206 protein-coding genes and 5 pseudogenes (1 of these 211 running past the window's edge) are annotated in these 230686 nt (G+C 58.0%); 104 read left to right on the top strand and 107 right to left on the bottom strand.

Annotation, left to right across the window (positions count from 1 at the left end):
* Positions 1 to 213: 213 nt before the first annotated feature.
* Positions 214 to 468 (top strand): DUF6124 family protein, encoded by a 255-nt coding sequence (locus tag ACYZT4_RS27085; RefSeq protein WP_461984181.1) that lies wholly within the window; start codon positions 214 to 216, stop codon positions 466 to 468.
* A 264-nt stretch (positions 469 to 732) separates the two neighbouring features.
* On the opposite strand, the gene ACYZT4_RS27080 is transcribed toward ACYZT4_RS27085, so the two are convergent.
* The 3 genes from ACYZT4_RS27080 to ACYZT4_RS27070 all read right to left on the bottom strand — a co-directional run bounded on the left by ACYZT4_RS27080 (position 733) and on the right by ACYZT4_RS27070 (position 2568).
* Positions 733 to 1179, bottom strand: coding sequence for a hypothetical protein (locus tag ACYZT4_RS27080; protein ID WP_461984179.1), 447 nt, complete (start codon positions 1177 to 1179; stop codon positions 733 to 735).
* Between the two features lie 395 nt (positions 1180 to 1574).
* Complete coding sequence (locus ACYZT4_RS27075; protein ID WP_461984176.1) at positions 1575 to 1934, bottom strand: PilZ domain-containing protein; 360 nt, start codon at positions 1932 to 1934, stop codon at positions 1575 to 1577.
* Between the two features lie 250 nt (positions 1935 to 2184).
* On the bottom strand, positions 2185 to 2568 hold the full coding sequence (locus ACYZT4_RS27070) for a tetratricopeptide repeat protein (protein ID WP_461984174.1): 384 nt from the start codon (positions 2566 to 2568) through the stop codon (positions 2185 to 2187).
* A 157-nt stretch (positions 2569 to 2725) separates the two neighbouring features.
* On the opposite strand from ACYZT4_RS27070, the gene pyk reads away from it, so the two are divergent.
* Complete coding sequence (pyk, locus tag ACYZT4_RS27065) at positions 2726 to 4177, top strand: pyruvate kinase (protein ID WP_461984173.1); 1452 nt, start codon at positions 2726 to 2728, stop codon at positions 4175 to 4177.
* A gap of 512 nt (positions 4178 to 4689) precedes the next feature.
* Here pyk and ACYZT4_RS27060 read toward each other — a convergent pair.
* Genes ACYZT4_RS27060 through ACYZT4_RS27050 form a run of 3 tightly spaced genes read right to left on the bottom strand, consistent with a single transcriptional unit; the run spans position 4690 to position 7503 of the window.
* Positions 4690 to 5439, bottom strand: a complete 750-nt coding sequence (locus tag ACYZT4_RS27060; RefSeq protein WP_461984171.1) for an enoyl-CoA hydratase-related protein — start codon at positions 5437 to 5439, stop codon at positions 4690 to 4692.
* A gap of 29 nt (positions 5440 to 5468) precedes the next feature.
* Positions 5469 to 6404: an iron-sulfur-binding ferredoxin reductase gene (locus tag ACYZT4_RS27055; RefSeq protein WP_461984169.1), complete on the bottom strand. Its 936-nt coding sequence runs from the start codon at positions 6402 to 6404 to the stop codon at positions 5469 to 5471.
* Complete coding sequence (locus ACYZT4_RS27050; RefSeq protein ID WP_461984167.1) at positions 6397 to 7503, bottom strand: GGDEF domain-containing protein; 1107 nt, start codon at positions 7501 to 7503, stop codon at positions 6397 to 6399. The genes ACYZT4_RS27055 and ACYZT4_RS27050 overlap by 8 nt, the downstream gene beginning before the upstream one ends.
* A 480-nt stretch (positions 7504 to 7983) precedes the next feature.
* Between ACYZT4_RS27050 and ACYZT4_RS27045 the strand changes: the two genes are divergently transcribed.
* From ACYZT4_RS27045 to ACYZT4_RS27025, 5 genes are all read left to right on the top strand, one after another.
* Positions 7984 to 9507 (top strand): fumarate hydratase, encoded by a 1524-nt coding sequence (locus tag ACYZT4_RS27045; RefSeq protein ID WP_461984165.1) that lies wholly within the window; start codon positions 7984 to 7986, stop codon positions 9505 to 9507.
* Positions 9508 to 9633: 126 nt separating this feature from the next.
* Positions 9634 to 11400: an ATP-binding protein gene (locus ACYZT4_RS27040; protein WP_461984163.1), complete on the top strand. Its 1767-nt coding sequence runs from the start codon at positions 9634 to 9636 to the stop codon at positions 11398 to 11400.
* Complete coding sequence (locus ACYZT4_RS27035; RefSeq protein ID WP_461984161.1) at positions 11394 to 12725, top strand: sigma-54-dependent transcriptional regulator; 1332 nt, start codon at positions 11394 to 11396, stop codon at positions 12723 to 12725. Before ACYZT4_RS27040 ends, ACYZT4_RS27035 begins: the two co-directional genes overlap by 7 nt.
* Before the next feature lie 178 nt (positions 12726 to 12903).
* Positions 12904 to 14226: an MFS transporter gene (locus ACYZT4_RS27030; RefSeq protein WP_461984159.1), complete on the top strand. Its 1323-nt coding sequence runs from the start codon at positions 12904 to 12906 to the stop codon at positions 14224 to 14226.
* Between the two features lie 205 nt (positions 14227 to 14431).
* Complete coding sequence (locus ACYZT4_RS27025; RefSeq protein WP_461984157.1) at positions 14432 to 15061, top strand: flavin reductase family protein; 630 nt, start codon at positions 14432 to 14434, stop codon at positions 15059 to 15061.
* A 15-nt stretch (positions 15062 to 15076) separates the two neighbouring features.
* Here ACYZT4_RS27025 and ACYZT4_RS27020 read toward each other — a convergent pair whose 3' ends face one another.
* Both ACYZT4_RS27020 and ACYZT4_RS27015 read right to left on the bottom strand, forming a co-directional pair.
* The gene (locus tag ACYZT4_RS27020; RefSeq protein WP_461984155.1) at positions 15077 to 15307 is read right to left on the bottom strand and encodes a hypothetical protein; all 231 of its coding nucleotides are present in this window, start codon (positions 15305 to 15307) and stop codon (positions 15077 to 15079) included.
* Between the two features lie 52 nt (positions 15308 to 15359).
* Complete coding sequence (locus ACYZT4_RS27015) at positions 15360 to 15713, bottom strand: putative quinol monooxygenase (RefSeq protein ID WP_461984153.1); 354 nt, start codon at positions 15711 to 15713, stop codon at positions 15360 to 15362.
* A 333-nt stretch (positions 15714 to 16046) separates the two neighbouring features.
* Between ACYZT4_RS27015 and ACYZT4_RS27010 the strand changes: the two genes are divergently transcribed.
* The gene (locus ACYZT4_RS27010; protein WP_461984152.1) at positions 16047 to 16976 is read left to right on the top strand and encodes an AraC family transcriptional regulator; all 930 of its coding nucleotides are present in this window, start codon (positions 16047 to 16049) and stop codon (positions 16974 to 16976) included.
* 90 nt (positions 16977 to 17066) lie between these two features.
* On the opposite strand, the gene ACYZT4_RS27005 is transcribed toward ACYZT4_RS27010, so the two are convergent.
* The 6 genes from ACYZT4_RS27005 to ACYZT4_RS26980 form a co-directional block, all read right to left on the bottom strand.
* On the bottom strand, positions 17067 to 18122 hold the full coding sequence (locus tag ACYZT4_RS27005; protein ID WP_461984150.1) for an ABC transporter ATP-binding protein: 1056 nt from the start codon (positions 18120 to 18122) through the stop codon (positions 17067 to 17069).
* A 16-nt stretch (positions 18123 to 18138) separates the two neighbouring features.
* Positions 18139 to 18987 carry an ABC transporter permease gene (locus ACYZT4_RS27000; RefSeq protein ID WP_461984148.1) on the bottom strand — a complete coding sequence of 283 codons (849 nt, stop codon included), beginning with the start codon at positions 18985 to 18987 and terminating at the stop codon, positions 18139 to 18141.
* Positions 18984 to 19892: an ABC transporter permease gene (locus ACYZT4_RS26995; protein WP_461984146.1), complete on the bottom strand. Its 909-nt coding sequence runs from the start codon at positions 19890 to 19892 to the stop codon at positions 18984 to 18986. Before ACYZT4_RS26995 ends, ACYZT4_RS27000 begins: the two co-directional genes overlap by 4 nt.
* 193 nt (positions 19893 to 20085) lie before the next feature.
* Entirely contained in the window at positions 20086 to 21189 is a 1104-nt protein-coding gene (locus tag ACYZT4_RS26990) for an ABC transporter substrate-binding protein (protein ID WP_461984144.1), read from the bottom strand.
* Positions 21190 to 21427: 238 nt separating this feature from the next.
* A complete protein-coding gene (locus ACYZT4_RS26985) occupies positions 21428 to 22876 on the bottom strand; it encodes an aldehyde dehydrogenase family protein (protein WP_461984142.1) in 1449 nt (482 codons plus the stop codon).
* Entirely contained in the window at positions 22873 to 24510 is a 1638-nt protein-coding gene (locus tag ACYZT4_RS26980) for a 5-guanidino-2-oxopentanoate decarboxylase (protein ID WP_461984140.1), read from the bottom strand. Before ACYZT4_RS26980 ends, ACYZT4_RS26985 begins: the two co-directional genes overlap by 4 nt.
* A gap of 160 nt (positions 24511 to 24670) precedes the next feature.
* Between ACYZT4_RS26980 and ACYZT4_RS26975 the strand changes: the two genes are divergently transcribed.
* Complete coding sequence (locus ACYZT4_RS26975; RefSeq protein WP_461984138.1) at positions 24671 to 25552, top strand: LysR substrate-binding domain-containing protein; 882 nt, start codon at positions 24671 to 24673, stop codon at positions 25550 to 25552.
* 19 nt (positions 25553 to 25571) lie between these two features.
* Here the strand turns inward: ACYZT4_RS26975 and ACYZT4_RS26970 are convergent, their stop codons facing one another.
* The 4 genes from ACYZT4_RS26970 to ACYZT4_RS26955 form a co-directional block, all read right to left on the bottom strand.
* A complete protein-coding gene (locus ACYZT4_RS26970; RefSeq protein ID WP_461984136.1) occupies positions 25572 to 26594 on the bottom strand; it encodes an alpha-xenorhabdolysin family binary toxin subunit B in 1023 nt (340 codons plus the stop codon).
* Between the two features lie 35 nt (positions 26595 to 26629).
* A complete protein-coding gene (locus ACYZT4_RS26965; RefSeq protein ID WP_461984135.1) occupies positions 26630 to 27868 on the bottom strand; it encodes an alpha-xenorhabdolysin family binary toxin subunit A in 1239 nt (412 codons plus the stop codon).
* Positions 27869 to 28185: 317 nt separating this feature from the next.
* Positions 28186 to 28800 (bottom strand): NAD(P)-dependent oxidoreductase, encoded by a 615-nt coding sequence (locus ACYZT4_RS26960; RefSeq protein ID WP_461984133.1) that lies wholly within the window; start codon positions 28798 to 28800, stop codon positions 28186 to 28188.
* Positions 28801 to 28857: 57 nt separating this feature from the next.
* Positions 28858 to 29736 (bottom strand): MBL fold metallo-hydrolase, encoded by an 879-nt coding sequence (locus ACYZT4_RS26955; protein ID WP_461984132.1) that lies wholly within the window; start codon positions 29734 to 29736, stop codon positions 28858 to 28860.
* 114 nt (positions 29737 to 29850) lie between these two features.
* Between ACYZT4_RS26955 and ACYZT4_RS26950 the strand changes: the two genes are divergently transcribed.
* Entirely contained in the window at positions 29851 to 30756 is a 906-nt protein-coding gene (locus ACYZT4_RS26950) for a LysR family transcriptional regulator (protein WP_461984131.1), read from the top strand.
* Positions 30757 to 31145: 389 nt separating this feature from the next.
* On the opposite strand, the gene ACYZT4_RS26945 is transcribed toward ACYZT4_RS26950, so the two are convergent.
* Positions 31146 to 32042, bottom strand: a complete 897-nt coding sequence (locus ACYZT4_RS26945) for a helix-turn-helix domain-containing protein (RefSeq protein ID WP_461984130.1) — start codon at positions 32040 to 32042, stop codon at positions 31146 to 31148.
* A gap of 179 nt (positions 32043 to 32221) precedes the next feature.
* Here ACYZT4_RS26945 and pobA point away from each other — a divergent pair, with 179 nt between their 5' ends.
* Complete coding sequence (pobA, locus tag ACYZT4_RS26940) at positions 32222 to 33415, top strand: 4-hydroxybenzoate 3-monooxygenase (RefSeq protein ID WP_461984129.1); 1194 nt, start codon at positions 32222 to 32224, stop codon at positions 33413 to 33415.
* A 78-nt stretch (positions 33416 to 33493) separates the two neighbouring features.
* Positions 33494 to 35011 carry an MDR family MFS transporter gene (locus ACYZT4_RS26935; protein ID WP_461984127.1) on the top strand — a complete coding sequence of 506 codons (1518 nt, stop codon included), beginning with the start codon at positions 33494 to 33496 and terminating at the stop codon, positions 35009 to 35011.
* 106 nt (positions 35012 to 35117) lie between these two features.
* Here the strand turns inward: ACYZT4_RS26935 and ACYZT4_RS26930 are convergent, their stop codons facing one another.
* The 4 genes from ACYZT4_RS26930 to ACYZT4_RS26915 form a co-directional block, all read right to left on the bottom strand.
* Entirely contained in the window at positions 35118 to 35966 is an 849-nt protein-coding gene (locus ACYZT4_RS26930) for a cache domain-containing protein (RefSeq protein ID WP_461984125.1), read from the bottom strand.
* Positions 35967 to 36085: 119 nt separating this feature from the next.
* The gene (locus ACYZT4_RS26925; RefSeq protein WP_461984124.1) at positions 36086 to 36952 is read right to left on the bottom strand and encodes an ATPase; all 867 of its coding nucleotides are present in this window, start codon (positions 36950 to 36952) and stop codon (positions 36086 to 36088) included.
* Between the two features lie 107 nt (positions 36953 to 37059).
* Positions 37060 to 38052 (bottom strand): NAD-dependent epimerase/dehydratase family protein, encoded by a 993-nt coding sequence (locus tag ACYZT4_RS26920; protein WP_461984122.1) that lies wholly within the window; start codon positions 38050 to 38052, stop codon positions 37060 to 37062.
* 106 nt (positions 38053 to 38158) lie between these two features.
* On the bottom strand, positions 38159 to 39046 hold the full coding sequence (locus ACYZT4_RS26915; RefSeq protein WP_461984120.1) for a LysR family transcriptional regulator ArgP: 888 nt from the start codon (positions 39044 to 39046) through the stop codon (positions 38159 to 38161).
* A 95-nt stretch (positions 39047 to 39141) separates the two neighbouring features.
* Here ACYZT4_RS26915 and ACYZT4_RS26910 point away from each other — a divergent pair, with 95 nt between their 5' ends.
* The 10 genes from ACYZT4_RS26910 to ACYZT4_RS26865 all read left to right on the top strand — a co-directional run bounded on the left by ACYZT4_RS26910 (position 39142) and on the right by ACYZT4_RS26865 (position 53177).
* Positions 39142 to 39543, top strand: a complete 402-nt coding sequence (locus tag ACYZT4_RS26910; protein ID WP_461984118.1) for an ACT domain-containing protein — start codon at positions 39142 to 39144, stop codon at positions 39541 to 39543.
* Positions 39544 to 39548: 5 nt separating this feature from the next.
* Positions 39549 to 40151 (top strand): LysE/ArgO family amino acid transporter, encoded by a 603-nt coding sequence (locus ACYZT4_RS26905; protein ID WP_461984116.1) that lies wholly within the window; start codon positions 39549 to 39551, stop codon positions 40149 to 40151.
* Positions 40152 to 40327: 176 nt separating this feature from the next.
* Positions 40328 to 40924, top strand: coding sequence for a superoxide dismutase (locus ACYZT4_RS26900; RefSeq protein WP_420646239.1), 597 nt, complete (start codon positions 40328 to 40330; stop codon positions 40922 to 40924).
* 359 nt (positions 40925 to 41283) lie between these two features.
* Positions 41284 to 43335, top strand: coding sequence for a putative bifunctional diguanylate cyclase/phosphodiesterase (locus ACYZT4_RS26895; RefSeq protein WP_461984114.1), 2052 nt, complete (start codon positions 41284 to 41286; stop codon positions 43333 to 43335).
* 167 nt (positions 43336 to 43502) lie between these two features.
* Complete coding sequence (locus ACYZT4_RS26890; RefSeq protein ID WP_461984112.1) at positions 43503 to 44855, top strand: imelysin family protein; 1353 nt, start codon at positions 43503 to 43505, stop codon at positions 44853 to 44855.
* Positions 44856 to 45129: 274 nt separating this feature from the next.
* Positions 45130 to 46557 (top strand): di-heme oxidoreductase family protein, encoded by a 1428-nt coding sequence (locus ACYZT4_RS26885; protein ID WP_461984110.1) that lies wholly within the window; start codon positions 45130 to 45132, stop codon positions 46555 to 46557.
* Between the two features lie 27 nt (positions 46558 to 46584).
* The gene (locus ACYZT4_RS26880) at positions 46585 to 47649 is read left to right on the top strand and encodes an imelysin family protein (RefSeq protein ID WP_461984108.1); all 1065 of its coding nucleotides are present in this window, start codon (positions 46585 to 46587) and stop codon (positions 47647 to 47649) included.
* A gap of 14 nt (positions 47650 to 47663) precedes the next feature.
* A complete protein-coding gene (locus tag ACYZT4_RS26875) occupies positions 47664 to 48764 on the top strand; it encodes a DUF1513 domain-containing protein (protein WP_461984106.1) in 1101 nt (366 codons plus the stop codon).
* A 212-nt stretch (positions 48765 to 48976) separates the two neighbouring features.
* Positions 48977 to 50125 carry an efflux RND transporter periplasmic adaptor subunit gene (locus tag ACYZT4_RS26870; RefSeq protein ID WP_461984104.1) on the top strand — a complete coding sequence of 383 codons (1149 nt, stop codon included), beginning with the start codon at positions 48977 to 48979 and terminating at the stop codon, positions 50123 to 50125.
* Between the two features lie 13 nt (positions 50126 to 50138).
* A complete protein-coding gene (locus tag ACYZT4_RS26865; protein ID WP_461984102.1) occupies positions 50139 to 53177 on the top strand; it encodes a multidrug efflux RND transporter permease subunit in 3039 nt (1012 codons plus the stop codon).
* 109 nt (positions 53178 to 53286) lie between these two features.
* Here the strand turns inward: ACYZT4_RS26865 and ACYZT4_RS26860 are convergent, their stop codons facing one another.
* From ACYZT4_RS26860 to colR, 5 genes are all read right to left on the bottom strand, one after another.
* The gene (locus ACYZT4_RS26860) at positions 53287 to 53514 is read right to left on the bottom strand and encodes a hypothetical protein (protein ID WP_461984101.1); all 228 of its coding nucleotides are present in this window, start codon (positions 53512 to 53514) and stop codon (positions 53287 to 53289) included.
* Between the two features lie 2 nt (positions 53515 to 53516).
* Positions 53517 to 54230 carry a lipopolysaccharide kinase InaA family protein gene (locus ACYZT4_RS26855; RefSeq protein ID WP_461984099.1) on the bottom strand — a complete coding sequence of 238 codons (714 nt, stop codon included), beginning with the start codon at positions 54228 to 54230 and terminating at the stop codon, positions 53517 to 53519.
* A 4-nt stretch (positions 54231 to 54234) separates the two neighbouring features.
* Positions 54235 to 54903 (bottom strand): class I SAM-dependent methyltransferase, encoded by a 669-nt coding sequence (locus tag ACYZT4_RS26850; protein WP_461988820.1) that lies wholly within the window; start codon positions 54901 to 54903, stop codon positions 54235 to 54237.
* A gap of 162 nt (positions 54904 to 55065) precedes the next feature.
* Entirely contained in the window at positions 55066 to 56349 is a 1284-nt protein-coding gene (locus tag ACYZT4_RS26845) for a sensor histidine kinase (protein WP_461984097.1), read from the bottom strand.
* Positions 56339 to 57022 carry a two-component system response regulator ColR gene (gene colR / locus ACYZT4_RS26840; protein WP_128872610.1) on the bottom strand — a complete coding sequence of 228 codons (684 nt, stop codon included), beginning with the start codon at positions 57020 to 57022 and terminating at the stop codon, positions 56339 to 56341. The genes ACYZT4_RS26845 and colR overlap by 11 nt, the downstream gene beginning before the upstream one ends.
* Positions 57023 to 57226: 204 nt before the next feature.
* On the opposite strand from colR, the gene ACYZT4_RS26835 reads away from it, so the two are divergent.
* On the top strand, positions 57227 to 59176 hold the full coding sequence (locus ACYZT4_RS26835; RefSeq protein ID WP_461984095.1) for an LTA synthase family protein: 1950 nt from the start codon (positions 57227 to 57229) through the stop codon (positions 59174 to 59176).
* A gap of 53 nt (positions 59177 to 59229) precedes the next feature.
* Positions 59230 to 59973, top strand: coding sequence for a phosphatase PAP2 family protein (locus ACYZT4_RS26830; RefSeq protein WP_461984093.1), 744 nt, complete (start codon positions 59230 to 59232; stop codon positions 59971 to 59973).
* Positions 59974 to 60216: 243 nt separating this feature from the next.
* Here ACYZT4_RS26830 and groL read toward each other — a convergent pair whose 3' ends face one another.
* The 4 genes from groL to ACYZT4_RS26810 all read right to left on the bottom strand — a co-directional run bounded on the left by groL (position 60217) and on the right by ACYZT4_RS26810 (position 63725).
* Positions 60217 to 61860 (bottom strand): chaperonin GroEL, encoded by a 1644-nt coding sequence (groL, locus tag ACYZT4_RS26825; protein WP_093422996.1) that lies wholly within the window; start codon positions 61858 to 61860, stop codon positions 60217 to 60219.
* Between the two features lie 49 nt (positions 61861 to 61909).
* Entirely contained in the window at positions 61910 to 62203 is a 294-nt protein-coding gene (locus ACYZT4_RS26820) for a co-chaperone GroES (RefSeq protein ID WP_054045166.1), read from the bottom strand.
* 247 nt (positions 62204 to 62450) lie between these two features.
* On the bottom strand, positions 62451 to 62927 hold the full coding sequence (locus tag ACYZT4_RS26815) for an FxsA family protein (protein ID WP_461984090.1): 477 nt from the start codon (positions 62925 to 62927) through the stop codon (positions 62451 to 62453).
* A gap of 66 nt (positions 62928 to 62993) precedes the next feature.
* Positions 62994 to 63725 carry a HugZ family pyridoxamine 5'-phosphate oxidase gene (locus ACYZT4_RS26810; protein ID WP_461984089.1) on the bottom strand — a complete coding sequence of 244 codons (732 nt, stop codon included), beginning with the start codon at positions 63723 to 63725 and terminating at the stop codon, positions 62994 to 62996.
* Positions 63726 to 63889: 164 nt separating this feature from the next.
* Between ACYZT4_RS26810 and ACYZT4_RS26805 the strand changes: the two genes are divergently transcribed.
* Positions 63890 to 64648, top strand: a complete 759-nt coding sequence (locus tag ACYZT4_RS26805; RefSeq protein WP_461984087.1) for an SDR family oxidoreductase — start codon at positions 63890 to 63892, stop codon at positions 64646 to 64648.
* Positions 64649 to 64742: 94 nt separating this feature from the next.
* Here ACYZT4_RS26805 and apbC read toward each other — a convergent pair whose 3' ends face one another.
* Positions 64743 to 65837: an iron-sulfur cluster carrier protein ApbC gene (apbC, locus tag ACYZT4_RS26800; protein WP_461984085.1), complete on the bottom strand. Its 1095-nt coding sequence runs from the start codon at positions 65835 to 65837 to the stop codon at positions 64743 to 64745.
* Between the two features lie 247 nt (positions 65838 to 66084).
* Between apbC and metG the strand changes: the two genes are divergently transcribed.
* The 8 genes and pseudogenes from metG to ACYZT4_RS26760 all read left to right on the top strand — a co-directional run bounded on the left by metG (position 66085) and on the right by ACYZT4_RS26760 (position 72685).
* On the top strand, positions 66085 to 68136 hold the full coding sequence (gene metG, locus ACYZT4_RS26795) for a methionine--tRNA ligase (RefSeq protein WP_461984083.1): 2052 nt from the start codon (positions 66085 to 66087) through the stop codon (positions 68134 to 68136).
* Between the two features lie 115 nt (positions 68137 to 68251).
* Positions 68252 to 68821, top strand: coding sequence for an electron transport complex protein RnfA (locus tag ACYZT4_RS26790; protein ID WP_461984081.1), 570 nt, complete (start codon positions 68252 to 68254; stop codon positions 68819 to 68821).
* Between the two features lie 17 nt (positions 68822 to 68838).
* Positions 68839 to 69210: pseudogene (gene rsxB / locus ACYZT4_RS26785) on the top strand (electron transport complex subunit RsxB); the annotation flags it as partial.
* Between the two features lie 427 nt (positions 69211 to 69637).
* Positions 69638 to 70627, top strand: a complete 990-nt coding sequence (locus tag ACYZT4_RS26780) for an RnfABCDGE type electron transport complex subunit D (protein WP_461984079.1) — start codon at positions 69638 to 69640, stop codon at positions 70625 to 70627.
* Positions 70624 to 71232, top strand: a complete 609-nt coding sequence (locus ACYZT4_RS26775; RefSeq protein WP_461984077.1) for an RnfABCDGE type electron transport complex subunit G — start codon at positions 70624 to 70626, stop codon at positions 71230 to 71232. Before ACYZT4_RS26780 ends, ACYZT4_RS26775 begins: the two co-directional genes overlap by 4 nt.
* Complete coding sequence (locus ACYZT4_RS26770) at positions 71225 to 71734, top strand: Rnf-Nqr domain containing protein (RefSeq protein ID WP_461984075.1); 510 nt, start codon at positions 71225 to 71227, stop codon at positions 71732 to 71734. Before ACYZT4_RS26775 ends, ACYZT4_RS26770 begins: the two co-directional genes overlap by 8 nt.
* A 25-nt stretch (positions 71735 to 71759) precedes the next feature.
* A complete protein-coding gene (gene nth / locus ACYZT4_RS26765; RefSeq protein ID WP_461984074.1) occupies positions 71760 to 72398 on the top strand; it encodes an endonuclease III in 639 nt (212 codons plus the stop codon).
* Between the two features lie 107 nt (positions 72399 to 72505).
* Positions 72506 to 72685 (top strand): PA3496 family putative envelope integrity protein, encoded by a 180-nt coding sequence (locus tag ACYZT4_RS26760; RefSeq protein ID WP_461984073.1) that lies wholly within the window; start codon positions 72506 to 72508, stop codon positions 72683 to 72685.
* A 90-nt stretch (positions 72686 to 72775) separates the two neighbouring features.
* On the opposite strand, the gene ACYZT4_RS26755 is transcribed toward ACYZT4_RS26760, so the two are convergent.
* On the bottom strand, positions 72776 to 73402 hold the full coding sequence (locus ACYZT4_RS26755) for a response regulator transcription factor (protein ID WP_084322710.1): 627 nt from the start codon (positions 73400 to 73402) through the stop codon (positions 72776 to 72778).
* A 486-nt stretch (positions 73403 to 73888) separates the two neighbouring features.
* On the opposite strand from ACYZT4_RS26755, the gene ACYZT4_RS26750 reads away from it, so the two are divergent.
* Entirely contained in the window at positions 73889 to 74509 is a 621-nt protein-coding gene (locus tag ACYZT4_RS26750; protein ID WP_461984071.1) for a hypothetical protein, read from the top strand.
* A 144-nt stretch (positions 74510 to 74653) separates the two neighbouring features.
* Here ACYZT4_RS26750 and ACYZT4_RS26745 read toward each other — a convergent pair whose 3' ends face one another.
* Positions 74654 to 75871 (bottom strand): argininosuccinate synthase, encoded by a 1218-nt coding sequence (locus ACYZT4_RS26745; protein ID WP_088422930.1) that lies wholly within the window; start codon positions 75869 to 75871, stop codon positions 74654 to 74656.
* Between the two features lie 129 nt (positions 75872 to 76000).
* Positions 76001 to 76909, bottom strand: coding sequence for a flagellar protein MotY (locus tag ACYZT4_RS26740; protein ID WP_461984070.1), 909 nt, complete (start codon positions 76907 to 76909; stop codon positions 76001 to 76003).
* A gap of 157 nt (positions 76910 to 77066) precedes the next feature.
* Between ACYZT4_RS26740 and pyrC the strand changes: the two genes are divergently transcribed.
* Together pyrC and rnt are read left to right on the top strand one after the other, a co-directional pair.
* Positions 77067 to 78113: a dihydroorotase gene (gene pyrC, locus ACYZT4_RS26735; RefSeq protein ID WP_461984069.1), complete on the top strand. Its 1047-nt coding sequence runs from the start codon at positions 77067 to 77069 to the stop codon at positions 78111 to 78113.
* A complete protein-coding gene (gene rnt / locus ACYZT4_RS26730; RefSeq protein WP_162439412.1) occupies positions 78110 to 78787 on the top strand; it encodes a ribonuclease T in 678 nt (225 codons plus the stop codon). The genes pyrC and rnt overlap by 4 nt, the downstream gene beginning before the upstream one ends.
* Before the next feature lie 76 nt (positions 78788 to 78863).
* Here the strand turns inward: rnt and ACYZT4_RS26725 are convergent, their stop codons facing one another.
* Positions 78864 to 79466: a peroxiredoxin C gene (locus ACYZT4_RS26725; RefSeq protein WP_461984067.1), complete on the bottom strand. Its 603-nt coding sequence runs from the start codon at positions 79464 to 79466 to the stop codon at positions 78864 to 78866.
* Between the two features lie 315 nt (positions 79467 to 79781).
* On the opposite strand from ACYZT4_RS26725, the gene ACYZT4_RS26720 reads away from it, so the two are divergent.
* Together ACYZT4_RS26720 and bfr are read left to right on the top strand one after the other, a co-directional pair.
* The gene (locus ACYZT4_RS26720; RefSeq protein WP_461984065.1) at positions 79782 to 80000 is read left to right on the top strand and encodes a bacterioferritin-associated ferredoxin; all 219 of its coding nucleotides are present in this window, start codon (positions 79782 to 79784) and stop codon (positions 79998 to 80000) included.
* A 200-nt stretch (positions 80001 to 80200) separates the two neighbouring features.
* Positions 80201 to 80674: a bacterioferritin gene (gene bfr, locus ACYZT4_RS26715; protein ID WP_017340571.1), complete on the top strand. Its 474-nt coding sequence runs from the start codon at positions 80201 to 80203 to the stop codon at positions 80672 to 80674.
* Between the two features lie 179 nt (positions 80675 to 80853).
* Here bfr and grxD read toward each other — a convergent pair whose 3' ends face one another.
* From grxD to ACYZT4_RS26700, 3 genes are all read right to left on the bottom strand, one after another.
* Complete coding sequence (gene grxD / locus ACYZT4_RS26710; protein ID WP_461984063.1) at positions 80854 to 81195, bottom strand: Grx4 family monothiol glutaredoxin; 342 nt, start codon at positions 81193 to 81195, stop codon at positions 80854 to 80856.
* 97 nt (positions 81196 to 81292) lie between these two features.
* Positions 81293 to 83398: a molybdopterin oxidoreductase family protein gene (locus ACYZT4_RS26705; protein ID WP_461984061.1), complete on the bottom strand. Its 2106-nt coding sequence runs from the start codon at positions 83396 to 83398 to the stop codon at positions 81293 to 81295.
* A gap of 134 nt (positions 83399 to 83532) precedes the next feature.
* Positions 83533 to 83823 (bottom strand): hypothetical protein, encoded by a 291-nt coding sequence (locus ACYZT4_RS26700; protein ID WP_461984059.1) that lies wholly within the window; start codon positions 83821 to 83823, stop codon positions 83533 to 83535.
* 405 nt (positions 83824 to 84228) lie between these two features.
* Between ACYZT4_RS26700 and argF the strand changes: the two genes are divergently transcribed.
* Together argF and ACYZT4_RS26690 are read left to right on the top strand one after the other, a co-directional pair.
* Positions 84229 to 85149 (top strand): ornithine carbamoyltransferase, encoded by a 921-nt coding sequence (argF, locus tag ACYZT4_RS26695; RefSeq protein WP_461988818.1) that lies wholly within the window; start codon positions 84229 to 84231, stop codon positions 85147 to 85149.
* Complete coding sequence (locus tag ACYZT4_RS26690) at positions 85146 to 86255, top strand: ABC transporter ATP-binding protein (protein WP_461984057.1); 1110 nt, start codon at positions 85146 to 85148, stop codon at positions 86253 to 86255. The genes argF and ACYZT4_RS26690 overlap by 4 nt, the downstream gene beginning before the upstream one ends.
* 41 nt (positions 86256 to 86296) lie before the next feature.
* Here the strand turns inward: ACYZT4_RS26690 and ACYZT4_RS26685 are convergent, their stop codons facing one another.
* Both ACYZT4_RS26685 and ybaK read right to left on the bottom strand, forming a co-directional pair.
* Positions 86297 to 87079: a PhzF family phenazine biosynthesis protein gene (locus ACYZT4_RS26685; RefSeq protein ID WP_461984055.1), complete on the bottom strand. Its 783-nt coding sequence runs from the start codon at positions 87077 to 87079 to the stop codon at positions 86297 to 86299.
* Between the two features lie 15 nt (positions 87080 to 87094).
* Entirely contained in the window at positions 87095 to 87565 is a 471-nt protein-coding gene (gene ybaK / locus ACYZT4_RS26680; protein WP_461984054.1) for a Cys-tRNA(Pro) deacylase, read from the bottom strand.
* Positions 87566 to 87922: 357 nt separating this feature from the next.
* Here ybaK and ACYZT4_RS26675 point away from each other — a divergent pair, with 357 nt between their 5' ends.
* From ACYZT4_RS26675 to ACYZT4_RS26615, 13 genes are all read left to right on the top strand, one after another.
* Complete coding sequence (locus ACYZT4_RS26675) at positions 87923 to 88774, top strand: MIP/aquaporin family protein (protein ID WP_461984052.1); 852 nt, start codon at positions 87923 to 87925, stop codon at positions 88772 to 88774.
* Between the two features lie 75 nt (positions 88775 to 88849).
* On the top strand, positions 88850 to 90355 hold the full coding sequence (gene glpK, locus ACYZT4_RS26670; RefSeq protein WP_461984050.1) for a glycerol kinase GlpK: 1506 nt from the start codon (positions 88850 to 88852) through the stop codon (positions 90353 to 90355).
* A gap of 95 nt (positions 90356 to 90450) precedes the next feature.
* Entirely contained in the window at positions 90451 to 91206 is a 756-nt protein-coding gene (locus ACYZT4_RS26665; RefSeq protein ID WP_461984049.1) for a DeoR/GlpR family transcriptional regulator, read from the top strand.
* Between the two features lie 292 nt (positions 91207 to 91498).
* A complete protein-coding gene (gene glpD, locus ACYZT4_RS26660; protein WP_461984047.1) occupies positions 91499 to 93037 on the top strand; it encodes a glycerol-3-phosphate dehydrogenase in 1539 nt (512 codons plus the stop codon).
* A gap of 436 nt (positions 93038 to 93473) precedes the next feature.
* Entirely contained in the window at positions 93474 to 94388 is a 915-nt protein-coding gene (locus ACYZT4_RS26655; protein WP_461984045.1) for a glutamate/aspartate ABC transporter substrate-binding protein, read from the top strand.
* A gap of 210 nt (positions 94389 to 94598) precedes the next feature.
* The gene (locus ACYZT4_RS26650; RefSeq protein WP_461984044.1) at positions 94599 to 95345 is read left to right on the top strand and encodes an amino acid ABC transporter permease; all 747 of its coding nucleotides are present in this window, start codon (positions 94599 to 94601) and stop codon (positions 95343 to 95345) included.
* Positions 95345 to 96016 carry an amino acid ABC transporter permease gene (locus ACYZT4_RS26645; RefSeq protein WP_461984042.1) on the top strand — a complete coding sequence of 224 codons (672 nt, stop codon included), beginning with the start codon at positions 95345 to 95347 and terminating at the stop codon, positions 96014 to 96016. Before ACYZT4_RS26650 ends, ACYZT4_RS26645 begins: the two co-directional genes overlap by 1 nt.
* On the top strand, positions 96013 to 96747 hold the full coding sequence (locus tag ACYZT4_RS26640) for an amino acid ABC transporter ATP-binding protein (RefSeq protein ID WP_461984040.1): 735 nt from the start codon (positions 96013 to 96015) through the stop codon (positions 96745 to 96747). Before ACYZT4_RS26645 ends, ACYZT4_RS26640 begins: the two co-directional genes overlap by 4 nt.
* Positions 96748 to 96923: 176 nt before the next feature.
* A complete protein-coding gene (gene aauS / locus ACYZT4_RS26635) occupies positions 96924 to 98825 on the top strand; it encodes a two-component sensor histidine kinase AauS (RefSeq protein WP_461984039.1) in 1902 nt (633 codons plus the stop codon).
* Positions 98826 to 98869: 44 nt separating this feature from the next.
* Entirely contained in the window at positions 98870 to 100150 is a 1281-nt protein-coding gene (gene aauR, locus ACYZT4_RS26630) for a two-component response regulator AauR (protein ID WP_461988816.1), read from the top strand.
* Positions 100151 to 100285: 135 nt separating this feature from the next.
* A complete protein-coding gene (locus ACYZT4_RS26625) occupies positions 100286 to 101206 on the top strand; it encodes an arginase family protein (RefSeq protein WP_461984037.1) in 921 nt (306 codons plus the stop codon).
* Positions 101203 to 101583, top strand: a complete 381-nt coding sequence (locus ACYZT4_RS26620) for a DMT family transporter (RefSeq protein WP_461984035.1) — start codon at positions 101203 to 101205, stop codon at positions 101581 to 101583. The genes ACYZT4_RS26625 and ACYZT4_RS26620 overlap by 4 nt, the downstream gene beginning before the upstream one ends.
* A 10-nt stretch (positions 101584 to 101593) precedes the next feature.
* Complete coding sequence (locus ACYZT4_RS26615) at positions 101594 to 101992, top strand: DMT family transporter (RefSeq protein WP_461984033.1); 399 nt, start codon at positions 101594 to 101596, stop codon at positions 101990 to 101992.
* Positions 101993 to 102045: 53 nt separating this feature from the next.
* Here the strand turns inward: ACYZT4_RS26615 and ACYZT4_RS26610 are convergent, their stop codons facing one another.
* Positions 102046 to 102807 carry a MipA/OmpV family protein gene (locus ACYZT4_RS26610; RefSeq protein WP_461984031.1) on the bottom strand — a complete coding sequence of 254 codons (762 nt, stop codon included), beginning with the start codon at positions 102805 to 102807 and terminating at the stop codon, positions 102046 to 102048.
* Between the two features lie 247 nt (positions 102808 to 103054).
* Between ACYZT4_RS26610 and ACYZT4_RS26605 the strand changes: the two genes are divergently transcribed.
* Genes ACYZT4_RS26605 through ACYZT4_RS26580 form a run of 6 tightly spaced genes read left to right on the top strand, consistent with a single transcriptional unit; the run spans position 103055 to position 110363 of the window.
* On the top strand, positions 103055 to 103783 hold the full coding sequence (locus tag ACYZT4_RS26605; RefSeq protein WP_461984029.1) for an HAD-IB family phosphatase: 729 nt from the start codon (positions 103055 to 103057) through the stop codon (positions 103781 to 103783).
* Positions 103776 to 105170: an aspartate aminotransferase family protein gene (locus ACYZT4_RS26600; RefSeq protein WP_461984028.1), complete on the top strand. Its 1395-nt coding sequence runs from the start codon at positions 103776 to 103778 to the stop codon at positions 105168 to 105170. The genes ACYZT4_RS26605 and ACYZT4_RS26600 overlap by 8 nt, the downstream gene beginning before the upstream one ends.
* Positions 105167 to 106060 (top strand): alpha/beta hydrolase, encoded by an 894-nt coding sequence (locus ACYZT4_RS26595; RefSeq protein ID WP_461984027.1) that lies wholly within the window; start codon positions 105167 to 105169, stop codon positions 106058 to 106060. The genes ACYZT4_RS26600 and ACYZT4_RS26595 overlap by 4 nt, the downstream gene beginning before the upstream one ends.
* A 14-nt stretch (positions 106061 to 106074) precedes the next feature.
* Complete coding sequence (locus tag ACYZT4_RS26590) at positions 106075 to 107202, top strand: GNAT family N-acetyltransferase (RefSeq protein ID WP_461984025.1); 1128 nt, start codon at positions 106075 to 106077, stop codon at positions 107200 to 107202.
* Positions 107203 to 107212: 10 nt separating this feature from the next.
* Positions 107213 to 108985 (top strand): sensor histidine kinase, encoded by a 1773-nt coding sequence (locus ACYZT4_RS26585; protein WP_461988814.1) that lies wholly within the window; start codon positions 107213 to 107215, stop codon positions 108983 to 108985.
* Entirely contained in the window at positions 108975 to 110363 is a 1389-nt protein-coding gene (locus ACYZT4_RS26580; RefSeq protein WP_461984023.1) for a sigma-54-dependent transcriptional regulator, read from the top strand. Before ACYZT4_RS26585 ends, ACYZT4_RS26580 begins: the two co-directional genes overlap by 11 nt.
* A 52-nt stretch (positions 110364 to 110415) precedes the next feature.
* On the opposite strand, the gene ACYZT4_RS26575 is transcribed toward ACYZT4_RS26580, so the two are convergent.
* The 4 genes from ACYZT4_RS26575 to ACYZT4_RS26560 form a co-directional block, all read right to left on the bottom strand.
* A complete protein-coding gene (locus ACYZT4_RS26575) occupies positions 110416 to 111321 on the bottom strand; it encodes a hypothetical protein (protein ID WP_461984021.1) in 906 nt (301 codons plus the stop codon).
* Positions 111318 to 112013, bottom strand: a complete 696-nt coding sequence (locus tag ACYZT4_RS26570; RefSeq protein ID WP_461984019.1) for a hypothetical protein — start codon at positions 112011 to 112013, stop codon at positions 111318 to 111320. Before ACYZT4_RS26570 ends, ACYZT4_RS26575 begins: the two co-directional genes overlap by 4 nt.
* Before the next feature lie 99 nt (positions 112014 to 112112).
* Positions 112113 to 112778, bottom strand: a complete 666-nt coding sequence (locus tag ACYZT4_RS26565) for a DsbA family oxidoreductase (RefSeq protein ID WP_461984017.1) — start codon at positions 112776 to 112778, stop codon at positions 112113 to 112115.
* A gap of 262 nt (positions 112779 to 113040) precedes the next feature.
* Positions 113041 to 114075, bottom strand: a complete 1035-nt coding sequence (locus tag ACYZT4_RS26560; protein ID WP_461984015.1) for an alpha/beta fold hydrolase — start codon at positions 114073 to 114075, stop codon at positions 113041 to 113043.
* Between the two features lie 342 nt (positions 114076 to 114417).
* Between ACYZT4_RS26560 and ACYZT4_RS26555 the strand changes: the two genes are divergently transcribed.
* Complete coding sequence (locus ACYZT4_RS26555) at positions 114418 to 119844, top strand: dermonecrotic toxin domain-containing protein (RefSeq protein ID WP_461984013.1); 5427 nt, start codon at positions 114418 to 114420, stop codon at positions 119842 to 119844.
* Between the two features lie 106 nt (positions 119845 to 119950).
* Here the strand turns inward: ACYZT4_RS26555 and ACYZT4_RS26550 are convergent.
* Positions 119951 to 121653 (bottom strand): annotated as a pseudogene (locus ACYZT4_RS26550) (hypothetical protein).
* Between the two features lie 109 nt (positions 121654 to 121762).
* On the opposite strand from ACYZT4_RS26550, the gene metR reads away from it, so the two are divergent.
* Positions 121763 to 122680, top strand: coding sequence for a transcriptional regulator MetR (gene metR / locus ACYZT4_RS26545; protein WP_461984011.1), 918 nt, complete (start codon positions 121763 to 121765; stop codon positions 122678 to 122680).
* A 25-nt stretch (positions 122681 to 122705) separates the two neighbouring features.
* Here metR and ACYZT4_RS26540 read toward each other — a convergent pair whose 3' ends face one another.
* From ACYZT4_RS26540 to ACYZT4_RS26530, 3 genes are read right to left on the bottom strand one after another with little or no spacing between them, the layout of a single operon-like run.
* Entirely contained in the window at positions 122706 to 123203 is a 498-nt protein-coding gene (locus tag ACYZT4_RS26540) for a GNAT family N-acetyltransferase (protein ID WP_461988812.1), read from the bottom strand.
* A 2-nt stretch (positions 123204 to 123205) separates the two neighbouring features.
* Entirely contained in the window at positions 123206 to 123844 is a 639-nt protein-coding gene (locus ACYZT4_RS26535) for a LysE family translocator (RefSeq protein ID WP_461984009.1), read from the bottom strand.
* Positions 123845 to 123866: 22 nt separating this feature from the next.
* Positions 123867 to 124301, bottom strand: coding sequence for an NUDIX hydrolase (locus ACYZT4_RS26530; RefSeq protein WP_461984007.1), 435 nt, complete (start codon positions 124299 to 124301; stop codon positions 123867 to 123869).
* Between the two features lie 436 nt (positions 124302 to 124737).
* On the opposite strand from ACYZT4_RS26530, the gene ACYZT4_RS26525 reads away from it, so the two are divergent.
* From ACYZT4_RS26525 to ACYZT4_RS26515, 3 genes are read left to right on the top strand one after another with little or no spacing between them, the layout of a single operon-like run.
* Positions 124738 to 126612, top strand: coding sequence for a putative bifunctional diguanylate cyclase/phosphodiesterase (locus ACYZT4_RS26525; protein WP_461984005.1), 1875 nt, complete (start codon positions 124738 to 124740; stop codon positions 126610 to 126612).
* Positions 126613 to 126656: 44 nt separating this feature from the next.
* Entirely contained in the window at positions 126657 to 127616 is a 960-nt protein-coding gene (locus ACYZT4_RS26520; RefSeq protein WP_461984004.1) for a cytochrome-c peroxidase, read from the top strand.
* A complete protein-coding gene (locus tag ACYZT4_RS26515; protein ID WP_461984002.1) occupies positions 127613 to 129424 on the top strand; it encodes a DAHL domain-containing protein in 1812 nt (603 codons plus the stop codon). The genes ACYZT4_RS26520 and ACYZT4_RS26515 overlap by 4 nt, the downstream gene beginning before the upstream one ends.
* 116 nt (positions 129425 to 129540) lie before the next feature.
* Here ACYZT4_RS26515 and ACYZT4_RS26510 read toward each other — a convergent pair whose 3' ends face one another.
* Both ACYZT4_RS26510 and ACYZT4_RS26505 read right to left on the bottom strand, forming a co-directional pair.
* Positions 129541 to 130866, bottom strand: coding sequence for an APC family permease (locus tag ACYZT4_RS26510; protein WP_461984001.1), 1326 nt, complete (start codon positions 130864 to 130866; stop codon positions 129541 to 129543).
* 93 nt (positions 130867 to 130959) lie between these two features.
* A complete protein-coding gene (locus ACYZT4_RS26505; protein ID WP_461983999.1) occupies positions 130960 to 131781 on the bottom strand; it encodes a carbon-nitrogen hydrolase family protein in 822 nt (273 codons plus the stop codon).
* Positions 131782 to 131906: 125 nt separating this feature from the next.
* Here ACYZT4_RS26505 and ACYZT4_RS26500 point away from each other — a divergent pair, with 125 nt between their 5' ends.
* On the top strand, positions 131907 to 132707 hold the full coding sequence (locus tag ACYZT4_RS26500) for a helix-turn-helix transcriptional regulator (protein ID WP_461983997.1): 801 nt from the start codon (positions 131907 to 131909) through the stop codon (positions 132705 to 132707).
* A 174-nt stretch (positions 132708 to 132881) separates the two neighbouring features.
* Positions 132882 to 133622, top strand: a pseudogene (locus tag ACYZT4_RS26495) (glutamate synthase-related protein); the annotation flags it as partial.
* Between the two features lie 405 nt (positions 133623 to 134027).
* On the opposite strand, the gene ACYZT4_RS26490 reads toward ACYZT4_RS26495, so the two are convergent.
* Positions 134028 to 134297, bottom strand: coding sequence for a helix-turn-helix domain-containing protein (locus tag ACYZT4_RS26490; RefSeq protein WP_461983995.1), 270 nt, complete (start codon positions 134295 to 134297; stop codon positions 134028 to 134030).
* Between the two features lie 85 nt (positions 134298 to 134382).
* Between ACYZT4_RS26490 and ACYZT4_RS26485 the strand changes: the two genes are divergently transcribed.
* Genes ACYZT4_RS26485 through ACYZT4_RS26475 form a run of 3 tightly spaced genes read left to right on the top strand, consistent with a single transcriptional unit; the run spans position 134383 to position 135983 of the window.
* Positions 134383 to 134838, top strand: a complete 456-nt coding sequence (locus ACYZT4_RS26485) for a hypothetical protein (protein ID WP_461983993.1) — start codon at positions 134383 to 134385, stop codon at positions 134836 to 134838.
* Positions 134839 to 134852: 14 nt separating this feature from the next.
* Entirely contained in the window at positions 134853 to 135458 is a 606-nt protein-coding gene (locus tag ACYZT4_RS26480; RefSeq protein WP_461983991.1) for an antitoxin Xre/MbcA/ParS toxin-binding domain-containing protein, read from the top strand.
* A gap of 33 nt (positions 135459 to 135491) precedes the next feature.
* Positions 135492 to 135983 carry a hypothetical protein gene (locus tag ACYZT4_RS26475; RefSeq protein WP_461983990.1) on the top strand — a complete coding sequence of 164 codons (492 nt, stop codon included), beginning with the start codon at positions 135492 to 135494 and terminating at the stop codon, positions 135981 to 135983.
* 29 nt (positions 135984 to 136012) lie between these two features.
* Here ACYZT4_RS26475 and herA read toward each other — a convergent pair whose 3' ends face one another.
* The gene (herA, locus tag ACYZT4_RS26470) at positions 136013 to 137824 is read right to left on the bottom strand and encodes an anti-phage-associated helicase HerA (RefSeq protein WP_461988810.1); all 1812 of its coding nucleotides are present in this window, start codon (positions 137822 to 137824) and stop codon (positions 136013 to 136015) included.
* A 71-nt stretch (positions 137825 to 137895) separates the two neighbouring features.
* Positions 137896 to 139182 carry an SIR2 family anti-phage-associated protein gene (locus ACYZT4_RS26465; protein ID WP_461983988.1) on the bottom strand — a complete coding sequence of 429 codons (1287 nt, stop codon included), beginning with the start codon at positions 139180 to 139182 and terminating at the stop codon, positions 137896 to 137898.
* A gap of 366 nt (positions 139183 to 139548) precedes the next feature.
* On the opposite strand from ACYZT4_RS26465, the gene ACYZT4_RS26460 reads away from it, so the two are divergent.
* Positions 139549 to 139755 (top strand): hypothetical protein, encoded by a 207-nt coding sequence (locus tag ACYZT4_RS26460; RefSeq protein ID WP_461983986.1) that lies wholly within the window; start codon positions 139549 to 139551, stop codon positions 139753 to 139755.
* A 129-nt stretch (positions 139756 to 139884) separates the two neighbouring features.
* Here ACYZT4_RS26460 and ACYZT4_RS26455 read toward each other — a convergent pair whose 3' ends face one another.
* A complete protein-coding gene (locus ACYZT4_RS26455) occupies positions 139885 to 140760 on the bottom strand; it encodes a hypothetical protein (protein ID WP_461983985.1) in 876 nt (291 codons plus the stop codon).
* A gap of 561 nt (positions 140761 to 141321) precedes the next feature.
* Here ACYZT4_RS26455 and ACYZT4_RS26450 point away from each other — a divergent pair.
* Positions 141322 to 141861 carry a hypothetical protein gene (locus ACYZT4_RS26450; RefSeq protein ID WP_461983984.1) on the top strand — a complete coding sequence of 180 codons (540 nt, stop codon included), beginning with the start codon at positions 141322 to 141324 and terminating at the stop codon, positions 141859 to 141861.
* 254 nt (positions 141862 to 142115) lie between these two features.
* Here ACYZT4_RS26450 and ACYZT4_RS26445 read toward each other — a convergent pair whose 3' ends face one another.
* From ACYZT4_RS26445 to ACYZT4_RS26435, 3 genes are read right to left on the bottom strand one after another with little or no spacing between them, the layout of a single operon-like run.
* Positions 142116 to 143747 carry a DUF2326 domain-containing protein gene (locus ACYZT4_RS26445; RefSeq protein ID WP_461983982.1) on the bottom strand — a complete coding sequence of 544 codons (1632 nt, stop codon included), beginning with the start codon at positions 143745 to 143747 and terminating at the stop codon, positions 142116 to 142118.
* On the bottom strand, positions 143741 to 143962 hold the full coding sequence (locus ACYZT4_RS26440; protein WP_461983981.1) for an ABC-three component system middle component 7: 222 nt from the start codon (positions 143960 to 143962) through the stop codon (positions 143741 to 143743). Before ACYZT4_RS26440 ends, ACYZT4_RS26445 begins: the two co-directional genes overlap by 7 nt.
* A complete protein-coding gene (locus ACYZT4_RS26435) occupies positions 143959 to 144717 on the bottom strand; it encodes an ABC-three component system protein (RefSeq protein ID WP_461983979.1) in 759 nt (252 codons plus the stop codon). The genes ACYZT4_RS26440 and ACYZT4_RS26435 overlap by 4 nt, the downstream gene beginning before the upstream one ends.
* A 126-nt stretch (positions 144718 to 144843) precedes the next feature.
* On the opposite strand from ACYZT4_RS26435, the pseudogene ACYZT4_RS26430 reads away from it, so the two are divergent.
* The 3 genes and pseudogenes from ACYZT4_RS26430 to ACYZT4_RS26420 all read left to right on the top strand — a co-directional run.
* A pseudogene (locus ACYZT4_RS26430) lies at positions 144844 to 145000 on the top strand (IS5/IS1182 family transposase); the annotation flags it as partial.
* A gap of 641 nt (positions 145001 to 145641) precedes the next feature.
* Entirely contained in the window at positions 145642 to 146487 is an 846-nt protein-coding gene (locus tag ACYZT4_RS26425) for a phosphoribosyltransferase-like protein (protein ID WP_461983977.1), read from the top strand.
* 615 nt (positions 146488 to 147102) lie between these two features.
* Entirely contained in the window at positions 147103 to 148131 is a 1029-nt protein-coding gene (locus tag ACYZT4_RS26420; RefSeq protein ID WP_461983976.1) for a reverse transcriptase family protein, read from the top strand.
* A gap of 181 nt (positions 148132 to 148312) precedes the next feature.
* On the opposite strand, the gene ACYZT4_RS26415 is transcribed toward ACYZT4_RS26420, so the two are convergent.
* Positions 148313 to 149716: a hypothetical protein gene (locus tag ACYZT4_RS26415; protein ID WP_461983974.1), complete on the bottom strand. Its 1404-nt coding sequence runs from the start codon at positions 149714 to 149716 to the stop codon at positions 148313 to 148315.
* 349 nt (positions 149717 to 150065) lie between these two features.
* On the opposite strand from ACYZT4_RS26415, the gene ACYZT4_RS26410 reads away from it, so the two are divergent.
* Positions 150066 to 150677: a hypothetical protein gene (locus tag ACYZT4_RS26410; RefSeq protein ID WP_461983972.1), complete on the top strand. Its 612-nt coding sequence runs from the start codon at positions 150066 to 150068 to the stop codon at positions 150675 to 150677.
* A gap of 116 nt (positions 150678 to 150793) precedes the next feature.
* Here ACYZT4_RS26410 and ACYZT4_RS26405 read toward each other — a convergent pair whose 3' ends face one another.
* The 5 genes from ACYZT4_RS26405 to ACYZT4_RS26385 form a co-directional block, all read right to left on the bottom strand.
* Positions 150794 to 151117, bottom strand: coding sequence for a hypothetical protein (locus ACYZT4_RS26405; RefSeq protein ID WP_461983970.1), 324 nt, complete (start codon positions 151115 to 151117; stop codon positions 150794 to 150796).
* Positions 151118 to 152177: 1060 nt separating this feature from the next.
* Positions 152178 to 153413, bottom strand: coding sequence for a tyrosine-type recombinase/integrase (locus ACYZT4_RS26400; RefSeq protein WP_461983968.1), 1236 nt, complete (start codon positions 153411 to 153413; stop codon positions 152178 to 152180).
* Positions 153414 to 153429: 16 nt separating this feature from the next.
* The gene (locus ACYZT4_RS26395) at positions 153430 to 154356 is read right to left on the bottom strand and encodes a hypothetical protein (RefSeq protein WP_461983966.1); all 927 of its coding nucleotides are present in this window, start codon (positions 154354 to 154356) and stop codon (positions 153430 to 153432) included.
* Positions 154353 to 156374, bottom strand: coding sequence for a site-specific integrase (locus ACYZT4_RS26390; protein WP_461983965.1), 2022 nt, complete (start codon positions 156372 to 156374; stop codon positions 154353 to 154355). Before ACYZT4_RS26390 ends, ACYZT4_RS26395 begins: the two co-directional genes overlap by 4 nt.
* A gap of 7 nt (positions 156375 to 156381) precedes the next feature.
* Positions 156382 to 158139, bottom strand: coding sequence for a hypothetical protein (locus tag ACYZT4_RS26385; protein ID WP_461983963.1), 1758 nt, complete (start codon positions 158137 to 158139; stop codon positions 156382 to 156384).
* A gap of 612 nt (positions 158140 to 158751) precedes the next feature.
* On the opposite strand from ACYZT4_RS26385, the pseudogene ACYZT4_RS26380 reads away from it, so the two are divergent.
* Positions 158752 to 159639, top strand: a pseudogene (locus tag ACYZT4_RS26380) (glutamate synthase-related protein); the annotation flags it as partial.
* A gap of 15 nt (positions 159640 to 159654) precedes the next feature.
* Here the strand turns inward: ACYZT4_RS26380 and ACYZT4_RS26375 are convergent.
* The 3 genes from ACYZT4_RS26375 to ACYZT4_RS26365 form a co-directional block, all read right to left on the bottom strand.
* The gene (locus ACYZT4_RS26375; RefSeq protein ID WP_461983962.1) at positions 159655 to 161163 is read right to left on the bottom strand and encodes a glucosyltransferase domain-containing protein; all 1509 of its coding nucleotides are present in this window, start codon (positions 161161 to 161163) and stop codon (positions 159655 to 159657) included.
* Position 161164: 1 nt separating this feature from the next.
* A complete protein-coding gene (locus ACYZT4_RS26370; protein WP_461983960.1) occupies positions 161165 to 162106 on the bottom strand; it encodes a glycosyltransferase family 2 protein in 942 nt (313 codons plus the stop codon).
* A gap of 106 nt (positions 162107 to 162212) precedes the next feature.
* On the bottom strand, positions 162213 to 162335 hold the full coding sequence (locus tag ACYZT4_RS26365; protein WP_461983958.1) for a hypothetical protein: 123 nt from the start codon (positions 162333 to 162335) through the stop codon (positions 162213 to 162215).
* A gap of 29 nt (positions 162336 to 162364) precedes the next feature.
* Between ACYZT4_RS26365 and ACYZT4_RS26360 the strand changes: the two genes are divergently transcribed.
* On the top strand, positions 162365 to 163489 hold the full coding sequence (locus tag ACYZT4_RS26360) for an OpgC family protein (RefSeq protein WP_461983956.1): 1125 nt from the start codon (positions 162365 to 162367) through the stop codon (positions 163487 to 163489).
* Positions 163490 to 163675: 186 nt separating this feature from the next.
* On the opposite strand, the gene ACYZT4_RS26355 is transcribed toward ACYZT4_RS26360, so the two are convergent.
* The 3 genes from ACYZT4_RS26355 to ACYZT4_RS26345 form a co-directional block, all read right to left on the bottom strand.
* Positions 163676 to 164782, bottom strand: a complete 1107-nt coding sequence (locus ACYZT4_RS26355) for an NADH:flavin oxidoreductase/NADH oxidase (RefSeq protein ID WP_461983954.1) — start codon at positions 164780 to 164782, stop codon at positions 163676 to 163678.
* Positions 164783 to 165052: 270 nt separating this feature from the next.
* Positions 165053 to 166762: a single-stranded-DNA-specific exonuclease RecJ gene (recJ, locus tag ACYZT4_RS26350; protein WP_461983952.1), complete on the bottom strand. Its 1710-nt coding sequence runs from the start codon at positions 166760 to 166762 to the stop codon at positions 165053 to 165055.
* A 57-nt stretch (positions 166763 to 166819) separates the two neighbouring features.
* Positions 166820 to 167362, bottom strand: coding sequence for a YaeQ family protein (locus tag ACYZT4_RS26345; protein ID WP_461983950.1), 543 nt, complete (start codon positions 167360 to 167362; stop codon positions 166820 to 166822).
* A gap of 147 nt (positions 167363 to 167509) precedes the next feature.
* Between ACYZT4_RS26345 and ACYZT4_RS26340 the strand changes: the two genes are divergently transcribed.
* Positions 167510 to 168709 (top strand): CaiB/BaiF CoA transferase family protein, encoded by a 1200-nt coding sequence (locus ACYZT4_RS26340; protein WP_461983948.1) that lies wholly within the window; start codon positions 167510 to 167512, stop codon positions 168707 to 168709.
* Positions 168663 to 169622: a TIGR02285 family protein gene (locus ACYZT4_RS26335; protein ID WP_461983947.1), complete on the top strand. Its 960-nt coding sequence runs from the start codon at positions 168663 to 168665 to the stop codon at positions 169620 to 169622. Before ACYZT4_RS26340 ends, ACYZT4_RS26335 begins: the two co-directional genes overlap by 47 nt.
* A 169-nt stretch (positions 169623 to 169791) precedes the next feature.
* On the opposite strand, the gene ACYZT4_RS26330 is transcribed toward ACYZT4_RS26335, so the two are convergent.
* The 10 genes from ACYZT4_RS26330 to ffh form a co-directional block, all read right to left on the bottom strand.
* Positions 169792 to 170079: a DUF3509 domain-containing protein gene (locus ACYZT4_RS26330; protein ID WP_461983945.1), complete on the bottom strand. Its 288-nt coding sequence runs from the start codon at positions 170077 to 170079 to the stop codon at positions 169792 to 169794.
* A 302-nt stretch (positions 170080 to 170381) separates the two neighbouring features.
* A complete protein-coding gene (gene thrC, locus ACYZT4_RS26325) occupies positions 170382 to 171791 on the bottom strand; it encodes a threonine synthase (RefSeq protein WP_461983943.1) in 1410 nt (469 codons plus the stop codon).
* A 103-nt stretch (positions 171792 to 171894) separates the two neighbouring features.
* Positions 171895 to 173199: a homoserine dehydrogenase gene (locus tag ACYZT4_RS26320; protein ID WP_461983941.1), complete on the bottom strand. Its 1305-nt coding sequence runs from the start codon at positions 173197 to 173199 to the stop codon at positions 171895 to 171897.
* Positions 173200 to 173332: 133 nt separating this feature from the next.
* Complete coding sequence (gene dsbC / locus ACYZT4_RS26315; RefSeq protein ID WP_461983939.1) at positions 173333 to 174064, bottom strand: bifunctional protein-disulfide isomerase/oxidoreductase DsbC; 732 nt, start codon at positions 174062 to 174064, stop codon at positions 173333 to 173335.
* Positions 174065 to 174241: 177 nt separating this feature from the next.
* Positions 174242 to 175138 carry a site-specific tyrosine recombinase XerD gene (gene xerD, locus ACYZT4_RS26310; RefSeq protein WP_461983938.1) on the bottom strand — a complete coding sequence of 299 codons (897 nt, stop codon included), beginning with the start codon at positions 175136 to 175138 and terminating at the stop codon, positions 174242 to 174244.
* A 99-nt stretch (positions 175139 to 175237) separates the two neighbouring features.
* Positions 175238 to 175588 (bottom strand): 50S ribosomal protein L19, encoded by a 351-nt coding sequence (gene rplS, locus ACYZT4_RS26305; RefSeq protein ID WP_063322826.1) that lies wholly within the window; start codon positions 175586 to 175588, stop codon positions 175238 to 175240.
* A 45-nt stretch (positions 175589 to 175633) separates the two neighbouring features.
* Positions 175634 to 176407, bottom strand: a complete 774-nt coding sequence (gene trmD, locus ACYZT4_RS26300) for a tRNA (guanosine(37)-N1)-methyltransferase TrmD (RefSeq protein ID WP_178111736.1) — start codon at positions 176405 to 176407, stop codon at positions 175634 to 175636.
* Positions 176389 to 176925 carry a ribosome maturation factor RimM gene (rimM, locus tag ACYZT4_RS26295; protein ID WP_461983935.1) on the bottom strand — a complete coding sequence of 179 codons (537 nt, stop codon included), beginning with the start codon at positions 176923 to 176925 and terminating at the stop codon, positions 176389 to 176391. The genes trmD and rimM overlap by 19 nt, the downstream gene beginning before the upstream one ends.
* Positions 176926 to 176930: 5 nt before the next feature.
* Positions 176931 to 177182, bottom strand: a complete 252-nt coding sequence (gene rpsP / locus ACYZT4_RS26290; protein WP_010463010.1) for a 30S ribosomal protein S16 — start codon at positions 177180 to 177182, stop codon at positions 176931 to 176933.
* A gap of 250 nt (positions 177183 to 177432) precedes the next feature.
* Positions 177433 to 178809 carry a signal recognition particle protein gene (ffh, locus tag ACYZT4_RS26285; protein ID WP_461983933.1) on the bottom strand — a complete coding sequence of 459 codons (1377 nt, stop codon included), beginning with the start codon at positions 178807 to 178809 and terminating at the stop codon, positions 177433 to 177435.
* Between the two features lie 195 nt (positions 178810 to 179004).
* Here ffh and ACYZT4_RS26280 point away from each other — a divergent pair, with 195 nt between their 5' ends.
* The 3 genes from ACYZT4_RS26280 (at position 179005) to ACYZT4_RS26270 (ending at position 182481) form a co-directional block, all read left to right on the top strand.
* The gene (locus ACYZT4_RS26280) at positions 179005 to 179817 is read left to right on the top strand and encodes a cytochrome C assembly family protein (RefSeq protein ID WP_461983931.1); all 813 of its coding nucleotides are present in this window, start codon (positions 179005 to 179007) and stop codon (positions 179815 to 179817) included.
* 12 nt (positions 179818 to 179829) lie between these two features.
* Positions 179830 to 181062, top strand: coding sequence for a transporter associated domain-containing protein (locus tag ACYZT4_RS26275; protein ID WP_461983929.1), 1233 nt, complete (start codon positions 179830 to 179832; stop codon positions 181060 to 181062).
* A gap of 102 nt (positions 181063 to 181164) precedes the next feature.
* Positions 181165 to 182481: an MFS transporter gene (locus ACYZT4_RS26270; RefSeq protein WP_461983927.1), complete on the top strand. Its 1317-nt coding sequence runs from the start codon at positions 181165 to 181167 to the stop codon at positions 182479 to 182481.
* Between the two features lie 105 nt (positions 182482 to 182586).
* Here ACYZT4_RS26270 and purT read toward each other — a convergent pair whose 3' ends face one another.
* From purT to ACYZT4_RS26250, 4 genes are all read right to left on the bottom strand, one after another.
* Positions 182587 to 183768 carry a formate-dependent phosphoribosylglycinamide formyltransferase gene (gene purT, locus ACYZT4_RS26265; protein ID WP_461983925.1) on the bottom strand — a complete coding sequence of 394 codons (1182 nt, stop codon included), beginning with the start codon at positions 183766 to 183768 and terminating at the stop codon, positions 182587 to 182589.
* Positions 183769 to 183914: 146 nt separating this feature from the next.
* The gene (locus ACYZT4_RS26260) at positions 183915 to 184130 is read right to left on the bottom strand and encodes a DUF1289 domain-containing protein (RefSeq protein ID WP_461983923.1); all 216 of its coding nucleotides are present in this window, start codon (positions 184128 to 184130) and stop codon (positions 183915 to 183917) included.
* Complete coding sequence (locus tag ACYZT4_RS26255; RefSeq protein ID WP_461983921.1) at positions 184127 to 184651, bottom strand: gamma carbonic anhydrase family protein; 525 nt, start codon at positions 184649 to 184651, stop codon at positions 184127 to 184129. The genes ACYZT4_RS26260 and ACYZT4_RS26255 overlap by 4 nt, the downstream gene beginning before the upstream one ends.
* 54 nt (positions 184652 to 184705) lie before the next feature.
* On the bottom strand, positions 184706 to 185305 hold the full coding sequence (locus ACYZT4_RS26250) for a CoA pyrophosphatase (protein WP_461983919.1): 600 nt from the start codon (positions 185303 to 185305) through the stop codon (positions 184706 to 184708).
* 146 nt (positions 185306 to 185451) lie between these two features.
* Between ACYZT4_RS26250 and ACYZT4_RS26245 the strand changes: the two genes are divergently transcribed.
* Complete coding sequence (locus ACYZT4_RS26245; protein ID WP_461983917.1) at positions 185452 to 186003, top strand: NUDIX hydrolase; 552 nt, start codon at positions 185452 to 185454, stop codon at positions 186001 to 186003.
* Between the two features lie 63 nt (positions 186004 to 186066).
* Positions 186067 to 186570 (top strand): L,D-transpeptidase family protein, encoded by a 504-nt coding sequence (locus ACYZT4_RS26240; protein WP_461983916.1) that lies wholly within the window; start codon positions 186067 to 186069, stop codon positions 186568 to 186570.
* A 112-nt stretch (positions 186571 to 186682) separates the two neighbouring features.
* Here ACYZT4_RS26240 and ACYZT4_RS26235 read toward each other — a convergent pair whose 3' ends face one another.
* Complete coding sequence (locus tag ACYZT4_RS26235; RefSeq protein ID WP_461983914.1) at positions 186683 to 186994, bottom strand: NGG1p interacting factor NIF3; 312 nt, start codon at positions 186992 to 186994, stop codon at positions 186683 to 186685.
* A gap of 20 nt (positions 186995 to 187014) precedes the next feature.
* On the bottom strand, positions 187015 to 190911 hold the full coding sequence (gene purL, locus ACYZT4_RS26230) for a phosphoribosylformylglycinamidine synthase (RefSeq protein ID WP_461983912.1): 3897 nt from the start codon (positions 190909 to 190911) through the stop codon (positions 187015 to 187017).
* A 273-nt stretch (positions 190912 to 191184) separates the two neighbouring features.
* Here purL and mltF point away from each other — a divergent pair, with 273 nt between their 5' ends.
* Positions 191185 to 192645 carry a membrane-bound lytic murein transglycosylase MltF gene (gene mltF, locus ACYZT4_RS26225; RefSeq protein WP_461983910.1) on the top strand — a complete coding sequence of 487 codons (1461 nt, stop codon included), beginning with the start codon at positions 191185 to 191187 and terminating at the stop codon, positions 192643 to 192645.
* Between the two features lie 126 nt (positions 192646 to 192771).
* Here the strand turns inward: mltF and pdxJ are convergent, their stop codons facing one another.
* From pdxJ to lptF, 8 genes are all read right to left on the bottom strand, one after another.
* Positions 192772 to 193515, bottom strand: coding sequence for a pyridoxine 5'-phosphate synthase (gene pdxJ, locus ACYZT4_RS26220; RefSeq protein WP_461983908.1), 744 nt, complete (start codon positions 193513 to 193515; stop codon positions 192772 to 192774).
* 51 nt (positions 193516 to 193566) lie between these two features.
* Positions 193567 to 194256 (bottom strand): DNA repair protein RecO, encoded by a 690-nt coding sequence (gene recO / locus ACYZT4_RS26215; RefSeq protein ID WP_461983907.1) that lies wholly within the window; start codon positions 194254 to 194256, stop codon positions 193567 to 193569.
* 170 nt (positions 194257 to 194426) lie between these two features.
* Entirely contained in the window at positions 194427 to 195329 is a 903-nt protein-coding gene (era, locus tag ACYZT4_RS26210; protein WP_461983906.1) for a GTPase Era, read from the bottom strand.
* Positions 195322 to 196011 (bottom strand): ribonuclease III, encoded by a 690-nt coding sequence (gene rnc, locus ACYZT4_RS26205; RefSeq protein WP_027924885.1) that lies wholly within the window; start codon positions 196009 to 196011, stop codon positions 195322 to 195324. Before rnc ends, era begins: the two co-directional genes overlap by 8 nt.
* 184 nt (positions 196012 to 196195) lie before the next feature.
* Positions 196196 to 197050: a signal peptidase I gene (gene lepB / locus ACYZT4_RS26200; RefSeq protein WP_461983904.1), complete on the bottom strand. Its 855-nt coding sequence runs from the start codon at positions 197048 to 197050 to the stop codon at positions 196196 to 196198.
* A gap of 5 nt (positions 197051 to 197055) precedes the next feature.
* Positions 197056 to 198855, bottom strand: coding sequence for a translation elongation factor 4 (gene lepA / locus ACYZT4_RS26195; RefSeq protein WP_461983903.1), 1800 nt, complete (start codon positions 198853 to 198855; stop codon positions 197056 to 197058).
* Positions 198856 to 199027: 172 nt separating this feature from the next.
* A complete protein-coding gene (gene lptG / locus ACYZT4_RS26190; protein ID WP_461983901.1) occupies positions 199028 to 200089 on the bottom strand; it encodes an LPS export ABC transporter permease LptG in 1062 nt (353 codons plus the stop codon).
* Entirely contained in the window at positions 200082 to 201200 is a 1119-nt protein-coding gene (gene lptF / locus ACYZT4_RS26185) for an LPS export ABC transporter permease LptF (protein WP_461983900.1), read from the bottom strand. Before lptF ends, lptG begins: the two co-directional genes overlap by 8 nt.
* Positions 201201 to 201521: 321 nt before the next feature.
* Here lptF and ACYZT4_RS26180 point away from each other — a divergent pair, with 321 nt between their 5' ends.
* The 5 genes from ACYZT4_RS26180 (at position 201522) to rlmF (ending at position 208203) form a co-directional block, all read left to right on the top strand.
* The gene (locus ACYZT4_RS26180) at positions 201522 to 203012 is read left to right on the top strand and encodes a leucyl aminopeptidase (protein ID WP_461983899.1); all 1491 of its coding nucleotides are present in this window, start codon (positions 201522 to 201524) and stop codon (positions 203010 to 203012) included.
* Between the two features lie 60 nt (positions 203013 to 203072).
* Positions 203073 to 203501, top strand: coding sequence for a DNA polymerase III subunit chi (locus tag ACYZT4_RS26175; RefSeq protein ID WP_461983897.1), 429 nt, complete (start codon positions 203073 to 203075; stop codon positions 203499 to 203501).
* Between the two features lie 8 nt (positions 203502 to 203509).
* A complete protein-coding gene (locus ACYZT4_RS26170; protein ID WP_461983895.1) occupies positions 203510 to 203875 on the top strand; it encodes a DNA polymerase III subunit chi in 366 nt (121 codons plus the stop codon).
* A 227-nt stretch (positions 203876 to 204102) separates the two neighbouring features.
* On the top strand, positions 204103 to 206949 hold the full coding sequence (locus ACYZT4_RS26165; protein ID WP_461983894.1) for a valine--tRNA ligase: 2847 nt from the start codon (positions 204103 to 204105) through the stop codon (positions 206947 to 206949).
* Between the two features lie 231 nt (positions 206950 to 207180).
* Positions 207181 to 208203, top strand: coding sequence for a 23S rRNA (adenine(1618)-N(6))-methyltransferase RlmF (gene rlmF, locus ACYZT4_RS26160; protein ID WP_461983893.1), 1023 nt, complete (start codon positions 207181 to 207183; stop codon positions 208201 to 208203).
* A gap of 70 nt (positions 208204 to 208273) precedes the next feature.
* Here the strand turns inward: rlmF and ACYZT4_RS26155 are convergent, their stop codons facing one another.
* A complete protein-coding gene (locus ACYZT4_RS26155; protein ID WP_007905514.1) occupies positions 208274 to 208555 on the bottom strand; it encodes an HU family DNA-binding protein in 282 nt (93 codons plus the stop codon).
* A 405-nt stretch (positions 208556 to 208960) separates the two neighbouring features.
* On the opposite strand from ACYZT4_RS26155, the gene yejK reads away from it, so the two are divergent.
* Positions 208961 to 209965 carry a nucleoid-associated protein YejK gene (gene yejK, locus ACYZT4_RS26150; protein ID WP_461983892.1) on the top strand — a complete coding sequence of 335 codons (1005 nt, stop codon included), beginning with the start codon at positions 208961 to 208963 and terminating at the stop codon, positions 209963 to 209965.
* Entirely contained in the window at positions 209965 to 210315 is a 351-nt protein-coding gene (locus tag ACYZT4_RS26145) for a glutaredoxin family protein (protein ID WP_461983890.1), read from the top strand. The genes yejK and ACYZT4_RS26145 overlap by 1 nt, the downstream gene beginning before the upstream one ends.
* Positions 210316 to 210393: 78 nt before the next feature.
* Here the strand turns inward: ACYZT4_RS26145 and ACYZT4_RS26140 are convergent, their stop codons facing one another.
* From ACYZT4_RS26140 to ACYZT4_RS26120, 5 genes are all read right to left on the bottom strand, one after another.
* Positions 210394 to 211329 (bottom strand): glutathione S-transferase family protein, encoded by a 936-nt coding sequence (locus ACYZT4_RS26140; protein ID WP_461983888.1) that lies wholly within the window; start codon positions 211327 to 211329, stop codon positions 210394 to 210396.
* Between the two features lie 89 nt (positions 211330 to 211418).
* Complete coding sequence (locus ACYZT4_RS26135; protein ID WP_461983886.1) at positions 211419 to 211730, bottom strand: GIY-YIG nuclease family protein; 312 nt, start codon at positions 211728 to 211730, stop codon at positions 211419 to 211421.
* Between the two features lie 39 nt (positions 211731 to 211769).
* Positions 211770 to 212240 carry a nuclear transport factor 2 family protein gene (locus tag ACYZT4_RS26130; RefSeq protein WP_461983884.1) on the bottom strand — a complete coding sequence of 157 codons (471 nt, stop codon included), beginning with the start codon at positions 212238 to 212240 and terminating at the stop codon, positions 211770 to 211772.
* A 96-nt stretch (positions 212241 to 212336) separates the two neighbouring features.
* Positions 212337 to 213623: a CynX/NimT family MFS transporter gene (locus ACYZT4_RS26125; RefSeq protein WP_461983882.1), complete on the bottom strand. Its 1287-nt coding sequence runs from the start codon at positions 213621 to 213623 to the stop codon at positions 212337 to 212339.
* Positions 213613 to 214272, bottom strand: coding sequence for a FadR/GntR family transcriptional regulator (locus tag ACYZT4_RS26120; RefSeq protein ID WP_461983881.1), 660 nt, complete (start codon positions 214270 to 214272; stop codon positions 213613 to 213615). The genes ACYZT4_RS26125 and ACYZT4_RS26120 overlap by 11 nt, the downstream gene beginning before the upstream one ends.
* A 159-nt stretch (positions 214273 to 214431) precedes the next feature.
* Between ACYZT4_RS26120 and ACYZT4_RS26115 the strand changes: the two genes are divergently transcribed.
* Positions 214432 to 214743, top strand: a complete 312-nt coding sequence (locus tag ACYZT4_RS26115; RefSeq protein ID WP_461983879.1) for a type II toxin-antitoxin system MqsR family toxin — start codon at positions 214432 to 214434, stop codon at positions 214741 to 214743.
* Positions 214740 to 215228: a type II toxin-antitoxin system MqsA family antitoxin gene (locus ACYZT4_RS26110; protein WP_461983877.1), complete on the top strand. Its 489-nt coding sequence runs from the start codon at positions 214740 to 214742 to the stop codon at positions 215226 to 215228. Before ACYZT4_RS26115 ends, ACYZT4_RS26110 begins: the two co-directional genes overlap by 4 nt.
* Positions 215229 to 215293: 65 nt before the next feature.
* On the opposite strand, the gene ACYZT4_RS26105 is transcribed toward ACYZT4_RS26110, so the two are convergent.
* From ACYZT4_RS26105 to ACYZT4_RS26090, 4 genes are all read right to left on the bottom strand, one after another.
* On the bottom strand, positions 215294 to 216058 hold the full coding sequence (locus ACYZT4_RS26105; protein ID WP_092272917.1) for an amino acid ABC transporter ATP-binding protein: 765 nt from the start codon (positions 216056 to 216058) through the stop codon (positions 215294 to 215296).
* Between the two features lie 28 nt (positions 216059 to 216086).
* On the bottom strand, positions 216087 to 217184 hold the full coding sequence (locus ACYZT4_RS26100) for an amino acid ABC transporter permease (protein WP_461983875.1): 1098 nt from the start codon (positions 217182 to 217184) through the stop codon (positions 216087 to 216089).
* A gap of 10 nt (positions 217185 to 217194) precedes the next feature.
* A complete protein-coding gene (locus ACYZT4_RS26095) occupies positions 217195 to 218376 on the bottom strand; it encodes an amino acid ABC transporter permease (protein ID WP_461983873.1) in 1182 nt (393 codons plus the stop codon).
* A gap of 65 nt (positions 218377 to 218441) precedes the next feature.
* Positions 218442 to 219473: an amino acid ABC transporter substrate-binding protein gene (locus ACYZT4_RS26090; protein WP_461983872.1), complete on the bottom strand. Its 1032-nt coding sequence runs from the start codon at positions 219471 to 219473 to the stop codon at positions 218442 to 218444.
* A 490-nt stretch (positions 219474 to 219963) separates the two neighbouring features.
* Between ACYZT4_RS26090 and ACYZT4_RS26085 the strand changes: the two genes are divergently transcribed.
* From ACYZT4_RS26085 to ACYZT4_RS26065, 5 genes are all read left to right on the top strand, one after another.
* Entirely contained in the window at positions 219964 to 220620 is a 657-nt protein-coding gene (locus ACYZT4_RS26085; protein ID WP_461983871.1) for an alpha/beta hydrolase, read from the top strand.
* A 91-nt stretch (positions 220621 to 220711) separates the two neighbouring features.
* The gene (rhlB, locus tag ACYZT4_RS26080; RefSeq protein ID WP_461983869.1) at positions 220712 to 222199 is read left to right on the top strand and encodes an ATP-dependent RNA helicase RhlB; all 1488 of its coding nucleotides are present in this window, start codon (positions 220712 to 220714) and stop codon (positions 222197 to 222199) included.
* A gap of 126 nt (positions 222200 to 222325) precedes the next feature.
* Positions 222326 to 223273, top strand: a complete 948-nt coding sequence (locus tag ACYZT4_RS26075) for an ornithine cyclodeaminase family protein (RefSeq protein ID WP_461983868.1) — start codon at positions 222326 to 222328, stop codon at positions 223271 to 223273.
* A gap of 59 nt (positions 223274 to 223332) precedes the next feature.
* Positions 223333 to 224460, top strand: coding sequence for an NAD(P)/FAD-dependent oxidoreductase (locus tag ACYZT4_RS26070; protein WP_461983866.1), 1128 nt, complete (start codon positions 223333 to 223335; stop codon positions 224458 to 224460).
* Positions 224461 to 224546: 86 nt separating this feature from the next.
* On the top strand, positions 224547 to 225173 hold the full coding sequence (locus ACYZT4_RS26065; protein ID WP_461983864.1) for a helix-turn-helix transcriptional regulator: 627 nt from the start codon (positions 224547 to 224549) through the stop codon (positions 225171 to 225173).
* A 104-nt stretch (positions 225174 to 225277) separates the two neighbouring features.
* On the opposite strand, the gene hmpA is transcribed toward ACYZT4_RS26065, so the two are convergent.
* On the bottom strand, positions 225278 to 226459 hold the full coding sequence (gene hmpA, locus ACYZT4_RS26060; protein WP_461983862.1) for an NO-inducible flavohemoprotein: 1182 nt from the start codon (positions 226457 to 226459) through the stop codon (positions 225278 to 225280).
* A 154-nt stretch (positions 226460 to 226613) separates the two neighbouring features.
* On the opposite strand from hmpA, the gene norR reads away from it, so the two are divergent.
* The 5 genes from norR to ACYZT4_RS26035 all read left to right on the top strand — a co-directional run.
* On the top strand, positions 226614 to 228164 hold the full coding sequence (norR, locus tag ACYZT4_RS26055) for a nitric oxide reductase transcriptional regulator NorR (protein ID WP_461983860.1): 1551 nt from the start codon (positions 226614 to 226616) through the stop codon (positions 228162 to 228164).
* A gap of 106 nt (positions 228165 to 228270) precedes the next feature.
* Positions 228271 to 229173: a chemotaxis protein CheW gene (locus ACYZT4_RS26050; RefSeq protein WP_461983858.1), complete on the top strand. Its 903-nt coding sequence runs from the start codon at positions 228271 to 228273 to the stop codon at positions 229171 to 229173.
* A 26-nt stretch (positions 229174 to 229199) separates the two neighbouring features.
* The gene (locus tag ACYZT4_RS26045) at positions 229200 to 229658 is read left to right on the top strand and encodes a GNAT family N-acetyltransferase (RefSeq protein ID WP_461988808.1); all 459 of its coding nucleotides are present in this window, start codon (positions 229200 to 229202) and stop codon (positions 229656 to 229658) included.
* 68 nt (positions 229659 to 229726) lie between these two features.
* On the top strand, positions 229727 to 230053 hold the full coding sequence (locus ACYZT4_RS26040; RefSeq protein ID WP_461983856.1) for a hypothetical protein: 327 nt from the start codon (positions 229727 to 229729) through the stop codon (positions 230051 to 230053).
* Positions 230054 to 230136: 83 nt separating this feature from the next.
* A protein-coding gene (locus ACYZT4_RS26035) for a YkgJ family cysteine cluster protein (RefSeq protein WP_461983854.1) crosses the window boundary here: on the top strand, positions 230137 to 230686 show its 5' portion. The gene runs 200 nt beyond the window's last position; only the first 550 of its 750 coding nucleotides appear in the window; the start codon lies at positions 230137 to 230139; its stop codon lies off the right edge, out of view.

Here is a 230686-nt window from a genome sequence, read left to right as displayed (position 1 = left end):
CAGTGACCGGGTTTAGTCGCCCGGAGGAGAAGCAGATGTGCACAAGTGTCGTGAAGTCAGGTATCCCCATCCCTGACCTTCATGGTGGCTGTGCGCAGGGCGCCCTCGGGCGCGCCGGTTTTCTGCTTCCTTCCGGTCGACTAACCTGCGTTCAGCCGCCACCCTTCGTTTAGTCGCGGATTGGTGTGGCAGCTTCATCAAGGAGCAGTAAATATGTCCACGCAAAAACCGAATCCCCACGTAAACGGCATGTCAATGTTCACCGTCGATCCCGACGCCGACCCCAGATCCATCACCATTCAAGCCTTCGAAACCTTTTGCTCCGTCAACGACCTGCTGCTCGACCTGGCCGACAGCCTCGACGACAAGGCACGACGTTCGGCCGTGATGATTTATCAGTTGAGTGAGTTGGGGTTGATGCTGGTAGAAAAGTCGCTGGCCAATGAGCAGGCGGTCAGCGCGGTTTAGCGTTGAGTCGTGAAGGATCAATTTTTGAACTGAAGTCTTCGCAAACAGGCTCGCTTCCACATTTGATCGCTGTCGGGCACAAAGTCTGAGCACCTGACAGATTCAGTGCGGGAACGAGCCAGGTCGCGAAGCTTTTAATTTGAAATACGACAACACAGGCAAGGTGTGAGACCCGAGTACGGCTTAAAATCCTACATAGCGAGACGAACTACCAACGCATAAAAATTTATCAGTAATCAGCCGTGTTCGCTTGATTGACAAACACTAGGACGTAACTGTGTGGTCGTGCAGAAAGAATGTTGCATATTCGGACGGTGGATCACCACCTGGCGTATCAAGCTGATATTCACACCGCACCGATATACCTTCATTGCCCCTTTGAGTCAGCGCCTGACCGTATATCAGACCCTGCCAACCCCCGCTCTGAATTGCTTTATCGGTCACACGTTTGCCAATGTAGTTATAGTACGGAGCCCCCAAGAACCATACACTCAGTTTACCTTTGTTCCTGCCATTGCCAGGTCTGACCCGATACCCAGTCAGTTCTATCGAAACTTGGAGACCCCGAAATTCGTACTTAAACCTGAAATCTACCTCAGCACCACCACTTTTAATGGTGTATTCGATAAGCTTTTCCCCCGCCTTTAACTCATTCTCAGGCGAAAGCCCGGTAATGACGCTTCCTGATTCTTCAAACTTCTCAACGCTCATAGCCAAACACCTCAATGACTGTTAGTTGACTCGGAATAGCGACCCATCATTTACAACCTTGGGTTCCAAACAGTTAACACCTACTTATAATTGCTGCCTACCTGTCAATAATGACAGTCTCGATGAACGGTATTTTCGTCTTGTGGCAAGAACTTCAGTGGCCACCGCCCACGAGAACGCTTGCCCGACCATGATGATAAGGAACGGCGATGGCCGTGGTCGTTAATCAGTTGAGTGAGTGGGTTTAATGCTGGTAGAAAAGTCGCTGAATCATCCGCAATTCATGAAAACGACATAAAACCTGTAGGAGCCTGCTTGCTGGCGATGGCGATTTCGGCGACGCCATCGCCAGCAAGCAGGCTCCTACAGGTCGTCATCCAGCGCACTATCTCTGCTCAGGCAGACGCCGGCAACGGCTGAAAACTGAAGTACACCTTCAGCGCCTCCACCAAATCCCCATACTCCGGCGGTGCCCGTTGCAGGCTGAACCCGGCGTCGTAATGGTGGGGGGTGGCGTCTTCATGACACCACAGGCAACAGGCCCTGAAGTCGATGATCTGCTGACCACCATCGGCCATGGGGATTTTCAGGCGCAGATCGAAATCGGCGCCGATCATCATCGGCAACTGACTGATGAGCATCAGCCCGTCTTCGGAGACGTTACCGAGAAAACCTATCGGTTTGTCGGTGACGCTGTTGAACACTTTCAGAAAATACGGCAGTTGATGCCGCTCGATCCGGCGGTCAGTGAACATGCGCAATACGCCCAGCAAGGCCCTTAAGCAGGGCCGCACTAATGCTTCGGAACGGGCCTGCCTGCCTTTATATAAAGGCGAAGCAATCGGCGCGCTCTCCCCGATCCCGGTGCGACAGTCCATGCAACCGCTGTCGCTTACTCCTGCCGATCACAGGTGTTGCCTCGGTCCTGAAGCAAGGGCTTCAGACCGGTTTATTCGACTATAGCTCACCCTCGCGAGTGAGCCAGCCGTTGAATGACAAGTGCAATCAGAACCGCGTCGGACGCACCGCCGTCGTCGTAGCCGAGCTGCGCAGCGGGAAGTGACCCAGCGATTGCAAGGTGTCCAGGCGGGCCTGGGCGCGGTAGGCGTATTCGCTTTGCGGGTACGAGGCGATGATGAATTGGTAGGTCTGCCCCGCATCGACGAACAGTTTCTGCCGTTCCAGGCACAAACCGCGCAGCATCGACACTTCCGGCCACACATACGGCCGCGCGCGGCTGTCACGCTCGACTTTCGACAGTTCGAGGGTCACTTGCTCGCAATTGCCACGATCGTACGCGGTGTAGGCGTTGTTCAAATGGTGGTTCATGGCAAAACGGGTGCAGCCCACAACACTGAGGGCAAGGACGGCTATGAGCGCAAATCGCATGGGAGTTCTCCTGTCTTGAGCTCTGTATCGACCCGTGGGCGAAAATCTTCAAGAATGTTCGGTTCAATAAACAAACGAATAAGTAGTGCACATGAACAATGACTACAACGGGAGAGCATAGTAGCCTCACTCAGCGCTTGAACTCAGGAGTCTTTGCATGTCCGTCCGTCGTACCAAAATCGTCGCTACCCTTGGCCCGGCCAGTAACTCGCCGGAAGTTCTTGAACAGCTGATTCTGGCTGGCCTGGACGTCGCCCGCCTGAACTTCTCCCACGGCACCCCCGACGAGCACAAGGCTCGCGCGAAGCTGGTGCGAGACCTCGCTGCCAAGCATGGGCGCTTCGTTGCCCTGCTGGGTGACCTGCAAGGCCCGAAGATCCGTATCGCCAAATTCGCCAACAAGAAGATCGAGCTGAAGATCGGTGATCTGTTCACCTTCTCCACCAGCCATCCTCTGACCGAAGGCAACCAGCAAGTGGTCGGCATCGACTACCCGGACCTGGTCAAGGATTGTGGCGTGGGCGACGAGCTGCTGCTCGACGACGGTCGCGTGGTGATGCGCGTCGATACCGCCACTGCCACCGAACTGAACTGCACCGTGCTGATCGGCGGCCCGCTGTCCGACCATAAAGGGATCAACCGTCGCGGCGGTGGCCTGACGGCGCCAGCCCTGACCGAGAAAGACAAGGCGGACATCAAGCTCGCCGCGGAAATGGAAGTCGACTACCTCGCCGTGTCCTTCCCGCGTGATGCCGCCGATATGGAGTACGCCCGTCAACTGCGCGACGAAGCCGGCGGCACTGCCTGGCTCGTGGCGAAGATTGAACGCGCCGAAGCCGTGGCCGACGACGACACCCTCGATGCCCTGATCGCTGCTTCGGACGCCGTCATGGTTGCCCGTGGTGACCTCGGCGTGGAAATCGGCGACGCCGAGCTGGTGGGCATTCAGAAGAAAATCATTCTGCACGCACGCCGCCACAACAAGGCAGTGATCGTCGCGACCCAGATGATGGAGTCGATGATCCAGAACCCGATGCCGACCCGTGCCGAAGTCTCCGACGTGGCCAACGCCGTGCTCGACTACACCGACGCCGTGATGCTTTCGGCGGAAAGTGCGGCCGGTCTGTACCCGCTGGAAGCCGTTCAAGCGATGGCGCGCATCTGCGTCGGCGCTGAAAAGCACCCGACCAGCAAGACCTCCAGCCACCGCATCGGGAAGGTCTTCGAAAGCTGCGACCAGAGCATCGCGCTGGCGGCGATGTACACCGCCAACCACTTCCCGGGCGTTAAGGCGATCATCGCGTTGACCGAAAGTGGCTACACGCCGCTGATCATGTCGCGCATCCGTTCCTCGGTGCCGATCTACGCGTTCTCCCCGCACCGCGAAACCCAGGCCCGCGCGGCCATGTTCCGTGGCGTCTATACCGTCCCGTTCGACCCGGCCTCCTTGCCGCCTGAGCAAGTCAGCCAGGCTGCAATCGACGAGCTGTTGAAACGTGGTGTTGTGGAAAAAGGCGACTGGGTCATCCTGACCAAGGGCGACAGCTACCACACCATCGGTGGCACCAACGGGATGAAAATCCTCCACGTTGGCGATCCGATGGTCTGAGTGACTGGTTGTTGAAAAACGAAAGCCCCGCCATGTGAATGGCGGGGCTTCACATTTACTACTCGTGTCCAACTTTAAATAAGATCGGCTGGGAGCGTGCTGACTCCTCGAAATCATTAAACTGGATTGCAGTAAGTGACTTGTTTCCTGGTTGTGTACGCACTTCCCCCCCCCAATGACCGTTATCTTCTACCGTAAAACTACCTGGTACCCCACCCCCACTAGTTACAATCACTGTGTATCTTGGCTTGCCTGTGCCTGTTAATTGATATGAGACCGGAACAGTTTGACCTGACTTGGGTGTAAGTACATCTGGTGGCTGTAAATCGCTCATATTAAGTCTCCTTAACAGCTAGAAATTAGCTGGACCCAGTCAACTTAAACCTTGTTCACACGACCTCGCACCTGTCATTAATGACAGTAGCGACCAACGGTTTTTTAGCTACGCGCTTCGTAGAAAATTTCAAAATTGGAGTATTCCCCACGAATGCGGCACCACAGCGAGTAAAGACTCATCTCCGATTAATGAATCCCGACAACGCCGCCACCGCTTCCGGCGAACGCAGCCGTTCGGTAAACAATGCGCCCTCTGCGGCGATCACTTCGCGCAGCTGCTCGCGGTCCGGGTCTTTCATCAATTGCTTGCTGATGCGCACTGCGTCCGCTGGCAGCGATTCGAACCGCAGCGCCATTTCTCGCGCCTTGGCCAAGGCTTCTACGCCGCTGTCCAACGCTTCGGTCGCAATGCCCCATTCGGCCGCTTGCTCGCCGCTAAATCCCTCGCCCAGCAGCAACAACTCGGCGGCCTTGGCATGCCCGAGCAAACGCGGTAAAAGCAAACTGGAACCAAACTCCGGGCACAGCCCGAGATTGACGAACGGCATGCGCAACTTTGCATCACGGGCGATATACACCAGATCGCAATGCAGCAACAGCGTCGTGCCAATCCCCACCGCCGCGCCAGCCACGGCGGCGATCACCGGTTTTCGGCATTCGAGCAACGTGAGCATGAACTGGAACACCGGACTGTCGAGGTCGCTCGGCGGTTCCTGCAGGAAGTCGGCGATGTCGTTGCCGGCGGTGAAGCATTCGGTGCTGCCGGTGATCAATACCGCGTTGATTTGCGGGTCGGTGTCAGCCTGCTTCAGCGCTTTGGCCAAGTGGCTGTACATGGCGCGGGTCAGGGCGTTTTTCTTGTCCGGGCGGTTCAGACGCAAGGTCAGCAGGCCGCGTTCGCGTTCAATCTGGATGGCATCGGTCATGGAAGGTCTCGCGTCTGAAAAGTCAGCGCTCAACCGCGAGGCAGGAAGACGTCGGCCAGCAGTTGATTGCGCGGCAGTCCCGCCAGGTACAGGCGCCGGGCAAAAGCGTCGACGCTGTCGGGGGACCCGCAGAGTAAGGCCTGGGTTTGCCGGGAAACAAGCCGCAGTTGCGCCAAAGCCTCGGTCAACCCGGCCGGGGTCCACAGCTCGATACTGAGGTTCGGTCGGCTGGCAGCCATGGCTTGCAGGGGTTTGGCCAGATAATGCTCATCGGCATCATGGGCCAGGTGAATTACACGGATGGCGCCTTGGTGATCCTGACGCAGGGCCTCGCGCAACACGCCGAACAACGGGCCGAGCCCGGTGCCGGCCGCCATCAGCCACAGCGGTCGACTCTGCCAGTCGGCGTCATAATGCAGCGCACCACCGCGCAATTCACCGAGACCCAACGCATCGCCAATTTGCAACCGACGCGCAGCGTCAGTGAAGGCGCCGGGTTGGCGACAATCGAGATGAAATTCCAGAAAGCGGTCTTCTTCCGGCAGGCTCGCCAGGGAATACGGTCTCGCCACGTTGCCGGCCCACAACACCAGGTGCTGGCCGGCGCTGTAGCGCAACGGACGTTGAGGCGTCAGGCGCAGGCGCAACACGTGTCGGCTCAACCAGTCGACAGCGACAACCTCGGCCGGCCGGCCGTCCCGCAGCGGGTCGAAGGCATGCACCTGCAAATCCTCAACCACCTGACACTGGCACGCCAGCCGCCAGCCTTGCTGACGCTGCTCGGCACTCAAGGCATCGGGGCGGCTATCACTCGGCAGACCCTGCGTGCACTGCACCAGACACGCGTGACAACTGCCGGCTCGGCAGCTGTAGGGAACTGGCACACCGTTCTGGTTCAATGCATCGAGCAGGTTGCTGCCCGCCGCCACCGACCATTGACGATCGCCGACCCGTAACTCAGGCACCGACGTTCTCCCACGCCGCCGCGCAACGATTGCGGCCATCGCGTTTGGCGCGATAGAGCGCCTGATCGGCACGCTGCAAGGCATCGTCGAGATCGTCGCCCAGCTCCAGCAGGGTCATGCCCGCCGACAGGCTGAGATTACCGACCTTCAGGCCAATCAACTCGACATCGGTAAAGGCAATTCGCAGCCGTTCACAACACGATGTCAGGCGTTCGGCGCTGCAATCGGGCAGCAACACCACAAACTCTTCACCGCCATAACGCGCCAGCACATCGCCTTCGCGCAAGCAGGCACTGGCCACGCCGGCAAAGGCTTGCAGCACCTGGTCTCCGGCAGCATGGCCGTGCACGTCGTTGATGCGTTTGAAATGGTCGAGGTCGATCAGCGCCAGGCCGTGCACCACGCCGGGGTCCATGGCGTTGAGTTCGCGGGAAGCCAGGCGCAGGAAATGGCGGCGGTTGAACAACCCGGTCAATTCATCGGTGGCGACCAGGTCTTCGAGCTGGCGCATCATCCCGCGCAGGGTGTCCTGATGCGCCTGCAAGGCGAAACGGCGCTGGCGCATGCGTTGGCGCGAAGCCTGAACGTAGCGGGCGTAAAGCTCCAGCCAGACCAGCACGATAAACAGCACGCACACCTGCAACGCCGCCAGCGCCGGGTCGGCCAACTCGAAATGGTAGCCCTGCCACAGCGTGACCGCGCAGAAACTGAAAAACACCAGCAACGCGCAACGCACGAAGGCCCGGCGCGACAGGTGAAACAGCCCGAACAGCAGAATCAGCAGGTAGAACACCAGGAACGCGCCGCGGGCCTCGTCCAGATTGGCGATCAGCCAGGTTTGCCAGCCCAGCCCCAGCAATACTTGTGCTTCGGTCAGGCTGGGGTCGGAAAAGCGCAGGTTCCAGCCGCTGTAAAAAACGGCGAATAATGCCGCTTGACTGATGACCACCAGCGCGCTGCCGACGGCGACGTGGGTCAGGGCCTGATCGTAATGGCCAGTGAAAAACGCCAGCCACAGCAGCAGTAAAGCCAGGGCGTAGGTGCCGGCTGCGAGGGCAAAGCGTTTGAGCAAAAGGCGTTGAATGGCGTTATGGGTCAATCGTTGACTCACCGTGCGAATGGAGGCTGATTGAGTGTCCTACTCTACAGACCGACTGCCACTCTAGTGGCGAGCCGGGTAAATGACCATTCAATTTTTGGGCTATAAAATGGCGTCAATACGCTGACCCCATTTCCGTAGACGCCACATCCCCAGTAGTAGCCGGACGCAGGCTTCGCCAGCTGCTAAAGAGATTGCGGGCGACGTGCGAAAGGGATTGTGGCCGACGTGCGACGAGGTTGTGGGCGGTATGCGACCAACGATTGACTGCCGGCGCGTGTGCAGCCCTGCGAGGCGCGTTATACTGCCGCGCCTTTTTAGCGTCGCGCCTGCTGCCCCGGTGTGACAGAGGATCAGCTGTAAGCTTCAAGCTTCAAGCTTCAAGTTCAAAGCGATACGCGGACTTCCTTCAGCTTGTAGCTTAAAGCTTGCAGCTTGCCGCCCAACTCCAACTCCCGTCTTTATAGAGGAGCGCGACCAATGACCGTGATCAAGCAAGACGACCTGATTCAGAGCGTTGCCGACGCCCTGCAGTTCATTTCCTATTACCACCCCGTTGACTTCATCCAGGCGATGCACGAAGCCTACCTGCGCGAAGAATCGCCAGCGGCCCGTGATTCGATGGCGCAAATCCTGATCAACTCGCGCATGTGCGCCACCGGCCACCGGCCGATCTGCCAGGATACCGGCATCGTCACCGTGTTTGTCCGCGTGGGCATGGACGTGCGCTGGGATGGCGCCACCATGAGCCTTGACGACATGATCAACCAAGGCGTGCGCCAGGCGTACAACCTGCCGGAAAACGTCCTGCGTGCCTCGATTCTCGCCGACCCGGCGGGCGCTCGTAGAAACACCAAGGACAACACCCCCGCTGTGATCCACTACTCCATCGTTCCGGGTAACACCGTGGAAGTGGACGTGGCGGCCAAGGGTGGCGGTTCCGAGAACAAGTCGAAAATGGCCATGCTCAACCCGTCCGATTCGATCGTCGACTGGGTATTGAAGACCGTTCCGACCATGGGCGCCGGCTGGTGCCCACCGGGCATGCTCGGCATCGGCATCGGCGGCACCGCCGAGAAAGCCGCCGTCATGGCCAAGGAAGTGTTGATGGAATCCATCGACATCCACGAGCTGAAAAAGCGCGGCCCGTCCAACCGTATCGAAGAGATGCGCCTGGAGCTGTTCGAGAAGGTCAACCAACTGGGCATCGGCGCCCAGGGCCTCGGTGGCCTGACTACCGTGCTCGACGTGAAGATCATGGATTACCCGACCCACGCCGCTTCGTTGCCGGTGTGCATGATCCCAAACTGCGCCGCCACCCGTCACACGCACTTTGTGCTAGACGGCTCCGGCCCGGTTGCCCAGGAAGCGCCACCGCTGGACGCCTACCCGGAAATCGTCTGGGAAGCCGGCCCGTCGGCTCGTCGCGTCAACCTCGACACCCTGACCCCGGAAGACGTGCAGAGCTGGAAGCCGGGCGAAACTGTCCTGCTCAACGGCAAGATGCTTACCGGTCGCGACGCCGCGCACAAGCGCATGGTCGAGATGCTGAACAAGGGTGAAACCCTGCCGGTGGACCTCAAGGGTCGCTTCATCTACTACGTCGGCCCGGTTGATCCGGTGCGCGAAGAAGTCGTTGGCCCTGCCGGTCCGACCACCGCGACGCGGATGGACAAGTTCACCCGTCAGATCCTCGAGCAAACCGGCCTGCTGGGCATGATCGGCAAATCCGAACGCGGCCCGACCGCAATCGAAGCGATCAAGGACCACAAAGCCGTTTACCTGATGGCAGTCGGCGGCGCGGCGTACCTGGTGGCGCAGGCGATCAAGAAATCCCGCGTGGTCGCATTCGCCGAACTGGGCATGGAAGCGATCTACGAGTTCGACGTGAAAGACATGCCGGTGACCGTTGCGGTGGATAGCAAGGGTGAGTCGGTGCACATCACTGGTCCCGCGATCTGGCAGAAAAAGATCAGTGAAAGCCTGGCGGTAGAAGTGCAGTAAGCGCTTCGACTGACCTAGCGAAGGCGACAGGGGGATGCTCCTGTCGCCTTTTTTATTGCCCACACATCCCCCTGCGTCGTGCGTGGTATGGTGCGCCCCCTCCGTCAACAGTGGGTAATGCCCGGCATGTCTGAGTCTTCTCGCCCCCTGCGCCTGGCGCTGTACACCTTTTTGATCCTCGCCGGTGCAGTCCTCGCCGCCACGTTGGCCATGCGTCACGCCGAGCGCCAGGCCATGGTGGAAGACGCCGCCCGCGCCAATCAGCAACTCGGGCTCTACGCCACCTCGCTGCACACCCTGATCGAACGTTACCGCGCCCTGCCCGCCGTCCTCGCCCTCGACCCCGAGTTGCGTTCGGCGCTCAACGGGCCGGTCACGCCCGAACAGCAAGACGCGTTGAACCGTAAACTGGAAAAGATCAACGGCGCCGCCCAGTCCTCGACCCTCGAACTGCTTGATCGCAACGGCCTCGCCGTAGCGGCGAGCAACTGGCGGTTACCCAGCAGTTACGTCGGCCACAACTACGGTTTCCGTCCCTATTTCAGCCAGACCCGCACTCAAGGCACCGGACGTTTTTATGCGGTGGGCGTGACCAGCGGAATTCCCGGTTACTTCCTGTCCAATGCGGTAACCGATGACGCTGGCGGCTTCCTCGGTGCAATGGTGGTGAAACTCGAATTTCCGGAACTGGAGCGCGAATGGCGCCAAGGCAGCGACACGCTGCTGGTGAGCGACGCGCGCGGGATAATCTTCATCGCCAATCAGCCGGGCTGGCGCTATCGCCTGTTGAAACCGCTGGGCGAGAGCGATCACAGCGAACTCAAGGCCACCCGCCAATACGACAAGCAACCGCTGACGCTGCTGGACTATCAATCGCTGCGGCGCTTTGACGACAACAGTGAACTGGCGCGGGTCGATGGCCCGGACGGCAAGACGGATTACCTGTGGGAATCCCTGCCACTGGCCACCGAAGGCTGGACGTTGCACTTGTTGCGTCGACCGCAGGTGGCGTTCGAAGACAGTCGCAACGCCGCGCTTGCCGCCGCCGGGCTGTGGCTGACCGTGGTGTTTTTGCTGCTGTTCCTCAACCAGCGCTGGCGCCTGGCGAAAATGCGCCAGCGCAGCCGCGAGGAACTTGAACAATTGGTGGAAGAACGTACCCGCGATTTGCGTACCGCTCAGGACAGCTTGGTGCAATCGGCCAAACTCGCCGCCCTCGGGCAGATGTCGGCAGCACTGGCCCACGAAATCAACCAACCGCTCACGGCCCAGCGCATGCAACTGGCGACGCTGCGGCTGTTGCTCGATCACGGCCGCGTCGATGACGCCTACAAGGCGCTCAAACCGGTGGACGACATGCTGACGCGCATGGCCGCCCTCACTGGCCACCTGAAAACCTTCGCTCGCAAGAGCCCCAGCGGCTTGCGCGAACGCCTGGACCTGGCGGCGGTGGTCGACCAATCGTTGCACTTGCTCGACACCCGGCTGCGCGATGAACAGGTCAGCACCGTGCTGCACCTGACGCGCCCGGCGTGGGTGCGGGGCGATGCGATCCGCCTGGAACAGGTGCTGATCAATCTGCTGCGCAACGCCCTGGACGCGATGCAGGACAAACCGTGCAAACGCCTGGAAATCCGCCTCGAGGCCGACGAACAACTCTGGCGTCTGAGCGTCATCGACAACGGCAGCGGGATTGCCGACGAAAATCTGGTCAAGGTCTTCGATCCTTTCTTCACCACCAAGCCGGTGGGCGATGGCCTGGGCATCGGTCTGGCCGTATCCTTCGCCATCGTTCACGAATCGGGCGGACGCCTGAGCGCCGCTAACCACGCCAACGGCGCGGTGTTCAGCCTCACCCTGCCCATCGATCCGGAGGCTTCAGGCCCATGCTGAATTCAGTGATGGTGGTCGACGATGAAAGCAGCATTCGCAGCGCCGTCGAACAATGGCTGAGCCTGTCGGGTTTCGAGGTGAAGCTTTTCAGCCGCGCCGATGAATGCCTGGCGCAACTGCCCGCGCATTTTCCCGGGGTGATCCTCAGCGACGTGCGAATGCCCGGCATGACCGGGCTGGAGTTGCTGGCCGAAGTGCAGCGCCGCGATGCCGATTTGCCGGTGATCCTGCTGACCGGCCACGGCGACGTGCCGATGGCGGTCGACGCGATGCGCGATGGTGCCTACGACTTTCTCGAAAAACCCTTCAGCCCGCAAACCCTGCTCGGCAGCCTGCGCCGCGCATTGGACAAACGCCGCCTGGTGCTGGAAAACCGCGCCCTGCACGAGCAGGCGGACAACCGCGCCAAACTCGACGCGACGTTGCTCGGCGTGTCCCGGGGGTTGCAAACGCTGCGCCGGCAAGTGCTGGAGCTCGCGGCACTGCCGGTCAACGTATTGATCCGCGGTGAAACCGGCAGCGGCAAGGAGCTGGTTGCCCGTTGCCTGCATGATTTCGGACCGCGCGCCGCGAAGCCGTTTGTCGCGTTGAATTGCGCAGCGATTCCCGAGCAGTTGTTCGAGGCCGAGCTGTTTGGCCATGAAAGCGGCGCCTTCACCGGCGCCCAGGGCAAGCGTATCGGCAAGCTCGAATACGCGGATGGCGGCACGCTGTTTCTCGATGAAATCGAAAGCATGCCACTGGCCCAGCAGGTGAAATTGCTGAGGGTGTTGCAGGAGCAGAAGCTTGAACGGCTGGGGTCCAATCAGAGCATTCGCGTGGACTTGCGGATCATCGCCGCGACCAAGCCTGATCTGCTGGATGAGGCGCGGGCCGGACGGTTTCGCGAGGACCTGGCTTATCGGTTGAACGTGGCAGAGTTGCGACTGCCGCCGCTGCGTGACAGGCGCGAAGACATTCCGTTGCTGTTCGAAACGTTTGCGCAGAATGCAGCCGAGCGCTTGGGCCGCACGTTCCCGCCGCTCAGCGGGTCGCAGTTGAGTCATCTGCTGAGCCACGACTGGCCGGGCAATGTGCGCGAACTGGCGAACGTGGCCGAGCGTCGGGTGCTGGGCCTGAGCGAGCCTACACCTGAGGGCATCGATCCGGGGCAATCGCTGGCGGCGCAGCAGGAAGCGTTTGAAGCACATTGTTTGCGCGCGGCGTTGCGCCGACACAAGGGCGATGTGAAAGCGGTGCTCGAAGAACTGCAACTGCCACGGCGAACGTTCAATGAAAAGCTGCAGCGCCATGGGCTGACCCGTGAGATGTTCCTGCCCGAATGAACGATCAGGTTCGGCGGAATTCCGCTTGCAGGCCGAGCCCTGTAAGCGGATTTCCGCTCACTTAGGCCGCCACACCCCTCTAAACCGCCCCTCCTTCGTTTGGCACACCTCCTGCTATAGCCCACACAGGCTGCGTTTCAACGCGCTCCACAAAAACAATTAAACGAAGGATCCTTCAATGGATAACTCCAACGCCCTGCCCCTTGGGTCGGCTGCCGCGCCCGCCAAAGAAAGAACCACCGCCAGTCGCATCAAATCGATTTTCAGCGGTTCGGTCGGCAACATGGTCGAGTGGTACGACTGGTACGTCTACGCCGCGTTCTCCCTGTACTTCGCCAAAGCGTTTTTCCCCAAAGGCGACACCACCGCGCAACTGCTGAACACCGCCGCGATCTTCGCCGTGGGCTTCCTGATGCGCCCGATCGGTGGCTGGCTGATGGGCCTGTATGCCGACAAGGCCGGTCGCAAGAAAGCGCTGATGGCCTCGGTGTACCTGATGTGCTTCGGCTCGCTGCTGATCGCCCTGAGCCCCGGTTATGAAACCATTGGCATCGGCGCGCCGATCCTGCTGATTTTCGCCCGTCTGCTGCAAGGCCTGTCGGTCGGTGGCGAGTACGGCACTTCGGCGACGTACCTCAGCGAGATGGCGACCAAGGAACGTCGCGGCTTTTTCTCCAGTTTCCAGTACGTGACCCTGATCTCCGGCCAGCTCATCGCGCTCGGCGTGCTGATCGTCCTGCAAAACGTCCTGACCACCGAAGAGCTGTACGCCTGGGGCTGGCGCATCCCCTTTGCCATCGGCGCGTTGTGTGCCGTGGTCGCGCTGTACCTGCGTCGTGGCATGGAAGAGACCGAGTCGTTCAACAAGGTGGCGAAAGAGAAGAAAGAAAGCGCGATGCGCACCTTGATGCGCCATCCCAAGGAACTGATGACCGTGGTCGGCCTGACCATGGGCGGCACGCTGGCGTTCTACACCTACACCACGTACATGCAGAAATACCTGGTGAACACCGTCGGCATGAGCATCTCCGACTCCACCACCATTTCCGCCGCCACGCTGTTCCTGTTCATGTGCCTGCAACCGATCATCGGCGGGCTGTCGGACAAGGTCGGTCGCCGGCCGATCCTGATTGCCTTCGGCGTTCTCGGCACCCTGTTCACCGTGCCGATCCTGACCACCCTGCACACCATCCAGACCTGGTGGGGCGCGTTCTTCCTGATCATGGCGGCGCTGATCATCGTCAGCGGCTACACCTCGATCAACGCGGTGGTCAAAGCCGAACTGTTCCCGACCGAAATCCGCGCACTGGGCGTCGGCCTGCCGTACGCACTGACCGTGTCGATCTTCGGCGGCACCGCTGAATACATCGCGCTGTGGTTCAAGAGCATAGGCATGGAAACCGGTTACTACTGGTATGTCACCGCGTGCATTGCCGTGTCGTTGCTGGTGTACATCACCATGAAAGACACCCGCAAGCATTCGCGGATCGAGACGGACTAAGCCCGTAGGCGCTACAAAAAAGGGGGCAGACCTTGGCGGGTCTGCCCCTTTTTTTGCCCAACACATATCCCTGTAGGAGCGAGCTTGCTCGCGATGGATGACAGCGATAACGTGGGTCGCCCGACGGACCGCGTTGTTCAAACGTTTTTCGCGAGCAAGCTCGCTCCTACAGAAGCCCATCCGCACACCGCCCAGGAATCCCTCCATGCCCGACGACATCCACTTCTACGAACCCGCCAACGGCCATGGCCTGCCGCACGATCCGTTCAACGCCATCGTCGGTCCGCGTCCCATTGGCTGGATTTCTTCCCAGGACGCCAACGGCCGCCTGAACCTGGCGCCCTACAGTTTTTTCAACGCCTTCAACTACATTCCGCCGATCATTGGTTTTTCCAGCGTCGGGCGCAAAGACAGCTTGAACAACATCGAGCAGACCGGCGAGTTCGCCTGGAACCTGGCGACCCGGCCGCTGGCCGAGCAGATGAACCAGAGCTGCGCGATGGTCGGACCAGACATCAACGAATTCGAGTTGTCGGGGTTGACCCCCGTCGCGTCGAAAGTCATCCAGGTGCCGCGCGTTGCCGAGAGCCCTGTGTCCTTTGAATGCAAGGTCACGCAGATCATCCAGCTGCAGCGGGCCGACGGCAATGTGGTGCCGAGCTGGCTGATCCTCGGCGAAGTGGTCGCCGTGCATATCGCGAAGTGGCTGTTGAAGGATGGCGTTTACGACACCGCCGCGGCAGAACCGATCCTGCGCGGCGGCGGGCCAGCGGATTATTTTCAGCTGGGGCCGGAGGCGTTGTTCAAGATGTTCCGCCCGGGGGCGGTCAAGTAGCGACCAGATAAGCGACTACCAGATCAACTCGCCGTCTTCGCCAACGCCTTTGAGACGGGTTAGCTGCATTGCGGCGGCGTCGTCCGCTTCTGTGGCGGTCTTGAAGGTTTGCTCTTCCAGCAGTTTGTTGAAGCGCGGCGCGCCCGAGCCACCGATCGGTTTGGTGGCAATCGCCGCGTAGTAACCGCCCTCGCGGGGGACTACGGCGGATACGGCTTCGAAGGTTTCAAAGGCTTTGCGTGCCATGTCGGTGATCCTGGCTGATTGAGGGCTAATTGAGAGCTGGACCATTAAACCCTCAACCCGCCATTTTGTGTACCCAGGACTGGGACTGTTCTGTTGCCTGAGCCGCCGACACCTCCTTGAAGGTATGAAAATCCAGGCTGTTAACCACCAGCTCCTGCACCAGCTCGGCGAAAATCTGCATCGCCGGTGTGCCGAAGTAGGCGGTCATGGCTTGCTGATGCGTCCAGAAACCGGACACCAGCCACAACTCCGGATCGCACTGCGAATGCTGCAAGGAAAAACTCAGGCAACCCGCTGCGCTGCGCGACGGTTCGATCAAGGCGCTCAGACGTGCGCCGAGTTCCGCCGAACGCCCGGCGCGAGCGCGGACAAAGGCCATATGACTGACGGGAATCTGCGTAGACATGGTGAACCCTCCCAGGTACTCCAGTTGCAGCCGTGGGACGGGCTGCGACAGGATTCAAGGTTAAGCGCCCGAGCACCGCGCCGTTAGTCGATTCCTGCCGGCTTGTTGCACAATCCTGCGCGGCTGTCGTGTGCACCTGTAACAATGTGTAAAACCGCTCACAGCATTTAAACACGAGGTTCAAGCAAGTTTTCCGGTGCTGAACTGCCATAGAAGCGTCCCGCTTCAACCCCATGCAGAATCAGGCAAGCATTTCGCAGGATGTGTCTACCGCTCTGTCTTGCACAAACTTATGCTCAGCTCATTCCCACTGCTTCGCCGAGGATGCCCTGCATGTCGTCACTCGATCACTTTCAAGCCCCGCTGGACGCCGACATGGAGAAACAGCGCGCGGAACTCGCAGCCATCATTCTTCGCAACACCCAGGAGGATGGCAATTATGCGACGGCGGTGGGCTCGCTGTGCATGTCGCGCCACAGCAAATCCCACGACTTTGCCCCGGTGCTCGCACAACCCGCGCTGTGCATCATGGCTCAGGGACGCAAGGAAGTGCGGCTGGCGGATGAATACTTCAATTACGACCCGCTGAATTATCTGGTGGTGTCGGTCTCGATGCCGTTGAGCGGTCGGGTGGTGAACGTCACGTCTGAAGAACCGATTCTTGCGGTTCGGCTAGACATTGATCCGGCGGAAATCACCGCGCTGATTGCCGACGCCGGGCCACTCGGCGTGCCGACCCGGCCAACCGGGCGCGGCCTGTATGTGGAGCGGATCGACACGGCGATGCTCGACGCGGTGCTGCGTCTGGCGCGGTTGCTGAATGCGCCGAAAGACATCGCCATGCTCGCGCCGCTGATTCGCCGGGAGATTCTCTACAGGTTATTGCGCAGTCCACAGGGCCATCGCTTGTATGAAATTGCCATCGCCAACAGCCAGAGCCACCGCATCAGCCAGGCAATCAAGTGGCTCAATGGCAACTATGAGCAACCGTTGCGCATCGATGATCTGGCGAAGGAAGTGAACCTGAGCGTGTCGACGCTGCATCACCGGTTCAAGGCGATGACGGCGATGAGTCCGTTGCAATATCAGAAGCAGCTGAGGCTGCAGGAAGCGCGGCGTTTGATGCTGGCGGAAGGGCTGGAAGCGTCGGCGGCGGGGTATCGCGTCGGGTATGAAAGCCCGTCGCAGTTTAGCCGCGAGTACAGCCGATTATTCGGCGCACCGCCGCTAAGAGATTTGGCGCGATTGCGCTTGACCGTCTGATCCGGATTTTTGTGGAGCAAGTGCCGGCCCCATCGCGAGCAGGCTCACTCCTACAGGGAAACGCATTCCAATCGCGATGGGGCCAGCCGGTCAGGCACCGAGGACGCGACAGGCTTCGGCCGGCAAGGTCACCGACACCGGGTTGCCAATGCTCAAACCAAACCCCTGACACGGTGTGCTCAACGCCGTGAACGACACCCCGGAGCACTCCACCGTCGTCTCGATCGTCGCGCCTATATCCCGCACGAATGTCACCGTGCCCAGCAACCGATTCCCCGCCGTCGCTTGCGGGTGTGACAGTTGCAGGTCTTCCGGGCGGATCAGCATTTTGACTTTCTCGCCAACCACAATGCTGCTGCAGATCGGCACTTCCAGCGCGGCGCCACCGGGCAAGCCGACCTTGCCGTTGCCCAGCGCCGTGGCCGGGAAGATGTTGCCCGAGCCGATAAAGTCCGCGACAAATTCGTTGGCCGGGTGCCGGTAAATCTCGATCGGCGTGCCCACCTGTTGCACCCGATGTTCGCCCAATACGACGACGATGTCGGCCATGGTCATGGCTTCGCGCTGGTCGTGGGTCACCATGATCGTGGTGATGTTCAGGCGCTGTTGCAACTGGCGGATTTCCACTTGCATCGACTCGCGCAACTTGGCGTCCAGCGCGGACAACGGTTCGTCGAGCAGGAGGATTTTCGGGTGGTTGGCAATTGCCCGGGCAATCGCCACGCGCTGACGTTGGCCGCCCGAGAGTTTCGCCACTGGCCGGTCAATCATTTCCTGCAACTGGATCAGTTCCAGCAACTCCACGACCCGCGCCTGCTGATCGGCCTTGTTGACGCCGCGCAGTTTCAGCGGATAAGCGATGTTCTCGCCCACCGTCATGTGCGGGAACAATGCCAACGATTGAAACACCATGCCGAAATTACGCTGATGCGCCGGGGTGTTGCCGATGTCTTCACCGTCCAGGCGAATCTCGCCGCCGGTGAGGGTTTCGAGCCCGGCGATCATCCGCAGCAATGTAGTTTTACCGCAGCCGGACGGGCCGAGAAAACACACCAGTTTGCCTTCCGGCAAATGCAGGTTTACATCCTTTACCGCGCAGGCCGAGCCGTAATGTTTCTCGACGTTTTCCAGAATCAGACCAGACATAAATCACCTCAAGAAATCAGAACGAAACGCCACCTTCACCGACCAGCTTCTCCAGCGCCCAGATCAGGACGAAGTCGATCAGCACGATCAGCACGGCAAACGAAAATACAGTGGGGTCGAGGGAGGACACGGTGCGGCTGTACATCCAGATCGGCACGGTCATGACGTCGATGGTGTAGAGGAAATAGGTCACAGTGAACTCGTTGAACGAGACGATAAACGCCAGCAGCATCCCCGCCAGAATCCCCGATTTCATCAGTGGCACCACCACATCGACAATCGCCCGTAGCGGTGAAGCGCCGAGCATTTGCGCGGCCTCTTCGACTTCGCTGCCGATGGAGAGCATCGCCGCCGTGCAGTTCTTCACCACGAACGGCAGCGCCAGGATCACATGGGCGATCACCAGCCGCGAGGTGGTCATCTGGAACGGCAGGCTGTCGAAGATCAGCAGCAGCGCCAGGCCCAGCACCACCATCGGGAACACCAAGGGCAAAGACATAAGCTGCAGCGCCACGGCTTTGCCGCGAAACTCGCAACGGGTCAGCGCATACGCCGCCGGCACCGCGATGATCGTGGCGAAGACCATGGTCAGGCACGCCACCATCAGGCTGGTGGTCATGGCTTTGCCGAGGCTCAGCACGTCGCTGGCGTCCGGCGACGCGAACGTGTGCCAGGCCGCTTTGTACCATTGCAGGCTGTAGCTGCTCGGCGGGAAGTCGAGGTTCGACGCACCGCTGAACGACATGACGATCATGGTCAGGATCGGCAGCACCGCCAGTAGCAGAATGAAGCCCGAGAGGATGCCGGCGAACTTGCCGGTGTCACCCGGCAACAGCGAGTGTCGTTTCTTGATGACAGCGCTCATTGCGAAGCCTCCAGCATGCGCCGACGACGGCCGGTGATGTATTCGGACAAGGTCATGATCGCCAGCGTGGTGACGATCAGCACCACCCCGGCAGCGGAGGCGGCAGGCCAGTTCATCAGCGGGGCGATCTGGTCATGCACCATCACCGCGAGCATCGGCACACGGCGGCCACCGAGCAGCAACGGCACCACAAAACTGCTGGCGTTGTAGGCGAACACCAGCGTGGCGCCTGTGATGATGCCCGGCAGGCTCATCGGCAAAACAATTTGCCGGAACACCTGCAAGCGACTGGCACCCAAGGTGGCAGCGGCCTCTTCATAGGTGCGCGCGACGCCGCGCATGGCGCTGGCAATCGGCAGCACGGCCAACGGGAACGCGGTCTGCACCAGGCCCATCAGCACGCCGTTCTGGTTGTACAGGAGCATGATCGGTCGCTTGATCAGGCCCAGGCCCATCAACGCCTGATTGAGCATGCCGCCGGGGCCGAGAATCACCAGCCAGCCGTAGCTTTGCAGCAGCAGGTTGACCAGCAACGGCAGCAGCACTGCCGCAAGGAAGATCCGCCGTATGAACGGTGAAGTCAGGCGCGACATGGTGTAGGCCACGGGTATCGCCAGCACCACGGCGATCACGGCGCTGATCAGCGCCAGGCGCAGGGTCAGCAGCAAGGATTTGAGGTAATACGGTTCCAGTAATTGGGCGTAACTGGCCAGGCTGAACCCGGTCCACTCCGCGCCTTTGGTGCCCACGCTCATGCGCAGCACCAACAGGCTGGCGGCAATCAGCACGCCAAGGAACAGCATCGACGGCGAGAGGAAAAACCACGCGCGGGTCGTCGGCGAAACACCCCGACGTGCGCGCGTTGGCGCGGCACTTACCGGATGGGTCAGAGGTTGGTGTTCCATAGCAAGGGTCTCGTCAATGGAAAGCAGCTGGCGAATACAACCTTCAAAACCACATTGCCCCTTGTAGGAGTGAGCCTGCTCGCGATAGCGGTGTGTCAGTCGACATCAATGTTGAATGACCGACCGCTATCGCGAGCAGGCTCACTCCTACAAGGGAACTCAGGGTGATTTCGGAATCGTGTTCGCCACTCGATCAGGAAGAAAAGATTTCCGTGTAGCGACGAATCCATTGGTCATGCACGGTGGCCAGGAAAGCGTTGTCGTGCATGATCGCCTTCTCGGCAATCTGCTCCGGCGTGAGGATGTACGGGCTCTTGCGCGCTTCGGCGGAGATGATCGCCTTGGCATTGACCGGGCCGTTGTAGATGTCTTCGGCCATCTTGCCCTGCACCAGCGGGTCCAGAGAATGGTTGATGAACGCGTAGGCCAGGTCGGTATCGCCGGGACGATTCTTCGGCATCACCGACTGCATCAGGTCGGTGTAGAACCCTTCCTTCATGCCGAACGTCGCGCTCAGGCCGTAGGCCGGATCGCGAATCTGTTTCGGGAAGAACGCCGGTGCGTACAGGCCGCCCATGTCCAGCGAACCGGTGCGGAACAGCTCGGCGATCTGGTTCGGGTTTTCCCCGAGGGTCACCACGCGGTCCTTCAACTCGGCGAGTTTCTTGAAGCCCGGTTCGATGTTGTGCTCGTCACCACCAGCCAGTTTGGCGGCGATGATGATCAGGTCCATGGCCTCGGTCCAGTTCGGCGGCGGCAGGAAGATGTTAGGTGACAGTTCGGCATCCCACAGGGCGGCGTAGCTGTCCGGCGCTTCCTTGATGGTGCGGGTGCTGTAGACGAGGCTGTTGCACCAGAGCAGGTAACCGATGCCGTGGCCATTGGCGCCGGTGCGGTATTTCTCCGGAACATCCACCAGGTTGGGAATGCGATTGAGGTCGGGTTTTTCCAGCAGGTTGGCGGCGGCCAGACCTTCGGCGCCGACGCCAGCCAGGGTGATGATGTCGTATTGCGGACGATCACCGCCGGCTTTCAGTTTGGCGACCATTTCCGAGGTGCTGCCGGTACGGTCGGCGATGACCTTGCAGCCGTACTTGTCTTCAAAGGTCGCCGCGATGTTGCGCAGCGCTGCCAGACCGGTGTCATCGGACCAGGTCAGCAGGCGCAGGGTCTTGCCCTGGAAACGCGTGTCGCTGGCATTCGCCCGCACGAAAGGCAGGCTCATGGCTGCCGCTGCAACCGAGGCTACGCCTACGGTCTTGATGAATTGACGTCTGTTCAGATCATGCTCGCCCATTACGGACTCCCTTTGTTTTTGTAGGTATAAGGCAGGTCGAAAGCTAGTTTATCCGCGTGTATCCGTGTGTATCCGTGCGGTCGGATCAGCGTTATCCCCCGTATTTTCGGGGGCTTGGCTGAGCCGGTGAGTTCATCCTGAGGTCGTGCAAAACGGCTGACTATCGATAAAAATTCATTGGAGCCATGACGCCAGCGCATGCCTCGCCATGAGGCATGCGTTCACCCTTTTCGTGCCGTCAGACGGCACGAATCACGTGTTTGATTTCCTGAAAAGCCTGCAAGCCCCACGGCCCCAATTCCCGGCCGATACTGCTCTGTTTGTAACCACCCCAGGCGGTTTGCGGGAAGATCACTTGCGGCGCGTTGATCCACACCAGCCCCGCCTGCAAAGCGTTGGCGACCCGATCCGCGGCATCGGCGTTACGCGTGACGACGCTGGCGACCAGCCCGAACTGGCTGTCGTTGGCCAAGGCAATCGCCTCGGCCTCGCAGGTGAAACTGCGCACGCAAATCACCGGGCCGAAAATCTCCTCACACCACAACGCACTGTCGAGGGGCACTTCGGTAAAAATCGTCGGCTGCAAAAAATAGCCGCGTGGCAAGTCTGCCGGGCGATTGCCGCCGCAAATCAGCTTGGCGCCGGCACTCAAACCGCGATCAATGTGACCGAGCACACGCTGGTATTGCGCCTGGTTGACCAGCGCGCCCATCTCCACGGCAGGGTCAAACGGGTCCGCGACGCGAATGGCTTCGGCACGCGCTTTCAGGCGCTTTAGGAATTCGTCGGCCAGTTCATCGGCGACCAGCACGCGACTGGTGGCGGAACACATTTGCCCGGCGTTGAAGAAACCACCGCCACACGCCACTTCCACGGCCAGTTCGATGTCGGCATCGGCCAGCACCAGCAGCGAGGATTTGCCACCGAGTTCCAGGCTCACGCCCTTCACGGTTTCGGCGGCGCGTTGCATGACTTGCACACCGACAGCGTTGCTGCCGGTAAAGGATATCTTGGCGATGCGCGGGTCGGCCGACAGCGGTGCGCCCACCGCAAGGCCGGTGCCGCAGACCAGGTTGAACACGCCGTTGGGCAGCCCGGCTTCAGCGATAATTGCCGCCAGTTCCAGCTCTGGCAGCGGCGTCACTTCCGAAGGTTTGAGCACCACGCAGCAACCAGCGGCCAGGGCCGGGGCGAGTTTCCAGGCAGTGGTGACCATCGGGAAATTCCACGGCACGATGAGGCCGACCACGCCACACGGCTCACGGCGCACGCGGGCGCTGAAATCGTCCGTAGGCAACTCGACATTGCTGTCCTGTCTGGCGTCGAGACCCTCGGCCAGGCCGGCGTAATACTCGAACGTGGCGATCACGTCATCGACGTCGATGGCCGCTTCGAACAGCGGCTTGCCGTTGTTGCTCGACTGCAAATGCATCAACTGCTCGCGACCGGCCTGCACCCCCGCCGCGATTCGGCGCAGGATCGCGCCACGTTCGGCACCGGTGGTTTGCGACCAGGCCTTGAAAGCTTCGGTCGCCGCGTTCACGGCTTGGCTGATCGCGCGTTCGTCGCCGCCATTGACGGTGGTCAGCAGCGCTTCGGTGGCCGGGTTGATCACGCGCAGATGTTCGCCGCCCGCTGACCATTTTCCGTCAATGAACAGACCATCCACTGTGGTTGGGAAGCTCATTTCGACACCGCCTTCATCCACTGGGTCTGATCGATTTCAATCAGGGTCGGGCCCTGGCGGTCAGCGGCGGAACGCAGTGCGTGGCGCAGTTGCTCGACACCGTTGACCGCTTCGGCGGCACAACCCAATGCTTTGGCGACACCGATGAAGTCCGGGGTGTAGATGTCGACCCCGACCGGCTCGATGGCGCGGTTGACCATGTATTTTTTGATCTCTTCGTAGCCCTGGTTATTCCACAGCAGGACGATCACCGGGGTGCGCGCTTCAACGGCGCTGGCCAGTTCCGGCAAGGTGAATTGCAGGCCGCCGTCACCGATCAGGCACACCACCGAAGGCCGTGCACCTTTTTCCAGCGTGCCGCCGAGCCACGCGCCAATGGCAGCCGGCAAGGCGTAACCGAGGGTGCCGTAGCCGGTGGACGAGTTGAACCAGCGGCGCGGGCGCTCCGGATTGAAGGTCAGGTTGCCGGTGTACACCGGTTGGGTCGAATCACCGACGAACACCGCGTTGGGCAATTCGTGCAAAACGGTTTCGAGAAAGCGGGTCTGCGCCAGCGTCGGCGCATCCCAGGTTGCAGCGAGGTCTTCACGCAGACGCGCGGCACGCACTTGGCCCCAATCGTTGCGGCGCTCGGCCAGCGACTTGTGCGACAGCGCGCTCAGCAAGGCTTGCGCCGCGTTGCGCGAGTCGGCCACCAGCGCGATGTGCGGAGGGTAGTTGCGCACGGTTTGATCCGGGTCGATGTCCACGCGCAGCAGCTTGCCGGGAATCTCGAAACCACCGGCGAAGGTGATGTCGTAATCGGTCTCGGCCAGCTCGGTGCCGATGGCCAGAACCACGTCGGCCTCGGCCACCAGCGCGCGGGTCGCCACCAGGCTTTGGGTCGAGCCGATCAGCAGCGGGTGCCTGGATTCGAGCATGCCTTTGGCGTTGATGGTCAACGCGACCGGCGCGTCGAGCAGCTCGGCCAGTTCAGTCAATTCAGCAGCGGCATCGATGGCACCGCCCCCAGCGAGAATCAGTGGGCGCTTGGCGCCGGCGAGCAGCTCGGTCATGCGGCTGATCGCGCTTGGCGAAGCACCGGCGCGGTCGATGTTGACCGGCAGGCTGCCGAGCAAGTCGTCGGCGTCTTCGACCAGCACGTCCAGCGGAATTTCGATGTGCACCGGACGCGGGCGACCGGCCTGGAACAGCGCAAATGCGCGGGCCAACACGCCGGGTAATTCCGACGCCGACATCAAGGTGTGGGAGAACGCCGCCACGCCACCCACCAGCGCACTCTGGTTCGGCAGCTCATGGAGTTTGCCGCGACCGCCGCCCAACTGGTTGCGCGTCTGTACGCTGGAGATCACCAGCATCGGGATCGAGTCGGCGTAGGCCTGGCCCATGGCGGTGGTGATGTTGGTCATGCCCGGCCCGGTAATGATGAAGCACACACCCGGTTTTCCGCTGGTGCGCGCATAACCGTCGGCCATGAAACCGGCGCCCTGTTCGTGACGCGGCGTCACGTGGTTGATGCTCGAACGGGCCAGCCCGCGGTACAGCTCCACGGTGTGAACCCCGGGGATGCCGAACACCTGATCAACCCCGTAATCTTCGAGTAACTTGACCAATACTTCGCCGCACGTCGCCATGTCTTTTGCCCTTCTTGTTCGTTTGAGACGCCGGGCCTGCGCAGTGTTTATGATGAGTGGGCAGGTCCAGGGATGGCCTCATTGGAACGGGCGACACGTAGCCGCAACAATGGATAAAAAGTCATACTAGCCATGTCTTCACGTCATACCTTGGATCCCGATGAAACGATTGCCTCCCCTGCCGGCGCTGCACACTTTTCTGATTACCGCGCAGTGCTGCAACTTCACCCGCGCCGCCGAACAGCTGTTCATCACCCAGGGCGCGGTGAGTCGGCAGATCGCCGGGCTGGAAGAACATCTGGGTTATGAGCTGTTCATTCGCCAGGCCCGAGGCCTGGACCTGACTGCCGAAGGACGGGCGTGGCTGCCACGGGTGCAGCAGATTTTCGGTTTGATCGATGAGGCGGTGGAGCAGATCGGCGAGAAGCGTGAAACCCTGCAACTCAAGGCGCCGACCTGCGTGATGCGCTGGTTGTTGCCGCGCCTGATGCAGTGGCAGCGGGAACGTCCGGATGTGCCGGTGGAGCTGACCACCACGGTCAAGCACGGCGTGGACTTCCACCGCGAGCAATTCGATGCGGCGGTGATGTACGGTGCACCGCCCGACAGTGCATTGGTCAGCCATCACCTGTTTGATGAACAACTGACACCGGTCTGCTCACGGCCGTTGCTCGAAGGCCCGGTGCCACTGCGCACACCGGATGATCTGCAGCACCACCTGCTGCTGCACCCGACACGGGATGAACGGGACTGGAAAGCCTGGCTCGCCAGCGCCGATGTGCACTTGAGCAATGTCGGTAAAGGCCAGCATTTCGAAACGCTGGACCTGGCGATGTCGATGGCATCACAGGGAACCGGCGTCGCCATTGGTGACTGGTCCCTGATCGGAGACGACTTGAGCGCCGGCCGATTGGTGATGCCCTTTGACCTGAAAGTGCGCACGGGGCTGGCGTATTACATTGTCCATCCTCAGAAGCCAGCACCGAGTGGCCCCTTGACCGAATTGCTGGATTGGCTGCAAGGCCAGGCTCACGCACTGTAAAAAACCGTTCAGAACCGGTTTAACGCCAGGTGATGTGCTTCAGGTAGTTGAGCATCGATTCATGGTAACCGGCGATCAGTTGAATGCTCTGTACGTCGCGAATCAACTGAGGCTGAGCCGTTGTTGAAAAATACTCATAGGCTGCCAGCACCTTTCGAGCTTGCTGCAACCAGTTTTCAGTCACCTGGTCCAGAGCCCCGATGGCCTCGATCTTTTGCAGTTTCAGGGACTGATCAAGAATGTGCGTCTCGATATCGAGCAGCTCTGACTTCACGCCATCGATTCGACCGCGAACACCGTCCCTCGCTTGCGCCAGGTTTGCATAGCGTCGTCCCTCTTCAATGCCCTCCAGATTGCCTTTCAGACGATTGAGCGCTAACTCAAGAAACTCGCGATCAGGTTTGCTGGTCGTCACGAGTTTAAGGATCGCTTCTATTTCGGCAGCGCCTGGGACCTGCTTATTGAAAATATCCCGCCAGTTCGGAGCGTTGAATTGCGCGATTTGCTGATCAATGCTGTGTTTCTCGATCCGAAGTTTTTCGTGGTCTTCTTCCAGTCTTGCGGCGCTTTGGCGCAGTCGGGCAAGCCGGTCTGACTCAATCTGGACCATGTCCGCCCCCACATGGGCAAAGCGGATTTCACCCAAGTTCTGAAGCGTGTGCCGTAAATGATTAATCGCACTCTCCACCGGTGCCTGCGCACTCACAGCGCGGCGGTAGCAATACTTCACCAGTTCTTCGATTTTCTCTTCGCAGATACTGGGCGTAATGGTTGTCGCGTGCTTGATCTCTTCAATGCGAGTCAGGGCACTGGCGAGCCCGACATTGCTCAGTGCAACAACTACCCGTTTGATATCTTCACCCATCTGCTGATCGTCGGCATTGAGTTGGTCGCGGACGTACAGTGTTTTTTCCTGCACGCCCGGCAGGAATGCAAATTTTTTACCAGCGACCGCCAGATTGAAGTGATCCTGACTGGCTCTCATGACCTTCCGGTCGGGCGGAACAAAATCGTTGAAATCATTAAATTTAGTAACTTTCATGTGTATCTCATCCTTGAATTATTTGAATCTTCGGTTCAATCAACTACTTCATTGAAAACCTTGGACAATGCGTTGGCGTGACCCTTGATGACCTTCCAGGGCTCAATTACCGATTCCAGATCAAGTACGAGCATACTCAGATCCAGACTGTTTTCAGCCTCAGACAATCGAGACGCCGACTCATCTATATACAGCCAGATAAGCGCCCATACGTCTTCGAGATTCCTCGCGCCTTCTTCGGCATCCTTCATCAATGCCTGTATATTAATTAGCCCGCCTGCCAACTCACTCATCAGCTTTGATACAGTGGCGCCACGCATCTGTTCCAACAACTCAGTGCGTTTCTCCAGCAATGCATTTTTTTCACCCCTGACACGCTCAGCCTGAGACCCGAATATGCCCCCCGTAATAGCGACACCAATCGGCCCGAACACCAGCCCGGTAAACGCATAACCAACCAGACTGCGGTATTCATCGAGCTTTTCAGCGACAGCTTGATCAAGCTCTTTAAGTTCACGTTTTATATGTTCGACCCTGGCATCCTTTTCGATACCGGCTGCTTCAACATAACGCAATTTGACAGTTATCACAGGCAGGAGGTCTTCCGTGATTTTGCGAGAAAATTCAGAAGCGAGGGCTTTGACTGCACTGACCCGCTTATAGAAACTCTCGATATCAGCCTTCATCCGATCGAAGAACCGAACCAGGCTCTGTACCTTCTCGGTGTCAGAGTTGCCGAGTGGTATCGCGGCCAAAATTGCCCGTTCTTCTGGTGTCATCGTATCGACCGTACCCACCAGATCCCGGTAGCCGCGAAAGCCTTTCAGGCGATCGACGATCAATTCACCCGTGTTGATGAAGCCTTTGGAAAACAGATCCAGTCGGCCGCCGAGGTTCTTGGTTTCGCGTTCCAGTGTTCCCCAGGAAAGCGCATGTTTATGAATTTCCTGGTGCAAAGCTTGTATATCGCGCGGCTCCAGCCCCTCCGAATCAGCACGTGTGTAGGCAAGCATTTTCTCCACCGCGCTCAAGTCGACTGGTAGGCGCAGACTCGAATTGACATAGCGTTTGATGGCGACAATGTTACTTTTCTTGACTATAAATGTTCCATCCTTGTAATCGGGGGCATCTTCACCCGCCATCACGCCAAAATATTGCACCGGTACATATTTGGCGGCGTCATCGAGCGTCGCGACTCCCTCCAGATTATTAACTGCATCCAGTGCAGCGTGTGTTAACTGGTTTTCTAAATCCTGTTTCGTAGACATTTCCATATAAATTCCATTTAAAAGAAATCACAGACCTATTAATCAAATCGTCACCCTTCAACTAACTGAAAGAATGACCAATGCAAAACAACATTAACCGGTCGGCTTTTCATATTCAATCGGAACTGTGAAGCGATGACGTAGGAAAATAAAACCACATGCCATGGAATTTTAATACCTGAAAATAATCACTAAAAGGTACGGCACTTAACGATGACTTAACTCCACTATTAAAACCCACTGACAATATTATGCATGATGTTTTTTTAAATAAAAAAAGCACACGCCTTATTGCAAGACGCGTGCTTTATATTGCCTGAATATTAGTAACCGACGGTAAATCGTTGGCGCTGATGTGCCGGTTTGTCGATTTCATCAATCAAGGCAATTGCATAATCAGCAAAGCTAATCCAGCTTCGCCCTGCACGGCTCACCAGCAAATTATCCTGGCCAACTCGAAACGTGCCCGTACGCTCTCCGTCGACAAACTCCGCCGATGGCGACAGGAAGGTCCAGTTCAGATCCACCTCCAGACGCAGGTTCTCGAGGAACCGGGCACCGGCACTGGCCTCGGCTTTGTACGCTTCAGGGAAACCAATGCTGTCGATGACGCGCGTTCCATCCGGCAGCAACAACGAACCGGCACCGCCCACCACCAGCAAACGTTTTACGGCGGCCTCCTTCACCGGGCCGATGACGGCACTGGAAGGGAGGGTCGCAAATTGCGCGGCGCTGATCACCACGTCATGTCCCCTGATCGCCGCTTGCAATGCGTGTGCATCCAGGGCGTCGACGTTCTTGCTGATCACACCGGCGCGCTGGCCGATTTTCGACGTATCGCGGGCAATGGCCGTGACGGTGTGACCGCGACGCAGGGCTTCCTCCAACAGTTGGCTGCCGGCACGGCCGGTGGCACCGATGATTGCGATGTTGCTCATGGCGTTCTCCAGTATCGATCAGGGTGAATGGGTGAATGGGTGAATGGGTGAATAGGGTTACCACTTCATTTCGCCCTTGGCGACTTTGGCGCTCAGCTCCAGAGAGCTTTCTTCGCCCAACGCCGGGTAGCGTTTCTTCATGGAGGCGATCAGTGCGGCAGAGTCCTTGGCCTTGGCGGTTTCTCCATCGAAAGCCTTGATGTAATCAGCGGTAAATTGCACCGCCGCCAGCGAACGCGCGCTATTGCCCAAGTAGTGACCCGGCACGACGGTGTGCGGTTTCAGGGTTTCGATGGAATGGAGCGTAGCCAACCAGTTGGCGTGTGACTGTGGGGTTTGGGTATCCGCCATCCAGACGTGAATATTTTCCGCAATAACGACGCCACCGACCACGGCGTTGATCGACGCAATCCACACGAAAGTTCGATCCGGTTGTGGGCCCTCAAGACCGACCACCTGCAACTTCTGCCCTTCAAGCATCAGGCTATCGCCCTTGAGCACGCCCGGCACAATGACTTTGGCCGGTGCGTCAGGGCCCAGTTTAGGGCCCCAGTACGCCAGTTTTGCTTCGACCGTTTGCTGGATGTGATCCACGGTCGGTTGCGAGGCGAGCACTTTTGCATTCGGGAATGCGGTGGTCAGGGTGTCGAGGCCGAAGTAGTAATCCGGGTCACCATGGCTGATGTAAATGGTGGTCAGTTGTTTGCCGCTGGCGCGGATTTTTTCCACCACGTGCTCGGCCTGGGATTTACCGAACTGCGCGTCCACCAGGATCGCGTCTTTCTCGCCGCTGACCAGCACTGAGGTCACCGGGAAAATCGCCTTGTCACCTGGGTTGTAGACGTCGAGTGTCAACGTTGAGGCCGCCGCGTGTGCAGCGAAGCCGACAGTGGCGGTGGCCAGCAAAAAACGCTTGAGGGAAGTGAAACCTGTCATGTGGTGCTCCATTGTCCGACCGCCGTGGATGGCGATGGAGTGGAGCTTAATTGCCTTATTCGTTACAAAAAATGCGATGCTGGGACATAGTTTGTTTCTGAAATCGGGCAAATCATGGATCGTCTGCAAGCAATGCGCGTGTTCGTCACCGTGGTCGACCTCGGCAGCCAGTCGGCCGCCGCTGACCACCTGGGGCTTTCGCGTCCAGTGGTTTCGCGGTATCTGGCGGAACTGGAAGACTGGGTCGGCGCGCGCCTGATGCACCGCACCACACGCAAATTGAGCCTGACCGCCGCCGGCAGTGAAATCCTGCCACGCTGTCGGCAGATGCTCGAGCTTTCTTCGGACATGCAGGCCGCCGTCAGCGAACCCGACGAAGCGCCGCGGGGGCTGTTGCGGATCAGCGTCAGCACCTCGTTTGGCCAGGCGCAATTGGCCGACGCAATGGTGGCCTACGTCAAACGTTACCCCGGCGTCAGCATCGACCTGCAGATGCTCGACCGTACGGTGAATCTGGTGGACGAGCGCATTGATCTGGCGATTCGCACCAGCAATGACCTGGACCCGAACCTCATCGCGCGGCGGCTGACCGTCTGTCGCTCGGTGATCTGCGCCGCTCCCGCTTATCTGCAAGAGCATCCGGCGCCGGAGCGAGTCGAAGACCTGAGCCAACATAATTGCCTGACGCACTCCTATTTCGGCAAAAGCCTGTGGCATTTCGAGGAGGACGGCGAGCCGGTCTCGATCGCGGTTCAGGGCAACATCAGCGCCAATGAAGCCAGCACGCTGCTGCGGGCAACAATCGCCGGCGCGGGCGTGGCGATGTTGCCGAGTTATCAGGCCGGTGTGCACATCCACAGTGGTGAATTGATACGTCTGTTACCTCAGGCAGAACCGCGCCAGATGAACATCTACGCCGTCTATGCCTCGCGCAAGCACATGCCCGCAGCGTTGCGCAGCGTGCTGGATTTTCTGGTGTTGAGGTTTCCCGAGGAACCGGCGTGGGATATCGGTTTGTAACCCGATCCGCTGTAGGAGCCAGCTTGCCGGTAATGGTCGTTAAAGATAGAGCGGGGTTCCTGGATAGTCGCGGTGCCCGTGCGTCCATCGCCAGCAAGCTGGCTCCTGCAGGGGCAAATGTAAATGCGGACAGACTGGCAACTCACCACCGCTGACCTATGCTGAAAGAAGTACCCGAGGGTATTCGTTCAGAGGTCAACGCCATGAACATCAAAACAAGAAGATATTTCGCGATTTTCATCACGTGCGCAGCCACGCTGGCGCTATACGGCACAGCCGCGTGGCGAGTCGAGCAGTTGCGGCAACTGCCGCGTGAATACGCGAGCTGCAACTTTGAGCGCTGCATCCCCCACAACGCGACACTTAACGCGCTCCGGTAACGGAGAGGTTCAGGCCTCGTTGTCCTGATCGGCCTTCAAGCGGTCGCGAAATGCCTTGGGCGAGATCCCGACCCGGCGTCGGAACAACCGCGTGAAGTTGGTCGGATCGGAAAACCCCAATACGTCGGACATTTCGTAAATGGTCATGCTGGTGTAGGTCAGCAAGCGCTTGGCCTCCAGCAGTTGCCGCTCGTGCATGATCTGCAACGCCGGTTGTCCCGCCAGTTCACGGCAGGTGCCGTTGAGGTGCGACACCGAAATCCCTAGCCGATGCGCGAGGTCCTCGACCTTGACGTGCTGGCGATACGTCTCTTCCACCAGTTGGATAAATCCGTTGAGGTATTCCCGCGCGCGCTGCGGACGCTGGCTGGCGGAGCGACGCTGAAGCGCCTGGCGGCTGACCCACACCAGAATCACGCTGACCAGCGAATGCATGAGCATTTCCCGGGCAGGCTGGTGGCCGGTGTACTCACTCTGCAACGCAGCAAACAGACTGTTCAGGTAGTCACTGTCCGCGCCGGCTGGATAACTGTCGGCCTGGGCCAGCGCGTTGACCGAGTTGCCCAGTTGCGCCTGGAGATGCGCGACCAGCGGCGCAGCCAGGGTCACGACAAACCCATCGACGTCTTCCGAAAAACGGTAACCGTGCACCGATAACGGCGGCAGCACCAACATTGTCGGCTCGCTCAGCTGCGTACGTTTGCCTTCGATTTCAAGCTCTGCCTGACCTTTGAACACGAAGAGCAACTGGCATAAATCGGCGTGGCGATGAGGTTTGATTTCCCACTGATGTTCGCGGCTGCGTTTGGAAATGGTTTCACAATGCAACAAGTCCGGGGTGGGCCATTCCAGGCTTTCACCGTAGAGCTTGAACACCGGTATCGAAGGCAGGGCAGGCTTGTTCATAACTTCAATCCAGGCCTCGGGAGGTGGCGGGCGATAATCGCACCGATTGGCAGAATGTGCAGCTTTCGGCTCAGTTTTCACCTTCAATTGACCGACCCGCAAGTGAAAAATGCAAGCACTCGATCCATAAAAACAATTCACCGACTCTGGTCGTGTGGAGCTTGCGAGTCCTAAAAACAATGAAAACGCTGAAAACCCAAATCGCCATCATCGGTGCCGGCCCTTCTGGTTTGCTGCTCGGCCAATTGCTGCACAACGCCGGTATCGACACCCTCATCCTCGAACGCCAAAGCCCCGACTATGTGCTCGGTCGAATCCGCGCCGGCGTTCTCGAACGAGGCATGGTAGAGCTGCTGCGCCAGGCCGGTGTGGGCCAGCGGATGGACGCCGAAGGACTGGTCCACGGCGGCTTCGAACTGGCCCTCGAAGGGCGCCGCGTCCACATTGATCTGCAGGCCCTCACCGGTGGCAAAACCGTGATGATCTACGGCCAGACCGAGGTCACCCGCGACCTGATGGCCGCTCGTCGGGAGACAGGTGCCAAAACGATTTATGAAGCCGGCAATGTGGTGCCCCACGGCATGAAAACCGATAAGCCGTTCCTGACGTTCGAAAAGGACGGCGAAGACTGGCGGCTCGATTGCGACTACATCGCCGGGTGCGACGGTTTTCACGGCGTGGCACGACAATCGATTCCGGCCAAGAACCTCAAAGTGTTCGAACGCGTGTATCCATTCGGCTGGCTAGGGATTCTCGCCGACACCCCGCCGGCTCACGATGAACTGGTCTACGCCCGTCATGCGCGCGGTTTTGCCCTGTGCAGCATGCGTTCGGCAACCCGCACCCGCTACTACCTTCAGGTACCTGCAGACGAAAAAGTCGACGATTGGTCCGATCAGCGTTTCTGGGACGAACTCAAATCCCGTTTGCCGGCGGCGCACGCCGAGTTGCTCGTGACGGGACCGTCCATCGAAAAAAGCATCGCGCCGTTGCGCAGTTTCGTGGTCGAACCGATGCAGTACGGACGGATGTTCCTCGTTGGTGACGCCGCACACATTGTTCCGCCCACGGGTGCCAAAGGCTTGAATCTGGCGGCGAGCGACGTCAGTACGTTGTTCAATATCCTGCTGAAGGTGTACCGCGAAGGCCGTGTCGATCTGCTGGAGAAATACTCCGAGGTCTGCCTGCGTCGGGTTTGGAAAGCTGAGCGATTCAGCGGGTGGATGACCTCGATGCTGCACCGTTTTGATGATCACGATGCGTTCAGCCAGCGGATCGCCGAATCGGAACTCGACTACTTCGTTGACTCCGAGGCCGGTCGTAAAACCATTGCAGAAAATTACGTCGGGCTTCCATACGAGGCTATCGAATAGCCTGCTATCGACTTACACTGGCGAGCATCCCCGTTCGCCTTGCTGCAAGCGGGTTAATCACCGCCCGCAGGTTTTCCCGTGACCAATCTCAACCAGCCTGAATCGCCCAAACCGGCCATCCGCAGCGTGCTGATTTCGCTGATGCTGGCGATCTTTCTCGGTGCGCTGGACCAGACCATCGTCGCCGTATCGATGCCGGCCATTTCCGCGCAATTCAAGGACGTCAGCCTGCTGGCCTGGGTGATTTCCGGGTACATGGTGGCGATGACCGTGGCCGTGCCGATCTACGGCAAACTGGGCGACCTGTACGGGCGGCGCACGTTGATGTTGTTCGGCATGGGGCTGTTCACGATTGCTTCGTTCTTCTGCGGCATGGCCCAGAGCATGGAGCAACTGGTGCTGGCGCGGATTATTCAAGGCATCGGCGCTGGCGGGATGATTTCGGTCAGCCAGGCGATCATCGGGGACATCGTGCCGCCCCGCGAACGCGGTCGCTACCAAGGTTATTTCAGCAGCATGTACGCGGTGGCCAGCGTCGCCGGCCCGGTGTTGGGCGGCTACATGACCGAGTACCTGTCGTGGCGCTGGGTGTTCCTGATCAACTTGCCATTGGGCCTTGGCGCGTGGCTGGTCGCCCGGCACACGCTGGTCGGGTTACCGGTGCCGCAGCGCAAACCGGTCATCGACTACCTTGGCACACTGCTGATGATCATCGGGCTGACGGCATTGTTGCTCGGCATCCTTCAAGTCGGTCAGGGTCATTCGTGGCGCAGCGCTGAAGTGCTAGGTTTGCTCGGGTGCGCGGTGCTCGTCCTGGCCCTGTTCGTCTGGCATGAACGCCGTGCGCGCGAGCCTTTGTTGCCCATGCACCTGTTTGCCAACCGCAATGCGATCCTGTGCTGGTGCACGATTTTCTTCACCAGTTTCCAGGCCATCTCGCTGATCGTGCTGATGCCGTTGCGCTTCCAGAGCGTCACCGGCGCCGGGGCCGACAGTGCCGCGCTGCACCTGCTGCCGCTGGCGATTGGCTTGCCTGTCGGCGCCTATTTCGCTGGGCGCCGAACCTCGGTGACCGGGCGCTACAAGCCGATGATCCTCGGCGGCGCCATTCTCATGCCGGTCTCGATCATCGGCATGGCGTTCACCCCGCCACAAGCGGTGATCCTCAGCAGTGTGTTCATGCTGCTCTGCGGTATCGCCTCTGGCATGCAGTTTCCGACGTCATTGGTCGGAACGCAGAACTCGGTGGAACAACGGGACATTGGCGTCGCGACCAGCACCACCAATCTGTTCCGCTCTTTGGGTGGCGCGGTGGGCGTGGCGTTGATGTCGGCGCTGTTGCTGGCGTTGCTGCAGGATTCGAGTTTCGCCCACATGGCCGGCTCGACGCTGATTGCCGAAGGCAGTTCCGGCAATGTCTTGCTGGATGGCTTGAATGCCGCACCGGGGGAAGCGCAAAACGCCTTGCGCGCGGAACTGCTGTTGACCTTCAGGCACTTGCTGCTGGTCAGTGCGGCGGTGTCGCTGCTGGGGCTGGCGGCGGCGATTGCGATGCCGAACCAGGTGTTGCGGGGGCGCGAGGATAAAGTTCGGTAGATACACCAGGGCGCGGCCATCGCTGGCGAGCCAGCTCCTATAAAACCGACGCGCACCCTGTGGCAGCTGGCTTGCCAGCGATGGCGTCGGTACCAACAACCCACAATCAAGGGCTGTAATAACCAACCGCCACCAGAAAGTGCCCGACCTTTTTCAGGTACGCATGCTTGTCTTCTACCTTGCCGGTCACCGGGTTTTTCCAGCGATAGGCGTATTCGCCGTAATCCTGTTTGGCGATCAACGCGAGGATCGGCTCGCCCACCGGCTTGCCTTCCGGGTCGTTGATCTTGCCAAAATCAGTATTGATCAAGCGCAGGTTGGTGCCATGAGCGACATAACGCCGGCTATTCACGTCGACGACAAACACATACAGGTCATCCTGCAAATAACCGCCCTTGAGTGAATTGATCGCCGTCAGCGTGCCCTTTTCATCCTTCGCCAGATCGGTGGCCGCTTTGTTGAGCAACGCCATCGCCTGTTCCGCCGAAGCCCGCGGCAGGTAGTAACCCACCGCCAGAATCCGCTGGCCGACACGCTGATAGAACACATGTTTGCGCTCGATCTTGCCGTCTGACCAGTTCTGCCAGCGATATTCGGCCTGCTGGATGCCATTGCCTTCCGGCACTTTCAACGCGTCCTTGAAGGCTTTCTGCAAGTCAGGCCCGAGCACGTCGGACACGTCGCGGCCGATCAACGCGGACGACGGTCCGCCGCTGGCGAGCATCTTGCCATTGGTGTCGAGCACGAACACATAACGATCCTTGTCGACGAATTCGCCCTGACGACTGAACGCCGCAAACGCCTTGTCACCATTGTCGTGGTAATAGGCCAGGGCTTTTTCCAGCAGGGCCTTGGCGGCCTGACTGTCATCCTTCTCGGTGCCGGCAGCTTGAACCTGACCCAGGCACAGCAACAGCGTCGCGCCCAGCAGCGCCAACTTATGCAAAACCCCCATTGCCCATCCCTCGCTCTTATCGGTGTTTCAAGAGCGTAGACGGCAATGGGGGCATGGATGGATATTCAGCGAACGCAATCTGCAAAAGGGTATTGCAGCGGATTACCGGGCCTTCACCTTCAAGGCTTGGTTCGCAGCTGCTGCTGCAAATTCTGGATCTGCGCCTGAAGGGTGTTGAGGTTGCGAGTGACCTGGCTACGGAACGCGTCAAATTCGGCGGTGCTGGACGTGCCGGCCGGGCGGTTATCCTGCTCGCTTTTGAGGACGATCATGTCCTGCTCCAGGCGTTCGATAGCCGCACTCGGATTGCCTTGTTTTTTCAGCGCAACGATGTCAGAGCCGAGGCTTTTCAACTGGGCGTCGAATTTATCGCCCTCCGCCGGGGCGCTTTTCAGCGTGGCCAGTTCGCTGTTCAAGGCTTTGACCTGGGCCTGCAATTGCGTATTGGCGGTCTGGTGCTCGGTGTCCAGGGCCGTGAGTTGTGCCAGGCGTTTATCCAGATCCGTGGTCTGCGCGGTCATTTGCGCCAGGCGCTTGTCCAGGTCGGTGGTCTGGCCGACCACACCTTGCTGCTGCTTGCCCTGATCGAGGAGCTGGGTTTCCAGCTGCTTGATCTGCTGTTTCAGCGCTTCGCTGTCGCTGGTGACGTTGGTCTGGCTGGCAACTACCTTGCCGGAAATGTCCTGCAAGCGCCCCGCCGCATCCTCGCTGATGCGCGCGAAACTTTCCTGGGTCGCCACCAGTTGCTGCTCCATCAGCGAAATCTGCTGAAAGCTCCACCACGCAAGACCGGCGAACGCAAAGAACAAAGCGCCTACCAATGCCCATAACGGACCGGTGCTCGCCGCCTTGACCTTGGCCACCGTTGGCGTGCGCGAATGCACGGCGGTGCGGGTGGTGGGCACAAAGTCATCGTCGTCGAGACTGTCGGCACGCAGGCTCGGTACATCGTCGAAGTCGTCGTTGGCATCGTTACGCATGGGCATTGAGGCAACCTTTATGGAACGTGGTATGGCTTGATGCGGCGCAGTATAAACCGGTCAGCCGCATCGATTGACCCTGTACCCCACTCACCGTTCAGTAACGGGATTTTTCAGCGGATGTCCTGAGCCTTCCACCAGCCGCAGAATTCGTCGAGGGCGGCCCAGAGGCCGACTTTCGGATCGTAGTCCAGATAATGCCTCGCGCGACTGATGTCCAGGGTGAAGCTTTTGTTCATGACTTGCATGCCAAGGCGCGACAGGGTCGGCTCGGGGCGTCCCGGCCACAGCTTGCACACGCCTTCGTTGAGCGCCGCCACGCTGTAGGCCAGGCCGTAAGAGCGGTAGCGAGTCACCTGTGGGACGTCCATTTTGCGCATGACGTAATTGACCACGTCCCACAACGGAACCGGCGTTCCGTTGCTGATGTTGTAGGCCTTGCCCAGCGCCGATCCGCTGGCCAGCAAACTGCTGAGCAACGCCTCGTTGAGGTTTTGCACGCTGGTGAAATCCACCTTGTTCAGGCCGTTGCCGACAATGGCCAGTCGACCTTTACGCTGCATTTTCAATAGCCGCGGGAAGATGCTCATGTCGCCGGCACCCGTCACGAAGCGCGGGCGCAGGGCCAGGGTTTCGAGGCCAAATTCCTGGGCACCGAAGACCTTTTGCTCGGCAAGGTATTTGGTCGCGGCATAAGGGTGTTTGAAGCGTTTGGGCACCTGTTCTTCGGTCAGGCCGAGGTGATCGCGGCCGTCGAAGTAGATCGACGGCGAGGACAAATGCACCAGCCGTCGCACCCGCTGCTTCAGACAGGCTTCGACCACGTTTTCGGTGACCTGCACGTTGCCCAGATGAAAATCCTGATAACGGCCCCACACGCCGACAGCCCCGGCGCAATGCACCACCGCCTCGACATCGGAACACAGATCACGCACCAGTTCCGGGTCGCTCAAATCGCCAGGTATGAACTCGGCACCCCGGCGCACCAGGTGTTCGACGCTTTCGGCCCGGCGCCCGTTGACCCGCACGTCCAGGCCCTGCTCCAGGGCGAAACGCGCAAAGCGTCCGCCAATGAAGCCGCTTGCGCCGGTGACCAGAATTTTCATGTAGTACTCCACAGGAGCAGCTGCGAGCTTCAAGCTTCAAGCTGCAAGTTAAAACGGTACGCAAGCTCTTCACTTGCGGCTTGAAGCTTGACGCTCGTAGCTGCCCCTAAGCCACCAACCATTGCCTGGACGAGCGCACCAATTGATCGGTCAGCAACCCGAGCAACTGACCGCCATTGCGCCAATGATGCCAGTACAGCGGCACATCGATGGGCTTATCTGGCAAAAGCTCGCGTAAAACCCCGCGTTCCAACTGATCGCGGACTTGCAACTCAGGCACCAGCCCCCAGCCAAGTCCAGCTTCGGTCAGGCGAATGAAGCCTTCGGACGACGGGCATAAATGGTGTTCGAAACCGCCGTCAACGCCGAGGGATGCGAGGTAGCGATGCTGTAGGAAATCGTCCGGGCCAAACACCAGCGCCGGGGTTTTCGACAGCTGATCAGCGCGAACGCCTTGAGGAAAATGCCGGGCGATAAACGCCGGGCTGGCCAACGCGCGATAGCGCATCGCGCCCAACAGGACACTGCGCGCGCCCGCCACCGGACGTTCGCTGGCACAGACACACGCCGCCACCTCGCCCGCGCGCATGCGCTTGAGGCCAACGGTCTGGTCCTCGACCACCAGATCGAGCAACAGGTGTTGTTCGGCGCAAAACTCACCGACCGCTTCAGCCCACCAAGTGGCGAGGCTGTCAGCATTCAGGGCGATGCGCAGACGCTCTGGCAGGCCCTCTTCGTCCAGCGCCGGGACCAGCGTCTGCAGATCGCGCTCAAGCAAGCGCACTTGCTGCACATGGTTGAGCAGGCGCCGACCGATTTCCGTAGGAGCCGGCGGTGTGACGCGCACCAGCACCGGTTGGCCGACCCGCGCTTCCAGCAGTTTGATGCGCTGGGAGATCGCCGATTGCGACAAGCCGAGTACCTGCGCGGCGCGTTCAAAACCGGCTTGCTCGACTACCGCAGCCAGCGCAGAAAGCAACTTATAGTCGAACATCAGTTTTCCTAATGAGCGATCAGCATGATTGGTTTTTCTTATACAGGTTAGCAGCGGAGAATGCCCGCAAGAACTCTTGAGCAAGGATCACTGACATGGCTGGCGAAACTTCTTTGGCGACATTGCTGCGCAGCATGAGCCCGCAACTGAATGCCGGCGAGTATGTGTTCTGCACCTTGCCTGACGGGCAGTTGCCGTTGGATCTGGAGGTCGTCGGCAGCTTTCGCGAGCAGGAAGGTCTGACGGTGATCCTGCAACGTTCCCACGCCGAACAGGCCGGTTTCGACTTCGACTACGTGGCTGCCTGGATCACCCTGAACGTGCATTCGGCGCTGCAAGCCGTCGGACTGACGGCGGCGTTTGCCACGGCATTGGGTCAGGCCGGAATCAGCTGCAACGTGATCGCCGGTTACTACCACGATCATTTATTCGTCGGTCAAGCCGATGCCGAGCGCGCCATGCAAGTGTTGCGCGATCTGGCAGCGAACGCGGAGTAGGACCTATGTGGCAAAGCTACGTGAACGGCCTGTTGGTGGCCGCGGGGCTGATCATGGCGATCGGCACCCAGAACGCTTTTGTGCTGGCCCAGAGCCTGCGGCGTGAACATCACCTGCCGGTGGCGGCACTCTGCGTGATCTGCGATGCGCTGCTGGTGGCGGCCGGTGTGTTCGGTCTGGCGACCGTGCTGGCGCAAAACCCGACGTTGCTCGCCATCGCTCGCTGGGGCGGTGCGGCATTTTTGCTCTGGTACGGCAGCCTCGCACTGCGTCGCGCCTGCTCGAAACAAAGTCTGCAACAGGATGAAAGCCAGACGGTACGTTCCCTGCGCGCGGTGATGCTAAGTGCGTTGGCGGTGACATTGCTCAACCCGCACGTTTATCTGGATACCGTGTTGCTGATCGGCTCCCTTGGTGCCCAACAGACCGAGCCCGGGGCTTATGTGGTCGGTGCGGCCAGTGCATCGCTGCTGTGGTTTTTCACTTTGGCGCTGGGCGCTGCGTGGCTGGCGCCGTGGCTGGCCCGGCCGAGTACGTGGCGGATTCTCGATTTGCTGGTGGCGGTCATGATGTTCACCGTAGCCGGGCAGTTGATCCTCGCGTCCTGATTATTCCAAAAGGCTCTGGAACCTCTATTCCACACAGTTGTTGCGTGGTTATGCCGCACCCCCGGTGCTATGATCCGGTTCGATGCGCCGCAAAGAGTACAAACTCCCCGGCGCTTGTCCGGCCGCCCGTGATCGGCCTTGCGACCACCGCAACTGACCTGATTAGGAGAATCATCATGGCTTTCGAATTGCCGCCGCTGCCTTACGCACACGATGCCCTGCAGCCGCACATCTCCAAGGAAACCTTGGAATTTCACCACGACAAGCACCACAACACCTACGTCGTGAACCTGAACAACCTGGTGCCAGGCACCGAGTTCGAAGGCAAGACTCTGGAAGAGATCGTCAAATCTTCCTCGGGCGGTATCTTCAACAACGCCGCTCAAGTGTGGAACCACACTTTCTACTGGAACTGCCTGGCACCAAACGCCGGCGGTCAACCAACCGGCGCACTGGCTGAAGCGATCAATGCTTCCTTCGGTTCGTTCGACAAGTTCAAAGAAGAATTCAGCAAAACCTCCATCGGCACCTTCGGTTCCGGTTGGGGCTGGCTGGTGAAAAAGGCGGACGGTTCCCTGGCCCTGGCCAGCACCATCGGCGCCGGCAACCCGCTGACCAGCGGCGACACCCCACTGCTGACCTGCGACGTCTGGGAACACGCTTACTACATCGACTACCGCAACGTTCGTCCGAAGTACGTCGAAGCGTTCTGGAACCTGGTCAACTGGAAATTCGTGGCTGAGCAGTTCGAAGGCAAAACCTTTACTGCTTAAGATCGACACCAGTCAAAAAACCCGGCTTTTGCCGGGTTTTTTTATGGAGCGCCGTTCCACTGTAGGCAATCGAGGTATTGCAGAGTGCTGATATCCGACAATGAAACCAGCATTAAGCCCCTTGCCCCAACGCCACAGACGTCTAACATCAACGAAAAGGAAAATATGTCCACCCCCCCCTCAAGTTGAAGGACTCCACTACCGACACAGTACTAATTGGGCAAAAACTCCAGGCAACAGCATTTCGGCCAAGCCACAGGCGAATTCCCCTGTGATTGATTGTCCCTTTGACTGCCATCACGGGATTGCCAATACTCATGGCAACTTGATGCTACCTGCACGGAACAAGGAATGACTCTTTGAAGCTGGAACTCAAGAACAGCTTGTCGGTGAAGTTGCTCCGGGTCGTGCTCCTGTCGGCATTGATCGTCGGCGTGGTCTTGAGCTGCGCGCAGATCGTTTTCGATGCCTATAAAACACGCCAGGCAGTAGCCGGTGATGCGCAGCGCATCCTCGACATGTTCCGCGACCCCTCGACCCAGGCCGTCTACAGCCTGGACCGCGAGATGGGCATGCAGGTTATCGAAGGTCTGTTTCAGGACGACGCTGTGCGCCAGGCCTCCATTGGCCATCCCAACGAAGCCATGCTCGCGCAAAAGTCCCGCGACCTGCAGCACTCCAGCAGTCGCTGGCTGACCGACCTGATTCTCGGCAAGGAACGTACCTTCACCACCCAATTGGTGGGCCGTGGCCCCTACAGCGAATATTACGGCGACCTCAGCATCACCCTCGACACCGCCACCTACGGGCAAGGGTTTATCGTCAGTTCGGTGATCATCTTCATTTCCGGGGTATTGCGCGCCCTGGCCATGGGACTGGTGCTGTATCTGGTCTATCACTGGCTGCTGACCAAGCCGCTGTCGCGGATCATCGAGCATCTCACCGAAATCAACCCGGACCGGCCCAGCGAGCACAAGATTCCGCAGCTCCGGGGACACGAAAAAAACGAACTGGGTATCTGGATCAACACCGCCAACCAGTTGCTCGAATCCATCGAGCGCAATACCCACCTGCGCCACGAAGCGGAAAACAGCCTGCTGCGCATGGCCCAGTACGATTTCCTCACCGGTCTGCCGAACCGCCAGCAATTACAGCAACAACTGGACAAAATCCTCGTCGATGCCGGCAAGTTACAGCGTCGGGTCGCGGTGCTGGTAGTCGGTCTCGACGACTTCAAGGGCATCAACGAACAGTTCAGCTACCAGACGGGCGACCAACTGTTGCTGGCTCTGGCCGATCGACTGCGCGCCCACAGCGGTCGCCTTGGCGCCCTCGCCCGCCTCGGCGGCGACCAGTTCGCTCTGGTTCAGGCCGATATCGAACAACCTTATGAAGCGGCCGAACTCGCCCAAAGTATTCTCGATGACCTGGAAGCAGCGTTCGCCCTCGATCATCAGGAAATCCGCCTGCGCGCCACTATCGGCATCACCCTGTTCCCCGAGGACGGTGACAGCACCGAGAAGCTGCTGCAAAAGGCCGAGCAGACCATGACCCTGGCCAAGACCCGCTCGCGCAACCGTTATCAGTTCTATATCGCCAGCGTCGACACCGAAATGCGCCGTCGTCGCGAACTGGAAAAAGACCTGCGCGACGCCCTCACCCGAGATCAGTTCTACCTCGTCTACCAACCGCAGATCAGCTACCGCGATAACCGGGTGGTGGGCGTCGAAGCGCTGATTCGCTGGCAGCATCCCGAACACGGGCTGGTACCGCCGGACCTGTTCATCCCGTTGGCCGAGCAGAACGGCACCATCATTGCCATCGGCGAATGGGTGCTGGACCAGGCCTGCAAACAATTACGCGACTGGCATGACCAGGGCTTCACCGACCTGCGCATGGCCGTAAACCTGTCCACCGTGCAACTGCACCACGCCGAGCTGCCGCGAGTGGTCAACAACCTGCTGCAGATGTACCGCCTGCCACCACGCAGCCTGGAACTGGAAGTGACCGAGACCGGCCTGATGGAAGACATCAGCACCGCCGCCCAGCACTTGCTGAGCCTGCGTCGTTCCGGTGCGCTGATCGCCATTGATGACTTCGGCACCGGCTATTCGTCCCTGAGTTACCTGAAAAGCCTGCCGCTGGACAAGATCAAGATCGACAAGAGCTTCGTCCAGGACCTGCTGGATGACGACGACGATGCGACCATCGTTCGGGCGATCATTCAGCTGGGCAAGAGCCTGGGCATGCAGGTTATTGCCGAAGGCGTGGAAACCGCCGAGCAAGAGGCCTACATCATCTCCGAAGGCTGCCACGAAGGTCAGGGCTACTTTTACAGCAAGCCGCTGCCGGCGCGGGAATTGGGCGTCTACCTGAAACAGGCCCAGCGCAGTAATGCCGCCATTTTGTAGCAACACTGTAGGAGCGAGCTTGCTCCTACAGAAAGCACATCTCCCCGCCTGAATAAGAAATATTTCCAAGCACAACCCTTTACACATAATGCGAAAGATTTGCATTATGTCGCAGTTTTGCGCGCTTGCTGCGCTATACCACCCCCTCTCGAAGCAGGATGTTCGCCATGATTCGTATGCCTCTGGCTACCGCCAGTCTGTTGGCCATCGCTATTTCCCTCGCCGGTTGTGGCGAAGGCAAAGACAAAGCTGCTGCTCCAACGCCGACGCCAGCCGCCACCACGACGGCACCGGCTGCTGCACCTGCGAGCGCCGCCGCTGATGGCAAAGTCGATGAAGCGGCGGCCAAAGCCGTTGTCGCGCATTACGCCGACGTCGTCTTCGCCGTTTACAGCGATGCCGAATCCACCGCGAAGAAACTGCAAACCGCCGTCGACGCCTTCCTTGCCAAGCCGAACGCCGACACCCTGAAAGCCGCCAGGACTGCGTGGATCGCCGCTCGCGTTCCTTACCTGCAGAGCGAAGTGTTCCGCTTCGGCAACACCATCATCGACGATTGGGAAGGTCAGGTGAACGCCTGGCCACTGGACGAAGGTCTGATCGACTATGTCGACAAATCCTACGAGCACGCACTGGGTAACCCGGGCGCCACCGCCAACATCATCGCCAACACCGAAGTTCAGGTCGGCGAAGACAAGATTGACGTAAAAGACCTCACGCCGGAAAAACTTGCCAGCCTGAACGAACTGGGCGGTGCCGAAGCCAACGTCGCCACGGGCTACCACGCCATCGAATTCCTGCTCTGGGGCCAGGACCTGAACGGCACCGGCCCTGGCGCTGGCAACCGTCCCGCATCGGACTACCTGGAAGGCGCCGGCGCTACCGGCGGTCACAACGATCGTCGCCGTGCCTACCTGAAATCCGTGACCCAACTGCTGGTCAGCGACCTGGAAGAAATGGTCGGTAACTGGAAGCCGAACGTGGCCGACAACTACCGCGCTACCCTGGAAGCCGAACCGGCCGAAACCGGCTTGCGCAAAATCCTCTTCGGCATGGGCAGCCTGTCCCTGGGCGAACTGGCGGGCGAGCGCATGAAGGTTTCCCTGGAAGCCAACTCTCCGGAAGACGAACACGACTGCTTCAGCGACAACACCCACAACTCGCAGTTTTACGATGCCAAAGGCATTCGTAACGTGTACCTGGGCGAATACACCCGCGTCGACGGCACCAAGATGACCGGCGCCAGCCTGTCGTCCCTGGTGGCCAAGGCCGACCCGGCTGCCGACACAGCACTGAAAGCCGACCTGGCCGCCACCGAAGCCAAAATGCAGGTCATCGTCGATCACGCCAACAAGGGTGAGCACTACGACCAGTTGATCGCCGCCGGTAACACCGCGGGCAACCAGATCGTCCGCGACGCCATCGCTTCGCTGGTCAAGCAGACCGGTTCGATCGAAGCCGCCGCCGGCAAACTGGGCATCAGCGACCTGAACCCGGACAACGCTGATCACGAGTTCTGATCAACGCTGGCCGAATAAAAAGGCGACCTTCGGGTCGCCTTTTTATTAGCCCGAACGCCGATCAAAATGTGGGAGCGGGCTTGCTCGCGAAGGCGAAGTAACCTTCACCATCATGGCGACTGACCTACCGTTTTCGCGAGCAAGCCCGCTCCCACAGGGATCAAAGCAGGCAAGAAACGCTGCCGGCATCAACCAAACGATAATTCCTCTTATTCAAACTCCCCTGTCCTGTTAGACTTTGCGCCCTTGTTTTGCTCGTCTTGCAGGATGTCTGATGCCCTCGCTGCTTCTTCGCTTGTCCGCACTGTTGCTGGCCCTGGGCCTGAGTGCCTGCGATGATGCCCCGCGTTTCACCAAGGCCGAACCCGGTGAAGCCCGGTCCGGTGGCAGCGCGACCGTGCGCAAGACTGATCAGAACGCCTTCTCCCTGCCGTCCGCCAACCTGCCGCCCTCCCGGCGCGTGGACTTCAGCGTCGGCAACAGCTTTTTTCGCAACCCCTGGGTGATCGCGCCGTCGACCACCACCGCCAGGGACGGCCTCGGACCGTTGTTCAACACCAATGCCTGCCAGAACTGCCACATCAAGGACGGTCGCGGTCATCCGCCTGAGCCTGGTGCGGTGAATGCCGTGTCGATGCTGGTGCGTCTGTCGATCCCCGATGCACCGGCTTACGCCAAAGTCATCGAACAGCTCGGTGTGGTTCCAGAGCCGCTCTACGGTGGGCAATTCCAGGACATGGCCATCCCCGGCGTGGTCCCGGAAGGCAAGGTGCGGGTCGATTACACGCCGCTGCCGGTGCGTTTCAAGGACGGCACCGAGATAGAGTTGCGCAAACCCGGCCTCAACATCACTCAACTGGGTTACGGCCCGATGCACCCCGAAACCCGCTTCTCGGCCCGCGTCGCGCCGCCGATGATCGGCCTTGGCTTGCTCGAAGCCATTCCCGACGAGGCGATCCTGGCCAACGCCGAGGCGCAGGCAAAAGACAACAACGGCATCGCCGGGCGACCGAACCGGGTCTGGGATGACGTCCAACAGAAAACCGTCCTCGGACGCTTTGGCTGGAAGGCCGGGCAGCCGAATCTCAACCAACAGAACGTTCACGCGTTCTCCGGTGATATGGGCCTCACCACCAGCCTGCGCCCGTTCGATGACTGCACCGATGCGCAAACTGCGTGCAAGCGAGCCCCGAACGGTAACGGCCCGGAAGGCGAGCCGGAAGTCAGCGACAACATTTTGCGACTGGTTCTGTTTTATAGCCGCAACCTCGCGGTCCCGGCCCGGCGCGACGTCGGCACGCCGCAAGTGCTGGCCGGCAAGAATCTGTTTTTCCAGGCCGGCTGCCAGTCCTGCCACACCCCGAAATACACCACCGCCGCCAACGCGGCAGAACCTGAATTGGCCAATCAAGTGATTCGCCCTTACAGCGATCTGCTGCTGCATGACATGGGCGACGGCCTTGCCGACAACCGCAGTGAATTCCAGGCCAGTGGCCGCGATTGGCGCACTCCGCCGTTGTGGGGCATCGGTTTGACGCAGGCGGTCAGTGGCCACACCCAGTTCTTGCATGACGGCCGCGCCCGCAACCTGCTCGAAGCCGTGCTCTGGCATGGCGGCGAAGCCAAAGCGTCGCAGCAACAGGTTTTGTCTTTCAATGCCGAGCAGCGGGCTGCGTTGCTGGCGTTTTTGAATTCCCTTTAATACGCGTTAAATCAGCGGGAGCCTTACATGTTCCGTCCCAAGTTGTTGTTCACCAGCCTTGCCGCACTCGCCCTCGGCGCCTGCTCGCCGCAGGATCCGCAGGCCGTCACTTCGGCCGCCATCGCCAAGTCGGTGATTTTGCCGACCTACACGCGCTGGGTTGAAGCCGACCGACAGTTGGCCGTCAGCGCGCTGGCCTATTGCGAAGGCAAGGAAAACCTCGACACCGCCCGCGCCGATTTCCTGCACGCGCAGAAAGCCTGGGCCGAGCTGCAACCGCTGCTGATCGGGCCGCTGGCCGAGGGCAATCGCGCCTGGCAGGTGCAGTTCTGGCCGGACAAGAAAAACCTCGTCGGCCGTCAGGTCGAGCAACTGGTCACCGCCCAGCCGCAGATCGATGCCGAGGCGTTGGCCAAGTCCAGCGTGGTGGTTCAGGGCCTGTCCGCGTACGAATACATCCTCTTCGACAGCAAGCCCGACGTGGCCAACGACGCGCAGAAAGCCAAATACTGCCCGCTGTTGAAAGCGATTGGCGAGCGCCAGAAACTGCTGGCTGAAGACATTCTGAAAAGCTGGAACAGCACCGACGGCATGCTCGCGCAGATGAGCAAGTTTCCGAACCAGCGCTACGCCGATTCCCACGAAGCGATTGCCGATCTGCTGCGCGTGCAGGTTACCGCCCTCGACAGCCTGAAGAAAAAACTCGGCACGCCGATGGGCCGTCAGACCAAAGGCGTGCCGCAGCCGTTCCAGGCCGATGCATGGCGCAGCCAGTCGTCCCTGACCGGCCTCGAAGCCAGCCTCGCCGCCGCCAAAACGGTGTGGGAAGGCGTGGACAACAAAGGCCTGCGCGGTCTGTTGCCGAGCGAGCAGAAACCCCTGGCCGACAAGATCGACGCTGCTTATGCCGCGTCGCTGAAACTGTTCGCCAGCAACCAGCGCTCGCTGGCGGAAATGCTCAACGACGATGCCGGTCGCCAGCAACTCAACGATCTCTACGACAGCCTCAACGTCGTCCATCGCCTGCACGAAGGCGAACTGGCCAAGGCGCTGGGCATCCAACTGGGCTTCAACGCCAACGACGGTGACTGATGAGGGCGAGTGCCATGCTGCGAAGACAGGCTCTGACGTTAGGCAGTTTGCTGCTGGGAGCAGTGACGCTGGGCGGCTGGACGCTGTTCAAGCAAAAGGACAAGAGCCCGCTGCTGCTCTCGGCGCGGGACGATGGCGACGGCAAGCATTACGCCGTCGGCTATCGGCTAGACGGCACGCGGGTGTTCGCCACCGAGGTCGGTCAGCGCTGCCACGACATCATCAACCACCCGACGTTGCCGATCGCACTGTTCGTCGCCCGGCGCCCGGGCACCGAAAGTTACCTGATCGACCTGCGCGACGGCACGCTGCTGCAAACCGTGGTCTCGCGGCCGAACCGGCATTTCTACGGTCACGCGGTGATTCACCACAGTGGTGACTGGCTGTACGCCACCGAGAACGACACGTCCGATCCGGGTCGCGGCTTGCTCGGTGTATACAAGTTCGAAGGCGAGCGCCTGGTGCACAGCGGCGAGATTTCGACGCACGGCATCGGTCCGCATCAGGTGTCGTGGATGCCCGATGGCGAAACCCTGGTGGTGGCCAACGGCGGCATCCGCACCGAGGCGGAAAGCCGGGTCGAGATGAACCTCAATGCCATGGAACCGAGCCTGGTGCTGATGCAGCGCGATGGCACGCTGCTGAGCAAGGAAACCCTCGCGCAACCGATGAACAGCGTGCGCCACCTGGGAATTGCCAGCGACGGCACCATCGTCGCGGGTCAGCAATTCATGGGGCCGTCCAACGAATCGTCGGAGCTGCTGGCGATCAAGCGTCCGGGCCAGCCGTTCGTGGCGTTCCCGGTGCCCGAACACCAATTGCAGGCCATGGGGCATTACACCGCCAGCGTCGCGGTCCACAGTGACTTGCGCCTGATTGCGTTGACAGCGCCACGCGGTAACCGCTTTTTCATCTGGGACATGGACAGCGGTGAAGTGCGCCTGGATGCGCCCCTCCCCGATTGCGCCGGCGTCGGTGCGGTGGCGGATGGTTTTGTCGTGACCTCCGGTCAAGGCAGATGCCGGTACTACGATTGCCGCCAGACAAACCTTGTTGCAAAACCGCTGGACCTGCCGGCAGGCCTTTGGGATAACCACCTGCACCTCATGGAATAACAACGCCGCTCCTGCGGAACGCATACCCCTGTAGGAGCTGGCTTGCCAGCAATGGCGTTCTGAATCACCGCAATATTCAACGGGCCCATCGCCAGCAAGCCGGCTCCTACAGGTTTTGCGTTGGCCTGTGAAAAGTGCCAGTTGGAATACCCTGCGCACTCAGAGTAATGTGCCCGACTGTCTCACCTGATTTTCTCCAAGGAAGTGGAAATATGCTGCGTCGCCGCATGCTGATCATGTTGGGTATCGTTCTGCTGACCGTGCTGGTACTGGCCGGTTATAAAGCCTTCTCGATCTATACGATGATCCAGGGCTTCACCGCGCCGAAACCACCGATCAACGTTGCCGTGGCCACCGCCACCGAGCAACCGTGGCAGCTGCGTCTGCCCACGGTGGGCACGCTGAAAGCGCTGCAAGGCGTCGACCTGAGTCTTGAAATCGCCGGCACCGTCACGGCTCTGCAGTTCGAATCCGGGCAGAAGGTCAAGGCTGGCCAGCCGATCGTGCAACTCGACACCGGCGTGGAAAGCGCCTTGCTGGAAACCGCGCAAGCCGACCTCGGGCTGGCCCAGGTGGATTACAGCCGCGGCAGCCAGTTGGTGGGCAGCCAGGCCATTTCCAAAGGTGAGTTCGACCGCCTCTCCGCCGTGCTGAAAAAGAACAAGGCGACGGTCAGTCAGCTCAACGCATCCCTCGCCAAAAAGCGCATCCTCGCCCCCTTCAGCGGCACCATCGGTATTCGTCAGGTCGACGTCGGCGACTACCTCGCCAGCGGCACCATGATCGCTACCCTGCAAGACCTCAGCAGCCTGTATGTCGATTTCTTCGTACCCGAGCAGTCGGTGCCGAAGATCGGCATCGGCCAACCGGTGCAGATCATCGTCTCGGCGTATCCGGCACTGACCTTTCCCGGCAGCATCAGCGCGATCAACCCGAAAGTTGAAAACAGCACCCGCAACGTTCAGGTCCGCGCGACCCTGGCCAACCCCGACGGCAAACTATTGCCCGGGATGTTCGCCAGCCTGCAAGTGATGTTGCCCGACCCGCAGCCGCGCATCGTCGTGCCGGAAAGCGCAATTACCTACACGCTGTACGGCAATTCGCTTTACGTCGTCGCGCAGAAGAAAACCGAAGACGGCACCGTGGAAAAAGACGCCAAGGGCGAACCGATCCTGATCGCCGAGCGCCGCTTCATCGAAACCGGCGAACGCCGCGACGGTGTGGTAATGATTACCAAGGGTCTGCAGAACGGCGAAAAAGTGGTCACTGCCGGCCAGATCAAACTGGACAACGGCGCGCACATTGCCATCAGCGATGACAAGACTTTAGCCGAGAAGAACAGCCCGCCGCGCGCGGACTGATCAAGGAATCCCCATGGCTTTTACCGACCCGTTCATCCGCCGCCCGGTGCTCGCCTCCGTGGTCAGCCTGTTGATTGTCCTGCTGGGCTTCCAGGCCTGGAGCAAGCTGCCGCTGCGCCAGTATCCGCAAATGGAAAACGCCCTGATCACGGTGACCACCGCGTATCCCGGGGCGAATGCCGAAACTATCCAGGGCTATATCACCCAGCCGATGCAACAGAGCCTGGCGAGTGCCGAAGGCATCGACTACATGACCTCGGTCAGCCGCCAGAACTTCTCGGTGATCTCGATTTACGCGCGCATCGGCTCCAACAGCGACCGTTTGTTCACCGAGCTGCTGGCCAAGGCCAACGAGGTGAAAAACCAGCTGCCCCAGGACGCCGAAGACCCGGTGCTGAGCAAGGAAGCCGCCGACGCCTCGGCGCTGATGTACATCAGCTTCTTCAGCAAGGAGCTGAGTAACCCGCAAATCACCGACTACCTGTCACGGGTCATCCAGCCCAAACTCGCCACCCTGCCGGGCATGGCCGAAGCCGAGATTCTCGGCAATCAAGTGTTCGCCATGCGTCTGTGGCTGGACCCGGTGAAGCTCGCCGGTTTCGGCCTGAGCGCCAGCGACGTGACCAACGCGGTGCGCCAGTACAACTTCCTCTCCGCCGCCGGCGAAGTGAAAGGCGAGTACGTGGTCACCAGTATCAACGCCAACACTGAACTCAAATCCGCCGAAGCCTTCGCCGCGATTCCCCTCAAGGTCGATGGCGACAGCCGCGTGCTGCTCAGCGATGTCGCGCGGGTGGAAATGGGCGCGGAAAACTACGACACCATCAGTTCGTTCGGCGGCACGCCGTCGGTGTACATCGGCATCAAGGCTACGCCGGGCGCCAACCCGCTGGATGTAATCAAGGAAGTGCGCAAGATCATGCCGGACCTTGAGGCCCAACTGCCGCCGAACCTCAAGGGCGAAATCGCCTACGACGCCACGTTATTTATCCAGGCGTCGATCGACGAAGTGGTGAAAACCCTGTTCGAAGCCGTGCTGATCGTCATCGTCGTGGTATTCCTGTTTCTCGGTGCGTTGCGTTCGGTGGTGATCCCGGTGGTGACGATTCCGCTGTCGATGATTGGCGTGATGTTTTTCATGCAGATGATGGGCTACTCGATCAACCTGCTGACCCTGCTGGCGATGGTGCTGGCCATTGGGCTCGTGGTGGACGACGCCATCGTGGTGGTGGAAAACATCCACCGCCACATCGAGGAAGGCAAGACGCCGATGGATGCGGCCCTCGAGGGCGCCCGGGAAATCGCCATGCCGGTAGTCTCGATGACTATCACGCTGGCGGCGGTCTATGCGCCCATCGGATTTCTCACCGGCCTCACCGGTGCGCTGTTCAAGGAGTTCGCCCTGACCCTGGCCGGCGCGGTGGTGATCTCCGGCATCGTCGCCCTGACCCTGTCGCCGATGATGTGCGCCTTTCTGCTGCGCCACGAAGAAAACCCCAGCGGCCTGGCCCATCGCCTCGACCGGATTTTCGAAGGACTCAAGCGCCGCTATCAACGCATGCTGCACGGCACGCTCAATACGCGCCCGGTGGTGCTGGTATTCGCGGTGATCGTGCTCTGCCTGATTCCGGTGCTGCTCAAGTTCACCAAGTCGGAACTGGCGCCTGATGAGGATCAGGGCATCGTCTTCATGCTGGCCAACGCCCCACAACCGACCAACCTCGATTACCTGAACACCTATACCGATGAGTTCATCTCGATCTTCAAGGCGTTTCCCGAGTATTACTCGTCGTTCCAGATCAACGGGTTCAATGGCGTGCAGTCGGGCATCGGCGGCTTCCTGCTGAAGCCGTGGAACGAGCGCCACCGCACGCAGATGGCGATCCTGCCCGATCTGCAGAGCAAGCTCGAAAGTATTCCCGGGCTGCAGATTTTTGGCTTCAACCTGCCTTCTCTACCGGGGACCGGCGAGGGTCTGCCATTTCAATTCGTGGTCAATACCGCCAACGATTACGAATCGCTGCTGCAAGTGATGGACCGGATCAAAAAACGCGCGATGGAGTCCGGCAAGTTCGCGTTCGTCAACGTCGACCTGGCCTTCGACAAGCCCGAAGTCGTGGTGGATATCGATCGCGCCAAAGCCGCTCAGATGGGTGTTTCAATGCAGGACCTGGGCGGCACACTGGCGACATTGTTGGGTGAGGCGGAGATCAACCGTTTCACCATTGAAGGTCGCAGCTACAAAGTCATTGCGCAGGTCGAACGGCCGTTCCGCGACAACCCCGACTGGCTGAACAACTACTACGTGAAGAACACCAAAGGCGAATTACTTGCCCTGTCCACGCTGATCACCGTCACCGACCGGGCGCGACCACGGCAGCTGAACCAATTCCAGCAGCTCAACTCGGCGATTCTGTCCGGGGTGCCGCTGGTCAGTATGGGTGAGGCCCTCGATGCCGTGCGGCAAATTGCGCGGGAAGAGGCGCCAGCCGGTTTTGCTGTCGACTACGCCGGTGCATCGCGCCAATACGTGCAGGAAGGCAGCGCGCTGTGGGTGACGTTTGCCCTGGCCCTGGCGATCATTTTCCTGGTGCTGGCGGCGCAATTCGAAAGTTTCCGTGATCCGCTGGTAATTCTGGTCACCGTGCCGCTGTCGATCTGTGGCGCGTTGATTCCGTTGTTCCTCGGCTGGTCGAGCATGAACATTTATACCCAGGTTGGCTTGGTGACGCTCATCGGTTTGATCAGCAAGCACGGGATCCTGATCGTTGAATTCGCCAATCAGCTACGCAAGGACAAGGGCCTGACACCGCGCGAAGCGGTAGAGGAAGCGGCGGCGATTCGTCTGCGCCCGGTGTTGATGACCACGGCAGCGATGGTGTTCGGCATGGTGCCGTTGATCATTGCCACGGGGGCGGGTGCGGTCAGCCGGTTCGACATCGGCACGGTGATCGCTACGGGGATGTCAATCGGAACGTTGTTCACGCTGTTTGTGTTGCCGTGCGTGTACACGTTGCTGGCAAAACCCGATAAACCCGAGCCTTACCCATAACGCTTATGGGAGCCGGCAAGCCAGCTCCTACGGGGTGTAGCGCCAGCCGTGAGACATAGAAAAAAAGGCCTCGCATTTTGCGAGGCCTTTTATTTGGGCTTCAGTCGGGTCAACTCTGCGGCCTCATTCCTTGAGAAAGTCCGAACATGAACAGCAATAAATCATGATCAGGCTGGGTTGCAACGGACGCCCGCGCAACCCGCGGCATTGGACAACGCGCGTCCCCATTCACCGAACTGAGGACCTGCGTGCGGGGCTGCTCCCAAGCAGCCACCGCCAGAGAAGCAACTGCCAAGGCTCCTATCAGAAACAAACCTCGCGCAATTTCGAGTTTCATTGCTATAAACCTTTGATAGCGCTGCCAAACGCTGTCTCATAAAAGTAGACGAGTTTCTTCCAGTCTGCCGTGCTGAACGACGAATGGCGACGCAGCTGCAACAAGTCATGGGAGGCGGCGCTACGGGCGGTCAACCGCTGGCGGCATTTCTCCAGATCGATAAACGCAACGTCGACAGTGGCCGCCTCACCTTCACCCGTTACTCGGACAAAGACGTGCTTGGGGTAGATGCAACTGTGCTGCCACCGGCCCTTGTGCATACGCGCCAGATTGTCGGCCAGCTCCTTCAATACGCGATCATGCACCGCCTCACCGAGACGCTCGCGGCCGCCGCCCGCGTACCAGTGCTGAATTTCCTCGAAGCCGTCGAGTGCCTTGGTCACGAGCAACGCGCGCCACTTATGCACCGGATCACGCTGCGCTCCACAGAAAACCAGTTCCGGAACACCCACGCCGATCCGGCTCAACCCGATCAGTGCATCTTGCTCGCGCAATACCGTTGGTCGACCAAACGGATGCAGCCAACTGCGATAAATATGCCCGGTCTGACGCTTGGCGTAGAACAGTTGCCCATCGGCGTCCTTTACGCGCTGCACACCACTTTCACCACCGCGACGGACATTGGGTTCTTCAACCCATTCACCGTGCTGATTCCAGTAAAAGTCGAAACGATCCTGCGAAGCGACATCCGTATCTGATGCGTATTGCACTGCCATTGTTCTACCTCTTGCGTAATACATAAACTCGCCACATGGCATAGAGCGGGATGAAGTCCAATTGTTCCTGGATACGAAATCCCGCCTGCTCAAATTCCTTTTCAACCGTAGCAGCCGGTAACACAAATCTGTTCTGGTAACCTTCCTCCCCACGCCGCTTCTCTGAACGCTTGCGTTTCCAGGCTTTGAAATTGCCATCAACCCACAACGACAGGATCACGCTGTCGCGGCTGACGCGCTCGAACTCTCGCAAAATGGCCAATCGATACTCGGCCTCACCAATGTGGTGCAGCAGACGCATGCAAAAAATGCTGTCGACGGCGTTATCTGGCAAGGCAATGTCGAATGCAGAGGCGTGCAAGGGTTGTATCCGTTTTACGACTTCGGGAGGTTGTGCCTGCATCGCAATCTTGATCATGGACTCGGAGTTGTCCGCACCGATGATCACGCGATTGTGCTTTTGCGCCAGCAATGGCCAGAAACGCCCGGCGCCACAGGGTAAATCAAGGACCAGGCCAGGCTCACCGGCCAGCGCCAACGCCTTGCGCGCAAGCTGCTCTTCACGCCAGTGGGACAATCGGCGACCAACGCCTTCCTGATGTTTGCGCAGGTATTTCTGAGCGTGTTGATCGTCATACTTTTCGGAAAAATCGAGTTTGATTGGGGAGGTCATCATCAAAGACTCCTGAACGCTGAATGACGACCACGATAGGGCGCGTCTTGTCAGCGTCAGGTAATACCTTTGTGAAAAAACCGTCATGTAAAACCCGGATTTATTTCAGGGTTTTACAGGACAGCAAAGATGGCGGGGGGCCAGCGCTGCTCAACAGATCGATCAGCCCACACTGGATGAACCGAGCTCCACCTGAAAACGACAGCCATTAGGCTCCATGTTGGTCAGACTGACGCTCCACCCCTGGTTTTCACAAATCCGTTGCACCAGCGACAGGCCCAGCCCGAGACCTTCGCCGCGCTTTTCACTACCGCGCACGAACGGTTCGAACATCGCTTCGCGTTTTTCCTCGGGAATGCCCACGCCGCTGTCTTCGACCCGAAAACCCGTGGCCGTCAGGGTAAGACGAATGAAGCCCCGTTCGGTGTAATGCAGGGCATTGCGCAACAGGTTGCCCATAACGGCATGCAGCAGGGTAGCGTTGTAGCAGGTGCCGGCCGGGTTACCCGGGTCGAACACCAGCGAAAGCCCTTTGGTCTCAATCGGTTCGCGCCACAGGCCGAGCAAACCCTTGGCGATCTGGACCAGAGATTGTTGCGGCGCCATCCCGGCGTCTTCGCGCTGGGCTCGAGCGAGCATCAGAAAGGTTTGCACCAGCTCTCGCATTTCTTCGCAGGCACGGGCGATTCGCTCGACCTGAGCCCGTCCGCGCTGGTCGAGGCCGGGATTTTCCAGCAGCAGCTCACAGGAACTCGCCAGAACCATCAACGGCGTGCGCAATTCGTGACTGACGTCACTGGTGAACAAGCGTTCCCGGGTCAACGCCTGGCGCAGGCGTCCGAGGGTGGCGTCGAACGCCACGGCCAACTCCCCCACTTCATCGGCGGCATAGTCCGGTGCCAGCGGTGGGGCCAGCCCCAGCAACTGGTCGCGGTGGCGAACCTGTCGAGCCAGTCGCACCACGGGCGCCATTACTTTGCGCGCCAGAATCCAGCCCAGGAAAACCGCCAGCGCCAGACTCAGTACGAAGCCCACCAGCACCACGGCGAACAACACCCGCTCACGCTCTTCGAAGTCGCTCTGGTCCTGCAGCAGTACGTAACGCCGGCCATCGACGACCTCGACCATCGCGTGATAGGACAGCTGCTCGCGGAACACTTCATGGAATCCCGGCTCGAGATTGCGCAGGTCCTTAGGCAACTCGAAATCGCCCGGCCCTGCGCTGAAATAGAACAGCTGGTCCGGCTCGGGGCGGTGACTCCAGTCCGTGACACTGTCCATCAGCAGCAGGCGTTGCAAATCGCCGCCAAGGCCCGCCGAAATCAGTTTTTCTTCCACCAGATGCACGGTCGCGACAATGCCCATGGCGAAAGCACCCGCGACCAGTGCGCTCATCAGCGCAAAGGCAATGATGATCCGTTGAGCGAGGCTCTGTTTAAACTCCATCACGGCCCTCGGCCAAGCGATAACCCACGCCGTGCACGGTTTGCAGCAACGGTTTGGCGAACGGTTTGTCGATCACCTGGCGCAATTGGTGGACATGGCTGCGCAGGCTATCGCTGTCCGGGCAATCATCGCCCCACAGGGCCTCTTCGAGAATTTCCCGTCGCAGGACGTGCGGGCTCTTCTGCATCAGCACGGCGAGCAACTTCAGGCCTACCGGGTTGAGTTTCAGCAGTCGACCTTCGCGGGTCACTTCCAGGGTATCGAGGTCGTAGTTCAAGTCGCCGACCTGCAAAGTGCGACGACCGCCGCCCTGCGCCCTACGCATCACTGCTTCGATCCGTGCGGCCAGTTCAGACAGGGCAAACGGCTTGATCAGGTAATCATCGGCGCCGGACTTGAAGCCTTGCAGGCGGTCGTCCAGTTGATCGCGCGCGGTGAGCATGATCACCGGCGTGTCGCGACGGGCGTCTTCGCGCAGGCGTTTGCACAGGGTGTAGCCGTCGATGCCGGGCAACATGATGTCGAGCACGATCAAGTCGTAGTGCTCGGTGGCTGCCAGGTGCAGGCCCGACAAACCGTCCTGTGCGCAATCCACGGTGTAGCCTTTGAGCCCCAGGTAATCGGCCAGATTGGCCAGGATATCGCGGTTGTCTTCAACCAATAGAATTCGCATGGGCACCTCCTCCGTACACAGTAACGGCCGTCTTGGCCCGCGCAGCTTAAGGCCAAGTGTGACTCACCGCCAGCACCGGCAAGTGCCGGGATTCGTTCCATCCGCCAAATGAAGGGGATAACGAGTTTTTCACTATCGATTCACAACCTGACTACAGTAGTCGGAGGACACTCTCGCGCAATTGCAACCAAGGAATGTATACACATGGAGTTTTTAAAGACTGCCCCGATGCGTTTTCTATTACTCGTCACTGGCACCTGGCTGGTGATTTTCTTTCTGACCCGAACGGCTCTGCTGCTCGCTCATCTGGACGAGGCAGGCAGTGGCGTACTGTGGGTCTTCGCTACAGGTTTGCTTTACGACCTGGGCTTCATTGCCTACGCGGCACTGCCCATGGGTCTCTACCTTTTGCTATGCCCGCCGGCCTTGTGGCGCCGCCGTGGTCATCGCTGGCTCCTGCAGGGACTGCTGACCGTCAGCCTCTTCGCCATGTTGTTCACTTCGGTGGCCGAGTGGCTGTTCTGGGACGAGTTCGGCGTGCGCTTCAACTTCATCGCCGTTGACTACCTGGTGTATTCCGACGAAGTGTTGAACAACCTGCTGGAGTCCTACCCGATCGGTACGCTGCTGAGCATGCTCGCGGTGCTGGCCATCGCCTTGAGTTTCGCCTTGCGCAAACCGTTCAATAACGCGCTGGATGCGCCACTGCCACCGCTGCGCCAGCGCCTGCTGAATGCACTCGGGCTGCTGATCATCACGGGCGGGAGCCTGCAATTACTCAGTCAGGACTCACCTCGTGCCCAAGGTGGCAATGCCTACCAGAACGAACTGGCGAGCAATGGCCCGTATCAATTCTTCGCCGCCTTTCGCAACAACGAACTGGACTACCCGCAGTTTTATAGCAGCCTGCCGCCCGCCGTGGTTGGGCAGCAGATTCGGGCAGAGCTGGACGAACCCAATTCGCGCTTTATCGGTGAGGATCCGCAAGACATCCGGCGGCAGATCGATAATCCGGGAAAAACCCGTAAACCTAACATTGTGCTGGTGACCATCGAAAGTTTCAGCGCCAAGTACATGGGCAGCAACGGCGACACGCGCAACCTCACACCCAATCTGGATGCGCTACGCAAGCAGAGCCTGTATTTCAGCAATTTTTACGCCACCGGCACCCGCACCGATCGCGGTCTGGAGGCCATTACCCTGGCGATCCCGCCAACACCCGGGCGCTCGATCGTTAAACGCGTGGGTCGTGAAAGCGGTTTTGCCAGCCTGGGTCAGCAACTCAGCGCCGTGGGCTACGACAGCGTGTTCGTTTATGGCGGGCGCGGTTACTTCGACAACATGAACGCATTCTTCAGTGGCAACGGCTACCGGGTCGTCGACCAGAGCAGCGTCGATGAAGCGCAGATTCACTTCAAGAATGCCTGGGGCATGGCCGATGAAGATCTCTACACACAGACACTGAAACTGGCCGACGCCGACTACGCGAAACAACAGCCATTCCTGCTGCAACTGATGACCACGTCTAACCATCGCCCCTATACCTACCCGGATAACCGGATTGATATTAAGTCCGGCAACGGTCGCGACGGTGCGGTGAAGTACACCGACTATGCCATCGGTCAGTTCCTTGACCAGGCGCGTAAAAAACCGTGGTTCGACAATACGCTTTTCGTTTTCGTCGCCGACCACACAGCCGGCAGCGCAGGCAAGGAAGACTTGCCAATCGACAACTATCAGATCCCTCTGTTCATCTACGCCCCCAAGCTGATCGAAGCCCGCGAGACCGCTCAACTGGCGAGCCAGATCGATCTTGCGCCGACCTTGTTAGGGTTGCTGAATCTCGATTATGAATCGACGTTCTTCGGGCGTAACCTGTTGCAGGATAATCCGCTGCCGCCACGGGTGGTGGTTGGCAATTATCAACATCTGGGATTGTTTGACGGCAAGGATCTGGCGATTCTGAGTCCGCGCCAAGGACTGCGCCGTCACGATGAAGCGCTGACCGAGAGTCGAGAGTCACAGGCGACCGCCAGCGATCCACTGGTTACCCGCGCAATCACGTATTACCAATCGGCCAGTCATGGCTTCAAGCAACAGCTACTTGGCTGGAGGGCGCCCAAGGAGGGCACCGACCAAGTTAGTCAACGTTAACCGAATGGCCCCGGGCTGATGCCCCGGGGCTGGTTCTATCCTCAGGATTCAACATGTCATCATCCGCCGTCCGCCCCGCCTCGCGACCTCTCAACTTATGGATGTGCCTGGGGGTTCCCGCCGTTGCAGCCATTATTCTGCTGCTACTCGAACTGACGTCCCTGGACATGGACCTGGCCCAGCTGTTTTATGACCCGGCCGCTGGAGACTTTATCGGACGCCACAGTTACTTCCTCGAAGACATCCTGCATGACCGCGCCAAGCAATTGGTCATCGCCTTCTCGGTGTTCGCCATCATCGGCTTCATCGGCTCTTTTTTCATCGAGAGGCTCAAGCCTTTCAAGCGGGAATTGGGCTGCCTGGTGCTGTCGCTGGGCTTGGCGACGTCCTTTGTCACGCCGATGAAAGCAGTGACTGCGGTTCAATGCCCGTGGAGCCTGGAGCAATTCGGCGGTCATGAAACCTATAGCGAACTGCTCAGCCCTCGCCCTCCTACCGACAAACCAGGGCGTTGCTGGCCCGGCGGCCATGCGGCAACCGGGTTTACGTTATTTGCGCTGTTCTTTGTGTTGCGCGATCGACGTCCGCGTCTGGCACGCAAAGCATTTATCTTTGCGTTCGCCCTGGGCACGGTGTTTTCCGTGAGCCGGATGATGCAAGGCGCGCACTTTTTCTCGCACAACGTGTGGACGGCGATTTTCTGCTGGTTGATTTGTCTGGGGTCGTATTACTACATCCTGTATCGACCGGCTTCGAAGGCTGAACGCGTTACCAAGGCTGAACCGGTCGGCGTTTGAAACATAGATTAAATGTTTATGTTGCAACGCGACTTGGGATATTCAGGTTGAAGTATTGGGTACTGGGTTGTGTACATATCCGTTTTTTGGGCGATGGCCGCTATTAGTTTCTCCATCACCCAAATAACGGATATACCCCTCCAAAGTTTCCAACGCCTCAACCGAGCCACACTTTCTCGCAAGCAATAAAAAACCCCGCCGGTTCATCACCGGCGGGGTTTTTTCGTACGGGGTAAGGCTGGCTTACATCATGCCGCCCATGCCACCCATACCGCCCATGTCTGGCATGCCGCCGCCAGCTGGACCGTCTTCCTTGATCTCGGCGATCATGGCTTCGGTGGTGATCATCAGGCTGGCGATGGAAGCCGCTGCCTGAAGAGCCGAACGAGTCACTTTGGCCGGGTCAAGGATACCCATTTCAATCATGTCGCCGTATTCGCCGGTAGCAGCGTTGTAACCGTAGTTACCCGAACCCTGCTTGACCTTGTCGACTACAACGCTTGGCTCGTCGCCGGAGTTGGCAACGATCTGGCGCAGTGGCGCTTCAACAGCGCGACGCAGCAACTGGATACCAACGTCCTGATCAGCGTTGTCGCCTTTCAGTTCGGAGATAGCCTGCAGAGCGCGAACCAGTGCCACGCCGCCGCCAGGTACCACGCCTTCTTCAACGGCTGCACGGGTGGCGTGCAGGGCGTCTTCAACGCGGGCTTTCTTCTCTTTCATTTCAACTTCGGAACCAGCGCCAACCTTGATCACTGCAACGCCGCCGGACAGTTTGGCCAGACGCTCTTGCAGTTTTTCACGGTCGTAGTCGGACGAAGTGTCAGCCACTTGCTGACGGATCTGCAGAACGCGAGCCTGGATGTCAGCCTCAACGCCGGCACCGTCGATCACGGTGGTGTTTTCTTTCGACAGGATCACGCGCTTGGCATTACCCAGGTGTTCCAGGGTAGTGCTTTCCAGGCTCAGACCGATCTCTTCGGAGATAACGGTACCGCCAGTCAGAACAGCGATGTCCTGCAGCATGGCCTTGCGACGGTCGCCGAAGCCTGGAGCCTTGACGGCTGCGACTTTAACGATGCCACGCATGTTGTTTACAACCAGCGTCGCCAGGGCTTCGCCTTCAACGTCTTCAGCCACGATCAGCAGTGGACGGCCGGCTTTTGCAACGGCTTCCAGAACTGGCAACATTTCGCGGATGTTCGAGATTTTTTTGTCGACCAGCAGGATCAGCGGACCGTCCAGCTCGGCAGTCATGGTCTCTGGCTTGTTGACGAAGTACGGGGACAGGTAGCCACGGTCGAACTGCATGCCTTCAACAACCGACAGTTCGTTTTCCAGGCCCGAGCCTTCTTCAACGGTGATCACGCCTTCTTTACCGACTTTTTCCATGGCTTCGGCAATGATGTCGCCGATGGAGTTGTCGGAGTTGGCCGAGATGGTGCCGACCTGAGCGATGGCCTTGGTGTCAGCGCAAGGCTTGGACAGGGCTTTCAGCTCTTTGACGATCGCGATGGTCGCTTTGTCGATACCGCGCTTCAGGTCCATCGGGTTCATGCCGGCAGCGACGGCTTTCAGGCCTTCGTTGACGATCGACTGAGCCAGAACGGTAGCGGTGGTGGTACCGTCGCCTGCGTCATCGTTGGCACGGGAGGCAACGTCTTTGACCAGCTGCGCGCCCATGTTTTCGAAGCGATCTTTCAGCTCGATTTCTTTGGCAACGGACACGCCGTCCTTGGTGATGGTCGGAGCGCCGAAGCTCTTCTCGATGATCACGTTACGGCCTTTAGGGCCCAGGGTCGCTTTTACTGCGTCAGCCAGGACGTTGACACCGGCGAGCATTTTTTTACGGGCGGAATCGCCGAATTTAACTTCTTTAGCAGCCATGATCGATATTCCTTAAATACTTTGTAGTAGCGGGAAAATGAGCGGGGAATCAGCCTTCGATAACAGCGAGAATCTCGTTCTCAGCCATTACCAGCAGGTCTTCGCCGTCAACTTTCACGGTGTTGCTGCCGGAGTACGGGCCGAACACAACCTTGTCACCCACCTTGACGGCCAGTGCACGCACTTCACCGTTTTCCAGCACGCGGCCGGTGCCGACAGCGAGGATTTCGCCGCTGTTGGCTTTTTCAGCAGCGGAACCTGGCAGGACGATACCGCCAGCGGTTTTCTTTTCTTCTTCGCTGCGACGGATGACGACGCGGTCATGCAGAGGACGAAGCTTCATTGTCGATCTCTCCTAATTGTGGTTTTCATCGGCCGGTGTAGTCCCGGCGGGTTTAACAAAATCCGGCAGTGCCGGGTGCGGTTCGGCAAGCGAACCGCGGAAGTCTGTCTGGCGCAATTGCCAGAAACCTTGCGGTGACCGTTACATAAGGGCGCATAAGCTTATTACAAGAGCGGGGATCGAAATTTTTTACATCAATGCCCCGAAAAGAACACGGCACCCGAAGGTGCCGCGCAGCTGAAACGCTTTACTTGGAATCGCGGTGTTCGAACTCGCCTTCAATCACATTCGGCTCGCGGCTCAGAGGTTCACGGGGGACAGGACCGCCACGTGGCTGGAGATCATCGGCGAACGCACGCTGACGGATCGCGGCCTCTTCGGCACGCTGACGCATTTTATTGGCCAGCAGACGACGCGAGATCGGCAGCAACATGATCAGACCCAGCACGTCGGTGACGAAGCCCGGCAGGATCAACAGGCCACCCGCCAACGCCAGCATCAGGCCCTCGAGCATGGTCTGCGCCGGCAACTCGCCGCGGTTCAGGCTTTCACGCGCTCGTAGCGCAGTTGCCAGACCAGCGACACGCAGCACAAACACGCCGAGCATCGAGCCGAGAATGACCAGCAACAGGGCCGGGAAAAACCCGATAGCCCCGGTTACCTTGACGAATACGAACAGCTCCAACACTGGAAACAGTACAAAGAGCAATAAAAAAGGGCGCATCAAATGGTTCCTCAACGCAAGAATGCCTTGCCAGTCTTCCCTAGATGACGTCGCCGATTCGTGAATTCAAGCGTCGGCGCCTACATTTTTCGGCCAAACCTCGGCGTGAGCCAGGAAAACCAAGGCTTCCCGGACTTGTGTCGGCGTATTACATGGTGTCGAAAACGGCAACCAGTGCAAACCCTGACCGATGCGCAGGTGCATGCCTTCAGTATCGATCCCGGCCAGTTGCGCCGGCTCGGTTTTCGGCAGGCCTGCCAATTCGACGTAGTGGGCGATGGCTGTGACGTGATCGGCATTCATGTGCTCGACCATGCTCACCTCGGCCTTGCCCGCGAACGGATTGGCCAGCGTCAGTTGGTCGACCCAGTGAATAGCACCAAAGCCGCCGATGTAACGGTGGCGCACCGGTTGCAGCACCCAGAAATCGAAATCGTGGGCCTTGTGGTAGTTCTGCGAATCCGGGAAATAACGGTAGTAGCGCTCGGCGGCGGCCTCAATCGCGGCAGCGTCCTGCAGTTGCCGGGCTTCGGCGAGGTAGGTCAGGCGACCGACGGCTTGTACGTCTTCGGCACCGCGCTCGCCGACGAACAGTGAGCATTTTGGATCTTTTTGCAGATTGTGGGTGTGCTGGGCGATGCGGCTGATCAGGATCAGCGGCCGGCCCTGCTCGTCCAGGCAGTAAGGCACCACGGAGCCAAAGGGGAAACCGGGCATGGCTTTGGAGTGGGTCGACAGCACTGCACGGTATTCCTTGAGAAGCAATTCTCGGGCATTCTTGGCCGCTTCAACGCTCAATTTATGACTCCTTATATAGAATCCGTCAAAAAAACGGACAGGCGACTGGTGAAAGTTCCAGGACGCCATCGGGGCAGTTCTCATGTGCAACTCGGCGACGTCCGGTGCAGATCGAGAGGCTCTTATGAAGGAAGACCACTCCCACCTGTTACCGGGGCATGCGAATGCAACTCACTGACAAAGTAATCATTATCACCGGCGGTTGCCAGGGTTTAGGCCGCTCCATGGCCGAGTATTTCGCCGACAAAGGCGCGAAACTGGCGCTGGTCGACCTCAATCAGCAAAAGCTCGACGACGCGGTTGCCGCGTGCAAGGCCAAGGGCGTCGAGGCCCGCGCTTACCTGTGCAATGTCGCCAATGAAGAACAGGTGACGCACATGGTCGCGCAAGTGGCCGATGATTTCGGCGCAATTCACGGCTTGATCAACAACGCCGGAATACTGCGCGATGGCCTGTTGCTCAAGGTCAAGGACGGCGAAATGACCAAGATGAGCCTGGCGCAATGGCAGGCCGTCATCGACGTCAACCTGACCGGCGTGTTCCTGTGCACCCGCGAAGTCGCGGCAAAAATGGTCGAGCTGAAAAACAGCGGCGCGATCATCAATATCTCGTCGATCTCCCGTGCCGGCAACGTCGGCCAGACCAACTACTCCGCCGCCAAGGCCGGTGTCGCCGCAGCGACCGTGACCTGGGCCAAGGAGTTGGCGCGCTACGGCATTCGCGTGGCTGGCATTGCGCCGGGCTTTATCGAAACCGAGATGACGCTGAGCATGAAACCGGAAGCGCTGGAGAAAATGACGTCCGGGATTCCGCTCAAACGCATGGGCAAACCGGAAGAGATCGCGCATTCGGCGGCGTATATTTTCGAGAACGACTACTACACCGGGCGGATTCTGGAGATGGATGGCGGATTGCGGATCTAAAGCCCAACCACGGTCCTGCAGGAGCCCGGCTTGCCGGCGATGGCATCTTCAAGTCCGCCATCGCCGGCAAGCCGGGCTCCTACAAAAGCGCAGGTCAATCGTCGCTGATGGTGATGTTCGGCATCGCCGGGCTCGCGGCTGCCTGCAACACGATCCGCGCGCCAACGTGACGGGCCAGCTCCTGATAGACATGTGCAATCGGGCTGTCCGGCTCGGCGATCACTGTTGGCTTGCCACCGTCGGCCTGTTCGCGGATGGCCATCGCCAGCGGCAACGACGCCAGCAGTTCGACGCCGTACTGATTAGCAAGCTTGACGCCACCGCCCTCACCGAACAGATGCTCGGCATGCCCGCAATTCGAGCAGATGTGCACGGCCATGTTTTCCACCACACCCAGCACCGGGATGTTGACCTTGCGGAACATCTCCACGCCCTTGCGTGCGTCCAGCAGCGCCAGGTCTTGCGGAGTGGTGACGATGACGGCACCGGCCACCGGGACTTTCTGCGCCAGGGTCAGCTGGATGTCGCCGGTGCCTGGCGGCATGTCGATGACCAGGTAATCCAGATCGCCCCAGGCGGTTTGTGTCACCAGCTGCAACAGTGCGCCGGAGACCATCGGCCCGCGCCAGACCATTGGCGTGTTGTCGTCGGTCAGGAACGCCATGGACATCACTTCGACGCCATGGGACTCGATCGGCACGAACCATTTCTGATCCTTGACCTTTGGTCGGGTGCCTTCGGCGATGCCGAACATGATGCCCTGGCTCGGACCGTAGATATCCGCATCGAGGATCCCGACCTTGGCGCCTTCACGAGCAAGCGCCAGCGCGAGGTTGGCAGCGGTGGTGGATTTGCCCACACCGCCCTTGCCGGACGCCACGGCGACAACATTTTTTACGTTTGCCAGCCCCGGAATCTGTGCCTGAGCCTTGTGCGCGGCGATCACACTGGTGATGTCAACGCGGGCGCTGGCGACACCGTCGAGGCCTTCGATGGCCATTTGCAGCATCTGCGCCCAGCCACTTTTGAACAGGCCGGCGGCGTAACCCAACTCCAGCTGGACGCTGACGCGATCGCCCTGGATGTCGATGTTGCGCACGCACCCGGCGCTGACCGGGTCCTGGTTCAGGTAAGGGTCGGTGTATTGACGAAGGACGGCTTCCACCGCTGCGCGATTGACGGCGCTCATGGGCAACTCCGATAGCAAGACTGGAAAATCAGGCGGGTATCGTACCTGTTCTCATCGTTTGGCGGGATGGCGTTAAAAGATCGCAGCCTTCGGCAGCTCCTACCTGTTCACCGTAGGAGCTGCCGAAGGCTGCGATCTTTTGATAGGTTCACCCGTCAGTCATCCAATGAAACAGGCGCACGGGGTGAAAAATATGCGCCGGCGCTTTATAGTGGCCGACCTCCGTTTCATCAAGTAGCCGAGCCCCATGTCCGAGCCACGCAAGATCCTCGTCACCAGCGCCCTGCCCTATGCCAATGGTTCGATCCATCTTGGCCACATGCTGGAATACATCCAGACCGATATGTGGGTGCGCTTCCAGAAGCACCGCGGCAACCAATGCATTTATGTCTGCGCCGACGACGCCCACGGTTCGGCCATCATGCTGCGCGCGGAAAAGGAAGGCATCACCCCGGAACAACTGATCGCCAACGTCCAGGCTGAACACAGCGCCGACTTTGCCGAGTTCCTGGTGGACTTCGACAACTTCCACTCCACTCACGCCGAAGAAAACCGTGAGCTGTCGAGCCAGATCTACCTGAAGCTGCGCGACGCCGGGCACATCGCCACGCGTTCGATCACGCAATACTTCGACCCGGAAAAGAAAATGTTCCTGGCCGATCGCTTCATCAAGGGCACGTGCCCGAAATGCGGCACCGAAGACCAGTACGGCGACAACTGCGAAAAATGCGGTGCGACCTACGCGCCGACTGACCTGAAAGATCCGAAGTCGGCCATCTCCGGCGCCACTCCGGTGCTCAAGGATTCCCAGCACTTCTTCTTCAAACTGCCCGATTTCCAGGCGATGCTGCAGACCTGGACCCGCAGCGGCACCCTGCAGGACGCCGTCGCCAACAAGATTGCCGAGTGGCTGGACGCCGGCTTGCAACAGTGGGACATATCCCGCGATGCGCCGTACTTCGGCTTCGAAATCCCCGAGGAGCCGGGCAAGTACTTCTACGTCTGGCTCGACGCGCCGATCGGCTACATGGCCAGCTTCAAGAACCTCTGTGACCGTACGCCGGAGCTGGATTTCGACGCGTTCTGGAACAAGGATTCCACCGCCGAGCTGTACCACTTCATCGGCAAGGACATCGTCAATTTCCACGCGCTGTTCTGGCCAGCCATGCTTGAAGGCGCTGGCTACCGTAAGCCGACCGGCATCAACGTGCACGGCTACCTGACCGTCAACGGTCAGAAAATGTCCAAGTCCCGCGGCACGTTCATCAAGGCCCGGACCTACCTGGACCACCTGTCGCCGGAATACCTGCGTTATTACTACGCGGCCAAGCTGGGACGTGGCGTCGATGACCTGGACCTGAACCTCGAAGACTTCGTGCAGAAGGTCAACTCCGACCTGGTCGGCAAAGTCGTCAACATCGCCAGCCGTTGCGCCGGTTTCATCCAGAAAGGCAATGCCGGTGTGCTGGTGGCGGGTAATGCCGCGCCGGAACTGACCGACGCCTTCCTCGCTGCGGCGCCAAGCATCGCCGAAGCCTACGAGGCGCGTGACTTCGCCCGCGCCATGCGCGAAATCATGGGCCTGGCCGACCGCGCCAACGCCTGGATCGCCGATAAGGCACCGTGGTCGCTGAACAAGCAGGAAGGCAAGCACGACGAAGTCCAGGCGATCTGCGCCCTGGGCATCAACCTGTTCCGCCAGCTGGTGATCTTCCTCAAACCGGTGTTGCCGCTGCTGGCCGCCGACGCCGAGGCGTTCCTCAACGTCGCGCCGTTGACCTGGAACGATCACGGGACTTTGCTCAGCAACCATCAGTTGAACGAGTTCAAGCCGCTGATGACTCGAATCGATCCGGTGAAAGTGCAAGCCATGACCGACGCCTCGAAAGAAGACCTGACAGCCAGCCAGACCGACACCGGCGCAGTCGCGCCGGCCGGCAACGGCGAACTGGCGAAGGACCCGCTGTCGCCAGAGATCGATTTCGATGCCTTTGCCGCGATCGACCTGCGCGTCGCGCTGATCATCAAGGCCGAAGCCGTGGAAGGCGCTGACAAGCTGCTGCGCCTGACCCTGGATATCGGTGATGAGCAACGCAACGTGTTCTCCGGGATCAAGAGCGCTTACCCGGACCCGTCCAGGCTCGACGGTCGGCTGACCATGATGATCGCCAACCTCAAGCCACGGAAAATGAAGTTTGGTATTTCCGAAGGCATGGTGATGGCGGCCGGCCCTGGCGGTGAAGAAATCTACCTGCTCAGCCCCGACAGCGGCGCCAAGCCAGGTCAACGCATCAAGTAAGGTTTTGCGCTACTCGATCCCACAGTCGTGCCCGGTGCGCCTGTGGGATTTTCATGTCTGGCCCATACTATCTCTGACCTACACGTGTAGGAGTTATTCAGCAATACGGACAATCATGACCGAACTGCTCTTGACGCTATTCAGCACTGCCCTGATCAACAACCTCGTGTTGCACTGGCCGCTGGGCGTCGATCCGCTGCTCGGCAGCGAACGCCGTCAGGTGCGTGCGCTGGGTATCGCGACGACGTGCCTGATGCTGATGGTCAGCGTATTCTGCTATGCGCTTTACCATTGGCTGCTGGTGCCGCTGGAGCTGACGTCGCTGCAGTTGTTCGTGTTTCTGCCGCTGTGTGTGTTGCTGATCGCGCCGCTGCTGAATCTGCTGCCAAACATGTTTCCGGCGCTGGAGTTCGCAGGTCTCTGGCCATTGCTGCTTGGCAATGCCGGCGTGCTTGGCCTGACGCTGATCAACGCTCAGGAAGACAAAGGTTTTCTCCACGCAACAGCTTTGGGTATCGGCGCCGGGCTGGGGTTCTGGCTGGTATTGAGCCTGTATAGCGACTTGCGCCAACGTACCCTCGATTACGATGTTCCCCTGCCCTTTCGCGGTTTGCCGATCGACCTGATCGGCGCCGGATTGATTGCAGTGGCTTTTCTCGGATTCAGTGGACTGATCAAAACATGAGTCTGATTCAGCGCATCGACGCCCTGTTGCCGCAAACCCAGTGCGGCAAGTGTGGCCACCCCGGATGCAAACCGTACGCCGAAGGCATTGCCAGCGGCGAACCGATCAACAAGTGCCCGCCCGGCGGCAGCGAAACCATCGCGGCGCTGGCTGACCTGCTCAAGGTTCCGGTGCTCGAACTGGACGTCAGTCGCGGCGAGGCCCCGGCGCAGATCGCATACATCCGCGAGGCCGAGTGTATTGGCTGTACCAAGTGCATTCAGGCCTGCCCGGTAGACGCCATCGTCGGCGCAGCCAAATTGATGCACACGGTGATCGTCGACGAGTGCACCGGTTGCGACCTCTGTGTGGCGCCCTGCCCGGTGGACTGTATCGAAATGCGGCCGCTGTCGCTGGCCACGGTGCTGCCGATTGTTGGTGGCCTGGCATTCAGCCTTGCGGAACAACATGCGCGCACCGCGAAACGCAATCGCGCGCGGCGCCGCTTTGAGCAGCGCAATGCGCGTCTGCGTCGTGACGAAGAACAGACACTCGCCGAGCGCCAGGCCCGGGCTCATCCCACGGTGCAACCCGCTGAAGTGGCAACGCTCAACCCGGTTCAGGCTGCGCTTGAAAGGGTCCGCGCGCAGAAAGCCGCGAATGCCGATGCGGCGCTGAAAAAGGCCAAAATCGATGTGGCCATGAGTCGCGCGCAGCTGAACAAATCACTGAAGGCGTTTGGACATCCGCCAACCTTTGAACAGCAGTCCCAGTTGATCGTCCTGCAACGGCAGTTCGAGGCTGCAGAGCAAGTGCTTCAGCCGCTGGTGGACGCCCATGTCACCCCTTGAATCCGTCGACGAACGCCTTCAGCAAGCCATGAAGCTGGTGTTGCTGGCCACTTTGCCGGGCATGCTGGTGCTGTTTTGGCTGTATGGCTGGGGCGTATTGATCAATTTGATTCTGGCAGCCATGACCGCGCTGGCCGTTGAGGCGGCCGTGTTGAAGTTGCGTCAACGTGAACTGCTGACGACCTTGAGCGACGGCAGCGCGCTGGTCAGTGCGACGCTATTGACCCTGGCCTTGCCGCCCTATTGCCCATGGTGGCTGACGGTGTGCGCCGTGGCATTCGCGCTGCTGGGCAAACAGTTGTATGGCGGCTTCGGAAAAAATCCGTTCAACCCGGCGATGCTCGGTTTCGCTTTGGTGCTGGTGACATTTCCTCAGCAGATGACCCAGTGGCCGTCGTCCCATGGCATGGACCTGCTCGGCGGTTTGCAGCACGTATTCGGTTTCAGCCTCAGCCAGACCCCGGATGCCTGGGTCCAGGCCACGGCGCTAGACAGCTTGCGCATCAATAAAAGCCTGACCATGGACGAACTCTTCGCCGGCAATCCGGCGTTCGGTCACTTCGGCGCGCGCGGCGTGGAATGGGTCAACCTGGCCTTTCTGGCGGGCGGTGTGTTTCTGCTGCAACGGCGGGTGTTCAGCTGGCATGCGCCGGTTGGCATGCTCGTCAGCCTGTTCGTCGTCAGCCTGCTGTGCTGGAACGGCTCGGGCTCCGACTCCCATGGCTCACCGCTGTTTCATCTGCTCACGGGCGCAAGCATGCTCGGCGCATTCTTTATCGTCACCGAACCGGTGTCCGGGGCCAAAAACCCAGGAGCCCGACTGCTGTTCGGCGTGGGTGTGGGGCTGCTGACTTACCTGATTCGCACGTGGGGCGGTTATCCGGACGGCGTGGCGTTTGCGGTGTTGCTTATGAACCTTTGCGTACCGGCACTGGACCGGTTTGTCGCCTCGAGGCAGGAGCGTATTGCGCCATGAACCGAGCGTCGAGCGTTGTGATGGTGCTGTTGATGGCAGGCCTGGGGATTGGCGCGACTTACCTTGCGCAACGAAGCAGCGCGCCGCGCATTGCTGCCGAACAGCGTGTGATCGACAGCCGTAATCTGCTGGACTTGCTGCCCGCTGACAGTTACGACAATCAACCTTTGGAGCAACCGCTGCGCCTCGACGATACCGTGTTGACCCACAGCACAGTGCAGGGCGGCTATCTGGCGACCAAGGCCGGCCAGCCCTGCATCGTGTTGCTGCGCAGCCAGGTACCGGGTTACGCGGGCAGCATCGACTTGCTGATCGCAATCGGCGCCAATGGCAAGTTGGTCGGGGTCAAGACCCTCAGGCAATCGGAAACGCCAGGGCTGGGTGCACGCATCGCCGACTGGCCGAATGCCTGGCTCAAGGGCTTTACGGGCAAGTCACGCAGCGAGCCGGCCGACAGTGGCTGGGCACTGAAAAAGGATCAGGGCGAGTTCGATCAGGTTGCCGGTGCGACTATCACCTCAAGAGCCGTGATCAACGCGATCCACGACGCCTTGCGCTACTTCGATGATCATCGGCAGCAGTTGCTGGGGAACCGCCATGAATAAACCATCGACGCTGCAAAACTCACTGATGCTTGCGCCGCTGATTGGCGCAACCGACTCCTGGATGACGGCACTGGGCCTGTGGTTGATGTTTATCGTGGTGATCAGTATCTATGGCGTCAGCATAAATGCCTTGCGACGAAGGCTCACCCCGACGTTCCGATTGATCGCCGGTATTCTGCTCGCGGCCACGTTGACCAGTTGCGCGCAGATTGCGGCACAAGTCTGGTCCCTTCAATGGCATCAGCACGCAGGGATCTATACCGCATTGATCGCCCTGCAATGCGTCGTTCTGGAGCACACGGGCTTTTTCCAGAGCGCATGGCGAGATCGTCTGAGCCTGTGCGGTCTGTTCGGCCTCCTGATGGTGGGTCTGGGCCTGCTGCGCGAACTCATTGGCAGTGCAGGCTTGCACCTGGCAACCCTGGCCCCCGGTGGTTTAATTTTGCTGGGGCTACTGATCGCCACGCGGCAAGCCTGGCCACGCTCGCCCCCCTCACACTGACCGCTTTCCAGGAAATGCACTGCCCATGAATGCTGCAAAACGTCTGGAAATTTTCCGCAGGCTGCATGAAGACAACCCGGAACCGAAGACCGAACTGGCCTATTCCACGCCGTTCGAATTGCTGATCTCGGTAATTCTTTCAGCGCAATCGACGGATGTCGGGGTCAACAAGGCCACTGCCAAGCTCTATCCGGTCGCGAACACTCCCGCCGCCATCCATGCCCTGGGTGTGGAAGGGTTATCGGATTACATCAAGACCATCGGCCTGTTCAACAGCAAGGCGAAGAACGTTATCGAGACCTGCCGCTTGCTGCTGGAACGCCACGGCGGCGAAGTACCGCAGACGCGCGAAGAGCTGGAAGCGCTGCCCGGCGTTGGCCGCAAGACCGCCAACGTGGTGCTCAATACGGCTTTCCGCCAACTGACCATGGCGGTGGACACCCATATATTCCGAGTGAGTAACCGAACGGGAATTGCGCCGGGCAAAAACGTGGTCGAGGTCGAAAACAAGCTGATGAAATTCGTGCCCAAGGAATACCTGCTTGATTCCCATCACTGGCTGATTCTTCACGGGCGCTACGTTTGCCTGGCCCGCAAGCCGCGCTGCGGTAGTTGCCGGGTCGAAGACCTGTGCGAATACAAGCACAAGACCTCCGACGATTGAGCCACTATTAACTTTATTGATTTATCGATTGAAAAAATCTTTTTTACCCGCAGAGAAATTGTCGCTATAAGGGGCGCCAAAGGCAGTCTTAGCCTGGAGTTGACCTTATGAGCACCGGCAAAGAGCAATTGGACGTAGAAGACGACTTCACACCCGTTGAAGCCGAGGATGCGGAACCGGTTGTTGAAGTGGCAAAGACAAACCTGAGCAAACGCCGCACCATCGACAACCTGCTGGAGGAGCGTCGATTGCAAAAGCAATTGACCGATTACGATTTTGACCTATGACACATGAAGGCCTCCCTGAACGGAGGCTTTTTTTTGAGCGTGAATCCTCGAAAACGCTCCCTCACCCAACCCGATAGAACGCTGGTTCAGTCACACCAGCCCATTGCGCTGAGCCAGCTCGATCAAGTCCACTAACGATCGTGCGTTGAGTTTCAGCAACAGGCGAGTCTTGTAAGTACTGACGGTTTTATTGCTCAAGAACATCCCGTCAGCAATTTCCTTATTGGTCTTGCCTCGCGCCAACTGCTGTAAGACCATCATCTCCCGGCCGGACAATCGGTCTACCATATCGGCTTCGCTGGCATTCCCCAGACTGGAGCGCACGGTATGCAAGGCTTGATTGGGAAAATAACTGTAGCCTGACAATACAGCCTTTATTGCACTGAGCAACTCAGTCAGGTCCTGTTGTTTGCAAACATATCCCGCAGCACCAGACTGCATGCAACGCATCGAAAAATGACCCGGCGCCTGGGAAGTCAATATAAGTACTTTCATTGGCATTGCTGCCGAGACCAGACGCGCAATGACCTCCAATCCATCCAGCTTTGGTATACCTATATCGAGGATGACAATATCTGGCATATGTTCACGAGCCAGTTGCAATGCATCCACGCCATTATCTGTTTCTGCAATGACTTCGTAGCCATGACGCTCCATTAGCATACGTACCGCAAGACGAATGACGGGGTGATCATCCACGATCAGCACTTTATTCATGGGCAAGTCCAATTTTCGCTGTTCGAATTTTCAGAGCCCGCACAATAGCCTAGTCGTTTCATCCATGGCATGCCGCCCCCCCCGGCCACCTGCACCGAGAGACATTCCCTACAGAAAACACGGAATATTCTTACAGGAAATCTTAGAATCCCGGGCACCGGAAACTTTATTACTGTTATGTTATTTCACCCACCAACAATTTCGTGCGTCAATTTACAAAAATAGATACGAAATAATAAATATTTATCCGTCGCCCGACGGCACTCGACAGTTGAGCTATCCTTCACGACAAATGGCAACTCACGCCCCCGAGGCCAACTCCGGAATTACGCACCAAAACGCTTAGTTTAAAAAAAACCCGACATCACAAAAGCAATAAAAACATAGATAGGCCGACTATAAAACTAACGCTAATATAAATACCGCACGACCGTACTTCCACCCACTAACCCAAAGAGAAAAGATTAACTTATATGAGTAAAAAATATGGAAAAACCAAAAAGAAAAATCAGCAACCCCCTGACGGTTATTGCGATATTCGCAACACTGTCAGAAACGTCGGCAGCGGTATCCCTGCCCTTTCTTGATAATGATGACCGGGAGATCTATATCTGGTTTTTGATCAGCTTTCCTTTTTACTTGCTTCTTCTGTTCTTCGTCACGCTCAACTTCAACTATCGCTCGCTCTATGCACCGTCCGACTTCGAGAAGGGAAAGCATTTCATAAAAGTCATGGATAATACTGAGCGTCCGGACGTTGCTCAAAGTCCGCCTGGTGAAAATGACGCGAGGGAAAATTTCTCTGAGCGACTGAGGGACTTGCACATCATTGATGCGCGCTGTGCGAACAGAAAAGTCGAGTTCCGAGAGCTTATGGACAGGATTCACCCACCCAAGAGAGACTCGGCGCGGGTCGTGGTGTTTCTCACCAGTGATGAATCCGAGAATTTACTGAAGGAAAGCGCACTCAAATTTTACAGGCACGTCAGGCACGTAAAGAAGCGCAGCAGCTCGCCGTTTTGCATTGCTTATAATTTGAGCTCACATGACGTTACAGTCATTGATCCATCTCGCCAACCTGACGCTTCACGGACAGCAGCGTTTTAGGATCAATCGGAGAGAAGCAGGCGGGAATGGCGTTACAAAAAAACAAGAAAGATGAATCGCAATGTCAGAAAGAAAACCCCCTATTTCCAGATTTGTGGCCTTGCCAAAAACAAGGCCACAAATTTCATGACAGAGTCAAACACTTCAGAAAAGCTTGCGACCCTTGTTCGCCGCGATACGCATGCGCAACGCGTTCAGCTTGATGAAGCCCGCCGCGTCGGCCTGGTTGTAAGCGCCACCATCTTCTTCAAACGTCGCGATATTGGCATCGAACAGCGATTCGTCGGACTTGCGGCCAGTGACGATCACGTTACCTTTGTACAACTTCAGGCGCACAACGCCGTTCACGTGTGCCTGGGAAGCATCGATCATCTGTTGCAGCATCAGACGCTCAGGACTCCACCAGTAACCGGTGTAGATCAGGCTGGCGTATTTAGGCATCAGCTCGTCTTTGAGGTGAGCCACTTCGCGGTCAAGGGTGATCGATTCGATCGCACGGTGAGCACGTAACATGATGGTGCCGCCCGGGGTTTCGTAGCAGCCACGGGACTTCATGCCCACGTAACGGTTCTCGACGATGTCGAGGCGGCCGATGCCGTGTTCCCCGCCGATACGGTTCAGGGTCGCCAGCACAGTGGCCGGGGTCATTTCGACGCCGTCCAGTGCAACGATGTCGCCGTTACGGTAGGTCAGTTCCAGGTACTGCGCTTTATCAGGAGCGTTCTCCGGGGAGACGGTCCATTTCCACATGTCTTCTTCGTGCTCGGTCCAGGTGTCTTCCAGCACGCCACCTTCGTAGGAGATGTGCAGGAGGTTGGCATCCATCGAGTAAGGGGATTTTTTCTTGCCGTGACGCTCGATCGGGATATTGTGCTTTTCAGCGTAATCCATCAGCTTTTCACGGGACAGCAGGTCCCATTCGCGCCACGGTGCGATGACTTTCACACCTGGCTTCAGCGCGTAGGCGCCCAGTTCGAAACGAACCTGGTCATTGCCTTTGCCGGTGGCGCCGTGGGAAATCGCGTCAGCGCCGGTTTCGTTGGCGATTTCGATCAGGCGCTTGGCGATCAACGGACGAGCGATGGAAGTACCCAGCAGGTACTCGCCTTCGTAAACGGTGTTGGCGCGGAACATCGGGAACACGAAATCACGCACGAATTCTTCGCGCAGATCGTCGATGTAGATTTCTTTCACGCCCATGGCCTGAGCCTTGGCGCGGGCCGGCTCGACCTCTTCGCCCTGACCCAGGTCAGCAGTGAAGGTCACTACTTCACAGTTATAAGTATCCTGCAGCCACTTGAGGATCACCGAAGTGTCCAGGCCGCCGGAATACGCCAGAACGACCTTGTTTACGTCCGCCATGCCATCACTCCACGGGGTTCTACGGAAAGCCGGGAAGTCTAACGCTCATACGGAATTATTTACAGTGGCGCGACAGCTTATGACGACGAAGCGACAGATTATGTCGAGCGAGCGACGAGTACGGCTCGCTCAGGACGTCTTTGCAGCGCTCGCCGATACGGTGGCCTGAGGCGCTGGCGACTCGATCGGCGCCACCCGGGCGAGGTGCACGTTGACCCTACGATTCTTCGCCCGATTGGCGGCATTAGTGTTGGGTGCCAACGGATAACGCTCGCCATGGAAGCGCACGGTAATCTGCGATTCCTGAATACCGTTGGCCTTGAAAAACTCCATGACCGCCAGCGCTCGGCGTCTCGACAGATCGCGGTTGGCCAGGCGATTGCCGCTGTTGTCGGAGTGGCCATCCAGTTCGATGTGATTGACCGTCGGATCGGCCTTCATGAACTCCAGCATCACCTGCAACTGAGCCTTGGCCTGCGCGTCGAGATCCAGGCCTTCGCCAGGGAAACCGATCTGCGACTGTTTGACCTGCTCGAAATTCTTCGGCAGCAGTTTCGCCACACAGCTTTGATAATCGTTGAACGCCTTGCTGAACTTGACCGGCAATAGCCGCACTTCCGACACTCGGCCATCGCCCGAATAATGCCGAATGACTGGACTGCGTCCATCGATCAAACCACTGATCAATCGTCCGGCCTGGACCTGCGAAGTGTTGAACAGCACATTGCCGCTGCCGATTTGCACAGAACCGAGGTTGATGTCACCACGCCCGGGCTGCCAGGGTGCAGCGGCCGCCAGCAAGGTCGCCGAACCACCGCCGACCATCGAGTTGTAGGCTTTCAGACGGAATGTCGCCTGCTCGCCGGCACGGCGCACGAACTCACCCGAACCGAAATCGGTGATCGGTTGAGTCAGGCGACACTCGAATTTGTCCCCCTCGACCGTCCACTCGATGCTTTCCAGACGAGTCTGGAAAGTGAGCGCCATCGCGGGAAGGCTGACAAACACGCTGAGCAAGGCTAAATAACGCTGGCGCACGGGAGGCTCCACTGGCTTCTACAACAAAAAGAACGACACAGATATTTACGGCATACCTGTTGGATATCGGAAGCTTCCTGCAAAACTTGATAGCGAGTGCCTGAGAGAGTCTTTTCCGGTAGCATTCCCCTCAGTTTGACCCGCCTGGAATCCCCTCATGTCCGACCGCCTGACCCTGCTGCGTCCCGACGACTGGCACATTCATCTTCGCGATGGTGCCGTGTTGACCAATACCGTTGCGGATGTCGCGCGCACCTTTGGTCGCGCCATCATCATGCCCAACCTGGTACCGCCGGTGCGTAACGCCGCTGAAGCCGACGGCTATCGCCAGCGGATTCTCGCTGCACGTCCGGCCGGCAGCCGTTTCGAACCGTTGATGGTCCTTTACCTGACCGACCGCACCCAGCCCGAAGAAATTCGTGAGGCCAAGGCCAGCGGGTTCGTGCACGCCGCCAAGCTGTACCCGGCCGGCGCCACCACCAACTCGGATTCTGGCGTCACCAGCATCGACAAGATTTTCCCGGCGATCGAAGCCATGGCTGAAGTCGGGATGCCTTTGTTGATCCACGGTGAAGTCACTCGTGGCGATGTCGACGTGTTCGACCGCGAAAAAATCTTCATCGATGAGCATATGCGTCGTTTGGTGGAACGTTTCCCGACGCTCAAAGTGGTGTTCGAACACATCACCACCGCAGACGCCGTGCAGTTCGTCAACGCGGCGTCGGCCAACGTTGGCGCGACCATCACCGCGCATCACCTGCTGTACAACCGCAACCACATGCTGGTTGGCGGGATTCGGCCGCACTTCTACTGCCTGCCTATTCTCAAGCGCAATACGCACCAGGAAGCCCTGCTCGACGCCGCCACCAGCGGCAGCGAAAAGTTCTTCCTTGGTACCGACTCGGCGCCTCACGCCCAGCATGCCAAGGAAGCCGCTTGCGGCTGTGCCGGGTGTTACACGGCTTACGCGGCGATCGAGATGTACGCCGAAGCCTTCGAACAACGCAACGCGCTGGACAAGCTTGAAGCCTTCGCCAGCCTCAACGGCCCGCGTTTCTACGGTCTGCCGGTGAACACCGATCGCATCACCCTGGTCCGCGACGAATGGACCGCCCCAACCAGCCTGCCATTTGGCGAGCTGACTGTTATCCCGCTGCGCGCCGGTGAAAAACTGCGCTGGCGCCTGCTGGAGGAAAACGCGTGAGTGAAGACCATTTCGACGACGAACAGGACGGTCAAGGCGGCGGAGGGGGTTCGCGCCACCCGATGGCCGCTCGCTTCCGTGGATACCTGCCAGTCGTTGTCGACGTTGAAACCGGCGGTTTCAACTCTGCCACTGACGCCTTGCTGGAAATTGCCGCGACCACCATCGGCATGGACGAAAAAGGGTTTGTGTACCCCGATCACACGTACTTCTTCCGTGTAGAGCCTTTCGAAGGCGCGAACATCGAAGCGGCTGCGCTGGAATTCACCGGTATCAAGCTCGATCACCCGCTGCGCATGGCGGTGAGTGAAGAGGCGGCGCTGACCGATATCTTCCGTGGCATCCGCAAGGCGTTGAAAGCCAACGGCTGCAAACGGGCGATTCTGGTCGGGCACAACAGCAGCTTCGACCTGGGCTTCCTGAATGCGGCGGTGGCGCGGCTGGACATGAAGCGCAATCCGTTTCATCCGTTCTCCAGCTTCGACACGGCCACCCTGGCCGGTCTCGCCTACGGTCAAACCGTGCTGGCGAAAGCCTGTCAGGCAGCCGATATCGACTTCGACGGCCGTGAGGCCCACTCGGCTCGCTACGACACCGAGAAGACGGCCGAGCTGTTCTGCGGCATCGTCAACCGCTGGAAACAAATGGGTGGCTGGGAAGATTTCAACGATTGATAGCAGTCGTCGGGTTTTATCCCGCCCATAAAAAAACCGGCCTCATCGGCCGGTTTTTTTATGCTTTGAACGTGCCTTACAGGGCAGCAGCGTTCTCGGTCAGGTAAGCCGCGACGCCTTCGGTCGAAGCGGTCATGCCCTTGTCGCCTTTTTTCCAGTTGGCAGGGCAGACTTCGCCGTGCTCTTCGTGGAATTGCAGAGCGTCGACCAGACGGATCAGCTCTTCGATGTTACGGCCCAGCGGCAGGTCGTTGATGATCTGCGAACGGACAACGCCTTTGTCGTCGATCAGGAACGCGCCACGGAAAGCCACGCCGCCTTCGGATTCAACGTCGTAGGCCTTGGCGATTTCGTGCTTCAGGTCGGCAGCCATGGTGTAACGGACTTCGCCGATACCGCCATTGTTGACCGGCGTGTTGCGCCAGGCGTTGTGGGTGAAATGCGAGTCGATCGAAACAGCGATCACTTCAACATTGCGCGACTTGAAGTCCGACATGCGGTTGTCCAGAGCGATCAGCTCGGATGGGCAAACGAAGGTGAAGTCCAGTGGGTAGAAGAACACCAGGCCGTATTTGCCTTTGATGGCCGACGACAGGGTGAAGCTGTCGACGATTTCGCCATTGCCGAGTACGGCCGGTACGGTGAAGTCAGGGGCTTGCTTGCCTACGAGTACGCTCATTGAATATCTCCTGGTGTAAAAACGTGAAGTTCCGGGTTTGCGCCAGCCTGCCACCCTCAAGCGACAGCCCTGTGACACACGCCCGCTTCATAAGGACCGGCCATCATACACTGCGTTTTTGACCTGTCCTCAACGGTTTTTTCGCGGGCAGCGATAAAATCGCCGAGCCCCAGCGACCGGCAAATTGCCTGCAGGAAACCGTTCGTCAGGCGCGTTCGTTTATAACGCAAAGCTTTCAGAAACCACTTTGACAATCATTCTCGTTAACATTAAGATCCATCGCAATTGAGTCACAACCAGCGACGGTTCTCACTTATGTATGTCTGCCTCTGCACTGGCGTCACCGACGGTCAAATCCGCGATGCAATCTATGAAGGTTGCTGCAGTTATAAAGAAGTTCGTCAAGCTACCGGTGTAGCCAACCAATGCGGTAAATGCGCCTGCCTTGCCAAGGAAGTGGTACGTGAAACCTTGACCAAATTGCAAACCGCCCAGGCGGCGATTCCTTTCCCGGTAGAATTTACTGCGGCGTGAGTACCCCATTCCAAAGAACCGGACTTCATGTCCGGTTTTTTTATGCCCGCAAATCAATCGCTTACAGTCGAGACGCGGAACACAAACATTCTTATTCCGATTAATTTTCACTTAAGTTTCAATAACTTAGGTTTGACACTCTGAATAACGCGGCTCAGACTCTGCGTTTACAGACAGCTAATACAGGGCAGGACCCCATCATGAAAGGCGACATTACAGTCATCCAGCATCTCAACAAGATCCTTGCCAATGAGCTGGTCGCGATCAATCAGTATTTTCTGCATGCGCGCATGTATGAAGATTGGGGTCTGAACAAGCTCGGCAAGCACGAATACCACGAGTCCATCGACGAGATGAAACACGCGGACAAGCTGATCAAGCGCATCCTGTTCCTGGAAGGCCTGCCAAACGTGCAGGACTTGGGCAAGCTGCAGATCGGCGAGCACACCCAGGAAATGCTTGAGTGCGACCTGCGCATCGAACGCACTGGCCACGCGGACCTGAAAGTCGCGATCGCGCACTGCGAAACGGTTGGCGACTTTGGCAGCCGTGAACTGCTCGAAGATATTCTTGAATCCGAAGAAGAACATATCGATTGGCTGGAAACCCAGCTGGGCCTGATCGATAAAGTGGGTCTCGAGAACTATCTGCAATCGCAGATGGGCGAAGAGTAAGTGAGCGCTCGCTGAACCCGAGCCAATAAAAAGCCCCGCTCTCTTTTAAGAGGCGGGGCTATTTTATGCCTGCTGGAGCCTGCTTGCTGCGGGCGGGATTCCAACGATCAACGATAACGCGGTGATTCAAATAAACCGCGGCGATGCGATCGCCGGCAAGCCGGCCCCTACAAACGGGATCAGGCTTCGGTCTTGGTCGCAGCAGCCACTTCAACAGCCGATTTGATGGTGCTTTGCAGCGAACCGTCTGCAGCCATCTCGGTCATGATGTCACTACCGCCGACCAGCTCACCACCGACCCACAGTTGCGGGAACGTTGGCCAGTTGGCGTACTTTGGCAGGTTGGCGCGGATTTCCGGGTTCTGCAAGATGTCCACGTACGCAAACTTTTCGCCACATGCCATCACGGCCTGCGCGGCTTTCGCGGAGAAGCCACACTGGGGGGCATTCGGCGAACCTTTCATGTAAAGCAGAATGGTGTTGCTAGCAATCTGCTCTTTAATCGTTTCGATGATATCCATGTAGCACCTCGGCTGAACTTTCCGACTCAAGGGTCGGCACGGTGGCGCATTGTAACGGAAACCCGAGCGCCATGCTCGGTCTCCCCGACAGACTCGATCAAGCAGCCGCCACCGTGACTGGCACGCCATTCAACGCAGCATTGCCGGACAACTCGTCGAGCTGACACTCATCGGTCAGGTCATTGGCGCTGGAACCCGGCTGGCCACTCGCAATCGTCATCTGCACGCCGGGCCGCGCATGGCCCCAACCGTGGGGCAGGCTGACCACGCCTTTCATCATGTCCTCGCTGCCCAGCACTTCCACTTCGATCATGCCGACCCGGGAACTCACCTTCACCCGCTGCCCGTCGCTGAGCCCGCGACTGGCCAGATCCTCCGGATGCATGAGCAATTGATGACGCGGCTTGCCCTTCACCAGCCGGTGATAGTTGTGCATCCAGGAGTTATTGCTGCGTACGTGACGACGGCCAACCATCAGCAACTCGTCGGCCGCCGGCGCTTGCAACGCGGCAAAGCGCGCCAGGTCGGCAAGGATCGCCGCGGGTGCTGCCTGGACGTGCTGATTAGCGGTCTTCAGGCGTGGTGCCAGGTTGGGTTTCAGCGCACCAAGATCGACGCCATGCGGATGATCGAACAACGTTGCCAGCGACAGCTTGTGCTCTGAAGCATCGCCATAAAGCCCCATTTGCAAACCGCGATCGATCATCTGCGCAGGAGGAATCGTCGGCTTCAGCTCCTTGCCGGTTTTCTCGGCGAAGGCTTTGGCCAGCCCGACAAAAATCTCCCAGTCGTGCAACGCGCCTTCCGGTTTGGCGAGGATCGCGCGGTTGAACCGAGTGACGTTGCGCACCGCAAACATGTTGAACGTGGTGTCGTAATGATCGTTTTCCAGCGCCGAGGTCGATGGCAGAATCAAGTCGGCATAACGCGTGGTTTCATTGATATACAGGTCGACACTGACCATGAATTCCAGGCCGTCGAGCGCTTGTTCAAGCTGCCGCCCATTGGGCGTCGACAGCACCGGGTTGCCGGCCACGGTGATCAGCGCGCGGACCTGCCCTTGCCCTTCGGTGAGCATTTCCTCAGCCAGCACCGACACGGGCAACTCGCCGGCGTATTCCGGACGCCCGGACACGCGACTCTGCCACAGGTTGAAGTGCCCGCCCGAGGTGGACGCCACGAGGTCCACCGCGGGCTCAGTGCACAACGCGCCGCCCTTGCGATCGAGGTTACCAGTGACCAGATTGATCAGTTGCACCAACCAATGGCACAACGTACCGAACGCCTGGGTCGAGACGCCCATGCGGCCATAACAGACCGCGGTCGGTGCCGCTGCGAAGTCCCGCGCCAATTGGCGAATCTGCTCGGCCGGCACTGCGCACAACGGGCTCATGGCGTCGGCGGTAAAACCAGCGACCGCCGCGCGCACGTCCTCCAGACCGTCCACCGACAGATGACTGTCACTGGTCAGGCCTTCAGCGAACAAGGTATTGAGCAGCCCGAACAACAGTGCCGCATCGCCCCCCGGACGCACGAACACATGCTGGTCGGCAATCGCCGCCGTCTCGCTGCGGCGCGGGTCGACCACCACTACTTTGCCGCCGCGGGACTGGATCGCCTTCAGGCGCTTTTCCACATCCGGCACAGTCATGATGCTGCCGTTGGAGGCCAGCGGATTGCCGCCCAGGATCAGCATGAAATCGGTGTGATCGATGTCCGGGATCGGCAACAGCAAGCCGTGGCCGTACATCAAATAGCTGGTCAGGTGATGGGGCAACTGATCGACCGAAGTCGCGGAAAACCGGTTACGGGTCTTCAACAGGCCGAGAAAGTAATTGCTGTGGGTCATCAGCCCGTAGTTGTGCACGCTGGGGTTGCCCTGATAGACCGCCACCGCGTTCTGCCCGTGACGCGCCTGAATGTCGGCCAGGCGTTCAGCGACAAGGTGGAACGCGTCTTCCCACGCGATGGGCTGCCAATCGCTGCCAACGCGCAGCATCGGCTGGCGCAGACGGTCCGGATCGTTCTGGATATCTTGCAGGGCCACAGCCTTGGGACAGATGTGCCCACGACTGAAAGTGTCCTGGGCATCGCCCTTGATCGAGGTGATCTGCAGATTGCCATCGCTCTCGGTGGTCTCGATGGTCAAGCCGCAGATGGCTTCACACAGGTGGCAGGCACGGTGATGGAGAGTCTTGGTCATGGCCAGTCTCTGTTTTGTTCTGGGCGGGTAAAAAGGCCCGTGGGAGCAAAACTATGGCCCGTACCCTGCCGCTGCGCCAGCGACGTTCGTCTTGTGAATCGGAGGCCATCAGGCCCGCCGATGGCTGCAAGCAATCACCTGGAAGGCAGCCTCGGCGGCGCCCTCAACTGGATTTCCTGAATGGTTTCGATTTCTTCGTGGCCGACATGCACCCCCGTGAGTTCGCCAATGATTCGCCAGTGCTCGTCGAGACCTGCACTGATCGTGGCCATGCGATCGATCATCCGCCGGCCGGCAGCCTTGGTCACTTCGTCGTTGCTGCGCAGAAGCTCGAAGGACATCGAGGTCATGGAAGCGGTGAGATGCGTCAGTGAGCGGGCCGTGAGGCCGAGCAATTCCATGAGTTGCTGTTCTTTCGATTCCATTCCGAATGGCTTCCTCGTCGTTCGTGCGTTAGTTATAACCCAGCACCTTGCATTAGCAAATGTTTCCGACGAGGCACATTGCCATTATCCGAAACGAACGCAGGGTCAGAAACCGACCGCCACCGCGCCATCCCCGCCCGACCTGATTGCAAAGCCCGGCAAGCCCAGTGTACAAATGACGGGCTGCTGTCAGGAACCCGGCTTCAAACGCGCTACTGCGGTCACCCCGTAGCCCCTCTGAAATCCCCTAAGCACCGTAGCCTATTGGAAAAACGCGACATTTAATGTCAAGATCGCGCCTTCCCTATTTCGTCGCCCCGTGCGGCTTACGCCGCAGGTCTCGCCCGTTGTTCCGTTAAACAAGGCTTTGAGTATCTGCGGTCTGTTGCAAAAAGGTAGTTAATGATGAGCGCAAGGCACTTTCTCTCCCTGATGGATTGCACGCCCGAAGAGCTGGTCAGCGTGATCCGTCGAGGCATTGAGCTCAAAGACCTGCGTAACCGCGGCGTATTGTTCGAGCCCCTGAAAAACCGTGTGCTCGGGATGATTTTCGAAAAATCCTCGACCCGCACCCGTATCTCGTTCGAGGCCGGCATGATCCAGCTCGGCGGCCAGGCGATCTTCCTGTCCCCGCGCGACACGCAACTGGGCCGTGGCGAGCCGATCGGCGACGCCGCCATTGTCATGTCGAGCATGCTCGATGCGGTGATGATCCGTACGTTTTCCCACAGCACCCTGACCGAATTCGCCGCCAATTCGCGCGTCCCACTGATCAACGGCCTGTCCGATGACCTGCACCCGTGCCAGTTGCTGGCCGACATGCAAACCTTCCTCGAACATCGTGGTTCGATCCAGGGCAAAACCGTGGCCTGGATCGGCGACGGCAACAACATGTGCAACAGCTATATAGAAGCGGCGATCCAGTTCGACTTCCAGCTGCGCATCGCTTGCCCTGAAGGCTTTGAACCCAACCCTGTCTTTCTGGCCAAGGCCGGTGAGCGTGTGACCATCGTTCGCGATCCAAAGGACGCCGTACGCGGCGCGCATCTGGTCAGCACCGACGTCTGGACCTCCATGGGCCAGGAAGAAGAAACCGCCAAGCGCCTGAAGTTGTTCGCTCCGTTCCAGGTCAACCGCGCGCTGCTGGATCTAGCCGCTGAAGACGTGCTGTTCATGCATTGCCTGCCCGCCCACCGCGGCGAGGAAATCAGCCTCGACCTGCTCGATGACCCGCGCTCCGTTGCCTGGGACCAAGCGGAAAACCGGCTCCACGCACAAAAGGCCCTGCTCGAGTTTCTCGTCCCGCCTTCGTACCACCACGCATGAGCCAGCCATTACTGCTTAATCTGCGCAACCTTGCTTGCGGTTATCAGGACCAGCGCGTTGTGCAGAACCTCAACCTGCATTTGAATGCCGGCGACATTGGTTGTCTGCTTGGTTCTTCGGGTTGCGGAAAAACCACGACGCTGCGGGCGATAGCCGGTTTTGAACCGGTGCACGAAGGTGAAATCACCTTGGCTGGCGAGACCCTCTCCAGCGCCGGGTTCACCCTCGCGCCGGAGAAACGCCGGATCGGCATGGTTTTCCAGGATTACGCCCTGTTCCCGCATTTGAGCGTGGCCGAGAACATCGCCTTCGGCATTCGCAAACATCCGCAAAAGGGCCGCGTGGTTGAAGAGCTGCTGGAACTGGTCAACCTGAAAAACCTCGGCAAACGCTTCCCGCACGAGCTTTCCGGTGGTCAGCAGCAGCGTGTTGCACTCGCCCGCGCCTTAGCGCCGGAGCCGCAATTGCTGTTGCTCGACGAACCGTTCTCCAACCTGGACGGTGAGTTGCGACGCAAGCTCAGCCATGAAGTGCGCGACATTCTCAAGGCCCGTGGCACGAGTGCGATTCTGGTGACCCATGACCAGGAAGAAGCCTTTGCGGTGAGCGACCATGTCGGTGTTTTCAAGGAAGGTCGCCTGGAGCAGTGGGACACGCCCTACAACCTGTATCACGAACCGCTGACGCCTTACGTGGCCAGTTTCATCGGCCAGGGCTACTTCATTCGTGGCCAGTTGAGCAGTCCGGAATCGGTGCAGACCGAATTGGGTGAGTTGCGCGGAAATCGCGCTTACACCTGGCCGACCGGCGGTGCCGTGGATGTGCTGCTGCGACCGGACGATATCGTCTATGCACCGGACAGCACGTTGAAGGCACAGATTGTCGGCAAGTCATTCCAGGGTGCGTCGACGTTGTATCGGTTGAAGTTGCCAACCGGTGCGCAGTTGGAGTCGATTTTCCCGAGCCATGTCGATCAGCCGATCGGTGCACACGTGGGGATTCGGGTGGCGGCTGAACATTTGGTGTTGTTCCAGGCGTCCGGCAGCACAGCGGCGCAGATTCCGGCAGTCGAGTCCGGCGTGCGGCGCCACAGCACCGTCAGCTGATACCAAAATCTGTAGGAGCGGGCGGTGCGACGGGATTTGCCTCACCCCAGCATTAGCGTTCCACTCGCAACAAGCGTTGCATTCCCGCCAATCTTCACCCGATCCCCTTCCAGCCGGCAGAACAATTCCCCGCCGCGTTTCGAGCACTGGTACGCGGTCAGGCTCGACTTACCCAGACGTTTCGACCAATACGGGATCAAGCTGCAATGGGTCGAACCGGTCACCGGATCTTCATTGATGCCAATCGCCGGGGCGAAGTAGCGGGAGACGAAATCGTGCTTGCTGCCCTTGGCGGTGACGATGGCGCCCAGCCACGGCAACCTGGCCAACGCGACCATGTCCGGCTGACAATCGAGTACCGCCTGCTCCGATTCCAGTACCACAAACAATTCATTGGAACCCAGCACATCGACCGCTTCGACGCCCAGAGCGCGTTCGACGTCCAGGGTCACGCCCACTTCCGACGGCTCAATCGACGGGAAGTCCAGCCATAGTCGCTCGCCTTCGCGACTGACACTCAGCGGGCCGGACTTGCAAATGAAGTCCAGACGCTCAGTGGGCTCTTTATAGATCTCAAACAAAACATAAGCGCTGGCCAACGTCGCATGCCCGCACAACGGCACCTCAGTGGTCGGGGTGAACCAGCGGATGTGCCAGCCCTGCCCTTCACGCACCACAAAGGCGGTTTCGGCGAGGTTGTGTTCGGCGGCGATTTTTTGCATCAACTCATCGGCGAGCCAGGCATTGAGCCGATAGACCATCGCCGGGTTGCCACTGAAAGGCCGATCACTGAACGCGTCGACCTGATAAAACTCAAGCTGCATGACTGTCTCCCTGATTCACGCGCGGCCGATATCGGCGAACTTCGCTTGCGTATGTTCGGCCAACACCGCCGGGGCCAGTTCAACTTCAAGACCGCGTCGCCCGGCACTGACAAAAATGCTGGCGAAGGGCTGAGCCGAATTGTCGATAAAAGTGCGCAGGCGTTTTTTCTGCCCCAGTGGACTGATGCCGCCCAACAGGTAACCCGTGGAACGTTGCGCGGCGGCCGGATCGGCCATTTCTACTTTTTTCACCCCCGCCGCATGTGCCAGGCCCTTCAGATCCAGACTTCCGACGACCGGCACCACCGCCACCAACAACTCGCCTTTCTCGCTGGCCGCCAGCAACGTCTTGAATACCTGCGTCGGCTCCAGGCCGAGTTTCTCCGCAGCCTCCAGCCCATAGGAGGCTGCCTTGGGATCATGTTCGTAACTGTGCACGCGATGTTCGGCATGAACTTTTTTCAGCAAATCCAATGCGGGGGTCATGACAGCTCCAGACTCGGCGGCAGGGAAAATTACTGCGCCTGATTCTAGGCGATTGCTCTTTGAAAGGCTCTCTTGCGCCAACGTTTCCGACACACCCGCCAAGCTTTCACCATCCGTCAGCGCCCAGATTGGCCAACTAACAAAGCGATCATTCATGTGACTAATAGTTAGAATGTGACTGCTGGTTCACTTTCGACCTTTGACAGTAGCGTTTCTTGTCTATATTTTTTCGTTTCTGAATACCGTAAAAAGTATAGACGCAGCAAACCGGGAAATGGATGGGGATCCTGCCCTGGTGCATAACGCGCTTTGGCCATGACGAAAAAAGCGCCAGACAACAAAAACAAAGAGGTTTCAATGACAACTGCTTTACAACAACCGTCGCTCTCCAGCCAATGCATGGCCGAGTTCCTGGGTACTGCACTGCTGATCTTTTTTGGTACCGGTTGTGTTGCCGCGCTCAAGGTCGCGGGTGCCAGCTTTGGCTTGTGGGAAATCAGCATCATCTGGGGCGTTGGCGTCAGCATGGCCATCTACCTGACCGCAGGCGTTTCCGGGGCGCACCTCAACCCCGCCGTGAGCATCGCATTAAGCATTTTTGCCGACTTCGAAAAACGCAAATTGCCGTTTTATATCCTCGCCCAAGTGGCAGGCGCCTTCTGCGGCGCGCTGTTGGTCTACACGCTCTACAGCAACCTCTTCTTCGATTACGAACAAACTCACCACATGGTACGAGGCACCCAAGCCAGCCTCGAACTGGCGTCCGTGTTCTCTACGTTCCCCAATCCATCCCTGACCACTGCCCAGGCCTTTCTGGTTGAAGTGATCATCACCGCGATCCTCATGGGCGTGATCATGTCCTTGACCGACGACAACAACGGCCTGCCAAACGGGCCAATGGCGCCGCTGCTGATCGGCCTGTTGATTGCGGTGATTGGCAGTTCGATGGGCCCGCTGACCGGTTTTGCGATGAACCCGGCGCGTGACTTCGGTCCCAAACTGATGACTTTCTTTGCAGGCTGGGGTGAAATTTCCTTCACCGGCGGGCGCAATATCCCGTACTTCCTGATTCCGGTTTTTGCACCGATTGTCGGTGCCTGCCTCGGTGCTGCGGCGTATCGCGGGCTGATTGCCCGTCATCTGCCGGGCACCGAACCTGCTACAAAGGACGCAACACCGGCCATCGACGGCAAACCAAGAACTTCTTGATACCGTAGGCGCGTGCTCCTGCCCATTTGGTCTCGCGCCTGACCTCACCCCCTTATTTCGTCCAAGGCAATCGACATGACCGACACTCAGAATAAGAACTACATCATTGCCCTCGACCAGGGCACGACCAGCTCCCGTGCGATCATTTTCGACCGCGACGCGAACGTGGTCTGCACCGCGCAACGCGAATTCGCCCAGCATTACCCGCAAGCCGGTTGGGTCGAACACGATCCGATGGAAATCTTCGCCACCCAAAGCGCGGTGATGGTCGAGGCCCTGGCGCAAGCCGGTCTGCATCACGACCAGGTCGCAGCCATTGGCATCACCAACCAGCGTGAAACCACCGTGGTCTGGGACAAGACCACCGGCCGCCCGATCTACAACGCGATCGTCTGGCAGTGCCGCCGCAGCACCGAGATCTGCCAGCAACTCAAGCGCGACGGCCACGAGCAATACATCAGCGACACCACCGGCCTGGTCACCGACCCGTACTTCTCCGGCACCAAACTCAAGTGGATCCTCGACAACGTCGAAGGCAGCCGCGAGCGGGCGCGCAAAGGTGAACTGCTATTCGGCACCGTCGACAGCTGGCTGATCTGGAAATTTACCGGCGGCAAGGTGCACGTCACCGACTACACCAATGCTTCGCGCACCATGCTCTTCAACATCCACACGTTGCAGTGGGACGCGAAGATGCTGGAGGTGCTGGATATTCCGCGCGAGATGCTGCCGGAAGTTAAATCCTCGTCGCAAATCTACGGCCACACCAAAAGCGGCATCGCCATCGGCGGTATCGCCGGCGACCAGCAGGCCGCCCTCTTCGGCCAGATGTGCGTCGAGCCCGGCCAGGCCAAAAACACCTACGGCACCGGCTGCTTCCTGCTGATGAATACCGGCGACAAAGCGGTGAAATCCAGGCACGGCATGTTGACCACCATCGCCTGCGGCCCGCGCGGCGAAGTGGCATACGCACTGGAAGGCGCGGTATTCAACGGCGGCTCCACCGTTCAGTGGCTGCGCGATGAACTGAAAATCATCAACGATGCCCATGACACCGAATACTTTGCCAACAAGGTAAAAGACAGCAATGGCGTGTACCTGGTCCCGGCGTTCACCGGCCTGGGCGCACCGTACTGGGACCCGTATGCCCGTGGCGCATTGTTCGGCCTGACCCGCGGCGTACGTGTGGATCACATTATTCGCGCAGCCCTGGAGTCGATTGCCTACCAGACCCGCGACGTGCTCGACGCCATGCAACAGGATTCCGGCGAACGCCTGAAAGCCCTGCGCGTGGACGGTGGTGCGGTGGCGAACAACTTCCTGATGCAGTTCCAGGCCGACATCCTCGGCACTCACGTCGAGCGCCCGAAAATGCGTGAAACCACGGCATTGGGCGCGGCTTACCTCGCCGGTCTGGCGTGTGGCTTCTGGGGCAGCCTGGAAGAACTGCGCGGCAAGGCGGTGATCGAGCGTGAATTCGAGCCGACACTGGACGAAGTCGCCAAGGAAAAACTCTACGCCGGCTGGAAAAAAGCTGTCAGCCGCACCCGCGATTGGGAACCGCACGAAGGCGCTGAATAAGCCAAGCTGAGTACTCGTATCGGCTTGTAACTGGTCGGGAGCGGATTCCTGCGGCATCATGGGCAAATTTTGCACGGCAGCCCAAAGGAAGCCCCATGAATCTGCCTCCCCGTCAGCAGCAAATCCTCGAACTGGTTCGCGAACGCGGCTACGTCAGCATCGAGGAAATGGCCACGCTGTTCGTCGTGACACCGCAGACCATCCGCCGCGACATCAATCAGCTCGCGGAAGCCAATTTGTTGCGTCGCTACCATGGCGGCGCAGCCTACGACTCCAGCGTCGAAAACACCGCCTACGCCATGCGCGCCGACCAGATGCGCGATGAGAAGCAGCGTATCGGCGAAGCCATTGCCGCACAGATCCCCGACCACGCCTCGCTGTTCATCAACATCGGGACCACCACCGAATCGATTGCCCGGGCACTGCTCAACCATAACCACCTGAAGATCATCACCAACAACCTGCACGTCGCCTCGATGCTCAGCGCCAAGGATGACTTCGACGTGCTGCTGACCGGTGGCAACGTGCGACGCGACGGTGGCGTGGTAGGTCAGGCGAGTGTCGACTTCATCAACCAGTTCAAGGTCGATTTTGCCTTGGTCGGCATCAGCGGCATCGATGAAGACGGCAGTCTGCTGGACTTCGATTATCAGGAAGTGCGGGTGTCGCAGGCGATCATCGCCAATGCCCGACAGGTGATTCTGGCTGCAGACTCAAGCAAGTTCGGGCGCAACGCCATGATTCGCCTGGGGCCGATCAGCCTGGTCGATTGCCTGGTCACTGATCAGCAGCCGGTGCCGGCGTTGGCGCAGTTGTTGAGTCAGCACAAGATTCGGCTTGAGGTTGTTTAGGCCGTAGCATTTCTTGCGCCTGTACCGGCGCCATCACGAGCAGGCTCACTCCTACAAGGTTAGCGGTGAACTTGTAGGAGTGAGCCTGCTCGCGATAGCTATCGCTCAAGCAACCCACCTTTCGCGTCCTGTCGCGACTTAAAATGTTCGAATATTTTCCTTTAAGCGCCCTTCGATGAGTTTTTTCAATCGAAGTTGACTGGCTGTACGCGCATTTATCGGCTACCATTTTCGCAAATGAACATTTATGTTCGAATTCAATACCGAAAATCAAAAAGTCCGAGGCCAGCCGATGCCCACTTCCACCTTGCCTACGCCCCCTCTCGCTGAGGTCTACGATATCGCCGTCATTGGTGGCGGGATCAACGGCGTGGGGATCGCAGCGGATGCTGCGGGCCGCGGCCTTTCGGTGTTCCTTTGCGAAAAGGATGATCTGGCCAGCCATACCTCTTCGGCCAGCAGCAAGCTGATTCACGGTGGCTTGCGCTACCTCGAACATTACGAATTCCGCCTGGTGCGCGAAGCCTTGGCCGAGCGCGAAGTGCTGCTGGCCAAGGCGCCACACATCGTCAAGCAGATGCGTTTCGTGCTGCCACACCGTCCGCACCTGCGACCGGCGTGGATGATCCGCGCCGGTTTGTTCCTGTATGACAATCTGGGTAAACGGGAAAAACTCGAAGGTTCGAAGAGCCTGAAGTTCGGCCCCGACAGCCCGTTGAAAAGCGAAATCACCAAAGGCTTTGAATACTCCGACTGTTGGGTCGACGACGCGCGCCTGGTGGTTCTGAACGCGATGGCCGCTCTCGAGAACGGCGCCCATGTGCACACGCAGACCCGTTGCGTCAGCGCTCGCCGTACCAAAGGCTTGTGGCATCTGCACCTGGAGCGCACCGATGGCAGTCTGTTTTCGATCCGCGCCAAGGCGCTGGTGAATGCCGCCGGCCCGTGGGTCGCCAAGTTCATTCGTGATGACCTGAAAATGGAATCGCCGTACGGCATTCGCCTGATCCAGGGCAGCCACCTGATCGTGCCGAAACTCTACGAAGGCGAACACGCGCACATCTTGCAAAACGAAGATCAGCGCATCGTTTTCACCATTCCGTACCTCAATCACTTCACCTTGATTGGCACCACCGACCGCGAATACACCGGCGACCCGGCTGCCGTGGCGATCACCGAAGGTGAAACCGATTACCTGCTGAAAGTGGTCAACGCCCACTTTAAGAAGCAGGTCAGCCGCGAAGACATCCTGCACAGCTATTCCGGGGTTCGTCCGCTGTGCAATGACGAATCCGATAACCCGTCAGCCGTCACCCGCGATTACACCTTGGCGCTGTCGGGGACGGGCGAAGAAGCACCGCTGCTGTCGGTGTTCGGCGGCAAGCTGACCACCTACCGCAAACTGGCCGAGTCGGCGCTGGCGCAACTGGCGCCGTACTTCTCGCACATCAAGCCGAGCTGGACCGCCACAGCGACCCTGCCGGGCGGCGAAGATATGACGACCCCGCAAGCGCTGAGCTCGCGAATTCGCGACCAGTACGACTGGGTGCCGACCGAAATCGCTCGCCGCTGGGCCACCACTTATGGCAGCCGCACCTGGCGCCTGCTCGAAGGCGTGCAGAACCTTAGTGATCTGGGTGAACACATCGGCGGTGGGCTCTACACCCGCGAAGTCGATTACCTGTGCAGCGAAGAGTGGGCGACCACGGCGCACGACATTCTGTGGCGTCGCAGCAAGCTGGGCTTGTTCACCACACCGGCCGAGCAGCAGGCGCTGGCGGCTTATCTGGGCAAGGTCGAGCAGAACCGCAGCAAGATTGAAGCGGCCTGATAGTTAATCGGTTACGCAAAAGCCCCTGAATCTCACGATTCAGGGGCTTTTTTGCATTTAGTCAGCCACCACCGCTCTACTGTAGGAGCCGGCTTGCCGGCGATGGCGTCTGTGAGATCGATGCAAACGCCAAGGACCTCATCGCTGGCACGCCAGCGCTCAGAGGATTAGCGGTGTTACCTGCATTCGGTTTTCCGAACGCGACCTGCCAGTCAATTCGGTTAACCGGATTATTCAGCTCCAAAAAATTCAAAAAGAATATTTAATATTCTTATAAATCAATCAGATAACCCGTTACGACTGGCCTGGCATGACTCATGCTCTACACTCATGGACGAATGCTTGTTGTGCGGATTTTTCGGCGCCAACAGACACTCGCAGCACAAAAGGGCCGATGAACCGGCTCCATAAAAAAAACAATGTCGAGGAAAATTTGATGCGCATCGTTCCCCATATCCTGGGCGCAGCCATTGCTGCCGCTCTGATTACCACTCCAGTTTTCGCGGCCGAGCTCACCGGCACACTGAAGAAGATCAAAGAGTCCGGTGTCATCACCCTCGGGCATCGCGACGCTTCCATTCCGTTTTCCTACATCGCGGACGCTTCCGGCAAACCGGTTGGCTACTCCCACGATCTGCAGCTGAAAATCGTTGAAGCAATCAAGAAAGACCTGGACCTGCCTAACCTTCAGGTCAAATACAACCTGGTAACCTCGCAAACCCGTATCCCGCTGGTGCAGAACGGCACCGTGGACGTCGAGTGCGGCTCCACCACCAACAACGTAGAGCGTCAGCAGCAAGTTGACTTCTCCGTCGGCATCTTCGAAATCGGCACCAAGCTGCTGTCCAAGAAGGGCTCTGCCTACAAGGACTTCGATGACCTCAAAGGCAAGAACGTCGTGACCACCGCAGGCACCACGTCCGAGCGCATCCTCAAGTCGATGAACGCCGATAAGCAGATGGGCATGAACGTCATCTCCGCCAAAGACCATGGCGAGTCTTTCCAGATGCTGGAATCGGGCCGCGCTGTCGCCTTCATGATGGACGATGCGCTGCTGGCCGGCGAAGCAGCCAAGGCCAAGAAAGCTGATGACTGGGCTGTCACCGGCACTCCACAGTCCTACGAAATCTACGGCTGCATGGTCCGCAAGGGCGACGAGCCGTTCAAGAAGGCTGTGGATGACGCGATCATCGCGACCTACAAGTCCGGCGAGATCAACAAGATCTACGACAAATGGTTCATGCAGCCAATCCCGCCAAAAGGCCTGAACCTGAACTTCCCTATGAGCGACGAGCTCAAGGCCCTGATCGCCAATCCGACCGATAAAGCGGCTGACGACAAGAAATCCTGATTCCTGACTAACCTTATCTCCTGAGAGGGCCTCCGCCCTTTCAGGAGTTGTCACTCCCTGCTGGCATTTTTGGAAACACTCGAACCGGTGGCTGTCGAGCCGCTCGTGTGTGCCTGATCGAAGTGGCCACACAGGCCACCTTGGTCGGGACGGGAACGGAGCTTCCCCAAGCGGGCATTTGTACATCGACCGAATCCGAGGGGAGACCCTATGAATTACAACTGGGACTGGAGCGTGTTCTTCAAGTCCACCGGCGTGGGCAGCGAGACTTATCTCGACTGGTATATCACCGGTTTGGGCTGGACCATCGCCATCGCCATCGTGGCCTGGATCATCGCCCTGACACTGGGCTCGATCCTGGGCGTCATGCGCACCGTGCCGAATCGCATCGTGTCGGGTATCGCGACCTGCTATGTCGAACTGTTTCGTAACGTGCCGCTGCTGGTGCAACTGTTCATCTGGTACTTCCTGGTGCCCGATCTGCTGCCGCAGAACTTGCAGGACTGGTACAAGCAGGACCTGAACCCGACGACCTCGGCCTTCCTCAGCGTCGTCGTGTGCCTGGGCCTGTTCACCACCGCCCGCGTTTGCGAACAGGTGCGCACCGGCATCCAGGCACTGCCAAAAGGTCAGGAAGCCGCCGCTCGCGCCATGGGCTTCAAACTGCCGCAGATCTACTGGAACGTGCTGCTGCCCCAGGCTTACCGGATCATCATTCCGCCGCTGACCTCGGAATTCCTGAACGTGTTCAAGAACACCTCCGTGGCGTCGCTGATTGGCCTGATGGAGTTGCTCGCACAGACCAAGCAGACCGCTGAGTTCTCCGCGAACCTGTTTGAAGCCTTCACCCTCGCGACGCTGATCTACTTCACCCTGAACATGAGCCTGATGCTGCTGATGCGCCTGGTCGAGAAGAAAGTGGCCGTACCGGGCCTGATCTCCGTAGGGGGTAAATAATGGAACTCGACTTCTCGGGCATCATCCCGTCCCTGCCGGGTTTGTGGAACGGCATGGTCATGACCCTGCAACTGATGGCGCTGGGCGTCGTCGGCGGGCTCGTCCTCGGCACGATCCTCGCGCTGATGCGCCTGTCCCACAGCAAGCTGCTGTCGAACCTGGCCGGCGCCTACGTTAACTACTTCCGCTCGATTCCACTGCTGCTGGTCATCACCTGGTTCTACCTGGCGGTGCCGTTCGTGTTGCGCTGGATCACTGGCGAAGATACGCCGATCGGTGCATTCGCTTCCTGCATCGTGGCGTTCATGATGTTCGAAGCCGCGTACTTCTGCGAAATCGTCCGCGCCGGCGTGCAGTCGATTCCCAAGGGCCAGATGGGCGCTGCCCAGGCACTGGGCATGACGTACGGCCAGATGATGCGTTTGATCATCCTGCCTCAAGCGTTCCGCAAGATGACCCCGCTGCTGCTGCAACAGAGCATCATCCTGTTTCAGGACACCTCGCTGGTCTATGCGGTTGGCCTGGTGGACTTCCTCAATGCTTCGCGTGCCAGTGGCGACATCATCGGTCGCTCCAATGAGTTCCTGATCTTCGCAGGGCTCGTGTACTTCACAATCAGCTTTGCCGCCTCGCTGCTGGTCAAGCGTCTGCAAAAAAGGTTTGCCGTATGATCTCTATCAAGAATGTCAACAAGTGGTATGGCGACTTCCAGGTACTGACTGACTGCAGCACCGAGGTCAAAAAAGGCGAAGTGATTGTGGTGTGCGGCCCGTCAGGTTCTGGCAAATCCACCCTGATCAAATGCGTCAACGCACTGGAACCGTTCCAGAAGGGCGACGTGGTGGTCGATGGCACCTCCATCGCCGACCCGAAGACCAACCTGCCGAAACTGCGCTCGCGCGTGGGCATGGTGTTCCAGCATTTCGAACTGTTCCCGCACCTGACCATCACCGAAAACCTGACCATCGCGCAGATCAAGGTGCTGGGTCGCAGCAAGGAAGAAGCCACCCAGAAAGGCCTGCAATTGCTGGAGCGCGTCGGCCTCTCGGCGCACGCCCACAAGCATCCGGGCCAGCTCTCCGGTGGCCAGCAACAGCGTGTGGCGATTGCCCGTGCGCTGGCGATGGACCCGATCGTCATGCTGTTCGACGAACCGACCTCGGCGCTCGACCCTGAGATGGTCAACGAAGTGCTCGACGTGATGGTGCAACTGGCTCACGAAGGCATGACCATGATGTGCGTGACCCACGAAATGGGTTTCGCTCGCAAGGTCGCGGATCGCGTGATTTTCATGGACGCGGGCAAGATCATCGAAGACTGCAAGAAAGAGGAATTTTTCGGCGACATCAGCCACCGCGCCGAGCGTACGCAGCACTTCCTCAACAAGATTCTGCAGCACTAAACACCGAACACCGTTCAAAGCCACACTGATTCTCTGTGGGAGCGGGCTTGCCCGCGATGAGGGTCTGTCAGTTAACGAAGATGTTGACTATCAGTCCGCAATCGCTGGCAAGCCAGCTCCCACAGGGGACGGTAGTGATCGCGATCAAGTGTTGTGGTTGACCCAAGGCATCTGTGATGAAATGCGACCCCACTCTCTATCGCGCCGCGCCGCCATCACTCGCCGTGAAACCCCGTCTGATCCGCCATTTGTTCCTGCCGCCGCTGGTCATCGCTCTGATGATCGGATTGGGTTACGTCGGCTTCTGGGTCAGCGATCACTACGGTATCCGCAGCCTCAGCGAAAACGGCCAGCGTCAGCTTGAACTGCACGCCCGCGCCGTCGAGAGCGAAATCAGTAAATACACCTACCTGCCCAGCCTGCTGGAACTCGAATCCAGCGTGTCGACGCTGCTGGCCGACCCGACGCCGGAGCATCGGCAAACGGTCAATGATTACCTCGAAGGCCTGAACCGGCGCAGCCGCAGTCGGGCCATCTACGTGATGGACACCACCGGCCGCGTCATGGCCACCAGTAACTGGCGCGACGTCGACAGTTACCTTGGCGAAGACCTGTCGTTCCGTGCCTATTTCCAGAATGCGATTCGCGGCCAGCCGGGGCGTTTCTATGGCATCGGCAGCACCAACGGCGAACCCGGTTATTACCTGGCTCATGGCCTCGAAGAACACGGCAAGATCATCGGCGTCGCGGTGGTCAAAGTTCGCCTCGAAGCCCTGGAGGAACGCTGGCAACGGGCGCGCCTCGAAGCCTTTGTCAGCGACGAAAACGGCATCATCATTCTCTCCAGCGATCCGGCGCGACGCCTGAAATCAGTCGTGCCGTTGAGCGACGAGACCAAGGAGAAACTCGCCCGCAGCCTTCAGTATTACTGGTTTCCGCTGAACGAACTGCAACCGCTGGCCCGGGAAAAACTCGCCGAAGGTGAAGAAAAACTGACCTTCCCGGCCAACAGCGAAGTGGAATCCGACCAGGAGGACATCAGCTACCTCTCGCAAACCCGCCCGTTGAGCGACACGCCATGGAATTTCACCCTGCTCACGCCCTTGCAGGATTTGCGTCGGGAAGCGATCAATCAGGGGATTCTGGTGGCCGTGGCGTTCGCCCTCGTGGCGTTCCTGCTGATCGCCTGGAACGAGCGGCGCAAGGTGATCGCCACTCGCCTCGCTGCCCGCGAAGCCTTGCAGCAAGCCAACAATCAACTGGAGCGTCGGATTACCGAACGCACCACGGATCTGCGCGCCAGCAATGAACGGCTGAAGAGCCAGATCCGCGAACGCCGTCAGGCCGAGGAGACGTTGCGCCGGGCCCAGGATGAATTGGTCCAGGCCGGAAAACTCGCGGCCATCGGCCAGATGTCCACCAGCATCGCCCACGAATTGAACCAGCCGCTGGCCGCCCTGCGCACGTTGTCCGGCAACACCGTGCGCTTTCTCGAGCGCGGTCAGCTGGACGTCGCCAGCACCAACCTGAAAACCATCAACGAACTGATCGACCGCATGGGCCGGATCACCGCCAGCCTGCGCTCCTTCGCCCGACGTGGCGACGACAAGGGCCAGGCCTGCCTCGGCAAAGCGGTAGACGCCGCACTGCAGCTTCTCGGTGCACGCGTGGAAAGTGTCCACCTGCACTTGCATCGCGAATTCGCCGACGTCCAGGTGCAAATTGATCAGACTCGCCTGGAACAGATTCTGGTCAACCTGATCGGCAACGCCCTCGACGCCATGCAGGCCCAACCCCTGCCGGAACTTTGGCTGGAAGGCGAAATTTTCGATGGCAAATATCGCCTGCGGGTTCGTGATAACGGCCACGGCATCGACGCCGAAGCGCGCAAGCATCTGTTCGAACCGTTCTTCACCACCAAACCCGGCGAGCAGGGCCTGGGCCTCGGCCTGACCCTTTCCGCCAGCCTGGCCGCCGCCACCGGCGGGCACCTGGGTGTAGAACACCCGGCCAGCGGTGGTACCACCTTCGTCCTCAGTTTACCGTTGGTAAGCCCCACTCTCGCCGAGCCAATATGAACAACGACCTTAGTGTGCTGATCGTCGAAGACGACCCCCATGTGCTGCTCGGTTGCCAGCAGGCGCTGACCCTGGAAGACATTCCCTGCGTCGGCGTGGGCAGCGCCGAAGAAGCGCTGGAGCGGGTCGGCGACAATTTTGCCGGCATCGTCATCAGCGATATTCGTCTGCCGGGCATTGATGGCCTCGAATTGCTGACGCGGCTCAAGGCGCGCGATAAAAGCCTGCCGGTGGTGCTGATTACCGGTCATGGCGATATTTCCATGGCGGTCGGCGCGATGCAGAAAGGCGCCTATGACTTCATGGAAAAACCCTTTTCCCCGGAACGCCTGGTGGATGTCGCCCGTCGCGCCCTGGAGCAACGCAGCCTGGCGCGGGAAGTCTCTTCGCTGCGCCGGCAACTGGCGGAACGAGACTCTTTGGAAGGCCGGATCATCGGTCGCTCGCCAGCCATGCAGAACTTGCGCGAACTGATCGCCAACGTCGCCGACACGTCGGCCAACGTATTGATCGAAGGCGAGACCGGCACCGGCAAAGAGCTGGTCGCGCGTTGCCTGCATGACTTCAGTCGGCGCCACACCAAACAGTTCGTCGCGCTGAACTGCGGTGGCTTGCCGGAAAACCTGTTCGAAAGCGAAATCTTCGGCCACGAAGCCAACGCCTTTACGGGCGCCGGCAAACGGCGGATCGGCAAGATCGAGCACGCTGACGGTGGCACGCTGTTTCTCGACGAAGTGGAAAGCATGCCGCTGCCGTTGCAGATCAAGCTGTTGCGGGTGTTGCAGGAACGCACGCTGGAACGCCTCGGTTCGAACCAGAGTGTGGCGGTGGATTGCCGGGTGATCGCCGCGACTAAATCCGACCTCGACGAGTCGAGCAAGGCCGGTGAATTCCGCAGCGATTTGTATTACCGCCTCAACGTGGTGACCCTGGAATTGCCGCCGCTGCGCGAACGCCGCGAAGACATCCTGCAACTGTTCGAACACTTCCTGCAGCAGTCCTCCCTGCGCTTCGACCGCGCCGTGCCGGAGCTGGACAACCAGACCCTGTCGAACCTGATGAGCCACGACTGGCCAGGTAACGTGCGCGAATTGCGCAACGTCGCCGAGCGCTTTGCCCTCGGTCTGCCGGCTTTCAAGAAAACCGGCGCCGGCGGCAGTGCTCACGGCCTGGCGTTCGCTGAAGCGGTGGAAGCGTTCGAGCGCAATCTGCTCGGTGATGCCCTGCAACGCAGTGGCGGCAACCTGACTCAGGCCAGCCTGGAATTGGGCATGGCCAAGACCACGCTGTTCGATAAAGTGAAAAAATACGGGCTGAGCCACTGATCTACCCCTGTGGGAACGATCAACACGAAAGAGGCTGGCCCGGCCCTTGCATTTACCCCCAAAAGCCCCCTCGGCCGGTCGTCATGATGGATGACGCCGGTGTCTGGGTGGGTCTGCCAAGGGTGAATTGCGACCTTGAATATTTTAGATCTCGACCACAGCCTGACGGCCCAGGCGCCCATCGCGCGCCTGCTCGACAGCGGCCGTGCCAAACGCCTGGACTTGCTCGACCTCGGCCCGAAACTGCGGCTGTGGTCCAGCGAACGCACCTGGCGCCGATTCGCCGAACGCCTGCAACAACGCCCCAAGCACAGCGGCCCTCAACCGGAAATATTCTTCGTCGGCTCCGGCGATTACCACCATTTGACCCCGGCATTCCTGACTGACTTGCCTGAGCCGGCAAGCCTGATCCACTTCGACAATCACCCCGACTGGGTGCACTTCGCCCCGCGCCGGCATTGCGGTTCGTGGGTCAATATGGCGCTGAAACTGCCGAACATCCAGCGCATCGTCACCCTCGGCCCGTGCAGCGATGACCTGCAAAATCCGCAGCTCAAGGGCGGTAACCTCAGTGCTTTGCGGCGCGGGGCGTTGCAGCTGTTTCCGTGGCAGCATCCCCCCTCGAAAGTCTGGGGCCGGGTCGGCGATGGTGCCGGTCATCGCCAGCAGGAAAACCTGCTGCACTGGCGCAATCTCGCCGAACTGGACTGGGCGGACTTTCTCCAACAGCTGATCGCCAGCCTGCCCACCCAAGCGGTGTGGATCACCATCGACAAGGACGTATTGGCCAGCGAGGACGCCGCGACCAACTGGGATCAGGGCGGCATGCGCCTCAGCCATTTGCTGCAAGCGATACGCCAGCTGGCCGCGAGCAAGCGCATCCTCGGCATCGACATCTGCGGCGAGTACGCCCGCCCGGCGTACAGCAACGCCCTGAAACGCTGGGAAGCCAAGTCCGACCAGCCGCCGGCGGAACGCTGGAGTTCCGACGATCTGCTGCGCAACGCGGCGACCAACCTGGCGCTGATCGAGCTGTTCGAGGAGTTGTTCCCATGACCTTCACCGTAACCGTCATTGCGCTGGTGGCTTTGTCCATCGTGCTGGACGTGATTGGCCAGCTCTGTTTCAAGCTCGGCCTCGACCGTTTGCCAGAGCTCGAAGGTGGCTTTCGCCTGAATGCGTTCTGGGGCCAGGTGTTCAACGCGCCGCTGCTGTGGTGCGGAATCGGCGCCTACGTGATCGAGTTTTTCGTCTGGCTCGAAGCCCTGTCCCGGGCGCCGCTGAGTTTGTTGTTTCCAGCTGCCGCGCTGGCGTATTGCGGCGTGGTGCTGGCCGGCAAAGTGATCCTCGGCGAAACCGTCAGCCGGCGGCGCTGGCTCGGGACGTTAGTGATTACGGCGGGCGTGATGCTCGTGTGTGTCGGCCATGCATGAGACTCAATCGATGACCCGAAGCAAGACCGACTGGCTGCACGAACGTCTTGGCAGCGTGGTGTTGTGGGCGCTGTTGATCGGTTTCGAAAGCGCCGGCCAGATCGCCACCAAGGTCGGCGGCGATCAACTGGGGCAAATGGATTTCAACCTGACGTGGCTGATGGCCGTGGCGGTGAATCCCGGCGTGTGGGTGGCGATTCTCTGTTATATCGGCGCGTTCTTCGTGTGGATGCTGATTCTGCGGCGCAGCAGCCTGTCGCTGGCGTTTCCGTTGAGTTCACTGGTCTTTGTCGGGGTGTTGCTTGGGTCCTGGCTGGGACTGGGCGAACACATCAGCGTGCTGCACTGGACAGGCGTCGCGGTGATCATGGGCGGGATTGCGCTGCTGGCCGAGGGTAAGGAACCCTAGTTTTTTTGTGATCTTAAAGGCCCCATCGCGTCAGACAGGCGAACCAAAAACCTTCAGTCAAACTTGTAGGCAACCGCCGCCTGCACTTCGCCCTGATTATTATTCCCCACCGCCCGGACAATGCTGCTGTCCGCCGCCGAACCTGTCAGGTGCACCCAGCTCGCACTGGTCAGCAGTGACCAGTGCGGTGCCAGGGGAAACTCGAAGCTCTGGGTCAGCGCTACGTTCTGCAAGCCGCCACCGGCGTTATACGCACGAATCCCCGACGCCCGGAACTCATCGGCACTGACACCAAAGTACGTCTGGTTCTGCCTGGCATCGGCAAAATGTGCGGTCAGGTTGCTGCTGCCAATCACCCCGCCACCCATGGGATAACCGATCTCCCCGCCGACACGTCCCAGCGTCCCGCCCTGCCCGCCGCGCCCGCCCACCGCCTGGCCAACGGCGGCAAACACGCGCCAGAAATCAGCCGGGGCGTACTGCACAAAACCACCCACTTCGCCCATGTCCGGCACATCGCGCAACCCTTGCAGCTCGCCGTTCGAAGTGCGTCCCGGCAGGTAACTCACAAACGGCCCGGCGCTGAAACCGTTGGCCTTGAACGCGTCCCAGGTCAGCCCGTCGTCGGTGCTCAGGCTGACATCGCCCCAGTCCAGATCGAGATACGGCACCGGCCGGGTTTCGTAGCGGCTGCCGCTCGGATCGTGCGGCTGATAGCTGAGGCCGAGGCCCGCCTCACCGGTGATTGGGTCAGCGAAGACGTTGGCGCACACGCAGGCCAGTGCAGCAAACACAGCAAGCTTGATCCTCGACATGAGGCCACTCCTTAACTTAACGGGGCATGCGCGCATGAACGCGCAGACCCCGTCCCCCACGCAAGCACTCATGTTGTTTGTAGCGACCTACAAAAATTGTGGCTTCGCCACTGCCTGATCCGGCCAAAAACCCGGCATTACTGGGCCAAACACGATTGGCACACTCCCTGCTCTACCCCCTTTGCAGCGCAGACAGCACCACCCTGCGCAGACTTTTTACAACACAGGTACAACACAGGTAACGCAGATGATTGACTGGCATATCGTGTGTGATTTCGACGGGACCATCACCCGCACTGACGTGATCGACAGCATCCTCCAACGCTTCGCCGACCCCAGTTGGGAAGCGATCGAAGCCGAGTGGCTGGCGGGCGATATCGGTTCGCGGGAATGCCTCAGCCGCCAGCTGTCGCTGGTCAAGGCCACACCGTCCGAGCTGCTGGGGTTCTTCGACACTGTAGAGATCGACCCGGATTTCCCGGATTTCGTCGACCACGTGATCGGCCTCGGCGCTTCGCTCGAAGTGGTCAGCGACGGCATCGAGCAAGGCATCGCACGGATTCTGGCGCGCAACTACGTCAGCCTGCTGCCGATCCTCGCCAACCGCCTGCGCCAACTCGACCACGACAGCTGGCGCATCGACTTCCCGCATGCCAGCGACGCCTGCCGTGCCGCCTCCGGCAACTGCAAATGCAAATCCACTCCCAGCGCCAAACGCGTGCTGGTGATCGGTGATGGCCAGTCCGACATGTGCGTGGCCAGCGATGCCGATTTCGTGTTCGCCAAGGATCGCCTGGCCGAGCACTGCGAGCGCAACGGCATCGCCCATGCGCGCTTCGACAGCTTCGCCGAACTGCCTGCGTTGCTGGCCTTGCTGCCAAGCGCCAACGCCGCCAACGGCAATTCTTTCAATACAGAAACTTTCAACACAGAAGCTCTCAACGCTGAAAAACGGGAACTCATCCACCATGTCTGATATTCGAATCGCCACTGCAGAAGACCAGATCCTCCTGGATAAAGAAGCCAAGTACTGCTCCTACGGCGACACTGTCCACTACATCGATCCGCCGCGCATCTTCAGCCGTTGCGAAGGCTCCTACGTGTGGGACACCGAAGACCAGGCCTACCTCGATTTGCAAATGTGGTACTCGGCGGTCAACTTCGGTTACGCCAACCCGCGCCTGAACAACGCGCTGAAACAGCAGATCGACACCCTGCCGCAAATCGCCAGCCAGTACCTGCACAAAGGCAAGATCGAGCTCTCGGAAATGATCTCCGTGGACGCCAAGAAAAAGTTCGGCCTCGACGGTCGCGTGCATTTCAACGTCGGCGGTTCGCAGTCCATCGAGGACTCGCTGAAAGTCGTGCGCAACGCCACCAACGGCAAGAGCCTGATGTTCGCCTTCGAGGGCGGTTACCACGGCCGCACGCTCGGCGCCTCGTCGATCACCTCCAGCTACCGCTATCGCCGCCGCTACGGCCACTTCGGCGAACGCGCCAATTTCATTCCGTTCCCCTACCACTTCCGCGGCCCGAAAGGCATGACCAAGGAAGAATACGGCAGTCATTGCGTGCAGCAATTCGCCCGCCTGTTCGAGACCGAATACAACGGCGTCTGGGACCCGAAAGTTGGCCAGAGCGAATACGCCGCGTTCTACGTCGAGCCGATTCAGGGCACCGGCGGCTACGTGATTCCGCCGATGAATTTCTACAGTGAACTCAAGCATGTCCTGGATCAGCACGGCATCCTGATGGTGGTCGACGAAATCCAGATGGGTTTCTGGCGCACCGGCAAGCTGTGGTCGATTGAGCATTTCGACGTCAAGCCGGACGTGATCGTCTTCGGCAAAGCCTTGACCAACGGCCTCAATCCCCTCGGCGGGATCTGGGCCAAGGAAGCGCTGATCAACCCGAAAATCTTCCCGCCGGGCTCGACCCATTCGACCTTCGCGTCCAACCCGCTGGGCACTGCGGTGGGTCTGGAAATGTTCAAGATGACCAGCGAAGTCGACTACGGCGCAATGGTCATGAACAAGGGCAACTACTTCCTCGAAGGCCTGAAGGACTTGCAGAAACGCTACCCGATCATCGGCGATGTCGACGGCCTGGGCCTGGCGCTGCGCTGCGAAATCTGCGGACCGGACGGTTTCACTCCGGACAAGGCCACCCTGGATTTTATGGTCGATGAAGGCATGAAGGGCGACATCGAAATCGACGGCAAACGCCTGGGCCTGATTCTCGATGTGGGCGGCTACTACAAGAACGTGATTACCCTCGCGCCATCGCTGGAAATCAGTTACCCGGAAATTGATTTGGGTATCGCCCTGCTCGACCGCTTGCTGGCTCGAGCCATGAAACGATGAACGACTCTCTTTCAATCGAAGAAGAGATCGACATGGGCGAAGGCAGCGCCGGTTTCGTTCTCGGCTCAGGGGAGGTCGCGGTGTTGTTGATCCACGGCCTCACCGGCACCCCGACCGAGTTGCGTCGGGTGGCCTTGGGCCTGGCCAAGGCAGGCTGCACGGTGTACGTACCGACCCTGGCCGGGCACTGCGGGAACAACGCCGACCTGCAAGCCACCGGCTGGCGCGACTGGTATGAAAGCGCGCGCAACACCTTTGTCGGCGTGCGCCGCAAACATGAGCACGTGTTTGTCGGTGGCTTGTCGATGGGCGCGGTGCTGTCGATGTACCTGGCCGCCGAATACCCTGGGCAAATCGAAGGCTTGCTGCTGTATTCGACGACCCTGCGCTACGACGGCTGGAACATGCCGTGGGTGGCGAAATTAAGCAGCCTGGTCATGTCGATTCCGTTCGGCGTGCACCTGTGCCGTTTTAACGAGAAACCGCCCTACGGCATCAAGGACGAACGCTTGCGCGCGATTGTCGAGCGGCAAATGAAGGCCGGAGAAAGCAGCAATGCCGGGCTGCTGACGATGTCCGGGGTGAGTGTCCGGGAGCTGCACCGATTGGTGGCGGCGGTGAAAAAACGCATGCCGCAGATCACCACGCAAACGCTGGTGCTGCACTCGCGGGAAGACGATATCACCAGTCGCTGGAACGCCGATTATGTGGAACGCAAACTCGGCGGCCCGGTGGTGAAAATCCTCCTCGATGACTGCTACCACATGATCACCGTCGACCTGCAATACCGCCGCGTCGTGGAGCTGAGCGCGGACTTCATCCAGCACCGGTTCATGCAACAAGGCAGCGCCCCGCAACCCATGCGCCTGGACTACCGGCAGCTGGCGTAACCCAAGGAAACGATGTGATCACAGCCCTAGCCTTCTCGACGATCGAGGCCATTGACCGCGATGCCTGGAATGACTGCTTCCCTGCCGAGCTCGAGGACTGGGATTACTACCGGGCCGTTGAACGCGCCGGCATCGCCGATTTTCAGTGGCGCTATCTGGTGTTGTTCGAAGACGGGATGGTGATCGCGGCGGCCGTGGCGTTCACCACAGCGTATTCGCTGGACACCACGGTTCAGGGGCTGGGCAAACGCATCACCGAACGCCTGCGCCGCTGGTGGCCCGGGCTGTTCGACGTTCACCTGTACGCCCTCGGTTCGCCCGTGGCCGAGCAGTGCCACGTCGGCACCGCGCAACACATCGAACCCGCCCGCCGAGTGGAGCTGCTTCGGCAAGTGTTGCGCCTGGCGCGCAGCGATGCCGATCAGGTCGGTATCGGCTTGCTGGCGGTCAAGGACGCTTCCCACCGCGACTCGCAGTGGTTGCAGGTGTGCCAGGAGGCCGGGCTGCAAAGCATGCCGGGGCTGCCCAGCGCAGAACTGCCGATCAGCTTTGGCTCGGTGGACGCGTACCTCGGCACGCTGGGCAAATCCACCCGCAAAGACCTGCGCCGCACCCTGCGCGGCCAGGGTCCCCGCATCGAATGGCGCAGTGCCGTCGAAGACCTGCTGCCGCGCATGATGCAGCTTTACGAAGCGACTCTGAGCCGCAGCGACCTGACCTTCGAACGCCTGCCGCCGGCCTATTTCCGCGAGGTCCTGGAACACCTCAACGAACGCGCCGCGTGCGTGCTGTATTGGGTCGGCGAAGAACTGGTGGCGTTCAACCTCGTACTGCTCGATGAACAACGTCTTGTGGATAAATTTTTCGCCCATGACCTGGCGCAAACCCGTGAGCACAACCTGTATGTGCGCAGCTGGCTGGCCAATGTCGACTACTGTATTGAGCACGGCATTGCGATCTACGCATGCGGCCAGGCCGGTTATGCCAGTAAGCTGCGCCTGGGTTGTTCGTTCACCGGCAACACCGTGTTTTTCCGTCACCGCAACGCTGTGCTCGATGGCCTGTTGCGCGTGGTAAAACTGTTTATCACACCGGACCGTTCCGACCCTGCCATGGCGGCCGCGATCAGCGAGCTGCAATAAGCGAAGCATGATGACCAAAGACCCACGCAGCACCGCCCGATCTTTCGCCCTCTCCGGCTGGAGCCTGCAACGCAAACTGGTGCTGGCGTTCTGGCTGGTCAGCGTGATTCCGACGATGATCGCCGCTGAACTCGCAGCCACCACGCTCTCGCAGATTTTCGACAGCAACGTACGGATCTGGCTGCAAGAATCGACCAAGATCGTCGAGGACGAGATCAGTGAAATCCTTCACGACAACGCCCGGGCCGCGCAGTTGTTCCTGCGCTACACCCGGCCGCCCACTGATCGCCTGTCGAGCAACCACGACAAACTGACCGCCGACATCGCCGACGCCATTGGCATCGACGTGGTTGCACTGGTGCGCAACAGCGATCACAAAGTAGTGTTCAGCACCGTCGCCGATGACATCGTCCGGCAGATCAGCACCGCGCCGAAAGCCGTGTTGCAAACCCTGCAAGTTGGCGGCGTGGCCACCGGCACCGTGGTCTCAACGTTCGAAACTGACCAGGACGGTGTCGATTACAAACTGGTGATCGCCACTTACCTCGACAGCAGCTTCCTCACCAGCGTCGCCGATGTGCACTCCCTCGACCTGCGGCTGTACCTGGCCAAGGCCGATGATTTCTCGGAGATTTTCTCCACCCAGCGCTTCGAGGATCATCCTGCCTCGGTGCCGGAAAAAATCGAACAGACGCTGCGCAGCACCAAGCAACCCATCGAGCAATTCACCAACCGCTACAGCGGCATCTATCGCCCGATTCTCAATGAAAACGGCGAGCTGCAAGGGGTGATCTTCAGTGGCCTGCTGCGCCATTCCAGCCTGGTCGGGCTGGTCAATCAGAGCAACCTGTTCATCCTGATTTTCCTGCTCAGCTCGGCGGCATCGCTGGCGGTCGGCTGGCTGGTGTCGCAGCGCCTGACCCAGCCATTGCGCGGTTTGTCCAACGGCGTACAAGCGGTGATCGCCGGGGATTATCGCCAGCGTTTGCCCGTCACCGGCGGCGACGAACTGGCGGAACTGAGCAGCACCTTCAACCACATGAGCGAACGCCTCGGCGAGTTGCAGCACCTGGAATCGCAGCTGCGCCGGCGCGACCGTTTGCACGCGCTGGGCGAAGTAGCGATGGGGCTGGCCCATGAAATCCGCAACCCGCTGGGCATCATCAAAACCGCCACCCAATTGCTGCACCGGCGTGCCGATTTGCCAGAGACCGACAAGCGGCATCTGGAGTACGTGGTCAGCGAAGTCAGCCGCATCAACGACCTGATCACCGAATTTCTCGACTTCGCCAAACCCAGCGCGCCGATGCGCTCGACGCAACTGGCGCGGCCGCTGGTGGATGAACTGGCGGGCTTCTGCGCCCCGGAACTGGCCAGCCACAACATTGATGTGCGCATCGATGATCGGTCCCCCGCTGCGACGATTCACGCCGACGCGCGGCAAATCAAACAGGCTGGCCTCAACCTGATCGTCAACGCCATCGACGCCATGCCCGATGGCGGCCGGCTGACTCTGAGCATCAGCAGCGAACAGCACTCCACGGTGATCAGCATTGCCGACACCGGCCAGGGCATCGAACCGGACATGCTCGAACGGATCTTCACGCCGTTCGTCACCACCAAAGCCTCGGGCACCGGGCTGGGTCTGGCCAAGGTGTTCTCGATCATGGAAAGTCATGACGGGCGCATCGAATGCGCCAGCGAAAAAGATGCCGGGGCCACGTTCAGCCTGTACATTCCGGCCAACGGCGACGACTCCGACGAGGGCAGCAATGACACATAACGTACTGGTGGTCGACGACGAGCCCAAGCTCTGTGACCTGCTGGCCTCGGCACTGAGCCAGAACGGCATTCAGGTGTTCACCGCCGGCAACGGCCTGCACGCGCTGAAGGTGCTGGAGAGCGAGGACATCGACCTGGTGATCAGCGACTGGCGCATGCCCGGCATGGACGGACCGCAGCTGCTGGCGGAAATCAAAAACCGTTTCCCGCAGTTGCCGGTGATCGTGATGACCGCCTACAGCACGGTGAAAAACGCCGTGCAGTCGATGCGCAACGGCGCGTTCGACTACATCGCCAAGCCGTTCGACATTGATGAACTGGACATCACTGTCCACAAGGCCCTGCAATTTCGCGACATCCTCAAAGATAACCAGCGCCTGCGCGCCGAACTCGACGAACACCAGCAGATCGACAGCCTGATCGGCGACAGCCCGAGTTTTCGGCGGGTGCTGCACGCCATCGATTCGGTGCGCGAAAGCAACGCGACGATCCTGCTCACCGGCGAAAGCGGCACCGGCAAGGAGATGGTCGCCCGGGCGATCCACAAACACGGTAATCGTGCCGACAAACCTTTCGTCGCAGTGAACTGCGCGGCCATCCCCGAGGGGTTGCTGGAAAGCGAAATGTTCGGTCATCGCAAAGGCGCGTTCACCGGTGCCGTGGCCGATCGTGTCGGGCGCTTCATGCAGGCGGACAAGGGCACGTTGTTTCTCGATGAAATCGGCGAAATGCCGTTGGCCTTGCAGGCGAAAATCCTCCGAGCCTTGCAGGAACGCGTGATCGAACCGGTGGGCGATCCGCGCGAGCGCAAGGTCGATGTGCGGGTGATCGCCGCGACCAACAAAAACCTGCTGGACGCAGTGGCGAACAAGGAGTTTCGCGAAGACCTCTACTACCGCCTCAACGTGTTTCCGATCCCCTTGCCCGCGCTGCGCGACCGGGTTGAAGACATCGCGCCGCTGGCCCGTCATTTCGCCCACACGCTGGGCGCCACAGCGGGAAAACGCTTTACCGGTTTCAGTGCACAAGCACTGCAAGCGATGGCCGCGTATGCCTGGCCGGGCAATATTCGCGAGCTGCAGAATTGCGTGGAACGGGCGACCATCGTCGCGTCAGGGGCGGTGATTGAAGAGCAGGATTTGCCGGCTTATCTGTTTGCTTCACAGCCTGCCGGCAGTGGTGCGTCGATCACCGAAGACGGCGTGCCGCCGGACCTCGAAGCGGCACTGGCCGAAGTCGAGAAGGCCTACATTCTGGCGGCGCTGGCGCAGAGCAACGGCGTGCAGGCTGCGGCGGCGCAGTTGATCGGCATCTCCGAGCGCAGCTTCTGGTATCGGCTGAAGAAACTGGGGATTCATGTGGACAAGATTGTGCGCTGAGCAAGTGGAACGAGCGTCCCTGGCGGCATTCCCACGCAGAACGTGGGAACGATCATTGTCCGTAAACCTTCTGCAACTGAGCTTGCGTCAGCGCATCTTCGAACGGCACCGGCACCGACTTCACCGCGCCGTAGAGGTTGCGATAGCGCCAGTAGCTGCCGTTGTTGGCCAACTGATAACCGCGCTCGACCACGCGCTGGCCATCGAGCACATACCGCAAGGTTTCCTGGGCGGCTTCCGGTGGCGCCGGTTGCATCAGGTCGGTGGCCAACACGCGCATGGACTCGTCGATGCACTCATCGAGCACCGCCGTGACCTTCGCCAGGTCCAGGCTACCGTCGTCGATGCATCGGTTGCCGCAACTGCGGATCGGCTGGCTGGCCACTTCGATGCGCATGCGGTACAGCGCTGAACCGGCAATGTCCTGAACCTGAACGTGATTGATCAGCAGGAAACTGCCGCGATCCGCCGTCAGCATCAGTTTGGGTTCAATCACCAGACGCGCAGTGACCTGCCCCTCCCCTTGCTTCAACCCGGCCACTTGCGACGCCTGTTGATAACGCTGTTGCAGACGTTCCTGCAACGGCACGCCGGCCAGCAGATCGGCCATCGGACGGGAATCCTTGAGCGCCACTTTTTCTGCATCGCGCTGCAAACTGCCGCTGCCCATCTGCGTATTGATCAGGCTCGCCACCAGCAAACCGGCCAGCCCGGCGGCATTGGCACCGGCCACCATATTGTGACTCGATGAAGCCGCCTTCTGCGCCGCCTCGGCGTCTATCACCGTGCTCGCGCCGACAAACGCCTGCGGCAACTGCAAGTCGACTTTGAGCCCGTGAGCCTGGACGTATGACGCCGCACTGTGCGATTTGAAACCGGCCTCGGGCGCCGGTTTCTGCGCGCAACCGGGGAGCATCAGCAGGGCCAGCGCGCCGGCCCCCATGATGAAGCCCTTCATTGCTCGAACGGCGTGATCATTTGCTGACGGCTGGTGTCCATGGCCTGGTAGAAAGCGTTGGACAGGTTGGTGTAGGTCGGCTCATCCCACTCGCCTTGCGCGGCTTGCACCGCAGCGAACGGTTTGAACCACAGCAATTTATTGTCGGCCAGATCGACCACCATGCCCTGCCCGCTCACCTGCGCCATCGGCACGCTGGTCGGGATGAACCCGTAATAACTGCGGGTGGCGCCGGTGGCGAAGACGTTCACCAGCAACAGACGATCGACACCGTAAGCGCCCTTGATCGGCGTCAGGTCACGACCGGTGTAGCCCTCACGGAAACTGGTGGTTTTGTAGACGTTCAGGTCAACCGGCTCGTTGATCCGCTTGACCTTGTAGCCCTTGGCCTGGAGCTTGGCGACGATGATATCCGGCAGCGTGTTCAAGTCGCGCACTTGCCATTTCTCGACGTTGTCGCTGAGCTTGCTGTTCACGCCCTTGTTGATCGCGTAATCAAGCATGCCCTGTTGACCGGTCAGCGCCAGCACTGGCGCCGGCACGACCGTGATGGCCACGCCGATGGTCGGCTCTTTGGCATCCCAGAATTGTTTATCCAGCGGAACAGGCGGTTGAATGTGCGCGCAGCCGGTAAGGGTCAGGCAGGCGAGCAAGGTGAGCGCTGCCCAGGTACGAAAAGCGTGAAGTGTCATGGATCAAATCCCTATGAGTTAAAACGTCACTGCCTGTGTCGGCAGCAACGGCTAAAACCATAGTGGCACATTGATATATTTATTTTCAACTGAGGGCAATCAGCTGACCGTGCCGCCCTTCGCTTCGCTCATGATCTGCCGAATCGCCCCGACAAACGTTTCCACCGGCTGCCCGCCACTGACCGCGTACTGCCCGTTGAATACCACCGTTGGCACCGAACTGACCCCGCGAGACAACCACAACTGTTCTTCTTCGCGAACCTCTTTGGCGAACGCGTCCGACGCCAGGATCGCCTCGGCTCGCTCGCGATCAAGGCCAACGTCTTGGGCGATCTGCGCCAACTGATCAGGGTCGGAAGGATTGCCGCCCTCGCTGAAATACGCCTTGAACAGCGCTTCCTTCAGGTTGAACTGCAATCCCTCCAGCCCCGCCCAATACAGCAAGCGGTGAGCATCGAAGGTGTTGTAGATACGGCTGTTGCCGTCTGTGCGAAAGGCAAACCCGACCTCGGCGCCGCGTGCCCGAATCATTTCGCGATTCTTTTGCGATTGCTCCGGGGTCGAGCCGTATTTCTCGGTGATGTGTTCGGTGATGTTCTGCCCTTCGGGCCCCATCTTGGGATTCAGTTCGAACGGCTGGAAACTGATCTCGGCCTGGACTTCACTGCCCAGCAGATCCAGCGCCTGGGTCAGACCGTACAGGCCGACAACGCACCAGGGGCAGGACACGTCGCTGACAAAATCGATTTTCAAGGGACTGCTCATCACTCACCTCGCAGGCTGGGTACAGGCTGGAAAGAGTGAACGATACACCTGTGGAATCGGGTTTGGTTTGCGAAATTGAGTTGGCGTGGCAGTCGACATGTTTATCGCCTCAATGGACCCAATCGCCAGCAAGCAGGCTCCTACAGAGAATCGCGCACGCGCAAAGAGCCAGGTCAGCTGTCAGGCCGCCACCGCTGGCAAGCCAGCTCCCACAGGGTTCGGGGACATCCACAAAATCCATTCAGTAGAGGGAAATTCGTGGTTACAGCAGATTGTGTTCCACCGCAGGTTCAATCTGCGCCCAATGCGAAGTGTCTTCACGATGAGCCTGCAAATACGGCAAGACAGCCGCCAGCAACGGCGCCTTGAAGGCCTCCTGAAACCGATGCGCCAGCCCCGGAATCAACTTCAACTGACTGCCGCGGATATGCGCCGCCAAGTGCACCCCATGCATCACCGGCAACAACGGATCGGCCGTGCCATGCACCACCAGCGTCGGCACCCGCAACTGATTCAGCAGCGCCACCCGGCTAGGCTCCGCAAGAATCGCCATGATCTGACGCTTCACCCCTTCAGGATTAAACGCCCGGTCATAGGAAAGCGCCGCCTGATGCAACAGCGCCTGCCGATCATCAGTGACCGTCGGACTGCCCAGCGCCGCCAGCAAATCAGCCTGCTGCTCCAGCGCCACCTCGCGGTTCGGTGCTCCGCGGCGCGACAGCAACTGCACCAGCGCTGCACTCGGCGCCGGCAAGCCTTCAGCGCCGGAGCTGGTCATGATCAGCGTCAGGCTCTCGACCCGCTGCGGCGCCATGGCCGCCATATGCTGGGCAATCATCCCGCCCATGCTCGCGCCGAGCACGTGGAACTGCTCGACATGCAACGCATCCATCAAACCCAACCCGTCCTCAGCCATGTCCGTCAGCGAATAAGGCGCTGCCACCGGCAATCCGAGTTTGTAGCGCAGCACTTCAAACGTCAGATTGGCGTCCACAGGCGCCTGCCGCCAGGTCGAGAGACCGACATCGCGATTGTCATAGCGAATCACCCGAAAGCCCTGCTGACACAGTGCAACCACCACCTCGTCCGGCCAGTGAATCAACTGCCCGCCCAACCCCATCACCAGCAACAACGCCGGATCCGAAGCACGCCCGATACTCTGGTACGCCAGGCTCACCTGGGCCAGATCGACCCGCTCGGTCGGAACATTGACATCGCATCGAGACGCCGCAAAAGACGGCAGGCCAACCAACAACGCGGCCAGAAAAACCACTGTCGAAAACAATCGTGCATACATGAAAAAACACCGAAACGCAGAACCCCAGTAGAGCGCGAGTCTGATGAAGTTTGTACAAGCGCGCTGCCACAGATCGATGACAGTTTGATGAATATCGCCGAGTGGTCGGTGCGGTAACTATGTAGTGCCATAACCCCATGGGGATTTTCTTAAATGGCTCGCTCCAGGAGTGGACTGACCACTCCGTCAAATCGAGCCAGGCCCGCAATGACCGATAGATTGTTCACCGATCCCCCCTTCCCCTTACCGTTCGTCCTGCCCACCTCATCGGCCCTGCCGAGGACGGTCGACGAAAGCCTTCTCCATAGCGCAACAGCCCGATGGCGCGAGAGCAGCGAGGGCTTGCGTGAGCTGTTCGCCGGCGTGCCGTCGATTCGCGCTTCACTTGAGCGTTTGCTGCAACAACAGTTGAGCCTGGACGGAACCACGGTGGGACTAAAGTTCTCCGCCACCGATGAACAGGGCGAACGGTTCGTTTTGCTCACAGATGCCTGTGCATTTGTCTTCCAGCATCCTGAGCTGGAAAACACCCTGTACCCACGCTGCCGCATCGTCGGCCTCGCGCCATCGCATCCCCTTTTCGCCCTCACTCCGCTGCAATTGCTCTCCCGACTCAAGGCGCTGGACGTGGAGGCATTCATCAGCGACCGCTGGCATGCGTATTGGGATGCGCGCGCCCCCGGCACCCCAAGCTCCCGTCGCGAACGGGCCCATCAGTTGTACCGCCATCATTTCGAAGCCACCGCTCAGCGAGCCTTCGCCGAACGCACCCTGAGTGCCGAACAATTGAAACCGCTGTGGGCGCTGATGGAGGCCACAGCGACGAGCGTGCGTCTGGATGACCAGCCCGTGCACAGCGAACGACTGGAGTTGGTACTGAGCGATAAAAACCGGGTGAAGTTACCCGCTGCCTGGGTCATCAGCGTCGGCGACACCACACGGGTCGAACAATGGTTGTACCTGCCATGTCGGCCCGTGGCATTTCAAGCCTTTGCCACCCGCGGTGACATGGAGAACTGGCTGAAGGAGCAGGCCCTCATCCCCCTCGGGCTCCCCACTGTTGACCCGGTTTTCCGCTATACCCGCCGAGCCCTGCCGTTGTCGGCAGGCATGCGCGAGCTGATCGACCTCCAGCAGATGGCCCAACTCGCAGCCTTGCGCAACGGTTCCGCGCAAAAGCCCGGACTTGCCGAACAGGGCGCCAGGGCCATGGTCGACGTGGACACACTCGATCGGCGACGTGGCGATAGCCCGGTGTTTGCCGCACCGCCAGGTCTGACGCCGGTTGCAGGCGACGAACAGTCCTTGTTCGGCAGCCTGTATCCCGACATCCCCTGGGCCCAGCGCCAGGCCGCCACGCACACTCAACGCAATAGCCTCGAAGCATTGCAAAAAGAGGCGGGCAATCACAACGACCTGAACGCGCTCAGGGCACTGCAAAAGACCCTGGAAAACGCCGAGGACGCCGCCGAAAAGGCCGCTTCCGCCCTGCTTGATCAGGATCGTTCGAAGGACACCGTCAGCTGGAATCGGGAGTTTACCGCGCTGCATAAGGCCCACAAGGAAGGTCTGCGCGCCGAGGCCGGGGTTCAAACGGCGCTCAAGCAACTGAGTGATGAAGAATCGAACCGGCTCAAGGCACAACTCGACACGCCCGACGATCCGGGTGCGGACAGGATTGCGGCCAGCCTGACGGTGTCGTTGACCGGCCAGGACGGCGAGACATCCGCGGTGAACACCCGAGCACTCAACGGTGCGTTTGTGATGACCCACGCCAGCGTGCTGGTGGATGCGGCGTCCGCCCATGGCCTGCTGCTTTACTGGCCCGGTATCGGCGGCGGTCTGCAACGCTTTGCCAACCGACGCGAGCTTGAACGTCAGCTATTCAAGATCGGCGAAACCGACAACCACCTGGCGCTGCAATTGAACAGAATCAGTGGTGATCCGCTGCGCTACGCGCTGAATCAGCTCACCACTGAGTACGAATTCCTGGCCGCCGGGATCCGCCAGCGCACCCCCAGGACCGACCAGCAGAAACAGCAAGGCGAGCAACTTGAAACATTGCGCGAACGCACACTCGCCGCCCTGCAAGTGCCGGCACATGCAGCTCGAAACCTGGCCTTCGCGCAAGAACTGGAGCAAAGCCGCAGCTCGGCCTTGGCCATCCACCGCCCGGACTGGCTGGCCAAACTGCCGCAAACCGAGCGCAACGAACTGAAAAAGCTGGTTCAGACGTACATCGGGGCCATGCTGCGCAGTCACGAGTTGATGACCATTCTCTTGGCGCCGCGCCATGACTTCACGCGACGTCACCTGCAAGCCAGACTGCGCAAAGACTTGAAAATCCAGGGTCATTTCGATGTACAACTGACACTGCCCGACTCGGTCACGTGGGAAAAACGCTACTCCGCAACGCCAACCGGGACGTTGGAAACGTCAGTGATGGTAGCCAGTACCCAGTCCAGCAAAATGTCGCTGGAGGACCTCGCGCAGCTCAACATCGACAATGTCCATTCGGTGCAACAGGACGCCTTTACCCAGCGACTGGTGTTCATGCGGCTGGAGGTCACCGCGGCGGTCGCCCAGGAGCGAATCACGCTGCTCAATGGCATCAACCTGACTTACCTGCGCAAAGTCCTCCCGGAACTGGACCTGCCCAAGGCTTACGAACAATCCATCCAGCGTGCGTTCATGGGGTCGGCAGACGAGCCGGCGTTCGTGAATGCGCATCGGCGCGAATGCCTGATCGAACCCTGGCGCCTGATGCTCAAGTTGCAGGGCCAGTTTGCACGCCTGCAAAAACAGATAAACCACGACGATCTGGCCATCCTGAACGTCGCGATCAATGCCGATACGCCTGAAGCCTGGCATGCCGACGGCAAGCGCGTGGCGATACTGCCGGTCTACCTGACCGTGGGCGGCCAGGACACACCGAACAATGGCGGTGTCACCCTCTCCGGCGTGACCTTTATTCAGGAACAGGTCAGCGGAGTGACGCTGCTTTATACGCCGGACAGCCCTGACGACCGGTTTCTGCGCCGCTACGACAGCCTGGAAGCCGCCCGCAAGGGGCTGTTCAATCTGTGCGCGCAGGACTCGATGATCCGTTATGTCGCGGGGCGCGCCATGCAAGGCGATATTCGGGCGCATATCAGCCGGATCGGTGTCGCGCAGGGTAAATACTTCGACGCCATCATCGGCGTCGGCCCACGCTGGCCAACGCACACTTCGCTGGCAGCCCATTTGCTCAACGCGCACAGGGGACGCCTCATCGACGCCCATCGCGGGACCTCCCGCTCCAACGAGGCTTTGTACTACGAGCGATATGCCCTGCAAGGCCCACGGGCCTTTGCGTACATCAAAATGGCCGTCGGCTTGCTGCCCATTATCGGAACGGCCGTCGCCCTCTATGATGCCTGGACCGCAGCCAATCAGGCCGCGGCGGCGTTTTTGCGCGGCGACGTGGGGGACGGGGTGGCCGAGTTGGGCTCGGTGCTGTTGTCATTGATCGATGCGGCGATGGACCTGTTGCCGGGAGAGGCCATCGCCTCCGCGCTCGGCTCGGGGGCTCGCACATTGACCCGCGCCCGCCAGATGCGTGCATTGAGCGCCAGTGCCGCTGCGTTGCACGTGCCCTCCCTGCGTCAAGCCCGGCACGTCGTCGCGCGCTTCGCCGGCTACGAGTACGAAAAGCCCCTGTCGCTGAGTGTGCTGCACGCGGTAACCCATGGCATTTATCGCAATGTCTACCGGCATGCCGACGGTGACTTCATCGTCCGTCAGGGCCGCGTGTTCCAGGTCGAACTGAGCAGCGACTCGCGCAACTGGCGTCTGACCGGCAACAGCCGCAAAACCTACAAGCAACCGATTGCCCTGGATGAGTCGGGCAAGTGGGATACGTGGTTCGGTGTCTACGGGGCGACGTTCGAAGGTGGCGGATTGGGCGGAGGCAACCTGCTCGGGCACATGGCCGACGCGCTGGACCCGCTGTGGCCCGCAGCTATCCGCGAACGGCTGCCGCGCTGGTGGGTCGATCAAGCGCTTCGCCGTCAGACCGCTCTGACCGATGGCGCCGATGACCTCGCCCTGCAGATCGATACTCAAACCAGGCGCACGGAAGTTTTGCGCGAAGCCTATCAGGCTGCGCCTGTAGCTGATCGTACGAGTCAGGCGAAGGCATTCGAGGCATCCTGCATCGGTGATATCGAGTTGGCCGAAAAGCACTTTCAAACCCTGTCTGATCTGCTCCCGCTCACCCACGGCAACAAGCGGCGTGTACTGGTGGAGTTCCAAAGCAATGGCGCCTTGCTGATGGCCGACCGGTACAAGCACCGGGTGTTCATCGCCAATCATCGCGCCCACCCGTTGATGGACCGGGTCGACGCACTGACGAACGATCTCGACGCGCTTCCTAAATCGGCCCTCGCCGAAAGGCTGCGTGTGCTGGAAGACATCAGAAAGCTGCGACTGGAAATCCTCAAAGAGTTCGACGTCATCGACGCCCTCATGCGGGACCTCAACCGCTGGTATCAGCGGATCACCGTTCGTGCGGACAAAGCAAAACTGAACTCGGAAGTCACCCTGCTCAACGGGCGTCTCAGTGAGTCAAACATGCTGTATCTGCGAACGGGCCACCTACTGGAAACGGTGAGACGCAATGACACCAGCGGCGAGCTGTCCTGGTTCATCCTTCGAGGCCAGGAGCGAGGCAAAAGAACCCAGGTTGATCGAGCGTTGTTCACCCAATTCAGCCTGCCTGAAGCGACTGCGACCAGGGCTCAACGCAACCAGATACTTCAAGACTGCATCGAGCAATACGACCAGTTTCGTCGTGCAATGAATGCCTGGACGGCCAGCTACCCGCAACACTTCCACCTGGATGCCGTGCCCCCGTTACTGGACGGCATCGAAAAAATGACCGAGCGTGCACGCAAGGCAATCGACATCGCACCACCGGCTGCCCCGGCCGGCACCATCAGCAAGAAAGTATTCACCACTGAAAACGACGAACTGCTGATCGGCGTGGAGCACTGGGAGCCCGCAACTCGACAGCGGCAATACACCCTCACGGGCCAAGACGGCTACAAGGAGATATGGGAGCCCGCAACGAACGGCAAGTTTCGCCTGAAAAACCCGCGACAGCAGCCCGTCGCTTCCGCACAGAGGAGTCTTGAGTCATTAGTGACGGAAGCTCGTCAGAAACTGCAATCGCAAGCCACCTACCAGACCCATGTTCAGTCCTACGCGGACCGGGGCATGCTGCCTGTCGAACTGGAAGAGTTGATGGTCAGGGAAGCGAGTGAACTCACCCGTCGCGCAGACGACATCGCAGAGCTTTCCCCGCAACACATCATCCTTGCGCAGCTGCGCGGCAAGGCTGCTGAGTTGACCGCCACCGGGCGGGCGATGCGAACCCGCCAGGCATTGCAGACCAAAAAACCCACCGACGGGATGCTCGCCGACCTCATCACTCAGGAAGCTGTCGAGGTTCGTAAAACCAGCTCGATCAAAAACCTCGGCAAACGCCGGGATGGCCGCATCGACCATTTGCAGGAGTATGAAGTCTGGAACCTGACGGCAACGCCTCCGCAAGTGTTGTGGTATGCCCACTTTCACTATTCCAGCGCTATGCCGTCATTTGACACCTTCGAGAAAGCTCATTTGAAACTCCCGGAACACCGCTTTCTGACTCACGCTGACGATGCCGATTTGCCTTATGCCGATATCGGCAAACGGTCGACGGTGTTACCGCATTTTGAAAAGCTCTGAGCGGAGATAACACCGGACCCTGTGGGAGCTGGCTTGCCCGCGATGCCGGCCTCACAGCCGACCTATCTGCTGGGGGTGTAGACATCCATTCCTGCGGTAACGACTTCTATTGGTTTCGCCCTTGCGGCGAGTGACTTGCAGAAGCGGCAAGGCTGCGCAATTGGCGGGCCGCCGCGACCATATTGATCAGCAACGTGACCATCTCCGCCGTGTCCGGCACCCGTGGCGAGTGGATGTCATAAACGCCAGTCCCGATGTCGTTCGGGTAATCGAACGCATCGAAAGCCTCGAGCCATTCCATGTCCGAACGCGAGGTTTCAAGGGTGATCACGTCAGCATCCATCGCCGCAATGGACTCGATCACATCGTTGAACTCGCTGTAGCACATGTGGGTGTGAATCTGCGTTTCGTCGCGCACACCGGACGCGATCAAGCGGAAGGCTTCCACCGCCCAATCCAGGTATTCCTGCCACTGCGCCCGGCAAGGTGTAATCGTTGGCCGACAGCTTGCCTTGCTTGAACGCCTGGCGCGCGAGACGGCTCGAAGCAGTCTGCGGGAACGAGCCGATGGTGGTGGTCGGGAACGCCGGCAGTTTCAGCCGTGCGCGCTGTCGCTCAATGCGTTTGGCAAACGGCTAATGGCGTTGGCTGTCAGCGGCACCGATGGCATTGATGCGTGCCTGCGTTGAGGGCGTCGCGCAGCACGGCAATTTCGCCACACTTTTGCACGGCAAATGCCAGCCAGCTTTCCAGTTCGGGATCAAGTTTGTCTTCGCGCTCCAGGTCCACCGGGCTGTGCAACAACGAGCAGGAACTGCTGACCCACAAATTGTCGCCAAAACGCTCTTGGGCGAATTTCAGTTGCGCCAGCACAGGTTCCAGTTCGCAGCGCCAGACGTTGCGCCCGTTGACCAGTCCCACTGACAAAATCTTGTACGTCGGCAGACGATCGAGCACGTGAAGCAATTGGTCGGGCGCGCGCACCGCATCGATGTGCAGGCCCTGCACCGGCAGGCCGGCCGCCAGACCGAGGTTGTCTTGCAGGCCGCTGAAATCAGTCGCCAGAAGTTTTTTCAGCGGCGAATATTGAAGGATGTGATAAGCCCGTTCGAAGGCATTTTTCCATGCTTGCGGCAGTTCGAGGGTCAGGATCGGTTCGTCGATCTGCACCCATTCCACGCCTTGTGCGGCGAGGCGGCCGAGAATTTCGCCGTAGACCGGCAGCAGGCGTTCGAGCAGGTCGAGCTGGTCGAAGTCGGTGCCTTTCGCCTTGCCCAGCCACAGGTAAGTCAGCGGGCCGATGATCACCGGTTTGACGTTGTGGCCGAAGGCCTTGGCCTCTTCAACTTCGTTGAACAGCTGTTCCCAGCTCAGTTTGAACTGTTGATCTGCGCTGAATTCCGGGACCAGGTAGTGGTAGTCGGTGTCGAACCACTTGGTCAATTCCTGGGCGCATTGCGCCTTCCCGTGATCACCGTCACCGCAGATTGCCGTGGCGCCCCGGGCCATGGCGAACAGGGTGTCGAGGGTCGGCAGGCCGTTGGCATCTATCGCGCCGTCGAAACGTTCGGGAATCACGCCGAACGTCAGGGAGTGCGTCAGCACGTGGTCATACCAGGCGAAGTCGCCGACGGGCAGCAGATCAATGCCGGCGTCTTTCTGCAATTGCCAGTGGGTGGCGCGCAGTTGGCGGCCGACGCTTTTCAGCGCGTCCTGATCGAGATCGCCCTTCCAGTAGGATTCGAGGGCTTTTTTCAGTTCGCGGTCTGCGCCGATGCGTGGAAAACCAAGTGTGTGGGCCAGCGCCATGGTGAATTTTCTCCCTGTAAAAGATGGCGCTATTGTCGACAGCCAACCCAACATGAGACAAACTCAACCTTTTCGTGTTGATCACAAGTTTTCCTCATGGAGACCCCCGGTGCTTGAAATCCGCCACCTGAAGACCCTGCACGCCTTGCGCGAAGCCGACAGCCTGGTCGATGCCGCCGACCGTCTGCACCTGACCCAGTCCGCGCTGTCCCACCAGTTCAAGGAGCTGGAGGAGCGGCTGGGCATGCCCTTGTTCGTGCGCAAGACCAAACCGGTGCGGTTCACCAGCGCCGGTTTGCGCCTGCTGCAACTGGCGGACGCTACCCTGCCGCTGTTGCGGGGTGCCGAGCGTGATATCGCGCGGCTGGCCGGTGGAACCGCCGGGCGCCTGCACATGGCGATCGAGTGCCACAGTTGCTTCCAGTGGCTGATGCCGACCATCGACCAGTTCCGCGATGCCTGGCCGGAAGTCGAACTGGACCTGGCGTCAGGCTTCTCGTTCGCGCCGTTGCCCGCCCTGGCCCGTGGCGACCTGGACCTGGTGGTAACCTCCGACCCACTGGAAATCGCCGGCATCACCTACGTACCGCTGTTCACCTACGAAGCAATGCTGGCGGTCGCCAACCAGCACAAGTTGGCGAACAAGGCGTACATCGTTCCCGAAGATTTGCTCACGCAAACCCTGATCACGTACCCGGTGGAGCGTGACCGGCTGGACATCTTCACCCGTTTCCTCGAGCCCGCCGACATCGAACCGGCGCAGGTGCGCACCTCTGAACTGACGGTGATGATGATGCAACTGGTGGCCAGCGGTCGCGGCGTGTGCGGCATGCCGCACTGGGCGCTGCATGAATACAGCTCACGGGGCTACGTGAAGGCCAAGCGGCTGGGTGAGAAAGGTTTGTTTGCGACGTTGTACGCGGGGATTCGTGCAGACATGCTGGACGCGCCGTACATGCGCGATTTCCTGCTGACGGCGAAGGACACCTCGTTCTCGACCCTCGACGGAGTCAGCGCGGTTCGCTAAACAACGCGAGCCTGTAGGAGCGGGTTCAGATCTCGCGCCACATATGGATCTTGTCGAAGTACTCCTCGCCCACTCGCACCGCCAGCGGTTCGAGGCCGAACTGGATGAAGCCACACCGCTGATACAGGTTGAATGCCGCCTCGTTGCCGGCGGTAACAGTCAGCTGGACGAGCTTCAGGCCCGGATGGTTTTGCGCCTCGGCCAATGCCGCTTGCACCAGTTGATAACCGAGCCCGCGCTGGCGAACCTGGCCGGAGACGTACAGGCCAAACAGCGTCGCCTTGTGCCGGGCCTTTTCCCGAGGTTCGAACGCCAACCCGACAATACCCGCCAGCTTCCCCTCTTCGAATGCGCCGAACACCACATCGAGCTTGCCGGTCAGGCGCGATTCCCACCAGCTCAGCGGCATCGTCGCGCGCTCGCGCACGGTGGAGGTAAACGCGTGGGGATGCAGGTCGTAGGCTTCGAGCATCAGCGCCCGATAGTCCAGGGCATGGCTGGCGTCCAGCCGTTCAATCCACATGTTCAAGCCGTCCGTCGTTGCTCAAGCATCAGCCGCACCGCCAGTGCCGCCAGCACAAACCCCATGAAATAGCGTTGCACCGCCAGCCACGTCGGGTTGCTGACAAACCAGGACGCGATACTGGCGGCGAACAGCGCGATCAGCAGGTTGACGCAGAAACTGACGCTGATCTGGGTCAGGCCAAGAGTGATGCTTTGAGTGAACACCGAGCCATGTTCCGGCGAGATGAATTGCGGAAATACCGACAGATAAAACACCGCGATTTTCGGGTTCAGGGCACTGGTCAAAAAACCCATGGTGATCAGTTTGCGCGACGAGTCCGGCGGCAATTGCTGCGCCTCGAACGGCGAACGCGCGCCCGGATTGACCGCCTGCCAGGCCAGCCACAGCAAATACAGCGCGCCGGCCCATTTCAACACTTCATACGCCAGCGGTACCGCGAGGAATACCGCCGTCAAACCCGCCGCCGCCGCGAACAGGTGCACGAAGAAACCGCCGACCACACCGAGCAGCGAAATTACCCCGGCCTTGCGTCCCTGGCAGATCGAACGGGAGATCAGGTAGATCATGTTCGGCCCCGGCGTCAGCACCATCAGCAATGCGGCAGCGGCGAAAATCAGTAAGTCTTGAAGCGGGATCATGGCGGGTCCTTGGCGTGAATGATCAGGCGATCGCCGTCAGCGAGGCTCGATAAAACGGCAGGATCAGGTCTCGTGTCAATGGCGCCAGGGTGACATCACCGTCGGTGGCAGGGTCGATCCAGCGGGCTTCTTCGATTTCCGCTGCCGGGGACACGTCGCACTCGATTGTCAGTTGAAAAAGTTCGGCCTGCACGACGAATCCCGGCTCATTGGCAGCCGGCGCCGAGAATTGGCCCAGATAGGCGGCGTGCGCGATGTCGATGGTTAATCCCAGCTCTTCCTGCAGCTCGCGGGCCAGGGCCTGGATCGGCAGTTCGCCGACGTCGATCTTGCCGCCCGGTTGCATGAAGGCCTCGGTACCACGCTTGCGAACCAGCAGAGTACGACCGTCGGGACCGATCAACAACGCGGCGGCGATGCGGATGAGGTGGGGAGATGCGGCGGATGGAGGCGTCATGGATCAGCAACGGCCTGAATGCGAAGGCGTCAAGGATCACATGAGGATCAGTGTCCGGCAATCGGCACATCACGCAATCCTTGTGGGAGCTGGCTTGCCAGCGATGACGGTCGCTAGGGCGGCGCAAGACTGAAAGGCCTGATCGCTGGCAAGCCAGCTCCCACAGTGAATGCGTGACCTCGCAACGTGCGTCTGTCACCGGCTGTGGCAACGATCGGTTTCAGTCATTTGCGCGAAGGCTCGTCCGGGCGACTATGCTCTGTCACTTGGATCCATCAGTCGACGACCCGGCCAGCACCCACACTTTGCTATCAATTTTCAATTTCGCTCGAAAAGCAGGGATCGTAATCACCGCCGCAGGTGTCGAAACTCAGGAGCAGCTCGGTGACACGCCGCCAAGCGCTGACAACCCGCCACGGTCCACGGAGGACAAGGGATGAAGATACCTTTCGTGCGGACCAACCGGCGCATCCTGATCGTCGATGACACGCCTTCCATTCATGATGATTTTCGCAAGATCCTCGGTGTCGATACCGAGGACGACCTGAGCCTGGCCAACGCAGAAGAGGCGCTGTTCGGCACGCCGCAAATCGATCGGCTGACTTACCAGCTCGATTCGGCTTATCAAGGTCGGGAAGCACTCGAACTGGTCAAACGGGCACTGGCCGAAGGTCGCCCCTACGCCCTCGTCTTCACCGACATGCGCATGCCGCCCGGCTGGGACGGTCTCGAGACCATCGAACAACTGTGGAAGGCCGACCCGCACCTGCAAATCGCTTTGTGCACGGCGTATTCGGACTACACCTGGGAAGCCATGGCCGAACGACTGGAGTTCGGTGACCAGATGCTGGTGCTGAAAAAGCCCTTCGACAGCCTGGAAATCCGTCAGATGGCCAGTGCTCTGACCTGGAAATGGCAGATGGCGCAGGACGCGGCGATGAAGGTCCTGAGCCTGGAGCAAACCATCGAAGCCCGGGTTCACGAACTGCTCAAGGTGTCGCACCTGTTGCAATACGACGTGTTGACCGAACTGCCCAACAGCACGTTGCTCGGTGACCGGTTGAACCAGTCCCTGGCCCTGTCGCGACGTCATGACAAACAACTGGCGGTGATGTTTCTGGGGCTGGACCGCTTCAAGCGCATCAACAATGCCCTCGGCCACCCGGCCGGTGACGAGATGCTCAAGCAGGTGGGCCGCAACCTGGTGGCCACGGTGCGCGAATCGGATTCGGTGTTCCGCTACGGCTCCGACGAATTCGTGCTGATCCTTGCCGACATCCGTCATCCCCAACAGACCCGGGGCATCGCCGAAAAAGTCCTGACCGCGATCAGCGCACCGCAGCACATTGCCGGCCACGACCTCAGCGTGACCGCGAGCGTGGGCATCAGCATTTATCCCAATGACGGTTTCGACGCCATCGAGCTGATCAAGAAAGCCGAAACCGCGATGCGCAATATCAAGGAAATCGGGCCCAACGATTTCAGTTTTTTCATCGACGAAATGAACCAGCGCGCCCGGGATCTGCAGAGCATCGAGACCGGTATCCGCCTTGGGCTGGAGCGCAATGAATTTGTCCTGCATTACCAACCCAAACTCGACCTGCGCAACGGTCAGGTGGTCGGCGCCGAGGCGTTGATCCGCTGGCAGAAACCGGGGCACGGGCTGGTCTACCCGTCGGACTTCATCAGTGTCGCCGAGGACAGCGGCCTGATCGTACCGTTGAGCAAGTGGGTGCTGGCGCAGGCCTGCCGACAGGCCTGCGCCTGGCAAGCGGCCGGGCTGCCGAAGATCTGCATGTCGGTGAACATGTCCGCGATCGATTTCCGTCAGCGCGACTTTGTCGACGGGATCGAAAAGATCCTCGAGCAAACGGGCCTGGAACCGGCACTGCTGGAGCTGGAAATCACTGAAGGCGTACTGATGCAGAACATCGAAACCACTGTCACCGCCCTGACCCGCCTCAAGACCCTGGGTATTCGGCTGGCCATCGATGACTTCGGCACCGGTTATTCAAGCCTGAGCTACCTGCGGCGCTTTCCCATCGACGTGCTGAAAATCGACCAGTCGTTCATCCGCGGGTTGAGCAATGACAATAATGACGCGGCTCTGGTCAGCGCGATCATCAGCCTGGGCCGCAGCCTCAACCTGACCATCATCGCCGAAGGGGTGGAAACCCTCGAGCAGCTGGATTTCCTCAAGGCCCATCAGTGTGAAGAAGGCCAAGGTTACTTTTTCAGCAAAGCCGTCGAACCCGACGCATTCGCCCGCTACCTGGAGTCGGTGAAACCGGCTCCATTCAACGCCACGTGAACGATGCGCAACGACACACCGGCTATCCGCCAGGGAACCATCAGATGTCGCCATCCCTTCACTGCGTGCGTCTGGCACTGCTGCTCGGGTTTTGCATGAGCACCGGCGCCGCGCCGCTGGATGAACCGCTTAAACCGCTGCCCCCGGCGACCCGGCAAGACCCGTCGCGGGTCGAGCTTGGCCGCCAGTTGTTCAATGAGCCGCGCCTGTCGATCAATAACACATTGTCCTGCGCCAGTTGCCATCACCTGGAAAGCGGCGGCGCCGATACCCGCGCGTTTTCCATCGGTTTCAACGGTCAGCCCGTGACGATCAACACTCCAAGCGTGTTCAACGCCAGCCTGAATTTCCGCCAGTTCTGGAACGGGCGCGCCGACACCCTGGAATCCCAGGTCCATGAAGTGGTGACGAGCGCCAGCGAAATGGGCAGCAACTGGAAGCACGTAGTCGAGGTGCTGTCCGCAGACCCGCATTACCGCAGCGCATTCGGCTACGCCTACCCGGATGGCGTGACCATGAACACGGTGCAAAACGCCCTGGCCAGCTACGAACGCACGCTGCTCAGCAGCAACTCGCGGTTTGACCAGTACTTGCTGGGCGACACCGACATCCTCACCATCGAGGAAAAATACGGCTACCAGCGCTTCAAGGATTACGGCTGCATCGCCTGCCATCAAGGGGTAAACATTGGCGGCAACATGTTCCAGAAGCTCGGGGTCATGGGCGATTACTTCAAGGATCGCGGCAACCCGGTCGAGGCCGACCTCGGTCGTTACCTGGTGACCAAGGATGAAGAGGACCGCAACGTGTTCAAGGTGCCGAGCCTGCGCAACGTCGCGGTGACCGCGCCGTATTTTCACGACGGTTCGGCCAGCACCCTCGAAGAGGCGGTGGACGTGATGTTCAAATTCCAGCTCGGGCGCATTCCTTCCGCCGAAGACAAGACCCTGATCATCAAATTTCTCCAGACACTCACCGGTGAATGGGGAGGCAAACCCTTATGAAGATGTCCCGCCGTCGCAGCCTCGCCCTGCTGGGCATCGTCGCATTGTTGCTGGCCTCGACGCTGCTGTTCTTCTATCTGAAATCGAGTTCCAGCCAGACATCGACCTATGCCGAATCCCGCGATCTGATTGGCCGGATCAAACAGCTGAACGCGCAATGGGAAACCGAAATCCTCAAAGCCAGGATCGCCACCAACCACAACTACGATCCGCTGGTCACACCGCTGACCGAGATGACGCAGCTGTGGGAGCGCTTCGACAGCATGGCGTCGAACCACGGTCGCAACGAATTGCCGGTCTGGCGTGCCAGCCTTGTTGCGTACTTGACCGCGATCCAGGAAAAAACCCGGCTGGTGGAACAGTTCAAATCCCACAACGCCGTGCTGCGCAACTCGCTGGCGTTCCTGCCCACCGCCGAGGACGACATTCAGGAACAACTGGCGCGGTTGGTCGACAGCGACAAATTGCAGTTGCAGAACATCGCCACCGACACCTACGACTTGCTGCTGAGCAGCCTGGAGTTCGCCCAGGTCACCTCCGACGAGAAGGCCGCCGACATTCTGCTGGGGTTGAACAAACTGGGGGTCAACAAAATGCGCCTGCCCGAGCCGTTTCACAGCCCGATCGACATTCTGAGCAAGCACATTTCCCTGATCCTGCGGGAACAACCGGTGGTCAATCGCTTGCTGGAAAACATCGAGGCGATTCCCGTGGCCGAGCGTCTGGATGACATTACGGCTTTGTTGAATACCGATCAGCAACAGGCCGATGCGGTCGACCAGCGCTATCACTTCTATCTGTTAGTGCTCTCGGTGCTGCTGGTTCTGCTGCTGGTGTTCCTGGCCATTCATCTGATGCGCAGTTTCACCATCATCAACCGCGTCAACAAAGCCCTGAAAACCGCGAATGACGACCTGGAGCTTCGGGTGGAACAACGCACCCGTGAACTGCAGGACACCCAGAGTGAGCTGCTCGACACGGCGCGCCAGGCCGGCATGGCCGAAATCGCCACCAATGTATTGCACAACGTCGGCAACGTACTCAACAGCGTCAACATTTCAGCCGATCTGGTCAGCCGCAAACTGCGCGCCAGCAAGGCCCAGGGGCTGGGCAAGGCGATGCAACTGATCAACGACCGTTCCAGTGACCTGGGCGTCTTTCTGACCCAGGACGAGAAAGGCAAGTTGCTGCCCGGTTACCTCAATCAGCTGGTGGAAGCCATTGCGGTCGAGCAGCAAGGCATGACCGACGAACTCGCGCAGTTGAGCAAGAGTGTCGATCACATCAAGGACATCGTCGCCACGCAGCAATCCTACGCGGGCGCCAATAATCTGATCGAGCCACTCTACATCAGTGAATTGCTGGAGGACGCGCTGCGCATGAACGCCGGCGCGCTGACCCGGCATCAGGTCACGGTGGTGAAGGAGTACGGCGAGGTGCCGCAGGTCATGGGCGACAAACACCGCTTGCTGCTGATCCTGATCAACCTGATCAGCAACGCCAAGTACGCCATGTCAGACCTCAGCGACCGCCCGCGACAAATGACCCTCGGGGTGAAAATCGTCGACGGCACGACGTTGCAAGTCAGCGTCAAGGATGACGGTGAAGGCATCGCCGCGGAAAACCTGACACGCATCTTTGCCCACGGTTTTACCACCCGCAAGGAAGGTCACGGCTTCGGCCTGCACAGCTGCGCCCTCGCCGCCATCGAGATGAACGGCCACCTTACCGCCCACAGCGACGGGCCGGGCAAGGGGGCGCAGTTCACCCTGAAGATCCCGCTGCACCTCATCCCTCAGGAGGCCTGAAACCTAATCCAGTGTGGGAGCGGGCTTGCTCGCGAAGGTGTATCAGCTACATCAATGTCGACTGACTCACCTTCGCGAGCACGCCCGCTCCCACAAGGGCTTTTGAGGACTTGAAATTACGTGGCTTCCTGGAAATCCATCTCCGGTGGCTGGCGACGGAATCCGCCCGTCAGCACCGCCAGATACACCACGCCAATCGCCAGCCAGCTCAGGCCCAGGTAGATCGCCAAGTGATCAAGGCTGACCATCAGCCACAAATCCGCCGCCAGGCCAATGAACGGAAACAACAGGAACAGCACGAATTCCCGCAGCCCCTTCTTCTCGCCACCGATCCAGTAATGAAAGATCACCGACAGGTTCACCAGACTGAACGCGAGGAAAGCGCCGAAGTTGATAAATGACGTCGACGTGGTGACGTCCAGTTTCAGCGCCAGCAACGCGACAACCGCACACAACAGGATGCTGTTGACCGGCGTACCGAAGCGTTCATGCAAGGTGCCGAAAAAGGATTTCGGCAGCACACCGTCGCGGCCCATGGCGAACAGCAACCGCGAACCGCTGGCTTGAGCGGACAGGCCCGAAGCGAATTGGCCGACAATCAAGCCGATCAGGAAAATCGACACGAACAGGTCGCCGCCGATGTTGCGGGCAATTTCATAAGCCGCCGAATCGACGTTGTCGAACTGGAACGACGGATGCGCAATCTGCACGAAGTACGAGACGCTGACGAAGATCAGCCCGCCGATCAGGGTAATCAGCATGATCGCCCGTGGAATGGTACGGCGCGGGTCGCGGGTTTCTTCGGTCAGGGTGCTGACCGCGTCAAAGCCCAGGAACGAGTAACAGGCGATGGCGGCACCGCTCATGATCAGCGGCATCTGCATGTCACCGTTGAAAAACGGTTTCACTGACCACAACGGCGTGCTCGCATCGCTACCGACGTAGTGCACGCACAGCGCGACGAAGGCGATCAGCACCAGGAACTGCACCAGCATCAGCAAGGCGTTGATGCCGTTGGCCAGTTTCAGCCCGATGATGTTGATCGCGCTGGTGATGCCGATGAAGGCCAGCACCCAGATCCACTGCGGCACCGCCGGGAACGCAGAGTTGAGGTACGCCGCGCCAATCAGCCAGATCGCCATCGGCAGGAACAGGTAATCGAGCAGCACCGCCCAACCAGCGATGAAGCCGAGTTTCGGGCTGATCGCCTTACGCACGTAGCTATAAGCCGAACCAGCCACGGGGAAGGCCGAGGCCATTCGGCCGTAACTCATGGCGGTGAAGAACATCGCCACCAGTGCCGCCAGATAAGCGGCCGGCACCATGCCAGCGGTGGATTGAGCGAGGATGCCGAATGTGCCGAGCACAATGATCGGCGTCATGTAGGCGATGCCAAACAGCACCACCGACCCCAATGACAGGGTGCGTTGCAAACGAGCCATGAGCGACTACTCCGAATTTTATTGGATTTATGGCAGAGCCGAGTTCGGCGTAATGATCGTTTCCGCGCTCAGCGCGAGAACGATCGGTGTTCTTTAGTTTTTAGGAATCAGCAACTCCCGAAGCCCGCAAGCATGCTCAACCAGTTTCCCCGGCAGCTTCAGCCGCTGATCATCCAGGTAGCGATAATCCTGCCTCGCTGCCGTCAACTGATTCAGGTCCAGCTCAATCGCAAACTGCCCCTCATCGCGCCCGGCTTCGAACAGCAAGGTGCCCAGCGGATTCACCAGCGCGCTGCCACCGGCAAACAACAAGCCGCCGTCGCCCTCTTCCACCCGGTTGACCATCAGCGCAAACGCCTGGTTTTCCTGGGCGCGAGCCATGATCGCGGTGCGGTGCGTCGGGCCATAGGGGTCCATGTTGCCGTTGGTGACGATCAGCAGTTCGGCGCCGAGTTGCGCCAGCGCGCGGGCGGTTTCCGGAAATTCGATGTCGTAGCAAATCAGCAGCCCCACCCGCACCCCGTTCCACAGGCACGTGGCGTAGCGATCCCCCGCTTCGTAGACGCCACGGTCCGACGCCCACAGGTGCGTCTTGCGGTATTTCAGCGCGATGCCTTCGGGGGTGATCAGCAGCGTGGTGTTGAACAGGCGACCGTTGTCGTTCTCGGCGGTGCCAATGACCACGGCGATCTTGCGTTCACGGGCGGCGGCGACAATCGCGCTGACGGTCGGGCCATCCAGCGGTTCGGCGATGGCGGCCACGGTCTCGGCGGACGGGAAGCCCATCAAGTGGCTTTCCGGGAACATGATCAGCTGCGTGTCGGCCGCGCAGGCAGCGATCGCCGTCAGTGCGCGTTCGAGGTTGTAAGCCGTGTCATTGTCACGGCCCGCCAATTGGGCGAGTTCGACCTTCATGGGTATTCCTTGTTCTGGTGCCGGGCGGCAGAAAGATTGCCCGGCCGGTGTCTGTGCGCCAGTATGCGCAGCAAGCAACCGGCCAGGGAATTACGCGGCTGGGGTAACCCGATAGGGGTAGAGGCATGACACTCTCGTTAGACGATATCGCCTGGCACCGTTCAGTCGGGCAACTGATCGACGCGCTCGACAAGCCTAATTTCTGGACGCAGATGGTGCGCCTGCTGGATCAGTACGTGACTTTCGACAGCTGGGTGGTGCTGCTTTTCAGCGCCGACCAGCACCCGCAAGTGTTCGCCGAATGCCCGGGCGAGGACGGCAGCCCCGATCAGCTGTTCCAGGATTACCTGCGCGGTTTGTACCTGCTCGATCCGTTCTACATCGCTTCCCGCGAGCAGTCGCGCACCGGGCTGTATCGCCTTTCGGAAGTGGCGCCGGAGCATTTTGAGCTGACCGAGTATTACCAGCGATACTTTCGTCTGAATGTGGTGGCCGACGAAATACAGTTCAATTGCCTGCTCGAAGGCGACCGCACGCTGTGCCTGTCGCTGGGCAGCAAGCAACGTTTCAGCGCTCAGCAGATTGCCTTGCTGTCGCTGATCCAGCCGTGGGTGCTCGGCCTGTTGCGCCAGCGCCTGCCGTACGAAATCAACGAAACCGTGGCCCTCGCGCCCGCGCCCGTCCGGGGAGACTGGCGGGTACAACTGGAAGCGTCGGTGCAGCAACTCAAAGGCGCGCAACTGACCGCCCGGGAGCTCGACGTCGGACGGTTGATGCTCAGCGGTTGCTCCAGTAAAGAAATCGCTCGCAAGCTGGAAATCTCTATCGAAACCGTGAAAGTCCATAAGAAACACATGTACAGCAAACTGGGGATCAAGTCCCAGTCAGAGCTGTTTTCAATATTCCTCCAGGCGCAGAATGCCTGATTGTCCAGTGTCGGGCCTGACGCTTTAACTGTGGGAGCGGGCTTGCCCGCGATAGCGACCTTTCATAGAGACATCAGTTTGCTGACACGACGCAATCGCGGGCAAGCCCGCTCCCACAGCGTTAGTGTCAAACCAGGCCCTGACAACAACCGAGTCCGAACCCAAGGAAACCGTATGAGCCTGTCACTCCTGAGCCGCTACGCCTTCTTTGCCGCTTGCGTGATCTTCACCCTCGCCAGCCTGCCCTTCCTCGAACACGACTGGCTGTGGCCGATCACCGCTGTCACCGGCGTGCTCAGCCTGATCGGCGTATTCGATCTGCTGCAAAGCCCCCACGCGGTGCGGCGCAACTATCCGATCCTTGGCAACATCCGTTATCTGGTCGAGGGCATTCGCCCGGAAATCCGCCAGTACCTGCTCGAATCCGACAGTGACGCCCTGCCCTTTTCCCGGTCCCAGCGCTCGCTGGTCTACTCGCGTGCCAAGAATGAAAGTGCCGACAAACCCTTCGGCACACTGATCGACGTGTATCAGTCCGGCTTCGAATTCATCGGCCACTCGATGCGCCCGGCGCCCTTGAGCGACCCCAGCGGTTTTCGCGTGATCGTCGGCGGTCCGCAATGCTCCCAGCCGTATTCGGCGTCGATCTTCAACATCTCGGCCATGAGCTTTGGCTCGCTCAGCGCCAACGCTATCCGCGCGTTGAACCAGGGCGCCAAGCTCGGCAACTTCGCCCACGACACCGGCGAAGGCAGCATCAGCGCCTATCACCGGGAAAATGGCGGTGATTTGACCTGGGAACTGGGCAGCGGATATTTCGGTTGCCGCACCCCGGACGGCCGTTTCGATCCGGAACGCTTCGCCGCCCAGGCGCAGACGCCGCAGGTACGGATGATCGAAATCAAGATGTCCCAAAAGTTATATGGTCGACTTGTTGACCTTCAGTTTTTTGCCAATGCAAAGTTCACCAACACCTTTAGATCAGTCATTTCAACGCCATTGCGATTGGTTTCCCTCTTCATGAGAGGTCAACACTATTAGGGATACGTAATCCAAATGTGTTGATCTTTCTCTGCCTCCCTCCTTCCGTCACTCCCACCGACTGTTACCTAGAGGTCCCAGTGCCTCCCCCAAGAAAACCCAATGAAAACGCAGGCCAATTCCGAGAGAGCAAGCTATGGCCCGGTGGTGGAATCGCGTCACGTAGGGGTCAGCCTAGGAGATGAAAAAAGGAAAGGTGGTAATCGCTACCCACTCATCCCAGAGGACAAAACTGACTTTTCGCTTCGAAAGCGTATCGGCTTAGAAATAGATAAATGCTTATCGAATTTTCAGCTCATCCAGTTCTTTCCGGACTATTCGCAGAAGGACCTCAGCGTCTGCCTGGCTACCATAGGCTAGCGTGAAGAGCGTCAGGGGGTGAACATGAAGCAAATCGGCTAATTCTTCTACACGCGCCCAAGAGGGTGCTTTTGCTCCACTTTCAAGTCTGCTGATGTTCGACTGGGCGAGACCAAGCGCATCCTGAGGCATATCACGGGCAACACGCACGGCCTGCAACGCTCGACCAAAAGTATGCTTTTGCTTCATTTTTTCCCTTGGCAAATATCAGCCATAGGGCCACAATGCCGCGAAACGAGCCATGCCCTATAGGGCATATTTTCAGGAATATTATATGTTTGAGACCTATCAGGAATCGCGCATTCCCTCGCCTCCCTTTTTTGAAGGGAACACCATTGAATGGGATTTCGTGATGCTGTCCCTAAATTTGCCTTGGTTTTATGTGTCTTGGGGCTTTCGGTCCTCTGCTGAACCTAGCGAAGCCAGAGTCGAATTAAGGCTTATTCCATACATTTCGCTGCTGAAAAAACACCTTGAAGAGAGTGATTCTGAGTACTTCGTTGAGGACATCCAACTGGTTTCCCCTGGATGGCTAAATCAATCAGAACGCACAAAGATGCAGCCGCTTGTGAGGCTGATCTCTTATGAAGAGTCGTATGGGCCCGGCTTGACCAAGACTGAATTCGCTTATGAAGTTACAGGCGGCATCCGATACCCAGAGGGGCTTGACTGGGAAAGTTTACAATCAGTAAGGACTGTTTTCGAACAACAACAGTTACAAACCTTCTGATTTGAGATTTACAAATGAACTCACAACTTGATAAAGCTTTATGCATCAGGTATCCATCACTATTGTTCAGCAAAGACATGCCGAACAGTGATCAATTTTTCTTTGAGTGCGGAGACGGATGGTTCAACATAATTAATGCCACGTTAAACGTGATCTACAAAAAAAACACCACAAACAATCTAGAAGCATCTGTAACACAAGTTAAAGAAAAATTTGGCCTACTTCGCATCTACTGTAGACACGGAGACGACTATACAAACGCGGTGACTAATATCGCTGAGCTAATTTCACAACTAACCTGCGAGATATGCGGTAACGCGGGAGTTATCCAAACCATCAAGGGCTGGAATCAAGTTCGATGTGATACTCACAAATTGACAACAGCTAGTAATTCAAACATTCCGGCCCTGATCCCTGATGAATATTCTTCCAATTTGGCAAGAGCAGTCGAGTCAGTGCTAGACCTTTTCGGCTCTAATCCACAATGGGCTCTTAAATGGCTAAAAGAACCACTGACGATACTTGGGTACAAAAAACCATACGAAATGTTGCAAACCCACGAAGGCTGCTCCACAGTCATAAGACTCATCTACAGGCTGGAACATGGAGTTCTCCCATAGCTTCACGATTTACTTTTTTAGCCAAGGTGAAATATGGAAAAGCGATTAGTAATGGCCAATACTCCGCAGATATTGAAGTACCTCCAAAAAGAACTGAAATATGAGTTCAGCAAAGGAAAAGTTGAATTCCACGAAGTAAGAAATCTAATATCATCACCAAGGCTTTTTGATATGTATGTTAGAGGCGCATCCATTGAATTATTAGCCGCGGCTGGCAGTACATATCTTGATCAGCATACTATGCTAGCAGATAGGCATCAAAAAACTTATGCCGTTTCTATTGAAAAATGGAAGGAAATCGAAAAAACAACTGAAGTGATTGCTGACTTTAAACCTTTAGACAAAACAGTTTCGAACATACAAGTTTGGCCATACGAACCATCTTCGTTAGACGACGAACAGTTTTGTATCGCTGTTGCGCTGAGCTTCACCCGCGCGGAGCTTCTATATGAATATCGTATCTGCGGCGCGCTAGATACATTATTGGAGTCATACGGATTTATTGTGGATGAGCCTCACTATTAATTTGTCCAAATTATTGAACAACCTTTTCTTTAAAATGGCACGTCATCCTCCTCAAAATCAGGAGGAAGGATCACTGGTGGAACAACAGCTGGGGGTTGATTCCAAGGCAACTCTTCATCACCGTCTGCTTCCGCTTCCGCTTCCGCTTCCACTTCTGCTTCCGGATCAGGACGGGGTTTGGCCCAAGCACCAAAATCTGCATCACCCGACCGTGGTTTCGGATTCACGAAAGGGGCTTTAATCATCGTAGGCATAGATATACTTCCCCCAAATACTATTGCGGTTTGTCGAGGTAAACCCGAGATACGTTTTATCTCTCTTTTATCGGCCCACTCACTAGCAGACTGAATTGCAGCCAAATCTTTGTCGGATGTAAGTCGAAATGAAATCCAGTTATTACATTGGGATAATACTGTAGGTGAAATCTCTGAAGGCCGCTGAGTACTTAGCCAGAGTGCCAGCCCAAACTTTCGTCCCTCCTTCGCCAAGCGTTCATACGCTAGAGCATTATCGTTTGCATCCTCACCTGATCCTACTTGACGCAGATAATGGTGTGCCTCCTCCAATACTAGCAAGGTCGGAACTTTGTTTTCCTGTCCACGCTTGAAAAGCTCGTAAGCGTACAGCTCTAATAACGCCCCTAAAATGAAGGGGCTCAGGTCATGAGACAAATGGCGCAGGTTGACTATATGCATACGCCAAGGCTCTTCTGCTCCGCCAAATATACGTTCCACCAGCCTTGTCGACTCCCTTTCCCAATTTAGCACTCCAGGACCGCCTCCACCCTCTCCTCCGCTGACATCCACAACGTCACAAAACATTGGGTCTTCTGCAAAGCGATGGATACGCGTAACAAGTGGAGAGACATTTGAATAGCTGAATGAATCGCGCACTACTTGGCCGTTCCTCGGTTGAAGGCTATGACTCTCTGCTACAAGCGCAGCTAAAGCCGCCATAGGAGGCCAATGAGTAGCGGTGTGAGCTTGACCGCCCCGTACCTGCCGCATTCGAGTATCGGCCTCTAAAGCACCTTGCTGGCGACAGTCATCGAATAGATATGCAATGTTGTCGTTAGCGAGACCCGCGCCACGCTGTGCGGGAAACCACCTGATCTGGTGCAGGTGTTCTAGTGCGAATGTCAGAGCTGGCCGTTGCGTCTTCTCACTTGGGATTAGAAGGCGGTGTAGACCGCTACGGCCGAGAGCATAGTAGGGGATCTTAAATGCATCCTCGTCCTGCCCGCCAAGCGTGGTGCACTTTACAGCCCCCTCGGGTAGATCAGGGAGGTCAAATGCGCTTGGATATTCACCATTAATATCAAAAATGACAATACGTGCGCGTGGCAGCCGAAGGATTTGCTGAAGCACTACGGCAGTGAAACAACTCTTCCCTTGCCCTGAACTTCCGAGAACCGCTACATGTCGAGATACTAAATTTTCAAGTCCCACTATCAAGCTACCACCGCCACGAAGATCTTCGCCGAGTTTGATAGGAACGCTATCCTCCCCCTCATTTCCGAGAATGGCCGTCAGTTCTTCGCTGGTCAAAGGATATGCTTCTGCACCTAAAGGTGGATTTGCCAGAGAGTCACTAATAAATTTAATTACCCCGTCTTCCCTACCTAACCTCCCGACAACAATTCCTGAAACATTTCGAAGTGGCTCCGTTTGATGAGTGCTTGACCCTATTCCTTGGCGATGGGCTTCTCTAGGCTCATCAAAACTCAGAGACAACACCTTCATCACCAACGCCCGACTACCCGAGTCCAGTACAAGTAGACTGCCTATCTCAGTCACTGCTGAAACACCTTGAGCATGCGATGCAAGCTGTCCACGATGCATATCTAGAAGATTCAATGTGACATCAGAACCATCAATTCTGACTACGTAGCCTACCGGTAGGCGACTCCTCATCATGCTTCCTCCGCCGAAGCATCTGTAGCCCTAAGAGCCTTTTCTAGTTTCCTCAAATCCTCATCGTAAATCAGCGGGTCGGGCAGGTGACGGGCTAGTGAGTCCACATACGCAGAGGCCGCGCCGCCGCCCACCACTGTGACCCGTGGGTTCTTCAATGAAAGCAATTTGCGAAGAGCTGGAGGCAGTGCCAAATCCATTGGATCGCCAGTGAATCCCGATGCATAGATCACTAACTGTAAAGTCGGGTTTAGCAGTGCCGAGCGAATGAGTCTGTTTATATGCTCATCGCCAAATCCATATCCACAGAGTATCAAGCATGTCTGCGGTTTGTTCATGAACTCCGCGAATCTGCGAAATAGCTCACCGAGCACGTAACCTACCGTATCCATGTATTTCGCCGCTCTCGGCATCACCATCAGCCCGAGTTCTGCTCCCTCCCGCTGAGCCATAAACTCTGTAATTCGTTGGTGTGCTAACGAAGCGGGAATCTCGAAAACTTGGCCGCCCTCTTCTCTCCAAGTCAATGACCCATGTAATTTGGCCAGATAAATGTTGTACACACCAAACCTTGCCTCCCCCCTCGCTTGTGTATTGCGAAATCCAAGATCGAAACTTTGGGGAGAAAAACGGCGGGCATGGACTCCCAAAAAACCATTCGAGACTTGCAGGTCGATGGACTCTGCCGCCCACTCGATAGCGAGATCATAGTTGGTGGTGAAAATCCAAGGCGAAGATTGACCAGGCTGCCTTGCTGAAACCAGTTTCTGCAAAATAGTTCTTTGGCTTGCGAGCCGATTTTCGTCTGACTCCACACCACCGGGAGAAATCCACCAAGCATCCTGCAACAGCGCAGCACTCACGACCGTTCTATACAACGCCGCACGGGAGGTTTTGAGATCGGCGAGGTTTTGTAACTCTTCTTGTTCATCAGGAGCCAAACCAACCAGTTCGTCTTCTCCGATGAGTCCCGCTTTTCTGGTCCAGTCGGATAGCGCTATTTCCAGGCTATCTATCAAGCGCTCAATATTGGGGGTTATACGGTCTTGAGCTACTACAGCTTCCCTGGCAATGAACCCATACTCCACAAGCCATTCAGCATCAAGCGGGCACGCAGCTACAAAATGGTTCCATAGAGCGATCATTGTAAATCCACCCGCCGCCACCGAGGCCCCGGCCCCGAGCAACAAACCAATGTTTTCTAGACGTAGGAGTGATGCAAGGTGAGCCTGAAGCTCTACTTCGTCAGCTAAAAGTGAAGCTCCACGTATGGCGATAAACGGCATCCTGACCCCCGGGAAAATCAATCCATTCGTTGGGCAATGACAAGCGAATTCGAACTGCGAACAGCAGTAAACACCGAAAGCGTAGTCCGAAGCTGATAATTAGCCATGCTGTCGTGGTGCTCGCATCACTAACCGCTTGACGCCGGCTCTCCCAGCGATGGGGTGGGTCATAACATCACTCTTGGCCAGAAATGGTCTAAGGTCATCGCTGGATTTATGCTGATCACGCATTCAACGCATCAATAGGTTCAGGCAGCCAATCTGCCACCCGCCTTCGATATTAATTCGCCTTGTAGCGATTTTTCAGCAAAGTCTTCCGCAAGCTCTGCCGCTCCTATGCTCCCCTCTGTCAAGGTGGAACTACCCGTGCCTAATTCAGACCTGCAACCTTCCCTGCTCTTCAAGATCAACGAAAATCAGCTCGCCTTTGAGGCGGCTATCCTCGAACTATCTGGTGGGGTTGAACAACGAGGAGCAAGCGACGTTGCCGATAATGTACGCGGCGCCCTCGATTCAATCGGCAAGAATGAGAAGTTCCTTAAGCTGACCTTGGCCGCCTTCATGTCGCCATGAGTGTTGCGGACTGTAATCGGCCAATAGCTGCCTAATCAGCCTTGTTGCCCACTTCTACTTCTACTCAGGCGTTTTAATTTTATGATGTATCGCTTTTTCAGTAATGTGTTGAGTGCAGTTTTTGAGTGCTCAGGCATCGGATACCTTCAGGTCAACAACCGAAACCAAAACACTTTCAAACGGCATACCCTGAAAGGTAGTAGTTACAACTTCCACAGCGACAGCATTTTCGAGGTGTCGATTAAAATAGCTTGCATACCAGTTGATCTTGACCAACACATCCTCTTCACGTACAGCCCCCCTTAATAAATCAATGGTCCTTCTTTCGTTGGCCAAAATTTCGTAAGCGTTTGCACCACACATGTTTTGCGCAACCTTATTTGTTGAAAGACACAAGGAATCTAGGTACGTGACACCATCAGCTTTATCCAAAATCAATTCTGATTTCAATAGTCGTCCAACCGCATCATCTTGTAGCCCATCGATAAACGCAGTGAAATCTTCATCAGCCGCAATCCTTGGATACTTGGCAACTTTGCTTTCAGTGTGATAAGCCCTATTCATTGCTGGACCAAATATTGAATTCTCGGTATGCACCAAAGAACCACAAGAAATACCACCTCGCACAAGCAAACAAAATTTACTTGTTTTAACCAGCAACTTGATTAGAAAGTATCGAAAATTGGATAACCCTTGAGAATCTGCCGGACAAGAAAAAACTATCGAATCTGAAAAAGTAGTTATTGAAACACGATGTGCGCTGGCGGCTTTTTTTGTTTCCTCATATAGGGTATTTAGCGATGCTCTCATTTCATCAGACACAAAATTATAGTTAGAGTGTGCAAACAACGATTCCGGAGACCCATACATATCATCAACTGCTTGAATTTCAGCAATTACATTTTCAATCAATTCGAATTTTTCTTTATCTTTTTCGCTATCCATGACTAACTGGCCGAACCCAAGAATATCCACGAACCCGATTAATCGTTGCTTGTAACTCACTAGACTAGTCCTTAGTGGTATTGAATATCTGATTTTTTGGTTTCGCACAACAGGCACTCGTGCGCGAAGCACTTTGAGGATGTATCTTAAATAATATAACACCCAAGCCTGCATTACATCCTCAACAAAATCACTTGCGTGCAGATGTGCTTCGAGTTTGAATAGACTATCACGCTCCTTTCCCCATCGCTTTCCGTAGCATTGAGGGGAAGAAGACATTTGGACCACGGCTCGGAGGATAATCGCAATATTGCATATCAGAGGAAACAGATGCTATTTCTGCTTCATCGACAGCCGATTTTGGCCTGTGGCTGGACAAACGGGGTTGGTCAGAACGTTCGTGTTGCCCTGGAGACGACATAAAGCAGTACGTGCTCCGGGTTAAACGTACCGGCATATTAGGACATCGCAGTTCGTAAGAGGAAACATCTGGCATTATTCAGGCAAACTGACGAATGCCTGCCCTAATATTCATATATTAGCGTTGCGACAGAAAACATATGGAAATACACTACCCGAAACAAGCATTAAAAACAAAATCAGCAAGGAACAACAACTTAAATGACAACAGTAAAAGCTCCGCAAATTAACTCCAATGAATTCCTTAAATTTGTGGATACGCTAAATGACGCCATACAAATATCCGAACTTAAGGCGGATATTTATAACATTCCGCCTTTCAAGCCAGAGGCGTTAGAATCTCTAGAATACAATTCGAAATACCCGGAGGGCCAATGTTGGCATAATTGCTACCAATATACCCATCATAATGGGGGTAATATTGTTTTTGGCTGGCTTATCTTTGAAATAATTAATGACAGGTTTGTTGCTCAGAACCACGCAGTAATAAGGAGCAGTAATGGCAAGCTTATAGATCCAACTTATTGCAGTTCTATAACAACAGATGGAGTATTTATACCTGACACTCGCGCAAAAATACAATACAAAAACCTGCGTGCCCCTGGCTCATTTGAGCTACTCAAAAATGGGGAGACTATTTGGACTGACGGCGAAGCAGAACATAAGGATTTCATGTATAGATACTTTGAAGACAGCAAGGACCTTCAGAGCTTCATATCTTTTTACGTAAAAGATATTTAACTACATTTAATTGCGCCCCTTCGCATCGACCTTGCCCGAAAGATCGCTCAAGTTACAACTAACAAAAATATCACAGAGCGATCTGCGGCGGATCAGAAAATTGTCTGGGCAATACAAACGTTTATTTCTTCTTTCAGTTATTTTCGGTCCTTCTTGGTTGGCCGTTATCGGCCAGAAGCAGGCGCTGGAAGCCTGCAAACTAGCTCTCAACGGGTATACGACAACTGCTCCACCATGTCATATGGAATCACGACTCACTCATCATCTGCAATGGTTGCATCACTATTAGAGCGCCAATCGCGCGTGTATAGCAGCTTTTCGGAACTCAAATAAATAACAGCCCCTTTCGATACAATTTCAGAAGCAGACGCGGATTCGACTATCTCGCCGTCTAATGAAATAAAACTTTGTTGAGAAAGCGATGAGTATACTAGAAGCAAGTTCTCAATTGCTTTGTTTTCGACATTTTTAAATAGCAGCGAGTCGTGTACAAGATATGGAATTTTGGTGTGCCTTAGCAAGGACGTATCCAGCAATATTAAATTCGAATATGCCTTGCCTGTCCCAGTATCTTTGGGGATCTCGTAACTATAGCTATCAGGATTAAGGGTAAGTTGCGGGGAAGATCGCGCCTCCTTATAAATGAACTCGACCAAATTACTGATATCCTTGTTAAGGCTAACTTCAATACCTTTAAGAATTTCTAGTTTTTTACCTTTTAGACTGACTTTTAGTTCCTTAATTTTACTGCTTAGCTCTATGAGCTTCTCATATAGTTCATTTTCTTTGGATAGTTTTGCTAGCTCCAGCGATATATCCATTACAGAATCAACTATATAGGCTGGGTTTCCCGATTGGGCAAGCGCATGGGTAATTATCCTATTACACTCCTGAATGTCTGCGTCCACTAGGTTTATTTGGCTGATTAGTTCGCTTTCTTTCTCCTTGATTTCTTTGCGGAGAATATGTGTCAACCCCTTGTGAAAAGATTCAATATCTTCAAGTTTTTGTATATTTATACTGGGGATGATATCCAGTAAGGGTTGAAAGTTTCGCCTCGTAATGCTGCTGTTGCTCTCTAGATTTGACTTGACGCGCTCAAGCTCGCTAGAGAGTGTCATTTTCAGTTCGAGCAAACTGTTTTTTTGGACTTTTTGATCCAATACTTTCTCATCGATTAATTCGTTCACCGATATGGCTAGGGCCGCGAGTTGCTGCCGTATTCCATCCAGTCGGAGTTGATTGCTTGTGATTTTTTCTTGATTCTCTAAATATTTACTTTTCTGAATTTTGGTAATTATATTTTTTTTGACAGCACTGTTTAGCGATTTTAGTTCACTCTCAAGGTCAATCAGTCTGAAAGATAGATCGGATAAAGCACCAAACCGTTCAAATACTTTGATTATATAGTCAATACACTGCGAGCCTCGCTCCGCTCGAAAGTCATGTAGAGGTCTGCTTACATCAAGATTCTCACGACCCCAGACTCTAGTAACTGGGGAAACGACTGCTCGAAAACTCAAGTCTGTGATAGAGCTTGTGTAGTGCGACTTTAAAAACTCAAGGTATATTTCGAGATCCCAGATTTCCACTCCCCCTTCAGGGCCATGGAAATTAACGACATTTGCCGAACCTGTGTTTCTTTCAAATATATATTCACGATCTAGGATGATCATGTATTTGTAGCTATGATGGCCGAGGGTTTCAGCTACATCCTTACCATGAGATAAAAGTGTGCTGCCTCCATAGACGAAGTCGATCACTTTCAGCAATGTAGACTTACCTATAGAATTCGAATTTACCCTATCGCCCACTACAATATTCAAGTTCTCATGAAATGTAATACGCTTTTCTACGAACCAATTACACTCGATGAATTTCAGCATTTACTTATCATCCCTGTATTGAAATCCACTTCCAAAACGTCCGCCAAATGTAACGTTTCAACGGCATAAATGAAAAGATCGACCGAGTCGAAAGAACCTTTAACTTTTTTGTAAAGCTCTCTGACTGATGTGCGATCTTCAAATGCATTAAATATTTTGTCTATTTGCCCGAGTGATGAGTCTGAAAGTGAAATGAGTTTATTTGGGGTTATCATTCAAATATCTCACAATTCTGGATGTAGAATGATGCAATGATCTCGGAGGCTTCACTAGAGCTTGAATTTGAGCGAAGGCGGATCCACTCTACAATATTTTTGAAAATAGCTTGTTGATCACTGCTTGTCTTGGCTTGCTGAAGGTAAAAAGATTTAACCTGCACGGAGAGAATAGTCGACGCGTTAGGTGATTCAGCTTCTAATAGCTGGAGTTTCTTTCTTACGAACGAAAAATAGCTACTTACATTTTGCTTTATTCTAGTCGTTGTTAGCCTTGACATCGTCCCATTGATTTTTACGTCCAGCTCCTTGGGATCTAGATTCAAATCAGCATCACCTTCAGTTTCTTTCTCCAAAGCATCAATAATTTTTGATATCTCGGCCTCAATCTGGTGATCGTCCATGAGCTTTGCTTGGCGTTTATGCTCGATAATGCCTTGTTTCAGTTTTACCATTTCTCGGTATTCTTCGGCTGTTCTCGGGTTATCGAACTCGTTGTGGCAGAGCAGACAGAGTGCAATAAGGTTATCTAGGTGATCAACATCAGCGCTGAGACGGAACTCATTGACCAGCAATAAAACTTCGGGGGGCGTAGGGTTTAGCGGGTATATGTGAGCAATTTCATACTGTTTATTCGAAGTTTTAGATTTCGAATACATAAGTGGCCTGCCACATTTAGGGCACGCCGAGGACACTTCACTGACCAACTGGATGTTAATATTTGGAGTAAATTTCTTTCGTGGATTTGCAGACATGCTCTGTTCCTTGAGAGCCACGCGAGCAGCATAGAGTAAGAGCATAGTAGCCCATTGAGATCAAACTCAGTAGTGGGTCAATTCCCACCTAGATTCGTAGACACCTCTCAACGGCTGCTAGGCCGATTCGGGACGCTCAAAAAGGATGGGGGCAACGCGCTCACTGACGCGAATGCTGGTCGGGGTGAGTGCGGAGATGGGTTTGAATGTGCTCGCCTACAACTTGAAACGGGTCATGAAAGTCATCGGTGCTAACGGTTTGATGAAGGCGCTGTCGGCATAAAAAGGTTGATTTTGGCCCATCCCAGAGGCTGTAAAAACAGCGTTGAGATGTCCCATGTCGCGACTGATGCGACCCGCAGCATTGACCGTGCGATCGCTCAGCTAACGAACGTCGATGATCCAAGACGATGAGGCCAGTCCGTTTTTACACACTCTGGGCCAGAAGCGGACGTTCGATATGTCTATGAAATTGAGGGTGAGTCAGTAACGCAACAGGGTGACAAGTACGCAGTTATACCTCTGCCCCTCCCGACCGCCCTCCAGCACCAGGTTGAGCTTGGTTTATGCGTTGATGATTTTTGCTGCTCTGGGTTGATCAGAGCACTGGCATCAATGGATGTAGCAGAAGAAATCCGTGACCAGCTTACGAAATTTAATGCGGGCGCTACCGAGATTAGTCAGTTCCTTTGTAAACCATGCGACGTTTTACGCGTGCTTCCTACCTTCGGATCCTAGGAATGGCTTCCTTGGACAGAAAAATTGCGACAACCCTACCAGCTAACGAAAATGACGCGTGGGTAACACCTCGTCTATAGGCTTAGTCCTTGATAACATGCCGCCAGTACGGATACATTCGTGCAGCAAGCATGGCGCCGAGCGAAAACTCGGCTCGCGGGCTCAATGAATTACAGAATTGAACACATGGACAATAAAGAAAACTTCAACACTGTAATAAATTTAATTGCTCGCCAGCCTTGGGTCGGTACAAAAGTACCTGAACTTAGCCACATGCTTTACGAGGAGTGCAAGTGCGCAAACTCTCGGGAAATGCTAATAAAAATAATCAATAATTTTTCATATATGTCTAGGCAAGACTACAGCGAGAAACTCAATGCGCTGGCCGAAGAAGTAATGAATGAAGATGGCTACGAGGATGAAGCTCAAATAGTAGCAATGGCGGCAGACTCCGGCCCTGATAGCTCTCAAGAACTCCTCTACAACCTAAAGCACATTTTTACTCAAAAACAGTGGTTAAGCTTTAGCGGTGTCAACACATTTGGTGCGGCTTATAAAAACTATAAAAAAACAGGGAGAAAAAAACTTTACATTGTTGACGACTTCGTAGGCTCAGGACAAACCGTAATAAGCAGACATAATGAGCTTGTCAAAATATTCACGCACGCTCAAGTACCTGAGTTCTCTATATCTTTTAAGGTTTTAGTTTCAACTGAGCATGGTCTAAATGCTGTAAGAGAGGCAGGCATTAATATTTCAGCACAGCTTCTGATCAAAAAAGCTATTGATGGCTTTTTTCCAGAGGAAGTGGCAACTGAGTATCGTTCATTGATGAACATACTGGAGGTAGGACTTTCCCAAGAATACGAAGGAACGAAGCTGCCAAGCTTGGGGTATAACGGTGCACAGGCAGCATATTGCCGCGAAGCGGCAAATACACCTAATAGTGTACTCCCGATCTTTTGGTGGCCGTTTGACAGTAAAGAAAAAAAACGACTAACTATGCTTCATAGAGCGATGAGGGACGCATGATAAAATATACCACCCCCAGTCTGCTCCGTGCTGACTTTGTAATAATGCGAGTGTTACACGAGTCACTATCTGGCTTGCAACCTTACACGATCCTCAAGCGCAGCAAACTGTCCGGTGAAATATTTTTCAAGGTTTTTAGTTCTTTAGCCGCTAAGAAATTAGTAATCGAACATGACTCTTTAATCCATTTGAGCAAGACTGGCCGAGCGGTGTTTCTAGCAGGATCAGGTCGAGTTCTCGCGGGGCCCAAAAAGTGGCGTCAGGTCCCTACCAAGATGCGAGGACGCATCATTGGGATTGACGACTTTTACGTGCCGAATGTCTTCTTATTGGACCAATGATTGGAAGTGGAGGCGTAGGTTGCGTTTTTTTTGTTCTGTAGTATTCTCATCCTCGCCCACAGAGGCTAGTACGATGGAGTGAAGTCGCTCCCCTGGTTAAGGTGCTCGATAACCGATATTGCATCCGCCGGCGGTGAAGCATACCGGCTGATGCAATGCTACAACGCTTCGCGTTTCCGCAAACCGCAAGGCGCACAAAAGCGGGCTTCGCCCACTTTCGCACGCCTCGCGGTTTAGAGCGCAAGTCTAGAAGGTAGTCATCTGTGGGCTTTTCATGAAGAAAACAAATGAATGGAAGCAATTTTTCTTAAGTCGTGGAATTTCGCCTGAACTAACTCAGCGTTATCTCGACCAAGTAAAAACTCTTACGACCTCAGGCTCTCCAGTTATCTTTGAGCTTGAACACCTATCTTTATTGATGGGAATAGAGTATCAAACTGTATTATCTATGATCCATGGAAGTTCTAGCTTTTATAGGACCTTCACCATAAAAAAAAGGTCTGGTGGCGACCGTACCATCAATGCACCTTACCCCAGTCTTCTCCAATGCCAAGATTGGATATACAAAAACATACTGCTGAACTGTGCCGTTCATGACAATGCGCATGGCTACGTCCCTGGGCGTTCAATTTTCACCAACGCAACTCCTCACCTCAACTGTAAAACCTTGCTAAAAATGGACTTGAAAGACTTTTTCCCCTCCATTGGAATTGGCTGGGTTATCAATCTTTTTTCGGATTTAGGCTACTCACAGAGCGTATCACATTCGCTAGCTGCACTATGCTGCAATAAGGGTTGCTTAGTACAAGGTGCCTCAACAAGCCCATACCTTACAAACATACTGCTACGTGGACTCGATGAAAGACTTTCCAAACTCGCCTTAAAAAACAACCTTAAATATACCCGTTACGCGGATGATATGACCTTCTCTGGTGGGTACATATCAAGTAATCTCCCGCCATTGATTGCAGTAATCGTTACTGAATACGGCCTAGTGGTGAACAACTCAAAAACCAGACTAATGATAAATAAAAACAAGAAAATCGTTACCGGACTGTCGGTATCCGGCGCCACTTTAAAGATCACAAGAGACCTTAGAAGAACTATAAAGCAAGATGTTTTCTATATCGAAAGATATGGATTTCTCTCTCATGTCTCGCAACAAAAAATTAAAGACCCATTCTATCTCGATTCAATTTTCGGAAAAGTGAATTTTTGGCTACAAGCGGAACCAAAAAGCGCTGAAGCCCAAAGATGTAGAGACATACTAAGACCAAACTTCGGCCAGGGCCTTCCTTCTTAAATTACTCCTATATCTGGTTTCAATATCTCTTCCGTAGCTGATGTCTCTAACAAATGCTACGGATGAAATAGAGAGAAGGCGGGGCAGAATCTCCCGGATGACGGTAAACAGCCAATGGCGGACATTCGTGACTAGCCCCCCCTAACCAGCCATCCGCTTATGCCCAGAAAAAAACTCATCCTCATCCTTCGAGCGTAACGACATCGGCATCTTTTCTATAATGAAGACTTCTAACTCCCGAATTATAGAAGCAAACGGCTTGACGACCATTAATAGTTTCATCAACAACAAACTTCCAAGGAGTTGATCTGCACTCTTTGGGGTGGCTGTATTTAGACTCAACAGCGCAAGCTCCTGAGAATGGGCATCGCACATTAGGAAGCTCGCTGGTATCACAGATTGATCCAGATGATTTGATATGAATCTGTACGTAATCAAATATAGACTGGAGAGTGGATATCGCAGGCTCATCTATCCCGTTCACGAGTGAGCGTTCACCCATCCAGCTAATAACACCATCTATCTGGTTTTTTTGCTGATAAACCCAAAACGGCGCCAGTTCGACAGTGCAGCGATAAAACTGGTCGGCACTATTTATCTTAGATAGAGAAACCTCCATAAAAGGTGCTTTCTTTCTTGCCTCGACAGCAAACCTTAGGATTTTTAGATACTGAACTATTCCCTTCTCTAGTTGCTCAGATCCTTTAACATTGTTAATCAGCTGTGGAATTATTGTGTTGTTGAGACTGCTTACGAACTGATCGAGTCCTAAAGCGATTGATCTGTAATGCTTCAGGAATGCGGACGAGCTAGTACTTCGATATATTTTTAAAATTTTACACGCATCGAGCAACCCTTTTCCTGGGCATATATTCATTAGCGCTGTAGTTCCAAGAATTATTCGCTCGTGCAGCGACGACTTTCGACCGATCAAATAGTTAATTAAAGGCTCATATGCTAAATAAGGATATGCTGGGGTGCCTTCATCAAGATCAACATCCGAAACCTGTCGACGCCGGATTTCTCTTTCAACCTCATAGGCCACACCTTCGGTAATGAAATGATGGCCTATATCAAGAGAAAACTCATGGGAGGAATGAAACCCTTGTGCTTTGATGCCAACCCTAACAGTCTCAAAATTATCAAACTCACAACCGTGTATCGTCAATGGCTCAGTAATAATTTGAATATCGCTGAATTTCCACGTCAGTATTTTAGTATCTTGTGGTGGTACGTTATCTGACGCACGGCCTAGGAGAATTTTGTAGACTTGAAGAAATGCTTGAGCATTTGAGTTTATATTTTGGGGTGAATGGTAAGCACCCTGCTCATCAGTACCATGCAGGAATTCATAGAGAAAATTTATCGCATTCACAACCATAACTATACCGCACGGTGTAGATACATTGTGAAGATAGTGTACATACTCATGCACATTTACAGCCAAGGCGCCGGCGTATGCATCTCTATGATCAGGGTTCAAATCTGCATCAGAGGACAACCGCGTAAAAAGACTATTGAGGCGAAATGCTCCGCCACGCTGACTTTTTTGCTCTTGAATCAAAAATTCTGGATAGGGGTACAATGGAAAAACCTCACCATAGCTATGTCTAGTCTCGGGTTTTACCACTCCTCTTAAAAGAAGGCCAGCATCGCTGCCACCCGTTAGCATTAAAGCTGATTGAAATTTGATAACTGGTTAACGTATATCATTCGCGAATCCGCCAAGTACAGCTTATCATCAACCACGCTGACTTAATGTAGGGACTACTCTAGGAGCAGCGCCATCCATCCTCGAAGGGAGTCTTGAACGGACTATCTATATTGGGTCGTTATCTGCCTATCAGGATAGGGTAACAGTCGGCCTAGGCAATGAGAACGATCAATAGAAGATTTAACAGTCGGAACTGCATTTATACACAGGAGTGGTGGCTTTGAAACAGATTCAACGGATTCTTGCACAAGGTCACTTTGATGGATTTTGCCTGATTTACGCTTTGTTCAATGGGTACAAGGCTCTCAAAAATCCCGAGGTAAAAGCTTCTGATTTCGCTTTGAGGAATTCAAATGCTTGGAAAAAGGTTATCGGTAGTACGCCTTCTCTTCACAATTTCGTCCTTGGTGAAGGGAGTAATTTTGGGGAATTGAAAGGTTCGACTGATGCGAAACTCAAACAGAGATTTGTAGGTACTTGCATGGAAGCCCTGACTGATCGCGTCAGGTACACGGCCTCAGTATCAAAAGTCGAAATTTCGGATCTGGCTACGACTGATTTCAGCGAGTCTGTGGTGATTATTTGCGTGACAGACAAAGCGAAATCCGAGAATGGGAAAATGGGCGATCACTGGGTTTGCATTGTTGGTCGTGATGATGATGAGAGAAAATACCTTGTTGCTTGCTCCTTCACTCATCAACGCTACGGATTCACAGAGCGCCAGGATGAGGAAACCAAGCGGTTTTATAATACGACCATCGCATACAAGGGCCTGAACCGAACCACCATCTACCCGGACAACATCAATCTAATAAGCATTATCCCTGCTTGATATTAATGTGGGGCTCAATATCGGCGGGCCGGTATTGGTCGAATGCAGCCGTTGAGAACCGATTTAATTTGGAACGCCTATCCATTAGATTTCGGACGGGCTTAGAGGAACGACTACTAGATAGGTTTTACAGATACCAGGTCGAAATATTTAAATTTCTTCTTTTTCGCCTCGGCCTTGGCTTCTTGCTCGGCTATAAGAGTGCTTAAGGTATTCGCGTCGTAAATAAGTACTTCTGCGTCGCCTTCGAACTCCCTGGTAACGTGCAGCGTAACCCGCAGTTTCGGGGAAAGTGATTTAGCAATATTGCGAGGCTTCGAGTCAGGCAGCTGCTTGGAGACTACCGACGGCTCGGGCTCGTTCGACGTCAGTGAATCACATTCATTTGAGGAGCCAAAAAGCGCATGGCGCATCTCTTCTTCACTCAATTTTTCGTTCATTGGATGTCTCGTTTCACTTTAGAAGGAGGCCGCGGGCATCGGGGGATTTTATCATCCTTCGGCGCTGCGATGAGGTAATCAGCAACACGACTCAAATCGTCTGATTGAGGCAGCAACAGGCCCGAACAGACAGTAGACGATAGCTGCTGCTGTCCCTACGCTGATCGATCACATATAAGCACACGCCAGAAGGAGCGCTCATTTTGGTAATTTCAATAGATCGAGATAGCGTGCATGCAGGGGACGATATGCACAGTCATGAGACGTCAATTAACGTCGAACCCACCGCAACGCTACGCGTGTTATTAGACAAGGTGCAAACCTTGGGCTATCTGCCATGCATCAGTGGAGGCGAGGCCACCTGGATAATTTGTTCGTCTGAAAAACCCATAGGCGTTTACGCGCAGCAATGGTCAGAGACAAAACTGACGGTGCCGGACGACAGCATTGTCAGTGAATATTTCGGAGGTGCCAAACCTCACCTTCTGTTCAGATATTGGTGCCAGAAAGATCCAGATCAGGTTTTCTCCCATATCAAGATCAGTAATGAGCCACCGCCACGTTATTAGCGGCTAGTGGTGCCCCTAGCTATAGACCTTGTCTAGAGGTCCGCTTTGGGGCGGAAATAGCCCTTAACGACAGACCACTTTCGGCCAACTACGCTGTTTGGGAGCGTTAGTTGAGGCACCAATGGAACTGCCATTTCTGCCGGGCAACTGATACCCCGAGTAGCGGGTATCGGCGTCTGAACCGCTGCGCGGAAGCTGGCCAACGGTATTCTACTGTTCGGGCTCGATCTGAGGCAGGCAACAATTGGTCTACATACCCCGTCTCGGTTAAGGGAAATAGGAGAGCAGCAGGCGTCATCGCTGCGAAACAATAAAAATCCTGGAAACAGAAATGTTTTCGGAATTTTTTATGCTCGCTTACAAGGATTTAACGACTGCTTCTGCATTCGATATCGATAGCCCGTGGGTCGAATCGAGCCAACCACACTGATCGGAATGGGCACTCGAATGAGCGAGTTTATCAGCAGGCGTAGAAGCGCTGTCTCATAAAATCAGCGAGGCGCGTGGGGTTCGAAAAAGCTCGTGACTGCCGCCAAGACCTGCTGTGGCAGGTGTGTATCAACTTCCTGTTTCATGAACGGCGTTAACACAGGCAACCAAGCTTCCATCTTAGTACGGATAACGGTTCGTATGTACATAAGTGTAGTTTTCATGTCGCTATGACCTAACTGAATACGAAGCTGTTCATGAATATCATGGGCATAGGCAAGGCTAGGGGTGAGACCATTGGCTTTAAAGTAGTAATACACAACATAGGAAGCATAGGTGTGGCGCAGAAAATGAGGTGTTACGCGTCGGCCTATTTTTTTAGATGCCAATCGAAACGCCTCCCAAATATCGTGTTTGGTTACTTGTTTACCATGACAATTCAACCAGAGCGGCACGCCGTACTTTGTACCGAACTTTTCTTGATATAAAACAACCCTATCAGTTCTAACCGTTGTTATATACTCATTATGGAGAACCCCTAAAGCTTCAGTAAGCACGATACATTTCTGCTTACGCTTACCGCCCTTTGGAATGTAAACTAAGCTTTGAAATTTACGCTTAGTTGCCTCAAGTTCAGGATAACGTAACCACTCTGGGTTTAGACTGTCAGCCCCAACCGGAAGTTGAATGACCCCGCCCACGCGCAACCCAGTCGTGGCCATCATGTATCCAATCTTTCCGTAAACGGGGTCTATGTCAATCAGTGCCTCTGACAACAATTTAAACTCAGCTTCATTAACAATCTTCTCTTTATAATCAGATACGATCGCTACACTATCCAAACCGGGATCAACCTCAGCTGTTGACGAAGTCCTAAATGATCTACCTATACCAACCCCTGTGGCATCAGAAGTGCGTGCGATTTCGTGCTTCGCAGGGAACTGCATTAAATGCGGCAAATTTTGAGAGTCGCACCACTCGTAAAAGCTCCGCCACGAGCGATAGTAAACGTTGAGCGACTCAGCCTCGACCCCTCGCTCTCTCAGCGAACTACGGAGTGATTCAAGGTGTACCTCATAGGTTACCCTATCGTATTCAAGCCCTAGGTCAGCGCAATAGTCCAACCAAATCTTCATATGACTGTAAATATTTTCTAGTGTCTTTTTTTCGCGCCGCCCTCCTCTTCTCATCGGCGTGTTACGCAGATGCATCAAATACTTCACTAAAGGATAAGCAAGTTTACCACCAACGTGAGGTATTTGTGCACCGTCATCGGCTCGTACAAATTCTAAATACATAGATATAGAGTCCAGCTCACGACTGAACCATTATAATTTCATCAAATATTTCCACGCTATCAAATAACTCTGGGTATTCAACAGACGCATGCATGGAAGATATTGTTCCTTCTGGTACGCGGTTGCTACCGCACCTCATGCTGTTTCGTTCAATAGCAGTGTCTAACGATACTTGGAATAGCACCGCGATACGACGAACATTCTCGTAAACACTGGCAATATCCAAAATTTCATAGCGGTCCGACTTGGTAATGCTGCAAGCGTCAAAGATCACCGGCAATCTATTGGAAGCCTGTAATGCAGAAGCCCAGGTGGTTTTACCGCTACCAGGCACTCCTATAGTCACGTACAGATTTTTTTCCAACGGCCTAGCAAGCACTACTCTAAGCTCATTGACGGCCTCGACCCATGCCTTGGCCCGACTCAGTGGATCGTCTCCAGTTGTCAGCCTGTCCGGCGACAGGATTAGTGGTTTATTGGTAAATTGAATGAGGGGGCCGCTCCTTACCGGCTCAGCATGCAAGCGAACTTCCAGAGACCTGATCCGCACCTCCAGCATTTCGTTTTTTTCCCTCGCTTGGGTGAGTTGTCCCTCCATCCGAGTTTTGATAAAGCTAAGCTGCTCGGCGGTCTCAACAAGCGAGTGGTTTTCAATCAGAGCATTACGCAATTTATCGCTGACAGAGAGCTGCTCGCCTATTGAGACCTCGTGCTGCTCACTCAGAGAGATGTTAAATTTTTTAACCTCGTCGCCCAGCATCTTCCAGCGAAGTCGGAGTTCATCATCAGGCGTTTTGATGTGGCCGTAAAAGTACTTTCTATCAATACCTGACTTAGCCGCCAACAGGGACACCGCCAGCTTTTTACCTGATCGCATGCATTCAGCACGAAGATGTTCGAGGGTCTTTTCAGCACGCGCAAGCTTCAACCAGCTGTCGCTCATTTTATCTGTTCCAAAAGCGGCGTATATTCCGCTACAAATTCGCGTGCAGACTTCAGTAAATGCAGGTTCTGAGAGTAACCTTCGGAGTCCACTCCCTGGATAAGCTCTCGATAAAACTCAAGCGATTGCTCAAGGCTGGCGGACTCGCACTCGGTCAGCAAGCAATGCTCACATTTTGCTCCTACACAGGTGCTTGGCGTAGGAAGCCCGATTGATGCGACGTCATCTCCTATGCCTCCAGATTTCGCAATCAGCTGAGTGCAGGGCTTTTGCTGAGTATCATCAGGGTCAATCACGCAAATAACGAAAGGAGTAAGCAAGAAATGCATAGATCCGTAAAGAGCACGCTCCCTCAAATATTCTTCTATCGACGTTCCTAATTTATCACCCGTTAACCCTTCAAAACGTGGTTCTGCCTTTACGCCCGCCATAAGTCGATCACCCGAGACACCTGCAACCTTCCCCGATTGCAGTGCATGACTGATATTTTTCACCAACTTCAGCGACTGCTCGACCAACATTTCTTGACGTGCAGACCTGATGAATGGGTTATTTCGAAGATACATTTCAGTCATGCTTAGCTTTTTATGTGAGAACAAAGTCATCACAAGCAACGGTCCTAACACGGGACTGTTCAATGCAAACCAACCTGCGATTGTCTTCCTAAATTGATGGGGATGAGGTCGGTAATCTATACCGCTATCCTCGCAGAAGTCTTGGATATGATTAATGATACTCTGATGCGCGACTGGTCCCGTAACATGATCGGTCTTTTCATTATTCTGAAGTGGAGCAATAAGGATATCACCCCGACGATTTCCACGCCCCAAAACCTCTAGAAGTTTGACAGCGAGAAAGGTTATTTTCGGCACCGGGAGGGTTACCACATGTCCAGCGATATACTCCGTACTAGTCTTTTGTATTGTCACCGTCATCCGGTAAAAATCATTTACGCCAATACGGTAGTCCCTGACACAGCAACCAACTTTCAAATTACGTAACTCCCGAGCGCGAATCCCTGTTGTGAATAAAATAATCAGGACCGCAGCTCGCTTGATATAAGAGAATGCTTTCTCCGCGACCTTACGATCCATCCGATAAGTAAATCTTGATTTATCGGACGGAGGGGCATAATGGGTAAATTCAATTAAAAATGGCAGATTCTCCCCTAACTGCTCCAGCGTTATGCCGCGTGCTGCACACTCTTTAAGTACTCGACCACGGGTTACGGTGCTGCCACTTTTATTGCCTACTATGCCTTCATATACGACCTCGTAAAATCTGATCAGCGCGTCGGCGTGGGCTTCGATATACTCCACTGCTTTCTTGGCCATCGGAAATGCAAACTCCAAAGGGATAGGCAGCCAGCCACGCTGATCATCATCGTCATCTTCTGATGGATCAGATCTTGAACTACTGGATAATAAGTCTCCTATACTCTGACCATCAAATGGATCACTAGCTAATCTCAAGCAAGCTGGGAGATAATCACCAGAATAAGAAAGCTTCCACCACTCAGATAAGAATCGAACCTTATCTAACTTAGTATTATCATGCCATGACGTTGCCGCAACGCTATCAATAAAAAGTCGCAATTCTTCCGACTGAAGATCACTTGGCAACTTGAAATATCCATTCGGACTAGTAGCAACCAAGTACTTTCGAGAAATCAACCACTGTATAAATTGCTTGGAACCAGATAAAATATTGTGCGCAGTCCTGTACGAGCGTTCGAATCGTGCGTTAAATCCCAATAGCACGAATGCAACCAGCTTTAACAAAAGTTTCATAGGCAGAAATTCTCGGCCGGACTGACCTATTATCGAGTCGAACAAAAGTCTGTCTACTCCCTCCCTACGAAAATCCCAAATATCACTTTCAAACGCGTCAGACTGGCAAACTTTCCGATCTGAATAAAATTCGGCTGTTTGATCCAATTGAGACCAACGAGCTTCGATAACGTCTATCTCTTTTATCGCATTCTCATCACGTGGTTTCGATAACGGATTTGAGTCCATTTGAAGGTCAACCTCGTACAATAATTTGAGGAAGAGCTACGCTTCCAGAACGCGCTTGCTGCCATGCTTGAGTGACTTCATCCTCATCGGACCAACCATTCAGCAGGTCATAAGCTCGGGCGGCTTTGCGTCCAAACAAAACGTCCCATGATTCGCGTGGCATCGACTCGCGAAACGCCTCGTACTGGAGAATGCGCTTAGCAATCCGAGGTAGGTGTATCTTGAAGACCCGGCTTTGAGAGCACCCTAAGCACATGTCGTATTCGCCGCATTCCGAACCGTCCTCTAAAGATGCTCCCTCGTAATCTGGATGATTAGGATCCGCACAAGCAGTGTAAATGCCAGGTCGACCTGCTGACCGAGGAAGATCAACCCGCACTCCCCGAAATTTCCTCGCCTCCGCAACCATTTCAGTTTGCAGGGTAAAAATACCAATATCGATAATGTCTTTTGACTTACCGAGCGACATGTAACTTGCCAGCGTTGTATCAAACTTTGCGTGATGCAGCGCGCCCTGTAACTGACTTGCCAGTTCCTGGAAATTCTGAGACTCGTTGATAGCTTTCAGAAGTGCTTGTGCGGTGTAAACCTTTCGAAATCGTCGGCTATCTAAGGCCGTTATTCGCGTTTTCTGAAGTTCCCCTTCATCATCGAACTGCATATCCCAAATTTCATGCCGGAAAAGAAACGCGCCAGCAGCAACGGAAAACACATCATGCACGTAATAGTCATAAACCTTTTGTTTCCCCTTAACTTTATACAACCATAGGTTGTGCTGTAATTTTTCTTCGACCAATTCAGATAATGGGCCGGTATACAAGAGCAAAAACTTGAGAACCGGGTATACTCCGCTATCCGCAACTTCTACCCAATAGTCTTCTATGCCCGATGAAAGTTTTCCTCTGCCACGAAACTTCTCTCCTCGAAGTCGGCATTTCGTAGGATCAAATGGATCCTTCCAATCTAAAGGCGATATTAGTTTTCCGCCTATGTCATAGAGCCTCTTCCAAGTATAAGCGGTTTCCTTATTAGCCCCGGAACATATAATAAAAAACAGAAAAAAAGGAAAAAGAGAATCTCGGCTTGGCACCTGCATTAATGTAGCACTCATAACTTCATCAATATCTTTAGTTGCAGCCGCAATCAACTGATACATCACTGCATCACTATAAGGAAGCAATTGATCGGGAGCATCCGATCTGTAAATTGGAACTGCAAACTTAACTGGATATTCAGAAGTCCCCATCAACAACTCAAGAACTCTACAAAAACGCCTAAACACCACAGCCTTGTATCTGCTTTGCAGATTGACTGAGCGCAGGTGGTTTCGCCAACGACAGAGTAGTTGAAAGTTTAATTCTTCAAAATTATCAAGACTTATATTTTCACTCCTACAATATTGAAAGAACTTTCCAGTACTGTTTCTGAGATAGGACGCCTCCGAATGGGATATACGATTATTCAGGCACAAAGTTTTAATACCTCGTGCGAGCGCTCTGACGGCCCACGGATATTGATCTCGAAACTCCGAATAGAAGAATCTAGATATATTTTCCCCCTTAACTGATAACTCTTTTTCAGACGCAGTCTCAGCGTCAAGAGTCAGCGAGACGACCGTTCCTTTCTCTTTACCGTTTTGTGGTCGCCACCTGAGCACATTGGAAAAAGGATAAAGACCGTCATCATCTTTGAAGTCAAATCTCTGCTGTGATTGTTTTAGCAACAATTCCTGCTCGACATTAGGCTTAATGCGCTTACGGCCCATAAAAACACCCACTACAAGATCTAGGTAGCAATAAAATACTTTGAAGCACGTGACTGCCTAAGCGGTACACTCAAGAAATCCATCGCGAGCTTCTAGCGGCCACACTTTCACACAAGCCATTCAGACCAGGTTGTCATGAGTGAGGTACTAGGTTTAGTTAAGGGAGCGCTACTTTTTCATTACAAGTTCCGAGATACCATTTATTGATTGAATACCATCAATTGCGTAACAAACTTAATCACGATTTTCACTGCCGCGCTACTGTTTATTCAGATGACATATCAAGCTAAAAAATATTCTTATCAATCAATAATTTACCAACACCAACACACTCCCTCTCGATACTTAGTTGAATATTATATATCCGCAATTGACGCTCATTGCTGTTTCGGGCACGTGTATAACCCAAAGCGTTTTAGGCACTACGGTATTTTGAATATAGGGAAATGGCGTAGTAACGCAGACATGCAAAACCAGACACTCTTACGACCGGAACGCTGGACTGTACTGACATGGTAGTAACTTCAAGACTGATCCAGCGTGACCACCTAACTATCCTCATGGATCGAACATAGCTTTTTTTGAGTCAACATTTTTAGCCTTCCTAACTTTTTGTCCCAAGGCGCCAAACCCGGCCACGGCGGTATTCTGCCCAAGCACAAAGTCACTAAGGAAATCGCCGAAACCCGCGGCATCATGATGGGCGAAGATTGCATCTCGCCGTCCCGGCACAGCGCGTTTTCCACGCCGATCGAAATGATGCAGTTCATCCAGCAATTGCGTGAGCTGTCCGGCGGCAAACCGGTGGGCTTCAAATTCTGCCTTGGCCATCCGTGGGAATTCATGGGCATCGCCAAGGCCATGCTGGAAACCGGCATTCTTCCGGACTTCATCGTCGTCGACGGCAAGGAAGGCGGCACGGGTGCGGCACCAGTGGAATTCACCGACCACATCGGCGTACCGCTGCGCGAAGGGCTGCTATTCGTGCACAACACACTGGTCGGCCTGAACCTGCGGGACAAGATCAAACTCGGCGCCAGCGGCAAGATTGTCAGCGCCTTCGACATCGCCAGCGTGCTGGCCATCGGCGCCGACTGGGCCAACTCGGCGCGCGGCTTCATGTTTGCCATCGGCTGCATCCAGTCGCAAAGCTGCCACACCAACAAATGCCCGACCGGCGTCGCCACCCAGGACACCCTGCGCCAGCGCGCACTGGTGGTTCCGGACAAGGCCCAGCGCGTGTTCAACTTCCACCGCAACACCCTCAAGGCCCTGGCGGAAATGCTTGCCGCCGCCGGCCTCGATCATCCGGCGCAGTTATCCGCCAAGCACCTGGTACGGCGCATGTCAGCGACCGAGGTCAAGTTGTTCTCGCAGCTGCATGTGTTCCTGAAGCCGGGGGAATTGCTCACGGGCGAGGTCAACGGAGCGTTCTATTCGCGTATGTGGCAGATGGCGCGGGCGGACAGCTTCGAGCCGAATGACGAGGTTGCCGCCTGACGCAAGCGGCCCCGTTCACCACTGTAATGTTCTGACCGGGGCCGGTTCCTTGAAGACGATAAAACCGTAGTCACCCAGCAGGTAGATCCGGTAATACGCCCGATCCACCAACGCCGGAAAATGCTGCAGCCCCACCATCGTTGCATTGCGTCGCTCGCGCTCCGCGACCCCATTGGTGATGCCCACCATGGGCAGGTTTTCCGCCAGTTGGTAAAAATCGATGTTCAGCAGATAGTGCAGCACCGGCATCTGCCGGAATGACCCCGTTGCGCCCACCAGCCAGTGATCCGAATACGTGACGGACAGGTAAATACGCTTGGCATTGCGCAGCGCTGGATGGGCTTCAATGTCTTGTTTCAGGCTGATCAGCGCGCTGGTGGAGAACGTTTTCTGCACTGTCAGTACGCGGCCGTAGGCGTACGACAGCGACAGCATCGCCAACAGCGGAATCGCCAGTAGCAACGTCAGGCGCTCATGGATGTGCGAGAGCGCCAGACGGCTCAAGTAAAACAACACCAGCAGCAGTACGGCGAAGCCCATCAGCGTGCGGGCTCCGTCATTGAAGTCGCGGAAAAACAGCACAAAACCCGATACCAACAGCATCACAGCCGGTAGCGTCAGCACGCAGACCAGGCCTATCAGCATTTTGCTGATCAAGCTTTCTTGGCGCGCGCAAACGTTGAGCCCAAGCCGGATCAACCCGGCCAGCGCACACAGCAACAACCCGGCAAAGAGCCAGACCAATCCGCCATGAAACAGCAGTGCCACGTTCTCCAGAACCCGGGCAATATTGATGTGCAGTTGCAGCATCGGTGCCGCCGTCCAGTTCAACACAAGGGTGCGGTCCTGATCAGTGAACGGGTACGCCGTGATGGCGTAAATCCCCCAGCCGAGGATGACCTGGGCGAGTTTCCAGCCGATCAAACCGCACCACCGGGGCCAAGCCAGTTGATCGTTGGCCGCCCGCAGCAGCTCAACGCAGCACAGTCCCAGAAACACATTCAGGCTGACCTGATACAACCCCAGCGCCAGGGCAATCAGAAACGCCGGCACCAGCCATTGCAGAATCCGCCCGGGGTGGCGAAAGGTGATCGCGTAGATCACCGCCACCAGGCTCAGGACCATGGTCGGGCCGTCATATTGATAAGACAGGTTTTGCAGAAAAAACGGGTTGTACCAGAGTGGCAATACCACCAGGCAACAGGCCAGCGTCGGCTGCGGATAATAATGAAACGTCAGGCGGGTCAACGCGCTGGCCATGGCCAGCGTGGCGATCAACAGCGGCAGCGGGAATATGTTTGGTGCGCCAGTGCCGAAGGTCAGCGCGTTGTAGAACAGCTCGGCGAACAGTCGGCCCTGACGCGACCAGGCCATTCCTGCGGACAGTGAGCGCCAGTTGTCGTCGATGTAGGGATAGTCCGCGAGGATCAGCGGCAGGACGTAGATCAGCGTGGCGAGCAGAAAGAACAGCCAGACCTGCCGGCCTCGGAGTTCATCACTGAAAAAACGGCTGAACCGGCCCATGCTAGAGCCCGACCCGGTCTTTGCCACCGACGATGTCCTTCACCACGTACCGCGGTCGGTGCTTGGATTCGATGTAGATGCGGCCGATGTACTCACCAAGAATGCCGATGCCGATCAACTGGACACCGCCGAGGAACAGAATGGCGGTCATCAACGACGGGTAGCCCGGAACATTATTTCCGAAGAAAATTTTGTCGAAGACCATGTACACCGCGTAGAGCACGGCGAATATCGAAATGCCGCCGCCAATGTAAGTCCACAAGCGCAACGGCACGGTACTGAACGACGTCACGCCTTCCAGCGCCAGGTTCCACAGTTTCCAGCCGTTGAATTTGCTGGTCCCAGCGACCCGGCCAGCGCGCTCGTATTCGACCACCACGGTGTTGAACCCGGCCCACGACAGCACGCCTTTCATGAACAACTGATGCTCGGGCAGTGCGCGAATCACGTTAACCACTTTTCGATCCATCAGGCGAAAATCGCCGACGTTCTCTTCGATCCGGGTGTAAGCGATGCGGTTCAGCACCTGATAGAACAACGCCGCGCTGTGGCGTTTGAAGTAACTGTCGGCAGCACGATTGCGGCGTTTGGCGAGCACCACGTCCGCGCCCTTCTGCCACTCATCGATCAACAGCGGAATGACGCTGACCGGGTCCTGCAGGTCGACATCCATCGGGATCACCGCGTCGCCGCTTGCATACTCAAGGCCGGCGAACAGCGCCGGTTCCTTGCCGAAGTTTCGCGAAAAGTTGATCAGCAGCACCTGGTCGTCGACCAGTGTCAGCGCCTTGACCTCCTCTGCGGTCCGGTCGGAGCTGCCATCATTGATGAATAGAATCTCTACGTCGCAGTCGGGCAGCGTCAACTCGCGCCGCACGGCCTGGTAAAACAGGGCGATGGCCTGCTCTTCGTTGAAGACCGGAACGATCAGCGAAACTTTCACGTTGCAAGCTCCTGAACACTGCAAAGTAAACAAACGACAGACTCCTTTCTTGTCGTCCTGGCGCCCCACCGGTCAGCCCGATCGCGGTCAGTGCGTACCAGCCAGCTTAGGCCACGGTGGAGCACTTGAGACATTCAGTAATATCGGGCTTTTGCAATTGCCGGCGAATCACGCCACCCTGCGCGCCGCCGATCTGCGGCGCGCAACTCTTGGCGCCTTGGCCACTCATTTTTAACACCCGTTCACGAGCCTGCTGTCATGACGTTTGAACGCGATCACCGAATCGACTTTTTCCGAGGCTTGGCACTGATCTTCATCTTCTGGGATCACGTGCCCCACAATCCCCTCGGTCAAATCACCCCGCGCAACTTCGGTTTCAGCGATGCCGCGGAGATCTTCGTATTTCTGGCCGGTTATGCCGCCGTCCTGGCCTACGGGAAAATCTTTCAACGTGACGGTTATCTGATTGCCTGCGTGAACATCCTGCGCCGCGCCTGGGTGCTTTATGTGGTGCATATTTTCCTGCTGGCGATGCTGATGGGCATCGTATTCTTCGCCAACAGCCACGTGGAAACACGGGATCTGGTGGAAGAAATGGGCATGCGCCACTTCATCACCGACCCTCAGCAAGCGCTGATGGATGAACTGCTGCTGCGCTTCAAACCGAACTTGATGGACCCGCTGCCGTTGTACATCGTATTGCTGGCCGGTTTGCCCCTGGTGCTACCGATGCTGGTGCGCAGGGCCTGGGCGGTGGTGGCCCTGTCGCTGACGGTGTATCTGCTGGCGCCGTGGTTCGGCTGGAACCTGGCGGCCATCAAGGACGGCGTGTGGTACTTCAACCCAGTGGTCTGGCAACTGTTGTTTGTGCTCGGCGGTGCCGCGGCGATTCACGGGCAACCACCACGGTTGCCTGATACGCGACCGCTGTTACGTCGGCCGTTGTTTGTCAGTGCTTTGGTGTATGTGGTGGTTACCGGCGTGGTTACGCTGTCTTGGCGCTGGCCGGAAATCCATGACGCGGTCATGCCCGCGTGGCTGAGTAACCTGCTGTACCCGATCAGCAAGACCGACCTGTCGCCCGTGCGCTTGCTGCACTTTCTGGCGCTGGCGTACGTCACCGCGAAACTGCTGCCGGACACCGGCTGGACCCAGAACTGGCTGGCGCAGCAGAGTTGTCGGATGGGGCGTTATTCGCTGGAGATTTTCTGCCTTGGTGTGCTGTTGGCGCCTTTGGCCGACATGGTCAACGCGATGACTGACGATAGGCTTGCCATGCAGATTTTTACCGCTTTGGTGGGAACCGGGTTGATGGCGCTGCTGGGGGCGTGGCTGGATTTCAACAAGCGCTTGAATCGCCCGCCCCAGGTTGTCGTGGCTTAAATTTCTCAGAATTTTTGGGCCAAGTCCGTTCCCCTGTGGGAGCTGGCTTGCCAGCGATGAGGGTGGGTCAGGCGACACATTTGTCGCCTGTGTGGACGCTATCGCTGGCAAGCCAGCTCCCACAGTGGATCGGTGTCATGCCTGAATGTCAGGTTCACACCCGACATTAGCACCGACCGCCATCAATCAATCGCGCAAGTCAGACTCATGAATCGGCTGATCCCGATGCGTCGCCCGCTGATACTGCGCCGGCCAGACCGCCTTGCGCCCACCCAGATCATCATCCGCATGCAACGGCCAGTACGGATCACGCAATAGCTCACGGGCAAGAAAGATCAGGTCAGCCTGACAGGTCCGCAAAATGTGCTCAGCCTGAGCCGGCTCGGTAATCATCCCCACCGTGCCGGTGGCAATGCCCGACTCCTTGCGCACACGCTCGGCAAAGCGCGTCTGATAACCGGGCCCGGTAGGAATTTCCGCATTGGCCGCCGTTCCGCCCGACGACACATCAATCAGATCGACACCCAACCCTTTCAGGCGGCGCGCCAGCTCGACGGTCTCATCCGGATTCCAGCCATCCTCCACCCAATCGGTGGCCGACAGACGCACGAACAACGGCAACTCCTCGGGCCACACCGCACGCACCGCTTCGGTGACTTGCAGCACCAGGCGAATGCGGTTTTCGAATGAGCCACCGTATTGATCCCGACGCTGATTGCTCAACGGCGACAGAAACTGGTGCAGCAAATAACCGTGGGCGGCGTGAATCTCGACGACCGTGAAACCGGCGGTCAGTGCCCGCCCGGCCGCGTCCACAAACGCCTGAATGACCTCGGCGATCTCACCTTCATCGAGCTGCTTCGGTTGGGTGTGCTGCGGGTCGAACGCAATCGGCGAAGGACCAATGGGCGTCCAGCCGCCCTCGTCGGGTTTGACGCTGCCGTGCTTGCCAATCCACGGCCGATGGGTGCTGGCCTTGCGCCCGGCGTGGGCCAACTGAATGCCGGCAACGGCCCCTTGGGCGGCGATGAAGCGAGTGATGCGTTGCAAAGGCTCGATCTGTTCGTCATTCCACAAACCGAGGTCTTGCGCGGTGATGCGTCCATCCGCAGTAATGGCGGTGGCTTCAGTAAAAATCAGACCGGCCCCGCCGACGGCACGACTGCCGAGGTGGACCAGATGCCAGTCATTGGCCAAACCATCAACGGCGGAGTACTGGCACATCGGTGAGACCGCGATGCGGTTGAGCAGGGTCAATTGGCGCAGGGTATAGGGTTCCAGCAGCAGACTCATGGGGCACCTCTCGAATCAGTGGGCAGGCTCCAGGGTTCTGTTTGAAAAGTCGACGAGTGACAGGAAGTAAAGGTGCAGCACCCGCCCCCGCGGGCAAAGAATTCGACAAGACGTCACAAGGCCAATCAAGCAGTGCTTAGAGCCTAGTCGACAATGAGGGATGGTGCGGGGTTCAAACGGATCGGGTGTCAGACAGATCGCCATCGCCGGCCAGCCGGGCTCCTGCCGGATTTCTGCGCACCTGTAGGAGCCGGCGTGCCGGCAATGGAGTCAACGCGGTTCGATGTGGGCAATCAACAACTGCACCGTCTCATTCCCGCGAAATTCGTTGAGGTCGAGCTTGTAGGCCAACTCCACCCACTTGATCGTCGGATTCGGCCAGATATCGCGGTCGATACCAAAGGCAATGCCATCCAGTTTTACCGAACCGCATTCGCTTCTCAGCACCACTTTCAGATGGCGCTCGCCCACAACCCGCTGTTCGACCAACTGAAATACGCCATGAAACAACGGCTCTGGAAAATGCTGACCCCAAGGCCCTGCGTGACGCAGCGCCCGCGCCAGTTCAAGGTGAAATTCCTCGACCGCCAGCGTCCCGTCCGACAGCAGACGGCCGGTCAGGTCTTCTTCGCGCAATTGCCTGCGCACTTCAGCATCGAAGGCCTCGGCGAACAGCGGGAAATTCGCTTCCAGCAGCGTCAAACCGGCCGCCATCGCGTGGCCGCCGTACTTGGTGATCAAATGGGGATGTTGCGCCGCCACCACGCTCAAGGCGTCGCGAATGTGGAAGCCTTGCACCGAGCGGCCCGAGCCCTTGAGCAAGCCATTGCCGGCATCGGCAAACGCGATGGTCGGACGGAAATAACGCTCTTTCATGCGCGAGGCGAGGATGCCGATAACGCCTTGGTGCCACTCGGGATCGAACAGGCACAAACCAAACGGCATCGATTCCACCGGCAAATCCTTGAGCTGCGCCAGCGCCTCGCGCTGCATGCCCTGCTCGATGGATTTGCGGTCCTGGTTCATGCCGTCCAATTGCGCGGCCATTTCCCGCGCAAGCCCGGCGTCTTCCGTCAGCAAGCATTCGATGCCCAGGCTCATGTCATCCAGCCGCCCTGCCGCGTTCAGGCGCGGGCCGACAATAAACCCCAGATCCGTCGAGGTAATCCGCGTGTGGTCACGTTTCGCCACTTCGAGGATCGCCTTGATCCCCGGACGAGCGCGCCCGGCGCGAATCCGTTCAAGGCCCTGATGCACCAGAATCCGGTTGTTGGCGTCCAGCGGCACGACGTCGGCGACGCTGCCCAACGCCACCAGATCGAGCAGTTCACCGATATTCGGCTGCGGCGTGTTCTCGTACCAGCCGAGGCTGCGCAGACGTGCGCGCAATGCCATCAGCACATAAAAAATCACCCCGACACCGGCCAGTGCCTTGCTCGGGAACTCGCAACCCGGCTGGTTCGGGTTGACGATGGCATCGGCAAACGGCAATTCATCACCGGGCAAGTGGTGGTCGGTGACCAGTACCTGAAGCCCGGCCTTTTTCGCCGCGGCCACGCCTTCGACGCTGGAAATGCCGTTGTCCACGGTGATCAACAGCTGTGGCTGGCGCTCCAGCGCCACCGCGACGATTTCCGGCGTCAAGCCGTAGCCGTAGTCGAACCGGTTGGGCACCAGATAATCGACATGCGCCGCACCCAGCAGGCGCAAACCCAATGTCCCGACGGTACTGGCCGTCGCACCGTCGGCGTCGAAGTCGCCGACGATCAGAATCCGCTGACGCTGCTCCAGCGCCGTCACCAGCAGATCCACCGCCGCCTCGATGCCCTTGAGTTGCTGGAACGGAATCAACCGCGCCAGGCTCTTGTCCAGTTCTACCTCGGACAGCACGCCCCGCGCCGCGTAGAGACGCGTCAGCAGCGGCGGTAAATCACCGAGGAATGGCAGGGTGTCGGGCAACAGGCGAGGTTCGATGCGCATGGGGTGACAGGTGCTTCTCTTGAATACGTAGGATAAAACCGAATAACGCGCTGGAAATCAGCCGCGTTCGCCGCTCAGCCACTGCAATTGGACTTCGTGCTGACCACGGTCGTCGGTGACGAAAATCGTCCCTTCGCTGATCATCACGTCCCACTTGATAACGCGCGGCATGTCTTTGGCCAGGGTTTCGAGGATTTCCTGCGGAACCGCAGCGATGTGCACGTTTTTCAGGTTCTTGATCGCCGGGATCACCTTGGTTTCCCAGACACGCAGGCTTCCATAGGCCAGCAGGCTGGTGCGCTCGGTGCGGCGCGAGCACCAGGTCAGGCGATCGGCATCCGGCTGGCCGACTTCGATCCAGTGCAGGACGCGATCATCCAGGCTCTTTTCCCACAGGGCCGGTTCATCCACGTCTGACAGACCACGGCCAAACGACAGATGTTCGTTGTACCAGAAGGCGTAGGCCAGCAGTCGCACGGTCATGCGCTCTTCCGTCTCCGACGGGTGACGGGCGATGGTCTGCTTCACCGTCTGGTAAACGCTGCGATCGAGGTCGGTGAGGTTCAGTTCAAACTTGTAAGTCGTGGACGGCTGGGCCATGAACGGGCTTCTTGATACGTGGAAAGGCGGCAAGTCTAACCGATGCGGCGGGCAATCAGAGCATTCGCGACCATCAACCTTGGGCGACTGACGACGGGCTGTGCTAAAACGCTCTATCAGTCAAAACTTCGTCCTACAGGATCCAGCATGCCGTTCTCCGCCAAACCCCTCTCCGGTCTGAAAGTCATTGAATTGGGCACGCTGATCGCCGGGCCGTTTGCCTCGCGCATTTGCGGCGAATTCGGTGCCGAAGTGATCAAGATCGAGTCCCCCGACGGCGGCGATCCCTTGCGCAAATGGCGCAAATTGTATGAAGGCACTTCACTATGGTGGTTTGTTCAGGCACGTAACAAGAAGTCCCTGACCCTGAACCTGAAACACCCGGAGGGCTTGGCAATCCTGAAAAAGCTGCTCGGTGAAGCCGACATCCTGATCGAGAATTTTCGCCCCGGCGTCCTGGAAAAGCTCGGCCTGGGCTGGGACGTCCTGCACGCCTTGAACCCGAAACTGGTAATGGTGCGTCTGTCGGGCTTCGGCCAGACCGGGCCGATGAAGGATCAACCGGGGTTTGGCGCGGTCGGCGAGTCCATGGGCGGCCTGCGATATATCACCGGGTTTGAGGACCGACCGCCGGTGCGCACCGGGATTTCCATCGGTGATTCGATAGCCGCGCTGTGGGGCGTGATCGGCGCGCTGATGGCCCTGCGTCATCGCGAGGTCAACGGTGGCCTGGGGCAAGTGGTGGATGTGGCGCTGTACGAAGCGATCTTCGCCATGATGGAAAGCATGGTGCCGGAGTTCGACGTATTCGGCTTCATTCGCGAACGGACCGGCAACATCATGCCGGGCATCACGCCCTCCTCGATCCACACCAGCGCTGACGGCAAACATGTGCAGATCGGCGCCAATGGCGACGCGATTTTCAAGCGATTCATGTTGATCATCGGCCGCGAAGACCTCGCCAACGATCCGGCTCTGGCCAGCAACGACGGACGTGACAGCCGTCGCGACGAGATTTACGGGGTGATCGATCGCTGGGTCAACTCGCTGCCGCTGGACACGATCATCGAGCAGTTGAACCGGGGCGACGTTCCCGCCAGCCGGATCTTCAGTGCCGAAGACATGTTCAGTGATCCGCAGTACCTGGCGCGGGAAATGTTCCTCAAGGCCAAGCTGCCAGACGGCAAAGATTTCAAGATGCCGGGAATCGTGCCGAAACTCTCAGAGACACCCGGCAGTTCGGAATGGGTCGGGCCGCAGTTGGGCGAACACAATGCGCAGGTACTCCACGATCTTGGCTATGACAAGGAACAGATCGCAAAGCTGCGTGAGGACGGGGCCATCTAGGCTCAAGCGCCTGCTCTCGCCGCTTGCCACTTACCCCAGCGCGAGGCTGCTCTATGCGCTTGCGGCGGTGTTCCTGTTCATGGGTCCGGCCACGTCAGCAATGGCGCAGCCCAGGGAAACCATGATCTGGCTGTTGCGGGACCTGCCGCCGCTGACGATTTTCGTCGGTCCGAAAAAGGGTCAGGGCGTCATTGATCAGCTGTTGCCGTTGTTGATCGCCGGCATGCCGCAGTTCGAACACACCTTGATGCGGGTCAATCGGGCCCGCGCCCTGCAAATGCTCCATGAACCGTCGCTGACGTGCGATGCCGCGCTGAACCGCAGCAAGGAACGCGAGCGCTGGATCGCGTTTTCCAGTCCGGTGTTTCGGGCGATGAGTAACGGAGTAGCCGTTCGGCGCGTCGACCGCGACACGCTCGCGCCTTTCATCAAGGACGGTGAACTGGACCTGGCTGAATTCCTCGCTAACGGTGGCGAGAAGCTGGGCATTGTTGCCGAGCGCAATTACGGCGACTACCTCGACACACTGCTCAAACAGGCACCGCCCGGCGCGCTGACCCTGCACTACGGCAACGATGCGTTGGGCAGTCTGCTGCAAATGCAACGCCTGGGGCGCTTGCGGCTGCTGTTGGGTTACCGGCCGGAAATCCGTTACCAGGCCCAGCAGCAAGGCATCGCGGAGGAGGAATTGCAGTTTTATCCGATTCGCGGCGCGGAGAAATACCTGTCCGGCTACATCGGCTGTACCGATACGCCCAAGGGTCGGCAAGCGATCGTCGAGATCAATCAGCTGCTGCGCAAACTGCCCCATGAGCGCTTGAGCGAGGCCTATGCCGAGTGGCTCGACCCGGAAAGTCGTGCTGCCTACCTGGAAGAATCCAGGACGTATTTCGAGCGCCAGGCGCAGGAATGACAAATCGCAGACAAAAGAAACCCCGAGAAGTGGGGAGACAACTCGGGGTTAAACGTGGCCTACAAAAAGACCAGTGGCAGCACGACTACAAGCACCGGAGCACAATGCTTGATCCTGCTGTTACATGCTCTGACTGACCTTCGACCAGTAAGGTTCCATGAAAAATAATTCAGTTTCGCACTATCAGGATTTTGTCCTGCGCCGCATTGCGCAATGCTGCGATAACACAGGGCTCCAGGCGTCCTTCGGCAATCATCAGATCGCGGTGTAAGCCGTCAACTACATCCGTGAGCTGGCGCAGGTCGTTGAGCTGAGCCTGATTGAACTCGCGTTCGACGACGATAGCGCCGGTCTTGCTCTTCAGTGTTACCAGGCATTCGCCGTGGGTGCCCGATGGGGTCAGCGTGACGTGATACGGGCTCAGTGCTTCACCGAGCAATAGGCTGATACTTTCCATCTGATCACCACTCAATAGTCCGAAAACGAAGTGCCTGCTTGTCTACAGTAGTGACCGCCGGCCCGAGTAGAAAGTTCTGGATTTCGGGATACTGACGCGTCGGCGTCTCAGGTTGAGAGCATGCCGGAGGGAGATGACAGGTTTGTGTATTCGGATGATCAAAAGCACACGCTGATCCCTGTAGGAGCGAGCCTGCTCGCGAAAAACGTCTGAGCACCGCGTTCATTCAGACTGCACGCGTTATCGTTGACGTCCATCGCGAGCGAGCTCGCTCCTACAGGGGAATTGTGTACGCCGCTTTGTTACAGCGGCTTCCCACGATTCCCATGCTGACTGACGAACGCCTGCACGGCCTTCAGATCATTCGGCAAAACAGTGCACCGCTCATCGCGTTCAAACAGATCGGCCAGATGCACCGGCAACTCCAACGCCTTGCCCACACCCGCCTTCAACACCGCGTCCGGGAATTTGACCGGGTGTGCCGTGCCCAGAATCACCATCGGAATATCCAGGCTACGACGGCATTCCCGCGCAGCCTTCACGCCGATAGCCGTGTGCGGGTCCAGCAATTCGCCGGTCTGCTCGTAAACCTCGGCAATGGTCTCGCACGTCCGCGCATCATCCACTGCCAGCGAATCGAACAGTTTGCGGGCCTCAGTCCAGCGCTCCTGTTCAACGCTGAAACCGCCACCCTGCTTGAACGATTCCATCAGACCGGCAATCGCCGCACCGTTGCGACCATGGAGGTCGAACAGCAGGCGTTCGAAGTTCGACGACACCATGATGTCCATCGACGGCGACAGCGTGGCGTGCAGGGTTTCCTTGACGTACTGATTGCCGCTCATGAAGCGGTGCAGGATGTCGTTGCGGTTGGTGGCGACGATCAACTGGTTGATCGGCAGGCCCATGTTGCGCGCCAGGTAACCGGCGAAGATGTCGCCGAAGTTGCCGGTCGGCACCGAGAACGATACCGATCGCGCCGGGCCACCCAACTGCAGCGATGCGTGAAAGTAGTAAACGATCTGGGCCATGATCCGCGCCCAGTTGATCGAGTTCACCGCAACCAGCCGCGTGCCCTTGAGGAAGCTCTGGTCGGCGAAGCTCGCCTTGACCATTTCCTGGCAGTCATCGAAGTTGCCCTCGATGGCGATGTTGTGGATGTTCTCGCCGAAGATCGTCGTCATCTGGCGACGTTGCACTTCCGACACGCGGTTGTGCGGATGGAGGATGAAGATGTCGACGTTTTCACAGTGCTTGCAGCCTTCGATGGCCGCCGAACCGGTATCACCGGACGTAGCGCCGACGATTACCACGCGCTCACCGCGTTTTTCCAGCACGTAGTCGAGCAAACGACCGAGCAGTTGCAGGGCGAAATCCTTGAACGCCAGGGTCGGGCCGTGGAACAGCTCCAGCACCCACTCATTGCCATTCAGCTGACGCAACGGCGCCACGGCGCTGTGGGAAAACACAGCGTAGGTTTCTTCAAGAATTTTTTTGAAATCGGCATCGGGAATGCTGCCGGCGACGAACGGGCGCATGACCCGAAAAGCCAGCTCGTGATACGGCAGGCCGGCCCAGGACGCGATTTCTTCCTGGGTGAAACGCGGCAGGCATTCCGGGACGTACAAACCGCCGTCAGTGGCCAGACCGGCCAGCAGGACGTCTTCGAAATTCAGGGCCGGTGCCTGGCCGCGAGTACTGATATAGCGCATAGGAGCAACCTTCGGTTTTGGCTGCAAGCTGCAAGCTGCAAGCTGCAAGTGAAAGCCGATCTGCTTTTAACTTGCCGCTTGAAGCTTGCCGCTTGTCGCTGTGTTAATTCAGATGTTCTACGCGAATGCGTACGACCGGACCCACCACGCCTGCCAGAGCTTCCAGCGCCGCAATCGCGTCGTTCATGTGCTGTTCCAGCACACGGTGGGTCAGCAGGATCATCGGCACCAGACCGTCATGCTCTTCGACTTCTTTCTGCATGATCGATTCGATGTTGATGCCGCGCTCCGACAGGATGCTCGCGACCTGAGCCAGCACGCCCGGATGGTCCTTGGCCTGAATGCGCAGGTAGTACGCGCTTTCGCAGGCTTCGATCGGCAGGATCGGGTGAGCCGACAACGAATCCGGCTGGAAGGCCAGGTGCGGCACACGATTTTCCGGATCGGAGGTCATGGCGCGAACCACGTCCACCAGGTCGGCGATCACCGACGAAGCGGTCGGTTCCATGCCGGCGCCAGCGCCGTAGAACAGGGTCGAGCCGGCAGCGTCACCGTTGACCATCACCGCGTTCATCACGCCGTTGACGTTGGCAATCAGGCGATCGGCCGGGATCAGCGTCGGGTGCACGCGCAGTTCGATGCCGGCCGCAGTGCTGCGAGCGACGCCGAGGTGCTTGATGCGATACCCAAGCGCTTCGGCGTAGTTCACGTCAGCGGTGGTCAGCTTGGTGATGCCTTCGGTGTAAGCCTTGTCGAATTGCAGCGGAATGCCGAACGCAATGGACGCGAGGATCGTCAGCTTGTGGGCCGCGTCGATGCCTTCAACGTCGAAGGTCGGATCGGCTTCGGCGTAACCCAGGGCTTGCGCCTCGGCGAGTACGTCTTCGAAGGTGCGGCCCTTCTCACGCATTTCGGTGAGGATGAAGTTACCGGTGCCGTTGATGATGCCGGCCACCCAGTTGATGCGGTTGGCGGACAGGCCTTCACGGATCGCCTTGATCACCGGGATGCCACCGGCCACGGCCGCTTCGAACGCGACAATCACGCCCTTCTCGCGAGCCTTGGCGAAAATTTCATTACCGTGAACGGCGATAAGCGCCTTGTTCGCGGTGACCACATGCTTGCCATTCTCGATGGCCTTGAGTACCAGCTCGCGGGCAACGGTGTAGCCGCCCACCAGCTCTATAACGATGTCGATCTCAGGGTTCGTGGCCACTTCGAAGACATCGCTGGTAATCGCAATACCGGTCGTTTGGAACTGAGGCTTTGGCGTGCGCGTGGCAATTTGTGCCACTTCGATTCCACGCCCGGCACGACGAGCGATTTCCTCGGCGTTGCGCTGAAGTACGTTGAAGGTACCGCCACCGACGGTCCCTAACCCACAGATGCCTACTTTGACCGGTTTCACTGTGAACTCCCCATAAAACGGCCGACTCAAGGCCGGCCGTGAAAACAACCGCGTGCTCGCGGCTCTCTATTGATGGCCCGGCAAATGTTGCCGCCGGACCACGATCGTCAAAGCTGGCCGTGACGATGCGAATTTACTTCGCGCCCAGCGCCAGTTTGGCGACTTGTGGCGCAGGCTGGTAGCCCGGAATGACCTGACCATCGGCCAAAACGATGGCCGGCGTACCATTTACGCCAATCGACTGGCCGAGGGCGAACTGTTTGGAAACCGGGTTATCGCACTTGGCGGCCTTGATTTCCTTGCCATCGACCATCTTGTCCATCGCCGCTTTCTTGTCTTTCGAGCACCAGACCGCTTGCAGCTGCTCGTCACCCGGCGAACCGAGGCCCTGGCGCGGGAACGCCACATAACGCACTTCGATGCCGCGCTTGTTCAGCTCGGGCACTTCGGCGTGCAGTTTGTGGCAGTACGGGCAGGTCGTGTCGGTGAACACGGTGATGTGCGATTTGGTTTCGCCGATGGCCGGGTACACCACGGTTTCCGCGACCGGAATGGCGTTGACCAGCTTGGAAACGCCCAGGCGCTCGGTTTTTTCGGTGAGGTTGACCGGCTTGCCGTCCTTGAGCTCGAACAGGTAGCCCTGAACCACGTACTGGCCGTCGGCGCTGGCATACAGCACGCGACTGCCTTGCAGTTTGACTTCATACAGGCCCGGCAGCGGGCTGGCGGAAATGCTTTCCACCGGTACTTCGAGCTGGAGCGATTCCAGGCTCTTACGAATGGCTTTGTCGGCCGCGTCATCGGCGACGGCAAAGGTGCTGACCAACGCAATGGCTGCGGCGGCGAAAATCTGGGTCAGACGCATGTGAACTCCTGAAGGCGGACAAATGAGACGGTCAGAACGCCCGTGCCGAAACACCGGGTCATAACCGCCCATCGTGCAAACCGGCAAAGCCTACCACATAAGGGCTGAGTGGCCGAATGCGCCTGTCGCAAGACGACAGGACATACACGGATTCAAATGTGGGAGCGGGCCCTTCATTTACCCGCGCGGGTGGTGTTTTGCGTGCAGGTCCTGCAAGCGCGCGCGGGCGACGTGGGTGTAGATCTGGGTGGTCGACAGGTCGCTGTGGCCGAGCAGCATTTGCACCACCCGCAAGTCGGCGCCGTGGTTGAGCAGGTGCGTGGCGAAGGCATGACGCAGGGTGTGCGGCGACAAGGACTTGCCGATCCCGGCGACCTTGGCCTGATGCTTGATGCGGTGCCAGAAGGTCTGGCGGGTCATCTGCTCACCGCGCAGACTGGGAAACAGCACGTCGCTGGGCCGCCCGCCGAGCAGCTCGCCACGGGCGTCGCGCATGTAACGCTCAATCCAGACGATCGCCTCTTCGCCCATCGGCACCAGCCGCTCCTTGCTGCCCTTGCCCATCACCCGCAGCACGCCCTGGCGCAGGTTGACCTGCTCCAGCGTCAGGCTGATCAGCTCCGTCACCCGCAAGCCGCAGGCGTAGAGCACTTCGAGCATGGCGCGATCGCGCTGGCCGATGGCTTCACTCAGGTCCGGCGCCTTCAACAGCGCTTCCACGTCGGCTTCCGACAGGGATTTCGGCAATGGTCTACCCAGTTGCGGCATATCGACGCGCAACGTCGGATCGACCGCGATCAGTTTTTCCCGCAGCAAATAGCGATAGAAGCCACGCACACCCGAAAGAAATCGCGCAGTGGAACGGGGCTTGTAGTTTTGCTCCAGGCGCCAGGCCAGGTGATCGAGGATCAATTCGCGCCCGGCGTTGATCAACTCCAGTCCCTTCTCCTGCAACCATCCGTTGAACAACGCGAGGTCACTGCGGTAGGCGTCGCGGGTGTTGTCGGACAGGCCTTTCTCCAGCCACAGAGCGTCGAGAAACTGGTCTATCAGTGGGTGATCGATGGCAGGCATATAGGCTCAGGCAAGACCGACAGTACGGACAGGGAAGATAAATCGCGGACAACAAAAAAGCAGCCCGAAGGCTGCTTTTTTCTGCATCGGAAGCTGGACTTAAGCCAGTTTTTCCTTGATGCGAGCTGCTTTACCGGACAGGTCACGCAGGTAGTACAGCTTGGCTTTACGTACGTCACCGCGACGTTTAACGGCCATGCTGTCGATTTGCGGGCTGTAGGTCTGGAAAGTACGCTCTACGCCAACACCGTTGGAGATTTTACGAACGGTGAAAGCACTGTTTACGCCGCGGTTACGCTTGGCGATAACAACACCTTCGAACGCTTGCAGACGCGAACGGTCGCCTTCCTTCACTTTCACCTGAACGACAACAGTGTCGCCCGGGGCAAAGGTAGGGATTTCTTTGGTCATCTGCTCTGCTTCGAGTGCAAGGATGATTTTGTTAGTCATGCTGTGCTCCTAAGGTAAATCAACGGACTTACCATCGATACGTTGTTAACTATCGTCCCGCTCGCGGATGTATTCCTCGAGCAGCTTCTTCTCTTCTCCAGAAAGCGAGCGGCTTTCCAGAAGATCGGCGCGTCGTTCAAAGGTCCTACCAAGGGACTGCTGTAAACGCCAACGCCGGATATGCGCGTGATTGCCACTAAGCAACACGTCGGGAACACGCTGATCCGCATACACCTCCGGTCGGGTGTAGTGCGGGCAATCCAGCAGACCGTCCGTAAAGGAATCTTCCTCGGCGGAGTCCGCATGCCCTAAAGCTCCAGGCAGCAGTCGTGTAACCGCATCGATCAGGACCATCGCCGGCAGCTCGCCGCCAGACAGTACATAGTCGCCAATCGACCACTCTTCATCGACATGAGCTTCAATAAAACGCTCGTCAATGCCTTCATAACGGCCGGCAATCAGGATCAATGCATCCAGATTCGCCAACTCGCGTACCGCCGACTGATTCAGCTGACGGCCTTGGGGGGACAGGTAAATCACCTTCGCCGCCTCCCCGGCTGCTGCCTTGGCCTGAACCAATGCATCTTCCAGGGGCTTGATCTTCATCACCATGCCCGGACCACCGCCAAATGGGCGATCGTCCACAGTGTGATGTCGATCCGTCGTGTAGTCTCGCGGGTTCCAACAGGTGAGCTGTAACAGCCCCTGTTTCACCGCCCGACTGGTGATGCCGTACTCGCTGATGGCGGAGAACATCTCGGGAAACAAACTGATCACTTCTACGCGCAAGTTAGCCACGCTTAGAAGTCCGCATCCCATTCCACCTTCATCTCGCCTGCGGCCAGGTCGACGGCCAACACGCATTGCTCGGTATAGGGCAACAGGCGTTCGCGATCATCCAGGCTGTCAGCGCAAGGCTTGACCACCATTACATCATTGGCGCCGGTTTCCAGAAGATGATCGACTTTCCCGAGCAGTTGCCCGAGTTGATCAATAACCTTCAAACCTTCCAGCTGGTACCAGTAGTACTCGCCGTCGGTCAATTCAGGGAAGAGGTTGCGCGGCACGCAGATCTCATAACCGGCCAGAAGACGAGCTTCTTCACGATCATCGAGACCCTTGAGCTTCGCGACCAGGAACTTGTCGTTCCCACGTCCGCTGACCAGCTCGACCTGTTTCACATCGCCTTCGCGCTTGAGCGTCCAGGTTTTGTACTGCAACAGGTTTTCAGTCGGATCAGTAAAGGAATACACCTTCACTTCGCCGCGAACGCCATGAACAGAGTAAATCTTGCCGATAACGATCAAATCATCAGCAACCGCTGGCGTCGCGTTCATATTGCTCAGGCCGCAGCCTTAGACGCGTCCTTCAACAACTGAGCAACACGCTCAGAAGGTTGTGCACCAACGCTCAGCCAGTAGGCTACGCGCTCTTGGTTCACGGACAGACGGACTTCTTGACCACGAGCAACAGGGTTGAAGAAGCCAACCTGTTCCTTGTGCGAACCGTCGCGCGGGTTGCGGCTGTCGGTTACGGTCAAGTGGTAAAACGGGCGCTTTTTGGAGCCGCCAAGGGCAAGACGGATTGTTAGCATGTGAACATCGTTCCTGTAGTCGGTGCAGCAAATCTAAAGGCACAGCGGGCATAGGTGCCCGAAAGGCCGCATATTCTAAGGAATATCCGGACTTTTGCAAATGTCTTTTTCCGGCGGCCTATCGGACGCCATCCAGATTTGCTATAGAGCCGTCGTTGAAAACGGCCAGTCAGCTCCCGCCAAGTGCGGGTTTGCTGGAGATCCCACTTCCGTGTGGGGCTGCGCCGACATGACTGCCGGCGCGAATACTTTACATTTTCGGCATGCCGCCGCCGGGCAACATACCGCCCATGCCGCGCATCATCTTGGCCATTCCGCCTTTCGCGGAGAACTTCTTCATCATTTTCTGCATCTGCTTGTGTTGCTTGATCAAGCGACCGATGTCCTGCACCTGAGTGCCGGAACCCATGGAGATCCGGCGTTTGCGCGAACCGCTGATCAGGTCAGGGTCGCGGCGCTCGGCCGGGGTCATGGAATTGATGATGGCTTCCATCTGTTTGAACTGCTTCTCTGCCGCGCCCTGGGCATTGCCCATTTGCGCCAGGTTCACACCACCGATGTTCGGCAGTTTGTCCATGAGGCCGCCGAGGCCGCCCATGTTCTTCATCTGTTGCAGTTGATCGCGGAAGTCTTCGAGGTCGAACCCTTTGCCCTTCTTCAGTTTCTTGGCCAGCTTGTCGGCCTTGTCCTTGTCGAGGGTCGCTTCGGCCTGCTCGATCAGGCTGAGCACGTCACCCATGCCGAGAATGCGCGAGGCAATACGCTCAGGATGGAACGGTTCGAGCGCTTCGCTCTTCTCGCCCATACCGATGAACTTGATCGGCTTGCCGGTGATGGCACGTACTGACAGCGCAGCACCGCCACGGGCGTCGCCGTCGACCTTGGTCAGAATCACACCGGTCAGCGGCAGTGCGTCGCCGAAGGCCTTGGCCGTGTTGGCGGCATCCTGGCCGGTCATGGCGTCAACCACGAACAGGGTTTCGACCGGGTTGATCGCGGCGTGCAGCGCCTTGATCTCGCCCATCATCTCTTCGTCGATGTGCAGACGACCGGCGGTATCGACGATCACCACGTCGATGAATTTCAGTTTCGCTTCTTTAATAGCCGCTTGCGCGATGTCGACCGGCTTCTGGCTCAGGTCGGACGGGAAGAAGGTAACACCGACTTCACCGGCGAGCATTTCCAGTTGCTTGATCGCCGCCGGACGGTAAACGTCCGCGGACACGACCATAACCGACTTCTTCTTGCGCTCTTTAAGGAAGCGCGCGAGTTTGCCGGCAGTGGTGGTTTTACCGGCGCCCTGCAAACCGGCCATCAACACGACGGCCGGTGGAACGGCGCTCAGGTTCAGGTCTTCGTTGGCCGCGCCCATCAGGCTTTCGAGTTCGGCCTGGACGATTTTCACGAAGGCCTGGCCCGGCGTCAGGCTGCGCGACACCTCGGTGCCAACGGCGCGTTCCTTGACCGAATTGACGAAATCCTTGACGACCGGCAAGGCGACGTCGGCTTCGAGCAACGCCATGCGCACTTCGCGCAGAGTGTCTTTGATGTTGTCCTCGGTCAGCTTGGCCTTGCCGGTGACATGGCGCAGCGTCTGCGAGAGACGGTCGGTTAAGTTTTCAAACATTGCGCGATCCTTTCAGGCCCTGTGTAGACCGGGATAATGGCGGCCCAGACCCGAATCAACATGTGCTCGGCGAGCCTGCGGCGTGGGCAGGTCGCGGATTATAGCGAAGACTGCGCCTGCCGCACACCTCGCACTTTCGTGGCGTGTGGGTTCTATGCCAAACTCAGCGCCTTTCGGGCTTGCCTAACAGGATTTATGCTCCCCTTGTCACCCAGTTTGCTCACCACTCTCGCCGCCGCCTGCTTATATGCCGCTGCGACCCTCTATCAGGGCACTCGACTGGCCTCCGGCGCCAAGGCGAACAAGCGCCTGCTGGTCACGCTCGGCGTTCTGGCCGTGCTGGCTCACAGCGCCAGCCTGCTCACGCATCTGTTGACGCCCATCGGCCTGGGCCTGGACTTCTTCAGTGCCGCCAGCCTGATCGCCGCCGCCGTCATCGCCCTGACCCTGATGGCCTGCTCGCGGATTCCGGTGGAGAACCTGCTTATATTGCTGTTCCCGCTCGGCGCCGCCACTGTGTTGCTGGCGCAGTTCGCCCCGGCCGGCACGGTGCAGATCATCGACGAAGAGCCGGGCATCCTCGCGCACATCCTGCTGTCGATCCTCGCCTACGGCATGTTCACCATCGCGGTGTTCCAGGCGTTGCTGCTGCTGGTTCAGGACCATCAGCTCAAGCACAAGCACCCGTCCGGGCTGATCAAGAATTTCCCGCCACTGCAAACCATGGAAAGCCTGCTGTTCGGCTTCCTGTGGGCCGGCTGGACACTGTTGTCGCTGTCGCTGATCTCCGGATGGCTGTTCGTCGATAACCTGTTTGCCCAGCACTTGGTACACAAGACACTGCTGGCGTGCCTGGCCTGGATTGTATTCAGCGTGCTGCTCTGGGGCCGCAATCGCCTCGGCTGGCGCGGACACAAGGCCATCCGCTGGACCCTCGCCGGTTTCTGCCTGCTGATGCTGGCGTATTTCGGTAGCAAGCTGGTCCGTGAATACATTTTGCACATCTGACGGGCGGCATTAATGGACGACTTGCCCATAGGGCCGATGCTCGCCGTACTGGCCCTGCTGATTTTATGGTCGGGGCTGTTTACCGCCATCGAAGCGGCGCAGCAGCATTTGCTGGCCCAGCGCACCGCCTCGCGTTCAAGCGACAAATCGGTGGCGAAGCTGAGTTTTCCGCTCAACAGCCTGATTTTTTGCAACACCTTGTGCCGCGCCCTAGTGGTGGTCATCAGCACCTTGCTGGCGATTTTTACCTGGGCCGAGAACGGCCCCTGGGCCGCTTGCCTCGGGGCTGGCGCGATTCTGCTGGTATTCGCCGACTATCTGCCCCGCACCCTCGCCGCCCGTTATCCCGACGCGATCCTGGCCCTGGGCAACACCTTGCTCGGCGTTCCGCTGAAAATCATCTACCCGGCTGCATGGCTGCTCGATGGCATCAGTAAAGTGCTGACGCGGCCAATGGCGCGCAAAGCCAAAGTGGTGCAGCACAGCGAAGACGAGCCGCCGAAGGATCGCCACGACGATCAGGAACCGGTGTGTCGCCCGCACCCGCTGTCGGGCATTCATGCGCTGGACAACATCACCGTCAACGACATTCTGGTGACACGCAGCGATGTCGACGGGGTCAACCTCGACGACTCGATCGAAGAAATTCTCGAGCAACTGCGGGCCAACCGGCGCACGCGCCTGCCGGTTTTCCACAGTGACATCAATCAGGTCGAGGCGGTGCTGAACACCCGGCAGATCCGCCACCTGCTGCCCGACGGCCTGCTGACTCGCGAAGCGTTGCTGGCGGCATGTCATGACCCGTACTTCGTGCCGGAAAGCACCCCGCTGCAGCTGCAATTGCTGAACTTCCACAAACAGCAGCGGCGCCTGGGCATGGTGGTCGATGAGTACGGCGAGGTGCTGGGCATCGTCACGCTGGAAGACATCCTCGAAGAAATCGTCGGCGAATTCGAAAGCCAGCACAGCCTGCGCAACCCGCACATCCACCCGCAGGCCGACGGTCGCCTGGTGATCGATGGCGCGGCATCGATTCGCGAACTGAACAAAAGCCTTGGCTGGCACTTGCCCAGCGACGGCCCGAAAACCCTTAACGGCTTGGTGACCGAGGCGTTGGAAACAATTCCGGACAGCGCGGTATGCCTGAAGATCGGGCGTTATCGACTGGAGATTCTGGAAACCGAAGACAACCGCGTGACCCGCGTGTTGATCTGGCATACGGCTGCCCTACCGACACCCGTCTGACACTCCCCGGTGCTACCCGCACCCCGCAGCAAACCCACATCCCTGGGTGTTCGACCATAATAATTCGCTCCACTGGGGCACATGACTGTCAGGGATAACCGCATGACGACCAGCACGACCTTTTCCGAAACCACGCCTGCGCCACCGACGAACTCCGCGACCCGCGTGGCGACCGCGAGCTTCATCGGCACCGCCATCGAGTTCTACGACTTCTACGTGTACGCCACGGCGGCCGCGCTGGTGATCGGCCCGGTGTTCTTCCCGCAGACCTCCGGCACCGCGCAGATGCTGTCGGCGTTTCTCACCTTCGGCATCGCGTTCCTCGCTCGCCCGTTGGGCTCGGCACTCTTCGGCCACTTTGGTGACCGCGTCGGGCGCAAATCGACGCTGGTCGCCTCCTTGCTACTGATGGGCGTGTGCACCACGCTGATCGGCGTGTTGCCGGGTTATGACAGCATTGGCGCCTGGGCGCCGATCCTGCTGTGCGTGCTGCGCTTCGGCCAGGGTTTGGGACTGGGTGGCGAATGGGGTGGCGCAGCCTTGCTGGCCACGGAGAATGCGCCCAAAGGCAAGCGCGCCTGGTTCGGCATGTTCCCGCAGCTCGGCCCTTCGATCGGTTTTCTCGCGGCTAACGGTTTGTTCCTGACGCTGGCCATGACCCTGAACGACGACCAGTTCCGCTCGTGGGGCTGGCGGATTCCGTTCCTGCTCAGTGCCGTGCTGGTGATGGTCGGCCTGTACGTGCGCCTGAAGCTGCACGAAACTCCGGTGTTCGCCAACGCCATGGCTCGTCAGGAACGGGTGAAGATCCCGCTGGTCGAGCTGCTCAGCCAGTACTGGGCGCCGATGTTGCTGGGTGCCGGCTCGATGGTGGTGTGTTACGCGCTGTTTTACATCTCGACGGTGTTTTCGCTGAGTTACGGCGTGTCGACGCTCGGCTACACCCGCGAAACCTTCCTCGCGCTGCTGTGCTTCGCCGTGCTGTTCATGGCCGCCGCGACGCCGTTGTCGGCCTGGGCCAGCGACCGTTACGGGCGCAAACCGGTGCTGATCATCGGTGGCGTGCTGGCGATTCTGTCCGGGTTCTTGATGGAGCCATTGCTGACCCACGGTTCGACCTGGGGCGTGGCGCTGTTCCTGTGCATCGAGTTGTTTCTGATGGGCGTGACATTCGCGCCGATGGGGGCGCTGTTGCCGGAGCTATTTCCGACGCATGTGCGTTATACAGGCGCGTCAGCGGCGTACAACCTGGGCGGTATTGTCGGAGCCTCGGCGGCGCCGTTCTTTGCGCAGAAGCTGGTGGCGATGGGCGGTTTGAGTTACGTCGGCGGGTATGTGTCGGGGGCGGCGGTGCTGAGTTTGATTGCGGTGCTGTGCTTGAAGGAGACGCGGCATAACGATTTAAATCGGATGGCCTGACAGGACGCCATCGCGAGCAGGCTCACTCCTACCAGGGACCGCGCTCCGTCAAAGAGAACGCAGTCCAATGTGGGAGTGAGCCTGCTTGCGATAGCCGCGCCTCGCTTACAGCTCTACAACGACCGCCTGAGAAGCACGGGTTGCTTTAGCCCGAGCGGCTTCAATCGACTCATCCCGCGCCAGCGCCACACCCATCCGGCGCTGACCATTCACTTCAGGCTTGCCGAACAGACGCAACGCCGTGTCCGGCTCGCTCAATGCAGCGCCCAGATTGGAAAAAGCCGTCTGGGTAGACTGCCCTTCCACCAGAATCACTGCGGAAGCCGAAGGCCCGAACTGACGGATCAATGGAATCGGCAAGCCGAGAATCGCCCGTGCGTGCAATGCAAACTGCGACAGGTCCTGAGAAATCAGGGTCACCAGACCGGTATCATGCGGACGCGGCGAGACTTCGCTGAACCACACCTGATCGCCTTTGATAAACAGCTCGACACCAAACAGACCACGACCGCCCAAGGCTTCGGTGACCGCTTTGGCCACGCGCTCGGATTCAGCCAAGGCAATCGGGCTCATGGCTTGTGGCTGCCAGGATTCCTGATAGTCGCCCTTTTCCTGACGGTGACCGACCGGCGCGCAGAACGTGGTGCCACCGACGTGACGCACGGTCAGCAAGGTGATTTCGTAGTCGAAGTCGATAAAGCCTTCGATGATCACCCGGCCCTTGCCGGCGCGACCGCCTTCCTGCGCGTAATCCCACGCAGTTTTCACGTCAGCGCCGCTGCGCAGCAGGCTCTGGCCTTTGCCCGAGGAGCTCATGACCGGCTTGACCACGCACGGGAAACCCAAGTCCTCAACGGCCTTGCTGTAGTCCTCGAAGGTGTCGGCGAAGTGATACGGCGAAGTCGGCAGGTCCAGCTCTTCAGCGGCCAGGCGACGGATGCCCTCACGGTTCATGGTCAGCAGTGCGGCGCGGGCGGTCGGGATCACGGTGAAGCCTTCGGCTTCCAGCTCAACCAGGGTCCCGGTGGCGATGGCTTCGATTTCCGGCACGATGAAGTGCGGCTTCTCGGCTTCAATCACCGCACGCAGGGCCGCGCCGTCGAGCATGTTGATGACGTGACTGCGATGCGCCACCTGCATGGCCGGCGCATTGGCGTAACGATCCACGGCAATCACTTCAACGCCCAGGCGCTGCAGCTCGATCACCACTTCCTTGCCCAACTCGCCACAGCCACACATCAATACGCGGATCGCGGTGGGCGACAATGGAGTTCCGATACGGGTCATCTCAGGTCCTCAAAGGAGCGGATCATCGAGGGATGCAACGCTACGCGCGCTTCCCATGGAAAGAAAGCGCGGCATTTTACATGAACCTGATGCCCCGCGGCGTCCTCTGGTTTTTCGCAAGCAAGCTCGCTCCTACAGGGGGGCGTTCAATTATTGGATTTGCTGCCGATCATCCAGAGGAGGCCGCTGGATTTTGCCCGCTCATGACACAACCCCAACACCGTCCGGCGTTCGTCATTATTCATCCGGCTCCAACCGGTGATCTCCGCCACCGTACGCTGACACCCTGTGCAGATGTCATCGTCGTCCAGCGCACAGATATTCACGCAGGGCGAGCGGACCGGGCGTTCGGGCGTGGTCATTTTTCCTGCTCGGCCAGATCACGGGCATAGCGCTGGGAGTTGTGCACATAGTGGGCGGCACTGGCTTCGAGCATGTTTTTCTGCTGCTCAGTCAATTCGCGCACCACTTTACCCGGCGAGCCCATGACCAGCGAACCGTCCGGAATCTCCTTACCCTCGCCGATCAGCGAGTTGGCGCCGATGATGCAGTGCTTGCCGATTTTCGCGCCGTTGAGAATCACCGCGTTGATGCCGATCAGGCTGTAATCGCCGACCGTGCAACCGTGGAGCATGGCGTTGTGGCCGATGGTCACGCCGGTGCCGAGGGTCAGCGGGTAGCCCATGTCGGTGTGCATCACCGTGCCATCCTGAACGTTGCTGTTTTTGCCGATCAGGATCAATTCGTTGTCGCCACGCAGCACGGCGTTGAACCAGACGTTGGCGCCCTCTTCCAGTTTGACCTTGCCCACCAGCACGGCATTGGGAGCAACCCAGCTCTGCGGATGGGTGTCGACGCGGGCGTCGCCCAGGCGGTATTTCATCTTTTAATCCTCACGAATCAGGCAGCCTCGGCTTCACGCCAAACGAACGATGGCTCAGATATTGATAAAACTCTTGGGAGGCTGATGCAGGCTGATTTTCGCGTCGTATAGCAGGTTGATCAACTCGACAATCATGATCGCCGTCAGGCCCCAGATCTTGTATTCGCCGTAACGATAACTCGGCACGTACCAGCTGCGGCCCTGGTAATCGATGCGATGGGTATGTTCGCGCGGGTCCTTGCGGAAGAATTCCAGCGGCACGCTGAACACGGCGGCGATCTCGGCATCATTGGCCCGATACTCGACGAAATCCGGGATCACGCCGACATAAGGTGTGACCTTGATCCCGTGCAGGGAGATCAGTGGGCTCAGCGGGCCGATTACTTCGACCAGCCCCGGTGGCAGGCCGATTTCTTCTTCGGCCTCGCGCAGCGCCGTAAAAATCAGGTCCGGGTCTTCGGGGTCGCGCCGACCGCCGGGGAAGGCGACTTCGCCGCCGTGTGTCGAGAGCCCACTGGCGCGCAGGGTCAGAACCAGTTCCGGTTCATCACTGCGAGTGATAGGCACCAGGACCGCGGCCTCAGGGAAACGCGTGTCGGTTTCCAGTGTGCGTGGGGTGTGGTTGCTTACTCGATGCAGTAGCTCGTCCAGCATGAGTCTTCTCGATTTATTCGCTACCTCGCATCATGCACCAATCACACCGACCGCCCAAGCCCCGAACAGCCGTGTGTCGCGAAACGACAACTTGCCGACTGGCACCGTCGCACGCCAAGATAGGCGCAGCATTCAGGAACCCAAGCATGAAATTTTGCAGTCAGTGTGGCAAACCGGTCACCCAGCGTATTCCCGAAGGCGATTCGCGCCTGCGTTTTGTCTGTGAAAGCTGTCAGACGATTCACTATCAGAACCCCAATATCGTCGCCGGCTGCGTGGCGACCTGGGGCTCGAAAGTGTTGCTGTGCCGTCGCGCCATCGAGCCTCGGCTCGGTTACTGGACCCTGCCGGCCGGCTTCATGGAGAACGGCGAAACCATCGAGCAGGCGGCCGTTCGCGAGACGGCTGAAGAAGCTTGCGCGCGGGTGCGCAACCTGAGCATCTATACGCTGATCGACGTGCCGCACATCAGTCAGGTGCATGTGTTCTTCCGTGCCGAACTGGCGGACCTGGATTTTTCCGCCGGTCCCGAGAGCCTGCAGGTGGCACTTTTCGATGAAGCCGACATCCCGTGGTCGGAGCTGGCTTTCCGCACGGTGGGCCGTACCTTAGAATGCTTCTTCGCTGACCGGCGAACCGAGGTCTACCCTGTGCGGTCCGAGTCGATTCCACCGCTGGCCCAGCCTGCCATCACCTGAAAAAGCATCCATGATTACATCCATAATTAAGATAGTCGCGACACCTCTAGGGATATCGTTTTAATGCGCTGGTTGCTTGCCCTGTTCTGCTTGTCGTTCGTTGTCGTGTCCCAGGCGTCCACCGTGGTCACTCTGGACGGCAAACCCATCGAAAAAGTGCTGGTACTCAAATCAGCCCATCAACTGCAGTTGATCGCCGAAGGCAAACCGCTGCGCACTTATCGTATTTCCCTGGGCAAGCAGCCCAAGGGCGCGAAGCTGATGGAAGGCGACAAGCGTACGCCCGAAGGTTTTTACTGGGTGGATTGGCGCAAGGTCAGTGACCGCTTCAACCTGGCGATGCACATTTCCTATCCGAACGTCAGCGACTCCGCACGCGCACGGCGCGAGGGCGTCGAGCCCGGCGGCATGATCATGATTCACGGCACTCCGGACACCTATGACTACCCGGAGAACCTGTTCCACACCCTGGACTGGACCGACGGCTGCATCGCCATGCGTAACATGGACATGCGCGAAGTGTGGGGGTTGGTGCCGGACGGGACGATGATCGAGATTCGCCCGTAACTCTAGAGGGTTGGCGCCTGATGAGCCGCCATCGCTGGCGATGATTCCCTCACAGGCAATAAAAAACCCGCTGACGAATCAGCGGGTTTTTTCATTTCAGCAGCCTGGAAGATCAAAAATCCTCCAGCCGCCATACCTCATAAGCCGGCGTTTCATACGGGTGGCTGAGTTTTAACGCAGCCATGACGGCCACCATTAATTCATCCGCCACCACCAGCTCAACCTTCCATTCCTCAACCTGCTCGACCTGCCCTGCTTCGCCAATGAACGGCTGACTGCCATCCAGTGGACGAAACTGACCCAGGCCCAATACCTGCCACGAACACTGATCATAAGCGCCGATTCGCCCGCCACCGGCAGCGAACACAGCGCTTTTGACCAACTCGACATGGCTGGCCGGAACAAAAAAGCAAAGCTTATACACGCTGCTTGGTTCACCCGCTTTTAGTTTACCCACACCCGAGCATTACGAAACATACGCATCCACGGCGCGTCTTCATTCCAGTCTTCCGACCGCCACGAATTCTGCACGGCGCGGAACACACGCTCCGGGTGCGGCATCATGATCATGACGCGACCGTCGCGGCTGGTCAGCCCGGTGATCCCGCGCGGCGAGCCGTTCGGGTTCGCCGGGTAGCCTTCGGTGACCTTGCCGTGGTTGTCGACGAAACGCATCGATACGCAACCCGACAGATCGGCTTCGAGCAACGCCTCCTCGCTTTCGAACTCGGCGTAACCTTCACCGTGCGCGATGGCGATCGGCATGCGCGAACCGGCCATGCCCTGCAGGAAGATCGAGTTCGATTCCTGGATCTGCACCATCGCCACGCGAGCTTCGAACTGCTCGGAACGGTTGCGCACGAAGTGCGGCCAGAACTCGCTGCCCGGGATCAGCTCGTGCAGGTTGGACATCATCTGGCAACCGTTGCACACGCCGAGGGTGAAGCTATCGTTACGTTCGAAGAAGCCCTGGAACGCATCGCGGGCACGGCTGTTGAACAGCGCGGACTTGGCCCAGCCTTCGCCGGCACCCAGTACGTCGCCGTAGGAGAAACCGCCGCACGCCACCAGACCTTTGAACTCGTTCAGGTCGACACGGCCGGCCAGAATGTCGCTCATGTGCACGTCGATCGCATTGAAACCGGCGCGATCGAACGCGGCAGCCATTTCCACCTGACCGTTGACGCCCTGCTCACGCAGCACGGCAACCTGTGGGCGGATGCCTTTCTTGATGTAAGGCGCGGCGACGTCCTGGTTGACGTCGAAGCTCAGTTTGACGTTCAGGCCCGGGTTGTCTTCTTCCAGCAGCACGTCGAACTCTTGCTCGGCGCAATCGGCGTTATCACGCAGACGCTGGATCTGGTAGCTGGTTTCAGCCCACTGACGTTGCAGCATACGACGCTGGCCTTCGAACACGGTTTCGCCGTTGAAGGTGATGTTGATCTGGCCGTTGTTGATCGGTTGACCGACCACCGACACGCAGTCACCCAGACCGGCAGCGCTGAACTGCGCGAGGATGTCCGGGGTCGCGTCCTGACGAACCTGGATGACCGCGCCCAGTTCTTCGTTGAACAGGATTGCGGCGATATCGGCCGAGGTTTCCGCCAGACCGTCGAGGTTCAGGCTCAGGCCGCAATGGCCGGCGAAGGCCATCTCCACGGCGCTGGTCAGCAGGCCACCGTCGGAACGGTCGTGGTACGCCAATAGGTGACCGTCGGCGTTGAGGCCCTGGATCACCGCGAAGAAGGCTTTCAGGTCTTCGGCGTCATCGACGTCCGGCGCTTGCGAGCCGAGCTTGCCGTGAACCTGGGCGAGGATGGACGCGCCCATGCGGTTCTGGCCACGACCGAGGTCGATCAGGATCAGGTCGGTGGTGCCCTTGTCCATGCGCAGTTCCGGAGTCAGGGTCTGACGGATGTCAGCCACTGGCGCGAAACCGGTCACGATCAGGGACATTGGCGAGGTGACGGTCTTGTCTTCGCCGTTGTCGTTCCAGCGCGTGGCCATGGACATCGAGTCCTTGCCCACCGGAATGGTGATGCCCAAGTCCGGACACAGCTCCATGCCGACCGCTTTCACCGTGTCGTACAGGCGCGCATCTTCACCCGGATGGCCGGCAGCGGACATCCAGTTCGCCGACAATTTGATGTCGGAAATCTTGTTGATGCGCGACGCGGCGATGTTGGTCAGGGTTTCGCCGATGGCCATACGGCCCGACGCCGGAGCGTCCAGCAGGGCCAGCGGAGTGCGCTCGCCCATGGCCATGGCTTCACCGGTGTAGACGTCGAAGCTGGTAGCGGTGACGGCAACGTCGGCTACCGGAACCTGCCACGGGCCGACCATCTGATCACGGGCCACGAGGCCGGTGATGGTGCGGTCGCCGATGGTGATCAGGAAACTTTTGCTGGCCACGGCCGGGTGATGCAGAACGCGTTCAACGCAGTCGGCAATGTCCAGCGTGCTCGGATCGAAATCGTCGCCCAGTTCGTTTTCACGAACGGCCGAACGGTGCATGCGCGGAGCTTTACCCAGCAGCACTTCGAGCGGCATGTCCACCGGGCTGTTGCCGAAGTGGCTGTCGGTCACCGTCAGCTGCGGCTCTGCGGTAGCTTCGCCGACCACGGCGAACGGGCAGCGCTCGCGTTCGCAGATCGCCTGAAACCGTTCGAAGTCAGCCGGGCCGACCGCCAGAACGTAACGTTCCTGGGATTCGTTACTCCAGATTTCGTGCGGGGCCATGCCCGGCTCGTCGTTTGGAATGTTGCGCAATTCGAAACGACCACCGCGGTTGCCATCGTTGACCAGTTCCGGGAAGGCGTTCGACAGACCGCCCGCGCCGACGTCATGGATGAAGCTGATCGGGTTTTTGTCGCCCAGTTGCCAGCAACGGTCGATGACTTCCTGGCAGCGACGTTCCATTTCCGGGTTTTCGCGTTGTACCGAAGCAAAGTCCAGGTCAGCCGAGCTGGTGCCGGTGGCCATGGAGGAAGCTGCGCCGCCGCCCAGACCGATCAACATCGCCGGCCCACCGAGCACGATCAGCTTGGAGCCCACGGTGATTTCGGCTTTCTGTACGTGTTCGGCACGGATGTTACCCATGCCGCCCGCGAGCATGATCGGCTTGTGGTAACCGCGAACTTCTTCACCACGCGGGGTGGTGATCGACTGTTCGAAGGTACGGAAATAACCGGTCAGGGCCGGACGACCGAATTCGTTGTTGAACGCGGCACCACCGAGCGGGCCTTCGATCATGATGTCCAACGCCGTGACAATGCGCTCAGGCTTGCCGTACGGCACTTCCCACGGCTGTTCGAAGCCCGGGATTTGCAGGTTGGATACGGTGAAACCGGTCAGGCCAGCCTTTGGCTTGGCACCACGACCGGTAGCGCCTTCGTCGCGAATCTCGCCACCGGAACCGGTCGACGCGCCCGGGAACGGGGCAATCGCAGTGGGGTGGTTGTGAGTTTCGACTTTCATCAGGATGTGCACGGGTTCCTGCACCGCACCGTACTGGCGGGTTTCAGGGTCCGGGAAGAAGCGGCCGGCAACATTGCCGACGATCACCGAAGCGTTATCCTTATAAGCCGAGAGAACGCCTTCGCTGTGCATCACGTAGGTGTTCTTGATCATGCCGAACAGGCTTTTTTCCTGGCTCTGGCCGTCGATGTCCCAACTGGCGTTGAAAATCTTGTGACGGCAGTGCTCGGAGTTCGCCTGGGCGAACATCATCAGTTCGATGTCGTGCGGGTTGCGCTTCAAGCCAATGAAGGCGTTGACCAAGTAGTCGATTTCGTCTTCGGCCAGGGCCAGGCCCAGCTCGGTGTTGGCTTTTTCCAGCGCAGCGCGGCCGCCACCCAACACGTCGATCGCGGTCAGCGGCTTCGGTTCGGCGTGGCTGAACAGGCCGGCGGCCTGTTCAAGGTTGTCGAGGACGATCTGGGTCATGCGGTCGTGCAAGGCAGCGGCGATCAGTTGCGCATCGCCGTCGCTGAACTGGCCGGCCACGTAGAACGCGATACCGCGCTCCAGGCGCTGGACCTTGCTCAGGCCGCAGTTGCGAGCGATGTCGCTGGCTTTGCTGGACCACGGCGAGATGGTGCCGAAACGCGGCAACACCAGGAACAGGCGACCGGTCGGCTCTTGCACCGGAACGCTTGGACCGTACTTCAGAAGGCGCGCGAGCACCTGCTGTTCGTCGCCGGTCAGGACGCCGGTGACTTCGGCGAAGTGAGCGAATTCAGCATACAGGCCGCTGACAGCCGGGACCTTCTGACTCAGTTGCTCAAGGAGTTTGCTGTGGCGAAAGGCAGAAAGGGCAGGAGCGCCGCGCAGGATCAACATCTTCGGGACAGCCTCGGGAGGGGTGTGCTTTGAGGCCCTGCATTCTAGCCTAAACCGTCCGCGACATCACCCGAAACGGTACGGGCGGCTGTACCCGGGTGTCGAGCCGGGTATTTGCGTAGGAATAAGCCGTTCGCCGACGGTTATTTTTCCGCCCACAAAATGCGGTTAGAGCCCATTCCTGCGGGCTCCAGACGGGTTTTCCGCTCCCTAGCAGACCCGGCCTTCGCTGTCGAGATATGGCGCTCGTGGTCCTTTGCGTATACTGCGCAGATGTTTTCCCCAACGGCTTTGCGTCCGCGGTACGCCAAATGGCTGATCGCAACCGGACTCTTCCTGATGCTCAGTGGCTGTGTTGATAAACCCAACACACTGGAGCGCATAAAGGAGGATGGCGTGCTGCGGGTGGTTACCCGAAACAGCCCCGCCACCTACTTTCAGGACCGCAACGGTGAAACCGGCTTCGAATACGAGCTGGTGAAGCGTTTCGCCGAAGATCTGGGGGTGGAACTGAAGATCGAAACAGCTGACAACCTTGATGACCTGTTCAATCAGGTCGGCAAGCCCAACGGTCCGGTGATCGCCGCGGCTGGTCTGGTCAGCAGCGAGGACCGCAAGAAGCAGGTGCGGTTTTCCCATTCCTACCTCGACGTTACCCCGCAGATCATCTATCGCAACGGCCAGTCGCGGCCGACCGACCCGAAGGATCTGGTGGGCAAGAAAATCATGGTGCTCAAGGGCAGCACCCACGCCGGGCAACTGGCGGAGCTGAAACAGAAATTTCCCGGCATTGAATACGAAGAGTCCGACGCGGTTGAAGTCGTCGATCTGCTGCGCATGGTCGATGAAGGCCAGATTGACCTGACGCTGGTCGACTCCAACGAAGTGGCGATGAACCAGGTCTACTTCAGCAACATCCGGGTCGCCTTTGACTTGGGTGACGCCAGCAATCAGAGCTGGGCGGTGGCCGCCGGTGAAGACAACAGCCTGCTCAACGAGATCAACGCCTACCTCGACAAGGTCAAGAAGAACGGCACCCTGCAACGGCTCAAAGACCGTTATTACGGGCACGTCGATGTCCTCGGCTACATGGGCGCCACCACCTTCGCCCAGCACTTGCAGCAACGACTCCCCAAGTACGAACAACACTTCAAGGCCTATGCCAAGAAAGAACAGGTCGACTGGCGCCTCCTCGCGGCGATCGGTTATCAGGAATCCCTGTGGCAACCTGCGGTCACTTCGAAAACCGGCGTACGCGGCTTGATGATGCTGACCCAAAACACCGCACAGGCCATGGGCGTGTCCAATCGCCTGGACCCCAAGCAAAGCATCATGGGCGGTGCCAAGTACTTGGCATACATGAAGGATCAGCTGGATGAATCGATCCAGGAACCGGATCGCACCTGGTTCGCATTGGCGGCTTACAACGTCGGCAGCGGTCACCTGGATGACGCGCGCAAACTGGCGGCCAAGGAAGGGTTGAACCCGGACAAGTGGCTGGACGTAAAGAAGATCCTGCCGCGCCTGTCGCAGAAACAGTGGTACAGCAAAACCCGCTACGGCTACGCCCGTGGCGGCGAGCCGGTGCATTTCGTGGCGAACATCCGGCGCTATTACGACATCCTCACCTGGGTGACGCAACCGCAGCTCGAGGGCAATCAGGTCGCCGAAGGCAATCTGCATGTGCCGGGCGTCGACAAGACCAAGCCGAATCAGGAAACCCCGCAGCTTTAAGGTCACCCCAAATCAATGGCGGGAGCGGGCTTGCTCGCGAATGCGGTGTATCAGTCGACTTCAACTTTGACTGACACGACGCCTTCGCGAGCAAGCCCGCTCCCACATTATGGTTTTGTGATCGGCTTAGGCTTTTGCGGCTGCCAGGATCAGTGCCTTCATCTCGGCCACCGCCGACTTGAACCCGACGAACAACGCATGCGCCACCAGCGCATGGCCGATGTTCAGTTCGTTGATGCCCTTGATCGCCGCGACGGCTTCAACGTTGTGATAGTGCAAACCATGGCCGGCATTGACGATCAGGCCTTGCGCCAGGCCGAACGCCACGCCATCCGCCACACGCTTCAACTCTTCAGCCACGTCTGTCGGTGTTTCAGCATCGGCATAACGGCCGGTGTGCAATTCAATCGCCGGTGCGCCAACACGGCGGGACGCTTCGATCTGGCGTTCGTCCGCATCGATGAACAATGACACTTCGCAACCGATCTTCGCCAGACGATCCACCGCAGCCTTGATCCGCGCTTCCTGCCCCGCCACGTCCAACCCACCTTCGGTGGTCAGTTCCTGACGGGTTTCCGGGACCAGGCAAATGTGTGCCGGACGAATGCGCTCGGCGAACGCCATCATCTCTTCGGTGACGCCCATTTCGAAGTTCATGCGGGTTTGCAGCACATCCTTGAGCACCAACACGTCGCGCTCCTGAATGTGCCGACGGTCTTCACGCAAATGCACGGTGATGCCGTCAGCGCCCGCCTCTTCCGCGTCCAGTGCTGCCTTGACCGGATCTGGATAGCGCGTGCCCCGGGCCTGACGCAGGGTGGCAACGTGGTCGATGTTCACGCCAAGAAAAATGCGATTGCTGGTGGTCACGGAAGCGCTCCTGAAATTGGGAAAGTTCGGCGCACAGCATACACGGGGATTTTATGGCTTTCGAAACAACTCTCGGGAAACCAGCGGTCGACCGCCCAAGTGAACAGCCAGCGCCTGGCGCATCAAACGTTTGGCGGCGGACAAAGCGCCGGGAGCTGTCCAATCGGCGTCGGCCATGGCCAGCAGTTCGGTGCCGTTGAACAGACCGGGTTGCAGCAGATAGACCTGCTCCAGACCGGCATCGACTTGCAAACGGTAGAGGCCGCTTGGCGCGATGGGCTCGCCGTGGATGTCAGTGTTCAGCGCAAAGCCGTAACCGAGATCGTCCAACAGTCGCCATTCGAAGGAACGCAACAGCGGTTCCAGCGGACGGCCCTCGGCAAGCGCTAATAATGTCGCGGCATAGTGATCGAACACGCCGGGATGAGGGTCTTCCGCGGGCAACAGGCGAATCAGCAGTTCATTGAGGTAGAGCCCACTGAAAAGCGCCTCACCGACGAGCCATGTCGAGGTGCCCGCACTTTCCATGCGCCCTACATTCTTCAACTCGCCGCGCCCGCGGAACTCGACTTCCAGCGGCACAAACGGCCGAGCCAACGTCCCCGCCTTGCCCCGCGCACTGCGCAACACCGCCCGCAGCCGACCTTGCGGCGTGAGGAAATCCACCAGGGCGCTGGTTTCGCGGTAGGCGCGGGAGTGGAGGACGTAGGCGGGTTGCCCGACTGGAGAGGTTTGCGACATGAACGTCAGGATTCTCAATGGCGGAATGCAATATAACAAACTACCTAAAACCAATGTGGGAGCGGGCTTGCTCGCGAATGCGGTGTATCAGTCAAAATTGATGTCGACTGATACACCCCTTTCGCGAGCAAGCCCGCTCCCATATTTGGATCGATCTGCTGCCGGATGAACTACAAGTCGCCGTAACCCAGCGAACGCAGCGCTCGCTCGTCGTCGGACCAGCCGCCTTTCACTTTCACCCACAGGTTGAGCATGATCTTGGAGTCGAACAGCAACTCCATGTCCTTGCGGGCCTCGGTGCCGATGCGCTTGATGCGCTCGCCCTTGTCGCCAATGATGATTTTCTTCTGCCCGTCACGCTCGACGAGGATCAAGGCATGGATGTGCAGGGTTTTGCCCTGCTGCTTGAACTCTTCGATTTCCACGGTGATCTGGTACGGCAGCTCGGCGCCCATCTGGCGCATGATTTTCTCGCGCACCAGTTCAGCGGCGAGGAAACGGCTGCTACGGTCGGTGATCTGGTCTTCCGGGAAGAAGTGATCATTCTCCGGCAGGTAACCGGCAATCACCCGCTCCAGTGCTTCGAGGTTGTGCCCGTGCTGGGCCGAGATCGGCATGATCTGCGCGTTTGGCAACTGTTCCTGCAACCAGCTCAGGTGCGGCATCAGCTCGGCTTTGTCTTCGATGCGGTCGGTCTTGTTCAGCGCCACAATCAGCGGACCGGTCACGTACTGGACGCGCTCAAGGACCATTTGGTCTTCGTCGGTCCACTTGGTGCGGTCAACCACGAAAATCACCACGTCGACGTCTTTCAACGCCGCCGAAGCGGTCTTGTTCATGTAGCGGTTCAAGGCCTTTTCGCCGCCCTTGTGCATGCCCGGAGTGTCGACGTAGATCGCCTGGACGGCGCCTTCGGTCTTGATGCCCAGCATGTTGTGGCGGGTGGTCTGAGGCTTGCGCGAAGTGATCGCGAGCTTCTGACCGAGGATGTGGTTCAACAACGTGGATTTGCCCACGTTGGGACGGCCGACGATGGCAACATAGCCACAGCGTGTTGCGGTTGTATCAGTCATTGCCATTCTCCACACCCAGGGCAATCAGTGCTGCGGCGGCCGCTACCTGTTCGGCAATACGACGACTCACACCCTGACCTCGGCTTTTTTCGTTCAGTAAGGTGATTTCACATTCGACGAAGAACGTCCGGCAATGCGGCTCACCCTGGATATCCACCACTTCGTAACGCGGCAGCTCACACCCACGCGATTGCAGGAATTCCTGCAGGCGGGTTTTTGGATCTTTGTTGGTGTCGACCAGCGTCAGGCCTTCGAACTCACCGGCCAGCCAGGCCAACACGCGCTCGCGCGCCATGTCCATGCCAGCGTCCAGGTAGATCGCACCAATCAGCGCTTCCAGCGCATCGGCCAGAATCGATTCACGACGGAAGCCGCCGCTTTTCAATTCGCCGGAACCCAGGCGCAAGTAGTCGCCCAGATCGAAACCACGGGCCAGCACGGCCAGGGTCTCACCTTTCACCAGGCGTGCGCGCAAACGCGACAACTGGCCTTCGCGAGCCAGCGGGAAGCGATCGAACAGCGCCTCGCCAGCAACGAAGTTGAGGATGGCATCACCGAGGAATTCCAGACGTTCGTTATTGCGCCCGGCAAAGCTGCGGTGAGTCAGGGCCAGAACCATCAGTTCCTGATCCTTGAAGGTGTAGCCGAGCTGACGCTCTAGACGGCTTAAGGAAACGCTCACGGTTTACCCACGCTGAGTTCGTGGCTAGGTTCCACCGCCATCACCGTGGTGCGGTGCAGGCTTGGGACAATTAACGCTGTGTTCAAAAATTACGTCCTGAATATCTGTGTTTTCATGCGTCCGGTGCCGATTGTGCCGGCTCCAGAAACGCATTCGGCGCTGTGTTCAACAGCGCCGTGTGTGATTACTTGATCAGGCCAACCCGCGCGAAATTCGGCAGGTGACTGAGTTTGGGTTCCGGCCAGCTCATCCAGACTGCGAAGGCTTTGCCGACGATATTCTTGTCGGGAACCATGCCCAGCAGATCCTTGGGAATGGTCGGATCATCCCAATAGCGACTGTCGTTGGAGTTGTCGCGGTTGTCGCCCATCATGAAGTAGTGCCCGGCCGGCACGGTCCACGTATGGTCCGGCGTTGCGCGATAGCGGCTCATTTCCTTGCGGATCAAGTGCTCGGCAGCGCCGAGTTTTTCCTTGTAGAGCTCGGCGCTGCCCAGCGTGCCCGGCTCGGAGCCGACCAGTTGCTCGGCGATCGACTCACCGTTGACGAACAGACGCTTGTCGGCGGTGTAACGAATCTGGTCACCCGGCAGGCCCACTACACGCTTGATGTAGTTGACGTTTGGATCGCTCGGGTAGCGGAACACCATGACGTCGCCGCGCTGCGGATCACCCACCTCGATGACTTTCTTGTCGATCACCGGCAGGCGGATCCCGTAAGAAAATTTGTTCACCAGAATGAAGTCGCCAACATCCAGGGTCGGTTTCATCGAGCCGGAAGGAATCTGGAACGGTTCCACCAGGAACGAACGCAGCACCAGTACGATGAACAACACCGGGAAGAACGACTTGCCGTATTCGACCAGCAACGGCTCTTTGTTCAGTTTCTCGACCACCACGACATCAGGCTGGCTGACGCTGCCCTGATAGGAAGCAATGGCTGAACGCCGACGCGGCGCCAGGAAAACCAGATCGAGCAACGCCAACAGGCCGCAGACGAACACGGCGATGACCAGCAACAGCGGGAAATTTAGTGACATAGGACCTAACTATCCAACCTGAGCACTGCAAGGAAGGCTTCTTGTGGAATTTCCACGTTGCCGACTTGCTTCATGCGTTTTTTACCGGCCTTTTGCTTTTCCAACAGCTTGCGCTTGCGGCTAACGTCACCGCCGTAGCATTTGGCCAATACGTTCTTTCTGAGTGCCTTGACAGAGGTCCGTGCAATGATCTGCCCGCCAATGGCGGCCTGGATCGCGACGTCGAACATCTGGCGCGGAATCAGTTCTTTCATCTTCTCGGTCAACTGGCGACCTTTGTAGTGCGCGTTTTCCTTGTGCACGATCAGCGCAAGGGCGTCGACCTTATCGCCGTTGATCAGCACGTCCAGTTTCACCAGATTAGCCGATTGATAACGGTCGAAATGGTAATCCAGCGAAGCATAGCCGCGGCTGGTGGACTTCAGACGATCGAAGAAGTCCAGCACCACTTCGTTCATCGGCAGATCGTAGGTCACCTGGACCTGCGAACCGAGGAACAGCATGTCGTGCTGCACGCCACGCTTCTCGATGCACAGGGTGATCACGTTACCCAAGTGTTCTTGCGGCACAAGAATGTTCGCCCGCACGATCGGTTCGCGCATGTCTTCAATCGAAGACAGGTCTGGAAGCTTCGACGGGTTGTCGACGTAAATCGTTTCACCGGTTTTCAGCAACAGTTCGAAAATTACCGTCGGCGCCGTGGTGATCAGGTCCAGGTCATACTCGCGCTCCAGGCGCTCCTGGATGATTTCCATGTGCAGCATGCCGAGGAAGCCGCAACGGAAGCCGAAGCCCAACGCGTCGGAGCTTTCGGGTGTGTACTGCAGCGACGAGTCGTTGAGCGTGAGCTTTTGCAGGGCTTCACGAAAATCTTCGAAGTCGTCGGAGCTGACCGGGAACAGACCGGCGTATACCTGCGGCTGGATGCGTTTGAAACCTGGCAGCACGTCAACGTCGGGTGTCGAGCTCAAGGTCAGGGTGTCACCAACCGGTGCACCGTGAATGTCCTTGATACCGGCGATGATGAAGCCTACTTCGCCAGCCTTCAGATCAACGGTGGCGGTGTGCTTCGGGTTAAACACACCGACGCTGTCCACCAAGTGGATCTTGCCGGTGGACTTGACCAGGATCTTGTCGCCCTTTTTCACGCGACCGTGGCGTACACGCACCAGGGAAACAACGCCCAGGTAGTTGTCGAACCAGGAGTCGATGATCAGCGCTTGCAGCGGATCTTCATAGTTGCCGGTTGGTGCAGGAATGGTCTTCACCAGGCGTTCGAGCACTTCATCGACGCCCAGACCGGTCTTGGCACTGCACTCGACAGCGTCGGTAGCGTCAATGCCGATGATTTTTTCGATTTCTTCTTTGACCCGGTCCGGATCGGCCTGTGGCAGGTCGATCTTGTTCAGGACCGGCATCACTTCCAGGCCCTGCTCGATCGCCGTATAGCAGTTGGCAACCGATTGCGCTTCTACGCCCTGACCGGCATCGACCACCAGCAGCGCACCTTCACAGGCCGCCAGCGACCGGCTGACTTCATAGGTGAAGTCAACGTGGCCGGGGGTGTCAATGAAGTTCAGTTGATACTTGATGCCATCGCGAGCGGTGTAATACAGGGTGACGCTGTGGGCCTTGATGGTGATCCCGCGTTCACGCTCCAGGTCCATGGAGTCCAGCACCTGGGCTTCCATTTCGCGCTCGGCAAGGCCGCCGCACATCTGGATGAAACGGTCGGCCAGCGTCGACTTGCCATGGTCAATGTGGGCGATGATGGAGAAATTGCGGATATGACTCAAATCACTCACGGATCAACACTCAAAAAGGCTGCAGGCATAGCCCGCCGAAAAATAGCCGGGAATTGTACCTGATCCACGGCGCAAGCGTCACGTTCACAGGTCAGACGGCACCTACAAAAAACGCCCCGGTCTTGCGACAGGGGCGTTTTTTATCAGCAACGATGCGGGGAAATACCCGCGATCAACCGGCCCGGCGCAGTAACCAGACACCGGCCAGTGCGCACACACCCGCCGGTATCAACACTGCAAACAGCGGCGAGAACCCGAACACCAGGCTCGATGGGCCCAGCAGATCCTGGACGATGCGGAAGGTGAAACCCACCAGCACGCCAGTGAAAACACGTTGCCCGAGGGTGACCGAGCGCAGCGGACCGAAGATGAAGGAGATCGCCATCAATACCAGGGCGGCAGTCACCAGCGGTTGCAACACCTTGACCCAAAATGCCAGCCAGTAACGACCGTTGCTCAGCCCCTGATCCGCCAGATAGTGGATATAGCCCCACAGACCGCTGATCGACAGCGATTCGGGCGCCATGACCACCGTGCTCAGTAATTGCGGGCTCAGGGCAATTTCCCAGCGCTCGACAGGCGCGGTGACAATCTCGGTGTTGCGCTCGTGGAACACCGTGGTGGTCACGTCGCTCAGTTGCCAGTGATCCTTGTCGAACTCCGCACGCTTGGAGAAGCTCGCCGACAACATATGACGCTCTTTGTCGAAGCGGTAACGGGTCACGCCATACAGCAAGCCGTTTGGCTGCACCGAGTTGACGTGGATGAACTCGTCGCCCTGACGGTGCCACAAACCATGCTTGGCGCTTTGTGCATCGCCGCTGCCCTGGGCCAGCGAACGATTGGCCTGAGCCGTGCTTTCAGTGGCCGGCGCAACGTATTCGCCGATCAGCACGCCCACCAGCATCAGTACCAGCATCGGTTTCATCACCGCCCAGACGATCCGGCCGATGGAGACACCGGCGGCGCGCATGATCGTCAGTTCACTGTTACTGGCCAGGCTGCCCAGACCGATCAGGCAACCGATCAGCGCCGCCATCGGCAACATGTCGTACAAGCGACGTGGCGCCGTCAACAGGACGTAGCTCAGGACGTCCGTCAGCGTATAGGTGTCGGTGACGTCACTCATCTCATCGATGAAGGCGAACAATGTGGCCAGGCCAAGGATGATCCCCAGCACGGCCAGAATCGCGACGAACACGCTGCTACCGATGTAGCGATCCAGCTTAACCACGGGCCACCCCCAATGCATCGCGGCGACTCGCCATCTTCAAGCGGAACGTTTCCCAATAGAGCAGGCCTAGGCCGATGAGCAGGAAAATCCCGTGCACCCACCACAAGCCGAGTGCCGGCGGGATCTTGCCTTTTTCAAGGGCTCCACGGGCCGCAATCAGGATGGTCAGGTAAGCCATATAAAGAAGAATCGCCGGCAGCAGCTTGAGGAATCGACCCTGACGCGGATTGACTCGCGCCAACGGCACGGCCATCAAGGTCACGATGAACACCAGCAGTGGCAGGGAAATGCGCCATTGCAGCTCCGTGCGCGAACGTATGTCATCGCTGCCCAACAGACTGCTGGTGGCCATGGCATCGCGATCAGTCACCTCTTCGCTGACGTCAGGCTTGGGCAGCAGCACACCATATTCGTCGTACTTGATCGCACGGTAGTCGGCCTGCCCCGGATTACCGTCGTACCGATAGCCGTTGTCGAGAATCAGGTAACGGTTACCGTCGGGGCGGATTTCCTGGCGGCCCTTCTCGGCCACCAGCACGGAGATCCCGCGATCCTTGTTGTCGGACGAGACGTTCTTTTGCGAGATGAACACACCGCCGAGGTGGATGCGGTCATCCGTCAGCGTTTCGGTATAAGTCACCCGAGTTCCGTCGCGCAAAGCCTGGAAGCGACCCGGCTCGAGGGTATCGAATTCGGTCAGCGCGTCCTGCTTGTTCAGCAGCAACTGGAACTGATTGGCCCCTTGTGGCGCAAGGCTCAGGCTCAGCCATGCAACAAGCAATGCCACCAGGGTGGCCGGAAACAGGGTGATGGCAAACAGACGCTGCTGACTCATGCCCGTGGCGGACAGCACGGTCATTTCGCTTTCAAGGTACAGGCGACCGTAAGCCAGCAGTATCCCGAGAAACAGGCCCAACGGCAGGATCAGTTGCAGGAAGCCTGGCAGACGAAAGCCCATGATCAGAAACAGCGAGCCCGGATCCAGGAGACCGGCAGCCGCCTGAGCGAGGTACTTGATGAAGCGACCGCTCATGATGATGACCAGCAGCACGGCGCTGACGGCGCTCAAGGTCAACAGGACTTCGCGGGACAGATAACGGAAGACAATCAAACCAGACACTCCAGTGTTGTCAGGCTAAGGCGGCCGAACAAGCAAACGTATCAGGCCGCCCGCAAGACCGGGCTGCCGAAAAAAGTTGGCGCATTATCCTGTGATTGGGTGCGCCTGTCACTGCGCACGCTCAAGCAGGCGCCTAAAGCGTAGAAGATCGTACAACCGAGGGTTGTCAGGCTCGGGGCCCGAGGTTCAAACTGCGGCCTTTGTCGCAAGCTGTGACTTGCGTCTTCCTATATTCGCTATTTATTTGTAAACCGGACTCGACTGTATGTCTTCGAGCCCTTGCATATTGACCACTCATTCAGGGACCCGGACATGGAACTGGTTGTAAAAAGCGTTAACCCGGAAACGTTGAAGACCGCCACGCTGGTGGTTGCCGTCGGCGAAGGCCGCAAGCTCGGTGCCGTTGCCAAACAACTCGACGAACTCAGCGGTGGCGCGATCAGCGCTGTGCTCAAGCGCGGCGACCTCGCCGGCAAGGTTGGCCAGAGCCTGTTGCTGCACAGCCTGCCGAACCTGAAAGCCGAGCGCGTGTTGCTGGTTGGCGTGGGCAAAGACGAAGAACTGGGCGACCGTCCGTTCCGCAAAATCATCGCTGGCGTGCTCAACGCCCTTAAAAACCTGGGCGGCATCGACGCGGTGCTGGCGCTGGACGAAGTTGTGGTCAAGGGTCGTGACAGCTATGGCAAGACCCGCCTGCTGGCCGAAACCCTGGTTGACGGTGGCTACATTTTCGACGAGTTCAAGAGCCAGAAAGCCGAGCCCCGAGCCCTGAAGAAAGTCACCCTGGTGACCATCAAGGCCGCTCACGCCGAAGTCGAGCGCGCCGTGGCCCACGCCACAGCGATCGCCAACGGCATGGCGTTTACCCGCGACCTGGGTAATCTGCCGCCGAACATCTGCCACCCAACGTTCCTCGGCGAACAAGCGAAGAACCTCGGTAAAGAATTCAAAAGTCTGAAAGTCGAAGTCCTTGATGAGAAGAAAATCAAGGAACTGGGCATGGGCTCGTTCTACGCCGTCGGCCAAGGCAGCGACCAGCCGCCGCGCCTGATCGTCATGCACTACAACGGCGGCAAGAAATCCGAGAAGCCTTACGCACTGGTTGGCAAAGGCATCACCTTCGACACCGGCGGCATCAGCCTGAAGCCAGGCCTGGGCATGGACGAAATGAAGTACGACATGGGCGGCGCCGCCAGCGTGTTCGGCACCCTGCGTGCCGTGCTCGAACTGAAGCTGCCGATCAACCTGGTGTGCATCCTGGCCTGCGCCGAGAACATGCCGAGCGGTAATGCTTCGCGTCCGGGCGATATCGTCACCACGATGAGCGGCCAGACCGTGGAAATCCTCAACACCGACGCCGAAGGCCGCCTGGTGCTGTGCGACGCCCTGACCTACTCCGAGCGCTTCAAGCCACAAGCCGTGATCGATATCGCGACCCTGACTGGCGCTTGCGTCGTTGCACTGGGCGCGCACACCTCCGGCCTGCTGGGCAACAACGACGAGCTGATCGGCCAACTGCTGAGCGCCGGCAAGGCTGCCGACGACCGCGCCTGGCAACTGCCGCTGTTCGATGAGTATCAGGAACAGCTGGACAGCCCGTTCGCCGACATCGCCAACATCGGTGGTCCGAAAGCCGGCACCATCACGGCCGCCTGCTTCCTGTCGCGCTTCACCAAGAACCTGAACTGGGCGCACCTGGACATCGCCGGCACAGCCTGGACCAGCGGCGGCAAGGACAAGGGCGCCACTGGCCGTCCGGTTCCATTGCTGACCCAATACCTGCTGGACCGCGCCAAAGCCTGAAACCGATGACCTCGAACGGCGTCATTTTCGGGTGACGCCGTTCCGGGCTCAGGAACCGCAATGACCAAAGTCGACTTCTATATCCTGCCCAGCGCCGATCCTTCGGCGCGGCTGGATTTCGCCTGCAAGCTCACCGAAAAAGCCTGGCGCATGGGCCACCGCATTTACCTGCAGTGCAGCGATGCCGCCCAGCGTGATGATCTCGATGCACGTTTATGGGCCTTCAAGGGCGAAAGTTTCGTGCCCCACGGTCCTGCCGAAAATGAACCGGACGGTTTGATTGTGCTGGGGCTTGGCGACGACTGCGGTCAACACCAGGATCTGCTGGTCAACCTGGGCCTGAAAGTCCCGGCCTTTGCCAACAAGTTCGCCCGCGTGGCGGAAGTGGTGGTGGAAGATCCGGCGATTCGCGCGGCGGCACGGGACAGTTTCCGTTTCTACCGCGAACAGGGCTATCCTCTGCAAGATCACCGTTTACAGCGACTCTGAGCATTCCGATGGACACTCCAAAACCGCTGCAACAGCCCGCGCACCTGCTGGACGACCTTGAGTCGATCCGCCAACTGCTCGGCGATGACAACCTGCAACCACCGCTGCTGACCGACACGGTCCTGGACGGTGACCAGGAACAGATTCCGATGCTGTTCGACACGGTTAGCGCCAGCCAGCCGACCGTCGAACCCAAACCACCTGCTGCCATCAAGGGGCCGGATGACCTGCTGCACCTGGACAGCGAACTGCGCGCCGCTGCGCAATTGATCATGCAAGACGTGATCGACGACTTCGCACCGCACATCGAGACCGAAATCAAACGCCGCCTCAGCGCGCGGCTTGAGCGGTTGCTCAGCCAGTACAACGATTAACGAACACACAATCATCCAAGGAGCGAGCCTGCTCGCGATGATCGAAAGAACGCCAAGTGTATTCAGGAAACACGCGTTTTCGTTAACGACCATCGCGAGCAGGCTCGCGCCTACAGGGATGTGCGGTTTTGATACAGCGCCCTGTCCACACCTGCTCGCCCTCTGCCCCATGCCCCGCTATACTCGTCGGCTTTTCCTGAATTACTGCCAATAGGGTCCCGCCGCGCATGGACAAGACCTACCAGCCGCACGCCATTGAAACTTCCTGGTACAACACCTGGGAGTCCGAGAACTACTTCGCCCCGCAAGGTGCGGGCGAGTCCTACACCATCATGATCCCGCCGCCGAACGTCACCGGCAGCCTGCACATGGGTCACGGCTTCAACAACGCGATCATGGACGCCTTGATCCGTTTCCGCCGCATGCAGGGTCGCAACACCCTGTGGCAGCCGGGCACCGACCACGCGGGTATCGCCACGCAGATGCTGGTGGAACGCCAACTCGAAGCCAAAGGCCAGAGCCGTCACGACCTCGGCCGTGAGAAATTCCTCGAGAAAATCTGGGAATGGAAAGATGAATCCGGCGGCAACATCAGCCGTCAGATCCGTCGCCTCGGTTCGTCCGTAGACTGGAGCCGCGAGCGCTTCACCATGGACGACGGCCTCTCGGAATCGGTGAAAGAAGCCTTCGTGCGTCTGCACGAAGACGGCCTGATCTACCGCGGCAAGCGTCTGGTCAACTGGGACACCAAGTTGCACACGGCGATTTCCGACCTTGAAGTGGAAAACCACGACGAGAAAGGTTTCCTGTGGAACCTTAAATACCCGCTGGCAGACGGCGTCAAAACCGCTGACGGCAATGATTACCTGATCGTCGCGACCACTCGCCCGGAAACCATGCTCGGCGACTCCGCCGTCGCCGTGAACCCGAACGATGAACGCTACAAAGCCCTGATCGGAAAATTTGTCGAGCTGCCGCTGGTCGGCCGCCGCATCCCGATCATCGCCGACGATTACTGCGACCCTGAATTCGGCACCGGTTGCGTGAAAATCACCCCGGCCCACGATTTCAACGACTACGAAGTCGGCAAGCGCCACAACCTGCCGCTGCTGAACATCTTCGACAAGAACGCCGCCGTGCTGCCAGCGTGCCAGGTGTTCAACCTCGACGGAACGCTCAACGAAAGCATCGACGGCAAGATCCCGGCCGAATACGCCGGCCTCGACCGCTTCGAAGCGCGCAAGCAGATCGTGGCGGCGTTCGACGCGGCTGGCCTGCTGGTCAGCGTCAACGATCACGCGCTGAAAGTACCGAAGGGCGACCGTTCCGGCACCATCATCGAGCCGTGGCTGACCGACCAGTGGTACGTGTCGACCAAACCGCTGGCCGAGCCTGCGATTGCAGCCGTTGAAGACGGTCGCATCCAGTTCGTGCCGAAACAGTACGAAAACATGTACTTCTCATGGATGCGCGACATCCAGGATTGGTGCATCAGCCGTCAACTGTGGTGGGGCCATCGGATTCCGGCTTGGTATGACGAGTCGGGCAAGGTCTACGTCGGTCGTGACGAAGCCGAAGTGCGTGCCAAGCACAACCTCGGCCCGGACGTTGCGCTGCAACAGGACAACGACGTACTCGACACCTGGTTCAGTTCCGGCCTGTGGACATTCTCGACGCTCGGCTGGCCAGAGCAGACCGAATTCCTCAAGAAATTCCACTCCACCGACGTGCTGGTCACCGGTTTCGACATCATTTTCTTCTGGGTTGCCCGGATGATCATGCTCACCATGCACTTGGTGAAAAACGAAGACGGCACGCCGCAGGTTCCGTTCAAGACCGTTTATGTGCACGGTCTGGTACGCGATGGTCTGGGCCAGAAGATGTCCAAGTCCAAGGGCAATGTCCTTGACCCGCTGGACATTATCGACGGCATCGAACTGGAAGCGCTGGTAGAGAAACGCACCTCCGGCATGATGCAGCCGAAACTGGCGAAGAAGATCGAGAAGCAGACCCGCGACGAGTTCGCCGACGGCATCGCCAGCTATGGCACCGACGCCCTGCGCTTCACCTTCTGCTCGCTGGCCTCCACCGGTCGCGACATCAAGTTCGACATGGGCCGCGTCGAAGGCTATCGCAACTTCTGCAACAAGATCTGGAACGCCGCGCGTTATGTTCTGGACAAGGGCGAAGACTGCGGCCAGAACGGCGAAGCCTATGAGCTGTCGCTGGCGGATCGCTGGATCATCTCGCAATTGCAACGCACCGAAGCCGAAGTGACCCGCCAACTCGACCAGTTCCGCTTCGACCTCGCGGCACAGGCCTTGTACGAGTTCATCTGGAACCAGTATTGCGACTGGTACCTGGAACTGTCCAAGCCGGTGCTGTGGGACGAAAACGCGCCGGTCGAACGTCAGCGCGGCACCCGTCGCACCCTGGTTCGCGTTCTGGAAGTGGCGTTGCGCCTCGCGCACCCGTTCATGCCGTTCATCACCGAAGAAATCTGGCAGCGCATCGCGCCGCTGGCCGGCATCGAAGGCAAGACGATCATGCTGCAACCTTGGCCAGTGGCCAATGAAGAGCGTATCGATCCGGCGGCCGAGAACGATATCGAGTGGCTCAAAGAACTGATGCTCGGCACGCGTAACATTCGTGGCGAGATGAACATCGGCCCGGGCACGCCGCTGAACCTGTTTTTGAAAAACGTCAGCGCCGAAGATCAGCGTCGCCTCACCGAAAACGAAGCGCTGCTGAAAAAACTGGCGCGCCTCGAATCCATCACTGTGCTGACTGCCGGCGAAGAAGCACCGCTGTCTGCCACCGCGCTGGTGGGTGAGATGGAAGTGCTGGTGCCAATGGCCGGCCTGATCGACAAGGACGCCGAACTGGCGCGTCTGGACAAGGAAATCCTGCGTCTGCACGGCGAAGTCCAGCGTGTGGGCGGCAAGTTGTCCAATGCCGGTTTCGTCGACAAGGCCCCGGCCGAAGTCATCGACAAGGAACGCGCCAAACTGGCCGAAGCCGAACAGGCTTTGGGCAAGCTGGCCGAGCAGCACGCGCGGATTGCCAGTCTGTAACGGCGAATCGCAATGAAAAGGGAGGCCCAGGTGGCCTCCCTTTTTCATTTCAAATCTTCACAAATCCCTTGTAGGAGTGAGCCTGCTCGCGATTGCGGTGGTGCAGGCAGCAATGATGGCGACTGGCACACCCCAATCGCGAGCAGGCTCACTCCTACAATTGGTCGGTGTTGACGCCCGGATGTGGGACAATACCCGCCACTTTTAGCCATACCTGAATCGACAACGCCCATGACCGCCCCTCGCACACCCCGCCCCGCGCGCAAGAAGCCTGACTCCGCCACCCCGGCCAAAGCCGTGGAGCCGCGTGAAAAGGCCAGCCTGCACCCGCGCAATCGCCATCAGGGTCGTTACGACTTCCCGGCACTGATCAAAACCACGCCGGAACTGGCGAAGTTCGTGATCATCAACCCGTATGGCAAAGAAAGCATCGACTTCGCCAGCCCGGACGCGGTTCGGGTGTTCAACCGGGCGCTGCTTAAGTCGTTCTATGGCATTGCCCATTGGGACATCCCGGCGGATTACCTCTGCCCGCCAGTGCCGGGGCGTGCCGATTATGTTCACTTTCTCGCGGACCTGCTGGCCAGCGTCAACGATGGCGAAATCCCGCGCGGCGCACCGGTCAAGGTGCTGGATATCGGCATGGGCGCCAACTGCGTCTATCCGCTGATCGGCTACAGCGACTACCGCTGGCACTTCCTCGGCTCGGAAATCGATCCGACGGCCGTCGCCGCTGCCAAGGCCATCGTGCAGTCCAATGGGCTGAACAAGGCCATCCAGTTGCGCCTGCAGACTAATCCCAAGCACATCCTGCTGGGTTTGCTCGAGCCGGGCGAACGCTTCGACCTGACCATGTGCAACCCGCCGTTCCACGCCTCGATGGACGAAGCGACCAAGGGCAGCGAGCGCAAATGGCGCGCCCTCGGTCGTGCCGACCCGAAACGCAAACTGCCGGTGCTGAACTTTGGCGGTCAATCCGCCGAGTTGTGGTGTGAAGGTGGCGAAGCGAGGTTCGTGACGCAACTGATCGCCGAGAGCGCGCACTTCCAGCACAAAGTGCTGTGGTTCAGCACCCTGGTGTCGAAAGCCTCGAACCTGCCATCGATCCAGACCGCGCTGAAAAAAGCTGGCGTGCTGGAAAGCCAGGTGGTGGAAATGTCCCAGGGCCAGAAGCAGAGCCGCTTCGTTGCCTGGACCTTCCAGACCAAATCCGAACAGCAAGTGTGGCGCGAGCGATGGGCGCGTAAAAGCTGATCAACTGAACATCGCAGGCACAAAAAAACCGTGCCCGGATCGCTCCGGAGCACGGTTTTTTTACTGCGTCTTACTTGTTAACAGCGTCGGTCAGGCCTTTGGCCACAACCAGCTTGATCACTTTCTTGGCAGCGATTTCGATGGCAGCGCCAGTCGAAGGGTTGCGGCCGGTACGGGCTGGACGCTCAGTCACTTTCAATTTGCCGATACCTGGCAGAGTGATTTCGCCGCCGTTTTCCAGCTGATCGGCAACGATTTGGCCCAGTTGGTCCAGAGCGTTACGCGCGGTGGTTTTTGGCGCGTCGATAGCTTCAGCGATGTCGGCGATCAGTTGGTCTTTAGTAAGAGCCATGTAGTGTTCCTTCCCTATCAAATTCATATGGATTGCAGAGTGCAGTGTCAGCCATCGAGCCCGATCTTCTGGATCTGGCACCCTCGGCCAATAACCACGGGATCGGGGTTATAGATACCGAAATCAGGGTTTGGTTCGACCTGACAAATGCTGAATGCACGCTTAACGCGGTGACTTCGCGCAAGACCGGGCAAAACTAGCACAGAGGCGGGGAAATATCCGCCTCTAGCTACCCATTTGGTCAGCTTTATTGCTCTAAAACAGGAAAAAACTGCATAAGGGCCGTCGGTCGGCTACGAAATGACCTTCGCACCGTGCCTAAACCAGTGGTTGCGGTACACTTGGCGCTTTTCGGGAGCCCGCCTTGCTCTCTCCAACCAGACGCATCAAACAGCCGAGAAACCCATGCCGATCCGTCACTGCATCGTCCACCTGATCGACAAAAAACCCGACGGCACGCCCGCAGTCCTCCACGCTCGTGACTCTGAACTGGCCGAGTCGAGCGCCATCGAGAACATGCTGGCCGACCTCAACGAGAGCTACAACGCCAAACAAGGCAAGGCCTGGGGTTTCTTCCATGCCGAGTCCGGGGCGCACCCTTTCAGCGGCTGGCTGAAGGAATATTTCGACGGTGGCAAGGACTTCACCGCGTTCAGCCGCGTGGCGGTAGAACACCTGCAGAAGCTGATGGAAGAGTCGAACCTCTCAGTGGGCGGCCACGTGCTGTTTGCGCACTATCAACAGGGCATGACCGATTACCTGGCGATCGCCCTTCTGCACCACAGTGAAGGCGTCGCAGTGACTGATCAGCTGGACGTGACCCCGTCCCGCCACCTCGATCTCGGCCAATTGCACCTGGCGGCACGGATAAACGTCTCCGAGTGGCAGAACAACAAGCAGTCCAAGCAGTACATTTCGTTCATCAAAGGCAAGAACGGGAAAAAGGTTTCAGAGTATTTCCGGGACTTCATCGGCTGCCAGGAAGGCGTCGACGGTCCGGGCGAAACCCGCACGCTGCTCAAGGCCTTCAGCGACTTCGTTGAAAGTGAAGACCTGCCGGAAGAATCCGCCCGCGAGAAAACCAAGACCCTGGTGGATTACGCCAGCAGCCAGGCCAAGCTTGGCGAGCCGATGGGCCTGGAGCAGCTCTCGGAGCTGATCGACGAAGAACGCCCCAAAGCCTTTTACGATCACATCCGCAACAAGGATTACGGCTTGTCCCCGGAAATCCCGGCAGACAAACGCACCCTGAATCAATTTCGTCGCTTCACCGGTCGCGCTGAAGGGCTGTCGATCAGTTTCGAAGCGCACCTGCTGGGCTCGAAGATCGAATACGACGAAGCAGCCGGCACGCTGATCATCAAGGGCCTGCCAACGCAACTGACTGACCAGCTCAAGCGACGCAACTGATGCTCGGTAGCGTGCTGAAGAAATGCCTGCTGATCGTGCTGGTGGTCGTGATCTATCAGAACTGGGGCAAGATCGAGCGGGTGCTCAACCCTTCTCAAGTGGTATCGGAGCAGACCCAGGCCAAGGCCAACGTCGTGCTCTACGCCACCGAGTGGTGTGGCTACTGCAAACTGACCCGGCGTTTTCTCGACCAGAAAGGCATTCCGTACAAGGAATTCGATATCGAGAAAGACACCGAGGCGCGCAAGGCATATGAAGCCTTGGGTGGCGGCGGGATTCCGATCATCGATGTGAACGGCACGTTGATTCGCGGGTATGACCCGGATGCAATCCTTGCTGCCTTGAAGTAACCCCTAAACGCGACACAATCCCTGGCAGTAGCGGGCTTTCCAGCTTCTACCAGTCGGTGCAGGACCAGCCATTCGCGTTTACTGTTTTTCTATGCGGAATCCGAATCGCGGAAAGTGCACATGCACCACGCCGCCACGTTCGTCTTCACGACGCAGAATCAATTCCTCACGCCCGGCAAACAGCAACTCGCCCGCGACCGGATCAACCCCATAATCGGTCGCGGCAATGACCACCTGCTGACCTGCCTCAAAACCATTCGGCTCATCAAACTGCTCATCGGGCAATGCCGCCGGCGTTGAAGTGCGCGCCACTTCCAGCGCTTCCTCGGCCGTCATCTCGCTGACCGCGCCATGACCAAAACCCAACACCCGTGCATGCCACGCAGCAACCGCCGGGTAAGCATCGACCAATGGTGCAGTCACTGGCGTCGCCTTGAGGAACCACAAACAATGAGCCAGGGCGAAGTCGGCAATCGACGGCTCGCCAAGCAGGAAGTCGCCCTGCTCACGCTGAAGTTGTTGCTCCAGACGCCCCATGATCGTCGGCCATTGATGCCGCGCTTGCTCGGCTGACAACCTCGTCGCACTGCCGCCACTGAACAGCCCGGCGCGATCGGCCAGGAAGGCCTTGATCGCTTCCGGTGGCAGATGGCCGAAACGCACCGCGACCGACTCAGGTTGAAACACCAGGCTCACGGCATGCTGAAACACCACAGAATCAGCCCACGCGGCGAACGTCGCAGCGATCATTTCCTGACCTTCCGGGAAGAACGCCGGCAAGGCTTTTTCCTGTTCCAGACGGCGGGCGATCAACGACGTGTCGCAATAGATATCCGCGCCAACCTGCAACACCGGAGTCTTGCGATAGCCACCGGTCAACGCGGTCAGATCAGGTTTTGGCATCACCGGCGAGATTTTTACCGAACGCCAGGACAAGCCTTTGAAGCCCAACAACAGGCGGGCCTTTTCGGCGAAGGGGGACGTCGGGTAATGGTGCAGTATCAACTCGGTCATGCTGGGCTCCGCCGCTGGTAATCAGGAATCCGCAGCTTAGCGCGCAATTCATGGGCAGCCTACGGGTCTGCCTGATGGGAACTGATCAGTCAGATTGATAAGGCCGCAACCGCGCTCGCGACCAAACATTCCTTGGCACTTTTCCTGAGTTTTTTGATCAGTCGTTCCTGGCGCAGCGCTTCGCTTTTATCGCGGCAGACTTCGGTATAGACCAGCGCCATGGCCGGACTGGAGAGAAAGAAGCGTGCGCCTTTACCGCTTTGGTGCTTGGCAAAGCGGCGCACGGGATCGTCGCTGATCCCGCAGTAGAGCGAACCGTTGGCCGCGCGAACGAGGTAGACGAACCAGGGTTTGCTCACCGGAGAATCGGTGCCGAGAGGATTTTCGCTGGGGCTGCTCACGTGACGATCAAGGCTTGTAGGAAACAAGCCGCGATCTTATCAGCGACTGGCCTGGAATGCCTTCAAGCCCTTCAACGCCTGCGTGCGAACGGCATTTCTCACTACGGGCGTCCAGCCCAGCAGCAGGCCTTTGAAGCCCAGCGCCTGACGCGACCAGGCCCACAAATCAAAACTGTCGTGATGCTCGCAGATCTTGCCGTCGCGGAAAACGAAACGCGCCTGGATGTCGTTGACCACGGTGTTGCCAGTCTGACTAAACAGGTACGTCGCCACCCAGTGCGCGCCACCGCTGCGCTCATCGCTGCGCACGTTATCGAAGGTCAGGGAAAAATCCTTGGCCCGAGTGGTGAGCATGCGCCACATGTCACCGGCATCACGACCACGCAGCTCGCCGAATGCCGGATCGCTGAACACCACGTCGTCGGTGTAGCAAGCGCTCATGGCGTCGGCATCCAGGCGCTGAAAAGCCTCGTAGAAGCGCGCTATCAGGGCGTTGTGGGCATCACTCATGGGCAGGCTCCGCGAATATAATCATTAGGCCAGCACGATAGTCTGCGAGAGCAGGAAAGACTACGGGCATTCACGACAAATTAGTGGCAGTGAGGATCAGACCTTTTCGCTGACTACCTGCACATACAACGAGCGCCCGGCACCGAGGCCGGCGATGATCGCGCCGAGGCCGATCACACCGAAGATCCAGCCCACGGCAGTCCAGCCGCCGGTCCAGTCGTGGACGATGCCAACGGCGAACGGTCCCATGGACGCCAGGGTGTAGCCGAAACCCTGGGCCATGCTCGACAGGTTCGCCGCGACATGCGCGTCCCGCGAACGCAGGACAATCAACGTCAACGCCAGACTGAACGTGCCGCCCTGCCCCAAACCGAGCAGAATCGCCCAGCCCCACAAGCCTTGGATCGGCGCGTACAGGCAACCGAACAGACCGCCGAGGGTCAGCACCATGACGATTACGATGGCGAGGCGCTGATCCTTGCCGCGTGTGGCCAGCCATGGTGCGGCCAGTGAGCTGGCCAGTTGAATGATCACCGAACCCGACAGCACCAGACCGGCCTGGGTCGGTGTCAGCCCGCGACCAATCAGGATCGACGGCAACCAGCCAAACACGATGTACGCGAGAGACGATTGCAGGCCCATGTACAAAGTCACTTGCCAGGCCAGAGGATCACGCAGCAGACCGCGGACCCGATAGGCAACGTTATGCGCGCCCTGTTTCTGCCCGACTTGCGGCAACCAGAACATCGCTGCGACCAGCGCCGGAATCACCCAGAAACCCAGGCCCAGGGCCCAGCTTTTGTCGAAGTGTTCGCTCAGCGGCACGGTCGCGCCTGCGGCCATCGCCGCCCCCAGGCAGAGCGCCATGGTGTAGACGCCGGTCATGGTGCCAGCGTGTTTGGCGAAGTCGCGCTTGACGATGCCCGGCAACAACACGCCGATCACGCCGATGCTTGCGCCTGCCAATACGCTGCCGGCAAACAGGCCGATTTCACCGAACGAACTGCGCAGAACAATCCCGCCGGCCAATGTGAGAAGGATGCCCAACACCACGCGTTCGGCGCCGAAACGTCGCGCCAGAATCGGTGCCAATGGCGCAAACAGACCCAGGCACAGCACCGGCAACGTTGTCAGCAAACCGGCCTGCGCCGCGGACAATCCGAGGGATTTCGACACCTCGCTGAGCATCGGCGCCATGCTCGACAGCGCTGGACGCAGGTTCAATGCGACCAGAATCAAACCGAGCAACAACAGCCACGGTCGACGCAGCATCGGGTGGCTTTGCTGGACGTGTTCGTCATCGGCCTCGGCGTCGATCAGCAGCTCTTGCAGCTCGGCGGCGCGCTTGGAAGGGGACATGCTGTTCTCGGTTTCAAGGTTCATTGATCAATTGCCTCGATAAAGCTTTGGCCCGTTCCGGGTCGCGTTGCTCGACGGCATCAAGCAGTTCGATGTGCAAGTCGAACACTTCCTGGCGGCGCGGGGTGATGTTCAGGCAATGACGCAACTGGGCGCCGACGACACTGGAGAAATAGCGATACAACTCGCTGAGGGTCGGATTGTGCGCTGCGTCCACCAGGCGACGGTGGAACACCAGATCGCAGGCGATGTAGGTGTCGAGGTCGCCGTGATAGTGGCTGCCGCTGACACCCAATGCTTCGCGCAACGCGATCAAATCTTCATCGGTTCGACGCATCGCCGCCAGGCCTATGGCCTCAACTTCAAGGATGTGCCGGGTTTCCCTGGCCTGATCGAGGGAGCAGCGGGACAGCGCTTTCAGCGTGTCCAGCGGATCGATCACAGCGCGCAAATAGCTGCCGTCGCCTTGGCGGATTTCGATCAACCCGGAAAACGCCAGCACGCGCATGGCTTCGCGAACGGTGTTGCGGCTGATGCCCAGTTCGGCGGACAGCTCGGGTTCCGTGGGCAGGCGTTGGCCCACGGCCCACACGCCTTGGTTGATGCGCTGACGCAACTGATCGAGGGCTTGATCGACCAACGAGCGTTTAACCAATGGGGAAATGTCTGACATAGGTCCCGTCCTTTCATCCAATCATAGGATGAATTTTCTGACATGTTAGTCAGCTCCGCGTAGGACGGCAACCGCCTAGGGTTAATCAGGATGAAAGGAACGATATTTTGGATTAGTCAGAATTACCCTTTGAGGGTAATTTAATGAACAGGTCTTCTTATGGAAAAGAACACACCTCATTACGACTTGGCGGTGGTCAAAGCCGAGGTCGTCAGGCTCGGCAGAAAGGCTTTCACCAGAAGCGCCCTGGAGTCAGGAAATGATGTCGGGTTTTCAGTCTGGCAAATGATTCAAGCGATCTGTGAATTGGAGCACCGAATGCTCTTCAAATCCATGACCACCTATACAGACCACCGTGTCTGGCAAGACGTTTATCACACCACATTTCAGGGCATCGAAATCTACGTCAAAGTGTCCTACCGCGCGGGAGGTGGACACCCGGTAGTTTCTTTCAAGGAGAAAGACATATGAGAACGCAACAATGCGTCAATTGCGGTACTCAGGAGGGTATGGGACATTTCGAAGGACGCACCCTCTCCGTCAACTACAAACAGATGTCACGACTTGTTCACGATCTTGCGGGCTGGGAATGCAGAGTTTGCGGCGAAATCGAGTTCGATCATGATACCGATAGCGCCGATCGATACTCGGATGCCGGTGACCAATTACTTCACGACTGCTTGCAACTGGTAGGCGCCGAAATCAAACGTATCCGGCGCAAACTGCACCTCACGCAAAAAAAAGCCGTGGAGTTGCTGTCCGGTGGCGGAAACAATGCGTTCTCGCGTTACGAGCGAGGTGAGATCCCCCCTCCAAAACCGTTGCTCACGCTCATGCAACTTCTGGATCGTCATCCCTACCTGCTGACGGACATTCAGGTCCTGAGTGAAGGTACCGGTCTGAAGCTACTGTTGGCTGAGCGTCATCCAGATCAGGAAACGTTGCTGGCTTCCTGACCGCCATTCTGCGGGCAAAATAAACCCGGAACAGAGTCCGGGTTTATTTCATTGCCTGGCGTCCGTCAATGCAAAATCTGGCTCAGGAACAACTTCGTCCGATCATTCTGAGGATTATCGAAGAAGTCATTCGGCGCAGCCTGTTCAACGATTTCACCTTTGTCCATGAAGATCACGCGATTCGCCACGGTACGGGCGAAGCCCATTTCGTGAGTCACGCAGAGCATGGTCATGCCGTCTTCGGCCAAACCGATCATGGTGTCGAGAACCTCTTTCACCATCTCCGGATCGAGGGCCGAGGTCGGCTCATCGAACAGCATGATTTTCGGTTTCATGCACAGGGCACGGGCAATCGCCACGCGCTGTTGCTGACCGCCGGACAGTTGCCCCGGGAATTTATGCGCCTGCTCCGGAATGCGTACGCGCTCCAGGTAGTGCATGGCGATTTCTTCGGCCTTGCGTTTCGGCATCTTGCGCACCCACATCGGCGCAAGCGTGCAGTTCTGCAGGATGGTCAGGTGCGGGAACAGGTTGAAGTGCTGGAACACCATGCCGACTTCGCGGCGCACCGTTTCGATCTGCTTGAGGTCGTTGGTCAGTTCCACGCCATCGACCACGATGCGCCCTTGCTGGTGTTCTTCCAGACGGTTGAGGCAACGAATGGTGGTGGATTTGCCGGAACCCGACGGGCCGCAAAGGACGATACGCTCGCCCTGTTTAACGTTCAGGTTGATGTCTTTCAACACGTGGAACTGGCCGTACCACTTGTTCACGCCCTGCATCTGAATAATGCCTTCAGGGCTCACAGGCTGCTTGATTGCTTCGCTCATTTCAGAACTTCCTAAATTAGATAGCGACTTAGCGCTTGTGGCCAGTGTCGAGCTTGCGTTCCAAATGCATGGAATAGCGCGACATACCAAAACAGAAAATCCAGAACACCAGGGCCGCGAACACGTAGCCTTCAGTGGCCATGCCCAACCATTTCGGGTCGGCGGCGGCTTGTTTGACGCTGTTGAGCAAGTCGAACAGGCCGATGATGATCACCAGGCTTGTGTCCTTGAACAGCGCAATGAACGTGTTGACGATGCCGGGGATCACCAGCTTCAGGGCTTGCGGCAGAATCACCAGGCCCATGCTGCGCCAGTAGCCGAGGCCCATCGCCGCAGCCGCTTCATACTGGCCTTTGGGGATCGCTTGCAGACCACCGCGCACCACTTCGGCCACGTAGGCCGATTGGAACAGGATTACGCCGATCAGTGCCCGCAGCAGTTTGTCGAAGTTCATGCCTTCAGGCAGGAACAGCGGCAGCATCACCGAGGACATGAACAGCACCGTGATCAATGGCACGCCGCGCCAGAATTCGATGAAGGTCACGCAGACCACCCGAATCGCCGGCATGTTCGAACGACGGCCCAGCGCCAGGACAATCCCCAGCGGCAACGCACCGGCAATACCGACGGTGGCGATCACCAAAGTCAGCATCAGGCCGCCCCACTGGCTGGTCGCCACTTGGGTCAGGCCAAAGACGCCACCGTGCAACAGGCACCAGGCAACGATCGGGTACAGCACCAGGAAGCTCAGGCCATACACGGCTTTGCGATGAAAGCGCGAGATGAACAACGGCGCCACGCCGATGACCGCCAGCCACACGGTCAGGTCCACGCGCCAGCGCAATTCCGGCGGGTAGTAACCGTACATGAACTGGCCGATACGCTGCTGAATGAACACCCAGCAAGCGCCTTCCTTGGTGCAGTCGGCGCGGGTGGTGCCGACCCAGTTGGCATCGATGATGGTCCATTGCAGGATCGGCGGCACCACCAGGTAAATCAGATAGAACGCGAACAATGTCAGCAGGGTGTTAAGCCAGCTGGAGAACATGTTCGCGCGCATCCATGCCACCACGCCGATGCTGCTGCTCGGTGGGGGCATGTCGGGTTTGAAAGTATGAGTACTCATGCGCTTTTCCTTACCGCTCGATCAGCGCAATGCGCTTGTTGTACCAGTTCATCAGCAGGGAAATGCTGATACTGATCGCCAGGTACACGCTCATGGTGATCGCAATCACCTCGATTGCCTGCCCGGTCTGGTTCAGCACCGTACCGGCGAACAACGACACCATTTCCGGGTAACCGATACCGGCCGCCAGCGAAGAGTTTTTCGCCAGGTTCAGGTATTGGCTGGTCAGCGGTGGAATGATCACGCGCAGGGCTTGCGGGATGATCACCTTGCGCAGGGTCGGACCGTTGCGCAGACCAAGGGAGTGCGCCGCTTCGGTCTGGCCGTGGCTGACCGACTTGATGCCCGAACGCACGATCTCGGCGATGAACGCCGCGGTGTACACGGTCAGCGCCAGGGTCAGCGCCAGCAGTTCCGGGATCAGCACCCAGCCACCGACGAAGTTGAAGCCTTGCAGCTTGGGCATTTCCCAGTGCAGTGGCGCACCGAAGATCAACGCGCACAGTGCCGGGATCACCACGATAAGTGCCAGGCCGGTCCAGAACTTGCGGAACGGCACGCCCGTCGCTTCGAAACGCTTGTTGGCCCAGCGGCACATCAGCACGATGGCAACGATGGCCACGGCGATGCTGACCATGAACGGCCAGAAACCGTCTGCGGTCAATGCGGCCGGCATGTTCAGGCCGCGACTGCTGACGAAGAAAGTGTCGCCGAAGTTATGACTGTTGCGCGGCCCCGGCATGGTCAGGAATACCGCGAAATACCAGAACAGGATTTGCAGCAACGGCGGAATGTTGCGGAAGACTTCCACATAAACAGTCGCCAGCTTGCTGATGATCCAGTTCTTCGACAGCCGTGACACGCCGACGATGAACCCGAGGATCGTCGCCAGGACCACGCCGATGACGGTCACCAGCAATGTATTGAGCAGACCGATGACAAACACTCGGGCATAGCTGTCCGATTCGGTGTAGTCGATCAGGTGTTGAGCGATGCCAAAACCGGCACTGCGCTCCAGAAAACTGAAGCCGGAGGTAATGCCCCGGTGTTGAAGGTTGGTCTGTGTATTGTCGAACAGATACCAGCCCATCGAGACCACCGCCACAATGGTGATGATCTGAAATAGCCACGCACGCACTTTGGGATCGCTGAGACTGAGCCTCTGCTTTGGTGCGCCGATTGAATTTTGCATGAAGTGCCCCGGATGTAATGGAACAGAACATCACCCGGCGGTTGGCCCACCGGGTGATAGAACCATCAGCGCACTGGTGGTGCGTATTGAATGCCGCCGTTGTTCCACAGGGCGTTCAGCCCGCGGTCGATTTCCAGCGGAGTGCCCTTGCCGAGGTTTTTCTCGAACACTTCACCGTAGTTGCCGACCTGCTTGACGATTTGCACGACCCAGTCTTTCTTCACTTTCAGGTCTTTGCCGTATTCACCGTCGGTACCCAGCAGACGAGCGACGTCCGGGTTCTTGGTGCCTTTGGCTTCAGCTTCGACGTTTTTCGATGTCACGCCTGCTTCTTCGGCGTTGAGCATGGCGTAGCCAACCCAGCGCACGATAGCCAGCCACTCGTCGTCGCCGTTACGCACGACAGGGCCCAGAGGCTCCTTGGAAATGGTTTCCGGCAGCACCACGTAATCCTTCGGCGCGGCCAGCTTGCTGCGCTGGGCGAACAGCTGGGATTTGTCGGAAGTCAGTACGTCGCAACGACCGGATTCCAGCGACTTGGCGCTTTCGTCCGAGGTGTCGAATGTGATCGGGGTGTACTTCAGGTTGTTGCCGCGGAAGTAGTCGGAAACGTTCAGCTCGGTGGTAGTACCGGCCTGGATGCAGATGGTTGCACCGTCCAGCTCTTTGGCACTTTTAACGCCCAGCTTGTTGTTTACCAGAAAGCCGATGCCGTCGTAGTAAGTGATGAAGCCCGGGAATTTCAGACCCATGCCCGAATCGCGGGAGCTGGTCATGGTGGTGTTGCGCGACAGGATGTCAATTTCGCCGGACTGCAGCGCGGTGAAGCGCTCTTTGGCGTTCAACTGACTGAACTTGACCTTGGTCGCGTCGCCGAATACGGCAGCGGCCACAGCGCGGCAGTAGTCAGCATCGATGCCGACGATCTTGCCAGTGGAGTCCGGAACCGAGAAACCCGGCAGGCCGTCACTGACGCCACACTGTACGAAACCTTTCTTCTGCACTGCATCCAGGGTTGCACCCGCCTGAGCGAACCCGCTGACACCGAGAACTGCGGCTGCAGCCACGATGGCCAGGGTGGATTTCAACATCTTCATTCAAACCTCCAGTTTTGCTCTTGTTGTGTCGGAGCGTAAGTCCAGTCGCACCCTTATGAGGCGTAGTCGACCCGTGTTGGCTTTTTTTGGGGTCAACCGACGTAGGACCGTAGCTATGAGTCTAGTAGGAGAAAATCCACATCATGGACAACTCACTTCTCACCAATCGGCCGAACGGGCTGTAGCCCTTTCACGTTCGCGAACCCCGTAGCGGCCGCTGGCGAACATCCATCACCGGATTTTTTTTGCTATCCCACCACGAACAATGGCCTGATAGTGTTACCGACAGGCGTGGGATTTTCGTACACGCGTTTACATAGCAAAGCCCGTACCAGACCGGCCGCTGAAGCGTTTAAGGGGCAGGTCAATAGCAAAACTTGTAGCCTTGCGACATCTTGTTAACTGATCAACCTGACGCGCACTCGGATCTCGCACTTAAAGAGAGCGCACGCGCACACATGCACACAACACGCACATAAATGGAGCAGACATGACCGAGCCCCTCATTCTCGAACCCGTCAAGCCCGCAGATGCCTGCGTAATATGGCTGCACGGCCTGGGCGCGGACCGTTATGACTTCCTGCCCGTGGCCGAAGCGTTGCAGGAAAGTCTGCTGACCACGCGCTTCATTCTCCCGCAGGCACCGACCAGCGCCGTCACCATCAACAGTGGCTACGAGATGCCGAGCTGGTACGACATATTGGCCATGAACCCCGCACGCGCGATCAACCGCGAGCAGCTGGAAGCGTCGTCGAACAGAATCATTGAATTGATCGAAATGCAGCGGGCGGCCGGCGTAGACGCCTCGCGGATTTTTCTGGCAGGCTTTTCCCAGGGCGGCGCCGTGGTGTTCCACACCGCTTTCCTGAAATGGCAGGGGCCGCTGGGTGGCGTACTTGCCCTCTCTACTTATGCACCGACCTTCAGTGACGAACTGGAATTGTCCGCCAGCCAGCAGCGTATTCCGGTGCTGTCGTTGCACGGCCAGTACGATGACGTGGTGCAAAACTCCATGGGTCGCACCGCCTACGAGTATTTAAAGCGCCATGGTGTCACCGTGACATGGCAGGAATACCCAATGGGGCACGAAGTGTTACCCGAGGAGATTCGCGACATCGGCGTCTGGCTCGCCGAGCGCTTGCGTTAGCGGTCGAGGCGAAAAACAGGCCATTGATCCCTCCCACTACGCCGCGCCCGATTCTTGCATTACACTGGCCGGCACTTAACCTATTGATGAGATGACCGTGCTCAAAGCACTCAAGAAAATGTTCGGGAAAAGCGAGACTGAGCAGCTCGCGCCAGTCTCCAGCGCTCCGTCTCACACCCCCAGCCACCGCACCGACGGTAATCAGTCTGGCCGGACCGCCCCCGTCGCGGCACCGAAACCAGAGCCTGTGGCGACACCGGATCTCCAGCCGGTTGAAGAGGCAGTCACCGAGCAACCGCGCAGCGAAACGCCGAAACCGGCCAGACCGCGTCGCGAACCGAAGCCCAAAGCACCGGTCATTCCTTGGAAACTCGAAGATTTCGCCGTTGAACCCCAGGAAGGCAAAACCCGCTTCCACGATTTCAAGCTCGCCCCGGAACTGATGCACGCCATCCAGGACCTGGGCTTCCCGTATTGCACGCCGATTCAGGCCCAGGTGCTGGGTTTCACCCTCGCCGGCAAAGACGCCATCGGTCGCGCCCAGACCGGCACCGGCAAAACCGCCGCGTTCCTTATTTCGATCATCACCCAGTTGTTGGACACCCCGCCGCCGAAAGAGCGCTACATGGGTGAGCCGCGGGCGCTGATCATCGCGCCGACCCGTGAACTGGTAGTGCAGATCGCCAAGGACGCCGCCGACCTGACCAAGTACACCGGCCTCAACGTCATGACGTTCGTCGGTGGCATGGATTTCGACAAGCAACTCAAGCACCTCGAAGCCCGCCACTGCGACATCCTCGTCGCGACCCCGGGCCGCTTGCTCGACTTCAACCAGCGCGGCGACGTGCACCTGGACATGGTCGAAGTCATGGTCCTCGACGAAGCCGACCGCATGCTCGACATGGGCTTCATCCCGCAAGTGCGCCAGATCATTCGCCAGACGCCGCCGAAGAACGAGCGCCAGACCCTGCTGTTCTCCGCGACCTTCACCGAAGACGTAATGAACCTCGCCAAGCAATGGACCACCGAGCCGTCGATCGTCGAGATCGAATCGCAGCACGTGGCCAGCGAAAACGTCGAGCAGCACATCTACGCGGTGGCCGGTGCCGACAAATACAAACTGCTCTACAACCTGGTCAACGACAACGGTTGGGAGCGGGTGATGGTCTTCGCCAACCGCAAGGATGAAGTGCGTCGTATCGAAGAACGCCTGGTGCGCGATGGCGTCAACGCCGCGCAACTGTCCGGCGATGTGCCGCAACACAAACGCATCAAGACCCTCGAAGGTTTTCGCGAGGGCAAGATCCGCGTACTGGTGGCCACCGATGTTGCCGGTCGCGGCATTCACATCGACGGCATCAGCCATGTGATCAACTTCACCCTGCCGGAAGTCCCGGACGATTACGTGCACCGGATCGGCCGTACCGGTCGTGCGGGCGCCGAGGGTGTGTCGATTAGTTTTGCCGGGGAAGACGATTCCTACCAGTTGCCGTCCATCGAGGCGCTTCTGGGTCGCAAAATCAGCTGTGAGACACCGCCGACGCATCTTCTGCGGGCAGTTGAGCGAAAGCGCCCGTAACGCGGGTCGCAGCAAAAGAGGCGCAGCCGACAACGGACTGCGCTTTTTTTTCGTCTGGAGATTGCGATAGAATACTAAAAGTCCATAATGGACAAATTAGTTTACTTCCAGCTCTCGGAGCCAACCATGCCCAGCACGCCCCATGTGATCACCCAACCCCATGCCCGTGAACTGCTGGCGCAGGTCGACGTGCCGCAGATCCTGCGCAAACTGTTCCGCGAACTGGCTGCGGGTCAAGCGGTGCAGCCGGCCCAGCAACGGGTGGAGTTTCCCCAGGGGGCCGGCGATTTCATCAATTATCTGGGTGTGCTTGTAGAAGACGGGGTTTACGGGATCAAGACTTCGCCGTACATCGTGCGTGAGCAAGGCCCGTTGGTCACGGCGTGGACCCTGTTGATGTCGATGGAGACCGGCGAGCCGCTGCTGCTGTGCGATGCCGGCGAACTGACCGTGGCGCGCACCGCCGCGACCACCGCCGTCGCGGTCGATGCCCTCGCCCCTTTGAACGCAAACCGTCTGGCAATCATCGGCAGCGGCAAGGTGGCACTGGCGCATCTGCACTCCGTCAAGGGCCTGCGCGACTGGCAGAGCATCAACCTCTATTCGCCGGGTTTGAGCGAACTGAGCGTTGAAGCACTGGCCGAACTCAAGAGCCTCGATCCACGTCTGAACCTCGTCGACACTCGCGAAGCAGTCGTTCAGGACGCCGACGTGATCATGCTCTGCACCTCATCTGCCGGCCCGGTGATCGACCCGTCCAGTCTGGGCAAACCGGCGCTGATCACCTCGATCAGCACCAACGCGCCACGCGCCCATGAAGTGCCGCCACAGAGCCTCAATGACATGCAGGTGTTCTGCGACTATCGTCTGACCACCCCGGGATCGGCAGGCGAAATGCTGATTGCCGGTGAACAGCATGGCTGGGACCCGCACTCGATTGTCGGTGACCTGCCGGACTTGGTCAGCGGCAAAGTCCAGCGCCCGGATTACGATCGCCACGTGTTCTTCCGCTCGATCGGCCTGGGCCTGGAAGACATCGCGCTGGCGAATGCCATTTACCACCTCCAGCACTAACACCGCTCCCACAGGGGGTTCTCTACAGATTCGGCATTCGCGACTTACAGGAGAAATGCATGAGCCACGCAGATTTCATTATCATCGGCGGCGGGATTGCCGGCGCTTCCACCGGCTTCTGGTTGTCGCAGCACGCCCGGGTGATTGTGCTTGAACGCGAATCTCATCCGGCCTATCACTCCACCGGACGCTCCGCCGCGCTGTACACCGCCGCCTATGGCACACCGCAAGTCCGGGCGCTGACTCAGGCCAGCCGCGATTTCTTCGACGCCCCGCCCGCCGGTTTCTGCGAACACCCGCTGCTGACCCCGCGCGGCGAGATGACCGTGGACTTCACCGGCGACCCCGCCGAGCTGAACAATCAATACCTGAGCGCCAAAGCCACAGTGCCGCAGATGCAATTGCTGAGCGCCGAAGAAGCCTGCGTGCGCCTGCCGATCCTGCGTCGGGAAAAAGTCCATGGCGCGATCTACGACCCGACGGCCAGCGACATCGACACCGACGCCTTGCATCAGGGTTACCTGCGCGGCATCCGTCGCAACCAGGGTCAAGTGCTCACCGACACCGAGGTCCTGAGCCTGACCCGCGACGCGCAAGGCGTGTGGCAGGTGCACACCAGCGGCCAGACCTTCAGCGCCCCGGTCATCATCAACGCCGCCGGCGCCTGGGCCGACAAGATCGGCGAACTGGCCGGGGCCAAGCCGCTGGGGCTGCAACCGAAGCGCCGCGCGGCCTTCATCTTCGCCGGGCCGGAAGGTGTGGACATCCACCACTGGCCGATGCTGGTCAGCCTCGACGAATCCTTCTACATGAAGCCCGACGCCGGCATGTTCCTCGGCTCTCCGGCCAACGCCGACCCGGTGGAGCCACACGACGTGCAGCCCGAAGAACTGGACATCGCGATGGGCATCTACCAGATCGAAGAAGCCACCACCCTGACCATCCGCCGTCCGACCCGCACCTGGGCCGGCCTGCGCAGCTTTGTGTCCGACGGCGATTTGCTCTCGGGTTTCGATCCGCAGGTGCCCGGCCTGTTCTGGGTCGCGGCACAGGGCGGTTACGGCATCCAGACGTCGCCCGCCATGGGCCAGGCCAGCGCCGCACTGGTGCGCGGCGAAACCTTGCCCGAGCCACTCAAGCGTTTCGGCCTGGATGCCGGGATGCTCTCCCCCGCTCGCCTGGGCTGATCGCGTCCTCAAGTGACGTGCCGACACGATTGCGGCAAACTTCCAGCGCCCTTTTTGCAGGGCGCTGACGCCTGGAGCTCCACAGTATGAACGCACCTGTCAAAGACCCGGCCCTGGATAACTTCCGCGCGATCGCCGATGCCATCGCCACGTTGTTCTTCCCCCACGCCGAGGTGGTGCTGCACGACCTGCGCACGCAAAAGATCGATTACATCGCCAACAACCTGTCCAAACGCGAAGTCGGCGACGACGCCGCGCTGGAGGACATGCTCAGCGATGACCTCAGCGAGCGAAACATCGGGCCGTATGAAAAGTTAAATTGGGATGGTCAGAAGATTCGCAGCCTGAGCAGCGTGCTGCGTGACAGCGACGGTCATCCGCTGGCGGTGCTGTGCATCAATCTGAATATTTCGCTGTTCGAAAATGCCAAGGCTGCGCTGGACTTGTTTCTGTCGCCGAGCAAGCTGATTCCGCAACCGGACTCACTGTTCCGCGATGACTGGCAGGAGCGCATCAACACCTTCCTGCATCGCTGGCTGCGCGAACGCCAGCTGAGCCTGAACCTGCTGACCCGCGACCACAAACGCGAACTGGTGCTGGCCCTGCACGCCGAAGGCGCCTTCAAAGGCAAAAGCGCCTCCAACTATGTCGCGAACGTGCTGAATATGGGACGGGCGACCGTCTACAAGCACCTGAAAGAATTGAAAAGCTAACGCCTATTTCTGGCAACACACATACCTGTAGGAGCCTGGCTTGCCGGCGATGGCGAATTCGTGGACGCCATCGCCGGCAAGCCAGGCTCCTACAGGATGTGCGATTATTCCAGCGCCGAAGCCGGGCCGAAGAACTCGTAGCGGCTTTGCTTCTCCGGTACACCCAAGGCTTTCAGGTGGCGCTTGATCGCTGCCATGAAGCCTTTAGGCCCCAGGAAATACGCATCCAGGTCGCGCTGCTGCGGCAACCACTCGCCCAGTTGTTCCTGACTCAGCAACCCGACTTTGTGCGCTGCCGGGCTGATCCCATCATCTTCGGCGTAGCAGTAGAAGTGCTTGAGTTGCGGATGCCGAGCGGCCAATCCGTCGATCCAGTCGCGGAAAGCGTGAACGCTGCCATTGCGCGCGCAGTGGATAAAGTGCACCGGCCGCTCGGTCGCCAGCGCCGCTTCGAGCATCGCCAGGGTCGGGGTGATGCCGACGCCGCCGCTGATCAGCACCAGCGGTTTGTCGCTGTGCGTCAGGGTGAATTCGCCCGATGGGGGAAACAGCTGAATACTCGAACCGACGTGTAGTTGATCGTGCAAATGGTTCGAGGCGCGGCCACCGTGTTCACGCTTGACGCTAATGCGGTACTGACCCTTGTTCGGCAGGGCAGACAGCGAATAGTTACGACGAATTTCTCCGCCATTCAGAATCAGTTTCATGCCGATGTACTGGCCGGGGTCTGCGGCGAGAATCGGGCCTTTGTCTGCCGGCTCGAAGTAGAACGAGGTAATTTCCGAACTCTCTTCAACCTTGGCCGCCACGATGAATGCCCGCGCACCACGCCAGCCGCCTACAGCCTGTTCTTTCTGGTCATAGATGGTGGTTTCGGCACCGATTAAAATGTCGGCCAGTTGGCCGTAAGCCGCGCCCCAGGCGCTCATCACTTCCGGGGTGGCAATCTCGTCACCCAAAACTTCAGAAATCGCCCGCAGCAGGCAGCTGCCGACAATCGGGTAGTGTTCCGGAAGGATTTGCAGGGCCACGTGCTTGTTGATGATCTTGGCCACCAGGTCGCCCAACTGGTCGAGCTGGTCGATATGGCGCGCGTACATCAACACGCCGTTTGCCAGGGCGCGGGGTTGATCGCCGCTCGCCTGGTGAGCCTGGTTGAACAACGGGCGGACTTCCGGGTGTTCGGAGAGCAGCATGCGGTAGAAATAGGTGATCAACGCTTCGCCACCGCTCTCCAGCAGCGGCACAGTGGATTTGACGATTGCACGGTCTTGAACGCTAAGCATAAGGTGACTCCTGAGCGACGGGTTTCCAAGTGGTTGCCTTATACATATCAGCTTCCATGCCAACTATTTATTTCATAAAAATCAATAACTTAAGCGCAAGCTAGTCATAACGACACAGCTTGATTTATAGTCATCGCGACTACATGGAGTCACTATGACTGCAAAATCTTTGCTGACCGCACTGCTTCCTCTGGTCTCGGACCTGTCCCGCGAACTCCCCGAGAGCGAGCGCTATCGGCGCCTGCTCGAAGCCATGCGCGCCTTGCTCCCCTGCGATGCCGCCGCGCTGCTGCGCCTCGATGGCGACTGGCTGGTGCCGCTGGCCGTCGACGGGTTGAGCACCGATACCCTCGGTCGACGCTTCAAGGTCAGCGAACACCCGCGCTTCGAAGCCTTGCTGAGCAGTCCGGGGCCGACCCGCTTCGCCGCCGACAGCGACATGCCCGATCCTTACGACGGACTGGTCGATGGCCTCGACGATCACCTGGAAGTCCACGACTGCATGGGCTGTCCGCTGTTTATCGACGAGCGCCCGTGGGGTTTGCTGACCCTCGACGCACTCGACCCGGAGCGTCTTGAACCGATCGAACTGGACACCCTGCAAGCCTTCGCCAGCCTCGCCGCCGCTACGGTCAACGCGGCGGAGCGCATCCAGCGGCTGGCCAATCGGGTCGAAGATGAGCATCAGCGCGCCGAGGTTTATCGACAGGCCAGCGGCCAGCAGAACCGCGAGATGATCGGCCAGAGCAAGCGCCACAAACGTCTGGTGGAAGAAATCAGCCTGGTGGGCGGCAGTGACCTGACGGTGCTGATCACTGGTGAAACCGGGGTCGGCAAGGAATTGGTGGCGCAAGCGATTCACGCCGCCTCGGCCCGGGCCAATAAACCGATCATCAGCCTCAACTGCGCCGCATTGCCGGACACGCTGGTGGAAAGCGAACTGTTCGGCCACGTGCGCGGTGCCTTCACCGGCGCAACGAGCGACCGCCGTGGAAAGTTTGAACTGGCGAATGGCGGCACCTTGTTTCTCGATGAAGTCGGCGAGCTGTCGCTGACCGTGCAGGCCAAATTGCTCCGCGTTCTGCAGAGCGGTCAACTGCAACGGCTGGGGTCGGACAAGGAACATCTGGTCGATGTGCGTCTCATCGCCGCGACCAACCGCGACCTCGCCGAAGAAGTGCGCAGCGGCCGTTACCGTGCCGACTTCTACCACCGTTTAAGCGTGTACCCACTGCTGGTCCCGGCCCTGCGGGATCGCGGGCGTGACGTACTGTTGCTCAGCGGCTTTTTCCTTGAGCAGAACCGCTCGCGCATGGGCCTCAACAGCCTGCGCCTGCACAGCGATGCCCAGGCCGCGCTGCTCGCCTATGACTGGCCGGGCAATGTGCGGGAGCTGGAACACTTGATTGGTCGTAGCGCTCTGAAAGCCTTGGGGCATTGCAAGGAGCGGCCGAAAATTCTCAGCTTGAGTGCGGCGGATCTGGACCTGCCCAGTGGCAGTGTCGAGGTCGCCACCGAGCCGCCGGGCGCCGCGACGGTGGCGTTGGTCGCTGGTGATCTACGTGAGGCGACCGAGAACTATCAGCGCCAATTGATCAGTGCCTGCCTGGAACGGCATCAGAGTAATTGGGCGAGCGCGGCGCGAGAGTTGGGGCTGGATCGGGCGAACCTCGGGCGGATGGCTAAAAGACTCGGCATGAAATGACACCGACAATGTTGCTAAAGCCTGCCCCCATCAAGTCGATAACCCGGCATCAATAGCTTTTGGCGACTGTTCATTCGCCCATCACCTTTTTCCACAGAAGGTTTTTATGTCCACCACCAAAGCCCGCGCAGACTCACTTTCGCTTCTGCTGTTTACCTTGCGCAGCGGCAAGCTGATGGCAATCAACCTGCTTAAAGTCAGTGAAATCATCCCCTGCCCGCCGCTGACCCGGCTGCCGGAGTCGCACCCCCACGTCAAAGGCATCGCCACCCTGCGCGGTGCATCGTTATCGGTGATCGACCTCAGCCGGGCGATTGGCGAGCGGCCGCTGGAAGATCCGAACGGTGGCTGCCTGATCGTGACCGACGTCAGCCGCTCCAAACAAGGCCTGCACGTGCAAGCCGTGAGCAAGATCGTTCACTGCCTGACCACCGACATTCGTCCGCCGCCCTTCGGCTCCGGCGGTGTGCGGTCGTACATCACTGGCGTGACATCGGTCGACGGCACGCTGGTGCAGGTGCTCGACATCGAAAAAGTCATCCATGGCATCGCCCCGGCACAAATCGACGCGGCCCCGACCGAGCTGAGCATGGAAGACGCCGAAGTGCTGGGCAACGCGCGCATTCTGGTGGTCGACGACAGCCAGGTGGCCCTGCAACAGTCGGTGCACACCCTGCGCAACCTCGGCCTGCAATGCCACACCGCGCGCAGCGCCAAGGAAGCCATCGACTGCCTGCTGGACCTGCAAGGCACGGCGCAGCAGATCAACCTGATCGTCTCGGACATCGAGATGTCGGAGATGGACGGCTACGCGTTCACCCGCACCCTGCGCGAAACGCCAGACTTCTCGCACCTGTACGTGCTGCTGCACACCTCGCTGGACAGTGCGATGAACAGCGAGAAAGCGCGGCTTGCCGGGGCCAACGCGGTGCTGACCAAGTTCTCCTCGCCGGAACTGACCAAATGCCTGATCGAAGCGGCCAAGGCGGTCGCCGAACAAGGTCATTGAGTGTGACCGAGGTCTTTTGTTTGCTGATGCGGCGCAACCTCACTGACGTTGTGCCCGCCATCACCTGGCCTGAAGGCGTCACCCTGCACGACTATCGGCCCGATCTGGCAGAAGCCGTACATGGCCTGATGGAACTGGGCTATCTGGAAGGTGGCGGTCGCGTGCCGGCGCTGGACGCCTGGCAACAACGGTTTGAGACCGACCCTGAATACGATCCGTCCCTGTGTTTCATTGCGCGGGATGCCGACGGTATCGTCGGGGTTTGCCAGTGCTGGACCAGCGCCTATATCAAGAATCTGGTGGTGCATCCGCGTGCTCAGGGACGGGGATTGGGCCGGGCGTTGCTGTTGCAGGCGTTCAACGTGTTTCAGCAGAGGCGCGAAGGGTTTGTGGACTTGAAGGTATTGCAAGAAAACCTTCGGGCGCGGCGATTGTATGAAAGTGCCGGGATGACCGTCGTCCGCCGAGAAGTGGTTCCGGTCTGACACAGGCAAACTAAATCCATCGGGCATACTCCAAGCTTGGCCAATACTTGCCCCAGGATGCCTGAACCATGAAAGCTGCAGCGCTGACCTTCCTCTGCCTCACCGCCCTCGCCACCCAGGCCCACGCCTCCAGCCCCGACGCCTGGGCCGCTTTCGACAAAGCCGTTCTCGCCAGCTGCACCAAGGCCAGCGGCCTGAAAAACGCCAAGCCCGTCGGCAACGCCGCGCAGTTCGATGACCGGGTCGATTACACCGCCCTCCTGCTGCAAGGCCAATACCCGCAGAAACACATGAAAGGCCAGCAAGGCACCGAGTTGTGCCTCTACAACAAGAAAAGCAAAACCGCCTACGTGACCGAATGGGACTCGATCCGCGTGCCCGCCAAATCCCAATGAATGGCGCGTAACTTGCTTCGACGCTGTCCTTTGCGGTGGCATTCCGTCGCCGCTTCGGGTCCTGACAGGCGACTGATCCTTCGATGAATACGACGTTTTCCTGCGTAGGCTGCGGCAAATGCTGCAACGACCATCACGTGCCCCTAACCCTGCCCGAAGCGCGGATGTGGGCAGCCGATGGCGGTCAGGTGATCGTGCTGGTGGAAGGGTTCCTGGGGAATGGCCTGGGCCTGCCGGTGCTGCAACGCGAACATGCCGAACGCCGCTCGGTGGTGGTTCAAAGCGGCGCGTGCGAGGCGTACGTGGCTATCACGTTTGCGGCCTACAACGTCGGGCCCTGCCGGAATCTTGACGAAGACAACCTTTGCCGCATCTACGAGCGCCGGCCGCTGGTGTGCCGCATCTATCCGATGGAAATCAACCCACACATCCCGTTGAACCCGGCGACCAAGGATTGTCCGCCGGCGTCATGGGAAAAAGGCCCGGACCTGATCATTGGCGGTGAATTGGTCGATCAGGAACTCGCGGGACTTATCCAGCGCTCCCGTCAGGCAGATCGCGATGACGTTCGCAGCAAGGATGCCATTTGCGCATTGCTGGGGATTCGGACGACAGCGCTCAAGGGCGATGGAT

This window comes from Pseudomonas sp. GB2N2 (assembly GCF_054897705.1).
Note: the sequence above shows the minus strand (reverse complement) of the source record. Positions and strands in the feature narration are given on the sequence as shown.

Bases quoted from the DNA above. Each gene is read 5' to 3' on its own strand.
- ACYZT4_RS27085 (WP_461984181.1), top strand. From the start codon at position 214: ATGTCCACGCAAAAACCGAATCCCCACGTAAACGGCATGTCAATGTTC.
- ACYZT4_RS27080 (WP_461984179.1), bottom strand. From the start codon at position 1,179: ATGAGCGTTGAGAAGTTTGAAGAATCAGGAAGCGTCATTACCGGGCTT.
- ACYZT4_RS27075 (WP_461984176.1), bottom strand. From the start codon at position 1,934: ATGTTCACTGACCGCCGGATCGAGCGGCATCAACTGCCGTATTTTCTG.
- ACYZT4_RS27070 (WP_461984174.1), bottom strand. From the start codon at position 2,568: ATGCGATTTGCGCTCATAGCCGTCCTTGCCCTCAGTGTTGTGGGCTGC.
- pyk (WP_461984173.1), top strand. From the start codon at position 2,726: ATGTCCGTCCGTCGTACCAAAATCGTCGCTACCCTTGGCCCGGCCAGT.
- ACYZT4_RS27060 (WP_461984171.1), bottom strand. From the start codon at position 5,439: ATGACCGATGCCATCCAGATTGAACGCGAACGCGGCCTGCTGACCTTG.
- ACYZT4_RS27045 (WP_461984165.1), top strand. From the start codon at position 7,984: ATGACCGTGATCAAGCAAGACGACCTGATTCAGAGCGTTGCCGACGCC.
- ACYZT4_RS27040 (WP_461984163.1), top strand. From the start codon at position 9,634: ATGTCTGAGTCTTCTCGCCCCCTGCGCCTGGCGCTGTACACCTTTTTG.
- ACYZT4_RS27035 (WP_461984161.1), top strand. From the start codon at position 11,394: ATGCTGAATTCAGTGATGGTGGTCGACGATGAAAGCAGCATTCGCAGC.
- ACYZT4_RS27030 (WP_461984159.1), top strand. From the start codon at position 12,904: ATGGATAACTCCAACGCCCTGCCCCTTGGGTCGGCTGCCGCGCCCGCC.
- ACYZT4_RS27025 (WP_461984157.1), top strand. From the start codon at position 14,432: ATGCCCGACGACATCCACTTCTACGAACCCGCCAACGGCCATGGCCTG.
- ACYZT4_RS27020 (WP_461984155.1), bottom strand. From the start codon at position 15,307: ATGGCACGCAAAGCCTTTGAAACCTTCGAAGCCGTATCCGCCGTAGTC.
- ACYZT4_RS27015 (WP_461984153.1), bottom strand. From the start codon at position 15,713: ATGTCTACGCAGATTCCCGTCAGTCATATGGCCTTTGTCCGCGCTCGC.
- ACYZT4_RS27010 (WP_461984152.1), top strand. From the start codon at position 16,047: ATGTCGTCACTCGATCACTTTCAAGCCCCGCTGGACGCCGACATGGAG.
- ACYZT4_RS27005 (WP_461984150.1), bottom strand. From the start codon at position 18,122: ATGTCTGGTCTGATTCTGGAAAACGTCGAGAAACATTACGGCTCGGCC.
- ACYZT4_RS27000 (WP_461984148.1), bottom strand. From the start codon at position 18,987: ATGAGCGCTGTCATCAAGAAACGACACTCGCTGTTGCCGGGTGACACC.
- ACYZT4_RS26995 (WP_461984146.1), bottom strand. From the start codon at position 19,892: ATGGAACACCAACCTCTGACCCATCCGGTAAGTGCCGCGCCAACGCGC.
- ACYZT4_RS26990 (WP_461984144.1), bottom strand. From the start codon at position 21,189: ATGGGCGAGCATGATCTGAACAGACGTCAATTCATCAAGACCGTAGGC.
- ACYZT4_RS26985 (WP_461984142.1), bottom strand. From the start codon at position 22,876: ATGAGCTTCCCAACCACAGTGGATGGTCTGTTCATTGACGGAAAATGG.
- ACYZT4_RS26980 (WP_461984140.1), bottom strand. From the start codon at position 24,510: ATGGCGACGTGCGGCGAAGTATTGGTCAAGTTACTCGAAGATTACGGG.
- ACYZT4_RS26975 (WP_461984138.1), top strand. From the start codon at position 24,671: ATGAAACGATTGCCTCCCCTGCCGGCGCTGCACACTTTTCTGATTACC.
- ACYZT4_RS26970 (WP_461984136.1), bottom strand. From the start codon at position 26,594: ATGAAAGTTACTAAATTTAATGATTTCAACGATTTTGTTCCGCCCGAC.
- ACYZT4_RS26965 (WP_461984135.1), bottom strand. From the start codon at position 27,868: ATGGAAATGTCTACGAAACAGGATTTAGAAAACCAGTTAACACACGCT.
- ACYZT4_RS26960 (WP_461984133.1), bottom strand. From the start codon at position 28,800: ATGAGCAACATCGCAATCATCGGTGCCACCGGCCGTGCCGGCAGCCAA.
- ACYZT4_RS26955 (WP_461984132.1), bottom strand. From the start codon at position 29,736: ATGACAGGTTTCACTTCCCTCAAGCGTTTTTTGCTGGCCACCGCCACT.
- ACYZT4_RS26950 (WP_461984131.1), top strand. From the start codon at position 29,851: ATGGATCGTCTGCAAGCAATGCGCGTGTTCGTCACCGTGGTCGACCTC.
- ACYZT4_RS26945 (WP_461984130.1), bottom strand. From the start codon at position 32,042: ATGAACAAGCCTGCCCTGCCTTCGATACCGGTGTTCAAGCTCTACGGT.
- pobA (WP_461984129.1), top strand. From the start codon at position 32,222: ATGAAAACGCTGAAAACCCAAATCGCCATCATCGGTGCCGGCCCTTCT.
- ACYZT4_RS26930 (WP_461984125.1), bottom strand. From the start codon at position 35,966: ATGGGGGTTTTGCATAAGTTGGCGCTGCTGGGCGCGACGCTGTTGCTG.
- ACYZT4_RS26925 (WP_461984124.1), bottom strand. From the start codon at position 36,952: ATGCCCATGCGTAACGATGCCAACGACGACTTCGACGATGTACCGAGC.
- ACYZT4_RS26920 (WP_461984122.1), bottom strand. From the start codon at position 38,052: ATGAAAATTCTGGTCACCGGCGCAAGCGGCTTCATTGGCGGACGCTTT.
- ACYZT4_RS26915 (WP_461984120.1), bottom strand. From the start codon at position 39,046: ATGTTCGACTATAAGTTGCTTTCTGCGCTGGCTGCGGTAGTCGAGCAA.
- ACYZT4_RS26910 (WP_461984118.1), top strand. From the start codon at position 39,142: ATGGCTGGCGAAACTTCTTTGGCGACATTGCTGCGCAGCATGAGCCCG.
- ACYZT4_RS26905 (WP_461984116.1), top strand. From the start codon at position 39,549: ATGTGGCAAAGCTACGTGAACGGCCTGTTGGTGGCCGCGGGGCTGATC.
- ACYZT4_RS26900 (WP_420646239.1), top strand. From the start codon at position 40,328: ATGGCTTTCGAATTGCCGCCGCTGCCTTACGCACACGATGCCCTGCAG.
- ACYZT4_RS26890 (WP_461984112.1), top strand. From the start codon at position 43,503: ATGATTCGTATGCCTCTGGCTACCGCCAGTCTGTTGGCCATCGCTATT.
- ACYZT4_RS26885 (WP_461984110.1), top strand. From the start codon at position 45,130: ATGCCCTCGCTGCTTCTTCGCTTGTCCGCACTGTTGCTGGCCCTGGGC.
- ACYZT4_RS26880 (WP_461984108.1), top strand. From the start codon at position 46,585: ATGTTCCGTCCCAAGTTGTTGTTCACCAGCCTTGCCGCACTCGCCCTC.
- ACYZT4_RS26875 (WP_461984106.1), top strand. From the start codon at position 47,664: ATGCTGCGAAGACAGGCTCTGACGTTAGGCAGTTTGCTGCTGGGAGCA.
- ACYZT4_RS26870 (WP_461984104.1), top strand. From the start codon at position 48,977: ATGCTGCGTCGCCGCATGCTGATCATGTTGGGTATCGTTCTGCTGACC.
- ACYZT4_RS26865 (WP_461984102.1), top strand. From the start codon at position 50,139: ATGGCTTTTACCGACCCGTTCATCCGCCGCCCGGTGCTCGCCTCCGTG.
- ACYZT4_RS26860 (WP_461984101.1), bottom strand. From the start codon at position 53,514: ATGAAACTCGAAATTGCGCGAGGTTTGTTTCTGATAGGAGCCTTGGCA.
- ACYZT4_RS26855 (WP_461984099.1), bottom strand. From the start codon at position 54,230: ATGGCAGTGCAATACGCATCAGATACGGATGTCGCTTCGCAGGATCGT.
- ACYZT4_RS26850 (WP_461988820.1), bottom strand. From the start codon at position 54,903: ATGACCTCCCCAATCAAACTCGATTTTTCCGAAAAGTATGACGATCAA.
- ACYZT4_RS26845 (WP_461984097.1), bottom strand. From the start codon at position 56,349: ATGGAGTTTAAACAGAGCCTCGCTCAACGGATCATCATTGCCTTTGCG.
- colR (WP_128872610.1), bottom strand. From the start codon at position 57,022: ATGCGAATTCTATTGGTTGAAGACAACCGCGATATCCTGGCCAATCTG.
- ACYZT4_RS26835 (WP_461984095.1), top strand. From the start codon at position 57,227: ATGGAGTTTTTAAAGACTGCCCCGATGCGTTTTCTATTACTCGTCACT.
- ACYZT4_RS26830 (WP_461984093.1), top strand. From the start codon at position 59,230: ATGTCATCATCCGCCGTCCGCCCCGCCTCGCGACCTCTCAACTTATGG.
- groL (WP_093422996.1), bottom strand. From the start codon at position 61,860: ATGGCTGCTAAAGAAGTTAAATTCGGCGATTCCGCCCGTAAAAAAATG.
- ACYZT4_RS26820 (WP_054045166.1), bottom strand. From the start codon at position 62,203: ATGAAGCTTCGTCCTCTGCATGACCGCGTCGTCATCCGTCGCAGCGAA.
- ACYZT4_RS26815 (WP_461984090.1), bottom strand. From the start codon at position 62,927: ATGCGCCCTTTTTTATTGCTCTTTGTACTGTTTCCAGTGTTGGAGCTG.
- ACYZT4_RS26805 (WP_461984087.1), top strand. From the start codon at position 63,890: ATGCAACTCACTGACAAAGTAATCATTATCACCGGCGGTTGCCAGGGT.
- apbC (WP_461984085.1), bottom strand. From the start codon at position 65,837: ATGAGCGCCGTCAATCGCGCAGCGGTGGAAGCCGTCCTTCGTCAATAC.
- metG (WP_461984083.1), top strand. From the start codon at position 66,085: ATGTCCGAGCCACGCAAGATCCTCGTCACCAGCGCCCTGCCCTATGCC.
- ACYZT4_RS26790 (WP_461984081.1), top strand. From the start codon at position 68,252: ATGACCGAACTGCTCTTGACGCTATTCAGCACTGCCCTGATCAACAAC.
- ACYZT4_RS26780 (WP_461984079.1), top strand. From the start codon at position 69,638: ATGTCACCCCTTGAATCCGTCGACGAACGCCTTCAGCAAGCCATGAAG.
- ACYZT4_RS26775 (WP_461984077.1), top strand. From the start codon at position 70,624: ATGAACCGAGCGTCGAGCGTTGTGATGGTGCTGTTGATGGCAGGCCTG.
- ACYZT4_RS26770 (WP_461984075.1), top strand. From the start codon at position 71,225: ATGAATAAACCATCGACGCTGCAAAACTCACTGATGCTTGCGCCGCTG.
- nth (WP_461984074.1), top strand. From the start codon at position 71,760: ATGAATGCTGCAAAACGTCTGGAAATTTTCCGCAGGCTGCATGAAGAC.
- ACYZT4_RS26760 (WP_461984073.1), top strand. From the start codon at position 72,506: ATGAGCACCGGCAAAGAGCAATTGGACGTAGAAGACGACTTCACACCC.
- ACYZT4_RS26755 (WP_084322710.1), bottom strand. From the start codon at position 73,402: ATGAATAAAGTGCTGATCGTGGATGATCACCCCGTCATTCGTCTTGCG.
- ACYZT4_RS26750 (WP_461984071.1), top strand. From the start codon at position 73,889: ATGGAAAAACCAAAAAGAAAAATCAGCAACCCCCTGACGGTTATTGCG.
- ACYZT4_RS26745 (WP_088422930.1), bottom strand. From the start codon at position 75,871: ATGGCGGACGTAAACAAGGTCGTTCTGGCGTATTCCGGCGGCCTGGAC.
- pyrC (WP_461984069.1), top strand. From the start codon at position 77,067: ATGTCCGACCGCCTGACCCTGCTGCGTCCCGACGACTGGCACATTCAT.
- ACYZT4_RS26725 (WP_461984067.1), bottom strand. From the start codon at position 79,466: ATGAGCGTACTCGTAGGCAAGCAAGCCCCTGACTTCACCGTACCGGCC.
- ACYZT4_RS26720 (WP_461984065.1), top strand. From the start codon at position 79,782: ATGTATGTCTGCCTCTGCACTGGCGTCACCGACGGTCAAATCCGCGAT.
- bfr (WP_017340571.1), top strand. From the start codon at position 80,201: ATGAAAGGCGACATTACAGTCATCCAGCATCTCAACAAGATCCTTGCC.
- grxD (WP_461984063.1), bottom strand. From the start codon at position 81,195: ATGGATATCATCGAAACGATTAAAGAGCAGATTGCTAGCAACACCATT.
- ACYZT4_RS26705 (WP_461984061.1), bottom strand. From the start codon at position 83,398: ATGACCAAGACTCTCCATCACCGTGCCTGCCACCTGTGTGAAGCCATC.
- ACYZT4_RS26700 (WP_461984059.1), bottom strand. From the start codon at position 83,823: ATGGAATCGAAAGAACAGCAACTCATGGAATTGCTCGGCCTCACGGCC.
- argF (WP_461988818.1), top strand. From the start codon at position 84,229: ATGAGCGCAAGGCACTTTCTCTCCCTGATGGATTGCACGCCCGAAGAG.
- ACYZT4_RS26690 (WP_461984057.1), top strand. From the start codon at position 85,146: ATGAGCCAGCCATTACTGCTTAATCTGCGCAACCTTGCTTGCGGTTAT.
- ACYZT4_RS26685 (WP_461984055.1), bottom strand. From the start codon at position 87,079: ATGCAGCTTGAGTTTTATCAGGTCGACGCGTTCAGTGATCGGCCTTTC.
- ybaK (WP_461984054.1), bottom strand. From the start codon at position 87,565: ATGACCCCCGCATTGGATTTGCTGAAAAAAGTTCATGCCGAACATCGC.
- ACYZT4_RS26675 (WP_461984052.1), top strand. From the start codon at position 87,923: ATGACAACTGCTTTACAACAACCGTCGCTCTCCAGCCAATGCATGGCC.
- glpK (WP_461984050.1), top strand. From the start codon at position 88,850: ATGACCGACACTCAGAATAAGAACTACATCATTGCCCTCGACCAGGGC.
- ACYZT4_RS26665 (WP_461984049.1), top strand. From the start codon at position 90,451: ATGAATCTGCCTCCCCGTCAGCAGCAAATCCTCGAACTGGTTCGCGAA.
- glpD (WP_461984047.1), top strand. From the start codon at position 91,499: ATGCCCACTTCCACCTTGCCTACGCCCCCTCTCGCTGAGGTCTACGAT.
- ACYZT4_RS26655 (WP_461984045.1), top strand. From the start codon at position 93,474: ATGCGCATCGTTCCCCATATCCTGGGCGCAGCCATTGCTGCCGCTCTG.
- ACYZT4_RS26650 (WP_461984044.1), top strand. From the start codon at position 94,599: ATGAATTACAACTGGGACTGGAGCGTGTTCTTCAAGTCCACCGGCGTG.
- ACYZT4_RS26645 (WP_461984042.1), top strand. From the start codon at position 95,345: ATGGAACTCGACTTCTCGGGCATCATCCCGTCCCTGCCGGGTTTGTGG.
- ACYZT4_RS26640 (WP_461984040.1), top strand. From the start codon at position 96,013: ATGATCTCTATCAAGAATGTCAACAAGTGGTATGGCGACTTCCAGGTA.
- aauS (WP_461984039.1), top strand. From the start codon at position 96,924: ATGAAATGCGACCCCACTCTCTATCGCGCCGCGCCGCCATCACTCGCC.
- ACYZT4_RS26620 (WP_461984035.1), top strand. From the start codon at position 101,203: ATGACCTTCACCGTAACCGTCATTGCGCTGGTGGCTTTGTCCATCGTG.
- ACYZT4_RS26615 (WP_461984033.1), top strand. From the start codon at position 101,594: ATGACCCGAAGCAAGACCGACTGGCTGCACGAACGTCTTGGCAGCGTG.
- ACYZT4_RS26610 (WP_461984031.1), bottom strand. From the start codon at position 102,807: ATGTCGAGGATCAAGCTTGCTGTGTTTGCTGCACTGGCCTGCGTGTGC.
- ACYZT4_RS26605 (WP_461984029.1), top strand. From the start codon at position 103,055: ATGATTGACTGGCATATCGTGTGTGATTTCGACGGGACCATCACCCGC.
- ACYZT4_RS26600 (WP_461984028.1), top strand. From the start codon at position 103,776: ATGTCTGATATTCGAATCGCCACTGCAGAAGACCAGATCCTCCTGGAT.
- ACYZT4_RS26595 (WP_461984027.1), top strand. From the start codon at position 105,167: ATGAACGACTCTCTTTCAATCGAAGAAGAGATCGACATGGGCGAAGGC.
- ACYZT4_RS26585 (WP_461988814.1), top strand. From the start codon at position 107,213: ATGACCAAAGACCCACGCAGCACCGCCCGATCTTTCGCCCTCTCCGGC.
- ACYZT4_RS26580 (WP_461984023.1), top strand. From the start codon at position 108,975: ATGACACATAACGTACTGGTGGTCGACGACGAGCCCAAGCTCTGTGAC.
- ACYZT4_RS26575 (WP_461984021.1), bottom strand. From the start codon at position 111,321: ATGAAGGGCTTCATCATGGGGGCCGGCGCGCTGGCCCTGCTGATGCTC.
- ACYZT4_RS26570 (WP_461984019.1), bottom strand. From the start codon at position 112,013: ATGACACTTCACGCTTTTCGTACCTGGGCAGCGCTCACCTTGCTCGCC.
- ACYZT4_RS26565 (WP_461984017.1), bottom strand. From the start codon at position 112,778: ATGAGCAGTCCCTTGAAAATCGATTTTGTCAGCGACGTGTCCTGCCCC.
- ACYZT4_RS26560 (WP_461984015.1), bottom strand. From the start codon at position 114,075: ATGTATGCACGATTGTTTTCGACAGTGGTTTTTCTGGCCGCGTTGTTG.
- ACYZT4_RS26540 (WP_461988812.1), bottom strand. From the start codon at position 123,203: ATGTGGATTGAACGGCTGGACGCCAGCCATGCCCTGGACTATCGGGCG.
- ACYZT4_RS26535 (WP_461984009.1), bottom strand. From the start codon at position 123,844: ATGATCCCGCTTCAAGACTTACTGATTTTCGCCGCTGCCGCATTGCTG.
- ACYZT4_RS26530 (WP_461984007.1), bottom strand. From the start codon at position 124,301: ATGACGCCTCCATCCGCCGCATCTCCCCACCTCATCCGCATCGCCGCC.
- ACYZT4_RS26525 (WP_461984005.1), top strand. From the start codon at position 124,738: ATGAAGATACCTTTCGTGCGGACCAACCGGCGCATCCTGATCGTCGAT.
- ACYZT4_RS26520 (WP_461984004.1), top strand. From the start codon at position 126,657: ATGTCGCCATCCCTTCACTGCGTGCGTCTGGCACTGCTGCTCGGGTTT.
- ACYZT4_RS26515 (WP_461984002.1), top strand. From the start codon at position 127,613: ATGAAGATGTCCCGCCGTCGCAGCCTCGCCCTGCTGGGCATCGTCGCA.
- ACYZT4_RS26510 (WP_461984001.1), bottom strand. From the start codon at position 130,866: ATGGCTCGTTTGCAACGCACCCTGTCATTGGGGTCGGTGGTGCTGTTT.
- ACYZT4_RS26505 (WP_461983999.1), bottom strand. From the start codon at position 131,781: ATGAAGGTCGAACTCGCCCAATTGGCGGGCCGTGACAATGACACGGCT.
- ACYZT4_RS26500 (WP_461983997.1), top strand. From the start codon at position 131,907: ATGACACTCTCGTTAGACGATATCGCCTGGCACCGTTCAGTCGGGCAA.
- ACYZT4_RS26490 (WP_461983995.1), bottom strand. From the start codon at position 134,297: ATGAAGCAAAAGCATACTTTTGGTCGAGCGTTGCAGGCCGTGCGTGTT.
- ACYZT4_RS26485 (WP_461983993.1), top strand. From the start codon at position 134,383: ATGTTTGAGACCTATCAGGAATCGCGCATTCCCTCGCCTCCCTTTTTT.
- ACYZT4_RS26480 (WP_461983991.1), top strand. From the start codon at position 134,853: ATGAACTCACAACTTGATAAAGCTTTATGCATCAGGTATCCATCACTA.
- ACYZT4_RS26475 (WP_461983990.1), top strand. From the start codon at position 135,492: ATGGAAAAGCGATTAGTAATGGCCAATACTCCGCAGATATTGAAGTAC.
- herA (WP_461988810.1), bottom strand. From the start codon at position 137,824: ATGCATCGTGGACAGCTTGCATCGCATGCTCAAGGTGTTTCAGCAGTG.
- ACYZT4_RS26465 (WP_461983988.1), bottom strand. From the start codon at position 139,182: ATGCCGTTTATCGCCATACGTGGAGCTTCACTTTTAGCTGACGAAGTA.
- ACYZT4_RS26450 (WP_461983984.1), top strand. From the start codon at position 141,322: ATGACAACAGTAAAAGCTCCGCAAATTAACTCCAATGAATTCCTTAAA.
- ACYZT4_RS26445 (WP_461983982.1), bottom strand. From the start codon at position 143,747: ATGCTGAAATTCATCGAGTGTAATTGGTTCGTAGAAAAGCGTATTACA.
- ACYZT4_RS26440 (WP_461983981.1), bottom strand. From the start codon at position 143,962: ATGATAACCCCAAATAAACTCATTTCACTTTCAGACTCATCACTCGGG.
- ACYZT4_RS26435 (WP_461983979.1), bottom strand. From the start codon at position 144,717: ATGTCTGCAAATCCACGAAAGAAATTTACTCCAAATATTAACATCCAG.
- ACYZT4_RS26425 (WP_461983977.1), top strand. From the start codon at position 145,642: ATGGACAATAAAGAAAACTTCAACACTGTAATAAATTTAATTGCTCGC.
- ACYZT4_RS26420 (WP_461983976.1), top strand. From the start codon at position 147,103: ATGAAGAAAACAAATGAATGGAAGCAATTTTTCTTAAGTCGTGGAATT.
- ACYZT4_RS26405 (WP_461983970.1), bottom strand. From the start codon at position 151,117: ATGAACGAAAAATTGAGTGAAGAAGAGATGCGCCATGCGCTTTTTGGC.
- ACYZT4_RS26400 (WP_461983968.1), bottom strand. From the start codon at position 153,413: ATGTATTTAGAATTTGTACGAGCCGATGACGGTGCACAAATACCTCAC.
- ACYZT4_RS26395 (WP_461983966.1), bottom strand. From the start codon at position 154,356: ATGAGCGACAGCTGGTTGAAGCTTGCGCGTGCTGAAAAGACCCTCGAA.
- ACYZT4_RS26390 (WP_461983965.1), bottom strand. From the start codon at position 156,374: ATGGACTCAAATCCGTTATCGAAACCACGTGATGAGAATGCGATAAAA.
- ACYZT4_RS26385 (WP_461983963.1), bottom strand. From the start codon at position 158,139: ATGGGCCGTAAGCGCATTAAGCCTAATGTCGAGCAGGAATTGTTGCTA.
- ACYZT4_RS26375 (WP_461983962.1), bottom strand. From the start codon at position 161,163: ATGGGCCGGTTCAGCCGTTTTTTCAGTGATGAACTCCGAGGCCGGCAG.
- ACYZT4_RS26365 (WP_461983958.1), bottom strand. From the start codon at position 162,335: ATGAGTGGCCAAGGCGCCAAGAGTTGCGCGCCGCAGATCGGCGGCGCG.
- ACYZT4_RS26360 (WP_461983956.1), top strand. From the start codon at position 162,365: ATGACGTTTGAACGCGATCACCGAATCGACTTTTTCCGAGGCTTGGCA.
- ACYZT4_RS26355 (WP_461983954.1), bottom strand. From the start codon at position 164,782: ATGAGTCTGCTGCTGGAACCCTATACCCTGCGCCAATTGACCCTGCTC.
- recJ (WP_461983952.1), bottom strand. From the start codon at position 166,762: ATGCGCATCGAACCTCGCCTGTTGCCCGACACCCTGCCATTCCTCGGT.
- ACYZT4_RS26345 (WP_461983950.1), bottom strand. From the start codon at position 167,362: ATGGCCCAGCCGTCCACGACTTACAAGTTTGAACTGAACCTCACCGAC.
- ACYZT4_RS26340 (WP_461983948.1), top strand. From the start codon at position 167,510: ATGCCGTTCTCCGCCAAACCCCTCTCCGGTCTGAAAGTCATTGAATTG.
- ACYZT4_RS26335 (WP_461983947.1), top strand. From the start codon at position 168,663: ATGACAAGGAACAGATCGCAAAGCTGCGTGAGGACGGGGCCATCTAGG.
- ACYZT4_RS26330 (WP_461983945.1), bottom strand. From the start codon at position 170,079: ATGGAAAGTATCAGCCTATTGCTCGGTGAAGCACTGAGCCCGTATCAC.
- thrC (WP_461983943.1), bottom strand. From the start codon at position 171,791: ATGCGCTATATCAGTACTCGCGGCCAGGCACCGGCCCTGAATTTCGAA.
- dsbC (WP_461983939.1), bottom strand. From the start codon at position 174,064: ATGCGTCTGACCCAGATTTTCGCCGCCGCAGCCATTGCGTTGGTCAGC.
- xerD (WP_461983938.1), bottom strand. From the start codon at position 175,138: ATGCCTGCCATCGATCACCCACTGATAGACCAGTTTCTCGACGCTCTG.
- rplS (WP_063322826.1), bottom strand. From the start codon at position 175,588: ATGACTAACAAAATCATCCTTGCACTCGAAGCAGAGCAGATGACCAAA.
- trmD (WP_178111736.1), bottom strand. From the start codon at position 176,407: ATGGGATGCGGACTTCTAAGCGTGGCTAACTTGCGCGTAGAAGTGATC.
- rimM (WP_461983935.1), bottom strand. From the start codon at position 176,925: ATGAACGCGACGCCAGCGGTTGCTGATGATTTGATCGTTATCGGCAAG.
- rpsP (WP_010463010.1), bottom strand. From the start codon at position 177,182: ATGCTAACAATCCGTCTTGCCCTTGGCGGCTCCAAAAAGCGCCCGTTT.
- ffh (WP_461983933.1), bottom strand. From the start codon at position 178,809: ATGTTTGAAAACTTAACCGACCGTCTCTCGCAGACGCTGCGCCATGTC.
- ACYZT4_RS26280 (WP_461983931.1), top strand. From the start codon at position 179,005: ATGCTCCCCTTGTCACCCAGTTTGCTCACCACTCTCGCCGCCGCCTGC.
- ACYZT4_RS26275 (WP_461983929.1), top strand. From the start codon at position 179,830: ATGGACGACTTGCCCATAGGGCCGATGCTCGCCGTACTGGCCCTGCTG.
- ACYZT4_RS26270 (WP_461983927.1), top strand. From the start codon at position 181,165: ATGACGACCAGCACGACCTTTTCCGAAACCACGCCTGCGCCACCGACG.
- purT (WP_461983925.1), bottom strand. From the start codon at position 183,768: ATGACCCGTATCGGAACTCCATTGTCGCCCACCGCGATCCGCGTATTG.
- ACYZT4_RS26260 (WP_461983923.1), bottom strand. From the start codon at position 184,130: ATGACCACGCCCGAACGCCCGGTCCGCTCGCCCTGCGTGAATATCTGT.
- ACYZT4_RS26255 (WP_461983921.1), bottom strand. From the start codon at position 184,651: ATGAAATACCGCCTGGGCGACGCCCGCGTCGACACCCATCCGCAGAGC.
- ACYZT4_RS26250 (WP_461983919.1), bottom strand. From the start codon at position 185,305: ATGCTGGACGAGCTACTGCATCGAGTAAGCAACCACACCCCACGCACA.
- ACYZT4_RS26245 (WP_461983917.1), top strand. From the start codon at position 185,452: ATGAAATTTTGCAGTCAGTGTGGCAAACCGGTCACCCAGCGTATTCCC.
- ACYZT4_RS26240 (WP_461983916.1), top strand. From the start codon at position 186,067: ATGCGCTGGTTGCTTGCCCTGTTCTGCTTGTCGTTCGTTGTCGTGTCC.
- purL (WP_461983912.1), bottom strand. From the start codon at position 190,911: ATGTTGATCCTGCGCGGCGCTCCTGCCCTTTCTGCCTTTCGCCACAGC.
- mltF (WP_461983910.1), top strand. From the start codon at position 191,185: ATGTTTTCCCCAACGGCTTTGCGTCCGCGGTACGCCAAATGGCTGATC.
- recO (WP_461983907.1), bottom strand. From the start codon at position 194,256: ATGTCGCAAACCTCTCCAGTCGGGCAACCCGCCTACGTCCTCCACTCC.
- era (WP_461983906.1), bottom strand. From the start codon at position 195,329: ATGACTGATACAACCGCAACACGCTGTGGCTATGTTGCCATCGTCGGC.
- lepB (WP_461983904.1), bottom strand. From the start codon at position 197,050: ATGTCACTAAATTTCCCGCTGTTGCTGGTCATCGCCGTGTTCGTCTGC.
- ACYZT4_RS26180 (WP_461983899.1), top strand. From the start codon at position 201,522: ATGGAACTGGTTGTAAAAAGCGTTAACCCGGAAACGTTGAAGACCGCC.
- ACYZT4_RS26175 (WP_461983897.1), top strand. From the start codon at position 203,073: ATGACCAAAGTCGACTTCTATATCCTGCCCAGCGCCGATCCTTCGGCG.
- ACYZT4_RS26170 (WP_461983895.1), top strand. From the start codon at position 203,510: ATGGACACTCCAAAACCGCTGCAACAGCCCGCGCACCTGCTGGACGAC.
- ACYZT4_RS26165 (WP_461983894.1), top strand. From the start codon at position 204,103: ATGGACAAGACCTACCAGCCGCACGCCATTGAAACTTCCTGGTACAAC.
- rlmF (WP_461983893.1), top strand. From the start codon at position 207,181: ATGACCGCCCCTCGCACACCCCGCCCCGCGCGCAAGAAGCCTGACTCC.
- ACYZT4_RS26155 (WP_007905514.1), bottom strand. From the start codon at position 208,555: ATGGCTCTTACTAAAGACCAACTGATCGCCGACATCGCTGAAGCTATC.
- yejK (WP_461983892.1), top strand. From the start codon at position 208,961: ATGCCGATCCGTCACTGCATCGTCCACCTGATCGACAAAAAACCCGAC.
- ACYZT4_RS26145 (WP_461983890.1), top strand. From the start codon at position 209,965: ATGCTCGGTAGCGTGCTGAAGAAATGCCTGCTGATCGTGCTGGTGGTC.
- ACYZT4_RS26140 (WP_461983888.1), bottom strand. From the start codon at position 211,329: ATGACCGAGTTGATACTGCACCATTACCCGACGTCCCCCTTCGCCGAA.
- ACYZT4_RS26130 (WP_461983884.1), bottom strand. From the start codon at position 212,240: ATGAGTGATGCCCACAACGCCCTGATAGCGCGCTTCTACGAGGCTTTT.
- ACYZT4_RS26125 (WP_461983882.1), bottom strand. From the start codon at position 213,623: ATGAACCTTGAAACCGAGAACAGCATGTCCCCTTCCAAGCGCGCCGCC.
- ACYZT4_RS26120 (WP_461983881.1), bottom strand. From the start codon at position 214,272: ATGTCAGACATTTCCCCATTGGTTAAACGCTCGTTGGTCGATCAAGCC.
- ACYZT4_RS26115 (WP_461983879.1), top strand. From the start codon at position 214,432: ATGGAAAAGAACACACCTCATTACGACTTGGCGGTGGTCAAAGCCGAG.
- ACYZT4_RS26110 (WP_461983877.1), top strand. From the start codon at position 214,740: ATGAGAACGCAACAATGCGTCAATTGCGGTACTCAGGAGGGTATGGGA.
- ACYZT4_RS26105 (WP_092272917.1), bottom strand. From the start codon at position 216,058: ATGAGCGAAGCAATCAAGCAGCCTGTGAGCCCTGAAGGCATTATTCAG.
- ACYZT4_RS26100 (WP_461983875.1), bottom strand. From the start codon at position 217,184: ATGAGTACTCATACTTTCAAACCCGACATGCCCCCACCGAGCAGCAGC.
- ACYZT4_RS26095 (WP_461983873.1), bottom strand. From the start codon at position 218,376: ATGCAAAATTCAATCGGCGCACCAAAGCAGAGGCTCAGTCTCAGCGAT.
- ACYZT4_RS26090 (WP_461983872.1), bottom strand. From the start codon at position 219,473: ATGAAGATGTTGAAATCCACCCTGGCCATCGTGGCTGCAGCCGCAGTT.
- ACYZT4_RS26085 (WP_461983871.1), top strand. From the start codon at position 219,964: ATGACCGAGCCCCTCATTCTCGAACCCGTCAAGCCCGCAGATGCCTGC.
- rhlB (WP_461983869.1), top strand. From the start codon at position 220,712: ATGACCGTGCTCAAAGCACTCAAGAAAATGTTCGGGAAAAGCGAGACT.
- ACYZT4_RS26075 (WP_461983868.1), top strand. From the start codon at position 222,326: ATGCCCAGCACGCCCCATGTGATCACCCAACCCCATGCCCGTGAACTG.
- ACYZT4_RS26070 (WP_461983866.1), top strand. From the start codon at position 223,333: ATGAGCCACGCAGATTTCATTATCATCGGCGGCGGGATTGCCGGCGCT.
- ACYZT4_RS26065 (WP_461983864.1), top strand. From the start codon at position 224,547: ATGAACGCACCTGTCAAAGACCCGGCCCTGGATAACTTCCGCGCGATC.
- hmpA (WP_461983862.1), bottom strand. From the start codon at position 226,459: ATGCTTAGCGTTCAAGACCGTGCAATCGTCAAATCCACTGTGCCGCTG.
- norR (WP_461983860.1), top strand. From the start codon at position 226,614: ATGACTGCAAAATCTTTGCTGACCGCACTGCTTCCTCTGGTCTCGGAC.
- ACYZT4_RS26050 (WP_461983858.1), top strand. From the start codon at position 228,271: ATGTCCACCACCAAAGCCCGCGCAGACTCACTTTCGCTTCTGCTGTTT.
- ACYZT4_RS26045 (WP_461988808.1), top strand. From the start codon at position 229,200: ATGCGGCGCAACCTCACTGACGTTGTGCCCGCCATCACCTGGCCTGAA.
- ACYZT4_RS26040 (WP_461983856.1), top strand. From the start codon at position 229,727: ATGAAAGCTGCAGCGCTGACCTTCCTCTGCCTCACCGCCCTCGCCACC.